159 protein-coding genes, 2 tRNA genes and 4 pseudogenes are annotated in these 172,857 nt (G+C 73.5%); 72 read left to right on the top strand and 93 right to left on the bottom strand.

Going from position 1 to position 172,857, the window contains the following annotated elements; genetic code table 11:
• The 4 genes from B085_RS0113290 to metH all read right to left on the bottom strand — a co-directional run.
• Positions 1-413, bottom strand: a 413-nt coding sequence (locus tag B085_RS0113290; RefSeq protein ID WP_234018560.1) for an ABC transporter substrate-binding protein, incomplete at its 3' end; no start/stop codon positions are given.
• 85 nt (positions 414-498) lie between these two features.
• Positions 499-2,094, bottom strand: coding sequence for an ABC transporter substrate-binding protein (locus tag B085_RS0113285; RefSeq protein WP_018559054.1), 1,596 nt, complete (start codon positions 2,092-2,094; stop codon positions 499-501).
• A gap of 384 nt (positions 2,095-2,478) precedes the next feature.
• The gene (locus B085_RS0113280) at positions 2,479-3,180 is read right to left on the bottom strand and encodes an HAD family hydrolase (protein ID WP_018559053.1); all 702 of its coding nucleotides are present in this window, start codon (positions 3,178-3,180) and stop codon (positions 2,479-2,481) included.
• Positions 3,181-3,298: 118 nt separating this feature from the next.
• On the bottom strand, positions 3,299-6,805 hold the full coding sequence (gene metH, locus B085_RS0113275) for a methionine synthase (protein ID WP_018559052.1): 3,507 nt from the start codon (positions 6,803-6,805) through the stop codon (positions 3,299-3,301).
• A gap of 230 nt (positions 6,806-7,035) precedes the next feature.
• On the opposite strand from metH, the gene B085_RS0113270 reads away from it, so the two are divergent.
• The 4 genes from B085_RS0113270 (at position 7,036) to B085_RS0113255 (ending at position 12,002) form a co-directional block, all read left to right on the top strand.
• Positions 7,036-7,800, top strand: coding sequence for an IclR family transcriptional regulator (locus tag B085_RS0113270; protein WP_018559051.1), 765 nt, complete (start codon positions 7,036-7,038; stop codon positions 7,798-7,800).
• A gap of 234 nt (positions 7,801-8,034) precedes the next feature.
• On the top strand, positions 8,035-8,817 hold the full coding sequence (locus B085_RS0113265; protein WP_018559050.1) for an MIP/aquaporin family protein: 783 nt from the start codon (positions 8,035-8,037) through the stop codon (positions 8,815-8,817).
• Between the two features lie 40 nt (positions 8,818-8,857).
• Complete coding sequence (gene glpK / locus B085_RS0113260) at positions 8,858-10,384, top strand: glycerol kinase GlpK (protein ID WP_018559049.1); 1,527 nt, start codon at positions 8,858-8,860, stop codon at positions 10,382-10,384.
• Positions 10,385-10,391: 7 nt separating this feature from the next.
• Complete coding sequence (locus tag B085_RS0113255) at positions 10,392-12,002, top strand: glycerol-3-phosphate dehydrogenase/oxidase (protein WP_018559048.1); 1,611 nt, start codon at positions 10,392-10,394, stop codon at positions 12,000-12,002.
• Between the two features lie 54 nt (positions 12,003-12,056).
• Here the strand turns inward: B085_RS0113255 and B085_RS0113250 are convergent, their stop codons facing one another.
• Both B085_RS0113250 and B085_RS0113245 read right to left on the bottom strand, forming a co-directional pair.
• On the bottom strand, positions 12,057-12,884 hold the full coding sequence (locus B085_RS0113250) for an isocitrate lyase/PEP mutase family protein (protein ID WP_018559047.1): 828 nt from the start codon (positions 12,882-12,884) through the stop codon (positions 12,057-12,059).
• A complete protein-coding gene (locus B085_RS0113245; RefSeq protein WP_018559046.1) occupies positions 12,881-13,606 on the bottom strand; it encodes an ArsR/SmtB family transcription factor in 726 nt (241 codons plus the stop codon). The genes B085_RS0113250 and B085_RS0113245 overlap by 4 nt, the downstream gene beginning before the upstream one ends.
• Before the next feature lie 134 nt (positions 13,607-13,740).
• On the opposite strand from B085_RS0113245, the gene B085_RS0113240 reads away from it, so the two are divergent.
• The 11 genes from B085_RS0113240 (at position 13,741) to B085_RS0113190 (ending at position 22,616) form a co-directional block, all read left to right on the top strand.
• Entirely contained in the window at positions 13,741-14,127 is a 387-nt protein-coding gene (locus tag B085_RS0113240) for a GntR family transcriptional regulator (protein ID WP_018559045.1), read from the top strand.
• Entirely contained in the window at positions 14,124-15,032 is a 909-nt protein-coding gene (locus B085_RS0113235) for an ABC transporter ATP-binding protein (protein WP_018559044.1), read from the top strand. Before B085_RS0113240 ends, B085_RS0113235 begins: the two co-directional genes overlap by 4 nt.
• Positions 15,029-15,904 (top strand): hypothetical protein, encoded by an 876-nt coding sequence (locus B085_RS0113230; protein WP_018559043.1) that lies wholly within the window; start codon positions 15,029-15,031, stop codon positions 15,902-15,904. Before B085_RS0113235 ends, B085_RS0113230 begins: the two co-directional genes overlap by 4 nt.
• Positions 15,905-15,958: 54 nt before the next feature.
• Positions 15,959-16,726 (top strand): nucleoside phosphorylase, encoded by a 768-nt coding sequence (locus B085_RS0113225; protein ID WP_018559042.1) that lies wholly within the window; start codon positions 15,959-15,961, stop codon positions 16,724-16,726.
• A complete protein-coding gene (locus B085_RS0113220) occupies positions 16,723-18,042 on the top strand; it encodes an amidohydrolase (protein ID WP_018559041.1) in 1,320 nt (439 codons plus the stop codon). The genes B085_RS0113225 and B085_RS0113220 overlap by 4 nt, the downstream gene beginning before the upstream one ends.
• Positions 18,039-18,662: a sulfite oxidase-like oxidoreductase gene (locus B085_RS0113215; protein ID WP_018559040.1), complete on the top strand. Its 624-nt coding sequence runs from the start codon at positions 18,039-18,041 to the stop codon at positions 18,660-18,662. Before B085_RS0113220 ends, B085_RS0113215 begins: the two co-directional genes overlap by 4 nt.
• Complete coding sequence (locus tag B085_RS0113210; protein ID WP_018559039.1) at positions 18,655-19,416, top strand: ferredoxin reductase; 762 nt, start codon at positions 18,655-18,657, stop codon at positions 19,414-19,416. The genes B085_RS0113215 and B085_RS0113210 overlap by 8 nt, the downstream gene beginning before the upstream one ends.
• A gap of 65 nt (positions 19,417-19,481) precedes the next feature.
• Positions 19,482-19,555: transfer RNA gene (locus B085_RS0113205), tRNA-Pro, on the top strand.
• Positions 19,556-19,717: 162 nt separating this feature from the next.
• Positions 19,718-20,389 carry a FadR/GntR family transcriptional regulator gene (locus tag B085_RS0113200; RefSeq protein WP_018559038.1) on the top strand — a complete coding sequence of 224 codons (672 nt, stop codon included), beginning with the start codon at positions 19,718-19,720 and terminating at the stop codon, positions 20,387-20,389.
• 97 nt (positions 20,390-20,486) lie between these two features.
• Positions 20,487-21,527, top strand: a complete 1,041-nt coding sequence (locus B085_RS0113195) for a hypothetical protein (RefSeq protein ID WP_018559037.1) — start codon at positions 20,487-20,489, stop codon at positions 21,525-21,527.
• Between the two features lie 150 nt (positions 21,528-21,677).
• The gene (locus B085_RS0113190) at positions 21,678-22,616 is read left to right on the top strand and encodes a PAC2 family protein (protein WP_018559036.1); all 939 of its coding nucleotides are present in this window, start codon (positions 21,678-21,680) and stop codon (positions 22,614-22,616) included.
• Between the two features lie 99 nt (positions 22,617-22,715).
• Here the strand turns inward: B085_RS0113190 and mshC are convergent, their stop codons facing one another.
• From mshC to B085_RS0113170, 4 genes are all read right to left on the bottom strand, one after another.
• Complete coding sequence (mshC, locus tag B085_RS0113185; protein WP_018559035.1) at positions 22,716-23,945, bottom strand: cysteine--1-D-myo-inosityl 2-amino-2-deoxy-alpha-D-glucopyranoside ligase; 1,230 nt, start codon at positions 23,943-23,945, stop codon at positions 22,716-22,718.
• Positions 23,946-24,014: 69 nt separating this feature from the next.
• Positions 24,015-24,851, bottom strand: coding sequence for an SCO1664 family protein (locus B085_RS0113180; protein ID WP_018559034.1), 837 nt, complete (start codon positions 24,849-24,851; stop codon positions 24,015-24,017).
• The gene (locus tag B085_RS0113175; protein WP_078619872.1) at positions 24,809-25,405 is read right to left on the bottom strand and encodes a DUF3090 domain-containing protein; all 597 of its coding nucleotides are present in this window, start codon (positions 25,403-25,405) and stop codon (positions 24,809-24,811) included. Before B085_RS0113175 ends, B085_RS0113180 begins: the two co-directional genes overlap by 43 nt.
• Positions 25,406-25,463: 58 nt before the next feature.
• Positions 25,464-26,162 carry a histidine phosphatase family protein gene (locus tag B085_RS0113170; RefSeq protein WP_018559032.1) on the bottom strand — a complete coding sequence of 233 codons (699 nt, stop codon included), beginning with the start codon at positions 26,160-26,162 and terminating at the stop codon, positions 25,464-25,466.
• A gap of 64 nt (positions 26,163-26,226) precedes the next feature.
• Here B085_RS0113170 and corA point away from each other — a divergent pair, with 64 nt between their 5' ends.
• A complete protein-coding gene (gene corA / locus B085_RS0113165; protein ID WP_018559031.1) occupies positions 26,227-27,228 on the top strand; it encodes a magnesium/cobalt transporter CorA in 1,002 nt (333 codons plus the stop codon).
• 46 nt (positions 27,229-27,274) lie between these two features.
• Here corA and B085_RS0113160 read toward each other — a convergent pair whose 3' ends face one another.
• The gene (locus B085_RS0113160) at positions 27,275-28,063 is read right to left on the bottom strand and encodes a ferritin-like domain-containing protein (RefSeq protein WP_018559030.1); all 789 of its coding nucleotides are present in this window, start codon (positions 28,061-28,063) and stop codon (positions 27,275-27,277) included.
• Between the two features lie 274 nt (positions 28,064-28,337).
• On the opposite strand from B085_RS0113160, the gene B085_RS0113155 reads away from it, so the two are divergent.
• Positions 28,338-28,943 (top strand): hypothetical protein, encoded by a 606-nt coding sequence (locus B085_RS0113155; RefSeq protein ID WP_018559029.1) that lies wholly within the window; start codon positions 28,338-28,340, stop codon positions 28,941-28,943.
• Between the two features lie 44 nt (positions 28,944-28,987).
• Here the strand turns inward: B085_RS0113155 and B085_RS0113150 are convergent, their stop codons facing one another.
• Entirely contained in the window at positions 28,988-30,040 is a 1,053-nt protein-coding gene (locus B085_RS0113150; protein WP_018559028.1) for an LLM class F420-dependent oxidoreductase, read from the bottom strand.
• 126 nt (positions 30,041-30,166) lie between these two features.
• Between B085_RS0113150 and B085_RS0113145 the strand changes: the two genes are divergently transcribed.
• Positions 30,167-31,147, top strand: a complete 981-nt coding sequence (locus B085_RS0113145; protein WP_026250996.1) for an aldo/keto reductase — start codon at positions 30,167-30,169, stop codon at positions 31,145-31,147.
• A 40-nt stretch (positions 31,148-31,187) separates the two neighbouring features.
• Complete coding sequence (locus B085_RS0113140) at positions 31,188-33,218, top strand: helix-hairpin-helix domain-containing protein (protein ID WP_018559026.1); 2,031 nt, start codon at positions 31,188-31,190, stop codon at positions 33,216-33,218.
• A gap of 60 nt (positions 33,219-33,278) precedes the next feature.
• Here the strand turns inward: B085_RS0113140 and B085_RS0113135 are convergent, their stop codons facing one another.
• Positions 33,279-33,893, bottom strand: a complete 615-nt coding sequence (locus B085_RS0113135; RefSeq protein WP_018559025.1) for a hypothetical protein — start codon at positions 33,891-33,893, stop codon at positions 33,279-33,281.
• A 47-nt stretch (positions 33,894-33,940) separates the two neighbouring features.
• On the opposite strand from B085_RS0113135, the gene B085_RS0113130 reads away from it, so the two are divergent.
• The gene (locus B085_RS0113130; RefSeq protein ID WP_026250995.1) at positions 33,941-34,129 is read left to right on the top strand and encodes a DUF5703 family protein; all 189 of its coding nucleotides are present in this window, start codon (positions 33,941-33,943) and stop codon (positions 34,127-34,129) included.
• Positions 34,130-34,198: 69 nt separating this feature from the next.
• Here B085_RS0113130 and B085_RS51640 read toward each other — a convergent pair whose 3' ends face one another.
• The 3 genes from B085_RS51640 to B085_RS0113115 all read right to left on the bottom strand — a co-directional run bounded on the left by B085_RS51640 (position 34,199) and on the right by B085_RS0113115 (position 36,986).
• Entirely contained in the window at positions 34,199-35,092 is an 894-nt protein-coding gene (locus tag B085_RS51640; protein WP_026250994.1) for a chaplin, read from the bottom strand.
• 190 nt (positions 35,093-35,282) lie between these two features.
• Positions 35,283-35,516 (bottom strand): chaplin, encoded by a 234-nt coding sequence (locus B085_RS0113120; protein WP_018559022.1) that lies wholly within the window; start codon positions 35,514-35,516, stop codon positions 35,283-35,285.
• Positions 35,517-35,657: 141 nt separating this feature from the next.
• Positions 35,658-36,986 (bottom strand): M20/M25/M40 family metallo-hydrolase, encoded by a 1,329-nt coding sequence (locus tag B085_RS0113115; protein ID WP_018559021.1) that lies wholly within the window; start codon positions 36,984-36,986, stop codon positions 35,658-35,660.
• A gap of 173 nt (positions 36,987-37,159) precedes the next feature.
• Between B085_RS0113115 and B085_RS0113110 the strand changes: the two genes are divergently transcribed.
• Positions 37,160-37,247: transfer RNA gene (locus tag B085_RS0113110), tRNA-Leu, on the top strand.
• Positions 37,248-37,356: 109 nt separating this feature from the next.
• Here the strand turns inward: B085_RS0113110 and B085_RS0113105 are convergent.
• Positions 37,357-37,653: an SHOCT domain-containing protein gene (locus B085_RS0113105; RefSeq protein ID WP_026250993.1), complete on the bottom strand. Its 297-nt coding sequence runs from the start codon at positions 37,651-37,653 to the stop codon at positions 37,357-37,359.
• A gap of 235 nt (positions 37,654-37,888) precedes the next feature.
• On the opposite strand from B085_RS0113105, the gene B085_RS0113100 reads away from it, so the two are divergent.
• The gene (locus B085_RS0113100; RefSeq protein WP_018559019.1) at positions 37,889-38,242 is read left to right on the top strand and encodes a hypothetical protein; all 354 of its coding nucleotides are present in this window, start codon (positions 37,889-37,891) and stop codon (positions 38,240-38,242) included.
• 7 nt (positions 38,243-38,249) lie between these two features.
• On the opposite strand, the gene B085_RS0113095 is transcribed toward B085_RS0113100, so the two are convergent.
• Complete coding sequence (locus B085_RS0113095) at positions 38,250-38,675, bottom strand: DUF6325 family protein (protein ID WP_037731620.1); 426 nt, start codon at positions 38,673-38,675, stop codon at positions 38,250-38,252.
• Between the two features lie 145 nt (positions 38,676-38,820).
• A complete protein-coding gene (locus tag B085_RS50695) occupies positions 38,821-39,216 on the bottom strand; it encodes a GAP family protein (RefSeq protein ID WP_018559017.1) in 396 nt (131 codons plus the stop codon).
• On the opposite strand from B085_RS50695, the pseudogene B085_RS42225 reads away from it, so the two are divergent.
• Positions 39,216-39,902, top strand: a pseudogene (locus B085_RS42225) (DUF2252 family protein); the annotation flags it as partial. The gene B085_RS50695 and the pseudogene B085_RS42225 overlap by 1 nt on opposite strands.
• Positions 39,903-39,948: 46 nt before the next feature.
• Here the strand turns inward: B085_RS42225 and B085_RS42220 are convergent.
• Positions 39,949-41,238: a chloride channel protein gene (locus tag B085_RS42220; protein WP_018559015.1), complete on the bottom strand. Its 1,290-nt coding sequence runs from the start codon at positions 41,236-41,238 to the stop codon at positions 39,949-39,951.
• Between the two features lie 229 nt (positions 41,239-41,467).
• Between B085_RS42220 and fahA the strand changes: the two genes are divergently transcribed.
• From fahA to B085_RS0113060, 3 genes are all read left to right on the top strand, one after another.
• A complete protein-coding gene (gene fahA / locus B085_RS0113070; RefSeq protein WP_018559014.1) occupies positions 41,468-42,727 on the top strand; it encodes a fumarylacetoacetase in 1,260 nt (419 codons plus the stop codon).
• Between the two features lie 137 nt (positions 42,728-42,864).
• Positions 42,865-44,283 (top strand): MFS transporter, encoded by a 1,419-nt coding sequence (locus B085_RS0113065; RefSeq protein WP_018559013.1) that lies wholly within the window; start codon positions 42,865-42,867, stop codon positions 44,281-44,283.
• The gene (locus B085_RS0113060; protein WP_018559012.1) at positions 44,273-45,751 is read left to right on the top strand and encodes a pyridoxal phosphate-dependent decarboxylase family protein; all 1,479 of its coding nucleotides are present in this window, start codon (positions 44,273-44,275) and stop codon (positions 45,749-45,751) included. Before B085_RS0113065 ends, B085_RS0113060 begins: the two co-directional genes overlap by 11 nt.
• A 200-nt stretch (positions 45,752-45,951) precedes the next feature.
• Here B085_RS0113060 and B085_RS0113055 read toward each other — a convergent pair whose 3' ends face one another.
• From B085_RS0113055 to B085_RS0113045, 3 genes are all read right to left on the bottom strand, one after another.
• A complete protein-coding gene (locus B085_RS0113055; RefSeq protein ID WP_018559011.1) occupies positions 45,952-46,920 on the bottom strand; it encodes a pirin family protein in 969 nt (322 codons plus the stop codon).
• Between the two features lie 7 nt (positions 46,921-46,927).
• On the bottom strand, positions 46,928-48,685 hold the full coding sequence (locus B085_RS0113050; protein WP_018559010.1) for an acyclic terpene utilization AtuA family protein: 1,758 nt from the start codon (positions 48,683-48,685) through the stop codon (positions 46,928-46,930).
• Positions 48,686-48,746: 61 nt separating this feature from the next.
• Positions 48,747-50,108: an NAD(P)/FAD-dependent oxidoreductase gene (locus tag B085_RS0113045; RefSeq protein WP_018559009.1), complete on the bottom strand. Its 1,362-nt coding sequence runs from the start codon at positions 50,106-50,108 to the stop codon at positions 48,747-48,749.
• A gap of 334 nt (positions 50,109-50,442) precedes the next feature.
• On the opposite strand from B085_RS0113045, the gene B085_RS50690 reads away from it, so the two are divergent.
• Positions 50,443-50,979, top strand: a complete 537-nt coding sequence (locus B085_RS50690; RefSeq protein WP_018559008.1) for an NUDIX hydrolase — start codon at positions 50,443-50,445, stop codon at positions 50,977-50,979.
• Here B085_RS50690 and B085_RS50685 read toward each other — a convergent pair.
• Positions 50,927-51,700, bottom strand: a pseudogene (locus tag B085_RS50685) (DUF817 domain-containing protein); the annotation flags it as partial. The gene B085_RS50690 and the pseudogene B085_RS50685 overlap by 53 nt on opposite strands.
• Positions 51,701-51,757: 57 nt before the next feature.
• Positions 51,758-52,333, bottom strand: coding sequence for a TetR/AcrR family transcriptional regulator (locus B085_RS0113030; RefSeq protein ID WP_018559006.1), 576 nt, complete (start codon positions 52,331-52,333; stop codon positions 51,758-51,760).
• A gap of 112 nt (positions 52,334-52,445) precedes the next feature.
• On the opposite strand from B085_RS0113030, the gene B085_RS0113025 reads away from it, so the two are divergent.
• The 3 genes from B085_RS0113025 to B085_RS0113015 all read left to right on the top strand — a co-directional run bounded on the left by B085_RS0113025 (position 52,446) and on the right by B085_RS0113015 (position 53,710).
• Complete coding sequence (locus B085_RS0113025) at positions 52,446-52,850, top strand: DUF202 domain-containing protein (protein ID WP_018559005.1); 405 nt, start codon at positions 52,446-52,448, stop codon at positions 52,848-52,850.
• Positions 52,850-53,185: a DUF202 domain-containing protein gene (locus B085_RS0113020; RefSeq protein ID WP_026250991.1), complete on the top strand. Its 336-nt coding sequence runs from the start codon at positions 52,850-52,852 to the stop codon at positions 53,183-53,185. The genes B085_RS0113025 and B085_RS0113020 overlap by 1 nt, the downstream gene beginning before the upstream one ends.
• A 66-nt stretch (positions 53,186-53,251) precedes the next feature.
• Positions 53,252-53,710, top strand: a complete 459-nt coding sequence (locus B085_RS0113015; RefSeq protein WP_018559003.1) for a MarR family winged helix-turn-helix transcriptional regulator — start codon at positions 53,252-53,254, stop codon at positions 53,708-53,710.
• Here B085_RS0113015 and B085_RS48130 read toward each other — a convergent pair.
• A complete protein-coding gene (locus B085_RS48130; RefSeq protein ID WP_018559002.1) occupies positions 53,653-54,648 on the bottom strand; it encodes a hypothetical protein in 996 nt (331 codons plus the stop codon). The genes B085_RS0113015 and B085_RS48130 overlap by 58 nt on opposite strands.
• Positions 54,649-54,802: 154 nt before the next feature.
• On the opposite strand from B085_RS48130, the gene B085_RS0113005 reads away from it, so the two are divergent.
• Entirely contained in the window at positions 54,803-55,339 is a 537-nt protein-coding gene (locus B085_RS0113005) for an AAA family ATPase (protein WP_018559001.1), read from the top strand.
• Between the two features lie 43 nt (positions 55,340-55,382).
• Here B085_RS0113005 and B085_RS0113000 read toward each other — a convergent pair whose 3' ends face one another.
• On the bottom strand, positions 55,383-56,090 hold the full coding sequence (locus B085_RS0113000; protein ID WP_018559000.1) for a FadR/GntR family transcriptional regulator: 708 nt from the start codon (positions 56,088-56,090) through the stop codon (positions 55,383-55,385).
• A 190-nt stretch (positions 56,091-56,280) separates the two neighbouring features.
• Here B085_RS0113000 and B085_RS0112995 point away from each other — a divergent pair, with 190 nt between their 5' ends.
• The 3 genes from B085_RS0112995 to B085_RS0112985 all read left to right on the top strand — a co-directional run bounded on the left by B085_RS0112995 (position 56,281) and on the right by B085_RS0112985 (position 59,233).
• Positions 56,281-56,754, top strand: coding sequence for a gluconokinase (locus B085_RS0112995; RefSeq protein WP_037731614.1), 474 nt, complete (start codon positions 56,281-56,283; stop codon positions 56,752-56,754).
• A 79-nt stretch (positions 56,755-56,833) separates the two neighbouring features.
• Entirely contained in the window at positions 56,834-58,237 is a 1,404-nt protein-coding gene (locus tag B085_RS0112990; protein ID WP_018558998.1) for a GntP family permease, read from the top strand.
• Positions 58,238-58,312: 75 nt separating this feature from the next.
• Positions 58,313-59,233: an MBL fold metallo-hydrolase gene (locus B085_RS0112985; protein WP_018558997.1), complete on the top strand. Its 921-nt coding sequence runs from the start codon at positions 58,313-58,315 to the stop codon at positions 59,231-59,233.
• 12 nt (positions 59,234-59,245) lie between these two features.
• On the opposite strand, the gene B085_RS0112980 is transcribed toward B085_RS0112985, so the two are convergent.
• Together B085_RS0112980 and B085_RS42210 are read right to left on the bottom strand one after the other, a co-directional pair.
• Positions 59,246-60,535 carry a glucarate dehydratase family protein gene (locus B085_RS0112980; RefSeq protein WP_018558996.1) on the bottom strand — a complete coding sequence of 430 codons (1,290 nt, stop codon included), beginning with the start codon at positions 60,533-60,535 and terminating at the stop codon, positions 59,246-59,248.
• Positions 60,536-60,615: 80 nt separating this feature from the next.
• Positions 60,616-61,545, bottom strand: a complete 930-nt coding sequence (locus tag B085_RS42210; protein ID WP_018558995.1) for an ADP-ribosylglycohydrolase family protein — start codon at positions 61,543-61,545, stop codon at positions 60,616-60,618.
• 131 nt (positions 61,546-61,676) lie between these two features.
• Here B085_RS42210 and B085_RS0112970 point away from each other — a divergent pair, with 131 nt between their 5' ends.
• Positions 61,677-62,702, top strand: coding sequence for a phosphotransferase family protein (locus B085_RS0112970; protein WP_018558994.1), 1,026 nt, complete (start codon positions 61,677-61,679; stop codon positions 62,700-62,702).
• A gap of 3 nt (positions 62,703-62,705) precedes the next feature.
• The gene (locus B085_RS0112965; RefSeq protein WP_018558993.1) at positions 62,706-63,929 is read left to right on the top strand and encodes an acyl-CoA dehydrogenase family protein; all 1,224 of its coding nucleotides are present in this window, start codon (positions 62,706-62,708) and stop codon (positions 63,927-63,929) included.
• Between the two features lie 496 nt (positions 63,930-64,425).
• Here B085_RS0112965 and B085_RS0112960 read toward each other — a convergent pair whose 3' ends face one another.
• Genes B085_RS0112960 through B085_RS0112945 form a run of 4 tightly spaced genes read right to left on the bottom strand, consistent with a single transcriptional unit; the run spans position 64,426 to position 68,518 of the window.
• A complete protein-coding gene (locus tag B085_RS0112960; protein WP_026250988.1) occupies positions 64,426-65,412 on the bottom strand; it encodes an NADPH:quinone oxidoreductase family protein in 987 nt (328 codons plus the stop codon).
• 21 nt (positions 65,413-65,433) lie between these two features.
• Positions 65,434-66,042 carry a TetR/AcrR family transcriptional regulator gene (locus B085_RS0112955; protein WP_018558991.1) on the bottom strand — a complete coding sequence of 203 codons (609 nt, stop codon included), beginning with the start codon at positions 66,040-66,042 and terminating at the stop codon, positions 65,434-65,436.
• A gap of 56 nt (positions 66,043-66,098) precedes the next feature.
• Positions 66,099-67,754 (bottom strand): AMP-binding protein, encoded by a 1,656-nt coding sequence (locus tag B085_RS0112950; protein ID WP_018558990.1) that lies wholly within the window; start codon positions 67,752-67,754, stop codon positions 66,099-66,101.
• A complete protein-coding gene (locus B085_RS0112945) occupies positions 67,751-68,518 on the bottom strand; it encodes an SDR family oxidoreductase (protein WP_018558989.1) in 768 nt (255 codons plus the stop codon). The genes B085_RS0112950 and B085_RS0112945 overlap by 4 nt, the downstream gene beginning before the upstream one ends.
• A gap of 182 nt (positions 68,519-68,700) precedes the next feature.
• Here B085_RS0112945 and B085_RS0112940 point away from each other — a divergent pair, with 182 nt between their 5' ends.
• On the top strand, positions 68,701-70,005 hold the full coding sequence (locus B085_RS0112940) for a hypothetical protein (protein ID WP_018558988.1): 1,305 nt from the start codon (positions 68,701-68,703) through the stop codon (positions 70,003-70,005).
• Between the two features lie 44 nt (positions 70,006-70,049).
• On the opposite strand, the gene B085_RS0112935 is transcribed toward B085_RS0112940, so the two are convergent.
• A complete protein-coding gene (locus B085_RS0112935; RefSeq protein WP_106434923.1) occupies positions 70,050-72,797 on the bottom strand; it encodes a penicillin acylase family protein in 2,748 nt (915 codons plus the stop codon).
• Positions 72,798-72,985: 188 nt separating this feature from the next.
• Here B085_RS0112935 and B085_RS0112930 point away from each other — a divergent pair, with 188 nt between their 5' ends.
• Positions 72,986-73,585 carry a hypothetical protein gene (locus tag B085_RS0112930; protein WP_018558986.1) on the top strand — a complete coding sequence of 200 codons (600 nt, stop codon included), beginning with the start codon at positions 72,986-72,988 and terminating at the stop codon, positions 73,583-73,585.
• Positions 73,586-73,931: 346 nt separating this feature from the next.
• Positions 73,932-75,377 carry an amidase gene (locus tag B085_RS0112925; RefSeq protein ID WP_018558985.1) on the top strand — a complete coding sequence of 482 codons (1,446 nt, stop codon included), beginning with the start codon at positions 73,932-73,934 and terminating at the stop codon, positions 75,375-75,377.
• Here the strand turns inward: B085_RS0112925 and soxR are convergent.
• Both soxR and B085_RS0112915 read right to left on the bottom strand, forming a co-directional pair.
• Positions 75,310-75,852 carry a redox-sensitive transcriptional activator SoxR gene (soxR, locus tag B085_RS0112920; protein ID WP_018558984.1) on the bottom strand — a complete coding sequence of 181 codons (543 nt, stop codon included), beginning with the start codon at positions 75,850-75,852 and terminating at the stop codon, positions 75,310-75,312. The two genes, B085_RS0112925 and soxR, sit on opposite strands and share 68 nt — an antisense overlap.
• 9 nt (positions 75,853-75,861) lie before the next feature.
• The gene (locus B085_RS0112915; RefSeq protein ID WP_018558983.1) at positions 75,862-77,181 is read right to left on the bottom strand and encodes a glycosyltransferase family 87 protein; all 1,320 of its coding nucleotides are present in this window, start codon (positions 77,179-77,181) and stop codon (positions 75,862-75,864) included.
• A 126-nt stretch (positions 77,182-77,307) separates the two neighbouring features.
• Here B085_RS0112915 and B085_RS0112910 point away from each other — a divergent pair, with 126 nt between their 5' ends.
• Positions 77,308-77,769: a MaoC family dehydratase gene (locus B085_RS0112910; protein ID WP_018558982.1), complete on the top strand. Its 462-nt coding sequence runs from the start codon at positions 77,308-77,310 to the stop codon at positions 77,767-77,769.
• On the opposite strand, the gene B085_RS0112905 is transcribed toward B085_RS0112910, so the two are convergent.
• Complete coding sequence (locus B085_RS0112905) at positions 77,760-78,392, bottom strand: TetR/AcrR family transcriptional regulator (RefSeq protein WP_018558981.1); 633 nt, start codon at positions 78,390-78,392, stop codon at positions 77,760-77,762. The two genes, B085_RS0112910 and B085_RS0112905, sit on opposite strands and share 10 nt — an antisense overlap.
• Before the next feature lie 71 nt (positions 78,393-78,463).
• Positions 78,464-79,615: an acyl-CoA dehydrogenase family protein gene (locus B085_RS0112900; protein ID WP_018558980.1), complete on the bottom strand. Its 1,152-nt coding sequence runs from the start codon at positions 79,613-79,615 to the stop codon at positions 78,464-78,466.
• 68 nt (positions 79,616-79,683) lie between these two features.
• On the opposite strand from B085_RS0112900, the gene B085_RS0112895 reads away from it, so the two are divergent.
• A complete protein-coding gene (locus B085_RS0112895; protein WP_018558979.1) occupies positions 79,684-80,325 on the top strand; it encodes a TetR/AcrR family transcriptional regulator in 642 nt (213 codons plus the stop codon).
• A 446-nt stretch (positions 80,326-80,771) separates the two neighbouring features.
• Here the strand turns inward: B085_RS0112895 and B085_RS50000 are convergent, their stop codons facing one another.
• Complete coding sequence (locus B085_RS50000; protein ID WP_026250987.1) at positions 80,772-81,359, bottom strand: hypothetical protein; 588 nt, start codon at positions 81,357-81,359, stop codon at positions 80,772-80,774.
• A 263-nt stretch (positions 81,360-81,622) separates the two neighbouring features.
• Here B085_RS50000 and B085_RS0112880 point away from each other — a divergent pair, with 263 nt between their 5' ends.
• Positions 81,623-82,075: a hypothetical protein gene (locus B085_RS0112880; protein WP_018558977.1), complete on the top strand. Its 453-nt coding sequence runs from the start codon at positions 81,623-81,625 to the stop codon at positions 82,073-82,075.
• 79 nt (positions 82,076-82,154) lie between these two features.
• Here the strand turns inward: B085_RS0112880 and B085_RS0112875 are convergent, their stop codons facing one another.
• The 4 genes from B085_RS0112875 to B085_RS0112860 form a co-directional block, all read right to left on the bottom strand.
• Positions 82,155-83,237 (bottom strand): zinc-binding dehydrogenase, encoded by a 1,083-nt coding sequence (locus B085_RS0112875; RefSeq protein ID WP_018558976.1) that lies wholly within the window; start codon positions 83,235-83,237, stop codon positions 82,155-82,157.
• A gap of 45 nt (positions 83,238-83,282) precedes the next feature.
• Positions 83,283-84,677 carry an aldehyde dehydrogenase family protein gene (locus B085_RS0112870; protein ID WP_018558975.1) on the bottom strand — a complete coding sequence of 465 codons (1,395 nt, stop codon included), beginning with the start codon at positions 84,675-84,677 and terminating at the stop codon, positions 83,283-83,285.
• Positions 84,678-84,765: 88 nt separating this feature from the next.
• Positions 84,766-87,000: a molybdopterin-dependent oxidoreductase gene (locus B085_RS0112865; RefSeq protein WP_018558974.1), complete on the bottom strand. Its 2,235-nt coding sequence runs from the start codon at positions 86,998-87,000 to the stop codon at positions 84,766-84,768.
• Between the two features lie 94 nt (positions 87,001-87,094).
• The gene (locus tag B085_RS0112860) at positions 87,095-87,760 is read right to left on the bottom strand and encodes a TetR family transcriptional regulator (RefSeq protein WP_018558973.1); all 666 of its coding nucleotides are present in this window, start codon (positions 87,758-87,760) and stop codon (positions 87,095-87,097) included.
• A 96-nt stretch (positions 87,761-87,856) separates the two neighbouring features.
• Between B085_RS0112860 and hmgA the strand changes: the two genes are divergently transcribed.
• The 3 genes from hmgA to B085_RS0112845 are packed head-to-tail and all read left to right on the top strand — an operon-like array spanning position 87,857 to position 91,174.
• Complete coding sequence (hmgA, locus tag B085_RS0112855) at positions 87,857-89,170, top strand: homogentisate 1,2-dioxygenase (protein WP_026250985.1); 1,314 nt, start codon at positions 87,857-87,859, stop codon at positions 89,168-89,170.
• Positions 89,167-89,928, top strand: coding sequence for a GntR family transcriptional regulator (locus B085_RS0112850; RefSeq protein ID WP_018558971.1), 762 nt, complete (start codon positions 89,167-89,169; stop codon positions 89,926-89,928). Before hmgA ends, B085_RS0112850 begins: the two co-directional genes overlap by 4 nt.
• A gap of 13 nt (positions 89,929-89,941) precedes the next feature.
• A complete protein-coding gene (locus B085_RS0112845) occupies positions 89,942-91,174 on the top strand; it encodes a type ISP restriction/modification enzyme (RefSeq protein ID WP_026250984.1) in 1,233 nt (410 codons plus the stop codon).
• 125 nt (positions 91,175-91,299) lie between these two features.
• Here the strand turns inward: B085_RS0112845 and B085_RS0112840 are convergent, their stop codons facing one another.
• The 3 genes and pseudogenes from B085_RS0112840 to B085_RS51880 form a co-directional block, all read right to left on the bottom strand.
• Positions 91,300-91,563, bottom strand: a complete 264-nt coding sequence (locus tag B085_RS0112840; RefSeq protein WP_026250983.1) for a hypothetical protein — start codon at positions 91,561-91,563, stop codon at positions 91,300-91,302.
• Between the two features lie 115 nt (positions 91,564-91,678).
• Positions 91,679-92,116: an anti-sigma factor gene (locus B085_RS0112835; protein ID WP_018558968.1), complete on the bottom strand. Its 438-nt coding sequence runs from the start codon at positions 92,114-92,116 to the stop codon at positions 91,679-91,681.
• 280 nt (positions 92,117-92,396) lie between these two features.
• Positions 92,397-92,492: pseudogene (locus B085_RS51880) on the bottom strand (zf-HC2 domain-containing protein); the annotation flags it as partial.
• A gap of 175 nt (positions 92,493-92,667) precedes the next feature.
• Between B085_RS51880 and B085_RS0112830 the strand changes: the two are divergent.
• From B085_RS0112830 to B085_RS0112815, 4 genes are all read left to right on the top strand, one after another.
• Complete coding sequence (locus B085_RS0112830) at positions 92,668-94,236, top strand: DUF4331 domain-containing protein (RefSeq protein ID WP_018558967.1); 1,569 nt, start codon at positions 92,668-92,670, stop codon at positions 94,234-94,236.
• Between the two features lie 149 nt (positions 94,237-94,385).
• A complete protein-coding gene (locus B085_RS0112825; RefSeq protein ID WP_018558966.1) occupies positions 94,386-95,741 on the top strand; it encodes a tetratricopeptide repeat protein in 1,356 nt (451 codons plus the stop codon).
• On the top strand, positions 95,738-97,351 hold the full coding sequence (locus tag B085_RS0112820) for a hypothetical protein (RefSeq protein ID WP_018558965.1): 1,614 nt from the start codon (positions 95,738-95,740) through the stop codon (positions 97,349-97,351). Before B085_RS0112825 ends, B085_RS0112820 begins: the two co-directional genes overlap by 4 nt.
• An 81-nt stretch (positions 97,352-97,432) precedes the next feature.
• Positions 97,433-99,082: a serine/threonine-protein kinase gene (locus tag B085_RS0112815; RefSeq protein WP_018558964.1), complete on the top strand. Its 1,650-nt coding sequence runs from the start codon at positions 97,433-97,435 to the stop codon at positions 99,080-99,082.
• 94 nt (positions 99,083-99,176) lie between these two features.
• On the opposite strand, the gene B085_RS0112810 is transcribed toward B085_RS0112815, so the two are convergent.
• Positions 99,177-99,968, bottom strand: a complete 792-nt coding sequence (locus B085_RS0112810) for an SGNH/GDSL hydrolase family protein (protein WP_018558963.1) — start codon at positions 99,966-99,968, stop codon at positions 99,177-99,179.
• 359 nt (positions 99,969-100,327) lie between these two features.
• On the opposite strand from B085_RS0112810, the gene B085_RS51635 reads away from it, so the two are divergent.
• The gene (locus B085_RS51635) at positions 100,328-100,834 is read left to right on the top strand and encodes a hypothetical protein (RefSeq protein WP_324603863.1); all 507 of its coding nucleotides are present in this window, start codon (positions 100,328-100,330) and stop codon (positions 100,832-100,834) included.
• A 77-nt stretch (positions 100,835-100,911) separates the two neighbouring features.
• Here the strand turns inward: B085_RS51635 and B085_RS42200 are convergent, their stop codons facing one another.
• A complete protein-coding gene (locus B085_RS42200) occupies positions 100,912-101,586 on the bottom strand; it encodes a hypothetical protein (RefSeq protein ID WP_199789197.1) in 675 nt (224 codons plus the stop codon).
• 140 nt (positions 101,587-101,726) lie between these two features.
• On the opposite strand from B085_RS42200, the gene B085_RS0112795 reads away from it, so the two are divergent.
• Positions 101,727-102,842 carry a DUF5925 domain-containing protein gene (locus B085_RS0112795; RefSeq protein ID WP_018558960.1) on the top strand — a complete coding sequence of 372 codons (1,116 nt, stop codon included), beginning with the start codon at positions 101,727-101,729 and terminating at the stop codon, positions 102,840-102,842.
• The gene (locus B085_RS0112790) at positions 102,842-103,381 is read left to right on the top strand and encodes a TrmH family RNA methyltransferase (RefSeq protein WP_018558959.1); all 540 of its coding nucleotides are present in this window, start codon (positions 102,842-102,844) and stop codon (positions 103,379-103,381) included. The genes B085_RS0112795 and B085_RS0112790 overlap by 1 nt, the downstream gene beginning before the upstream one ends.
• Before the next feature lie 10 nt (positions 103,382-103,391).
• Here B085_RS0112790 and B085_RS0112785 read toward each other — a convergent pair whose 3' ends face one another.
• The 3 genes from B085_RS0112785 to B085_RS0112775 form a co-directional block, all read right to left on the bottom strand.
• Positions 103,392-103,766 (bottom strand): GntR family transcriptional regulator, encoded by a 375-nt coding sequence (locus B085_RS0112785; RefSeq protein WP_018558958.1) that lies wholly within the window; start codon positions 103,764-103,766, stop codon positions 103,392-103,394.
• On the bottom strand, positions 103,763-104,929 hold the full coding sequence (locus B085_RS42195; protein ID WP_018558957.1) for a methyltransferase domain-containing protein: 1,167 nt from the start codon (positions 104,927-104,929) through the stop codon (positions 103,763-103,765). The genes B085_RS0112785 and B085_RS42195 overlap by 4 nt, the downstream gene beginning before the upstream one ends.
• Positions 104,930-104,997: 68 nt before the next feature.
• On the bottom strand, positions 104,998-106,527 hold the full coding sequence (locus B085_RS0112775; protein ID WP_018558956.1) for a carboxyl transferase domain-containing protein: 1,530 nt from the start codon (positions 106,525-106,527) through the stop codon (positions 104,998-105,000).
• A 118-nt stretch (positions 106,528-106,645) separates the two neighbouring features.
• Between B085_RS0112775 and B085_RS0112770 the strand changes: the two genes are divergently transcribed.
• The 3 genes from B085_RS0112770 to B085_RS0112760 are packed head-to-tail and all read left to right on the top strand — an operon-like array spanning position 106,646 to position 108,039.
• The gene (locus tag B085_RS0112770) at positions 106,646-106,960 is read left to right on the top strand and encodes a hypothetical protein (RefSeq protein ID WP_018558955.1); all 315 of its coding nucleotides are present in this window, start codon (positions 106,646-106,648) and stop codon (positions 106,958-106,960) included.
• 54 nt (positions 106,961-107,014) lie between these two features.
• Positions 107,015-107,770, top strand: a complete 756-nt coding sequence (locus tag B085_RS42190; protein WP_078619866.1) for a DUF2637 domain-containing protein — start codon at positions 107,015-107,017, stop codon at positions 107,768-107,770.
• 44 nt (positions 107,771-107,814) lie between these two features.
• Positions 107,815-108,039, top strand: coding sequence for a hypothetical protein (locus tag B085_RS0112760; protein ID WP_018558953.1), 225 nt, complete (start codon positions 107,815-107,817; stop codon positions 108,037-108,039).
• A gap of 9 nt (positions 108,040-108,048) precedes the next feature.
• Here B085_RS0112760 and B085_RS0112755 read toward each other — a convergent pair whose 3' ends face one another.
• The 3 genes from B085_RS0112755 to B085_RS0112745 form a co-directional block, all read right to left on the bottom strand.
• A complete protein-coding gene (locus tag B085_RS0112755; protein ID WP_018558952.1) occupies positions 108,049-108,993 on the bottom strand; it encodes an esterase/lipase family protein in 945 nt (314 codons plus the stop codon).
• A 169-nt stretch (positions 108,994-109,162) separates the two neighbouring features.
• The gene (locus tag B085_RS0112750) at positions 109,163-110,146 is read right to left on the bottom strand and encodes a DNA polymerase Y family protein (protein WP_018558951.1); all 984 of its coding nucleotides are present in this window, start codon (positions 110,144-110,146) and stop codon (positions 109,163-109,165) included.
• Positions 110,143-113,604 carry a DNA polymerase III subunit alpha gene (locus B085_RS0112745; protein WP_018558950.1) on the bottom strand — a complete coding sequence of 1,154 codons (3,462 nt, stop codon included), beginning with the start codon at positions 113,602-113,604 and terminating at the stop codon, positions 110,143-110,145. Before B085_RS0112745 ends, B085_RS0112750 begins: the two co-directional genes overlap by 4 nt.
• 170 nt (positions 113,605-113,774) lie before the next feature.
• Between B085_RS0112745 and B085_RS0112740 the strand changes: the two genes are divergently transcribed.
• Positions 113,775-114,656: a hypothetical protein gene (locus B085_RS0112740; protein WP_018558949.1), complete on the top strand. Its 882-nt coding sequence runs from the start codon at positions 113,775-113,777 to the stop codon at positions 114,654-114,656.
• Here B085_RS0112740 and B085_RS0112735 read toward each other — a convergent pair.
• Positions 114,643-115,860, bottom strand: a complete 1,218-nt coding sequence (locus B085_RS0112735; protein ID WP_234018558.1) for an amidase — start codon at positions 115,858-115,860, stop codon at positions 114,643-114,645. The two genes, B085_RS0112740 and B085_RS0112735, sit on opposite strands and share 14 nt — an antisense overlap.
• 276 nt (positions 115,861-116,136) lie before the next feature.
• Between B085_RS0112735 and B085_RS0112730 the strand changes: the two genes are divergently transcribed.
• Entirely contained in the window at positions 116,137-116,427 is a 291-nt protein-coding gene (locus B085_RS0112730) for a hypothetical protein (RefSeq protein WP_018558947.1), read from the top strand.
• Between the two features lie 82 nt (positions 116,428-116,509).
• Here the strand turns inward: B085_RS0112730 and B085_RS0112725 are convergent, their stop codons facing one another.
• Positions 116,510-117,625 carry a S1 family peptidase gene (locus tag B085_RS0112725; protein ID WP_018558946.1) on the bottom strand — a complete coding sequence of 372 codons (1,116 nt, stop codon included), beginning with the start codon at positions 117,623-117,625 and terminating at the stop codon, positions 116,510-116,512.
• A gap of 149 nt (positions 117,626-117,774) precedes the next feature.
• Between B085_RS0112725 and B085_RS0112720 the strand changes: the two genes are divergently transcribed.
• Positions 117,775-118,617, top strand: a complete 843-nt coding sequence (locus B085_RS0112720; protein ID WP_018558945.1) for a hypothetical protein — start codon at positions 117,775-117,777, stop codon at positions 118,615-118,617.
• On the opposite strand, the gene B085_RS42185 is transcribed toward B085_RS0112720, so the two are convergent.
• Together B085_RS42185 and B085_RS0112710 are read right to left on the bottom strand one after the other, a co-directional pair.
• On the bottom strand, positions 118,610-119,572 hold the full coding sequence (locus tag B085_RS42185) for a slipin family protein (RefSeq protein ID WP_078619864.1): 963 nt from the start codon (positions 119,570-119,572) through the stop codon (positions 118,610-118,612). The genes B085_RS0112720 and B085_RS42185 overlap by 8 nt on opposite strands.
• 100 nt (positions 119,573-119,672) lie before the next feature.
• Complete coding sequence (locus B085_RS0112710) at positions 119,673-120,629, bottom strand: helix-turn-helix transcriptional regulator (RefSeq protein WP_018558943.1); 957 nt, start codon at positions 120,627-120,629, stop codon at positions 119,673-119,675.
• 62 nt (positions 120,630-120,691) lie between these two features.
• Here B085_RS0112710 and B085_RS0112705 point away from each other — a divergent pair, with 62 nt between their 5' ends.
• The gene (locus tag B085_RS0112705; protein WP_018558942.1) at positions 120,692-121,813 is read left to right on the top strand and encodes a winged helix DNA-binding domain-containing protein; all 1,122 of its coding nucleotides are present in this window, start codon (positions 120,692-120,694) and stop codon (positions 121,811-121,813) included.
• Positions 121,814-121,852: 39 nt separating this feature from the next.
• Here B085_RS0112705 and B085_RS50680 read toward each other — a convergent pair.
• The 3 genes and pseudogenes from B085_RS50680 to B085_RS0112690 form a co-directional block, all read right to left on the bottom strand.
• Positions 121,853-122,011: pseudogene (locus tag B085_RS50680) on the bottom strand (trypsin-like serine protease); the annotation flags it as partial.
• Between the two features lie 260 nt (positions 122,012-122,271).
• Positions 122,272-123,333, bottom strand: a complete 1,062-nt coding sequence (locus B085_RS0112695) for a S1 family peptidase (RefSeq protein WP_018558940.1) — start codon at positions 123,331-123,333, stop codon at positions 122,272-122,274.
• A gap of 777 nt (positions 123,334-124,110) precedes the next feature.
• A complete protein-coding gene (locus B085_RS0112690) occupies positions 124,111-125,259 on the bottom strand; it encodes a DUF5685 family protein (protein ID WP_018558939.1) in 1,149 nt (382 codons plus the stop codon).
• Between the two features lie 292 nt (positions 125,260-125,551).
• Between B085_RS0112690 and B085_RS0112685 the strand changes: the two genes are divergently transcribed.
• Positions 125,552-126,001, top strand: coding sequence for a cell division protein SepF (locus tag B085_RS0112685; protein ID WP_018558938.1), 450 nt, complete (start codon positions 125,552-125,554; stop codon positions 125,999-126,001).
• A gap of 42 nt (positions 126,002-126,043) precedes the next feature.
• On the opposite strand, the gene B085_RS0112680 is transcribed toward B085_RS0112685, so the two are convergent.
• Together B085_RS0112680 and B085_RS0112675 are read right to left on the bottom strand one after the other, a co-directional pair.
• Positions 126,044-127,228: an acyl-CoA dehydrogenase family protein gene (locus B085_RS0112680; RefSeq protein WP_018558937.1), complete on the bottom strand. Its 1,185-nt coding sequence runs from the start codon at positions 127,226-127,228 to the stop codon at positions 126,044-126,046.
• Between the two features lie 82 nt (positions 127,229-127,310).
• Positions 127,311-128,939 (bottom strand): MFS transporter, encoded by a 1,629-nt coding sequence (locus B085_RS0112675; RefSeq protein WP_018558936.1) that lies wholly within the window; start codon positions 128,937-128,939, stop codon positions 127,311-127,313.
• A gap of 655 nt (positions 128,940-129,594) precedes the next feature.
• Here B085_RS0112675 and B085_RS0112670 point away from each other — a divergent pair.
• Positions 129,595-130,599, top strand: coding sequence for a phosphatase PAP2 family protein (locus B085_RS0112670; RefSeq protein WP_026250979.1), 1,005 nt, complete (start codon positions 129,595-129,597; stop codon positions 130,597-130,599).
• Between the two features lie 117 nt (positions 130,600-130,716).
• Here B085_RS0112670 and B085_RS0112665 read toward each other — a convergent pair whose 3' ends face one another.
• From B085_RS0112665 to B085_RS0112655, 3 genes are all read right to left on the bottom strand, one after another.
• Positions 130,717-130,932 carry an I78 family peptidase inhibitor gene (locus tag B085_RS0112665; protein ID WP_018558934.1) on the bottom strand — a complete coding sequence of 72 codons (216 nt, stop codon included), beginning with the start codon at positions 130,930-130,932 and terminating at the stop codon, positions 130,717-130,719.
• 218 nt (positions 130,933-131,150) lie between these two features.
• On the bottom strand, positions 131,151-131,540 hold the full coding sequence (locus B085_RS0112660; RefSeq protein ID WP_026250978.1) for a DUF779 domain-containing protein: 390 nt from the start codon (positions 131,538-131,540) through the stop codon (positions 131,151-131,153).
• Positions 131,541-131,544: 4 nt separating this feature from the next.
• Positions 131,545-132,441: a bifunctional DNA primase/polymerase gene (locus tag B085_RS0112655; protein WP_018558932.1), complete on the bottom strand. Its 897-nt coding sequence runs from the start codon at positions 132,439-132,441 to the stop codon at positions 131,545-131,547.
• Positions 132,442-132,737: 296 nt separating this feature from the next.
• On the opposite strand from B085_RS0112655, the gene ctaD reads away from it, so the two are divergent.
• A complete protein-coding gene (gene ctaD, locus B085_RS0112650) occupies positions 132,738-134,453 on the top strand; it encodes a cytochrome c oxidase subunit I (RefSeq protein WP_018558931.1) in 1,716 nt (571 codons plus the stop codon).
• Between the two features lie 64 nt (positions 134,454-134,517).
• Here ctaD and B085_RS0112645 read toward each other — a convergent pair whose 3' ends face one another.
• The 3 genes from B085_RS0112645 to B085_RS0112635 all read right to left on the bottom strand — a co-directional run bounded on the left by B085_RS0112645 (position 134,518) and on the right by B085_RS0112635 (position 137,510).
• The gene (locus B085_RS0112645; protein ID WP_018558930.1) at positions 134,518-135,870 is read right to left on the bottom strand and encodes a glycosyltransferase family 4 protein; all 1,353 of its coding nucleotides are present in this window, start codon (positions 135,868-135,870) and stop codon (positions 134,518-134,520) included.
• A gap of 400 nt (positions 135,871-136,270) precedes the next feature.
• Positions 136,271-136,771 carry a transglycosylase family protein gene (locus B085_RS0112640; RefSeq protein ID WP_018558929.1) on the bottom strand — a complete coding sequence of 167 codons (501 nt, stop codon included), beginning with the start codon at positions 136,769-136,771 and terminating at the stop codon, positions 136,271-136,273.
• Between the two features lie 112 nt (positions 136,772-136,883).
• The gene (locus tag B085_RS0112635) at positions 136,884-137,510 is read right to left on the bottom strand and encodes a transglycosylase family protein (protein WP_018558928.1); all 627 of its coding nucleotides are present in this window, start codon (positions 137,508-137,510) and stop codon (positions 136,884-136,886) included.
• Positions 137,511-138,048: 538 nt separating this feature from the next.
• On the opposite strand from B085_RS0112635, the gene B085_RS0112630 reads away from it, so the two are divergent.
• Both B085_RS0112630 and B085_RS0112625 read left to right on the top strand, forming a co-directional pair.
• Positions 138,049-138,819 carry a hypothetical protein gene (locus B085_RS0112630; RefSeq protein WP_026250977.1) on the top strand — a complete coding sequence of 257 codons (771 nt, stop codon included), beginning with the start codon at positions 138,049-138,051 and terminating at the stop codon, positions 138,817-138,819.
• A 177-nt stretch (positions 138,820-138,996) separates the two neighbouring features.
• Positions 138,997-139,242 carry a hypothetical protein gene (locus B085_RS0112625; protein ID WP_018558926.1) on the top strand — a complete coding sequence of 82 codons (246 nt, stop codon included), beginning with the start codon at positions 138,997-138,999 and terminating at the stop codon, positions 139,240-139,242.
• 155 nt (positions 139,243-139,397) lie between these two features.
• Here the strand turns inward: B085_RS0112625 and der are convergent, their stop codons facing one another.
• The 5 genes from der to aroH form a co-directional block, all read right to left on the bottom strand.
• Positions 139,398-140,855, bottom strand: a complete 1,458-nt coding sequence (gene der, locus B085_RS0112620; protein ID WP_018558925.1) for a ribosome biogenesis GTPase Der — start codon at positions 140,853-140,855, stop codon at positions 139,398-139,400.
• 64 nt (positions 140,856-140,919) lie between these two features.
• Positions 140,920-141,579, bottom strand: a complete 660-nt coding sequence (locus tag B085_RS0112615) for a lysophospholipid acyltransferase family protein (protein WP_026250976.1) — start codon at positions 141,577-141,579, stop codon at positions 140,920-140,922.
• Complete coding sequence (gene cmk / locus B085_RS0112610) at positions 141,576-142,319, bottom strand: (d)CMP kinase (RefSeq protein ID WP_078619862.1); 744 nt, start codon at positions 142,317-142,319, stop codon at positions 141,576-141,578. Before cmk ends, B085_RS0112615 begins: the two co-directional genes overlap by 4 nt.
• A gap of 97 nt (positions 142,320-142,416) precedes the next feature.
• Positions 142,417-143,502, bottom strand: coding sequence for a prephenate dehydrogenase (locus B085_RS0112605; protein WP_018558922.1), 1,086 nt, complete (start codon positions 143,500-143,502; stop codon positions 142,417-142,419).
• The gene (gene aroH, locus B085_RS0112600; RefSeq protein ID WP_018558921.1) at positions 143,499-143,861 is read right to left on the bottom strand and encodes a chorismate mutase; all 363 of its coding nucleotides are present in this window, start codon (positions 143,859-143,861) and stop codon (positions 143,499-143,501) included. Before aroH ends, B085_RS0112605 begins: the two co-directional genes overlap by 4 nt.
• 118 nt (positions 143,862-143,979) lie before the next feature.
• On the opposite strand from aroH, the gene B085_RS0112595 reads away from it, so the two are divergent.
• The 5 genes from B085_RS0112595 (at position 143,980) to B085_RS0112575 (ending at position 146,877) form a co-directional block, all read left to right on the top strand.
• Positions 143,980-144,342, top strand: a complete 363-nt coding sequence (locus B085_RS0112595; protein WP_018558920.1) for a DUF952 domain-containing protein — start codon at positions 143,980-143,982, stop codon at positions 144,340-144,342.
• Between the two features lie 89 nt (positions 144,343-144,431).
• Complete coding sequence (locus tag B085_RS0112590; RefSeq protein WP_018558919.1) at positions 144,432-145,085, top strand: hypothetical protein; 654 nt, start codon at positions 144,432-144,434, stop codon at positions 145,083-145,085.
• Between the two features lie 32 nt (positions 145,086-145,117).
• Entirely contained in the window at positions 145,118-145,708 is a 591-nt protein-coding gene (locus B085_RS0112585) for a DUF6529 family protein (RefSeq protein WP_018558918.1), read from the top strand.
• Positions 145,705-146,148 carry a Rieske (2Fe-2S) protein gene (locus B085_RS0112580; protein WP_106434920.1) on the top strand — a complete coding sequence of 148 codons (444 nt, stop codon included), beginning with the start codon at positions 145,705-145,707 and terminating at the stop codon, positions 146,146-146,148. The genes B085_RS0112585 and B085_RS0112580 overlap by 4 nt, the downstream gene beginning before the upstream one ends.
• A gap of 18 nt (positions 146,149-146,166) precedes the next feature.
• Positions 146,167-146,877, top strand: a complete 711-nt coding sequence (locus B085_RS0112575) for a DNA polymerase beta superfamily protein (protein WP_018558916.1) — start codon at positions 146,167-146,169, stop codon at positions 146,875-146,877.
• On the opposite strand, the gene B085_RS0112570 is transcribed toward B085_RS0112575, so the two are convergent.
• From B085_RS0112570 to B085_RS0112520, 11 genes are all read right to left on the bottom strand, one after another.
• The gene (locus tag B085_RS0112570) at positions 146,836-147,825 is read right to left on the bottom strand and encodes an ADP-ribosylglycohydrolase family protein (RefSeq protein ID WP_018558915.1); all 990 of its coding nucleotides are present in this window, start codon (positions 147,823-147,825) and stop codon (positions 146,836-146,838) included. The genes B085_RS0112575 and B085_RS0112570 overlap by 42 nt on opposite strands.
• Before the next feature lie 38 nt (positions 147,826-147,863).
• Positions 147,864-148,640 carry a DNA polymerase beta superfamily protein gene (locus tag B085_RS0112565; RefSeq protein ID WP_018558914.1) on the bottom strand — a complete coding sequence of 259 codons (777 nt, stop codon included), beginning with the start codon at positions 148,638-148,640 and terminating at the stop codon, positions 147,864-147,866.
• A 147-nt stretch (positions 148,641-148,787) separates the two neighbouring features.
• Positions 148,788-149,867, bottom strand: a complete 1,080-nt coding sequence (locus B085_RS0112560) for a pseudouridine synthase (RefSeq protein WP_018558913.1) — start codon at positions 149,865-149,867, stop codon at positions 148,788-148,790.
• A complete protein-coding gene (gene scpB / locus B085_RS0112555; RefSeq protein WP_018558912.1) occupies positions 149,867-150,556 on the bottom strand; it encodes an SMC-Scp complex subunit ScpB in 690 nt (229 codons plus the stop codon). The genes B085_RS0112560 and scpB overlap by 1 nt, the downstream gene beginning before the upstream one ends.
• A complete protein-coding gene (locus tag B085_RS0112550) occupies positions 150,549-151,709 on the bottom strand; it encodes a segregation and condensation protein A (RefSeq protein WP_018558911.1) in 1,161 nt (386 codons plus the stop codon). The genes scpB and B085_RS0112550 overlap by 8 nt, the downstream gene beginning before the upstream one ends.
• 61 nt (positions 151,710-151,770) lie before the next feature.
• Positions 151,771-152,433, bottom strand: coding sequence for a hypothetical protein (locus B085_RS0112545; RefSeq protein ID WP_078619861.1), 663 nt, complete (start codon positions 152,431-152,433; stop codon positions 151,771-151,773).
• Positions 152,418-153,491 (bottom strand): ParA family protein, encoded by a 1,074-nt coding sequence (locus B085_RS0112540; RefSeq protein WP_018558909.1) that lies wholly within the window; start codon positions 153,489-153,491, stop codon positions 152,418-152,420. The genes B085_RS0112545 and B085_RS0112540 overlap by 16 nt, the downstream gene beginning before the upstream one ends.
• 363 nt (positions 153,492-153,854) lie before the next feature.
• The gene (ald, locus tag B085_RS0112535; protein ID WP_026250972.1) at positions 153,855-154,970 is read right to left on the bottom strand and encodes an alanine dehydrogenase; all 1,116 of its coding nucleotides are present in this window, start codon (positions 154,968-154,970) and stop codon (positions 153,855-153,857) included.
• Positions 154,971-155,220: 250 nt separating this feature from the next.
• Positions 155,221-157,548: a tetratricopeptide repeat protein gene (locus B085_RS42180; protein WP_018558907.1), complete on the bottom strand. Its 2,328-nt coding sequence runs from the start codon at positions 157,546-157,548 to the stop codon at positions 155,221-155,223.
• Between the two features lie 129 nt (positions 157,549-157,677).
• Positions 157,678-158,301: an NUDIX domain-containing protein gene (locus B085_RS0112525; RefSeq protein ID WP_018558906.1), complete on the bottom strand. Its 624-nt coding sequence runs from the start codon at positions 158,299-158,301 to the stop codon at positions 157,678-157,680.
• A gap of 63 nt (positions 158,302-158,364) precedes the next feature.
• Positions 158,365-160,011 (bottom strand): CTP synthase, encoded by a 1,647-nt coding sequence (locus B085_RS0112520; RefSeq protein ID WP_106434926.1) that lies wholly within the window; start codon positions 160,009-160,011, stop codon positions 158,365-158,367.
• A gap of 402 nt (positions 160,012-160,413) precedes the next feature.
• On the opposite strand from B085_RS0112520, the gene B085_RS0112515 reads away from it, so the two are divergent.
• Positions 160,414-162,222, top strand: a complete 1,809-nt coding sequence (locus B085_RS0112515) for a glycoside hydrolase family 15 protein (RefSeq protein ID WP_026250971.1) — start codon at positions 160,414-160,416, stop codon at positions 162,220-162,222.
• 27 nt (positions 162,223-162,249) lie between these two features.
• Here B085_RS0112515 and B085_RS0112510 read toward each other — a convergent pair whose 3' ends face one another.
• The 6 genes from B085_RS0112510 to B085_RS48115 all read right to left on the bottom strand — a co-directional run bounded on the left by B085_RS0112510 (position 162,250) and on the right by B085_RS48115 (position 168,637).
• Positions 162,250-163,386 (bottom strand): glycosyltransferase family 4 protein, encoded by a 1,137-nt coding sequence (locus B085_RS0112510; RefSeq protein ID WP_026250970.1) that lies wholly within the window; start codon positions 163,384-163,386, stop codon positions 162,250-162,252.
• A gap of 362 nt (positions 163,387-163,748) precedes the next feature.
• A complete protein-coding gene (gene recN / locus B085_RS0112505) occupies positions 163,749-165,491 on the bottom strand; it encodes a DNA repair protein RecN (RefSeq protein ID WP_026250969.1) in 1,743 nt (580 codons plus the stop codon).
• Between the two features lie 49 nt (positions 165,492-165,540).
• Positions 165,541-166,479 carry an NAD kinase gene (locus B085_RS0112500; RefSeq protein ID WP_202471091.1) on the bottom strand — a complete coding sequence of 313 codons (939 nt, stop codon included), beginning with the start codon at positions 166,477-166,479 and terminating at the stop codon, positions 165,541-165,543.
• Positions 166,476-167,282 (bottom strand): TlyA family RNA methyltransferase, encoded by an 807-nt coding sequence (locus B085_RS0112495; RefSeq protein ID WP_018558900.1) that lies wholly within the window; start codon positions 167,280-167,282, stop codon positions 166,476-166,478. The genes B085_RS0112500 and B085_RS0112495 overlap by 4 nt, the downstream gene beginning before the upstream one ends.
• A gap of 7 nt (positions 167,283-167,289) precedes the next feature.
• Positions 167,290-167,580: a hypothetical protein gene (locus B085_RS48120; protein ID WP_018558899.1), complete on the bottom strand. Its 291-nt coding sequence runs from the start codon at positions 167,578-167,580 to the stop codon at positions 167,290-167,292.
• Positions 167,573-168,637, bottom strand: coding sequence for a hypothetical protein (locus B085_RS48115; protein WP_018558898.1), 1,065 nt, complete (start codon positions 168,635-168,637; stop codon positions 167,573-167,575). Before B085_RS48115 ends, B085_RS48120 begins: the two co-directional genes overlap by 8 nt.
• A gap of 148 nt (positions 168,638-168,785) precedes the next feature.
• Here B085_RS48115 and B085_RS0112480 point away from each other — a divergent pair, with 148 nt between their 5' ends.
• Positions 168,786-169,133, top strand: coding sequence for a sterol-binding protein (locus tag B085_RS0112480; protein ID WP_018558897.1), 348 nt, complete (start codon positions 168,786-168,788; stop codon positions 169,131-169,133).
• Here B085_RS0112480 and B085_RS0112475 read toward each other — a convergent pair whose 3' ends face one another.
• Positions 169,134-170,165: an HAD-IIA family hydrolase gene (locus tag B085_RS0112475; protein ID WP_018558896.1), complete on the bottom strand. Its 1,032-nt coding sequence runs from the start codon at positions 170,163-170,165 to the stop codon at positions 169,134-169,136.
• A 72-nt stretch (positions 170,166-170,237) separates the two neighbouring features.
• Here B085_RS0112475 and B085_RS0112470 point away from each other — a divergent pair, with 72 nt between their 5' ends.
• Positions 170,238-171,521, top strand: a complete 1,284-nt coding sequence (locus B085_RS0112470; protein ID WP_026250967.1) for a DUF1015 family protein — start codon at positions 170,238-170,240, stop codon at positions 171,519-171,521.
• A gap of 61 nt (positions 171,522-171,582) precedes the next feature.
• Here B085_RS0112470 and B085_RS42165 read toward each other — a convergent pair whose 3' ends face one another.
• Positions 171,583-172,470 carry a tetratricopeptide repeat protein gene (locus B085_RS42165; protein ID WP_078619874.1) on the bottom strand — a complete coding sequence of 296 codons (888 nt, stop codon included), beginning with the start codon at positions 172,468-172,470 and terminating at the stop codon, positions 171,583-171,585.
• Positions 172,471-172,857: the final 387 nt, after the last annotated feature.

Raw genomic sequence — 172,857 nt, 5'->3', positions numbered from 1 at the left:
AGGACCGCCGGACCGTTCTCGTCGTTGATCTTGATGGTGCGCTCGAAGGAGAACTTCACGTCCTCCGAGGTGAGCGCCTCACCGTTGCTGAACTTCAGGCCCCCGCGCAGCGTGCAGTCGAAGGTCTTGCTGGCCTCGTCGGTGAACTTGCAGCTCTCCGCGGCCTCGGGCTCGGGCTTGGTGGCGCCCTTGGGGAAACTGAGCAGCGACTGGAAGACGTTGTTGAACACGATCCAGGAGCCGACATCGTAACCGGCGGCCGGATCGACCGCGGTCACCTTGTCCGTGATGCCCATCGTGACGGACTTCCCGGTGGCCTCGCCGTCCGACCCTCCCGTACCACAGCCGGCGACCACGACTGCCGTCATGGTCGCGGAGAGCGGGAGCGCCAGTCGTTGGACTCGATTCCTCACGAGACTTCCCTCACTGCTTCGCGGTACGGGGCAGGCCCGTGCCGGCCGGACCGCGGGAAATTCCCGGGTCCGGCCGACCGGTGGCTCATCCTGTCACACCGCGACCAATCTCCCAGAACTGGGCGCTGGAAGAGGAGTTGAGGAACCATTCGGCTCCCGTGATGCCTTCGCGGCTGGCGACGAACTGCTTGTCCTGGTACAGCGGGATCATCGGGAGGTCCTGCGCGAGGACTTCCTGCATCTTCGCGAAGTCCTTGTCCGTCTTGCCGCGGTCCGCGGACCGGCGGGTGGCCGGCAGGAGCTGGTTCTTGATGGTCTCGCTCTTGTAGTTGAGGTCGAGGAATCCGTCGTCCGCGAAGAAGGGCGCGATGTAGGTCTCGGCGTCCGGGAAGTCGGGGAGCCAGCTGAGCGAGTAGGCGGCGAACTGCCCGGTGGCGGCACCCTTCAGGAACTTCTTCCAGGTGATCGGCTGGAGGCTCACGTCGAACAGCCCGGTGGACTCGAGCTGCTTCTTCAGGTTCTCGGCCTCCTCCTTGTCCGGCGTGGACGGGTGCTCCGTCGGGTAGGTCCAGGTGAACTTGACCGGGGTGCTGATGCCCGCGGCGGACAGCACCTGGGCGGCCTTGTCGCGGTCGGGCTCGCCGTACGCGTTGAAGTACGAGTTGGTGTGGCCGGTGATGCCGGTCGGGACGGCGCCGAACAGCGGGGTCGCGGTGCGGCCGGTCACGTCGCGCGTGAGGCTGTCGCGGTCGAGGAGGCGGGCGATGGCCTCACGGACGGCCTCGTCCTTCACCGAGGGGTCCTCGACGTTGAAGAACATGTAGCGGGCCGCGAGACCCGGGGTCTCGGTCAGCTTGACGTTCTCGACGGTGTCCTGCGCGATCTCGTTGATCTGGTCCGACTCGAGGGTGCGGTTCACCAGGTCGACGTCACCGGCGGCGAGAGCCTTCATCATCTCGGTGGCCGAGGAGAAGAAGTGGACCTCGACCTTCTCGTTGTTGCGCTTGCCGATCAGGCCCGTGTAGTTCGGGTTCGCGCTGAGGACGGCCTTGCCGTCCTTCCACGAGTCCAGCTTGTACGGGCCGGAGCCCTCCATCTTCAGGCCCTTGAGCGGCTCGGTGGCGCTGTAGACCTCGCTGTCGACGATGGCCGCGGCCGGGGTCGCCAGCTTGTAGGGGAAGGTGGCGTCGGAGGACTTGAGGTGGAAGACGACGGTCTTCGGGTCAGGGGCCTCGACGCTGTCGATGTTCACCAGGAGGCTCGCCGGGCCGATGTCGCTGTTGATCTTCAGCACGCGGTCGACCGAGAACTTGACGTCCTCCGAGGTGAGCGCGTGGCCGTTGGCGAACTTCAGGCCGTCCCGCAGCGTGCAGCGGTACGTCTCCGACTTGGTGTCGGAGAAGGTGCACGACTTGGCGGCGTCGGGCTCGGGGGTGCTGGAGCTGCGGGTGTAACCGAGCAGCATCTGGAAGGTGTTGTTCAGGAAGCTGTACGTGCCGCCGTCGTACGCCGTGGCCGGGTCGAGGGGGGAAGGCTGGTCCGCGGACATCTCGAGGGGGTCCGTGGAGCCGATGACGATCGCGTCACCGCCACCGCCACCACCGGTCGAGTCGCCGCATCCGGCGAGTACGGGCGCGGCGAGGCCCAGCAGCGCCGGCAGCACCAGTAGCTTGCGATTCATCCTCGTTGTTCTCCCTCTTCCGGCCCTTGGCCGTGCAGTGTTGAGCGGGGCGACGATACCCGCAATTGCCGGGCACCGGCATTCCGGCGGACCGCCCCCGAACACGAAGAAGTTGAGCCCACGTCACGGGCGGATAACAGGGCGCGGCGCACCGAAATCCGGACAGCGGAACGAACAGCGCGCGGCTCCTCAATCCGGACACAACCCCACCGACTTCACCGCATTTTGACGGTCCGAAGCACGCTCCGCGCGCGCTGTCGACACCCGCAGATGTGAAAAGTATCACGCTCCGCCGTACCGGCCGGTAAACAATTCGGCGCTCCGAATCGTCACGGAAAATAGCCGGGCAACCGCCCAGAGTTTCCGTTCAATTCACGGCGACGCTCAGTGAACGGTTGTAATCAGAGAGCGCAGAAAGGGTACGTCGACGCGTTCCAGGGAGGTCACCACGGTCCGCCCGGAGGCCGGGGCGATGGCGGCGATGGACGGCACCGCGACGACGTGGCAGCCGGCCGCCTCGGCGGCCGCGACACCGGTGGGGGTGTCCTCGACGACCACGCACCGTGCGGGGTCCGCGCCGAGCCGCGCGGCGGCGAGCAGGTAGGGGTCGGGGTGCGGCTTGGTCCGCTCGATCTCGTCCCCGGCGAGGGAGAAGGCGAAGTGCTGGGAGCCGAGGGAGAGCATGACGGCGTCGATGATACGCCGGTGGGAGGCGGAGACCAGGGCGGCGGGCACGCCGTGGGCGGCCAGGTCGGTGAGCAGGCGCCGGGCGCCCGGCATCAGCGGCACGCCGCGGCCGATGAGCTCGACGAAGCGCAGGTTGATCAGGGTGGACAGCTCGGCGAGCGTGGCGTCCGCCCCGGTGACCGAGATGAGGTGTCCCAGACTGCGGGCCATGGGGCCGCCGACGACGACCTCGCGGTGGGTGTCGTCCAGGACGTGGCCGAGTTCCGCGAAGACCTCGACCTCCGCGTTCCACCAGAAGCCCTCGGTGTCGACCAGCGTGCCGTCCATGTCCAGGAGCACGGCCTGCAGGCCCGCCTCGCGGGCCGGCCGGATCTCGGTGGCGGGAATACCGCTCGTCATGCGCCCCACTCCTCTGCTGCCAGGGGGCACAAAGGCCGGTCGCCTCGCGCCCGGGTGGTGGGGGCGTGCGACCGGCCAGGTGCCGTATCGGACCGTCAAGTGTACGACGTACGTCGGACTACCGCGCGTTGAAGTACTTGGCCTCCGGGTGATGGATGACGATCGCGTCGGTGGACTGCTCCGGATGGAGCTGGAACTCCTCCGAGAGGCGGACCCCGATCCGCTCGGGCTCCAGCAGCTCCGCGATCTTGGCGCGGTCCTCCAGGTCGGGACAGGCGCCGTAGCCGAGCGAGAAGCGAGCGCCCCGGTACTTCAGGGCGAACATGTCCTCCATCGCGCCCGGGTCCTCCCCCGCGAAGCCGAGTTCCGCGCGGACCCGGGCGTGCCAGTACTCGGCCAGGGCCTCGGCGAGCTGGACGGACAGCCCGTGCAGTTCGAGGTAGTCGCGGTAGGCGTCGGCGGCGAAGAGCTCGTTGGCCGCCTCGGAGATCCGGTTGCCGACGGTGACGACCTGCAGGCCGACGACGTCGGTCTCGCCGGACTCCTCGGGCCGGAAGAAGTCGGCCAGGCACAGCCGGCGGCCGCGGCGCTGGCGCGGGAAGGTGAAGCGGGTCCGCTCGGTGCCGTCCTCGTGGAGGATGATCAGGTCGTCGCCCTTGGAGACGCAGGGGAAGTAGCCGTGGACGACGGCCGCCTCGAGCAGCCCCTCGCTCTGCAGCCGGTCCAGCAGCCCGCGCAGCCGCGGGCGGCCCTCGGTCTCCACCAGTTCCTCGTACATGGGGCCGCCGGCCCGGGACTGCTTGAGCCCCCACTGGCCCTTGAACAGGGCGCCCTCGTCCAGCCAGGACGCGTAGTCCTTGAGCGGGATGCCCTTGACGACGCGGGAGCCCCAGAACGGCGGGGCGGGCACCGGGTTGTCGACGGCGACGTCGGAACGGATCTGGCCCCGGTTCTCCTCGGGCTCGGGCACGACGCTCTCACGTGCCGCCACGCGGCGCTGCTTGAGTTCGGGGAGGGTGGCGCCGGGTACCCCGCGCTTGACGGCGATGAGGGCGTCCATCAGGCGCAGTCCCTCGAAGGCGTCGCGGGCGTAGCGGACCTCGCCCGCGTACAGCTCGTGGAGGTCCTGCTCGACGTAGGCCCGGGTGAGCGCCGCGCCGCCGAGGATGACGGGGTAGCGGGCGGCGAGGCCGCGCTGGTTCAGCTCCTCCAGGTTCTCCTTCATGATCACCGTGGACTTGACCAGCAGGCCGGACATGCCGATGACGTCGGCCGAGTGCTCGTCGGCGGCGTCGAGGATCGCCGAGACGGGCTGCTTGATGCCGAGGTTGACGACGTTGTAGCCGTTGTTGGACAGGATGATGTCCACGAGGTTCTTGCCGATGTCGTGGACGTCGCCGCGGACGGTGGCCAGCACGATGGTGCCCTTGCCGGAGGCGTCGGACTTCTCCATGTGCGGTTCGAGGTGGGCGACGGCCGTCTTCATCACCTCGGCCGACTGCAGGACGAACGGCAGCTGCATCTGGCCGGAGCCGAAGAGCTCGCCGACGACCTTCATGCCCTCCAGGAGGGTGTCGTTGACGATCTCGAGGGCGGGCCGCGTCGTCAGGGCCTCGTCGAGGTCCTCCTCCAGGCCGTTCTTCTCGCCGTCGACGATGCGCCGCTGCAGGCGCTCCTCCAGCGGCAGCGCGGCCAGTTCCTCGGCGCGGCTCGCCCGGACGGACTTGGTGTCGACCCCCTCGAAGAGCTCCAGGAAGCGCTGCAGCGGGTCGTAGCCCTCGCGGCGCCGGTCGTGCACCAGGTCCAGGGCGACCTCGCGCTGCTCCTCGGGGATGCGGGCGATCGGCAGGATCTTGGAGGCGTGCACGATCGCCGAGTCAAGGCCGGCCTCGACGCACTCGTGGAGGAAGACCGAGTTCAGCACCATGCGGGCGGCCGGGTTGAGGCCGAAGGAGATGTTGGACAGGCCGAGCGTGGTCTGCACGTCCGGGTGGCGGCGCTTGAGCTCGCGGATCGCCTCGATGGTGGCGATGCCGTCCTTGCGGGACTCCTCCTGCCCGGTGGCGATGGTGAAGGTCAGGCAGTCGACGATGATGTCGCTCTCTGCGATGCCCCAGTTGCCGGTCAGGTCCGCGATGAGCCGCTCGGCCACGGCCACCTTGGCCTGCGGGGTGCGGGCCTGGCCCTCCTCGTCGATGGTGAGGGCGATCAGCGCGGCGCCGTGCTCGGCAGCGAGGCGGGTGGTGCGGGCGAAGCGGGAGTCGGGGCCGTCGCCGTCCTCGTAGTTGACGGAGTTGATCACGGCGCGGCCGCCGAGCTTCTCCAGGCCGGCGCGGAGCACCTCGGGCTCGGTGGAGTCCAGCACGATCGGCAGGGTGGAGGCGGTGGCCAGCCGTCCGGCGATCTCGTTCATGTCGGCGACGCCGTCCCGGCCGACGTAGTCGACGCACAGGTCGAGCAGGTGGGCGCCCTCGCGGATCTGGTCCCGCGCCATCTCCACGCAGTCGTCCCAGCGGCCGTCGAGCATGGCCTCGCGGAACTTCTTGGAGCCGTTGGCGTTGGTCCGCTCGCCGATGGCCAGGTAGGAGGTGTCCTGGCGGAAGGACACGGTCTGGTAGAGCGAGGAGGCGCCCGGCTCGGGGCGCGGCGTCCGGGGGGTGACCTCGTGGCCGCGGACGCGTTCGACGACCTGGCGCAGGTGCTCGGGGGTGGTGCCGCAGCAGCCGCCGACCAGGGAGAGCCCGTACTCGCGGACGAAGGCCTCCTGGGCGTCGGCGAGGCCCTCGGGGCCGAGCGGGAAGTGTGCGCCGTCCTTGCCGAGGATGGGCAGTCCCGCGTTGGGCATGCAGGAGATCCCGACGCGGGCGTGGCGGGCGAGGTAGCGCAGGTGCTCGCTCATCTCGGCGGGGCCGGTGGAGCAGTTCAGGCCGATGGTGTCGATGCCGAGCGGTTCGAGCGCGGTCAGCGCGGCGCCGATCTCGGAGCCCAGCAGCATGGTGCCGGTGGTCTCGACGGCGACCTGGACGAAGAGCGGCAGGTCGAGTCCGGCCTCGGCGAGGGCCTCCTTGGTGCCGAGCACTGCGGCCTTGATCTGCAGCAGGTCCTGGCAGGTCTCGACGAGCAGGGCGTCGGCGCCGCCCGCGACCAGACCGGCGGCGTTCTGCCGGAAGCCCTCCTTCAGGACGGCGTAGTCGACGTGGCCGAGCGTCGGCAGCTTGGTGCCGGGCCCGATGGAGCCGATGACCCAGCGCTGGCGGCCGTCCCGGGCGGTGAACTCGTCGGCGGCCTCGCGGGCGATGCGGGCGCCGGCCTCGGACAGCTCGACGATGCGGTCGGCGATGTCGTACTCGCCGAGGGCGGAGAAGTTCGCGCCGAAGGTGTTGGTCTCCACGCAGTCCACGCCGACGGCGAAGTACTCGCGGTGGACGGAGGCGACGATGTCGGGGCGGGAGACGTTGAGGACCTCGTTGCAGCCCTCGTGTCCCTCGAAGTCGTCAAGGGTGGGATTCTGCGCCTGGAGCATCGTGCCCATCGCCCCGTCGGCGACGACCACCCGGGTCGCCAGGGCCTCTCGCAGTGCTGCGCCTCGGGCACCGCTCGTGGACGGAAGGGACGGCTGGGCCATGGGTGTGCTCCCTGGAGTGCGACGGCTGTCGGCTTGGTGTGCGCCGGTCCTACTGGTACACACCAGGCCAGCGTAGCCAAGACCCCGGATTCCGCCGCAGGGCATTCCGAGGGGCGGACGGCGGTGCGACACTCTTCTCTGGGATGATGACGGTCGGCATCGTCTGCCATCGTTCAGCATTGTCGAATCATGCAAACCGGCGCGTGGTCGTTCTTACGGAGGGGTTGTTCATGCCAGGTCCCATCCAGTCGCTCGCCAGGGCGGCCGCGATCCTGCGCCTGCTGGCCGGCGGAGAGCGCAGGCTCGGCCTGTCGGACGTGGCCTCCTCCCTGGGTCTGGCGAAGGGCACCGCGCACGGCATCCTGCGCACGCTGCAGCAGGAGGGCTTCGTCGAGCAGGACCCGCTCTCCGGCCGCTACCAGCTGGGGGCGGAGCTGCTGCGGCTGGGCAACAGCTACCTGGACGTGCACGAGCTGCGGGCCCGCGCCCTGGTGTGGACCGACGACCTGGCGCGCTCCAGCGGCGAGGCCGTCTACCTGGGCGTGCTGCACCAGCAGGGGGTGCTCATCGTCCACCACGTCTTCCGTCCCGACGACAGCCGGCAGGTGCTGGAGGTCGGGGCGATGCACCCGCTGCACAGCAGCGCGCTCGGCAAGGTGCTGTCGGCCTACGACCCGGTCGCGCACAGCGAGGCGGCCGAGCTGAAGCGGGAGCCGCTGACCGCGCGCACCGTCACCGACGACGCGGCGTTCGAGGGTGTGCTCGATCTCACCCGCGCCCGTGGCTGGAGCGCCGACCTGGAGGAGACCTGGGACGGTGTGGCGTCCATCGCCGCCCCCATCCACGACCGGCACCGCATGACCGTGGGGGCGGTGGCCGTCACCGGCGCGGTCGAACGGGTCTGCGCGGACGGCGAGATCAGGCCCCAACTGGTCGCTGCGGTACGGGACTGCGCCAGGGCGGTCTCCCGCGACCTGGGTGCCGGCCGCTTCTGACGGCCGGCCGGACGCGCCGACTCGGAGACCTTTCCGCAACCTGACGAACCCTTGACGGGTCCGGTCACGCAGGAGAACACTCTCGTTCGACGGTCGACATTGTCGAACACCAGCCGACGGAGTCGGTAAGGTGTACGTAACCGTGGGACCGCCGAGGGCCTGGTGACAGGCCCACGGACTCCGGAACGGGACCGGGGTCCGCCTTCCCCTGGACGAAGGACAAAGGAGTCGCGAGTGTCCAGCGACCACATCTTCATCGGCGAGACCATCGGTACCGCTGTTCTGATCCTCCTCGGCGGCGGCGTCTGCGCGGCTGTCACCCTCAAGAGTTCCAAGGCCCGTAACGCCGGCTGGGTGGCCATCACCTTCGGTTGGGGCTTCGCGGTCCTGGCCGGCGCCTACATCTCGGGTTCCCTCTCCGGCGCCCATCTGAACCCCGCGGTCACGATCGGTCTCGCGATCGACAGCGGCGAGTGGAGCAAGGTCCCGGTCTACCTGGCCGGCCAGATGCTCGGCGCGATGATCGGCGCGACCCTGGTGTGGATCACCTACTACGGCCAGTTCCAGGCCCATCTGACCGACGCCGAGATCACCGGCGGTCCGGGGGCGCAGGCCACCGCGGCGGCCGAGAAGCAGACCACGGGCCCCGGCCCGGTGCTGGGCATATTCTCCACCGGCCCCGAGATCCGCAACGTCGCGCAGAACCTCGCCACGGAGATCATCGGCACCTTCGTCCTGGTGCTCTTCATCCTGACCCTCGGCCTCACCAAGGGCCTCGCGGTCTCCGGTACCGGCACCCTGATGGTCGCACTGGTCGTCGTCGGCATCGGCCTCTCGCTGGGCGGGCCGACCGGATACGCCATCAACCCCGCACGCGACCTCGGTCCGCGCATCGTGCACGCCCTGCTGCCGCTGCCCAACAAGGGCGGCTCCGACTGGCGCTACGCCTGGATACCCGTCGTCGGCCCGATCGTGGGTTCGGCCCTCGCCGCCGGCCTCTACAAGATCGCATTCTGAGAAGCAGCCCCCGACATCCCAAGGACCTGAGGAGCACACCGTGACCGACGCCCACACCACAGGCCCGTTCATCGCGGCCATCGACCAGGGCACCACGTCCTCGCGCTGCATCATCTTCGACAAGGACGGCCGGATCGTTTCCGTCGGCCAGAAGGAGCACGAGCAGATCTTCCCCAAGCCGGGGTGGGTCGAGCACGACGCGGCCGAGATCTGGACCAACGTGCAGGAGGTCGTCGAGGAGGCGGTCAGCAAGGCCGGTATCACCTCCGCCGACGTCAAGGCGATCGGCATCACCAACCAGCGCGAGACCACCGTCCTGTGGGACAAGAACACCGGCGAGCCGGTGCACAACGCCCTGGTCTGGCAGGACACCCGTACGGACGCCCTGTGCAAGGAGCTCGGCCGCAACGTCGGGCAGGACCGCTTCCGCCGCGAGACCGGCCTGCCGCTGGCCTCCTACTTCGCCGGTCCGAAGATCCGCTGGCTGCTCGACAACGTCGAGGGCCTGCGCGAGCGCGCCGAGGCCGGCGAGATCCTCTTCGGCACCATGGACAGCTGGGTGATCTGGAACCTCACCGGCGGTGTCGACGGCGGGCACCACGTCACCGACGTGACCAACGCCTCCCGCACGCTGCTGATGAACCTGCACACCCTCGACTGGGACCAGAAGATCCTGGAGTCGATCGGCGTCCCCGCCGCGGTGCTGCCGGAGATCCGCTCCTCCGCCGAGGTGTACGGCTCCGCCGCCTCCGGAGCCCTGGCCGGCGTGCCGGTGGCCTCCGCGCTCGGCGACCAGCAGGCGGCCCTGTTCGGCCAGACCTGCTTCTCCGAGGGCGAGGCCAAGTCCACCTACGGCACCGGCACCTTCCTGCTGATGAACACCGGCGAGAAGCCGATCAACAGCTACAACGGCCTGATCACCACCGTCGGCTACCGCATCGGCGACCAGAAGCCGGTGTACGCCCTGGAGGGCTCGATCGCGGTCACCGGTTCGCTGGTGCAGTGGATGCGCGACCAGATGGGCCTGATCAAGACCGCGGCCGAGATCGAGACCCTGGCACTGTCGGTCGAGGACAACGGCGGCGCCTACTTCGTGCCGGCCTTCTCCGGTCTGTTCGCCCCGTACTGGCGTTCCGACGCCCGCGGTGTGATGACCGGCCTCACCCGCTACGTCACCAAGGCGCACATCGCCCGCGCGGTGCTGGAGGCGACCGCCTGGCAGACCCGCGAGATCGTCGACGCGATGACCAAGGACTCGGGCGTGGAGCTCACCGCGCTCAAGGTCGACGGCGGCATGACGGCGAACAACCTGCTGATGCAGACCCTCGCCGACTTCCTGGACGCACCCGTCGTGCGCCCGCTGGTCGCCGAGACCACGTGCCTGGGCGCGGCCTACGCCGCCGGCCTGGCCGTCGGCTTCTGGTCCGACACCGACGAACTGCGCGCCAACTGGCGCCGGGCCGCCGAATGGACCCCCCGTATGGACGAGGGCACCCGCGACCGCGAGTACAAGAACTGGCTCAAGGCCGTCGAGCGCACCATGGGCTGGATCGAAGAGGAGAAGTGAACCGATCATGACCACCCTGCAGCGCGTCCCGGCTCTCGGGACGCATCCGACCGCCGGCCGCAACCCGGGCCGCGCCGAGACCCGGGAACTGCTGAGCCGCGCCACCTACGACCTGCTGGTCGTCGGCGGCGGCATCCTGGGCACCTCCGTGGCATGGCACGCCGCGCAGTCGGGGCTGCGGGTCGCGATGGTGGACGCCGGCGACTTCGCCGGCGCCACCAGCTCCGCCTCCTCCAAGCTCGTGCACGGCGGCCTGCGCTACCTGCAGACCGGCGCGGTCAAGCTGGTGGCGGAGAACCACATGGAACGGCGGGTCCTGGCCAGGGACGTGGCTCCGCACCTGGTCAACCCGCTCACCTTCCATCTGCCGGTCTACCGGGGCGGCCCGGTCGGGGCCGCCAAGCTCGGGGCGGGCGTCTTCGCCTACTCGGCGCTGTCCGCCTTCGGCGACGGGGTGGGCCGGGTCATCTCCCCGGCCAGGGCCGCGGCCGCCAACCCCGCCCTGCGCACGGAGAACCTCAAGGCCGTCGCCGTCTACTACGACCACCAGATGAACGACTCGCGGATGGCGGTCATGACGGTGCGCGCCGCCGTCGAGGCGGGTGCCGTCGTCCTCAACCACGCCGAGGTCACCGGTCTTCGCTTCACGCACGGCCGGGTCACCGGCGCCGAACTGAAGGACCGCCTGGACGGCACCGAGTTCGGCGTCGACGCGCGGCTGGTGCTCAACGCGACCGGCCCGTGGGTCGACCACCTGCGGCGGATGGAGGACAAGGGCGCCGCTCCCAGCATCCGGCTGTCCAAGGGCGCCCACATCGTCCTGAAGCGCAAGGCCCCGTGGCGGGCCGCCATGGCGACCCCGATCGACAAGTACCGCATCACCTTCGCCCTGCCCTGGGAGGACCAGCTCCTGCTGGGCACCACCGACGAGGAGTACACCGGCGACCCGGCCGACGTGCGGGCCACCGAGGCCGACATCAGCCAGATCCTGGACGAGGCCGCCCACTCGGTGCGGGACGAGCACCTGTCCCGCGACCTGATCACCTACGCCTTCGCCGGCCTGCGGGTGCTGCCCGGCGGCCCGGGGGGCGTGGAGAAGGCCAGGCGCGAGACGGTCGTGACCGAGGGCAGCGGCGGCATGCTGTCGGTCGCGGGCGGCAAGTGGACCACGTACCGGCACATCGGGCGCACGGTCATGGCCAAGCTCGCCAAGCTGCCCGGCGGCCCGCTGAACGAGGACATGGAGCCGCTGGACCGCCTGCCCCGGCGGGTCCCGCTGCCGGGCGTCGCCAACCCCAACGCGGTCGCCCACCGGCTGCTGGTGGACCGGGAGCCGGGTCAGCGCCTCGACCCGCTCACGGCCCGTCACCTGGCCACCCACTACGGCGCGCTGTCCTTCGACATCGCCCGGCTCGCCAACGAGGACCCCGCGCTCGGCGAGCGGATACACCCGGACGGCCCGGAGATCTGGGCCCAGGTCGTGTACGCCCGCGACCACGAGTGGGCGCAGACGGCGGACGACGTGCTGCGTCGCCGCACCACCCTGACGGTGCGCGGCCTGGACACCGCGGACGTCCGGGAGCGCGTCGAGTCGCTGCTGGCCGGCCGGCGCGACTGACACCCCCCGACCCGTGGGCCCGGGCGCCCCGGGGTGAGCGGAAGACCTCCCCGCTCACCCCGGACGCCCGCGCCGCCGCGTCTCCGGCGGGACGTAGGCGGCCGCCAGGTCCTGGGCGTCGGCGTACGAGGGCAGGCCCACCGGGAGCGGCGCGCCCTCCAGGGCGCGGCCGGCGGTGTCCACGGCGGCGTGGAGCGCGGCGCGGAAGAGCAGTGAGCCGGTGCTGACGCGGCTCACCCCGAGGGCGGCGAGGCGGGAGAGCCCCGGGCCGCCCTGCGGGAGCAGGACGTTGAGCGGGGCACCGAGTCCGTCGGCGAGCGCGGCGATGGGGCCCTCGTGGGCCAGGCCGGGCACGAAGATCCCGTCGGCGCCGGCCGCGAGGTAGGCGGCGGCGCGGCGGCGGGTCTCGTCCCGCGGGTCCTCGGGTGTGCCGAGCCAGTGGGTGTCGGTGCGGGCGTTGACGAAGAGCCCGGGAGCGGTGCGCTTGATCGCCGTGATCAGCTCGCACTGCAGCGCGGGGTCGTTCAGGCCCGCTCCCCCGGGAAGGCCGTCCTCGATGTTGACGCCGGCGACGCCCAGCCGTTCGAGGTCGGCGGCGAGTTCGGCGACGTCCTCGGGCGTGGGGCCGAAGCCGCCCTCGATGTCGACGCTGACCAGCACGGGCAGCCGGACGAGGTCGCGGGCGAGCCACAGGGTCGTCTCCCGGGTGGCGCCGGCCGCGTCCGGCAGGCCCGCGGCGGCGGCCACGCCCAGGCTGGTGGTGCCGATCGCGGGAAAGCCGCGGGCGGCGAGGGCGGCGGCGGAGGCGCGGTCCCAGGCATTGGGCAGGAAGAGCGGGCGGCCGGGCCGGTGGAGGGCGCGGAAGGCCTCGAAGCGGTTCATGCGGCGGGTGCCTCCAAGGCGTCGGGCGCGATGCCCAGATGGGTGTGGAGGGCCGTGCGGCCCCGCGCGGTGAGCCGCAGCGCCCGGCCGCTGCCGATGCGTACGCACCAGCCCGAGGCGAGGGCGTGTCCGCACAGCGCGGCCCCTGCGACGCCCGCGAGGTGCGGGCGGCGCTCCGTCCAGTCCAGGCAGGGCCGGGCGAGCGGACGGCGGCCGGTGCGTGCGGCGGCCAGGTCGACTCCGAGTCCGGTGAACCACCGCACGCCCTCGTCGGTGAGGGCGAAGCCGGTGCTCTGGTCGAGCAGTCCGCGCCGGGTCAGGGCGTCGGTGACGAGGATGCCCAGGCGTCCGGCGAGGTGGTCGTAGCAGGTCCGGGCGCGGGCCATGGCGCTCCGGGCGCCCGCCTGGGCGAGGGTGCGGGGCGCGGTGGCCGGTGGCCCGGCGTGCGCGGCGAGGTCCTCGACGAGTTGCGCGGTACGGGCGTCGGCGAGGCGTACGTAGCGGTGCCGGCCCTGGCGCTCCTCGGCGAGCAGCCCGCCGGTGACGAGCCGCCCGAGGTGCTCGCTGGCGGTCGAGGGCGCCACTCCCGCGTATTGGGCCAGCTCCCCCGCGGTCCAGGCCCGGCCGTCGAGCAGCGCCAGGCACATCACGGCCCGCGTCTCGTCCGCGAGCAGCGCCGCGAGGGCGGCGAGGGCACTTCCGGCGTGGTCGTCTCGCACCATGTCCCCAGGATGCGCCCCGGACGTTTCGGCGCACGCCGAAGTGTCGTGGGTGCCCTCCGCCGTCCGCGGCTTGACAGGACGTCAGCCCAGGCCCCACCCTTTCACCACTTGCTTAGTGAAAGGGTGTTTCGCGCATGGTCGAGTTCCGCATCGACCGCCGCAGCGGGGTCGCCACGTACCTCCAGATCGTCCAGCAGACCAAACAGGCCCTGCGGCTGGGGCTCCTGGAGCCCGGCGACCGGCTGCCGACGGCCCGCGAGGTCGTCGAGGCGACCGCCGTCAACCCCAACACCGTGCTCAAGGCGTACCGCGAGCTGGAGCGCGAGGGCCTGGTGGAGGCGCGCCGCGGCCTGGGCACCTTCGTCCAGAAGTCGCTGGGCGCCGGCCCGGCCGACTCGCCGCTCGCGGGCGAACTGGCCGACTGGATGCGCCGTGCGCGCACCGCGGGCCTCGACCGCGAGGACGCGGCGGCGTTGTTCCAGTCCGTATTGGACCGTGAGTTCTCCGAGGGGGAGAGATGAATCAGGAAGCGGCCGCCGTCGAGGCGGCCGGGCTCGGCATGCGCTACGCGTGGGGCCGGGACCACGTACTGCGCGACTGCACCTTCCGGCTGCCCGCCGGCCGGATCTGCGCGCTCGTCGGCCCCAACGGGGCGGGCAAGTCGACACTGCTCGCGCTCGCCGCCGGGCTGCTGCGCCCCACCGAGGGGGAGCTTCGCGTGTGCGGCACGAGCCCCGGCGCCGCCCGCGCACGGCTCGCCTACGTCGCCCAGGACAAGCCGCTCCATCCGCAGCTCACCGTGGCGGCGACGCTGCGGCTCGGCGCCGAGCTCAACCGCGGCACCTGGGACCGGGAGGCCGCCGAACGCGTCGCGTACGGCAGCGGCCTGACTCCCGGCGCGCGCGTCCGCGCCCTCTCCGGCGGGCAGCGCACCCGCGTGGCGCTCGCCCTGGCGCTGGGCAAGCGGGCCGAAGTACTGCTCCTGGACGAGCCGACGGCCGATCTCGACCCGCTCTCCCGCCATGAGCTGACCGGTGCCCTCATGGCCGCGGCGGCGGAGCACGGCACCACCGTCGTGATCTCCTCGCACGTCGTCGCCGAACTGGACGGCGTCTGCGACCACCTGCTGCTGCTCGGCGAGGGCCGCGTCCGGCTGGCGGGCGACACCGACGACCTGCTCGCCGCACACCGCCTGCTCACCGGCACCGGCGCGGACTTCCGGCCGCACACCGTCGTCGAGGAGCGCCCCAACGGGCGCGGGCGCACCGCGCTGGTCCGCGCCGGCGGAGCGCTGGAGGACGGTGACTGGCTGGTGGAGGAGCCCACCCTGGAGGAACTGGTCCTCGCCCATCTGCGCAACCCCGGGGCGCCCGCCCTGCTCACCGCCGACGCCACGCCCGCACGCCGCCAGGAGATCGCCGTATGACCGCCGTCGCCCCCGCCCCCCGCCCGCCGCTCCTGCGCGGTCTGCCCTGGTCGGTGGTACGGCTGCACCGCACAGCGCTGTGGCTGTGGATCGGGTTCTTGGCGGCCGGGACCGGCTGGCTCCTTCGCGCCCTGTGGCTGACCGCCGGGGACGAACGGTACGACCCCGCCTGCACTCCGCGCTGCATCGACCCGGAACCCTTCGACGCCTACATACCCCTCCAGCTGCAGGGCCGCGTGATGGCGCTCCTTCCCCTCGCGGTCGCGCTGTTCGCCGGTGGGGCCCTCGTCGGCCGGGAACTGGAGCGGGGGACCGCCGCCCTCGCGTGGGTCCAGTCGGTCACCCCCACGCGCTGGCTCGCCGCCAAGCTCGCCGTACCGGCCCTGCTGCTGACCAGCGGCACGACCGGCCTGACGCTGCTCTTCCGGTGGGTGTGGAGCACGGGCCACCCCGAGGACCGCCCCAGCTGGTACGAGAACGACATCTTCCTCTCCACCGGCCCGGCCCTGGTCGCGCACGTGCTGCTCGCCCTGGTGCTGGGCGCCCTGGCCGGGATGCTGAGGCGGCGCACACTCAGCGGACTGGGCCTGGCCTTCTTCGGCACCTCCCTCGTGCTCGTCACGGCGGGGCTCTACCGCTCCGCGCTGTGGCCGCGGGTCAGGACCGGGCTCGCCCACGTCGGTGCCTCGGACTGGTCAATGGACCGAGTGGCCAAGCCCGCGGACGGTGTGGGGTTCGGCGATGCCGAGGTGTTGGTCCACCCCGCCTCGCACTACTGGCCGCTGCAGCTCGTCGAGACCGGCATCGTGCTGGCCCTCGCCGCCCTCGCCTGCTGGGCCGCCTTCGCGCTGCTCCGCCGCCGGACGGCCTGAGCCGGGGCCATAGGGTGATCCGCACAGCATCGTCCCGCCCGGCCCGGAGGCCCGATGACCACGGATCAGCTGCCCATCTCCCGCATCCCGCGACGCGGCCTGCCCGCGCACGCGGTCGTCGTGGGCGATCCGGCGCGCTCGGCGGAGGTCGCCGCCCTGCTCACGGACCCGCGTGAGGTGTCGCACCATCGCGAGTACCGCACCTTCACGGGTACCTGGAAGGGCACTCCTGTCGTGGTGTCCTCGCACGGGGTCGGCGGGCCGGGCGCCATGTGCCTGTTCCAGGAGCTGGCGGAGGCCGGCGTCGGCACGATCCTGCGCCTCGGCACGGCCGGCGCCATCCGCACCGGCATAGGCGACGGCGACCTGGTGATCGCCGAGGCCGCGGTGCGGGACGACGGCGTGACGCAGCAGCTGCTGCCGCCGGAGTACCCGGCGTTCGCCGCGCCGGAGGCGGTGCTGGCGCTGCAGCGGGCGGCGCGGGCGACGGGGGCGCCGCACCACCGGGGCGTGGTGTGGACACGTGCGGCCTTCCAGCCGGGATTCCTGCCGCTGCCCGGCGCGGCGTACGCGGCGGCCGGCATCGCCGCGATCGAGATGGAGCTGTCGGCGCTGCTGGTACTGGCCTCGACGCGCGGACTGGTGGCCGGCGGGGCGCTGGTCGTCGACGGCGCCAACGCCGACGACCTGGTCGACCTGGAGGCCACCGGCGGCTACGACCCGCACCGGGCGGTGGTCGCCGAGGGGGTCGCCCGCGGCAGCCGGGTAACGTTGGACGCCTTGCATCTGCTGGCCACCGAGTACGGAAGCGACGAGAAGTGAGCGCTCAGGACGCCGATCTGCTGGTGCACGGCGGCGATGTGCTGACCGTCGACGCGGCGGGCACCGTCGTCACCGACGGCGCGGTCGCCGTACGGGACGGCGAGATCGTCGCCGTCGGCCCGGCGGAGGAGGTGCGCGCGGCCCACCGCGCCGCCGAGGAGATCGACGCGACGGGGTGCCTGGTGCTCCCTGGGCTGGTCAACACCCACACCCATCTGGCGATGACCCTGCTGCGGGGCTGCGCCGACGACGTCGACCTGCAGGAGTTCCTGGCCCGGGTGATCCCCCGCGAGGCCGAGCTGCTCTCGCCGCGGGCGGTGGCCGCGGGCGTGCGGGTCGCCGTGGCGGAGAGCGTACGGGCCGGCGTCACCACGGGCCTGGACATGTACTGGTTCCACGAGGCCGCCGAGGAGGCCGCGCGGGCGGCGGGCTGGCGGCTGCTGGCCGGACCGACCTTCATGGACGTGCCCGGGCCGCCGGACGGCCGCCCGTACGGCGACCGCATGGCCTGGGCCGCGGCCGACCTGGCCGCGCGCACCGCCCCCGTGCCGGGCACCCGGCCGGTGGTCTTCGCGCACAGCGCCTACACCCTCGGCCCCGAGCAGCTCGTCGCGATCGCCTCGCTCGCCCGCGAGCACGGCGCGCTGCTGCACATCCACGCCGCGGAGAACGCCGCCGAGGTCGCGATGGTGGTCGAGGCGCACGGCAAGCGGCCGGTCGAGCTGCTGGACTCGCTCGGTGTCCTCGGGCCCGACGTGCTGCTGGCGCACGCCGTGGACCTGACCGACGGCGAGATAGCCGCCCTGGCCAGGTCCGGCACGTCCGTCGCGCACTGCCCGGTATCCAACCTGAAGCTGGGCTGCGGCATCGCGCGCGTCCCCGAACTGCTGGCCGCCGGGGTCACCGTCGGCCTCGGCACGGACGGCGTGGTGAGCTCCAACACCCTCGACGTGCTGGGCGCGGTGCGGGCCGCGGCGCTGGTGCACAAGGCAGGCGGCGACCCGACCGCCGTCGGCGCGCAGCAGGCGGTACGGATGGCGACGATCGAGGCCGCCCGCGCGCTGGGCCTCGCCGACCACCTCGGGTCCTTGGAGCCGGGCAAGCGCGCCGACCTGGCCGTCCTCGACCTCGGCGGGCCGCACCTCGCGCCGCGCCACGACCCCTGGTCGATGCTGGCGTACGCGGCCGCGGCCGCGGACGTACGGGACACCGTCGTCGACGGCCGGGTCCTGATGCGCGACCGGGTGCTGCTGACCCTCGACGAACCGGCCGCCCTGCGCGAGCTGGAGGCGCTGGAGCGGGAGCACCCCGCATGACCTCCGCCGTCGAACCCACGCGCGGCTTCACCGGGCGCAGCCGTGCCGCCGGCCGCGATCCGCGGCTGCCTCCCGGCCAGTACGACGCCCGCGACACCTGGCCGGTCCTGTCCGCCGAGGTCACGCCCACGATCGCCACCGGGGACTGGACGTTCCGGGTGGACGGCCTGGTGGACGGCCCGCGCACCTGGGACTGGGACGCGGCGCACGCGCTGCCCGGCTCCGAGTACCGGGGCGACATCCACTGCGTGACCGGCTGGTCCAAGTTCGGCGTGCGCTTCGGCGGGGTGTCGGTCGACGCCTTCCTCGAGGCGGCGCGCCCCTCCCCCGCCGCCACCCATGTCGTCGCCTGGTCCCACACCGGCTACGCCGCCAACCTGCCGCTCGCGGACGTCACCGGCGGCCGCGCCTGGATCGTCTGGGAGTACGACGGCGCGCCGCTCGCCCCCGAGCACGGCGGCCCGGCACGGCTGGTCGTCCCGCACCTGTACTTCTGGAAGAGCACGAAGTGGATCGCGGGGCTGCGCCTGCTCGACCACGACGAGTCCGGCTTCTGGGAGCAGAACGGCTACCACCACCGGGGCAATCCCTGGCAGGAGCAGCGCTACGCCCATGACTGACCTCGTCGCCCCCGCGCCCGCCCCGGCGTTCGTCCCGCCCGCCCGGTTCGCGGTCCCCGGCCGGATCGCCGTGCCCGAGGCCGCGTCGTCGGTCTGGCGACGTGCGGTGATCACTCAGATCCGCCGGGAGACCCCGCGCGCCGCCACCTTCCGGCTCGCGGTGCCCGGCTGGGCGGGCCATCTGCCCGGCCAGTACCTGACGCTGCGCCTCACGGCCCCCGACGGCTACACGGCGCAGCGCAACTACTCGGTCGCCTCCGCCCCCGACGCCTCCGGCCACATCGAGCTGACGCTCGACCACGTGGCCGGCGGCGAGGTCTCCGGGCACCTGCACACCGTGGCCCGGCCGGGTGACGCCGTCGAGGTCCGCGGCCCGCACAGCGGCTTCTTCGCCTGGACCGGGGACCACCCGGCGCTGCTGCTGGGCGCCGGATCGGGTGTCGTCCCGCTGATGTCGATGGTGCGCCACCACCGGCTGCGCGGTCTTGACGTGCCGCTGCGGCTGATCGTCTCGGCCCGCACCCGCGAGGACCTGATCTACGGCGCCGAGTACGGCCCGGAGACGCAGGTGCTGCTCACCCGCGCCGAGGGCCGCCTCACCGCCGCCCACCTGGCCCCGCTGCTGGCCGATCCGCCGCCGGGCGGCTGGGAGGCGTACGTGTGCGGCGGCAACGGTTTCGCCGAGCACGCCTCGCGCCTGCTGGCGGCCGGCGGGCAGCCGCTGGACCGGATCCGGATCGAGCGATTCGGCTGATCAGCGAGGTTCGGGTATTCTCCTCTTTACGTGATCTTCCGGGGCAGCGCTCCGGGAGAGCTCACCGGGACGTGGCGCAGCTTGGTAGCGCACTTGACTGGGGGTCAAGGGGTCGCAGGTTCAAATCCTGTCGTCCCGACGGTGATGTCGCAGGTCACAGGCCGTGTTCGCAGCAGCGGACACGGCCTTCGCGTGCTCGGCGGCCCCTCGGCGGGATCCCTTTCCCGCGGAAGGCCACCGGCCTCGGGTGGTGCGGGCATAATGGCCCGATACATCGGATGTCCGGGGAGGCGAGGGGCTCATGGCGGTCACCGACGAGGCGATCGAGAAGATCAAGGAGATGATCGTCTCCGGCGCGCTGCGCCCCGGCGACCGGCTCCCCAAGGAGAGCGAACTCGCCGCGGATCTCGGGCTGTCGCGCAATTCCCTGCGCGAGGCGGTCCGCGCGCTGTCCCTGATCAGGATCCTGGACGTACGCCAGGGCGACGGCACCTATGTCACCAGCCTGGACCCGCAGTTGCTGCTGGAGGCGCTGAGCTTCGTGGTGGACTTCCACCGCGACGACACCGTCCTGGAGTTCCTCGCGGTGCGCCGCATCCTGGAGCCCGCGGCCACGGCGATGGCGGCCACGCGCATCGCCGATTCCCAGCTGGAGGCCCTGACCGACCAGTTGGAGGCGCTGGGGACGGCGCCGTCGGTCGAGGAACTGGTCGCGTGCGACCTGGAGTTCCACCGGGGCATCGTGCAGGCCTCGGGCAACTCGGTGCTGTGCTCGCTGCTGGACGGGCTGTCCGGGCCGACCACACGGGCCCGGATCTGGCGCGGGCTGACGCAGGAGGACGCGGTCAGCCGCACCCTGCACGAGCACCGGGCCATCCTGGCGGCCCTGCGCGACCGGGACGCGGAGGCCGCGCGGTCCTGGGCGACCGTGCACGTCGCCAGCGTGGAGCAGTGGCTGCGCTCCACGCTCTGAGACCCGGCGGGTCCCCGGCGGATCCCGCCGGCGGGCGAACCGCGCCGTGCCGGGGTGCGTCCGGTCCTTCGTAAGAGTGATCGAGAAGAGGGATCGGATGAATCCACGCTTCAGGCTGCGCTTGCGCCGCCCCTCGGCCCGTACGCTGCGCCGCGGCGCGCTGCTGGTCGTGCTCGCCGTCCTCCTCCCGGTGCTCGCCGCCGGGGTCGCCCTGCGCCTGGAGTACACCGGCGACGCTTCCGGTGCCGGCGGCAACCGCGACCGGAACGCGGTGTGGCTGGGCCACGCCTGGATCGACGGGGAGCGGGACGGGGCCGACCTCGATGCGCTGGCCCGGAAGTTGCGCGGCAGCGGCACCCGGGACCTGTACGTGCACACCGGGCCCCTGGAGTTCGACGGCAGCCTCGACGCAGGGCTGTACCCGGGCGCGCGGGACATGATCGACCGGATGCACACGGTGCTGCCGGGGGTCCGCGTCCAGGCGTGGCTCGGCCAGGTCCTGTCGCACGACGGTTCCGAGGGCCTGCACCTGGACGACCCGGCGGCCCGAGCCCGGATACGGGACAGCGCCGCCCAGGTCCTGGCGGCCGGGTTCGACGGGGTGCACCTGGACCTGGAGCCGATGTACTCCGACGACCGCGGGTTCCTCGCGCTGCTGGACTCGGTGCACCGGCTCACCGCCGCCCGCGGCGTGCCGCTGTCGGTCGCGACCCACCAGATCGACCCGCTCCCCTCCCTGCACTCGGTCAGCGGCCCGCTGTTCAATCACCCCAAGTGGTGGTCCCAGCACTACTTCGGGGAGGTGGCCCGGCGCGTGGACCAGGTCGCGATGATGACCTACGACACCGCCCTGCCGCTGGAGGGCCTGTACGGCGGCTACGTGGCCCAGCAGACCGCGCTCGCCCTGGAGGTGACGCCGCAGGGGACCGACCTGCTCGTCGGCCTGCCCGGGTACCACACGAACAACCTGGGCCGCCATGCCTGGGCCGAGACCGTCACGGCCGCCGTGCGCGGCGCCCGGCTCGGCCTCGCCCGTGAGGCGCCCTCCCGTGAGCGCTTCGGTCTCGCGCTGTACGTCGACTTCGCCGCGACCCCGGCCGACTGGGCCGCGTACCGCTCCGCGTGGAGCGGTGGCTGACCGGACGCGTACCTCCGATGACTCTGGGGATCATCCCCCTACGAAGGCGGCGGCACCTGTCCCGCGAAGCCGTAGGCTGGTGCAGCACGCGAAGGAACGGCAGCCGGCGGGGGTGGCACCATCCCCCTTCCGGCCGGAAGGAGGCGCTGGGTGATCGAGCTCGAGGGGGTTCCCGAGCTGATCGACCCGGTCATGGTGGCCGCGTTCGAGGGCTGGAACGACGCCGGGGACGCCGCCTCCGCCGCGGTCGGGCATCTGGACCGGGAGTTCAAGGGCGAGGTGTTCGCCGCGCTGGACGCCGAGGACTACTACGACTTCCAGGTCAACCGCCCCACGGTGTGGATGGACGGCGGAGCACGGCGGATCACCTGGCCCACCACGCGGCTGTCCGTCATCCGCATCGAGACCCCCAAGCCACGTGACCTCGTCCTCGTACGGGGCATCGAGCCCAGCATGCGCTGGCGCTCTTTCTGCAACGAGATCCTGGGCTTCGCCCATGAGCTCGGCATCGAGATGGTGGTCGTGATGGGCGCCCTCCTGGGCGACACCCCGCACACCCGTCCGGTGCCGGTCACGGCCGTCACCTCCGACCCGGACCTGGCGACCGCGCTCAGCCTGGAGGAGTCCCGCTACGAGGGCCCCACCGGCATCGTCGGCATCCTCCAGGAGGCCTGCACCCACGCCGGCATCCCGGCGGTCAGCCTGTGGGCGGCCGTGCCGCACTACGTGTCGCAGCCGCCGAACCCGAAGGCGACCCTGGCGCTGCTCAACCGTCTGGAGGACCTGCTGGACCTGCGCATCCCGCTCGGCGAGCTGCCGGAGGACGCGCGCGCCTGGCAGGTCGGCGTGGACCAGCTGGCGGCCGAGGACAGCGAGGTCGCCGAGTACGTCCAGACGCTGGAGGAGGCCCGCGACACGGCGGAGCTTCCGGAGGCCTCGGGCGAGGCCATCGCCCGCGAGTTCGAGCGCTATCTGCGGCGCCGCGACCCGCAGGCGGGCGAGTCCGACGCGGGCCCCTACCTGCGGGACATGTCGCAGAAGCCCAAGGACGACCGGGACGAGAAGGAGGACGGCGCCGACGGGGAGTGACCCGCGCGGCGCCGCCCCGGGGAAACCCGGGCAGTCATGGAAGCGGCCCGGCCGCCGCCCCGCACAGGGGGCGGCGGCCGGGCCGTTTCCGCGCGAGTGTCAGAGCGCGACGCCGAGCAGCGCGTCCACGGCGCGGGAGACCAGGCCGGGGGCGCCGGTGTCCGTGCCGCCCTCGGTCTCCTGCCGGGCGGCCCACCGGTCCACGGCGGCAAGCGCGGCGGGGGCGTCCAGGTCGTCGGCGAGCGCCTCGCGGATCTCCTCCACCAGCGCGTCGGCCGGCGGGCCGTCGGGCCGCGAGACGGCGGCGCGCCAGCGGGCCAGGCGCTCCACCGCGTCGGAGAGCACCGCGTCGGTCCACTCCCAGTCCTCGCGGTAGTGGTGGGCGAGCAGGCTGAGCCGTATGGCCGCCGCGTCCACCCCGTCGCGGCGCAGCTGGGAGACGAAGACGAGGTTGCCCTTGGACTTGGACATCTTCTCGCCGTGCAGCGCGACCATGCCGGCGTGCACATAGGCCTTCGCCATGGGGAACTCGCCGGTGAGCACCTGGGCGTGCGAGGCGCCCATCTCGTGGTGCGGGAAGGCGAGGTCGGAGCCGCCGCCCTGCACGTCGAAGCCCATGCCGAGGTGGTCCAGGGCGATGGCGACGCACTCGATGTGCCAGCCGGGGCGGCCCCGGCCCAGGCTTCCGCCGTCCCAGCTGGGCTCCCCCTCGCGGGCGGCGAGCCACAGGATCGGGTCGACGGGGTTCTTCTTGCCCGGGCGGTCCGGGTCGCCGCCCCGCTCGGCCGACAGCGCGCGCATCGCGGCCGCGTCCAGGTGGGACACGCCGCCGAAGTGCGGGTCGGAGCCGACGTGGAAGTAGATGTCGCCGTCCAGTTCGTACGCGGCGCCGGCCTGGCGCAGCCGCTCGACCAGCGGGACGATCCCCGGGATGGCCTCGACCGCGCCGATGTAGTGGGCGGGCGGCAGCATCCGCAGGGCGGTCATGTCCTCGCGGAAGAGGGTCGTCTCGCGCTCGGCGAGGGCCGTCCAGTCCTCGCCGGTCTTGTCGGCGCGCTCCAGCAGCGGGTCGTCGACGTCGGTGACGTTCTGGACGTACTGGACCTGGCGCTTCGTGTCGAGCCACACCCGCTGCACGAGGTCGAACGCGTTGTAGGTGGCCGCGTGACCCATGTGGGTGGCGTCGTAGGGGGTGATCCCGCACACGTAGATGCGGGCGACCGGACCGGGGCTCAGGGTTACCGGGCCACCGGTCGCGGTGTCGTGGAGGCGGAGGTCGCGCCCGGTGCCCGGGAGGGCAGGGACGTCGGAAGCGGGCCAGGCATGCATGTCATGAGATTAACCGCCCGCGTGATCCACAAACGACCGGTGGGCGCTCGCGACGGCGGACCCGGACCCTCAGATGGGGGGCCAGGGGATGGCGGGCCACTCCCCCGAGGGCTCCGGGTGACGTCCGGAGGCGAGCAGCCCGGCGACGCGGTTCCGGAGCGCGTCCAGCTCGGCGGGCGTGATGAGTTCCGCCAGCCGGGCCCCGAGGCCGCCGTCGGCGAGCTCCGCGGAGAGCTTGCCGAGGACCTCGGCGATCTCGTCGGTGAGCGGTTCGCCGGCCCAGCCCCACAGGAGGGTGCGCAGCTTGTTCTCCGTGTTGAAGGTCACGCCGTGGTCGATCGCGTACAGCTGCCCGTCGGCGGCCGGCAGCAGGTGGCCGCCCTTGCGGTCGGCGTTGTTGATCACGGCGTCCAGGACGGCGAGCCGGCGCAGCCGGGCGTCGTCGGCGTGCACCAGCAGCGCGGTGCGGCCCTCGCCGACCTCGGCGAAGCCGACGGCCTTCCAGCCCTCACCGGGTTCCTCCCCCTCGACGAGGGCGAGGAGGCCTTCGCCGCCCTCCTCCGGGGTCTCGATCCACAACTGCACCATGCCCTCGCCGTACGGCCCGTCGCGCAGCACGGTCGGCGGCACCAGGCCCCAGCCGGTGGCCTCGGAGACCAGGTAGGCGGCGACCTCGCGCTGGGCGAGCGTCCCGTCGGGGAAGTCCCACAGCGGCCGCTCACCGGCCACCGGCTTGTACACGCAGTGGGCGCGCGCGCCGTCATGCTCGACCGCGCAGTAGAGGACCGCGTTGGAGGCGTCCCGCAGCCGCCCGCGCACGGTCAGTTCACCGTGCGCGAGCAGCTCGGCGGCTATGTCCCCGTTCAGGCCGTCGCCGACCGCCGGTACCCGTTCTGACGCGGGCATACGTGTCCTTCCGGATCCAGGGGCAGGCTGCACAGCGGGCAGGGCGGGCGGCCGGCCGCGACGACGTCGAGGGCGCGCTTGGCGAAGGAGCGGGCCTGGGCGCCGGTCAGGCGCACCCGCAGCAGCGGGGGCCCGTTCTCGTCGTCCTGCAGGAGCATCTCCTCGGCCGCTTCGAGGTCCTCCTCGTCCTCCGCCTCGATCTCGACCAGCGCCTGGGCCTCCAGGATCATCCGTTCCTCGGCGCCGTCCCAGGCCAGGGCCATGGTGCCGACCCGGAACTCCTCGTCGACGGGGACCTCGAGCGGCTTGTTGTCGAGCAGCTCCGTGGGGGCCACGGCGGGCACGGGGGCGGCGCCGCCCGTGCGGCGCACGACCTCGTCCAGCAGCTCGTCGATGCGCTCGGCAAGTGCCTCGACCTGGGTCTTCTCCAGCGCGACACTGGTCGTCCGGCCGGCGGCGCTCGCCTGCAGGAAGAAGGTGCGTTGGCCCGGTTGGCCCACGGTGCCGGCGACGAAGCGTTCGGGCTTGTCGTAGAGGAACACCTGACGAGGCACGTCCTGCTCCGTTAGTTCGGTGTCTTCGGGGTTCGGTCCACCCTACTGCGGAAGCTGATCACGGTGCGCCCGCACCGCCCCCGACCTCCGCGTCGCCCGGGGCCGCGGTGGGCCGCTCCCTCGGACGCAGGCCTTCCAGGCTGCCGGTGTCGCCGAGCCGGAGCAGGAAGGGCCGCTCAGCGGTGTAGCGGATCGCGGTGACCGAGCAGGGGTCGACGGCGATGCGCTGGAAGAGATCGAGGTGCATGCCGAGGGCGTCGGCGACGATGGACTTGATGATGTCGCCGTGGGAGCAGACCACGTAGAGGGCGTCGGGCCCGTGGCTCTCCTCGATGCGGGCGTTCCACTCGCGCACCGCGTCGACGGCGCGGGCCTGCATGGCGCGCACCGACTCGCCCCCCTCGCCGGGGAAGACGGCGGCCGAGGGGTAGCGCTGGACGACGCCCCACAGCGGCTCGTCGGCCAGCTCGGCGATCTTGCGGCCGCTCCAGTCGCCGTAGGCGCACTCCGAGATCCGCTCCTCGACGTGGAGCGGCACGTCGGGCAGGGCGTCCAGCAGCGGCTGCACGGTCTCCCGGCACCTCTGCAGGGGACTGGTGACGACGGCCGCCGGCGGCAGCCCCGCCAACCGGGCCGCGAGCGCCGCGGCCTGGTCACGTCCGGTCTCGTCGAGGGCGACTCCGGGGAGCCGTCCGGCCAGCACTTTCTCCGCGTTGGCGGTGGACCGGCCGTGCCGGACCAGGATCACGGTGGGCATGACCGCAACCATACGACCACCGGTTGTCCGGTGTGGCGCCGACGTAACGCGGAAGAAGACAGGTGTGATCGTCGACTGCGCCATTTACCGCGACGGGGAGCGCACTGCCGCTCCCGACGACCTCTCCGACGCGCTCGACGCGGCGCGGTCGACGGAGGGGGGTTTCGTGTGGATCGGCCTGTACGAGCCGACGGAGAAGGAGTTCGACCTCGTCAGCCGCGAGTTCGGCCTGCACCCGCTTGCCGTCGAGGACGCGCTCTGCGCCCATCAGCGGCCCAAGCTGGAGGTGTACGAGGGCTCGCTGTTCCTGGTGCTCAAGCCGGTCTCGTACGACGACGAGCACGACAAGGTCACCGCGGGCGAGCTGATGATCTTCGTCGGGGAGGGCTTCGTCGTCACCGTGCGCCACGGCGAGGCCATCGCCCCGGGTGAGATCCGCCACCGCCTGGAGGCGGAGCACGAGGTCCTCAAGCACGGGCCGACCGCGGTGATGTACGCCATCAGCGACACCGTGGTGGACGACTACATGGTGGTCGCGGCCGATCTCCAGGCCGACCTGGAGGACCTGGAGACGGAGGTCTTCGCCCCGGAGGGCCGAAGGTCCGTCGCGCGCCGGGGCGCCGAGAGCACGGCGAGCCGGATCTACGGGTTCAAGCGCCAACTGCTGGAGTTCCGGCGGGCGACCGCGCCGCTGATGCAGCCGATGATCAGGCTGTCGGCGGGCACGGTGCCGCACGTTGCGGCGAGCACACAGCCCTTCTTCCGCGACGTGGCCGACCACCTGACCCGGGCCAACGAGCAGGTGGACAGCCTCGACCGGCTGCTCAGCGATGTGCTGAGCTCCCATCTGACCCAGGTGGGGGTACGGCAGAACGACGACATGCGCAAGATCTCGTCGTGGGCCGCCATGGCGGCGGTGCCCACCATGATCGCGGGCATCTACGGCATGAACTTCCGCTACATGCCAGAACTCCACCAGGTGTGGGGGTATCCCGCGGTCCTGGCGGTCATCGCCGTGTCGGAGATCCTGCTGTACCGGATGTTCAAACGGCACGGCTGGCTCTGAACGCCCGCCCTGCCCCGACGCGGGCGGGCGGGGACGGGGCGGCCGCTCAGACCGCCGGTTCCGCCGCGGGTTCGGGACCACCGAGGGCGTCGCGGCGCTGGGGCATGACGAGACTGACCATCCGCCGCCAGCCGCCCAGGCGTTCGTAAGCGTGGACCCCGTGGATGCCGGCCCGCAGTACCGCGGCCTTCGCCCCGGACCAGCCGAGGATCCGGCCCATGTGGTCCATGACGGCGAGGCTGACGTCGCGGTAGACGCGGATCTCGGCGCGGGCGCACTCGCGCAGGACGCGCTCGATGACGGCCCCGTGCCCGGCCTCGGCGAACCTCAGCAGTTCCTCGTGGCAGTAGGCGAGGTGGTTGTCCTCGTCGGCGGAGATCATGCGGACCGCCCTGCCGATGTCGGCGTGGCCGGCGAAGTGCTTCGTGAGCAGGGCCATCTGCTCGGAGGCGCGCTGTTCGGTGACCCGGCTGTGGGCGAGGTAGGTGACGACGTCCTGCACCGTCAGGGGCTCGTCGCGGCGCAGCTTGTCGTGGGCGAGGCCGATGCCGCCGCGCTCGAGGCGCATGGTGTAGTCGGTGTCCGGGGGGACCGGGACGGGTTCGAGGCCGCGCTTGCGCAACAGGGCGTGGAAGATCCGGCCGTGCTTGTCCTCGTCGGCGCCGTGCCGGGCGATCTTGGGGGCCAGTTCGCTCTGCGACTCGGGGACCAGCGCGGCGATCCTGCCGTTCTCCCAGCCGCCCTGCGACTCACCGCTGGCGGCGATCGAGCAGAACAACCGGAAGGAGTCGTCGTTGTCGAGGATCTCCTGGAACAGACTCCGGGCGGAGAGCATGACCTACCTCCTGCGCGAATCGGGCATACGCAAAAGACGAGTCAAGTCGCCCGCAAAGCATGCGGCAACAGGCCCGGGCGTCAACTCGGCCGAACGGATGAGGGCCGTACGGGAGCGGAGACGTAACCCCTGGGGCTCCCGGGCGTTGAGTTTGGTGACGGCCGTGGCGGGGAAGACCCCCGAGCCCCCACCACGGCCGCGGAAACCGAGGGGCCCCGCCGCCGGCCGAAGTGCCCGTGATTTCATAGCCCCTCGGAGGGGTTACGACCAAGACATGTTCAGCAAGGCGACGCGCAGCCGGACGACGGCACGTCCCGGAGGCCCGGCGGGATCGGACTGGGCCCCTTACCCACGCCTTGACGACGCGGCACGCGCCTACTTCCTCCACGCCGACGTGGCCCTCGAGGCGATCGACGGCGTCCTGGGCCGGCGGCGGGTCCGCGGTTTCACCCTCGAACGCGTCGTCGACCTGACGGAGGCCGGCACCTCGGTGTGGCAGGAGGCCGCGGTCTGCGACGGCCGGCGTCTCGTCCTGTGGCACAGCGAGGAGGTCGCCGACGAGGACGCCCCGGGCGGGCGGGTGGTGGACTCCTCCGTGCAGGTGCTGCCCCTGGAGGCGATCGCCCACGTCGGCATGCGCACCCTGGTGGGCCGCGACGAGCAGGGCCGGCGGATCGACCGCGGGGTGTACGTGGTGCTGGCCACCTCCATGCCGCACGAACTGAGCGCGGTGCGCGGGGACGCCGACGGCACGGTCGCCTCCGCCCGCTTCCGCCCGGAGTCCTTCCGCTTCAGCAAGTCCCTCGACGACGGCGGGGCCGGCCAGATAGCGCGGCTGATCGCCTTCGGGCGGATGATGGGGCGCCTGGTCCCGGGCTGACCCGGGACCGGCGCCGAAGGCCCGCCGCCGCGGCGGCGGTCCGGTCACTGAGCGAGTCCGGCGCGCTCCAGCGCCTCGACGCCCGCGCGCAGCGCGGCGACCCGCTCGTCCAGGGTGAACCCGGCCGGGGCCAGGGTGAGCGTGGTGACACCCGCCGCCGCGTAGGCCTGCATCCGGTCGGCGATCCGCTCCACGGAGCCCAGCAGGGTGGTCGAGTCGATGAGTTCGCGAGGGATCGCGGCGGCGGCGCCGTCCTTGTCGCCGGCCAGGTACTTGTCCTGGATCTCGGCGGCCTCCTTCTCGTACCCCATGCGCTGCGCGAGCCGGTTGTAGAAGTTCTGCTTGCGGCTGCCCATCCCGCCCACGTACAGGGCGGTGTAGGGCCGGAAGAGGTCGGCGAGCGCGTCCACGTCCTCGCCGACGGCCAGCGGCACGGTCGGGCAGACGTCGAATCCGTCCATCGTCCTCCCCGCCTTCTCGCGGCCGGCCCGGATGTGGCGGAGCGCGGTGTCCTCCAGGTGGGCGGCGGAGGGGAAGATCAGCAGCGCGCCGTCGGCGATCTCGCCGGTCTGCTCCAGGTTCTTCGGGCCGATCGCGGCGATGTACAGCGGGATGCGCTCGCGCACCGGGTGCACCGTCAGCTTCAGCGCCTTGCCGGGGCCGCCGGGCAGCGGCAGCGTCCAGTGCTCGCCCTCGTGGCTCAGCCGCTCCCGCGACATCGCCTTGCGGACGATGTCGACGTACTCGCGCGTGCGCGCCAGCGGCTTGTCGAACTTCACGCCGTACCAGCCCTCGGAGACCTGCGGGCCGGAGACACCCAGGCCCAGCCGGAAGCGGCCGCCGGACAGGGAGTCGAGGGTGGCGGCGGTCATCGCCGTCATCGCGGGCGTACGGGCCGGGATCTGGAAGATGGCCGAACCGACGTCGATGCGCTCGGTCTGCGCGGCGACCCAGGACAGCACGGTGGGCGCGTCCGAGCCGTAGGCCTCGGCCGCCCAGCACACGGAGTAGCCGAGGCGGTCGGCCTCCTGCGCCACGGCGAGGTTGTCGGCGTCCATCCCGGCGCCCCAGTAGCCGAGGTTGATCCCGAGCCGCATGGCGATCCCCTTACCGATGAGTAACGTCCTTGTTCCCCGGACCTTATCGCTCCGGGCGCGCGCCGGCGCCTGTCGGGTACGTCACTCCTGCCCAAAGGTCCCGGACGCACAGTAATCTCACCCCTCATGGAGCAAAGGCACCTCGGCCGTACGGGACTGCGCGTGTCCAGGCTCGGGCTCGGCACGCTGACCTGGGGGCGCGACACCGGCGAACTCGACGCCGCCGACCAGCTCAAGGCCTTCTGGGAGGCCGGGGGCACGCTCGTGGACACCGCCGACGTGTACGGGGACGGCGGCGCCGAGTACCTCCTCGGCCGGCTGGTGGAGGACCTGGTGCCGCGCTCGGACCTGGTGATCGCCACCAAGGCCGGCAGCGTCCCCGACCCCTACCGCCGCTTCGACGCCTCGCGCGGCCATCTGCTGACCGCCCTGGACGCCTCCCTGCAGCGGCTCGGCACGGACTACGTCGACCTGTGGCAGGTGCACGCGTACGACACGGCCACCCCGCTGGACGAGACGCTGCAGGCCCTCGACCTCGCCGTGAGCTCCGGCCGGGCCCGCTACGTCGGGGTGTCCAACTTCTGCGGCTGGCAGCTGGCCAAGGCGGCCACCTGGCAGCAGGCCGTGCCGGCGCGCACGCCGCTGGCCAGCACGCAGATGGAGTACTCGCTGCTCCAGCGCGGCATCGAACGCGAGGTGCTGCCCGCCGCGCTGGACCTGGGGGTGGGGCTGCTGCCCTCCTCCCCGCTGGGCCGCGGGGTGCTGACCGGCAAGTACCGGCACGGGACCCCCCAGGACTCCCGCGGCGGCTCCGAGGACATGGCGCCCTTCGTCACCCCCTACCTCGACGAGACGGCCCGCCTCATCGTGGACGCGCTGGCCATAGCGGCCGACGGGCTGGCCGCCAGCCCGCTGCAGGTGGCGCTCGCCTGGGTGCGGGACCGCCCCGGCGTCACCGCGCCGATCGTCGGGGCGCGCAACGCCCGGCAGCTCGCTGCGGCGTTGTCAGTGGAGACCCTTAGTCTTCCGGATGAGATCTGCCAGGCGCTGGACGACGTCTCTGCGCCGGTGCACCGCTATCCGGACCACGACTGGAGCACGCTGTGATCGGGCCCCGACCGTAGTCCGCCGTACAACGGAGGCCACCGTGACCGAGGACCGCGAAGACCGCGACGGCGAGGACCGCGCCGAGCCGGAGGAGACCGCCTCCGAGGAGACCGCGGCTCCCCGGCGGCCCCGGCCGTCGACCGAGGGCGTCGGTTCGCAGCTCCCCGCCGAACTCACGGACCTGGCCGCGGCGGTGCGGGCCATCGAGCGCGGGGAGCGGCCCGCGGCGCCCGCGAGGAGCGGCGGGCCCGCGCGTCCCGCGGTGTCGCGGCCCGCGGCCGCCCCCTCCCCCGCCCCGGCGCCGGCCCCCGTGGCGCGGCCGGCGCTGCCCGCGCAGCTCAGCGGGGACGCCGTGGCTGCCGCGCGGACGGTGCTCGCGGCGGGCGGGGCTCCGGAGAGCCTGGCCGAGGCCGCCGTGACGGCGCTGGGCGAGCGGGCCGGGGAGGCGCTGCGCGAGGATCCGTGGCAGATCCTGGCGCTGGCCGGAATCCGGGTGGACCAGGCCGACGGCTTCGCCAAGACGCTGCTCGGCGGCGAGGGCGGCCCCGGCGACGAGCGGCGTGTGCGCGCGCTGGTCGTCTGGCTGCTGGAGCGGGCGGCCGAGCGGGGCCACACCGCGCTCGAGTGGGGCACGCTCGGCGCGGCGCTCGGGCAGAACGGGGTCGCCGACGCCGAGGAGACCCTGAAGGCCGCCGTCGCGGACGGCCTGGTGCTGGTCTTCCATGTGCCGGACGAGAGCGCCGGCGCCCGTGCGGCGGCCGGCGACGAGGACGATGACGAGGAGGCCCCGGTGCGGCTGCTCCTCGGCCTCGACCGCTACGCGCTGGCCGAGGAGAGCCTCGCGGACGGTCTGAGCAGGCTCGTCAACACCTTCGAGGCGGACGGCTCGCAGGACTGGGAGGGCGCGGCCGGCGCGGCCCCGTCCCCCTCCGCCGCGGCCCTGATCCGCGCGGCCGCAGGGAGCGGGCTGGTCGCCCACACCGGCGCGGAGGCGGCCCGGGAGGAGCCGGCGGCGCTGGTGGCGGCCGCCCGCTCCCTGGGACTGCGGGCCTGGGCCGTGGCGGCCACCGAGGACGGCAGGCGGCGGCTGGCCGGTGCCGTGGACGGGGAGGCGACCGCCACCCTCGCCGGGCTGCTCTCGGGCCACGAGGGCCCGGGGCGGGACGAGGACGGCGCCCTGGCACTGGATCTGCTGGCGGTGCTGGACGCGCCCCAGCTCGACGTGGAGACGGCCGCGACCCTGGTCGAGTCCGTGCCCGACGGGGCGCGCCTGGTGCTCTCCGGCGACCCTGCGGTGCTGTGGTCCCCCGGGCCCGGCCGGGTCTTCGCAGATCTGCTGGCGGCGAAGGTGTGCCCGCAGGTCGCCTCGCGCACGCCCGACCCCGGCCCGGTGGGCGAGCTGGTCTCCGGGATCGGCTTCGGCGAGCTGGCCGAGGTCGACGCCCCCGGGAAGGAGGTCGTGATCGTCCCGGTGCGGGACGCCGGCGAGGCCGTGCACCGTACGGTCCAGCTCGTCGCGGACTCCGTGCCCCGGGTCATCGGTGTGCCCCCGGAGGACACCCAGGTGATCACCCCGGGCCATGGCGGCGCCGCCGGTACCCGGGCGCTCAACGCCGCCCTCAAGGAGCGTCTCAACCCCGGGCCCGGCCGCTTCGGCGGCTTCGACCCGGGTGACCGCATCGTGCATGCCCCGGCCGCCGGGAAGGCCGTGCCGGGCACCGTCGTCTCCGCCGACGCGCAGGGGCTGCGGCTGGACTGCGGGGGCACGCCCGTGGTGGTCGCGCCCGACGCCGTGCCCGCCGAGGTGCGGCACGGCTGGGCCGTCACTGCGCACCAGGCGGCGGGCCGCCGCTGGCCGGCCGCGGTCGTGGTCCTGCCGGGGGACGCCGCCCAGGCCCTGACCCGGGCCTGGGTCTACACCGCGTTCAGCCGCGGGGAGCGCCATCTGTCCGTGGTGCAGGGCGTCGAGCAGGCGCTGCCCCGCGTCGTGGCGGAGGTCCCCGCCCGGGACCGGACCACCCGCCTGCGTGACATCCTGCGCGAGCAGGCGGCCGCAGCCGCGGCCGAGTGATCCACGGCGCGGACGCGGGGCCGCTCCCCCGGCCCGCGGCGAAGCCGCGCCGGCCCCGGATCAGGCCAGGCGGTCCAGCGCGTCCGCGTCGGTCTCTTCGTCGTAGACCGCACTGACGTCGAAGCGGCAGAGCAGATGCCGCGGGTCCGCCTGGTCGAAGGGCGCGGAGAGCCACTCGCCCGGCTCGGCGGGACCCGCCGCGGTGACCCAGAGTGTGGAGTCGCCCTCCTCCAGACCGAACTCCTTGTGGCGCTCGGCGATCTCGTCGGGCTCGTACTCCCCGAAGAGGGCACCGACCGCCGCGCCGACGTCGCCGCCCTCGGCCGCGGCGGAGCCGGAGACCCGTTCCGCCTGGCGGACCAGCCGCTGCGGGTCGGCGACCGTGTAGTCGCGGCGGATCAGGACGCTGATCGCGCCTGGCTCCTCCGGCCCGGAGTACTCGGGGAGGGTGTCCCCGAGCGGCACCTCGAAGGGCGTGACCTCGTCATAGGTGTCGTAGAGCAGCTCGTCGTAGGCCTCGGCAGCCGAGGCGAGAGCTTCGAAGGCCCCGTAGACCGCCGGATCGTCCTCCCCGGTGCGGTTCTCGATGGCGTCCAGGTGGCGGTCCAGCGCGGCTTTCACCGCCTCGACGGCGGCTCGTACCTCGGCAACGGTGGGCTGCGCGGCATCAGACATGCAGAAGACGCTATCCGTACCGAGGTGTTCCCCGCACAATAGATGCGATGCCTGAATACGAATTCAGAGATGTGTACGTGCCTCGGGGGGTCTCCCGCAAGGAGGCCCAGCGCCTGCTGACCGACCACGCCGAGTACGGTCACTGGGAGCTCGACCGGCTCCGCCTCTACCCGGACGGCAGCCGCCGGGTACGGCTGCGCCGACGGATCATCCGGCAGATACGCGCCACCTGGTGACACGCCTTGTACGCGGAACGGGGCCCCGCGAAACGCGGGGCCCCGCTCGAAGGGGTGAGACCGTGACGCTCAGTTCTTGACCGCGCGAGCGCGGCGGAAGAGCACCGCACCGCCCAGCAGGAGACCGGCGCTGGTCAGCAGACCCGTGGCGATGTCGCCGGCACCCGTGCGGGCCAGGGACGGACCGCCGCCGTGGCCCATCGACTGCGGCTGGTTGCCGCCGCCGCCACCGCCGCCACCGCCGCCACCGCCGTGCTCCTTGCCCGGCTTGTGGCGGTTGCCGTGGTGCTCGGGCTTGTGGTGGTGGCCCTTGCCGCCCTTGTGGTGGTAGTAGCCACCGGTATTGGCGCAGGTGTTGCCCACGGCCGGGTTCAGGATCCCGATGGCGTCGATGGTGTTGCCGCAGACGTTGACCGGGATGTTGATCGGCGCCTGGATCACGTTGCCGGACAGCACGCCCGGGGAGCCGACGGCCGCGGCACGCGCCGAGGCGCCGCCACCGCGGTGACCGTAACCGTCGTCGCCGTGGCCCTGGCCGTAGCCCTTGCCGCCGCCGTAGCCCTTGCTGCCGCCCTGGCCGTAGCCCTTGCCGCCGCCGTAGCCACCCTTGCCGCTGTCCTTGTCGCGGTAGCCGCCGCCGGACTTGCCGCCGTAGCCGCCGCTCTCCTTCTTCCCGTAGCCCTTGCCCTGGCCGTAGCCGTGGCCCTTGCCCTGGTCGATGGAGCCGTTGACGCAGGTGTTGCCCGCCGCCGAGTTGAGGAGCCCGACGACGTTGACGGTGTTACCGCAGGCGTTGATCGGAATGTTCACCGGCGCCTGGATGGTGTTGCCGGACAGAACGCCCGGTGAACCGGCGGCGACCCCGGACGCGTGGGAGTCCGCGTAGGCCATGCCGCCGGTGACGGCGAGCACGCCGCCTGTCGCGACTGCCGTGAGCAGCCCCTTTTTCGCGACTTGTCGCATTGAATGTCCCTGCCTCTTGCTTTTTCCGATACGGAAACCGGCGGACTGTCGCCCGCCGGGGGAATGAATGACCCCCCGGGGCCGGATGACCGGTGTCCCACCCCTAGCCGGTGCGGCGGCCCCGGAACGCGAAGACGGCGCATCCGGGGCCGCCGGGATCAGGCCTGCAGCAGTGCGGCCCGCCGCGGCGTCAGTTGTTGAAGCAGGCGTTGCCCAGGGCCGGGTTCAGCAGCCCCACGATGTTGATCGTGTTGCCGCACAGGTTGACCGGGATGTTGACGGGCACCTGGATCACATTGCCGGAGAGGACCCCCGGGGAACCGACAGCGGCGGCCTGAGCGCCGGAGTCGGCGACGGCCACGCCGGCACCCGCAGCCACGAGCCCTCCGGTGACAGCGGCAGCAGCGACGACCTTCTTGATCATTTTTCCTCCTTGTTGGCAAAACGGCCCCAACCTCGGACCGCACACGAACCAACGACCAGGGAGGAGGCGCGCTACTGCCGCCGGGATTCATTCACTCTTTTCGGCTAAGCGGCAAGAAATGTCGATGATGCGAGCGTCGTTTCAGCAGTTCGCGAGAAAACGGTCGAGAACGCGCACGCCGAACTTCAGTCCGTCGACCGGTACGCGCTCGTCCACGCCGTGGAACATCCCCGCGAAATCGAGTTCCGGGGGAAGTTGCAGCGGAGCGAATCCGAAGCAGCGGATCCCCAGGTCGTCGAAGGACTTGGCGTCGGTCCCGCCGGACAGGCAGTACGGCACGGCCCGGGCGATCGGGTCCTCGGCCTTCAGCGCCGCCTGCATGGCCTCGACCAGTGCGCCGTCGAAGCTCGTCTCCAGCGCCTTGTCGGAGTGCACGTCCTCGCGCTTGACCCGGGGGCCGAGGATCCGGTCGATGTCGGCCAGGAACTCCTCCTCGTGCCCGGGCAGGAAGCGCCCGTCGACGTGCGCGGTGGCCTGGCCGGGGATGACGTTCACCTTGTAGCCGGCGCCCAGCATCGTGGGGGCGGCGGTGTTGCGCAGCGTGGCCCCGATGATCTTCGCGATGCCGCCCAGCTTGGCCAGCGTCACCTCCATGTCCTCCGGGTCGAGCTCGGTACCGAGGGCGTCGCCCAGCTCGTCCAGGAAGCCGCGGACGGACTTGGTCACCCGGACCGGGAACTCGTGCCGGCCGAGCCTGCCGACCGCCTCGCAGAGCTCTGTGATGGCGTTGTCGGTGTTGGTCATGGAGCCGTGGCCGGCGGTGCCGTCCACGGTCAGCCGCATCCAGTGCATGCCCTTCTGGGCGGTCTCGATCAGGTAGAGGCGGACGTCCTCGTTGACGGTGAAGGAGAAACCGCCGACCTCGCCGATGGCCTCCGTCACCCCCTCGAAGAGCCCGGGGTGCCGGTCGACCAGATGCCGCGCCCCGTAGACGCCGCCCGCCTCCTCGTCGGCGAGGAAGGCCAGCACGATGTCGCGGGGCGGACGGCGGCCGCTGCGCAGCATGTCGCGCACGACGGCCAGGGTCATGGCGTCCATGTCCTTCATGTCGACCGCGCCGCGCCCCCACACGCACCCGTCGGCGATCTCGCCGGAGAAGGGGTGGTGGGTCCAGTCGTCCGCGTTCGCGGGGACGACGTCGGTGTGGCCGTGGATCAGCAGGGCCGGACGGGAGGGGTCCTCGCCGGCGATGCGCGCGACGGTGGAGGCCCGCCCCTTGTGCGACTCGAAGATCCGCGGCTCCAGGCCGACCTCGGCGAGCTTCTCCGCCACGTACTCGGCGGCGGCCCGCTCACCCGGCCCCGAGTGGTCGCCGTAGTTGCTGGTGTCGATCCGGATGAGGTCCCGGCAGAGGTCGACGACCTCGTCCTCTCCGGTGGTCGTACGGGCGGCCGGGCTCGACTCACTCACGCTGTCTCCTTCGTTCGTCGGTCCCGGCCATCCTCCCCCGCGTGCTCCGCGGCCCGCGAGGGCCCCGGGGCGGCCGTCACGTTTCCGCCTCGGGAAGCGTGTGATCGGGGACCTCCGGATGTTTGCTATTGTTTTCCACGTCGCCGGGCCGAGTGCCGGGCGGCGAACACCTTGTCCGGGTGGCGGAATGGCAGACGCGCTAGCTTGAGGTGCTAGTGCCCTTTATCGGGCGTGGGGGTTCAAGTCCCCCCTCGGACACCATGCAGACGCCTGTGGGCGGCACCGCCGGGAGACCGGCGGTGCCGCCCACAGGCGTCTGTGGCGTCTTCGGGTCCTCCGCCGGGCTTCGGCTTCCGCGGGACCGGGGCCGTCAGGCGCCGAGGATGGCGCGTTTCTGCGTCTGGAACTCCTCCTCGGTGAGGATTCCCTGCTCCTTCAGCTCGCCGAGCTGCTTGAGCTGCTCCAGCTTGCCCGCCATGTCGGCCGTGGGGGCGGGCGGCGGCGCGGCGGCCGGCGGCGGGGCGGGCGCGGGCTCCTGGACCGGGGCCTGTCCGTAGTCCTGCTGGGCCCACCGGCCCTGCTGCCGTCGCGCCACACGCTGTGAGACCGCGGTGGCCGTGCCCGCGACGACGGCCGTGCGTACCGCTCCACGCAGTAGACCGGGCATGATGCCGTCCCCTTCCGGTGGCTCCTGGGCCTCCATTCGACCACCGCGCCGGGCGTGCCGCACGCCGTGCCGGGGCCGGCACATGGCTCCGCCGGACCGGGCATCGGGAGGACCGTCGCGAGCGGGAGGGGGTGACGGGCGATTGCGCCGACTGGTCGCGCCCGGCATGACAGGGCCGGCGCTTCGGGGCAGCGTTGCCTTCGCACCGCTCTCCGCACAGACGAGGACGCTCACCATGGCAGATCTCCGGCGGCACGGCATCCGCGCCGGCGCCCTGTTCCTTCTGCTCGGCGCCGCGGGCTGCTCCGGCCTGACCCCCAAAGCGGTGGGCTCGCTGGTGTACACCACTCCCGACAACAAGGTGGTGCAGCTCGACAGTCCGTCGGTGGACGGCTGCCACCAGCTGCCGCCCACGGGTGCCCGGTCCGTCGCCAACAACACGCTCAGCGACGTGATCCTGCACACCGGCCCCGGGTGCACGAACCTGGAGGGCACGGAGAGCTACTACCTGGCGACGAGGACCAGCAACGCCGGCATCCCCGACGCGGAGCCGTGGATGAGCTTCACCGTCGTCGGCGGCAACGCCTGACCGGAGGTCACCGGGGCCCGGGCTCGCCGGCGTCCAGGGAGGCCAGCACGGCCTGCACGGGGATCCTGCCGCTGGCGACGAGCCTGCCCCCGCCTCGTCGAACCGCGACCGCGAGGGGCGCGGCCCACAGGTTCTCGTAGACCAGGACGGCGGCGGAGCTGCCCGGTTCGAGGACGGCGGCGGCGTCCGCGAGGTCGTCCTCGCCGAGCAGGCCCGAGGAGGCGCCCTGGAACACCTCGAGTTCACCGAGACCCTCGGCGGTGAGGTCGGCGATCTCCAGGCCGGCGACGCTCCCGTCCGCGTCCTTGCGGACGAAGGTGAGGTCGAGGATGCGGATGAGCCCGCGGTCCACCAGGTCGAGCAGGAGGGGGAAGGCCTCACCGGTCATGCGGTTGCCGGGGAACTCGATCACCACGTAGTCGATGGGGCCCATCTCGTCGATCGGGTCGCTCACGGCACCGCTCCCTTCCCCCTGCGCGATCCCCCGTGCCATTGGACCACCGGGACCGGGCCGGCGCACCTCGGCACGGGCCCCGCCCGGGAGCTGACGCGCCGCCAGTCGGCGCGCGCCCTCGGGCTCAGGCGGTGAGCCGGTACAGGCTCTTGGAGACCGGCAGCAGCCCGATGACCAGGCACAGCCCGATGATCGCCTGGTCCTGGTGGCCGTCGAGCCAGGTGCGCAGGGCCAGCAGCCGGACGCGGGCTGAGTGCCGGGCGACGAAGGCGTAGACCTCCGTCGTCAGCAGGCTGGAGCTGGCGATCAGGCAGTAGGCCAGCAGGGCCAGATAGGACTCGAGGTGGGACAGGGCGGCCTCGACGACGGTCGCGGCGCCCGCCACCACCAGGCCCCACGGCTGGAGAAGCACCGCGAGGCCCGCGGACGACCAGGCCGAGACCCGCTCCAGGCGGTTCGCCATGCGGGACGGCCGGTGGGGACGCGCCGCGCGGCGCCTGCGGTGCTCGGCGTAGCCCACCAGCCCTGTTGGTGCCGCTGCGCGACCTGCTCGACGGTGACGCCCGCGCCGCGTTGGAGAAGGAGATCGCCCGGCTCGTCGAACGGTACGGCCACACCCTGCAGCCCGACCGCCGCATCCTGCTGGAGCAGTACCGGCTCGCCGACTGCGCGCGCAAGGTCGTCGGGGTCGGCAGTGTGGGGACCCGCTGCTGGATCCTGCTCCTGCTCGGCAAGGACGACGAGGATCCGCTGTTCCTGCAGGCGAAGAAGGCCGAGGAGTCCGTCCTGGCCCCGTACGCGGGGCCGGGCCCGTACCGTACGCAGGGCGAGCGGGTGGTCGCCGGTCAGCGCCTGATGCAGGCGACCAGCGACATCTTCCTCGGCTGGGAGCGCCTGTACGGGGTGGACGGACGTCGGCGCGACTTCTACATACGGCAGTTGCGCGACTGGAAGGGCATCGTGGTGGCCGAGAACCTGAGCCCCGGCACGATGACCCTCTTCGGTGAGGTGTGCGGCGCCACGCTGGCCAGGGCGCACGCGCGGTCCGGGGACCGGATCGCGATCGCCGCCTATCTGGGCGGTTCGGACGTCTTCGACCGGGCGGTCGCCGGGTTCGCCGAGGCGTACGCGGACCAGAACGAGCGGGACCACCGTGCGCTCGTGGAGGCCGTCCGCGGCGGGCGCCTCCGGGCGGAGAGCGCCTGACGCCCTCCCTGAGACCCATGAGACGCGGTCGCGCCTGCGGCGCCCGTCACGGCCGTGACGACGCGGGACGAGGTGCCCGCCCGGCCGGCGGACGTCCGCCGCCGAGCGGCGGCAGAGGCGGGATGTCCGGGCCCTGCGGCAGCAGTTCGGCCGCCACCATGGCGACGACCACCGCGAGCACCACGACCGGCACCGACTCGATGTTGCCGAGCAGCAGCACCACGAGCACCACACTGCTCACGGGCAGGCGCATCGCGGCGGCGGCGGCCGCCGCCATGCCCGCCGCCATCGCCGGTACGACCCCGAAGCCGGGCAGCGGGGCGGCCAGGAGCCCGGCGGCGCCGCCGAGGAAGAGCGAGGGGAAGATCGGGCCGCCGCGCAGGCCGCCCAGGCACAGCGCATAGCCGGCGCCTTTGCAGAGCAGCACCGCGACCAGGGCCCCGGCGGGCCACAGGTGCGGGTGGGCGGCCATCTGCGCCAGTGCCGTCTGCCCGGAGGAGGCGACCTCCTGCGGGCCGCGGCCGGTTGCCAGCGCGTACACGGCGGCACAGGCTCCGGCGGCGAGCGCGCAGAGCACGGTGTGCGGCAGCGGCCTGCGGGAGACGAACACCGCCGCGGCCTTGCCGCAGGTGACGGTCAGGTGCACGCCCATTCCGACCACGAGGGCCAGCAGGACGCCCCACACCACGTCGCCAGCGTCGAGCGTGGGCGGGCGGGGCAGGCCGATGTCGAGGTGGGACGTCTTCAGTCCCGTCCAGCGGCCGAAGCCGATGAACACGATGTCGCCCACGCCGCTGGCGAGCAGGGCCGGCAGCATCACGGCGAACAGCTGCGGCCCGCCGACACCGGCGACCTCCATGAGGAGCACCGCGGCCACCACGGGGTTGCCGAAGATCGTGGCGATCGCCGCCGCCGAACCGGCCGCGCCCACCAGGGCGTTGCTCTGCGGGGTCGCCGGCGTGCGGACCAGGTCGCGGAAGAGCAGAGCCAGTCCCCCGCCGAAGGCGATGAGCGGGGCTTCGGGGCCGAGTACCGCGCCCAGGGGCAGCGCCGCCAGGGCGGCGATGACCACGCCGGGCAGGGCGGCGGGGGTGAGCCCCACGGTGTGCAGACCGCCCGCCGGGACGTGGCCGCCGCGGCCGGGAAGGCGGGTGACGACCAGGCCCACGATCGCACCGGCGAGGGTGAGCAGCGGCAGCGGCCACCACCACGGAGGCGCCTGCAGGCCGAACTGCCCCGGCAGCACCTGCCACAGCAGCCGCTCCAGTTCGTGCAGCGCGACGAGGAACCAGAAGGCCAGGAAGGACACCGGGATCCCGATCAGCGCGGAGAACACGAGCGACCTGCGGTACGCCGGACGGCGCAGCAGTTCGCGCAGCTCGTCGGCCTCCTGGGGCTGGCTCCCGGGGTGGCTGATCGCCGGCCTCCTCGCTCGCGAATGGGGCGGAACGGGTGATGTCCGGCGAGACTACCGACGCGGGGCCGCACGGCGGCGCAGGCCACGCTGGACGTTAGGGTGAGCCGACCGCGCGAGGAAGCGCGGCCCCGACGTATCTGGAGGTGCCATGGCCGCCCCCACCTGGGTCGCCGTGCCGGACGACTCCCCCTTCGGTGTCCACAATCTGCCGTACGGGGTGTTCACCACCGCGGACCGTCCGCAGGAACGCCGGATCGGCGTCGCCATCGGAGACCACGTGCTCGACGTTGGCGCCGCCGCCCGCTCCGCCGGAGCGGGAACAGCCGGGCCCGAGGCCGGGCTTCTGACGGCGCCGACGCTCAACCCGCTGCTGGCGGCGGGGCGTTCGGCCTGGACCGCGGTGCGGTCGCTGATCACCGCGTGGCTGACCGACGAGGCCCACCGGGCGGCCGTCGAGCCGCACCTGCTGCCGCGCGACTCCGTCACGCTCCGCCTCGCCTTCGACGTCGCCGACTACGTGGACTTCTACGCCTCGGAGCACCACGCCACCAACGTCGGCCGGATCTTCCGCCCGGACGGGGAGCCGCTGCCCCCCAACTGGAAGCACCTGCCCATCGGTTACCACGGCCGCAGCGGCACGGTCGTCGTGTCGGGGACGCCGGTGGTCCGCCCCAACGGGCAGCGCAGGGGCGCCGGCCTGTCCGCCCCGTCCTTCGGGCCGTGCGAACGGCTGGACTTCGAGGCCGAGATCGGCTTCGTCGTCGGCGGTCCGACGGCGCAGGGCGAGCCGGTGCCGCTGGCGGAGGCCGAGGAGCACGTCTTCGGGGTGTGTCTGCTCAACGACTGGTCCGCCCGCGACATCCAGGCCTGGGAGACGGTGCCGCTCGGCCCGTTCCTCGGGAAGTCCTTCGCGACGTCCGTCTCCCCGTGGATCGTGCCCCTCGACGCGCTGTCGGCGGCGCGCGTCGACCCCCCGCCGCACGACGTGGGGATCCTGCCCTACCTGGACGACCGGGGCGCGGGGACGCCGCCGCGCGGGCTCGACATCGCCGTGGAGGTCCGGCTGCGGGGCGAGGTCGTCTCGCGTCCGCCGTTCTCCACCATGTACTGGACGTACGCCCAGATGGTCACCCACATGACCGTGAACGGTGCCTCGTTGCGGGCGGGCGACCTCTTCGGCTCGGGCACCGTCAGCGGCCCTCGGCGCGAGCAGCGGGGCGCGCTGATCGAGCTGACGTGGAACGGCGAGGAGCCGCTCGTACTGGCGGACGGTACGAAGCGGACGTTCCTGGAGGACGGTGACGAGCTCGTCGTCTCGGCGACCGCCCCGGGGCCGGACGGCACCCGCATCGGCTTCGGCGAGGTCGCGGGCCGGGTGGTGGCGGGACCGGAGCTTTTCGTGAACTGACCTGCTCACAGGTCTGTCCGAGTCCCGGGTCGGCGTGATCTCCTACGCCTGACGGCGCGGCGTCCGGCCACGGCGCGCCGCGCCGTCGCGCAGGTACGCACACCCGCCCCGAGACGACCCGGACCCGCAGGGGAGCCATGTCCGAGACGCTGCCCTCCGCACCCGCCGAGGACGCCGGCCGCGCGTCCGCCCCGCCGCTGCCCCGGCAGGTGCGGATCGGCTACGGCCTGGGGTCGCTGGGCACCGGCACCTTCGGCACGGTGCCGGGGCTGATCCTGCTCTACTACCTCACCAATGTGCTGGCCGTCCCGGCGGCCGTGGCGGGCGCCGCCGTCTTCCTCCCCAAGGCGTGGGACGTGCTGATCAACCCCCTGGTGGGCGCGGCGGCCGACCGCAGCCGCCTGCAGGGCGGTTCGCGACGGCCGTTCCTGCTGGCCGGGGCGCTGACGCTGCCGCCGCTGTTCGCGCTGGTCTTCGCGGCACCGCCGCTGCGCGGGGCCGCGGCCGCCGGCTACGTGGCGGTGCTCTTCCTGCTGGCCGCCACCGCCTACGCGGTCTTCCAGGTGCCGTACGTGACGATGCCCGCGGAGATGACGGAGGACCCGGACGAGCGCGCCCGGGTCCTGGGCTGGCGCGTGGGGTTCCTCGGGGTGGCGATCCTGCTGTCGGGGGCGCTGGCACCGGCGGTCGCCCACGAGAACGGCGACACCCCCGCGAGCTACCGGCTGATGGGGGCAGTTGTGGCGGTGCTGCTGCTGGCCGGGATGCTGGGCGCCTGGCGCTTCACCCGGCACGCCCCGTCGGTCGCCCGCAGCGAACCGGAACCCTCGCTGCGGGCGCAGTTGGCGGCTGCCCGCGACAACCGGCCGTTCCTCTTCCTGGTGGGGATGTGGACGCTGCAGGCGCTCGCCGTGGGAATCATGCTGGCCGGGGTGCAGTACTACGCGACGTACACCCTCGGCGCGGCCGGGGCCGTCACCCCGCTGTTCGTCTGCATGATCGGCCCGCTGGTGCTGGTGATGCCGCTGTGGAACCGGCTGGCCAGAGCGCGCGGCGTGAAGTACGCGCAGTGGTGCGCCTCGCTGCTCTTCGTCGTCGCGGCCGCCCTGCTGGCCCTCACCCCGTACGCGGGGCCGGGTCTCGGCTACCCGGCGGTCGCGGCCGTGGGGATCGCCTACGCGGGGCTGCAGTTGCTGCCGCTGACGATGCTCGCCGACACCCTGGCCGCGGACGCGGTCCGCACGGGGCGGCGGCGGGCGGCCACCTTCACGGGGCTGTGGACGGCGGCCGAGACCCTGGCGTTCGCGCTGGGCGCCGGGGCGTTCGCCCTGGTGCTGGCGGTGAGCGGGTTCCGTTCCTCGGACGCCGCGCACCACGCCGACCAGCCGGACTCGGCCCTGACCGGCATCAACGCCGGCATGAGCGTGCTGCCCGCGGTGCTCGCCGCCGCGAGCCTGTGGCTGCTCCACCGCTACCGGGAGGACCCCGCCGGTCCCGTCCCGCAGACCCCCGCCCGTACCGACCCGCCCGAGGACACCGACGACCATGCCCAGTGAGCCCGTTCCCTCTCCCGCCCTCCCGCAGGGCAGCCCCGCCGACGAGGTGCTGGCGCGGCTGGCCGGGCTGCGCGCCCAGGACGCCCCCACCCGCGGCGGCCGCACCTTCGCGTACGTCTACGACTCCGGGCTGTCCGGCGTCGACGAGCTGGCCGCTTCGGCGTACACGGAGTTCGCCACCGTCAACGGGCTGGACATGACGGTCTTCCCCAGCGTCGCGCGGCTGGAGAACGACCTGGTCGCCGCCGCCGTGGCGCTGCTGGGCACCCCCGGCGCCCAGGGCACCTTCACCAGCGGCGGCACCGAGTCGATCCTGCTGGCCGTGAAGACCGCCCGGGACCACGCCCGCGCGGTGCGCGGGGTGACCTCGCCCCAACTGGTCCTGCCCTCCACCGCGCACGCCGCCTTCCACAAGGCCGCCGCCTACCTGGGCCTGGAGACCGTGGTGGTGCCGGTGGACCGGGACACGTTGCGGGCCGACCCGGCCGCGACGGCGGCGGCGATCACCGACCGCACGGCGCTGGTGGTGGCCTCGGCGCCCTCGTACGCCCACGGGGTGGTCGACCCGGTCGCGGAGATCGCCGCCGCGGCGGCCGGCCGCGGTGTGCTGTGCCACGTCGACGCCTGCATCGGCGGCTGGCTCCTGCCCTACCTGCGGCGCGCCGGGCGGCACGTGCCGGACTTCGACCTGTCGGTGCCCGGGGTGACCTCGCTCTCGGTGGACCTGCACAAGTACGGGTACGCGGACAAGGGCGCCTCCGTGCTGCTCTACCGGGATGCCGCGCTCCGCCGCCACCAGTACTTCGCGCACGCGGGCTGGCCGGGCTACCCCGTGGTCAACCCCACGGCGCAGGGCACCAAGTCGGCCGGGCTGCTCGCCCAGGCGTGGGCGGTGCAGCGGCACATCGGCGAGGACGGCTACGGGGCGCTCGCCGAGCGCACCGCCGCGGCCGCCGACCGGCTGCTGCCGGGGCTGCGTGCAGTCGAGGGGGTGCGGGTGCTCGGCGATCCGCAGGCCGGGCTCGTCGCGTTCACCCTGGCCGGCGCCGACGGCGCGCCGGATCTGAGCCTGCTGCTCCACCTCGCCGACGAGATGCGCGAACGCGGCTGGTACCTGCAGCCGCAGCTGTCCTTCGACGGGCTGCCGCCCAACCTGCACCTGACCCTGACCCCCGCGGCGGCCGGGCTGGTCGACGCGCTCCTCACCGACCTGGACGCGGCGCTGAAGGCGGCGCGCGCCCTGGAGCCGGTGGCGGTGGACCCGGCGATCGCGGAGTTCGCGGCCGGGCTCGATCCGGACACCCTGGGGCCGGAGGAGGTGGAGGCGGTGCTGGCCTTCGCCGGTATGGGCGGCGGCACCGCGCTGCCGCGACGGATGGCGCCGGTGCTCGCACTGCTCGACGCGCTGCCCGTCCCGCTCAAGGAGCGGCTGCTCACGGAGTTCGTCGGGGCGGTCTTCCGCGTCTGACGGCGCGCGGCCGGGCCTGCCGGAAGCACCTCGGCGGTGGCCGACCCGGCCACCGCGGAAACCGCCGTTCACGGCGGCGGAGGACGGTGTCCCCGGCCCCGCACCTCGACCGGCGGCCACCCGAGGACGCCACGTGGCGCGCACCGCGCAGCGCGTGGGCGGCGGGCAGGGCCGGGGAACTCCGGCTCGCCGCGCAGCGGTCAGCGTTCGCGGCCGCGCGGCTTCAGGGGGGTCGCGGGCATCTCCGGGGCCAGGAGGCGGTCGCCGTCGTAGCCGTGCACGGTGCCGAAGGCACTTCCGGTGTTCCACTCCTCGCGTGCGCGGGCGATCTCCTCGCCGCTGCGGGCGACGAAGTTCCACCACATGACCAGCTTCTCCCCGAACGGCTCGCCGCCCAGCAGCATCAGGCCCGCGTCGGAGTCCGCGCGCAGCGGCAGCCCGGTCCGTCCGCAGCCCAGGTAGAGCATCGATCCGGCCTCCACGGGCACGCCGTCCACCTCGGCCCGGCCCGACATCGACAGCACCGCGTACTCGAAGTCGCGCTCCAGCGGCAGCGTCACGTCGGTGCCCGCGGCGAGGGCGAGGTCGGCGCCGACGATGGGCGTGTGGACGGTGCCGGGCGAGGCCGCGCCGTCCAGCCCGCCGAGGATCACGGTGGCGGTGAGGCCGCCCCCGCCCCGCAGCACCGGCAGGTCGGCGTGGTGCTCGAAGGCGGGCCCGCCGTGGCGTGCGGCCTCCGGGAGGGCGACCCACAGCTGGGCGCCGTGCAGGAGGCGGGCGTGCTCGCGCGGGGACTCCTCCGAGTGGGCGATGCCCCGGCCCGAGGTCATCAGGCCCAGTTCCCGCGGGCGCACGGTCTGCAGGCTGCCGAGGGTGTCGCGGTGCAGCACCTCGCCCTCGTGCAGCCAGCTGACGGTCTGCAGCCCGATGTGCGGGTGCGGGGGGACCTGCATTCCGGGCTGGTCCGCGATGTCGTCGGGACCGTAGTGGTCGACGAAGCACCAGGCACCGACCATGCGGCGGCCGAGGTTGGGCAGCAGGCGCCGTACGGCGGTGCTCTCGCCGAGCGGCACGAGGCGTCCGGTGAGCAGGTCGTGGACAGGCTTGGCGGACACGTCCTCGCGCCCGCCGCACGTGGCGGGCACGGGATGGACATCGAGGTTGCTCATGGCGCGATCATGCCTCGTGGCGCTGCCCGGGGACGAGCACCGCGGGGATGTCGGTCTCCAGCCCGCGCAGGTACTCGCCGAGCCCCTTGGCCTGCGGGTCGGGGCGGGTGGAGGCGGCGACGCCCTCGCCGAGCAGGCCGTGGACGACGAAGTTGAGGGCCCGCAGGTTGGGCAGCTCGTAGCGGCTGACGGGGAGTTTCGCGGCCTCGGGCAGCAGTGCGCGCAGCCGTTCGACGTCGAGCCAGTCGCGCAGCCAGCCGTAGGCGGCGTCGTCGCGGGCCCACAGGCCCACGTTGGCGTCGCCGCCCTTGTCGCCGGATCGGGCGCCGACGAGCAGGCCCAGGGGGGCGCGCACGGTGGGGCCCTCGACCGGACGGGCGGGCGGGGCCGGGGGCTGCGCGGGGACGCGTACGGACGTGGCGGGCGGGCGCGGCACGGCGACGCGGGTGCCGTCCTGGAGCACGACCTCGGGGTGGACGAGGGCGGCGGGGACGAGGGCCGGCCAGTGCACGCCGTACTCGGTGGGTCTCGGCGAGAAGTGCTCCATGTGCAGCCCGGGGGCGGTGGACAGGCCCGTTCCGACGACGGCGCCGAACAGGGCGCGGCCGACCTTGTCCTTGTCGGTGTCCTTGACGGTGAGGGTGAGCCGGGCTCCGGTGGCGGTGGGCTCGGTGCGCAGGTCGTACGTCCCGAAGCCGGACGGGCCGCCGGTCGCGTCGAGCAGGGACGCCTCGGCGAACCGGGCCTTGGCCTCGATGTCGGGGCCGGTGAGCACGAAGGCGGCCGAATTGCGGTACCCGCCGTGGTGGTTGAGGCACACCTTGAGGGTGTCGGGGGCGGGTTCGCCCCGGGCGCCGCTGACCAGGACGCGGTCGGGGCCCTGCTGTTCCAGGGTCACGGTGTCGAAGCGGGTGACGACGTCGGGGTTGAGGTAGGCGGGGCGGTCTATCTCGTACAGCAGTTGGGCGGTGACGGTGTCGACGGTGACCGCTCCCCCGGTGCCCTCGTGCTTGGTGATGACACTGGAGCCGTCGGCCCGCAGCTCGGCGATGGGGAAGCCGGGGCGCACGGGTCTCTCGATCTCGGTGAAGAAGGAGTAGTTTCCGCCGGTGGCCTGGGCTCCGCACTCGATGATGTGCCCGGCGGTGACGGCGCCGGCGAGCCGGTCCCAGTCGTCGGTGGCCCAGTCGAAGGCCCAGGCGGCGGGGCCGACGACGAGGGAGGCGTCGGTGACGCGGCCGCAGATGACGACGTCGGCCCCGGCGCGCAGGGCCTCGGTGATGCCCCAGGCGCCGAGGTAGGCGTTGGCCGTGAGCGGGCGCACGCCCGCGTCGGCGAGCGGGAGTCCGGTGGCCAGATGGGTGAACGGGTGGCCCTCGCGCTGGAGTTCGGGCAGCCGGTCGAGCAGGTCGTCGCCCTCCAGGTGGGCGACGGACGGGTTCAGCCCCGCCAGGGCGGCCAGTTCGCGGAGTCGGGCGGCCAGCCCGGCGGGGTTGAGCCCGCCCGCGTTGACGACGATCTTGATGCCGCGGTCCAGGCAGGTGCCCAGGACGTCGCCCATCTGGGCGAGGAAGGAGAGGGCGTAGCCGGCCTCGGGGTCGCGCTGCCGGGCCTTCCAGAGCAGCAGCATCGTCAGCTCGGCGAGGTAGTCGCCGGTCAGTACGTCGATCGGGCCGCCCTCGACCATCTCGCGGGCGGCCGAGAGGCGGTCGCCGTAGAAGCCGGAGCAGTTGGCGATGCGCAGGGTCTCACGTCGCTGGGTCATGTCCCTCGCCGTCAGCGGTGTCGGTGTTCAGATGTGGGTGGGGTGGTGCTCGTGTGCGGGCTCAGGCGGCCGTCGCGCGCAGCGACTCGACGTGGCGGCGGATCTCCTCGGGTGTGAGGTAGATGTCGGTGACCTCGAAGTCCTTCAGGGCGGCGGGCCTGCGGGCCTGGAACCCGGTGCGGACGAAGTCGTCCCCGGCGACGGCGTTGAGGAACCAGCCGGCGGCGGCCCGGAAGCGGGCGGGGAAGGTGCGCAGCGCGCCCAGGTGGTAGCCGCGGGCGACGACCTGGGCGGGGAGGCCGCTGAGCGGGATACCGAGGGGCTTGGAGACCGCCTCGACCCCGCCGAGGTCCACCACCAGGCCGAGGTCCCGGTGCCGGTACGGCTGAAGGGGGCGGCCGCGCAGCGCCGCGACGACGTTCTCGGCGACGGCCTTGCCCTGCCGCATGGCGTGCTGGGCGGTGGGCGGGCAGACCGCGCCGCCGCCGACATCGAGGTCGGGGACGGCGGCCGAGTCGCCGAGGGCGAAGACCCCGTCGGCGCCGGGGATGCACATCTCGGGGTCGGTGACGAGCCGGCCCTTGACGGTCTCGGTGCCCAGCGTGGCCACCAGGGGACTGGAGACGACGCCGGCGGTCCAGATGAGCGTGCGACAGGGCAGCTTGCGCCCGTCGGTGAAGGTCACGGTGTCGGGGGTCACCTCGGCGACGGACACACCGAGCGAGACCTCGACGCCGCGCTCGCTGACGATCTGCATCGCCTTCAGGCCGAGCTTCTCGCCGAGTTCGGGCATCAGGCGGGGCGCGATGTCGATCAGGTGCCACTTGATGAGGGCCGGGTCCAGGCGCGGGTAGCGCTTGGCCGCTGCCGTGGTCAGCCGCTGCAGGACGGCGGCCGTCTCGGTGCCGGCGTAGCCGCCGCCGACGACGACGAACTGCAGCCGCGACTCCCGCTCGGCCTGGTCCGTGGTGGCGGACGCCAGGTCCAGCTGGGCGATGACGTGGTCGCGGATGTACGCCGCCTCGGCCAGGGTCTTCATGCCGCGGCCGTACTCGGTGAGGCCGGGGATGTCGAAGGTGCGGGTCACGCTTCCGGGGGCCAGCACCAGGTAGTCGTACTCCCTGACGAGCTCCTCGTCGGTGATCTTCTTGATGACGACGGCCTTGGCGGCCGGGTCGACGCCGATCGCCCGCCCGGGTATGACCTCGCTGCGGTGCACCATGCGGCGCAGGGGGACGGCTACCGCCTGCGGGGTGAGCACACCGGCGGCGACATGCGGGAGCAGGGGCAGGTAGAGCTGGTGGCTCCAGGGCGTGACCAAGGTGATCTCGGCCTCGTCCTGGGTCAGCCGCCGCTCCAGCCGGTGCACGCACTCCATGCCCGCGAAGCCGCCGCCGACGACCAGGATCCTGGGTCGCTTCATCACTCGCCTCCCGTGGGACCGTTCGGGGCCCGATTCCCTACCCGCGGCGTGTGCGGATACGCCTCCGGCCACGCTCGCACACGCCTCGTCGCGGCGCGAACGGAGCGGGGGGCGGCCGCGAGCGGCACGCTACCGGCCCCGGTGTGCGCGGATGAAGGATTCGGCGGGACCGGCCCGGGCGGCCGGGACGGAGGTCAGCCCGCCGGTCGCGCCGGGGCCCGGGGCGTGAGGCGGCAGCGGGCCGGGGAGCTTGGCCGGAACCCGTCACGGGGCCGATCATGGGTCGCTACGGGCACCGCGGCCACCACGGGCCCCGGAACGGACGGGAGGGACCATGGAGGAGGCTCCGCGCTCGGCGGACGAGCTGCTGGACATCGTCGACGAACAGGACCGGGTGGTCGGCCGGACGACGCGCGGCGAGGCCACCGCGCGCGGCCTGCGTCACCGCTGCGTCTTCATCCTCGCCAGGGACGGCGAGGGGCGGGTGTTCGTGCACCGCCGCACCGCGCAGAAGCTGGTCTTCCCCTCCCTCCACGACATGTTCGTGGGCGGTGTGGTGGGCGCGGGCGAGGCGTACGACGACGCGGCGCTGCGCGAGGCGGAGGAGGAGCTGGGGGTCTCGGGTCTGCCGCGTCCGACGGCGCTGTTCAGCTTTCTCTACGAGGGGACGGGGCCGGCGGCGGGTCACACCTGGTGGGCCCGGGTGTACGAGGTGCGCTGCGACCTGCCGGTCGTGCCGCAGGCCGAGGAGGTCGCCTGGCACGACTTCGTGACCGAGGAGGAACTGGAACGCCTCCTGCCGGAGCGGGAATGGGTGCCCGACGGCCTGGAGGCCTGGGAGCGGCTGCGCGACTGGCGACGACGAAGGTGACGCTGATCAGCAGCGCCCAGGCGCCGAACTTGGCGAGGGAGACCGGCACCCAGCCGTGCTCCTGGTCGGGGTAGCGCCAGGCGCCCACGTAGGTGGCGGCGTTCTCCGCGACCCACAGGAAGAAGCCGATGAGGACGAAGGAGAGCGCCAGCGGCATCCGCAGGCGCGCCCCGTCGACCGTGAAGTGCACCCAGGTGCCGGCGGTGGCCCACAGCAGCAGTACGGCCAGCAGCCACCGCGCGTCGGGCAGCCAGTGGTGGGTGAAGAAGTTGAGGTACACCGCCGCGGCCAGGATCGTCATGGCCCGGCGGCGGTAGCCGGTCAGGCCCAGTTCGAACAGCCGCCAGGCGGCGCACACGTAGCTGCCGACGGCGGCGTAGAGGAAGCCCCCGTACAGCGGGACGCCGCCGAACTTGGTGAGCGCGGGCTCGGGATAGCTCCAGGAGCCCAGGTGCACCTTGACGAGTTCGAAGAGCAGCCCGACGGCGTGGCACACCGCGATGACGGCGACGTCGCGGCCGCGTTCCCAGCCGCAGGCCCAGAACAGCGCGCTCAGCGCCACCCCGTAGCAGAGCAGCAGGTCGTAGCGGGCGACGGGCAGCGGGGGCAGCAGCCGCGAGCCGGCCACGCCTGCCATCAGCGCGACCGCGAAGGCGCAGCAGCGCGCCTCCGTCCAGCCGAAGAGCACGAGTCTGCGGATGCCGGTGACGATCGGTCCCATGGGGAGGGGGACACCATCGGACACCGCCCCGGTTCCGGGCGGCGGGGCGCGACGCGATCAGTCCAGGGAGCGCAGGGCGGTGTCGACGGCGTCCTCGACGAAGGCCCTGCCGAGGCGGGCCCGGCCGACGACGCGCAGGCCCTGGACGAAGGTGGTGAGAAAGCGTGCGAGTGCCACCGGCTCCTTGTCGGCGGACAGCTCCCCGCGGGCCCTCGCCTTCTCCAGCGCCGCCGCGAGGGAGGACTCCAGCAGGCGCAGGGTGATCGCGACGCGGTCCACGGTGCCGGGGTCGTCCCCGCGCTCGGTGGCGGCGTTGACCAGCAGGCAGCCCCGCTCCGGGTCCTCCAGGTCCGCCTCGACCATCTGCGTCAGCGCGGCGCGGACGGCGGGCCGGATCTCGTCCGCGTTCTCCAGCAGTTCGACGAGTCCGCCGGCGTACTGGGAGCAGTAGCGCTCCAGGGCGCGGGCGTAGAGCTTGTCCTTGGAGCCGAAGGCCGCGTACAGGCTGCCGCTGCCGATGGAGAGCTCGGTCAGCAGGTCCTGGAGGGACGTCGCCGCGTAGCCGCGGCGCCAGAACAGGTCCATCGCACGGTCGAGGGCCTGGTCGAGGTCGAACTCCCTGGTGCGCGCCATGGCGCGAGCATACCATTTCTGGATCAATTGATACACTATGGGTCCCCTGGACCGCCCCTGGCGGGGCCGCCCACGGCGCGCCCGGCCGGAGGCCGCTCGGTACTGTGGGGCCGTGATCAAGCATGCGCGGGCCGCGGCCGGGGCGGTCGCCCTGTGGTTCGCCCCGGCACAAGTGCGGGCCGAGGGGACGACGCCCGACTACCGCTTCTCGCTCGCCAACGAGCGGACCTTCCTCGCCTGGCTGCGTACCGCGCTCGCGCTGGTCGGCGGCGGCTTCGCGGTCGACCAGTTCCTCCGGGACCTGCGCAGGCCGCTCCGGGTGACGCTCGCGGTGGTGCTGGTGGTCGGCGGAGCGATGTGCGCGGTCCGCGCGGTGAACCACTGGGTGCGGTGCGAACAGGCGATGCGGCGCGGGGACGATCTGCCGGTCTCGCGCTTCCCCGCCGCGCTGGCCGTGCTGGTGGCCCTGGTGGCGGTGGCCCTGCTGCTCGCGGTGACGCTGGGGTGGGCGGGCTGATGACCGCCCCGGGCGGCGACTCCCCCCGGGATCCGGGACTGCAGCCGGAGCGGACCCGGCTGGCCTGGCGGCGCACCACGCTGGCCTTCGCGGTGGCCGCGCTGCTGGCCGGGCGCGAGGCGGTGCTGCACGGGGTGTCGCCGGCCGGGCTGCTGGGGCTGTCGCTCTGCGCGTCGGCCTGGCCGGCGTTCACCGTCGTCACCCAGCGGCGGATCGCCGCCCTCGGCTCGGCACGGCCCTCCGCGATGGCGGGCGGGACGGCGACCGGGGCGGTGCTGTGCGTGCTGGTACTGGCCGTCGCGGGCGTGCTGCTGGTCTTCCTCGGCCCGCACTGAAAACCGACGTTTGAAGACTTCAAGCTAATGATTTACCATCTCAAGCTTTTGCGTACACTCGCAGACATGAGCGCCCCGACCGCCGCGACGACCACGCAGCCCACCAAGATCGAACTGCTGGAGCTGCTCGCCGCCATCGGCACCGCCCAGTGGCAGGACTTCGCCGCCGCCGCGGGCCGGCACGGGCTGACCTCCATGCAGGCCAAGGTGCTCGCCCAGCTGGGCGGCCCGGTGCCGATGCGCGGCCTGGCCGAGCGGCTGGTGTGCGACGCGTCCAACGTCACCGGCATCGTCGACCGGCTCGAGGCGCACGGCTTCGTCCGCCGCGAGGTGAGCGCCGCCGACCGGCGGGTCAAGAACGTCGTGGCCACCGACCTCGGACGCGAGACCATCCGCCGCGTCCGCGACGAGATGCAGGCCACCCACGGGGCGCTGGACACCCTGGACGAGAACGAGCAGGCGGCTCTCTACGCGCTGCTGGAGCGGCTGCGCCCGGTCATGGAGGCCCGCGGCAGGGAGCGCTGACGCGAGCCGGACCGGCCGCGGGAGACCGCACCGGGACGGGAACGGGACGGCGCCAGGCCGCGCAGCGGGGCGATGAGGGCGCGGACCTCGCGGTCCGCGAAACCGGGCTCCCGCGCGATCACCCGCACCAGCTCCGCGCGCACGGACCGGCCGCGCCCCGCCTCGACCAGGGCGAGCGACTCGGCCAGCGCCGCGGGGAGGTCCGGTCCGTGCCAGGGTTCCGCGGCGTACGCGTCGAACCAGCGCGGAGGCGGGAAGGACGGCTGCAGCTTGGCCTGTTCGTCGCCGAAGTACGACCACACCCGCGGATGCAGGGACACCCCGGCGACATGCCCCGACGGCAGGGAACGCGCCCAGCCGCCCGCGGTGTTCTGCTGCCAGCGCCAGGTGTTCGGGCTGGTCCGCCGGCGGTGCGTGACGCCCACGAAGCGCAGCTTGCGGCGGATCGCCGGCCACGGCTCGCGGCTCTCGCGCACCCAGTCGGCGAGTGCGGCGAACAGCGTGTCGTAGGTGCCGCCCTCGGAGACCAGGTCGACCAGCGCCACCGGACGGGTACGGCGGGCCAGGGCGTGCGGCGCGAGTCCGGCCGCGGCGAGGTGCTCGCGCAGCCGGGCCGTGTGGGCGGGCGCCGGGTGCCGGCCCAGGCGCAGCGACAGCGGCAGGCGCAGCGGCGGCCCCTCCCGGGAGGAACCCTCGAAGGCGCCGGTCAGCAGGTCGTACATGCTGTCCAGGGAGCGGCCGACGAAGCACAGGTCGGCGCCGCCCGAGCGGGCGAGCACCTTCCCGGTGCACACGGTCAGTTCGGGCAGGTACCACAGGGTGGGGCGCGCGGCGCCCTCGGTCAGCGCACCCAGCCGGTCCGGCGGCGCCCCTCCTCGGGCACGCGACAGCGACCAGCGGTACGGCTGGGGCGGCGCCGCCGCCGGTGTGGTCGTCATGATCCCCAGTGCAGCATCCCGACTCCGCGCCGGTCACCTGGTTTTCGGTCCGCCGAAACGTTCCGCTTGACGTGTCTCGAACATAGAGTCGCCCTGGGCGCCGCGCGGCGTCCGGCGGGGTGAGGGAGAGGCCACACGCGGTGAGGTGCGAGCGATGTTCCTGATCACCGGGATCCCCGCGTCGGGGAAGTCGACCGTGGCGCAGGCACTGGCCGAGCGGCTGCCCCGCTCGGCGCACGTCCGGGGCGACGCGTTCCGGCGGATGATCGTCGGCGGGCGGGCCGAGGCGCTGCCCGGCGACGGCGCGGGGGAGGTCGCGGCGCTGACGGAGGAGGCGTTGCGGCAACTGCGGCTGCGGCACTCCCTGGCGGCGGCGAGCGCGGACGCGTACGCGGCGTCCGGGTTCACCCCCGTCCTGCAGGACGTCATCCTCGGCGACGAACTGCCCCGCACGATCGCCCTGTTGCGCACCCGGCCGCTGCACGTCGTGGTCCTCGTCCCCTCCCCCGAGGCGATCGCCGCCCGCGAGGCCGGCCGGAAGAAGCGGGCCTACGGCGCGTGGACGCCCGCCGACCTCGACCGCGCCCTGCGGGCGGGCACCCCGCGGATCGGGCTCTGGCTGGACACCTCCCGCCAGACCCCCCAGGAGACCGTGGACGCGATCCTGCGCCACGCAGGACCCACCGGCTGACCCCGAGGCCCCGCCCCCGCCCCCGCCGTACGGCGGGGCGCGGTCAGGGGGCCAGTACGTCGAGTTCGCGCAGCGCGCCGAGGCAGATCTCGCGCATCAGGCGCTCCGCGGACTCCGCGTCGCGGGCGCGGACGGCCTCGGCGACACGGACGTGGAGGGTGACCGCCTCGGGGTCGGGGGCGCTGAACATGACGTGGTGCTCGGTGCGCCCGGTGAGCACCTCCGCGACGACCTCGCCGAGGCGGGCGAACATCTCGTTGCCGGAGGCGGTGAGCATCAGCCGGTGGAAGGCCACATCGTGCACCAGGTACTCGTCGAGGTCCGCGGCCCGGCCGGCGGCCGCCATCTCGGCGGCGAGAACGGTCAGTTCGCGGCACTGCCCCGGGGTCGCGGCCGCCGCCGCGAGACCGGCGGCCACGGGTTCGACGGCGGTCCGGAGCATGGTGAGCGAGCGCAGCTGCCGGGGCCGGTCCGCCCCGGCCAGGCGCCAGCGGATGACGGCCGGGTCGAAGACGTTCCACTCCTCGGTGCGGCGCACCGTGATGCCGACCCGGCGCCGGGACTCGACGAGGTGCATGGCCTCCAGGACCCGTACGGCCTCACGGACGACGGTGCGGGAGACGCCGTACCGCCGCTCCAGCTCGTCGATGCGCAGCACCGTGCCGGGCGGGTGCGCGCCCGAGGCGATGGCGGGGCCGAGTTCCGCCAGGACACGGGCGTGCAGGCCGCCGTGCTCCCCCTGCCGATCCATGGGCCGATCCATGGGCGACAGCCTATGCGGGAATCGCTTCGTATGACGATTTCATTTCGGGGCCTTGAATAAGTAGTACTTATGGCGTTTCCTGGGTCGGTCACGAAGCAGGGCCAGGCACACGCACAAGGAGGTACCCGTGGTGACCGAGGCAGGCCCGGAGGCCCCGCACCACCCCCTGGTGGTGGTGATGGGCGTGTCCGGCTCGGGCAAGTCCACCGTCGGGGGGCTGCTCGCCGAGCGGCTGGACGTCCCCTACGCCGAGGCGGACGACTTCCACCCGCCCGCCAACATCGCCAAGATGTCGGCCGGGCACCCGCTGGACGACGAGGACCGGGCCCCCTGGCTGGACGCCATCGCGGCGTGGATCGTCGAGCGCGGCGACCGCGGCGGAGTGGTCAGCTGCTCGGCGCTGCGGCGCCGCTACCGTGACCGGCTCCGGCGGGACACCCCCGGGCTGTTCTTCGTCCACCTCGACGGGTCCGAGGAGCTGATCGCCTCGCGCCTGGCGGCGCGGATGCAGCACTTCATGCCCGCCGGCCTGCTGCGCTCCCAGTTCGAGGCGCTCGAACCGCTGGAGTCCGACGAGGCCGGTGCCGTGGTCGCGATCGACGGCGGCCCCCACCAGATCACCGAACGCGCTCTGGCGGCGCTCGCTCACTGAGCCCGCCTTCCCCCCCTCCCCTCACGCGCAGTCCCCCCACGCGCAGTCCCCCCACCCCTCCTCCCCCACGGAGTAGAACGTGTCTGCACTCAGCGCCGAGTTGCTGGCCGCGGCCCCCGCGGCGACGGAACCGATCACCAGCGCGGGCGACACCCAGCTGGCCGTCGCCGCCCTCGCCGGCATCGCGGTGATCGTCCTGCTGATCACCCGCTGGAAGATGCACGCCTTCCTCGCCCTCACCATCGGCACCGGAGTCCTCGGTGCCGTCGCGGGCGCGCCCCTCGCCAAGACCATCGCCAGCTTCACCACCGGCCTCGGCACGACCGTCGCGGGTGTGGGCGTCCTCATCGCGCTCGGCGCGATCCTCGGCAAGCTGCTCGCCGACTCCGGCGGCGCCGACCAGATCGTCGACACGGTCCTCGCCAGGACGAGCGAACGGCGGCTGCCGTGGGCGATGGCACTCATCGCCGGCCTGATCGGGCTCCCGCTCTTCTTCGAGGTCGGCATCGTGCTGCTGATCCCGGTCGTGCTGCTGGTGGCCCGGCGCGGCAACCACTCCCTGATCCGGATCGGCGTCCCGGCGCTCGCCGGTCTGTCCGTGATGCACGGCCTGGTGCCGCCGCACCCCGGCCCGCTCGCCGCGATCGACTCCATCCACGCCGACCTCGGCACCACCCTCGCGCTCGGCGTGCTCGTCGCGCTGCCCACCGTCGCGATAGCCGGCCCGCTCTTCGGGCGGTTCGCCGACCGCTGGGTGAAGGTCACCCCGCCCGAGCACCTCACCCCCACCCGGGCGTCCGACGAACTGGAGAGGCGTCCGGGCTTCACCGCCACGGTGGCCACGATGCTGCTGCCGGTGGTGCTGATGCTCGGCAAGGCGCTCGTGGACGTCCTCGTCGACGACCAGGGCAGCCTGGTCTTCCGGATCTTCGACGTCATCGGCTCGCCGCTGATCGCCCTGCTGTCCGCCGTCGTCCTGGGCATGTTCACCCTGGGCAGGGCGGCCGGCTTCACCAAGGAGCGGATCTCCACGACGGTGGAGAAGTCCCTCGGCCCGATCGCCGGCATCCTGCTGATCGTCGGTGCGGGCGGCGGCTTCAAGCAGACCCTCATCGACGCCGGCATCGGCAACATGATCCTCGGCTGGTCGGACGGCTGGAACATCTCGCCGCTGCTCCTGGCCTGGCTGATCGCCGTCCTCATCCGGGTCGCGACCGGCTCCGCCACCGTGGCCACCATCTCCGCCGCGGGCCTGGTCGCACCCCTGGCCGAGGGCATGACCCCCACGCACGCCTCGCTGCTGGTGCTCGCCGTCGGCGCCGGCTCGCTGTTCTTCTCGCACGTCAACGACGCGGGCTTCTGGCTGGTGAAGGAGTACTTCGGGATGAACGTCCCGCAGACCCTGAAGTCCTGGTCCGCCATGGAGACCGTGATCTCCGTGGTCGGGATCGTCTTCGTGCTGCTGCTCTCGCTCGTCTTGTAGGCGACGCCCCCGCTTCGCCGACCGTACGCCCTTCCCTGGTACGTTCCATGCGTCTGACCAGGGAAGGGCGTCAAAATGTCACAGCTGCACACCGAGCACCCGTTCACCGAGGAAGTCGCTCCCGGGGTTCACGCCTACGTCCAGCCGGACGGGGGCTGGTGCCTCAACAACGCGGGCTGGGTGACCGACGGAAGCAGCACGCTGCTGATCGACACCGCCGCCACCGAGCGCCGGGCGCTGATGCTGCGCGAGGCCCTCGTCGCCTCCGGCGCGCCGATGCCCGCACACGTGGTCAACACCCACCACCACGGCGACCACACCTACGGCAACAGCGTCTTCGCGGAAGGGGCCCGGATCGTCGGCCACACCGCGTGCGTCACCGAGCAGGTCGCGGCCGGGCACCAGCTGCACGCGATCTGGCCGGACGTGGAGTACGGCGAGGTGCCGGTGGTCCCGGCGACGGTCACCTACGAGGACCGCCTGACCCTCCACGTCGGCGAGGAGGAGGTGCAGCTCCTGCATCCCGGCGTGGCCCACACCCTCGGCGACACGATCGTCTGGCTCCCGGGGCGCCGGGTCGTCTTCACCGGCGACCTGGTCTTCAACGGGGGCGCGCCGTTCGTCCCCATGGGATCGCTCGAGGGCTCGCTGCGCGCCCTGGAGGTGCTGCGCTCGCTGGACGCCGAGGTCGTCGTGCCGGGTCACGGCGGCATCTGCGACCCCTCGGTGTACGCCACCGTCGAGGGCTACCTGCGCTTCGTGGCCGAGCTGGCGGCCGAGGGCCACAAGGCGGGCCGGACCCCGATGGAGGTGGCGCGGGCGGCCGACCTCGGCGAGTTCGCGACGCTGCGCGAGCCGGAGCGGCTGGTCGCCAATCTGCACCGCGCGTACGCGGAGCTGGACGGCCTGCCCCTCGGCTCGCCGCTGGACCTGCTCCCGGTGATCACCGACATGGCCGTGCTCAACGGCGGCCGGATCCCGGAGTGCCTGGCCTGATCCCCGCCCGGGTCACCAGCGGCGGGTGACCCAGCCGGGCTCGGCCTTGCGCATGGCGGCGGCGTCGTCCCGCTCGTGGAAGGTGCCGTCGTCCTCCAGCCAGCGCCGGTGCAGCACGTCCAGAGCCGCCCGGTCGAGCTCCACCCCGAGGCCCGGGGCGTCGGAGACGTTCAGCCGGCCGCCCCGGAACTCGTGGCGGCGGGTGATGACGTCCTCGGCCTGCCAGGGGTAGTGCGAGTCGCAGGCGTGGTGCAGACCGGGCACCGTGGCGGCTACGTGCGTCATGGCGGCCAGGCTGATGCCCAGGTGGGTGTTGGAGTGCATCGACAGGCCGACCCCGAAGGTGCGGCAGATCGCGGCCAGTTCGCGGGTGTTGCGCAGCCCGCCCCAGTAGTGGTGGTCGGAGAGCACGATCTGGACCGCGTCCTTGGCGAAGGCCTCCGCGATCTCCGGGAAGGTCGTCACGCACATGTTGGTGGCGAGCGGTACGTCCGTGCCGGCGGACACCTCGGCCATCAGGGCGGTGCCCGCGGCGGGGTCCTCCAGGTACTCCAGGACGTCGCCGAGTTCCCGCGCCACGTGCAGCGAGGTCTCCACCGACCAGGCGCCGTTGGGGTCCAGCCGCAGCGGCTGCTCGGGGAAGGCCGCCGCGAGGGCCCGTACGGCGGCGATCTCCTGCTCCGGAGCGAACACCCCGCCCTTCAGCTTGAACGAGGTGAAGCCGTGCTCGCGCACCAGCCTGCGGGCCTGCGCGACCACCCCGGCCGGGTCCAGGGCGTCGCCCCAGCCGTCCTTCTCGCCCTCGCCGCCGGGGTGTTCGGCCCAGCGGTAGAAGAGGTAGGCGCTGTAGTCGACGGTGTCGCGGACCTTCCCGCCGAGCAGGGCGTGCACGGGCAGCCCGAGCGTCTTGCCGAGGGCGTCCAGGCAGGCCACCTCGAAGGCCGAGACCACGGAGAGCAGCAGTTTGTCGGCGGTCTGGACGCCGCGCAGACCGCCGGCGTCCACCGCGTCGGAGGTCTCCTCGGGCACCGCGCAGACCAGCGCCGCGAGGGCCGGCAGGTTGTTGAGGTCGTCGACTCGGCAGCCCTGCAGGGCGTCCGCCAGCGGCCTCGCGAGCTCCAGGTAGCGGGTGTCGCCGTAGGTCTCACCGACGCCGCTCACCCCGCCCGCGGTGGTCACCTCGACGATCAGGCGGGGGGTGTAGGGCTGGTGCACGCCCTGGGTGTTGAGCAGCGGCGGGTCGGAGATGAGAACGGGGGTGAGCCTCACCCCGGTGATCGTCAGATCCCTCTGCTGTGCCACTGCACGCCACCCTTCACGTTCACATATGTGAATACCATGCGTCCACCAGAACGCGACCCTAGGTGGCGTCCGGATGCCCGTCAAGAACGCGCAGGTCGGCGGCGATACGCCGTTTCACCGGACGGCTCCGGTACCCAGTCGGGCAGCGGCTCCAACGCCGCGCGCCAAGCGGGCGGAAGCCCGTCGATCCCGGTGCGGGAGGCGATGACCCCGCCGGCGATGGCACAGGTGGTGTCCATGTCACCGAGTCCGGCGACGGCCTCCCACAGACCGCCCTCCAGGTCGTCCAGGTGCCGCGCGGCGCACCACAGGGCGAAAGGGACGGTGTCCGGCGCGGAGACCCCGTAGCCGGAGCCCAGGACCTCGGCCGCGTGCCGGACGGAGGTGCCCTCGGGGAAGCGGCCCGCGGTGCGCAGCCCGGAGCGCACGTCGCTGCCGGGGAGCCGGTCGGCCACCCGTGTCAGCAGGTCACGCGGGGCCGGACCGCCGCGGCTGCGGGCCGCGAAGGCGGCGGCGAGCGCCACGGCGACCGCCCCGGCCACGGCCTCGGGGTGGTGGTGGGACACGGCGGCCTGCGCGGCGGCGGCCTCGAGGTCGGCGGCGAGCCACGCGCCCAGCGGCGCCACCCGCATCGCGGCGCCGTTGCCGTACGAGCCCTGCCCGCCGAACTGCCCGGCCACGACCTCCGTCCAGCGCTCCCCGTCGCCGATGCGGCGCAGGACGTCGTGCATGGAGGGGCCGTACTTGCGGTAGGGGTCGGCGGCATAGGCCCCGGCGAGGCCGGCGGCGAGGGCGTCCTGCCGGACGGAACCGCCGTTCTCCGCCAGGTGCCCGAAGAGCACCAGCGCCTGGGCGGTGTCGTCGGTCCAGTACCAGGGAACGTCCTCGGGGGTGATCCGGTGCGCGATGGCGCCCTCCCGCTCCTCGCGCGAGGTGAAGAACCACCGGTCGCCGAAGGCGTCACCGTGGGCCAGTCCGTACAGCGAGTCGAGGGCGGCGGGCGGGATCATGGCGTCAGTCTCGCAGCGCCGCGAACGCCGGTCACCTGCTTTTCCGGTGGTGGGCGGGGCGGCGGACTGGACGACATACCGACTGGTCGGCATGATAGCCGGGACAGCTACGGCGGCGGCGAGGAGCAAGGATGAGCGGGACGCAGAACCCACCGGGACTCGACCTGGAGCGGCTGCGGCGGCACCTCGACGCCGAGCGGCCAGGACTGCCGGCGGGCGCGCTTCGGGGTGAGCTCATCGAGGGCGGCCGGTCGAACCTGACCTACGCGGTGACCGACGGCGTCTCCCGCTGGGTCGTCCGGCGCCCCCCGCTCGGCCACGTCCTCGCGACGGCGCACGACATGGCCCGCGAGCACCGCGTCATCAGCGCCCTGCGCGACACCCCCGTCCCCGTCCCCGGGGCCGTGCTGCTCTGCGAGGACCCCGAGGTCATCGGCGCCCCCTTCTACGTCATGGACTTCGTCGAGGGCACGCCCTACCGCACCGAGGGGCAGCTCACGGAGCTCGGTCCGGAGCGCACCCGGGACATCGTGCTGCGGCTGGTGGACACCCTGGTCGCGCTGCACGCCGTGGACCCGCGGGCGGTGGGGCTCGAGGACTTCGGCAGGCCCGAGGGCTTCCTGGAGCGGCAACTGCGCCGCTGGGGCAAGCAGCTCGACGCCTCGCGCAGCCGCGAACTGGCCGGGATCGACGAACTCGCGGCGCTCCTCGGCACGCGCCTGCCCGCCTCGGCGCCCGCGGCGGTCGTGCACGGCGACTACCGGCTCGACAACGTCCTCATCGGCGCCGACGACACCGTCCGGGCCATCCTCGACTGGGAGATGTCCACCCTCGGCGACCCGCTCACCGACCTCGGGCTGCTGCTCATGTACGGCGAGCTGCGCCCCACCCCCGGCACCCCCGTCTCCGTCACCGGGGGCGCGCCCGGCCACCCCTCCCCCGCCGAGCTGATCGAGCGTTACGCGGCGGGCTCCGGCCGCGACGTGTCATCGGTCGCCTGGTACACCGCCTTCGCCTACTTCAAGCTCGCGGTGATCCTCGAGGGCATCCACTACCGCTACACCCTCGGCCAGACCGTCGGCGCCGGCTTCGACCGGATCGGCGCCGTGGTCCCGGCCTTCATCGACAACGGCCTGCGGACGCTTCAGGAAGGCTGAGCCATGGATTTCGCGTACGACGCCAGGACCGAGGAACTGCGCGGGCGGCTGCTCGCGTTCATGGACGAGCACGTGTACCCCGCGGAACCGGTCTTCCAGCGGCAGCGCGAGGCCGCGGAGGGAGAGGCCGTGTGGTCCGCGCCGCCGGTCGTCGAGGAGCTGAAGGCGAAGGCGCGCGAGCGCGGGCTGTGGAACCTCTTCCTCCCCGGTGAGCGTGGCGCCGGGCTGACCAACCTGCAGTACGCGCCGCTGGCCGAGATCACCGGCCGCAGCCCGCACCTCGCCCCGCCGGCCCTCAACTGCGCCGCGCCGGACACCGGGAACATGGAGGTGCTCAGCGAGTTCGGCAGCGAGCGGCAGCGCAAGACCTGGCTGGAGCCGCTGCTCGCGGGCGAGATCCGCTCGGCCTTCGCGATGACCGAACCCGATGTCGCCTCCTCCGACGCGACCAACATCGAGACGCGGATCGAGCGCGCCGGCGACGAGTACGTCGTCAACGGCCGCAAGTGGTACATCTCCGGGGCGATGAACCCGCGGTGCCAGATCTTCATCGTCATGGGCAAGACCGACCCGGCGGCCGAGCGCCACCGCCAGCAGAGCATGCTCCTGGTGCCGCGCGACACCCCCGGCCTCGAAGTGCGCCGCGGCATGCGGGTGTTCGGCTACGACGACGGGGACCACGGCGGCCACGCGGAGGTCGTCTTCCACGACGTGCGGGTCCCCGCGGAGAACCTGGTCGGCGAGGAGGGCGGCGGCTTCGCCATCGCCCAGGCACGCCTGGGGCCGGGCCGCATCCACCACTGCATGCGGCTGATCGGCATGGCCGAGCGGGCGGTGGAGCTGATGTGCCGGCGCGCCACGGGACGGGTCGCCTTCGGCAAGCCGCTGGCGGAGCAGGGTGTCGTCCAGCAGTGGATCGCCGAGGCCCGGGTGGAGATCGAGCAGTTGCGGCTGCTGGTGCTCAAGACCGCCTGGCTGATGGACACCGTGGGCAACCGGGGTGCCCACACGGAGATCCAGGCCATCAAGATCGCGACTCCGGAGAAGGTCGGGCTGATCCTCGACCGCGCCATCCAGTTGCACGGCGCGGGCGGCGTCAGCCAGGACTTCCCGCTGGCGGAGCTGTACGCGGCGGCCCGCACGCTGCGGCTGGCCGACGGCCCCGACGAGGTCCACAAGCGCTCCCTGGCACGGCGCGAGCTGAAGCGGTACGCCCGGGAGGGCTGACCCACGGCCTGCCGCGGCGCCTCCCCGGCCAGGTGCGCGGGGAGGCGCTTCGGCGCGCGCCCGCGGAGGCGGGCGGTGCGGAACCGGTCGGCACGCCCCGGACGGTGTTCCCGTCGCCGGGCCACGGGCCCGGCGACGAGCCGAAGAGCACACGGTGAGCGCGCCGGCGGCCGCGCGGCCCGGCTGCGGCCGGCCGAGGCGGGCGGCGCGCTCAAGCTGTTCGCAGAGAGCGGGTCCCACGCCACCGGCGTCGCGTCCGCCGGGCGGACGCGCGGATCACGGGGGTGGCACACCGATCGCCGACGCCGGACGCGGGCCGGGAGGGGCGGGATCCGCCGAAGGCACCGGGCGGGCCGGGGGCCACCCGGGCGGCGCCCCTTCCACGACCGCTCCGGCGGGCGGGGGCGCCGCCGCGGCCCGCGGCGTCCGGGCGCGCACCCCGTGGGGCCACCGCGGTGCGACGGCCCGCCCTCCACCGCGTGGAGCCCGTAGGCGGTCAGCCGGGCACGACCACCAGGCGGCCGGTCGTCGTGCCGTCGGCGACCCGCTGGACGGCGTCGGCGGCGCCCTCCAGCGGAACGCGCTCACTGACGAGGGGCCTGATCGCGCCCTCCGCGGCGAGGCGGGTGAGCTCGTCGTGGCAGCGGCGCACGGCGGCGGGGTCGTGGGTGTTGTACAGGCCCCAGTGCAGGCCGACGACGGAGTAGTTCTTGACCAGGGCGTGGTTGAGGCCGGGGCTGGGGATCGTGCCGCTGGTGAAGCCGACGACCAGGATGCGGCCCTCGAAGGCTGTGCACTTGGTCGACCGGGTGTAGGCGTCGCCGCCCACCGGGTCGTACACGACGTCGGCGCCGCGTCCGCCGGTGGCCTCCTTGACGACGGCCACGAAGTCCTCGCAGGTCCGGTCGACGACGACGTCGGCGCCGAGCTCCCGCGCCGTCTTCGCCTTGTCGGGCCCGCCGACGACGCCGATCACCGTGGCGCCCGCCGCCTTGCCGAGCTGGACGGCCGCGCTGCCGACACCGCCCGCCGCGGCGTGCACGAGCAGGGTCTCGCCCTCGCTGAGCCCCGCCCGCCGGTGCAGCCCGAACCAGCCGGTCTGGTAGCCGATGTGGAGGGCCGCGGCCTCGGCGTCGTCCAGCGCGGGAGGGGCGGGAAACACGCCCGCGGCGGGGACGACGGCGAGTTCGGCGAAGGCGCCGCCGGGCAGCGCCGCCGGGGTGATGACGCGGTCGCCCGCCGCGTGCCCGGCGACCCCTTCGCCGACCGCGACGACCTCGCCGCAGAACTCGACACCCGGGGTGAACGGCAGGGGCGGCCGCACCTGGTAGTGCCCGCGGCAGAGCAGCGCGTCGGGGAAGTTGACGTTCGCGGCGCGGACCTTCAGGAGCAGTTCGCCGGGGCCCGGCTGCGGGTCGGGGACCTCGTCCATGCGCATCGCCGCGCGCGGCTCCCCGTTCTCGTGCACTCGCCATGCCTTCATGCGGTCTGCTCCCGGTTCGGTTCAGGGCTGCCGCACGGAGTGCAGCAGCATGTCTGCGAAGTCGGCGGCGACCTGGCCGGCGGACAGCGGCCCGTCCTCCCGGTACCAGGTGCCGAGGTGGTGGACGGCGCCGAAGAAGAAGTCGACGACGAGATCCGGCCGGACCTCCTGCCGGAACACGCCCTCGCGCTGCCCCTCCTCGACCAGTGCGCGGAACTTCTCGTGGTAGCGGCGGCGGTCGGCCCGCACCGCCTTCTGCTTCTCCGGGCTGAGCTGGTGCATCGACCGGAAGAAGATCTTGGTGTCGTCGAGGTTGCCGATGCTGGTGACGACGACGTCGGCGGCGGCCTCGACCAGGCGCTCCGCCACCGGCGTCGCCTCCTTGCCGGCGATCGCCTCCAGGCGCTGCATCTGCAGCCGCAGCACGCGCCCGTAGATCTCGTGCAGGAGGTCGTCCTTGCTGCCGAAGTAGTGGTAGAGCGCGCCCTTGGTGACGCCGGCGGCCTCGACGATCTCCTGCACCGACGTCCGGTCGTATCCGCGCTCGGCGAAGAGGCGGGTGGCCTCGGCGAGCAGCCGCTGGGGTACCGCGGCCGCGGTCGCCTTGGGTGGGGTGGTGCTCCGTGCCATGGCCTGCCCTCTCTCCGTACCGGTGCGCCCCGACAGCATACCGACCGGTATGTGACTCAATCCCGCCGTGCGCGCAGCTCCCTGCGGAGGATCTTGCCGGTGGGCGTCTTCGGCAGTTCGGGCAGGATCTCGATCTCGCGCGGGTACTTGTACGCCGCGAGGCGTTCCCTGCAGTGCCCGATCAGCTCGGACGGCTGCGCCGCGGCCCCCGGCCGGAGGCTGACGTAGGCCTTCACCGACTCCCCCCGGTAGGCGTCGGGGACCCCAACCACGGCGGCCTCGAGCACCGCGGGGTGCGTGTACAGGACGTCCTCGACCTCGCGCGGCCACACCTTGAAGCCGGACGCGTTGATCATGTCCTTCTTGCGGTCGACGACGTAGAGCCAGCCCTCCTCGTCCATGAAGCCGATGTCCCCGGTGCGCAGTTCGCCGCCGGGCAGCGCCTCCTCGGTGGCCTCGGGCCGGTTCCAGTAGCCGGGCACCACCATGGGTCCGCGGACGGCGATCTCGCCGTGCTCGCCGAAGGGCACATCGGCGCCCTTGTCGTCCACGATGCGCACCATCGTGCCGGGGCCGGGGACGCCGACCGAGAGCGTCCCGGAGACGGGGTCGACCGGAGCCTCCAGCCCGGCGGGCACGGCGGCGCAGGGCGCGGTGCACTCGGTGAGGCCGTAGCCGTTGCGCAGGTAGTGGCCGAAGCGCTCGCGGAAGGCGGCGACCAGCGCGGGCGGCACGGGCGCGCCGCCGGAGTAGAGCAGACGGAAGGAGGAGAAGTCCTCGGCTGTGGCGTCCGGCCGGGCCATGAGCGCCATGTAGGCGGTCGAGGGGCCGACCATGTACGCCGGGCGGTGCTCGCGTAGGGCGTCGAGGACGACGCCCGGCTCGAAGCGGTACGCGAGCGCGACGGTGGAGCCCGCGACGATGCCGGCGGCCAGCTGGCAGACCATGCCGGTGATGTGGAACAGCGGGGCGAGCGCGAAGAGCGTGGCGCCGTCGGGCAGGACGCTGTGCGCGCGCTGCCGGTCGGCGTTGTAGCTGATGTTGCCGTGGGTGTTCATCGCACCCTTGGGAACGCCGCTGGTGCCCGAGGTGTAGCTGATCAGCGCGATGTCGTCGGCGGTCAGGCCGGGATCGGGCGGCGGCGGGCCGGGGGTGCCCTCCCTGGCGGCGGCCAGCAGGTCGTCCGCGTCCTCGGACGGGGTGCGCCGCCCGGGCAGCACGCGCTCGTCATCCCTGGTCTGCAGGTCGAGTTCACTGGTAGTCAGCGGGATCCGCACCGGCGAGCCGGCCGCGGTGGCGCGGATGTGCGCGTCCCAGGCCCGGTCGGAGCAGACGAGGGCGGTGACCCCGGCGTCCTCCAGCACGTGGGCGAGTTCGCGCTCCTTGTACATGGGGTTGACCGGCACGACCGTGCCGCCGGCCTTCCAGGCGCCGAGCAGCGCGACCGCGAACTGCGGCACGTTCTGCAGGACGATCGCCAGCCGGTCGCCGCGCGCGAAGCCGCGGGCGGCGAGGTACCGGGCGAGCCCGTCGGACATCTCGTCGAGCTCGCGGTAGACCACGCGGCCGTCGAAGTACGCGAGCGCGGTGCGGTCGGGGACCCGGGCGACGACCTCGCGGAACGCGTGCAGGAGCGTGACCGGCGGGTCGGGGAGGGTCTGCAGCTCCTCGTCGAAGTGCCGCAGCCACGGTTCGCTCTCGTACGGGCTCACGCGCCGGACGCCTCCTCCAGCTTCCGCTGCACCCGGTTCATGCCGCCGATCCATCGTTCGGTGTCCCCGGCGCGGGCGGCGTAGTAGGCGCCCGTCCCGGGGTGCGGCAGGATCAGGAAGCGCTCGTCGGCGATGCCCTGGAACACGGCCTCGGCGACGTCCTCCGGCTCGATGGCGTCGGGGGCGAGCACGAGGTCGCCCGCGGGCCCGGCCGCGCGCAGCATGCCGGTGCGCACGCCCTCCGGGCAGACGGCGTGCACGCGCACGCCCCGGTGGCGGTAGGTGACGGCGAGCCACTCGGCGAAGGCCAGGGCGCCGTGCTTGGTGACCGAGTACGGGGCGTCGCCGACCATGGTCAGCAGCCCGGCGGCGGAGACGGTGGCGACGAAGCGGCCCTCGCCGCGCTCCAGCCACTCCGGGAGCAGCGCGCGGGCGGCGCGCACATGCGCCATGACGTTGACGTCCCAGACCCGCTCCCAGACGGCGTCCTCGGCCTCGGCCCCGGCCATGGCGCCGATGCCGGCGTTGGCGCAGAACACGTCGACTCCCCCGCCGAGTGCCGCGCGGGCCGGCTCGACGACCGCCGAGGCGTCGCCCGGGACGCAGATGCCCCCGATCTCGTCGGCGACGGTCTTGGCGGCGCCCTCGTCCAGGTCGTTGACGACGACACGCGCGCCCTGCGCCGCGAATCTCCGGGCCAGCGCCGCCCCGATCCCGCCTCCGGCACCGGTGACGACCACCCGGGCATCGCGCAGCGCTTCCATCGCGTCTCCTTCGGCTCGGAACGGGCTCCCGTCGGCATACTAAGCAGTCGGTCAGGGCTTGGGAAGGGCACGCCGGGGAGGCGGCGGAATTCCCCCCGCGCGGTGTATGGCCGCATGCGCGGCGGATTGGGATGATGCGACGGCATCGGTCCGGGAGAACCAGGGGGACGGTCATGCCGGGGATGAGTGTCGAGCCGTACTGGGAGATCACCTTCGACGCGGACGGCGACCCCGACCTGGCGCAGCGCGACCGGCTCACGGCGGGCGTCGGCGCCAGGGGCGTCACCGACCTGCTGGTCTTCTCCCACGGCTGGAACAGCGACCGCTCCGGCGCGACCGCCCTGTACGACCGTTTCCTCGCCCCCGTCCCCGGACTGCTCGCCGGGCGCGCCCGGCCCGGCACGGTCATGGGCTACGCGGGGGTGCTGTGGCCCTCCATGCGCTTCTCGGACGAGCCCATCCCCGACGTCGGGACGCTGCTGCCCGGCCCGGAGCCGCTGCGGCCCGAGCCGGCGCTCGACGCGGTCACCCGTGACGCGCTCGTGGCGGTCTTCCCCGGGCACGAGGACGACATCCGGCGGATCGCCGGGCTGCTGGAGGAACGCCCTGACGGCGAGGAGCCGTTCGCGGAGTTCGCCGCGCTGGTGCGGCGGCTGACCGGGGTACCGCCGGAGGCCGTGGCCGGGCTGTGCGCGGACGACACCTCGGACTCGGCGCCGGGGGCGGAACCGGCCGTCCTGTGCGGCGACCCCGTGGCCGCCTGCGAGGAGTACGCGGCGGCACTGGAGGGCGGCACAGGGCTGCCGCCGGCGGGCGGCGGCTGGACACGGCTGTGGAACGGCGCCAAGGAGATGCTGCGCCAGGCGACGTACTACGCGATGAAGCGGCGGGCCGGCGCGGTCGGCGAGAGGGGGCTCGGCCCCCTCCTCGGCGGGCTCGCCCGCGCCCACCCCTCGCTCTCCGTCCACCTGGTCGGGCACAGCTTCGGCGGCCGGCTGGTCTCCTACGCGCTGCGCGGACTGCCCGACGGGGTACGTGCCGTGAAGTCGGTGACCCTGCTCCAGGGCGCCTTCTCGCACTACGCGTTCGCGTCCCGGCTGCCCCACGACGGAGGACACGGCGGCGCGTTGGGGAGCGCCCGGCTCAAGGTCGCGGGCCCAGTGGTGTCCTGCTACTCCCGCCACGACACGGCGCTCGGCACGATGTACCCGATCGCCTCCCGGCTGGCGGGCGACGACCGCGGCTTTGGACCGGACCTCGGCGACCGCTGGGGGGCCACCGGCCACGACGGCATCAAGGCGGTCGACGACACGATGGACATGCCGCTGGCCGAGGCGCTGCGCGGGGCGTTCCCCCGGGCCGGGTGCGTGAGCGTGGACGCCTCGGCCGTGGTGGCCCGCGGGGGGCCGCCCTCCGGGGCGCACAGCGACATCTGCCACCCCGAACTGGCGCGGATCGTGTTGCGCGCGGGCCGGCTCCTGACCTGAGGCCGTGGGCCGGTCGCCGGCCCGCGCGGGCCGTGCACGACGGGTCAGCGGTGGGCGGGGAACTCCACGACCTGCTGGTAGGTCGGGCGGTTCTGCCAGCTGATCTTGCCGTGCTTGATGCCGCCGAGGGTGCGGTGGATGACCGTGTCGGCGCACCACTGGTCGCCGGCCGAGCAGTTCTCGTCACCCGGGTACACCTGGGCGGCGGTCCTCGCGGCGGCCTGCTTGAGGGTGCCGGTCAGCACGTCCCGGCAGGCCGCGAGGTCTCCGCCGCCGCAGTAGGTGCGGGCGAGGCCGCCCCGCACGGGTTCGCCGAGCACCGCCCGTATGTCCTTGTCGACATAGGACCACCAGCCGTACTGGAAGGCGCTGCCGGCGTGCGAGCCGGTCGGGCCGTGTGCGGCCGACGGCGCCTCGTCCACCGTGAGGTTGGTGGTCAGCGCCCCGTACAGCTCGCTGCCCAGGCCCGGTTCGAACTGGGCCCTGACCAGCAGCGGCCACCACGCGTCCATGATCCGCACCGCGTCGGCGTCGGCGTAGGTGTGCGAACCCGGCGAGGTCTCCCGGCGCTTGGCACCGGCGGTGACCCAGTCGGAGAGCTTGGTGACGGCCGCGGACACCGCGGGGTCGGAGACCGTACCGCTGCGCAGCACCTTGAGCAGGTCGGGCAGGACGTCCTCGCCGCGCAGGTCGGTCAGCGCCGCGTCGGCCATCGCCCCGGTGAGCTGGGCCCGTGTGACACCGCCCGCCGCGACCAGCTTCTTCACCCGGTCGTCCAGGAGGTTGCCGCGGTGCACCGAGCCGTTGCCGAACCCGGCCGCGTCGTACTCCTTCGCCTGCCGGTTGTTCCAGGACACGTAGTAGTCCTGGCCGACGGACTGCGGGTGCTCCGAGGCGGGCGTGTAGTCGGCGGTGTTGTGGGCGGGGTCGAAGCCGCTCCACTCGTAGGCGGGCTCGGCCCGCACCGGGAAGGTGGGGTCGACGTCGGCGGCACGCACCGGGTTGGCGCCGCTGTTGAAGTAGGCGGCCTCCCGGGAGTCGGCGTAGAACCAGTTGAAGGTGTAGTTGATGTGCTGGACCGCCCGCTGGAACGAGGCCGCGTCGTTGACGGCGGCCGGGTCGTTGAGCATCTGGAAGCCGACGACCGAGTCGGCCTCGTGCATGTAGGAGCTGCGCAGCGCCACGTAGGCGACCTTCTTGCCGCCGACCGTCGCCCGGTGCGTCACCGGGCCGTACTTGGTGCGGTGGATCTGCATCCGGTAGGAGCCGGCGGCGGTGCCGTCCGCGGTGGTGGGCTTCCAGGAGTTGCTGCGCTCCAGCTTCTCCATGGCCGTGCAGGTGCCGCGGTAGAGGTAGTGCACGTCGTCCTGGCACAGCTCCACCGTGTAGGTGTCGGTGATGTCCTGGGCCGAGGTGGTCGCGCTCCACGCGTAGTCCTGGCCGCGGCCCAGCTCCACGTACATGCTCAGGCCGGCGAAGGAGGCGCCGCGGGCACTGATCCCGGGGCCCTGGATCTCCTGGAGCATGAGCAGCTGTGGCGCGAAGTAGCCGGTCTGCGGGCCGAAGACGGCGATCGGGTGGCCGCTCGCGGTGTGCGCGCCGCTCACCAGCAGGGCGTTGGACATGCCCCGGGTGTTCGCGGAGAGCGCGCTCGTGGTGGCGCTCTTCGAGGCCGCGGACGCCTTCGCGGTGCCGGCGCTGCCGGTGCGGTCGTGGACCAGCGGCTCCACCGTCACGCTCCCGGCGTCGGGCAGTGCCAGCCCCCGCGGGTTCTCCGGCCGGACCGCGTAGGGGAAGCTCTCACCGTCGTGGACGGTCAGGACCGCCTCGGGGTCGTCGCGCTCGCGGAAGGACTCCCAGACCCGGGTGCCCTCGGTGACGCCGTACTTCTGCTGGGCGGCCAGCAGGGACAGGGCGTTGGTCACCTCGCCGCCGCCCCCGGTCCCGAACAGCGCGCCGATCACGGACGCCAGGGCGATCAGGTCGGTGGACTTGAACCGCTCGATGGTGCCGGCGTTGGTGATGGCGTCCTTGTGGCCGGTCAGCACGTACTCACCGGGGAAGTAGCGGCCGCTGTCGGAGGCCGCGATGTAGGCGTTGATCCCGTCGACGTAGGCGTTGACGTCGGCCAGCGCCTGCCGGCCGCGCTCCCCGTTCTGCGTGGCGATCCAGTCGATCTGGGCCTGCAGGTCCTCCTCGGTGTACGGCGCGGCGCGCCAGAACTCCTGCTCCAGACCCTGGTTGGCGGGGGCGCCGCCGGCGAACGAGGTCAACTGGCCGCGCCCCACGTGCCGGAACAGATCCATCAGCCACAGCCGATCCTGCGCCGCGGCGTACCCGGCGCCGAACTCCGTCCCGTACCGGGTGGTGCCGGAGATGTGCGGCACGCCGGTCTTCCTGTCCCGGGTGATCGTCACGTCGCTGCGGGGGGAGGTCGTCGAGGCGACCTGTCCGGCCGGGACCCCGAAGGAGGCGTCGTTGAAGAAGTTGTTGATCGTGGCGTCGGTGAGGTTCTGGTACCCGCCGGCCAGGTTCGCGTACGGCCCGAGCTGGTCCTCCGCGTGTTCCGGCTGGGTACCGAAGATCTGGTTCAGCAGGATCTGGGCGAGGGTGGCGTTGCCGTTCTCGCCCGGCGGCAGGATGTCCGAGCACCGTCCCTGGCAGTAGTCGGTGACGGGGGCGGCGTGCGCCGCCATGGGCAGCGGCGCGACGAGGCTCGCCCCCAGCGCGAGGACGGCCGCCGCGGCGGCCGTCCTTATTTTTGTTCTGAACCTGCCAAATCTCGATCGCATGACCACTCCTCCCGAAGCGCGGTGTGACGCAGGTTACTTCGAGATATGACCGCCGAGTAAGGTGAACATGCGTCACGTTTCAGCTACGCCATCCCGGCTGGAACTCGCCGCCCCGGGGATGGATCCGGAACGCCGTCCGTTACGTCCATTCGAGAGCGATGCGACACCGACGACGGAGGTGGCACACCATGGCCGGATTCCGGAGCCTCGCCAGACAGGTGCGCGATCCCCGGCGCTCCCCCACCCAGCGCCGCACCTACCTGCGCAGGTGCCTCGAACGCTTCGCGCCCTACGGGCACCGCGCGACCTGGGACCACCTGTGCACCGGCGCGGGGATCGCGCCCGACGACCGCGAGCCGGACCCGGTCCGGCTCGTCACGGCCCTCGCGGAACTGGAGGAGGCGCGGGCGGTCTGGCTCACCTACGAGCGGGAGTTCGCGGCCCGCCGCAAAGAGGAGAAGTTCTACGGCATCCGGCAGCCCGGCGCCCTCGACGACTGGCACCGGCGCACCTGGGGCGGCAACGGCGTCGCCTGGTGCGAGGACCCCCGCGTCCACCCGGACGACCGGCTGGCGGACGTGCTGCGGCGCCTCATCGCGGCGATCGACGCGGGGCCCGGGGCGGGGTGCCCGGTCTGCGGCGAGGAACGCCTGCGGTGGCGGAACGGGCTCAACCACTACCCCGGGGCGGGGCCCGTGTGCGGGCGGTGCGGGATCGTGGTGCCGGTGCCGGTGCTTTGCGAGTCCGCGTTGGCGGGGGCGCGGGGGGCGCTTGTCCCTTCGGGGTGAGCCCGTGGGGGGCCGCGTGGCGGGTGCGGGTGCGTTGTGGTTGCGGCGCGTTGTTGTGTGCGGGTTGTTTTGCGCCTGTGGCGGACATCCCGAACACGAGCGACCGGCCGCAAGGGGCACCCACCGGGCAGCCCGGCGCAGCCGCCCGCAGGCGCGAACAACCCGCACACGACAACCGGCGGCACCCCGGACCGCGGGCGCAACGTACCCGCACGCCCCACCGGTCGCGACAACCGACCCCGGTCAGACCCACGTACTACCCAGCGGTAATGACACCCCCCTGCCCCCGGTGCGACGATGCACCCCACGCAACGCACACCCTCGCGCGAAGGGGACGGGACCGGCCATGGCGGAGCTGCACGATCTGACGGCGCTGGAGCAGGGGAAGGCGATCAGGGCCGGGGAGGTCTCCCCGACGGAACTCGCCGAGCACTATCTGGACCGCGTCGACCGGCACAACGACACCCTCGGGGCGTTCATCACCGTCACCCCGGAGATCGCCCGCAAGCAGGCCGCCGACGCCGAGTCGGAGGCGCTCGCGGCCCGGCGCGACGACCGCCGGCCGCGCCTGTCGCCGCTGCACGGCGTCCCGGTGCCGGTCAAGGACCTCAACTTCGTCGCCGGCGTGCGCTGCACCCTGGGCTCGCAGGCGTACGCCGACCACGTGCCGGACGTCGACGACCACGTCGCCGCCAAGCTGCGCGCGGCCGGCACGGTGCTGCTGGGCAAGACCAACACCCCGGAGTTCGGGTTGCCCTGCTACACCGAGAACAGGCTGGCCCCGCCGGCCCGCACCCCGTGGGACCTGGAGCGTTCCGCCGGCGGCTCCAGCGGCGGGGCCGCGGCCGCGGTCGCCGGGGGGCTCGCCCCCCTTGCCCAGGGCAGCGACGGCGGCGGCTCGATCCGCATCCCCTCGTCCGTGTGCGGCCTGTTCGGCATCAAGCCCAGCCGGGGAAGGGTCAGCGCGGGCCCGGTTCAGCACGATGTGAGCGGCCTGAGCGGCAGCGGGCCGATCGCCCGTACGGTCGCGGACGCGGCGGCCCTGCTCGACGTCCTGGCGGGCCCGATGCCGGGCGACCCGTACAGCGCGCCCTCGCTGCCGCAGGGCGAGTCCTTCTCCTCGTACGTCGGCCGCGATCCGGGGACACTGCGCGTGGTCGGGCTGCCCCAGCCCCCCGTTCCCGGGGTCGAGCTGCACCCGGACTGCCGTGCCGCGTACGACGGCGCCGCCGGGCTGCTGCGCGGGCTGGGCCACCAGGTGGACGAGATCGAGCTGCCCGTGGACGACGCGATCCTGCACGCCTTCACCCGGGTGTGGGGCGTGATGGCCACCGTCTACCCGGTGGCGCCGGAGCAGGAGGAGCTGCTGATGCCGCTCACCCGGCACCTGCGCGCCGAGGGGAGCAAGGTGAGCGGCCCCGACTTCGCCGCGTCGCTGTACGCGTTCCGGGCACTGGGGCAGCTCATCGCCGACGCCCTGCTCTCCTCGTACGACGTCGTGCTGACGCCGACGCTGGCGCGGCCCCCGGCGTTCGTGGGGAGCGCGGGTCTGCGGAACGACGCGGACCCGGCGGCGGAGTTCGCGGGGCTGGCCGGTTACACGCCGTTCACGCCGATCTTCAACGCCACCGGGCAGCCGGCCGTGAACGTGCCGCTGCACTGGACGGAGGAGGGGCTGCCGATCGGCGTGATGTTCGGCGGCCGCTACGGGGACGAGGCGACCCTCATCTCGCTGTCGGCGCAGCTGGAGGCGGCCCGTCCGTGGGCCGGCCGCAGGCCGGAGATCTGGTAGCGGTTGCGGGGCGCGGCGGCTCCGTGCCGAGCAGCCGCCGCGCGCCGGGCCCCTGGTCGCCGAGCGCGTCGCCGGGGTTGGACAGGGCGCAGCGGTCCAGGGAGAGGCAGCCGCAGCCGATGCAGTCGTCGAGACTGTCCCGCAGCGCGGTGAGCCGGTCGATGCGGGCGTCGAGTTCGGCCCGCCATCCCGCGGAGAGCCGGGACCAGTCGGACCGGTCCGGGGTGCGGCCCTCGGGGAGGCCGTCCAGTGCCTCGCGGATCGCGGCGAGCGGCATGCCGACCCGCTGGGAGGCCCGGATGAAGGCGACACGGCGCAGGGTGTCGCGGGTGTAGCGGCGCTGGTTGCCGGGGGTGCGGCGGCTGCGGATCAGACCCTGCGCCTCGTAGTAGCGCAGTGCCGAGACAGCGGCGCCGCTGCGCCCGCTCAGCTGGCCGACGGTCAGTTCACGGTGCTCGCCGGGGATCCTCGCCACGCCCCGACTCTACTTGCGGCGCGGGACGCTCGTGCGCCACAACCGGACGCAGGAGACGAGCGCCGCGGCGACCAGCAGCGCGTTGCGGACGGCGACGACGGCGGTGCCCTGCCAGGTGGCGGCCATGACGTCCGTGAAGAACAGCGGGTAGTCGACCGTGGTGACGGCGGTGGCGAGCAGCACCAGCGCGGCGACCGGCCGCTGGGTGGTCTGCCGCATGGTCAGGCAGACCGCGCCGAGGCCGATCAGCCACACCAGGTACTGGGGGCTGATCACCCGGCTGGTGACGGTGAACAGGAGCACGGCGGCCAGCGCGGCGTCGTACGGCGTGGCCGGGGTCCAACGGGCCGCCTTCATGCGCCAGATCAGCAGCCACAGCAGGCAGATCCCGGTGAGCAGCAGGGAGGCGGTGGTGATCTCGGAAACGTAGGGGCCGGTGAACTCCAGCGAGCCGTAGTGCGCGACCACCCGCCCCGGCCAGCCGAACATCTCGGCGACGTGCAGGAAGGTGCCGCCGAGGGACTCGATCTCGACGCCGCGGTGGTGCTGCGCGGACAGGAAGCCCAGGGCGCCGCGGAAGGCGGTGCACAGCACCAGCAGCAGCCCGCCCGCGGACAGCGCGAGCGCGGTCCAGGTCTGCCGGGTGGTCCGGCCGCGCGGGGTGCCGAGCACGGTCAGTACGGGCCAGAGCTTGATCAGGGCGGCGATCCCGGCGAGCGCGCCGCCGAGCCGCGGGCGCGCGGGCAGCGCGAGCAGCGCCCCGACGGCGACGACGGTGACCATCAGGTCGTACCGGGCGTAGGGCAGGTGCATCAGCAGCGGCAGGGCGAGCGCCCACAGCCACGCGCCGGCGGTGCTGCGGCCGGGCCGGCCGGTTCCGGCCCTCAGCAGGAGGAGCAGGACGACGGCGTCGGCGGCGAGCGACAGCAGGACGAAGCCCTGGAAGTAGCTGAGCCCGGGCAGCAGCACCGGGGCGAGCATCACCAGCGCGGCGCCGGGCGGGTACTGCCAGGTCACGTCGCCGACGGGGAAGGTGCCGTGCGTGAAGCCCTCGCTCCAGTGGTGGTAGAGGAAGTGCACCTCCCGGGCGATGTCGCCCTGCCCGCTGCGCAGCAGGGCCAGCATGACGACGCGGCTGGCGAGCCAGTAGACGGCGAGCGCGAACCAGGTCTGGGGCCAGGTCGAGGGGCGCAGCAGAGCGGTGCGGGCGGCGGCCGGGGAGGGGGTGCCGCCGCCGTGCCGGACCTCCACCGTGTGCCAGTCGGACGGGCTGGTCTCCGTGGGGGCCTCGGCCACTTCCGTCTCCTCCACCGGCGCGAACAGGGACATACGGAGATGAAAGATAGTCACAAACCGGACGAGCGGCCGTTGATACGCGCCGGGTGCGGGGCGTTGACAGGGGTCCGCCGCGGACACCATGCTGAGCAAGCGCTTGGACAGCACGGGAGGCATGACATGGCACAGCCCAGGATCTTCACCTCGGTCGGCGAGCTGAAGGACGCCATCGGGGAGGACCTCGGCACGACCGGCTGGCTGGAGGTCGACCAGAAGCGGATCGACCTGTTCGCGGACGCCACCGGGGACCACCAGTGGATCCACGTCGATCCGGGGAAGGCTGCCCAGGGCCCCTTCGGCACCACCATCGCGCACGGCTACCTGACGCTGTCGCTGATCCCGTCCTTCACCCCGGAGCTGCTGCGGGTCGAGGGCGTGAAGATGGGCGTCAACTACGGGGTGAACAAGGTCCGTTTCCCCTCCCCCGTGCCCGTCGGCTCCCGCCTGCGGGCCACCGGCCGGATCGCCGAGGTGAGCGAGGTGCCCGGCGGCGCCCAGCTCGTCGTGGCGATCACCGTGGAGCGCGAGGGCGCCGACAAGCCGGTGTGCGTGGCCGAGACGGTCGTCCGCTTCTACCTCTGACGGGGCGCGTACCCGACCATGCGCAGGGCGAGATCGGCGTACAGCGCGCCGATCGCGTCCGGCGTCCGGCGCCCGTCGGGGTTGAACCAGCGGGCCACGTCGATGCAGAGCGACAGCAGCGCGACGGTGGTCCCCGGCACGTCCGGCACGTCGAACTCCCCGGCCCGCACGCCGTCGTGGATCACCGAGCGGACCGCGGCCTCGCTCTCCCGGCGCAGCTCCACCACCTCGGTGTAGTGCTCGGGGCCGAGCGCGCCGAGCTCGTACTGCACCACACGGCCCGTGGTGTGGTGCTCGGCGTGCCAGCGGACGAAGGAGCGCACGGCCGCGGCGAGCCGGTCGGCCGGGCCGCCGTCGCCGTTCGCGGCGTCCTGGAGCAGCCCGAGGGAGAGCCGGTGCCCGACGACGCTGATCTGGTAGAGCAGCTCTTCCTTGGTCTTGTAGTGGATGTACAGAGCCGCGGGGCTCATGCCCGCCCGGCCGGCGATGTCGCGCGTGGTCGTGGCGTGGTAGCCGCGCTCCGCGAACGCCTCGACCGCGGCGATCACCAGCCGCCGGGCGGCATCAGGGGTGATGCCGCTCCACGCCTCGGTCCGCTCCGACTGCTCCGCCTCCACGTCCATGGCGGACACCCTACATGGGCGCTGAGCAAGCGCTTAGATACCGAGCGGTCGGTCGGTGCCGGGCGGCCCCGTCAGAAGGCCGAGACCCCCGTCAGCTCCCGGCCGATCAGCAGCTTCTGGATCTGGCTCGTGCCCTCGTACAGGGTCATCACCCGGGCGTCCCGCAGCAGCTTCCCCACGGGGTACTCGTCGATGTAGCCGTAGCCGCCGAAGACCTGCAGCGCGTTGTTGGCGCAGCGCACCGCCGCCTCGCTGGCGAAGAGCTTCGCCTTGGACGACTCCGCCGCGAAGGGCAGGCCCCGGTCGACGAGGTCGGCGACCCGCCAGGTCAGCAGCCGCGCGGCGTCGACGTCCAGGGCGATGTCCGCGAGCAGCTCCTGCACCAGCTGGTGCGCGGCGATCGGCCTGCCGAACTGCTCGCGCTCCTTGGCGTAGCCCACGGCCGCGTCCAGCGCCGCCTGCGCGATGCCCACGCATCCGGCGGCCACCGACATACGGCCCTTGGCCAGGGCGGACATCGCCACGGAGAAGCCCTTCCCCTCGGGCCCGAGCATCGCCGAGGCCGGCACGCGCACGTCCCCCAGCGCCAGCTCCGCCGTGGCCTGGCCGCGCAGGCCGAGCTTCCCGTGCACCTCGCGCCGGGTCAGGCCGGGGCTGCCGGCGGGCACGAGGAAGGCGCTGACGCCCTTGTGGCCGGGGGTGTCGTTGGTGCGGGCGAAGAGCAGGACGACGTCCGCCCAGGTGCCGTTCGTGATGAACATCTTGGCGCCGTTGATCACATAGTCGCCGCCGTCGCGCCGGGCACGCGTGGTCAGGTTGCCGGCGTCCGAGCCGGTGCCGGGCTCGGTCAGCCCGAAGCAGCCCACCGCCTCGCCGGAGGTCAGCCGGGGCAGCCAGTCGCGCTTCTGCTCCTCCGTGCCCCAGTGGGCGACGGACTTCGCCACGAGCCCGAGCGAGACGGAGACGATCCCGCGCACCGAGGAGTCACCGCGCCCCAGCTCCTCGGTGACCAGGCAGTACGCCAGGTGGTCGCCGCCGGAACCGCCGTACTCCTCGGGAATGGTCAGTCCGAGGAATCCCACGGCGCCCAGCTTCTCGACGATGCCCCGGTCCACGCTCTCCGCCCGGTCCCACGCGGCCGCGTGCGGCGTGATCTCGCGCTCGGTGAACCCGGCGGCGAGCGCGCGGACCGCGGCCTGCTCCTCGGACAGCTCAAGATTCACGGCGCACCTCGGTTCTGCTTTAAATTATCACTGCTAGTTTCCCGTGGGCAGCCTCTACTATGTGCCGCATGGCCCGTCCCCGCAAGCCCCTGCTCAGCCGCGAACGCATCGTCGCCACGGCGCTCGTGCTCGTGGACGCGGAGGGACTGCAGGCCGTCTCCACCCGCCGCCTCGCCGCCGAACTCGGCGTCAGCGGGCCGAGCCTCTACAACCACTTCACGACCAAGGACGACATCCTGGACGCGGTCGCCGACGCCGTCATCAACGAGGTCGACCTGACCGTGTTCGACGACGGCCGCGACTGGCGCGACGCCCTCGTCGCCTGGGCCCGCTCCTACCGTGCCGCTCTCGCGGCCCACCCGCACATCGTCCCGTTCCTCGCCCAGGGCCCCGGGCGCCGTCCGGCAGGCCTGCGCATGGCCGACGCGGTCTTCGGCGGCATGACCGCCGCCGGCTGGCCCCCGGCCCACGCCACCCGCGTCGGCGCGCTCATGCGCTACTTCGTGGCCGGGTCCGCCCTGGGCTCCTTCGCGCGGGGCTTCGTCGACGACCCCTCGGCGTACGACCCGGCGGACTACCCGCACCTCGGCCAGGCCCACCTGCTCGCGGAACGGCAGCAACAGGTGGACGAGGGCGCCTTCGAGACGGGCCTGCGCGCCCTCGTCGACGGGCTCGCCGTGCAGTTCACCGCGCTGGGCACCGGCCGCTGAGGTCCGGAACTCACACTTCACGGCTCACAGTTCACATGCGTGCGCCGGTCACCGCCGTAGCCGTCACCGTCGCGGTCACCGCCGCCCGGGTCCCCGTCGCGGGTCAGGATCCGGCCACCGGAGCCGTCCTGACTCATGTCGTCGGTGTACTGCAGCGTCGCCTACGTCCCGGTGCCATCGGCCGCGAAGAGGCGGCGGGTCAGGATCATGGGAGTTCCCCTCGGGTGATGGGCCTGAGCGGCCCGGGTACGGAGACTCCCTCAAGCAAGCCGCGCGACCCCCTTCGCGTCATGATCCGGCATCCAGCGGCCCGACACGCGCGGGCGGCGGTGGGCGCACCACCGGCGCGACCTCGCCGAGCAGTGCCGTGAGCTCCCGGCGGCCGCTCCGCACGCGAAAGGCCCGGCGCGTCGACATGTCGACGCGCCGGGCCTTTCGCGCGTGGGTCAGCCCGCGGTGGTGGACTCCGCCGGGGCGACGGGAGCGGGAACCGGGGCCGGGGCCTCCGCCGGGGCGACGGGGGCCGGGACGGCGGCCTCGACCGGGGCGGCCGGGGCGGCGGCCTCGACCGGGGCCGCGGGAGCCTGCGCCGGAACCGCGGGAGCCGCGACGGGAGGCGCGGGCGCGACCACGGGAGCCGCCACGGGAGCGGCCACGGGAGCGGCAGGAGTCACAACGGCGGCCGCGGCGGCAGCGGCGGCCTTGGCCTCCTCGACGGCCTTGGCCTCGGCGGCCTCCTCCGCCTCGATCTCCGCGGTGTGCTTGGCCACGAACGCCTCGCCCAGGACCTCGCGGGCCTCCTTGAGGTGGTCGAGCTCCACCTCGCCGTTCTCGGCGACGTGGCCCTCCAGGGCCTCGAACATCTTCTCCACCGGCTCGTGCGAGCCGCCGAGGCGCTGCTCCGCGTAGACCGCGACACCCAGCTTCAGGAAGAGCTCGGCCGTGCGGCGGTTGACGGTGAAGTCGTGGATGGCGTCGCCGCCCGCGTCGAAGCCCTTCTCGATGACTTCGAATGCCTTCTTGATGAGACTCACGCTGTGCTCCCCTGCACGTGCCTGTCGGGCGACCGCCCGACTGCGACCTGTTCTGACCTGAATTGAACTCTTCTGCAACGCAAATGACCGAGCGAGCCGGTCCGCGCCGAACCCTATGGCAGTTTCCCGGCCGATGCGCAGCCGCCCCACCGTCAATCCGTGCCCGGTGGGCGGGGCTTGACGTGGCGGCGGAACCGTTTCACCGGGGCCCGTGCCCTCCTTCACACGTGGTTCCACGCCGCGGAGACCACGTGCGAAGGGGGATGGTGATGGGACGGGTGCGCGAGGGGGCACGGTTGGGGACCTGGGCCGTCGGCGGGGTCATCGGCCCGGCGGTGCTGTACGTGATCGGGGTGTTCGCCTTCGGCGGCGCGGGGTGGATCACCGCCCCCTTCCGCGGCGAGGCGGAAGAGCGCGGGAACACCGTCGGTTCCGGCGTGTTCCGGCAGGCCACGTACGAGGAGTTCTTCGACCTGTGCGAGGCCGTACAGAACGCCGAGGGGACGATCCAGGCGCTCCAGGAGGAGCGCAAGGCCGCTTCGGAGGTTCGCACGACGCAGATCGACCAGTCGATCACCGCGCTGAGGGCCGCGCGGATCGAGTCGGTCAACGCCTACAACGCGAAGGCCGCCCAGGAGCACCGCGCCCCCTTCCGCGACAAGGACCTGCCGTACCGGCTGGATGCCGCGGCCGAGCGCACGACGTGCACCAACTGATCCCCGTCTCCTCCCGGGAAGAGGACAGCACCGCATGAGGAAGTACGCACCTGCGGCGCCGCGCACCGCGACGACCCGCTCAGAAGACGACCAGCGCCCGCCCGCCCCTTCCTTCCTGCATCGCCTCGAACGCCCCGGGGATTCCCTCCAGCCCGATCCGCCCCGTGACCATCGCCGACAGGTCGAGCCGCCCGGCCCGCACGTGCTCCGCCAGCACCGGCAGGTCACGCGCGGGGTCGCTGTTGCCGTACACGCACCCCGACAGCGTCCGGCCGAAGTGGAAGAGCTCCAGCGCCGAGAAGGAGACCAGGTCGCCCTTCCCGCCGATGCCCACCACCGTCGTCCGGCCGCCGCGCCGCGTCGAGGACCACGCGGCGCGGATCGTCTCGGCGCGCCCGACGCACTCGACGGCGACGTCCGCCCCGTGCCCGCCGGTCAGCGCGCGGATGCGCTTCGCGACGTCCTCCCCCGCGAGGAGGAACTCCGTGGCGCCCGCGGCCCGCGCCAGGGCCTCCTTCTCCGGGGAGACGTCGACGGCCAGGACGGCGCCCGCCCCCGCGATGCGGGCGGACTGGAGGACGGCGAGGCCGACGCCCCCGACGCCGAAGACGGCGACGGACTCCCCGGGGCGCACCCCGGCGCTGTGGTGGACCGCCCCGTACCCGGTGAGCACGGCGCACCCCAGGAGCGCGGCCTCGATCAGGGGGACCCCGTCCGGGAGCGGCAGGACGGCGCCCGCCGCGACCACGGTCTCCTCGGCGAACGCGGCCGTGCCGAGACCCGGGTAGAGCTCGGTGCCGCCGCCCGCGAGCCTGGCGTAGGGCACGCCCGCCGCCGCGCCCGCGCCGGCGCACAGCCAGGGCTCGCCGAGCCCGCAGTAGTGGCAGGTGCCGCAGGAGGGTGCCCAGTTGAGGACGACGCGGTCGCCGGGGGCCACGCCCGTGACGCCCTCGCCCACGGACACGACCGTGCCGGCGCCCTCGTGCCCTAGGACGGCGGGTACCGGCTGCCGGAGCGTCCCGTTGGACAGGGACAGGTCGGAGTGGCAGACCCCGGCCGCGGCGAGCCTGACCCGCACCTGGCCCGGCCCGGGTTCGGGCAGGTCGATCTCGGTGAGGGTGAGGGGCGCGTTGACGGCGGGCAGTACGGCGGCGCGGACCACGGTGTTTTCTCCTGCGCTCAGGGCTGTCAGAACCAGCGGAACCGGTCAGAACTGGAGGGACTTGGTCTGGAGGTACTCGGCGAGGCCGTGCGGGCCGAGCTCGCGTCCGACCCCGGACTGCTTGTAGCCGCCGAAGGGCGCCAGCGGGTTGAAGCGGCCGCCGTTGATGTCGACCTGGCCGGTGTCCATGCGGCGGGCGAAGGCGACGGCCGCGGCGTCGTCGCCCGCCCAGACCGCCCCGGCGAGGCCGTAGACGGTGCCGTTGGCGATGCGCAGCGCGTCCTCCTCGTCCTCGTACGCCAGGATCGACAGGACGGGACCGAAGATCTCCTCCTGGGCGATCGTCATCCGCGGGGTGACGTCGGCGAAGACGGTGGGGCTGACCCAGTAGCCGCGCGTCCGCGGCACGTCGGTGCCGCCGGCGACGAGCCGGGCGCCCTCCTCGACGCCCTTGGCGATGTAGCCGCGCACGCGCTCGTGCTGCCTGGCGTTGACGACGGGGCCGATGCGCTCGCCCGGCACGTACTTGGCGGCGGCCGTCACGGCGAGGTCCACGGCCTCCTCGTACACGTCCCGGTGGACGAGCATGCGGGTCCAGGCGCTGCACGTCTGCCCGGTGTTGGACATGACGTTGGCGACACCGACGCCCACGGCCTTGGCGAGGTCCGCGCCGGGGAGGATGACGTTGGCGGACTTGCCGCCGAGTTCCAGGGCGACCCGCTTGACGGCGGCGCCCGCGGTCGCGGCGATCTGCCGGCCGACGGCGGTGGAGCCGGTGAAGGAGACCAGGTCGACGCCCTCGTGGGCGGCGAGTGCCTGCCCGGCGACCGGGCCGAGACCGGTGACGAGGTTGAACACGCCCGCGGGCAGGCCCGCTTCGTGGACGGCCTCGGCGAAGAGCTGGGCGACCAGCGGGGTGTCCTCGGCGGGCTTGAGCACGACCGTGCAGCCGGCGGCCAGCGCGGGGGCGACCTTGGCCACGATCTGGTGCAGCGGGTAGTTCCAGGGGGTGATCGCGCCGACCACGCCGACGGGCTCGTGGAGGACGGTGGAGTTGCCGATCCGCTCCTCGAAGGGGTGGGTGGCGGCGAGTTCGGCGTACGAGCCCGCGACCGCGATCGGGAGCCCCGCGTGGACGGCCCGGCTGAAGGCCAGCGGCGCGCCCAGTTCGGCGGTGACGGTCTCGGCGATCTCCTCGCTGCGGGCCGCGAGGACGTCGCGCAGCGCGGCGATACGGGCGGCCCGCTCCGCGGGCGGGGTGGCCGCCCAGCCGCGGAAGGCCGCGCGGGCGGCGCGGACGGCGGTGTCGACGTCGTCGGCGGTGCCGGCGGGCACGGTGGCGAACACCTGCTCGTCCGCGGGGTTGACGACGTCGATCGTCCCCGTGCCGGCGGCGGGCCGCCAGTCGCCGTCGATGTACATCCCGTCGTGCGGCTTCATCCCTTGTCCTCCCGGGCGGACCTGCCGTGGAACGCCCAAACTAGCGCCGATAGTTTTTCGTTTCCAGAGCGGTACCCCGTGCGGTGGATCACGCCGGGGTGACCTGGACGGGGAATCCGTTCAGGACCGCGGTGCCCGACAGGGGGTCGAGCAGCGTGCCGTCGAGCAACTGGTTGAGATTGGCCCCCGGTTCGCGGGCCGCGACCGTCAGCCGGGTGCCCGCGCGGTCGTGGCCCCAGCCGTGCGGCAGGCTCACCACGCCCGGCCGCACCGCTTCCGTGACCTCGACCGGGGCCTCGATCTCGCCGCCGTCGCCCTTGATCCGCGCGGGGGCCGCGTCGACGAGGCCGAGGCGGGTGGCGTCCTCGGGGTGCACCTGGAGGGTGCAGCGGTTGCTCCCGCCGGTGAGCGCGGGCACGTTGTGCATCCAGCTGTTGTTGGAACGCAGGTGGCGGCGGCCGATGAGGACCAGCCCGGCCCCGGAGGGGGCGGTGACCGCCGCCAGCAGCCGGGGTACGTCGGCGGTGAGCGCCGCGGGGGCCAGCTCGATCGTCCCGGAGGCGGTGCGCAGCACCTCGGGGACGCGCGGGCGCAGCGGGCCGAGGTCGATGCCGTGGGGGCGGTCGAGGAGGCGGCGCAGGGTGAGGCCGCCGGGGTCGGCGCCGAAGCCGTCGCCGTACGGGCCGAGCCGCAGCATCATGTCGAGCCGCCGCTCGTATCCGGTCTCCCCGGTGAGCGCGGCGGCCAGTTCGGCGGGGTCGCGGCCGTGGGCCGCGGAGTGCGGGTCGGCGGTCTCCTTGGCCAGGCGGTGGCTGACGGCCTGCTCGTCGACGAGCGCGGGGTCGGCGTCCGGTCCGAACCCGCCGAGGAGGAGGGCGAGCCGGGCGAGGATCTCCGGTTCGCCGGGGCGGCCGTCCTCCAGGGGGATCGCGGGCGGGCTGTAGCGGGCGTTGTTGCGCACGGAGAAGTTGGCGAACGCGAAGTCGTAGTGCGCGCCGCGGGAGGGCGGGGGCGGCGGCAGGACGACGTCCGCGTGGCGGGTCGTCTCGTTGAGGTAGGGGTCCACGCTGACCATGAAGTCCAGCCCCGCCAGGGCGCGGTCGAGACGGGCTCCGTCGGGGGCGGACAGCACGGGGTTGCCGGCGATGGTGACCAGGGCGCGGATCCGTCCTTCGCCGGGGGTGTCGATCTCCTCCGCGAGGGCGGCGGCGGGCAGTTCGGAGGCGACCTCGGGGTGGCCGGAGACCCGGCTGTGCCAGCGGCCGGTGGTGAAGCCGCGGCCCGGCCCGGCCGGGCGGGGGGCGCGTGCGGTGGCCGGCAGCGGGAACATCGCGCCGCCGGGCCGGTCGAGGTTGCCGGTGAGGATGTTGAGGACGTCGATCAGCCAGCTGGCGAGGGTGCCGAAGCGTACGGCGGTGCTGCCCAGGCGACCGTAGACGGCGGCGCTGGGGGCGGCGGCCAGGTCGCGGGCGAGGGTGCGGATCCGCTCGGCGGGGACGTCGCAGTGGGCGGCGACGGCCTCGGGGGTGAAGTCGCGGGCCAGTGCCCGGACCTCGTCGACGCCGGTGACGTGCCCTTCGAGGTGGCCGAGCCCGGTGAGTCCCTCGTCGAAGAGCACGTGGACGACGGCGAAGAGCAGCGCGGCGTCGGTGCCGGGGCGCGGGGCGATGTGGAGGTCGGCGAGTTCGGCGGTGCGGGTGCGCTTGGGGTCGATGACGGTGAGTCTGCCGCCGCGGCGGCGCAGCGCCTTGAGCCTGCCGGGGAAGTCGGCGGCGGTGGCGAGGCTGCCGTTGGACACCAGGGGGTTGCCGCCGATGACGACCAGGTGGTCGGTGCGGTCCAGGTCGGGAACGGGGACGGCGAGCGCGTCGCCGTAGAGGTGGCCGCACGCCGCCTGCTTGGGCATCTGGTCCAGGGTGCTGGCCGAGAACAGCGCGCGGGTGCCGAGTGCGCGGATGATCACCGGCGGGTAGAGGCCGCCCGCGATGGTGTGCACGTTGGGGTTGCCCAGGTAGACGCCGGTCGCCGCGGCGCCGTGGGCCGCGCGGACGCGGGCCGCGCCGTCGGCGACGGCGGCGTACGCCTCGGCCCAGGTCGCCTCGGCGAGCACGCCGTCGCGACGCACGAGCGGGCGGGTGAGCCGGTCGGGGTCCCCGTCGACCTGGCCGAAGGCGGCGCCCTTGGGGCAGATGAACCCCGCGCTGAAGACGTCGTCGCGGTCGCCGCGGGCGCCGGTGACCCGGTCCGCGTCGATGGTCAGGGTCAGTCCGCACGTGGCCTCGCACAGCGGACAGATACGCAGGGCGGTACGACTGCTGGCCATCGGGCCTCCCGGGGCAGGGCGCTTCCTCGTGTGCGGTCACCATACCGACCGGTATGCATGTCGGGGTAGCACTTGCGGGGACGGGGCCCGCGGCCTATGGCTCCAGAACACCCGCGAGGTAGGCGCGGAGCAGCACCTTCGTCTCGGCGATGAGCGCGGCCTCGCCCTGCGGGTCGGCGCGGAAGGCCATCTTGAGCAGCGCGTCGGCTGCCTCCACGCCCACCACGAAGGCGGTCCGCAGCCGCCGGTCGTCGGTCACGGACACGCCGGCGGAGCCGAGCGGGGCGATGAGCAGGGCGCGCAGCCGGTCGGCGACGATGTGGTTGGCCAGGTCGTTCACCGCCGGGCCGGGGGCGGGGCCGGCGAAGCTGACGAGGGCGAAGCCCGGCACGGTGCGCCGCATGGCGACGTACTGGTCGACGACGACGTCGATCAGCCGGCGCCAGCCGCCGGCGGCGCCCCGGTCCGCGCCGAGGGCGTCGAGGGCGTCGAGGCGGTCCGTGACCGCGGCGAGGTACGTGTCGAGGTTGCGGCGGGCGAGGGCGTCGGCCATGGCGCGCTTGTTGGAGAAGAAGCGGTAGACCGAGCCGATCGGCACGCCCGCGCGGGCGGCCACCTCGCGCGTGGTCAGCTCCTCGTAACCGCCCTCGTCGAGGATCGCCGCGGCCGCGTCGAGGATCCTGGCGAAGCGTTCGGCGCTGCGCTGCTGGACGGGGACGCGCCGGAGACCGTTGCCGCTGCTGTGCACGAGGTCCATCATGCCGGTTTTCCACAGGGACCGGCCGGTCCCTTGCGGGGTTGATTCCTATGGACAACCATAGGAATCGTGACCAGCACAGAGATCACCAGCACAGAGATCACCAGCACCGACATCCCGGACGGCAAGGACCTCGCCTACCTCTCCGGCTTCGGCAACGAGCACACGAGCGAGGCGGTCCCCGGAGCGGTCCCGGCCGGCCGCAACTCACCGCAGCGCGCCCCGCTCGGCCTGTACGCGGAGCAGCTCAGCGGCACCGCCTTCACCGAGCCGCGGCATCACAACCGCCGCTCGTGGCTGTACCGCATCCGCCCCTCGGCGGCCCACCCGCCGTTCCGCCGGATCGCCGGCGGGCGGCTGCGCAGCGCCCCCTTCACGCAGGCCGAGCCCGATCCCAACCGGCTGCGCTGGAGCCCGCTGCCGCTGCCGCAGGAGCCGGCCGACTTCGTGGACGGCCTGGTCACCGTCGGCGGCAACGGTGACGTGCTGCGCCGCGAGGGCATCGGCATCCACTGGTACGCGGCCAACCGCTCCATGGACGACCGGGTGTTCTCCTCCTCCGACGGCGAGCTGCTGATCGTGCCGGAGCGCGGCCGGCTGCTGCTGCGCACCGAGTTCGGCGTCCTGGCCGCCGGGCCGGGCCACGTGGCGCTGGTCCCGCGCGGGGTGCGCTTCCGCGTCGAGCTGCCGGACGGCGAGGCGCGCGGCTACGTCTGCGAGAACTACGGCCAGCCCTTCCGGCTGCCCGACCTCGGCCCGATCGGCGCCAACGGCCTCGCCAACGCGCGGGACTTCATGGCACCGGTGGCGGCGTACGAGGACCGCGAGGAGCCGGTGGAGGTGGTGAACAAGTTCGGCGGCAACCTGTGGGCCGCCGAGTACGGCCACTCCCCCCTGGACGTCGTCGGCTGGCACGGCAACCTGGTGCCGTACGTGTACGACCTGCGGCGCTTCAATGTGCTGGGCAGCGTGAGCTACGACCACCCGGACCCGTCGATCTACACCGTGCTGACCTCGCCCTCCGACACCCCCGGGCTGGCCAACGCCGACTTCGTGGTCTTCGCGCCGCGCTGGCTGGTCGGCGAGGACACCTTCCGCCCTCCGTACTTCCACCGGAACGTGATGAGCGAGTTCATGGGGCTGATCGAGGGCGCGTACGACGCCAAGGCGGAGGGCTTCGTCCCCGGCGGGGCCTCGCTCCACAACATGATGTCGGCGCACGGCCCGGACCGCACGACCTTCGACCGGGCGAGCGCGGCCGAGCTGGTCCCCCAGAAGGTGGACGACGGGCTGGCCTTCATGTTCGAGACGCGCTGGCCGGTGGTGGCGACCCCGGAGGCGCTGGGGGCAGAGCATCTGCAGCGGGACTACGACGGCGTGTGGCGGGGGCTGGAGCGACACTTCAGGCCATGACGACGAGCCCGAGCAGCACCTTCGCCCCCGACTCGCTGGTCCTGAACCGCAAGCTCCCCCTGTGGTACCAGGTCTCGCAGTCCCTGCGCGCCTCGATACTCGGCCGGCGTCCGGACGCTCCGCTGCGACTGCCGACCGAGGACGCGCTGGCGGGGCACTACGGCGTCAGCGTGCTCACGATGCGGCAGGCGCTGAAGGAGCTGGAGGAGGAGGGGCTGATCCGCCGTCACCGGCGGCGGGGCACGTTCATCGAACCCACCGCGCTGCGCGGGGCGCCGGTGCGGCTGCTGGGCTCGGTCGACGCGATCGTCGCCCAGCAGTCCGGGGACCGCACCAGCGTGCTCGGTCACGGCCCGGCGCCCGTGCCGCCGGAGTTCGCCGAGTACTTCCCCGGGCGGGCGGACACCGTCGCCTACCGCCGGCTGCGCTGCGACGAGTCGGGGGAGCCGACCAACTGGGCGGAGAACTTCGTCCTGCCGGAGCTGGCCGCGCGGATCGACCTGGCGGACCTGGCGCGCTGGCCGATGACGAAGGTGCTCCGGGACGCCCTGGGCGTGAGGATCAGCCGCATCACCGACACCGTCGAGGCGCGGCTGGCCGACCCGGACACCGCCCGCCTGCTGCAGGTGCCCCTGCTCAGCCCGATCCTGCACTACACGGGGGTGACCTACGACGACACCGGCCGCACGGTGGACGTCGTGCGCATCCACTACCGGGGCGACCGCTTCTCCTTCACCGTGACCATGGAGGCGCCCTGAGGGCCTCAGTAGCATGCTCACAGTGAGCGATGAAGCGCCGACGCTGGCCGACCTGATGCCGTGGTCCGTCCCGCCCCTGCGCCTGGGGCGGGGCTGGGTGATGGCCCCCGAGGCCTCCACCCTCGCCGCGCGCTGGGACCGGCTGGTGAAAGCCGGGGGCGCCGAGCGCGAGCGGTTGTTCCACCCCACCCGGGCGCGCACCCCGCACACGGCCGTCGCCCAGCTGCCGGGACACCCGGCGCCCACCACCCGGCTGCAGCGGGAGGACGGCCCGGTCGCGGAGCCGGTGCGGGTGCTGCACGGCCCGTACGACGAGCAGTGGCTCATCCCCGACCAGCGGCTGATCGACGCCGCCCGCCCCGAGCTGTGGCGGGTCGCCGACGAGGACCGGCAGATCTACGCGGTGGAACTCGCGCGCCTGCCGCAGGTCCCGGGTCCGCCCCTGGCCTTCTCCGCACTGCTCCCCGACGGCCACTCCCCCGCCGGCCGGCCGGGCCGGATCCGGCCGCTGTTCCGCCGCCCCGGCGGCGCGGACCCCAACCTCGCGCCGGGCCTGCTGGCCCGCCTCGCCGAGCGGCTGGACACCCCGGTCGCCGCGGAGGACGTGCTGGCCTGGATCGCCGCGCTCGCCACCGGCTCGCCCGCCGAGGTCCCGCTCACCGCCGATCCGGAGGTGTGGGCGGAGGGCGTCGCGCTGGGCCGCAGGATGCTGTGGCTGCACACCCGGGGCGCCCGCTTCACCGATCCGGCGCGGGACCGCCCCGCCGGGCACCCCCGGCTGCCGGGCGGGCGGCGCCCCTACGTCCGGGCGGCGTTCCCCGACGTGCCGCGGGAGGCGCCGTCGTACGACCCGGAGGACGAGGCGCTGGTGCTGGGGAGCGGGCGGGTGTCGCCGGTGCCGGAGGCGGTGTGGGAGTTCCACGCCGCGGGGACGCGGGTGCTGGAGACCTGGTTCGAGCGGCGGATCCCCGACGGGGCGGCGGAGGGCCTCGACGCGATCCGGCCCGCCGCCTGGCCCCGGGCGAGGACGACCGAACTGCTGGAGCTGATCAGTGTGCTGGCCCTGCTGGCGGAGCTGCGGCCGTCACGCCGCGCGCTCGCCGCCCGGGTCGCGGCGGGACCGCGCATAGGGGCCGCCGAGCTGCGCGCCGCGCACGTCCTGCCGGTGCCGGGGACGGCGCGCCGTCCGGCCTCCGTGCTGGACCACCACGAGGAGGGGCCGGACGGGCAGTTCGTCCTGCTGTGACCACAAGTCGACATGACAACAGGCCCGGACGCAGTACACCGACGCGCCGCATGTCGCAGCGCGGTGCCGGGACGGTGTACTGCGCCCGAGCCTGTCCGCTGAGGGAACGCCGAGAACGCCTCCGGTCAGCCGCGGCTGCCGAAGAGCGAACGGCGCAGCCGCCGCAGCGGCGCGAACAGCGACACACGCGCCCCGCGGCTGGCGTTCGCGCGCACGTGGTCGCGCGAGGTCAGCTCGCGCATCAACAGCGTGGCCTCCTCCGCCTCCCGCTGCGGCGCGGCGGGCCCGGCCAGCACCGAGAGATGACGGTCGAGACGCGCACTGGACGCGCTGCTCCCGCACGTGACAGCAGGCACTCGCGGCCTGCTCCGCATTGCTATCTGATCCATGACACTCCCCACCCGTTCGAGGGCACCCGGCACCGGGCAGGGTAACCCTATCGTCCTGCGGCGTCACCTATGCATTCGCGTTCCCGGATTCACCTTCCCGTCAAGGGGGTTGACGTCACGAGCCGATCCCCAGTGCGAGCAGGGGAAGTTGGACCACGGCGTCCGAGCTCGGCACGGGGGATCCGCCAGTCGGCTCAACCGTGACGGTGAAGGCGTACGACCACTCGTCCAGCCCGCCGGTCACGACCGGCCCGGACGTGCCGTCCGCCGCCGGATCGGGGCCCAGCACTTTGAGGGAGCGGAAGGACGTCGGGCGCTCGCTCACCAGCCACAACTGGTAGACGTCGCGGCCCTCCAGCGGCGGCAGCCCGTGCACCGTCACCACGGCGCGGCGCATCCGCCGTGACACCACGGCGGTCACCCCCCGCCCGTGGTCGTCGCTGGAGAAGACGGGGCGGGCGTCGGCGGCCGTCAGCACCTCGTTCACCGCGCGCGCGTCCCCGCGTTCCCGGTCCAGTTGCGCGGTGGTCCGCAGCAGCAGGGCACCCGGCACCGCGCCAGGCAGGCAGGGCCGCCCCGGCGCCCGCCGCGGCCAGGCGCGTCGCGGTTGGCCGGCGCCGGGTCCGCCTCCACCACCGGCCCGGGGCCGGATCGTCGGGAGCGTCCTCGCCGGCGGGGACCCCCGGGCCGTCCCGGTCGTCCGGCGCACCGCCCTCCGTCAGCGGCACCAGCGCGGGCGGCGGCATCGGAGGCGGCGCCGGCACGGCTGGAGCCCCGGCACCGAGCCGCACGGTGTCCCCGGCCAGTCGCCGCACCCGGTCCGCGCACGCGTCGCAGCGCATCAGATGCCGTTCGAATCGGCGCAGTTCCCGCGGTGCGAGGGTGTCGAGCACGTACGCCGCGGCCAGTTCGTGCACGGAACCTCTCATGGGTCGCCCCGCTTCCCTCCGCGGTGCGCGCACCGTCCGGCCGGGCCTATATCACGTTACAACCCCGTGACACAAATTCACCCCGGTCCGCCAATCCGCCCTCAGCACGGCCCCGAAGAACCCACGCAGGACCTCTTCCAAGGGGGAGGGGCCAGACTCGCGAAGGACCGACGCGATGACCGCACACAGCAGGAACAGGCTCAGGGCCCGCTTCGGGCGATCGCGCACGATCGCCCTGCTGGCCGTGGGCGCAGTGGCCGCGGGGGGACTCGCCGCCGTGGGCGCCACGGTACTGGAGCCGGGGACGGCACAGGCGTCCAGCCACCGGGAGGCACCGCTGATCTCGGGGCAGCCGCAGTACGACACCACGGACGTCTACGCGTTCGTCAGCCCCGACCGCCCGGACACCACCACCCTGGTGGCGAACTGGATCCCGTTCGAGGACCCGGCCGGCGGCCCGAACTTCTACAAGTTCGCCGACGATGCCCAGTACGACATCCACATCGACAGCGACGGCGACGCGCAGGGCGACTACCTCTACCGGTGGACGTTCCAGGACCACTTCCGCAACAAGAAGACCTTCCTGTACAACACCGGCCCGGTCACCAGCCTCGACGATCCGGACCTGAACTTCCGCCAGACCTACGACATCGATCTGTTCCGGCTGCACGACCAGCAGGTCACCGGCCGCTACAAGGTCGCGAACGACGTACCGGTCGCGCCGTCGAACGTCGGCAAGGCGTCGATGCCCGACTACAACGTGCTGCGCCAGCAGGCCGTCAGGCACGTCGGCCGCGGCACCACGGCCTTCGCCGGCCAGGCCGACGACCCGTTCTTCCTGGACCTGCGGGTCTTCGACCTGCTCTACGGCGGCAACCTCTCCGAGGTCGGCGACGACACGCTCAAGGGCTACAACGTCAACACCATAGCCCTGCAGGTCCCGACGGCCTCGATCCGCCAGTCGGCCAAGCAGCCGGTCGTCGGCATCTGGTCCACCACGCAGCGGCGGACCGCGAACGGCGACTGGGCACAGGTCTCCCGCCTCGGCATGCCGCTGGTGAACGAGGTGGTCAACCCGATCAGGGACAAGGACCGGTTCAACGCGTCCTCGCCCTGGAACGACGGCCAGTTCCTCAAGAACGTGACGCACCCCGAACTGCCGAAACTCATCGAGGACATCTACAAGATCAAGGCCCCGGCCACCCCGCGCAACGACCTCGTCCAGGTCTTCCTGACAGGCGTGCCCAAGCTCAACCAGCCTCCGCGCGTGCGCCCGTCGGAGATGCTGCGACTCAACACGGCCGTGCCGCCGGCCGCCAAGCCCAAGCGGCTCGGCGTCCTGGACGGCGACACCGCGGGCTTCCCCAACGGCCGCAGGCTGGGCGACGACGTCGTCGACATCGCGCTGCAGGTGGTGGAGGGCGAACTGGTCGGGTCGAAGAACGACCTGGGCGACGCCGTCGACGCCAACGACCGGACCTTCGGCGCGAGCTTCCCGTACGTGGCCCTGCCGGCCTCCGGCTCGGACGGCCCGCTGGCCGAGCCGGCCAACGAATCGGCGCAGACCGACGGCGTCACGCAGCTCAACGCGGGCGGCCTGCTCCCGGGCGGCGGTGACGACGACACCGTGCTGATCGCCTCCGCGGCATCCGGCGGCGCGGGCGTGCTGCTGATCGGTGCGGCGCTGCTGTGGTGGCGGACGCGCCGCCGCCCCGCCGGCCGCGGGGCGCACGGCCGGGCCTGAGCCACCGGCCACCGGCCACCGGTCACCGGTCACCAGCCACCGGTCACCGGCCACCGGCACCGCAGGAAGCACACCGCACGGCACCCGGCCGGGGCGCACCGCGAGCGCCCCGGCCGGGCTCCACTCCATCATCCCGAAAGGCAGCAGCCATGGACGTACCGGCCCCGGGCCGACTGCGCGCCGCCGCCCTGTACGCCGCCCTGGTACTGGGCCTCGCGCTGGCGTTCACCGCGGGCGCACTGGTCCTCGGCGGGTCCTCCGCCCCGCGGGACACCGCGCGGGCCGCGGCGCCCGCCGCCGACGCCCCCCTGGACCGCCTCGCCGAGGGCGACCTCGCGGGCGGCATCGCGGCCCTGCAGACGCATCTGCGGGCCCAGCCGAAGGACGCCGCGGGGTGGGCCGCGCTCGGCGCCGCCTACGTCGAGCAGGCCAGGACCAGCGGCGACCCGACCCGCTACCCGCAGGCGCAGGCGGCGTTCAGCCGCTCGCTGCGGATCTCCCCGCGCGGCAACGATGCGGCGCACGCCGGGCGTGCCGCGCTCGCCGCCGCCCGCCACGACTTCCGCACCGCGCTCACCGAGGCGGACCGGGCGCTGAAGGTCAACCCGTACGGAGAGCGCGCCCTCGCCGTCCGGGTCGACGCCCTGGTCGAACTGGGCCGTTACGACGAGGCGCTGCGCGCCGCCGAGCACGCCGACGCGGTGCGCCCGGGCATCCCGGTCTTCACCCGCCTCGCCTACGTCCACGAACTGCGCGGCGACCCGGCCGGCGCCCGCAGCATCCTGACCCGCGCCCTGGACTCCGCCGCGACCCCCGGCGACACCGCCTACGTCGCCACGGCGCTGGGCCAGCTCGCCTGGAGCCAGGGCCGGTACCCGGCCGCGCTGGGGCACTTCGCCACCGCCCTGCGGGCCGACCCCGGCTACCTGCCGGCGGTCGAGGGCCGCGGCCGTACGTACGCGGCGCGCGGCGACCGGGAGAAGGCCCTGCGCGACCTGGGCCGGGTCGTCGACCACTACCCGCTGCCCGCGCAACTCGCCGAACTGGGGGAGCTGTACGAGGCCACGGGGCAGCAGGAGCGGGCGGAGCAGCAGTACGCGGTGGCCGGCACCTGGATCGCCCTCGCCGGAGCGAACGGCGTCGCCACCGACCTGGACGCGGCACTGGTCGCGGCCGACCACGGCGACCCTGCGGAGGCGCTGCGCGCGGCACGGGCCGAATGGTCGCGCCGGCGGACCGTCCACACCGCCGACGCGCTCGCCTGGGCCCTGCACGTCAACGGCCGCGACCGCGAGGCCCTGGCGTACGCCGAGCGCTCCTCGGCCCCGGGCTACCGCAACGCGGCCTTCCTCTACCACCGCGGGGTCATCGAGGCGGCCCTCGGGAAGCGCGAGGCGGCCAGGACGTCGCTGGCCGCGGCGCTCCGCCTCAACCCCGGCTTCTCCCCCACCGCGGCCCCCGCCGCCCGCCGCGCGCTGGCCCGCATCGAAGGAGACCCGTCATGATCCGGCGCAGGACGGCGGCCGCGGCGGCCGCGGCAGCGGCGGGAGCGGCCCTCGCGCTGCTGCCCGCGGGGCAGGCGCAGGCGCATCCGCTGGGCAACTTCACCGTCAACCGCTACGACGGCCTGGTCGCCGCCCCCGGCGTGCTGCGGATCGACCACGTCGAGGACCTCGCCGAGATCCCCGCGGCGCAGGCCCTGCCCGCGATCGACCGGGACGGCGACCGGGCGCCGGACGGCGCCGAGTTGGCGGACTGGGCGAAGGAGCGCTGCGACGCCGCCGCGAAGGGCGCGCGGGCGACCGTCGGCGGGCGACGCGAACCGGTCGCGGTACGCAGGGCCACGGCGGCCGTACGGCCGGGGCAGGCGGGGCTGACGACGCTGCGCGTTGAGTGCCGGATGACGGCGCGGCTGCCGTCCGGGGAGCCGGCGTTCCTGGAGTACCGTCCGGCGGACGTCGCCACCGGGCCGGGCTGGCGGGAGATCACCGCGCGCGCAGACCGCGTGACCCTCCACGGCGCCGATGTGCCGGGGGAGTCGGTGTCGCGGCGGCTCACCGCGTACCCGAAGGACCTGCTGTCCTCCCCCGCCGACGAACGGGCGGCGGGCTTCCGGCTGACCCAGGGCGGCCCCGCGCTGGTGGCGGAGGAGGACTCCCCCGCCACCGCCGGTGTGCTGCCGCGCGGCGCGGACCGCTGGACGCGGGCCCTCACCGACCTGGTGTCGCGGCACGCGCTCACCCCGGGCTTCGCCGCCCTGGCGCTGCTGACGGCGCTGGCGCTGGGCGCGATGCACGCGCTCGCGCCCGGGCACGGCAAGACGCTGATGGCCGCCGCGGCCGCGGCGGGCGGGCGGCGGTCGCGTCGCGACATGGTCGCGCTGGGCGCGTCGGTGACGGTGACCCACACTCTGGGGGTGTTCGCGCTCGGCCTGCTGGTGACGACCGGCTCGGCCGCGGCACCCTCGGTCATCGGCTGGCTGGGCGTCGCGAGCGGCGTGCTGGTCGCCGGGGCCGGAGCGGCGCTGCTCCGCCGCGCGTGGCGGCTCCGGGGCCGAGCACACGGGCACGGCCACGGCCACGGCCACGGCCACGGCCACGGCCACGGCCACGAGGACGATCACCACGGCCACGGCCCTCACCACCACGGACACCCGCACCACCACCCCGCGCCCTCCCCCGGGACGGCGGCACAGGCCGCTCCCGGCGACGTCCTCACCGCCGAACGGCCCGCACCGCGGCCCCGCGTGCACGCCCACACCCACACCCACGAGCCGCGGCCCACCCTGCGGGGCACGATCCTGCTGGGCTTCGCGGGCGGTCTCGTCCCCAGTCCCTCCGCGGTCGTCGTCCTGGTGGGCGCGGCGGCCCTGGGCCAGGCCTGGTTCGGCTTCCTGCTGGTCCTCGCGTACGGCGCGGGTCTGGCGATCACGCTCACGGCCGCCGGTTTCGCCGTCGTCCGACTCGGGCGGCTGGCCGGGAAGGCGTCGGCGCTGCGGGTCCGCGGCGGGCTGTTCACGGCGGCGCGCCGGCTCGCGCCCCTGGCCACGGCGTCCGTGGTGCTGGTGCTGGGCTGCGGCCTGGTGCTCAGGGCGGCGCTGGCGATGGCCGGTTGAGGGAGCTTTCCGTCGAAAGGGTCCGTTCGGGAGGAAGTTCGGTCATGCTGGGCTGCGGGCGGCACGAAGGGGGACACGCCGATGACACGGCTCGTGGCGGGACGCTACCGGCTGATCAGCGAGCTGGGCCGGGGCGGCATGGGTGTGGTGTGGCTGGCCCGGGACGAACTGCTGGGCCGCGAGGTGGCCGTCAAGGAGGTCAAGGCCCCGCCGGGGCTGGAGGACCGGGAGGTCGAGCGCCTGTACGCCCGGCTGCAGCAGGAGGGCATCGCGGCCGCCCGGGTCGAGCACCCCAACGTCATCAAGGTGTACGACGTGGCCATGGCCGAGGGCAGCCCGTGGATCGTCATGGAGCTCGTCCGGGGCGTGACGCTCGACGACGTCCTCGACGCGGAGGGCCCGATGGAACCGCGCCGCGCCGCGGGGATCGGCGGCAGGGTGCTGGAGGCGCTGCGCGCCGGCCATGCCGCGGGGGTGCTGCACCGCGACGTGAAGCCGGGCAACGTGCTGATCGGCAACGACGGCCGGGTCGTGCTCACCGACTTCGGCATCGCCGTGATCGAGGGCTCCTCGGCGATCACCCGCACCGGCGAACTGGTCGGCTCGCCCGAGTACCTGGCCCCCGAGCGGGCCCTCGGCCGCCGCCCCGGACCGGAGTCGGACCTGTGGTCGCTGGGGGTGCTGCTCTACGTGGCGGTGGAGGGCGGTTCGCCCTTCCGCCGCGAGACGGCGTTGAGCACGATGCGCGCGGTGGTGGACGAGGAACTGCCCGCGCCGCGCCGGGCGGGAGCCCTTGCCCCGGTGATCACGGGTCTGCTGCAGAAGGACCCGGCGGCCCGGCCCCCGGGCGAGGAGGTGCAGCGACGGCTGGACGCCCTCGCCGCCGGGCGCACCCCGCCCGGGGCCGGAACGGCGTACGCCGCCACCCAGGCCGCCGTGCCGCTGCCGCCGGGTCCGGACGGCACACCGTTCCGGTCCGCTCCGGTGTCCTCGACCCCCGTCTCCTCGACACCGCTCGGGCCGACGGCCCCCGTGGGCACCGGCTACGGCGCCGCGTCCACGGACGGTTCCGGGGCGCGGCCGCGGCGCGCGGCGGTGGCGATGGCGGCGGGAGTGCTCGCCCTCGCCCTGGGCATCGGGGGCGTGGCGTACGCCCTCCTCGACGACGACCCGGCCGGCGGTTCCGGCCGCGGCACCACCGCCGGGAACACCCAGGGCGGCGGCCGTACCCCGTCCGCCACCGCCTCGCAGGACGACGACGGCGACGCGGACGCCAGCGGTTACGAGGCGACGGCCGGGGGCGGTTCGGGGTCTCCGCACAGCTCCGCGCCGCCCAGCACTGCGGCGCGGGTGAACGTCCACGTCACGGTGTCGGCCGTGCGCGACACCTACACCGGGAGCTGTCCGCCGCCCGCCGAGCAGGCGCCGTCCTTCTCGGCGGTCGTCACGGTCGACCGCGCCCCGGTGACGGTCTCCTACCGCTGGACGTCGAGCGCGGGCGGTTCCGACCACGTCTGGCAGACCCTCGACTTCCCCGCGGGGGGCCCGAAGAGCCGCACGGTCCCGTACACGGAGCCGTCCTACGAACCGGACGGCACGATCGAGGGCTGGGTCGCGCTGGAGGTGCGCAGCCCGGTGCGGACGGAGTCCGGGCACGTCCCGTTCACGGTCACCTGCCGGGCGCCTAGCCCGTCGCCGAGCCTCTCCGACGAGACGGCTCCGACGCCCTGAGGCCGCGTCGGCACGGGCGAGGGGTGCCGGGCGGTGGCCCGGCACCCCTCGTCTCACGTCGTGCGGGTGCTCCGTACCGTCGTCGTGCCGCGGGTCACGCGGCGGAGGTGAACACCGGCAGGTAGCCGCCGGACTGGCCGGAGGCGGTGGGGTGGTACGACTCGTAGATGGGGAGGGTGAGGCTGTGCAGCCACGCCGAGCCCGAGCAGAGCTCGTGCCCGGTGAAGGTGCCCCGGACGTCGGCGAAGGCGAAGCCGTGGTCGGCGGCGCGCTTGGCGGTGACGGTGTCGAGGAGGTCGGCCGCGTCGTTGATGGCCCTGCGCTTGGTCTCGCTGAGGCCGATGCAGGTGGTGCCCAGCTTGTAGAAGCGCGGGTAGCCGAGGACGACGACACGGGCCGAGGGGGACCGGGTGCTGATGGCGTTGTAGACGGAGTCGAGCCGCGCGGGCAGCTGGTTGTTGGCGAAGTCCCTGGCCTGGTTGATACGGCTGAGACAGGTGCTGTCGGAGTTGAGGACGCAGGTGGTCATCACGTCGGCGAAGCCGGCGTCGTTGCCGCCGATGCTGATACTGACCAGGGTCGTCGAGGAGTTGAGCGGACCGAGCTGGTTGTTGAGCACGTCGGCCGTGGTCGCTCCGGAACACGCGGTGAAAGAGAACCCGGACGGGCTATGCGCGTTCGCCCACAGCCGGGGGAACGCCCTGCTGCTGCGGTAGCAGCTGCCGCTCGAGCTGTCGTAGCTGCCGGCCCCGACTCCGGCGGAGTACGAGTCGCCGAGGGCCGCGTAGACAGGGCCGGCGGCGTGGGCGGAACCGGAACCGAGCAGGGCGAGTGCGGCGGTAAGGAGAAGTGCGGATGCGGCTGACACGAAACGGGACAGTCTCATGGAACCTCCCTTAGCAGGATCTCTGCCGCATCTTTCGTACCGCGCAGTAACACGTTCGGGAAGTGTCCATGCCAAGATTTCTTGACATGGACATTCCTGTCAGTTGAACGATCGGCGGCGTCTGAGCCGAATGTGACGCCACCTCAGCCCGAGAGCAGCTCCCACAGTCGGGACAACTCTCCGGACGCCGACGGCAACTCCGGCCGCATGCACCACCGTTCGGACACCACGCGCACCATGAGGGCCTGTCACCCCATCGTGGACGGCGGCTGCTTCTGTTCGCCCCTTCCTTGACGCCCGCGCCCGAATTGAGCGACATTGAACTTCTGCATCCGGCGTTTTGGGGGGCAAAGTCGCCAATGCAACCAACGCGTAGGGACGGCGCATCCGGTCACCCGATCGGCAACGAATCACTTCCCCTGCTGGCGGGCGCCGCCGTGGGAGTCGGCGGGGTCGGCGCGGTGCTCGCGCTGGTGGACATCACCTCGCCCGTCAGGGCACCTTTCACCTTCTTCTTCCTGCTGGCCGCCCCGGCGGCAGCGCTCGCCGGGGCTCTTCGCTCCCTCGACCCGCTGAGCCGGGTCGTGGTGGCGGCCGGTGAAGCGGCGGGGGGCACGCAGGGGGAACACCTGTCCGGGCTTCCGCGTTGTCGTGGCGGGAGTGAAGGAGGTGGCCCGATGACCGATGACCAGCAGCCCGGCGAGGCCGCGCAGGACGAGGCCGCGCAGTCCCGCCGTGCCCGGTTCGGGAAGCTCCCGGACCGGATACGCCCGGAGGACACCTTCGTGGAGACCCCGGCCACGGCCCCCGTCCCCGCGAGGGACACCTTCAACCCGGACGAGTGGCTGATCCGCAACGTGGGCTGACCGCGAGGTTCCCGGGCGTCCCGGGCCGGACCGCCTCCGGTGCCGAACGGCCACCGCCCCCGCACCCGCCCGCCCGGCTAAGCGCGGCGCCGGGTGTAGCCCTCGTAGTCCCAGCGCTGCCGTCCGTCGTTCCAGAAGCCCTTGAACTCGTTGCAGACGATGAAGTGCCGTACGTCCGGGTAGCGGCGGGCCACGGTGGCCGCGAGCGCGGCGAAGTCGTCGAGGTGCGCGCGGTCGGGGGCCACCTCGAGCCGTGACCAGTCCGTCGTCCCGGCCTTGCCGCCCTTCATCCAGTCCGGGGCGCAGCACAGGGTGATGACGGGCGTGCCGCCGCTGGCGCGGATCAGGTCGACGCGGTCGTCGAGCTCCCCGAAGTCGTACGTCCCGGGCGAGGGTTCGGGGTTGTCGGCGCCCCAGCCCATGATCGCCTGATTCTGCGGCAGCGGGCGCATCGACAGCAGGCGTTCCGCGGACCGCTTGGCGGTGCCGCCGCCGTGGTCCGCGCTGTACTCGGTGTGGGTCAGCCCGAAACCCAGCGCGGTCGTGGGCCTGCCGGTGGGCGCGGCCGAGGGAGCGTGCACCGCGCCGCCCGCGCCGTTGCCGCCGCGCGCGGTACTGCCCGCGCCGCCCCCGGGACCGCACATCGCCAGCAGGAGGACCAGGGCGGCCACACCGATGCCCAGGAGCACGGTGACCCCTCGCCGCCCCGCCCCCGGCAACAACCCCATACGCAGGTTCGCATGACGTCCCATCACCCGTCACGGTAACCGCCGTGATGCCCGGATCGGGCAGGTTTCACCGGCCGTTCAGGGATTCCGAGGGGTTCCGAGGGATTCCGCCACTCCGCAAAAACCCGGTGCGAATGCGGACCTTGTGCCGGATCATGAGCGGCATGCCCGACGCAACGCCCCCGCATCGCGCCCTGTCCATCCGTCTCGGCATGAACGACGACGACTCGCCGTCGGACGCCGTCGACGCCCTGTTCCTCAGCCGCTTCGTCACCGGCGAGCAGCCCTACTCGTGCGGTGCCTCCCTCGACCGGGTCAAGTCGGGGCTGACGCTCGTCCCGGGCGGCGGGTCGGTGCTGCGCTCCGCGCGGGACAAGGACCGCGGCGCGACCCTCGCCGAGGGCGAGGGCTGGACGATCCTCGTCTCGCGCTGGCACCGCCGGGCCGACGTGACGGTGACGGCGGTCAGCGAGGAACTGGCGCAGCGCGTCCTGGCCGAGGCCGTCGAGGACGCCGAGGACCAGCCGGAAGCGCAGCCCGACGACGTGACCATGGGTTTCTGGTACGTCGCCCCGCGCCGCGGGCCGCACCGCATCACGCGGCAGATCAGCGCCGCCCCCTGGGACGACGTGCGGGGCAACTACACGGCGCCGGTCGCCGACGCCATGGACGGGCTGATGAAGCTCACCGCCGACGACGTCAGCGGCCGGCTGCTGCTCCTGCACGGGCCGCCGGGCACCGGCAAGACCTCCGCGCTGCGCACGCTGGCCCGTGCCTGGCGCGACTGGTGCCAGGTGGACTGCGTCCTCGACCCCGAGGTGCTCTTCAACGACGTCGGCTACCTGATGGAGATCGCCATCGGCGAGGACGACGCCGAAGGACCGGGCCGCTGGCGGCTGCTGCTTCTGGAGGACTGCGACGAGCTCATCCGCGGCCAGGCCAAGCACCAGACCGGCCAGGCGCTGTCGCGGCTGCTCAACCTCACCGACGGTCTGCTCGGCCAGGGCCGCAACGTCCTGGTCGGTATCACCACCAACGAGGACCTGGAGCGGCTGCACCCGGCGGTGGTCCGCCCCGGCCGCTGCCTGGCCCGGATCGAAGTGGGTCCGCTGACCCGCGCCGAGGCGACCGGCTGGCTCGGCACGTCCGAGGGCATCGGCAGGGACGGCGCCACGCTCGCCGAGCTGTACGCGCTGCGCCGCGCCGCCTCCTCCTCCGGCGGCACCGCGCTCCCCCACCAGACGACCCCGGCCTCCGCCTCCGGAGGCCTCTACCTCTGATGGCCGGGGGTCCCCCCGCCGCGAAGGGGAGGATACGCACCCGCACCCCGGCCGAGCTGCGCCGCAACCGCCGCCCGCGGTCGCACGGCTGCTGGGACCACCTGTACGCGGCGCCGCTGTGGCCGCTGCACGGCGCCAACCTGGGGACGCTGCTGCGTACCTGCGACGCGGTCGGCGCGTGCCTGGTCGTCCCCCGCTTCCCCTGGGTGCCGGAGGCGCTCGCCCGCGGCAACACCCTGCGGCGGCCGGCCTGCGTCCACTGGACCGGTGACCCACTGGGCTGGCTGCAGCGGCAGCGCGACCGCGGGGCGCACGTCGTCGGCGTCGAACTGGCCGACGAGGCCGTACGGCTGGCGGACCTGCCGGCCGCGCGGCGCACCACCGTCGTCGTGCTGGGGCACGAGCAGCAGGGGATCCCGCCGGAGGCACTCGACCTGCTCGACCTCGCCGTCGAGATCCCCATGGTGGGCACGGGCGCCAGCCTCAACGTCGCGGTCGCCGGCTCGCTGGCGCTCTACAAGCTGGCCGGACTGCTGTGAGCGGGACGGGCTACGCCTCGTACGCGGCGCGCAGCGCCTCCCCTACGGCGGCCTCGGCGGCGGCCCGGTCGAGACCGAGGCGCCGCACCCGCTGGGCGTAGGCGGACGCGGCGGCGGCCGCCTCCCGGGCGGCCGCGTCGCCCGCGGCCGCGACGAAGGTGCCGTTGCGGCCGCGGGTCTCGATCACACCGTCCGTCTCCAGGGCGCGGTAGGCCTTGGCCACGGTGTTCGCCGCCAGCCCGAGGTCGTCGGCGAGGCCGCGGACGGTCGGCAGCCGGTAGCCGACCGGGAGGGCGCCTGAACGGGCCTGGTCCGCGATCTGCTCGCGCAGTTGCTCGTAGGGCGCGGTGGCCGCGTCGGGCCTTACGGTGATCTTGAGGCTCACGGTGTGTCGTCCTCCCGGCGGGACGGATCGGCGCTGTTTGTCGCGGCCATTGTGCTGCACGCGCCGTCCGCGAGGGCGACGGCGCGGCCGGGCCCCGCCGGGTCGTGGGCGATCGTGTCGCCCGGCTCGTGCAGGTGCAGCATGAAGCGCTCGCCCGCGCGGTACGCCTCCAGGCCGGCCCTGCAGTACGCCACCATGTCGTCCGGCAGCGCGTCCAGGGGGAACCAGCCGAGCTCCGAGCACTTCTCCGGCTCGCGGTTGACCGGTTCGTGGACCCCGCCGTCCGCCTCGAAGAACCAGCCGGTGCGCTCGCCCCCGCCGGGCGCGCGGTGCTGCATGACGAGCGCGACGGAGACGTCCTCGGGCCGCAACGCGACACCCACCTCCTCGTGGGCCTCGCGGATCATGGCGGTCAGGACGTCCTCGCCGTCCTCGACGTGACCGGAGGGGGCGTGCAGCAGGCCGTCGGCGTAACCGGTGTCGACCCGGCGGCCGAGCAGGACCTCGTCGCCGCGGCGCAGGATGAGGTGCACGTCGACGATCTCCGTGTGCCTGCGGGGCTGCTTGATCCGCACGACCGCGGCATAGCGCTCGTCGTGGACCGGGCGGCCCCACAGCGCGGTGTCCCGGGCGAGCTGCTCGACCTGGGTGTGCTCGGCGAATGGCCGTACCATCGCGGCCAGTTCGGCGGCGCCGATGCCCACGGGCTCCGCCTCCCCCCAGCGGCCCTCGACCAGCACCAGGCGTCCGCCGCGGCGCAGCAGCCGGGCCCAGCGGCGCAGCACCGCCACCGGGTCGGGGAGCGCCCACAGCAGGTGCCGGACGAGCACCACGTCGAACCGGCCCTCCACGACGGGCGGTTCGGCCGCGTCCCCGAGCAGGACGCGGGCCCCGGTACCGGCCAGCTTCGCCCGGGCCAGCGCGGCCATCCGCGGCGAACGGTCGACGGCCGTCACCCGGTGCCCCTGTTCGGCGGCGAGCCGCGCGAGGCTGCCCGTACCGCAGCCGAGGTCGAGCACGTCCGCCGGGGCGCCCGGCAGCCACTCCCGTAGCCGCGCCCCCCACGCCTCCCGCACGGCGGGCTCCCGCAAGCCGTGGTCCGGCTCCTCGTCGAAGCGGTCGGCCACGGTGTCCCAGTACGCGTCACTGCTGAGTTCGCCCACCCCGTGATCCTTCCACCCCCCACTGACAACGCCCCGTGCGGCGTGGAGCGCGGCTCGCGCGGGGGCCGTCAGCTCAGGCCCAGGTTCCGGTAGCGGGTGCGGCGGGCCGCGAGGCGGACGGCACGGGGCCGGGTGCGCAGGGCCGCGAGCTCCGCGCCCAGGACGGCGCCGAGGCGGCCGAGGAACGCCTCGGGCTCGTCCGCCGCGTCCGGCGCCTCCTCCACCACGCGGTCGACGATCCCGTGCGCGGCCAGGTCCGCCGAACGCACCCCCTGGCGCCCGGCCACCTCGTACGCCCGCTCCGTCGTCCGGTACAGGATCGCGGAGGCCCCTTCGGGCGGCAGCGGGGAGAGCCACGCGTGCCGCGCCGCGACCACCCGGTCCGCGGGCAGCAGCGCGAGCGCGCCCCCGCCGGCGCCCTGCCCGAGCAGCAGGCAGAGCGTGGGCGCGGGCACGGTCATCAGGTCGGCGAGGGAGCGGGCGATCTCGCCCGCCAGGCCGCCCTCCTCGGCCTCCCGGGACAGCGCGGCGCCCGCCGTGTCGACGACGGACAGCAGGGGAAGGTCAAGTTCCGCTGCGATGCCCATGCCGCGCCGGGCGACCCGCAGGCCGGCCGGGCCGAGCGCGGGCGGCCGCCCGTCGCCGGTCTCCCGCCGGTCGTGGCCGAGGACGACGCAGGGCGTGCCGCCGATCCGGGCGAGCGCGAGCAGGAGTCCGGGGTCCCGCTCCCCCGCGCCGGTCCCGCTGAGCGGGGTCACGTCGCGGGCGGCCACGGCAAGCAGGGCGCGCAGCCCGGGCCGTCCGGGCCGCCGTGAGCGCCGGATGGACTCCTCGGCCGTGGGGGCGGGGACGGCCGGGGCGCGCACGGGCCCGGCCCCTGCGGGGTCCGGAGCGCCCGCCGTGTCGCCGCACAGCACCCCGAGGGCGCGCGCCGCGGCGTCCGCGAGCTCCCCGGAGGGCAGGACCGCGTCGACGATGCCGTTGGCCAGCAGGTTCTCCGCGACCTGGACACCGGGCGGGAACTCCTCGCCGTACAGGGCCTCGTGGACCCGGGGGCCGAGGAAGCCGATGAGCGCGCCGGGTTCGGCGGCGGTGACGTGCCCGAGGGAGCCCCACGAGGCGAAGACCCCGCCCGTGGTCGGGTGCCGCAGATGGACGAGGTACGGCAGGCCCGCGGCCTTGTGGTCGGTGATGGCCGCCGCGACCTTGACCATCTGCAGGAAGGCGATGGTGCCCTCCTGCATCCGCGTCCCGCCCGAGGCGGGCGAGGCCAGCAGCGGCAGCCGCTCGCGGGTGGCCCGTTCGACGGCCCGTACGAGGCGTTCGCCCGCGGCGACGCCGATCGAGCCGCCCAGGAAGCGGAACTCGCCCGCGACGACGGCGACCCGGCGGCCGCGGATCCGGCCCTCGCCGGTGACGACCGACTCGTCGAGCCCGGTGCGCTCACGTGCCCGGTCGAGGTCGGCGCGGTACCCGGGGTCGTCGAGATACCCGGGCAGGGCGGTCACGGGCTCGTCCCAGCCGCGCCAGGTGCCGGGGTCGACGACGGCGTCGATGAGCTCGAGGGCGGCCGCGCGGCGGCGCGTCGGTTCGGTCATGGCGTCACCCTAGGCTGCCCGCCGGCGCCTGTGGCCAGGGCCAACACCTCACGGAACACGGGGCGGAGGTCACTCGAACGGCGCAACTCCATCGCGGTCCGGAGGTCGTTGTGGGGATGTGGTCACAGTCGATCCCCAGAACGCGCCGAGTGCGCCGTCCGGGAGTGAGGTCCCCCGGACGGTCCCGGCGCCCATCCGCCGCAGCCGTCCGTACCGCCCGACGGAGGGCGTCCCCCTCGGGGAGTGGGTCCTCGTCCCGGGAACGGCGGGATTCTTCGGCCGGAGTTCGGACGCCTACATCGAGCGCGGCGAGGAGCACATTCAACTCGTGTACTGCTCTTCGGAACTGGAACGGTTCGCCGACGAAATGCTCGGGATCGAGGGGGATTTCATTCGCCGCTGCTCCGGCATCGATCTGGATGCGAGGTATTAGGGCGTGCATTCCCCGTATCCCCCGCCCACGCCCGGCCCCGACAGGAATTCCTTCATGCCGCCTTTGCAGGACCGTTTCCGCTTCGAGAACGACGTGCCGTACGAGGACCACCTCAACGGGCACACCATTTACAGTCCCCGCCAGGCCCCGGACGACACCTCGGGGAACGGCGTCTTCTCCGCTCCGGACTACGAAGTCCTGAACGGCGTGTGGACGTCCGAGGAGGAATTGGCCCAGCTCCTCGAACCCCCCTTGCTGGACGACGTGGACGAGGACGAGGAGGACGACGTCTTCGCCGCGCCCTCACCGGAGGCCGCGACCCACGAACTGCCGCTCACCCGGCACCGGCACCGCAGGATCCGGCGGGCGGCGCTGCGGCAGAAGATCACCCGGACCCAGACCCTCAGCTTCGTCGTCGCGGCGGTCGCCGCCACCATCGTGGCGATGGTGAGCGTGCTCGGCGGGATGGTCGCCCACGACCCGCTGCGCCACATCGCCGCCACCGACGGGGCGTCGGGGCTGGCGGACTGGTGGCCGCTGCTGGTGTACGGCCCCTGGATGGTGGCCTCGCTGTCGATCCTGCGGGCCGCGCTGCACCAGCGCCGCGCCCCGCACTCCTGGGCGGTCGTGCTGCTCTTCTCCGTCTTCGCGATCCTGTTCTGCGTCGCCTCCGCCCCCCGGACGATCACCGACTGGACCGTGGCCAGCCTCCCCGCCATCGCGGCACTGTCCTGCTTCCACCAGCTCGTGCGGCAGATCACCCTCACCCACCCGCCGCGCCGCACCTCCCGCAGCCGGCACTCCTCCTGACACGGCGCCCCCTCCCCGGCCCGTCGGCCGGGGAGGGGAGGGCGGTGGCGGCCCGGCCGCGGCGCCGGGCCGGCGAGGCCCGCGCTCCGGGCGCCGCGGAGCCGTCCGCGAGGGCGGTGGCGTCCCCGTCCGGCGCGGACCTCGCGCGAACCGGGAGCAGCAGCACCGGCACGGCCTCGCTGATGGCGGCGGGGGCCGCCGCCGTCTCGCTCGGTGCGTCGGTGCTGCTGCTCGTCGCCCGCAGGCGCCGGGCGGGGAACGCCGGCTGAGGCGGACCGTCAGCTGAAGACGTCCCCGCAGTCGGTCGCCCTGGCGTGCGCCGGGTCGAGGGCGTTGGCCGTCTCGTGGAACACGATGCGGTCGGTCAGCCCGGCGAGGACGTGCTCGGACAGGTCGAGCGGGCACAGGTCCTGCAGCACCACGTTGCGGACGTCGGGGCCGGACAGGAACTGCGAGGTGTACGGCGTCACGACCTCGTCGTACTTGGTCGCGATCACCGTGTAGCGGACGCCGGGCAGGGTGTCTGCGCCGGCGTTCAGCTTGGTGAGGAAGGCCGATCCGGCCATCTGGTCGGTCAGTCCCTGCGGGCTGAGGTGCTCGATGGCCTCGGCCGCCCCGGGGAAGTACGGCAGCAGCTTGAGCAGCCCGCCCAGGTCGGTCCCGTGATTGCTGGGCGCGATGCCGACGAGCGCGTTCACCTTGGGGGCGCCGCCGAGGAACCTCATGTAGTAGCGCGGCATCATGCCGCCCTGGGAGTGCCCGACGATGTCCACCTTGCCCGCGCCGGTGGACGCGAGGACCCGGTCGACGTAGTCGGCGAGCTGCTGGGAGGACGCGGTGACGGGGCCGAGCCCGTGGAAGAGGGGAACACCGGGCAGTTGGCCGTAGTCGAGGGAGTAGACGCAGTAGCCCCGCTTGACCAGGTAGGGCGCGAGGCCGAGCCAGTTGTCGATGGAGTTGCCGAGGGTGCCGTGGACGAGGACGACGGGCCGCGGGTGGGCGGCGGACGGCTTGCAGGACCAGTTGTTCCAGCCGCTGCTCGCGGTGGCGCCGGCGGCGGTGGCCGCGGCGTTGACGGTCGCGGCGGCCTTGGCGCCGGGCGTGGGGGCCTTCGCCAGTGCGGCGGTGGTGGTGTCCGCCAGGACGGGGGTGGCGAAGAGGGCGGCGGTGAGAGTCAGCGCGGAGAGGAGCCGGAGCGCTGATCGCGGTCTGATGGGCAGCATCGAGCGATCTCCTCGCAGGTGGGGGAAGGACTGGCTCCCGTGCAACCTGTGATCCGGATCACCAGAGTGCTGAGTTTCCGTCAATTTACGGAGGAGTAACAAACACCGCCAGCTACCGGTGGGTAAAGAATTCATCACGTCGGCTTCACGCCGATGTGGTAATGGGGCGTCAGGCCGCACCCGACAGCGCCGCGGGCATCAGGGCCCGCGGGCCGAAACGGGCCCGCGCCCGGTCCGCGACCGCCTCGATCCGGCGCGCCTTCTCGTCCCCCGGGTCCAGGCTGAGCTGCAGCGTCGCGAGACCGGCGTCCGTCAGCCCCTCCGCGCGCAGCGCGAGGCCGCGCACCCGGGCACGCTGCAGCCCCAGCCCCTCGTAGAGCCGGTACGCGGCCTCGGCGAGGGCGGTGCCGTGGCCGGTCGGCTCGGGCAGTCCGCGGGTGCGGGTGGTCGTGGAGCGGTCTGCGTAGCGGACGGTGAGGGTCAGTGAGCGTGCGACCCGGCCCGACGCGCGCAGCGCGGAGCCCAGTTCCTCGGTGAGCGACAGCAGGGCGCGGCGGTGCCGTACGGGGTCCAGTTCGTCGTGGCCGAAGCGGCGTTCGGCGCCGGCGGAGCGGGCGGGGGCGTTCGGTACGACCGGGGCCGGGTCGATGCCGCGGGCCCGCTCGTGCGTCCTGCGGCCCGCCGCGGCGCCCAGGATCCGCTGCAGGGTGCTCAGGGGCGCGGCCGCCACCCGTCCCACGGTGTCCAGGCCGTACGTGCCCAACTGCCGTGCCGTCGCCGGGCCGACGCCGTGCAGCGCCGCCACCGGGCGCTCGGCGAGGAAGGCCGCCACGGCCGCGGGGTCGGTGGGTGCCGCGCGCACCGCGCCCTCCGGTCCGCCCTGTGCGGCCATCCGGGCGAGCAGCGGGTTCGGTCCCACGCCGATCGTGCAGTCCACGCCGTGGAGCGCGAGCAGCCGCACCCGCAGCAGCGTGGCCAGTTCCGCGGCGTCGCGCCCGAAGTAGCGCAGCGCCCCGCGGACGTCGGCGAGCGCGGCGTCGGGCGGCAGCGCCTGGACGACGGGGGTGAAGCCGCCGAGCAGCGCGAGGAGTCGCTCGTACAGCGCCTCTGCGGCGTGGAAGTGCACGTACAGCACGTGCAGGTCGTCCGTCATCGTCCCGCGCTCCCCGGGCTGGAGTGCCACAGCTTGCGGCCGGTCAAAGCGCCCTCGCCCGCGGGCCGCAGATCGGCCCAGGGGTGCATCTCGTAACCGGTGGACATCCGGACCCGGCGGCCCTCGGGCGGGGGCGCGGGCAGGCCGGCGGGCTCGCCCGGGGCCTCGGCCAGGCGTGCCGCGACCGCCTCCAGGCCACCCTCCTTGCGCAGTTCGACCAGCTCGGCCAGGTTCCACGCGGCGGCGCCGACCACGGACAGGCTCTGCGGTCCGCGGCGCTGGACCACCCCGCGGACCAGCAGCAGCCAGGAGTGGAAGACGGTGTGGGCGCAGGCCTCGTGGCTGTCGTCGAAGAAGGCGAGGTCGACCAGGCCGGTGCCGTCGTCGAGGGTGGTGAAGACGACCCGGCGCCCGGAGCGGACGGGCGGCGTCTGGGTGGCCGCCTTGGCCCCGGCGACCAGCACGGTCTGGCCGTGCCGCACCTCGCGCAGCCGGTTCGCCGGGATCGCGCCCAGCTCCTCCAGGAAGGCCAGGTGGTCGTCCATCAGGTGGCGGGAGGCGTCCATGCCGAGGACGCCGAGTTCGGCGCCGAGCCGTTCGCCGTCGTCCATGTCGGGCAGGCCGATCGGCGCGAACGCCGGCTCGCCCTCCCCTCCGGTCAGGGTGAGCTGGCCGTCGTACGCGGAGGCCCGGCCCTGCCGGTGCACTTCGGCGACCTGGAGCAGCATGTCGCGGCGGTTGCCCCCGAAGGGGTCCAGCGCGCCGACCTGGACGAGGCGTTCGGCGGCGGCGCGGCCCGGGCGGGCGCGTTCCCACAGGTCCTGGAGGGAGGAGTAGGGCTGTCCGGCGGTGATCCGGGCGACCTCGGCCTCGCTGATGCCGTGCACCTCGGAGAGCGCGAGCCGCAGCCCCCACACCTCCTCCTCGCCCCCCTCGCCGGGCACCGGTTCGATCCGGTAGGTCGCGCCGGACCGGTTGACGTCCAGCGGCAGCACCGGCACCCCGCGCCGCCGGGCGTCCGCGAGGAGCAGCCGCTTGGGGTACATCCCGGGGTCGTGGGTGAGCACCCCGGCGTAGAAGGCCGCCGGGTGGTGCGCCTTGAGCCAGGCGGACTGGTAGGTCGGCACGGCGAAGGCGACGGCGTGCGCCTTGCAGAAGCCGTACGCGCCGAAGGCCGAGACGATCTCCCAGGTGTGCCGGATGACCTCGCGGGAGTAGCCGCGCTCCCGGGCCGCGTCCGCGAACCAGGCCCGCAGCCGCCCCTGCCGGGTCTCGTCCGACAGCGCCCGCCGGGCCTCGTCGGCGAAGCCCCGGTCGCAGCCGGTCATGACGCACATGATGCCGATGAGCTGTTCGTGGAAGACGACGACCCCGTGGGTCTCGCGCAGCACGGGCTCAAGGTCGGGGTGCGGGTAGTGGACGGGCGTGCGGCCGTGCCGGGCCTCGATGAAGGGCCGCACCATGTCGGCGGCGACCGGCCCGGGGCGGAAGAGGGAGATGTCCACGACCAGGTCGTGGAAGGTGGCCGGCTGCAGCCGTCCCACCAGGTCGCGCTGGCCCGGGGACTCGATCTGGAAGCAGCCCAGCGTCTCGGCGGAGCGGACCAGTTCGTACGTCGCGGGGTCGCCCTGCGGGATGCGGTCCAGGTCGATCCGGCCGCCGCCGGTCCGTTCCACCTCGTCCAGGGTGTGCGCCATCGCGGACTGCATGCGCACCCCGAGCACGTCGAGCTTGAGCAGCCCGAGGTCCTCGACGTCGTCCTTGTCGAACTGCGACATCGGGAAGCCCTCGCCGCTGGTCGGCACAACCGGTGTGCGGTCCAGCAGCCCGGCGTCCGACAGCAGCACCCCGCAGGGGTGCATGGCGACCCCGCGTGGCAGCGCGTCCAGCGCCTCCACCAGCTCCCACAGCCGGCCGTGGTCCTCCCCCGCCACCTGCCGCAGCTCGGGCAGTTCGGCGAGCGCGGCCCGCGCGTCGCGGGCCCGGATGTGCGGGAAGGCCTTGGCCAGCCGGTCGGTCTGCTCCGGGTCCATCCCGAGGGCGGCGCCCACGTCGCGCACCGCGTGGCGGACGCGGTAGGTCTCGGGCATGGCGACGGTGGCGACCCGCTCACCGCCGAAGCGGTCCAGGATGCGCCGGTAGACCTCCAGCCGGCGGGCGGACTCCACGTCGATGTCGATGTCGGGCAGGGAGACGCGCCTGCCGGACAGGAAGCGTTCCATGAGCAGGTCGTGCTCGACGGGGTCCGCGGCGGCGATGCCCAGCAGGTGGTTGACGAGCGAGCCGGCGCCCGAGCCGCGGGCGGCCACCCTGATGCCCATCTCCCGCACGTCGGCGACCACCTGGCCGACGGTGAGGAAGTACGAGGCGAAGCCGAGCCCCTCGATGATCCGCAGTTCGTGGTCGAGCCGCGCCCAGTACTCCGGGTCCCGGTCGTGGCCCTCCCGGACCATCCCGGCGGCGCAGTGGGAACGCAGCACGCGGTCAGCTGTGCGGGCGCCGGCGCCGACGAGCTCCGGCTCGGGGAAGTGCACCTGCCCGAGCCCCAGGTCCTCCTCCGGGTCGACGGCGCAGCCCGCGGCGGTCTCCTCGGTGGCCCGCAGCAGCCGGCGGGCGTCGCCGCGGGTGAAACCGGCCGCCTCCACGACCCGCTCGGCGGTGCGCGCCATGTCACCGGAGTCCTTCAGCCAGCGCTCGCCGCTGTCCAGGCCCCCCGCGTCGCGCACGTCGACGGGCACCAGGCGGCGCGCCGAGTCCAGGACGTCGGCCACCTCCCCCTGGCCGGGGTCGGCGTAGCGGACGGCGTTGGTCAGCACCGGGACGACGCCCTGCTCGACGGCGAAACCGACGGTGCGGGAGGCGAGCCGCAGCGAGCCGTACCCGGTGCCGGTGCGGCCGTGGTGCACGGCCTCCAGGCGCAGCGCGTCCCCGTACACCTCGCGCCAGGGGCGCAGCAGCCTGGCGGCCCGGTCGGGACGTCCGGCCGCCAGCGCGCGGCCGACCTCGGAGTCCGCGCCGAGCAGCACGTACAGCCCCTCCCGTCCCAGGTCCTCCCAGGCGATGCCGCCGTCGGTGTGGGCGGCGCTGACCAGCCGGCACAGCGCGCCCCAGCCCCGGCCGTCCCGGGCGAGGAACACCGCCCGGTCGGTCGCCTCCGGCACGAAGGCCCCGCCGCGCACCGGGGTACGCCGGCGGGCGGGCGGCGGTCCGGCCTGAGGTACGGCGCCCTCCCCCGCGTACGCCGCCGGCACCGCCAGGGAGGCCCCGAACAGCGGCCGCACCCCGGCCCGCGCGCACGCCTTGGCGAAGCGCACCACCCCGGCGACCGTGTCCCGGTCGGTCAGCGCCAGCGCGTCCATCCCCCGTTCGGCGGCGCGCTCGGCGAGCCGCTCGGGGTGCGAGGCCCCGTACCTCAGCGAGAAGCCGGAGACGGTGTGCAGGTGCGTGAATCCCGCCATACGCACCTCCGACCGCTCATGCCTCCCCCGTTCCGAACCCTCTGCCATCCACCATAGACCACTTGTCGAACATGTGTACGAAGACGCGCCGGATCCCTGTCCTCCGCCACCCTCCGCGTGGTTTCCTGCACACGACGTCACCGACGCTCGCACCCCCGACGGGAGTCGCCATGCCGATGCTGCTGGTCAAGGGCTCTTTCCAGATAAAGAACACCGAGCCGGACGGGGACACCGTGGGCTTCGTCCCCTCCCGCCACTCCGACTGGAACCGGGTCAGGGGCGGTCTCGGGCTCGACCTCACCGACTCCTGCCGGGGCAAGCTGCGGCTGGACGCCGTCGACGCGCTGGAGACCCACTACGGGCCCACCTCCGCCCCGGCCCACCAGCCCCTGCCCTTCGCCCACGCGGCCCGGGACGAACTGCTGCGCCGTCTCGGCTTCACCGCCGTGGAACGCGGGCCCGGCGGCGAGAGGGTCGTCGCCGCCAGTCCCGAGAGCGTTCCCGGCTGGATCCTCACCGGCGGGGTGGACGTGCACGGCCGCTGCGTCGCCCTGGCCGGCCGGGGCGCGCTGCCGGAGGGCACGAAGAGCGGCCAGGAGGTCACGGTCGGCGTGCCGCTGCTGCGCGCCACCGTCAACCACCACCTGGTCGCCGAGGGCCTGGCCTACCCGACCTTCTACAGCAACCTCTACGAGGACCTGCGCCGGGAGCTGACCGACGTCGCCCGGCAGGCCCGGGAGGCGGGCAGGGGGCTGTGGCCGGACGACGTGAGCACCACCGGCGCGAAGGTCACCGGACTCTCCTCGCTCACCGACGACGCGGTGATCGTCCCCAAGCTCTTCCGGCGGCTCTTCGACTACCTCGCGCTCGGCGAGCCCTCCCTCGGCGCCTTCCGCGCCTTCCTGGCCGGGGCGGCCGACACCTACCGGATCCTGTCCTCGGACACCCCCCGCGCGCAGGTGCGGGGACTGCACCACGTCGTCGAGGTGACCGGCGACCACACCGTGCGGATGACCGTCCCGATCGAGGACCTGGTCTTCACCGAGGCCTGACGACCGGGGCGAACGCCGCCGCCCACCGCAGCAGTTCCTCGTCCTCGCCGGGGCGCCCGACGGCCTGCAGGCCCAGCGGCAGGCCGTTGGCGGCGAACCCGGCGGGCAGGCTCACCGAGGGGAAGCCCGCGTTGCTCCACGGCAGGCACATCACCGAGTCGCCGGTGCTGCCCAGCCCGAACGGCGCGGGCCCGGTGGCGGACGGTGCCAGCCAGACGTCGACCTCCTCCATGGCCGTCAGCAGCCGCTCGCGGAGGATCCGGCGCTCGCCCACGGCCCGTTCGTAGTCGTCGCGGCCGACGGCGTGGCCCTCGCGGATGGCGGCGACCGTCTGCTCGCGGTACAGGTGGCCGTGCCGGGGGAACCAGTCGGCGTGCGTACGGGCCACCTCGTAGCGGTTCATGACGTACAACTGCCGTACCACCGCGTCGAACTCACCCGGGCCCGCCATCATCGGCACCTCGCGCACCGTCCAGCCCGCCGACTCCAGCCGCCCGGCCTGCGCCGCGAAGGCCTCCCGGGCCTCCGCCCCGGCCCGCTCCAGGTAGGGCCCCGCGGGTATGCCGAGCACCGGTCCGCGCTCGCCGGCCGGCGGCTCCCGCCAGTCGTCGCACAGGGCGGACGCGCCGCGCGCCGCCATCGCGACGTCCGCGGCGAGCACCCCGACCGTGTCGAAGCTCGGGGCGTTGGCGATCACCCCGTCCACCGGGACGCGCCCGAAGGTCGGCTTGAAGCCCACCACCCCGCAGTAGGCCGCGGGCCGGACCACCGAGCCGACGGTCTGCGTCCCGACCGCCAGCGGCACCATGCCCGCCGCCACCGCGGCCGCCGAGCCGCTGCTCGAACCACCCGGCGTGTGGGCGGTATTGTGCGGATTGCGGGTCGGCCCCGGCGCGGTCACCGCGAACTCGGCCGTCACCGTCTTCCCCGCCACCAGCGCCCCGGCCGCCCGCAGCCGGTCCACCAGCGATGCCTGCGGCCCGGCCAGCGCCTCCGGCGGCACCGCGGACCCGGCCCTGGTCTCCATCCCGTCGATCCGGACGATGTCCTTGACGCCCACCATCACCCCGGACAGCACGCCCGGCGGCGCCTCGGCCGCCTCCGCCGCCAGCCGGCCCCGCCGGTCCGGCTCCCGCACGAACGCCTTGATCCGGGCGTCCAGCCGGTCGATACGGTCACAAGTCCGTGCCACCAGATCCGTCACGGCGGCCACGCTACGCCGAAAAACCCCGGCCTTCCCCGGGCACGGCGTCATCGCCCCGCCCGCCGGGCCCCGCGGGCGGGACCGGGGCTCGGGAGGGGTGCGAGGGTACGCGCCCTCCCGGAGGGTCCAAACACCGCATCGGTGCGAGATTCGTCACGTCCCGATGTCACGCGGGTGCTCCCGCGTCCCATGCGTCAACCCGCGTCACGCATACGTCACCCCGGTGGCTACTCAGGGGTTGCGAAGGCAAGGGGACGGCACGATTTACTGACCGCCATGACGGCGACCGACACCATCTCCAGACCCATGGCGCACCCCGGCCGGCTGCGCATGGTGAGCCACCTGCGCCGCCTCGCGGCCGCCGGTCTGGTGGAGCCGCCGTGCGGCGCACGGACCCCGCAGTACCCGGAGGACGAGGACGCCGAGGTCTGGGACGACTTCCGGCACCGGCTGGCGGCCCTGCTGGTCGGCCTGCACGAGGAGGCCAAGGCGCCGCGCCCGGCCCACCGGGCCGTGCACGTCGGCGCGACGGTCATGGCCTTCCCCCTGCACCGCCGGTTCCGCTGATCCGCTGATCCGCTGATCCCGGCCGCACACGCCCGGGCCCCGGACGCCGCCGCGGCCCGGAGCCCCCTGAACCACGTGGACGTCAGCCGAGTTGCGCCCCGACCGCGGCCAGCGCCGTGGTCACCGGCTGGAAGAAGGTCTCCCCACCGACCTGGCAGTCCCCACTGCCGCCGGAGGTGAGGCCGATCGCGCTGCCGTCACGGGTGAACAGCGCGCCACCGCTGTCGCCCGGTTCGGCGCAGACGTCGGTCTGGATCAGCCCGGTGACGGTGCCCTCCGGGTAGTTGACCGTCGCGTCGAGTCCGAGGACCGTGCCCCCGTTCAGCCCCGTGGTGCTGCCCATCCGGAACACCTCCTGGCCCACCGCGGCCTCCGCGGCCCCGCCCACGGCCAGGGCCCGGCCGTTGCCGAGGTTCACCTGGCTGGGCGCCTGGGTGTTCGGGTCGTCGTACGTCACGAGCGCGAAGTCGCCGTCACCCGGGAAGGTCGCCTGCCGCACGGTCGCGACGGGTGCCCCGCCCTGGCTGTCCGACCAGTTCGCGAAGGCGACCCCGCAGTGGCCCGCGGTGAGGAAGGCCGGGGCGCCGTCCTTGACGACGTTGAACCCCAGCGAACAGCGTGCCCCGTCGGCGAAGATGGCGTCACCGCCGGCCACGAGGGGCTTGAACTCGCCCGCTGACTTCTGGATCCGGGCCATGCCGCCGCCCAGGGACCGCACGGTGGACTCCAGGGTGTCCCACCTGCCACCGGTGACGGTGCTGTCCGCGGTGACCAGGATCCGGTTCGTCCGGGGGTCGACGGCCCAGGCGGTGCCGGGGATCGTGGCGCGCTGCCTCAAGGTCTGTGCGGCGGAGCTCAGTTCGGCGGCGCTGTTCTCGACCGTCCGGGTCGCGGCGCCGGCCTTCGCTGCCCGCTCGGCCACGTCGCCGCCGTCCCCGGCGACCACGTTCACCACGAGCCGCCGGCTCCTCGCGTCGTAGTACGCCCCCGCGACGGACGGGCCGAACTCCGCGCCGAGCCGTGAGGCGAGTTCCGCGGCGGCCGCGGCGGTGAGCCGCTTCGGCGCGGGGACTTCGGGGCCCTGCTCGGCGGGCTGCGAGGCATTGGCGTTGGGCAGCAGTACGGCCGCTGCCGCGATGGCGGCGGCACCGGCCGTGACGAACACGATCTTCCGCTTGGCTATCTGTTTGTGCTTCAACTCGTGACCTCCTGTGGGGGGATACAGGCCGGATCGTCGGGCGCAAGGGGGAAGCGTCGTTCCGTCTGACATACGCGGCCCCACCCCGTTGCGTTCACCGCGGCAGATCGGCTCGCGCCCCGGGTCACGGTTGTGGTGGAATCCGCCTGATGAGCACTTTCGACCCCTCCCCCGTGGCGCTGGACTACCGCGCCGCCTACGACCGGCAGTTGCGCGCCCGTGTCCCCGCCGACCTCTCGCGGTACGAGTCGGTGGAACGCGACGGCCCGCTGCTGCGCAAGACCTACCGGCACGGGGAGGCGGGGTTCCTCGACTACCGCGACCTCGGCGGGCTGGACGGGCCCGGGCTGGACGCCTTGATCACGAGGCAGCGGGACCACTTCGCCGCGCTGGGCATGCCGGTGGAGTGGAAGTACCACACCCACGACCTGCCCGCGGGGCTGCCGGACCGGCTGGTCGCGGCCGGCTTCGTGCCGGAGGAGCCGGAGACGGTGCTGGTCGGCGAGGCGGCGGCGCTGACGGCCGCCCCGGTGCTGCCGGAGGGTCTGACGCTGCGGGAGGTCACGTCACGGGCGGACTTCGAGCGCGTCCGGCGGATGGAGGAGACGGTCTGGGGCGTGCCCCACGACTGGCTGCCGGGGATGCTGGAGAGCGAGGTGTCGGGGTCCGGCGACCCTTGCGTGGTGGTCGTCGCCGAGACCGCCGACGGCACGGTGGTCTGCGCCGGCTGGGCCCGCTTCCACGAGGGCACCGACTTCGTGTCGCTGTGGGGCGGCTCCACCTTGCCTGAGTGGCGGGGCCGCGGCGCCTACCGGGCGACGGTGGCGCACCGGGCCCGGCTGGCGGTCGCGGCGGGTCACCGCTTCGTGCAGGTCGACGCGTCCCCGGACAGCGCCCCGATCCTGGCCCGGCTGGGGCTGCTGCCGGTGGCGGTGACCGTGCCGTACTTGTGGCGGCCGGACGTGCCGCGGGCGGAGGGCGGGCTCAGCTGACGTCCGGGGGCCGCTGCGGCCGGACGGCCTCCAGCAGCGGGTCCGCCGCGAGGGTCTCGCGCAGGTCGGCGGGGAGCTCCTCGGCGGGCTCCGCCAACGGAACGCCGGACTCGGGCAGGTCGGCGGCGGCCCTCGGCGCGGGCCCCCGGGGAGACGCCGCCGCCGCGCGGGGTGCGGGCTGCTGTTCGACCGCCGGGTACGGGCCCTGCTGTGCGCGCTCGAGGAAGCGCAGCAGCTCCACCGGGAAGGGCAGCACGAGCGTGGAGTTCTTCTCCGCGGCGACGGCGACGACCGTCTGCAGCAGGCGGAGCTGGAGCGCGGCGGGAGTGTCGCTCATGACCGCCGCGGCGTCGGCGAGCTTCTTGGAGGCCTGGAACTCGGCGTCCGCGTTGATGATCCGCGCCCGGCGCTCCCGCTCGGACTCGGCCTGGCGGGCCATCGAGCGCTTCATCGTCTCCGGCAGCGAGACGTCCTTGATCTCCACGCGGTCGATCTGCACGCCCCACCCGATGGCCGGGCTGTCGATCATCAGCTCCAGCCCCTGGTTGAGCTTCTCACGGTTGGAGAGCAGGTCGTCCAGGTCGCTCTTGCCGATGATCGACCGCAGCGAGGTCTGCGCCATCTGCGAGACGGCGAACCGGTAGTCCTCGACGTTGATGATCGCGTCGGTGGCGTTGACGACCTTGAAGTACACCACCGCGTCCACCTTGACCGTGACGTTGTCGCGGGTGATGCCCTCCTGGGCGGGCACCGGCATCGTCACGATCTGCAGGTTCACCTTCCGCATCCGGTCGACGACCGGCACGATCATGGTGAATCCGGGGGTCCGCACCCCGTCCCTGACCTTGCCGAGCCGGAACACCACGCCCCGCTCGAACTGCTGCACCACACGGGCCCCGGCCACGAAGTACAACGCTCCTGCCGAGAGCACGGCGGCTATCAACTCGACGACCATCACGGCCCCCTGGGGTCCGGAATCGCAGTACTTCCACGGTACCTCGCGGGTAACCCGCCGGATACGGGCCGGGATGCCCCGTTACGGTCCGGGCGGCGGCCTACCGCGGCGCGCCCGCCGCCCGGGCGAGCCGGTCCGCGACGACACGCAGCCGTTCGGCCAGCTCAGGGGGCTCCCGCACCTCGAAGTCGACGCCGAGCATGCCGATGTAGACGGCGAGCGCGTCGAGGGACTCGGAACCGGTGCGCAGCACGCAACTGTCCGGCCCGGTGGACTCCACGGTCGCGTACCCCGCGTACTCGGCCACGGCCTCGGCGGGGGCGTGCACGACGACGACGGCCTGGTGGCGGTAGGCCCGCGAGGTGACCCCCCGCGCGACGTACGACGCGGCGTCCGACGGGGGCCGCCGGGGCGCGAAGCGGGGGCCGGTGGGCGTTCTGGGGTCCATCCGGTCGACACGGAAGGTGCGCCAGTCCTGCCGGTCGGTGTCCCAGGCCAGCAGGTACCAGCGTCGGCCGTGGTGGACCAGGCTGTGCGGCTCCACCGTGCGGCGGCTCGCGGTGCCGCCGTGCGCCCGGTAGTCGAAGCGCAGCCGTTCGTGGTCGCGGCAGGCGGCGCCGATCGCGGTCAGCACGTCCTGGGCGACGGCGCCCGGCAGGGACGCGGGGCGGGCGACCGCAACGGCCTCCATGGCCTGCGCCCGGCGGCGCAGCCGGGAGGGCAGCACCTGCTCCAGCTTGGCCAGTGCGCGCAGCGAGGTCTCCTCGATGCCCTCGACGCTGCCGCCGGCGCCGGTGCGCAGACACAGCGCGACCGCGATCGCCTCGTCGTCGTCGAGCAGCAGCGGGGGCAGCGCGGCGCCCGCGCCCAGCCGGTAGCCGCCGGCGGTGCCGGGGGTGGCGTGCACGGGGTAGCCGAGGGCGCGCAGGCGCTCCACGTCGCGGCGCACCGTCCGGGCGGTGACGTCGAGGCGCTCGGCGAGCTCGGGCCCCGTCCAGTCGCGCCGGGACTGGAGCAGGGACAGCAGGCGCAGCAGTCGGGCGGAGGTTTCCAGCACGGCAGCAGTCTGGCAGGCATCGCGGACGGTTCCTGACCGCGTTCAGGCCTACCGTGACGCCCATGGAGACGATCCCCGAAGGCGCCGTCCTGGACCGCCGGACGCTCAACCGCTCCCTCCTGGCCCGGCAGTCGCTGCTGGGCCGGGAGCCCACCGGCGCCGCGGAGATGGTCGAGCGACTGGTGGGACTGCAGGCGCAGGAGCCCCAGGACCCGTACGTGGCGCTGTGGTCCCGGATCGAGGACTTCGCGCCGCAGGAGCTGTCCGGGATGCTCGCGGACCGGCGGGCGGTGCGGATGTCGCTGCTGCGGTGGACGGTTCACCTGGTGACGGCACGGGACTGCATGGCGCTGCGCCCGGTGGTGCAGGACGTGCTCGAACGGCGCCTGCTCGGGCAGTTCCGGCGGCAGTTGGCGGGGCTGGACCTGGCGGAGGTGGCCGGAGCGGGCCGGGCGCTCCTCGAGGACGGCCCGCTGTCCCCGAGCCGGCTCGGGGACGCCCTGCGGGAGCGCTGGCCGGAGCGCGAGCGGCTGCCCCTCGCGCTGGCCGTCACGGCACGGGTGCCGACCGTGCAGCCGCCGCCCCGCGGCCTGTGGCGCACCTCCGGCGCGGCCCTGCAGACCCCGGCCGACCGGTGGCTCGGCCGGGACTTCGACCTGGGGGACGGCTCCGCGCCGGACGCGGCGGTCCTGCGCTACCTCGCGGCCTTCGGCCCCGCGTCGGCCGGGGACGTCGCCGTCTGGTCGGGGCTGACCGGGCTCCGCGCGGTCATGGACCGGCTCCGCCCGGGGCTGCGGGTCTACCGCGACGAGAAGGGCACCGCCCTGTACGACGTCCCCGGCGCGCCCTTCCCCGGCCCCGGGACGACGGCGCCGCCGCGGTTCCTGCCGCAGTACGACAACATCGCCCTCTCGCACGCCGACCGGGCGCGGATCGTGCCGCGCGACCTCCGGGCCGGGCAGCCGCTGCCCGGCAGCGGCAGCAACCGCGGCTTCTTCCTCCACGACGGCTTCGTCCACGGGCTGTGGCGGATCCGGTCCGCCCGCGACGCGGCCGTGCTCCACGTCCAGCCGCACGCGCCGCTGGACGCCGGGGCGCGCACGGCGCTCGCGGCGGAGGGCGAGCGGCTGCTGGGGTTCGCCGCGCCGGAGGCCGCCGCCCGGGAGGTGCGCTTCACGGAGTGACCGGGGCGCACGTCCCGCGGGCGGTGGCCGGGGCCGGGCTCAGTACACGGCGACCCCGTACGCCTTGAGGACCGCGGGCAGCGGCTGGAAGAAGGTGGTGCCTCCCTCGGCGCAGTCGCCGCTGCCGCCGGACAGCAGCCCCAGGGCCTTGGTCCCGTCGTACAACGGGCCCCCGGAGTCGCCGGGTTCCGCGCACAAGTCGGCCGGCACGGCGACCGCGGTCGCGGCCAGCAGGCCGAGGAGCGCCGCTCCGCGCAGCGCGGCCCCTTCGGCGAGGCCGCTGCGCGGAGTGGTGCGCTTGTTCCTCATATGTCCCCCCCCACGAGGTCATGCGGTGCCTCGCGGAGTATTGCGACGATCAGCCCGGCGGACACGAGGGCCATACGGGACGTGCCCGGCGGCCGTGGGGCCGCCGGGCACGTCCGTGACGGAAGGGAGGGCGTGGACCTCCCGGAAGGTCAGAAGACGCTGACGCCGTAGACGCTGAGCGCCTCCGTCACCGGCTGGAAGAAGGTCGTCCCGCCGCTGCTGCAGTTGCCGCTGCCGCCGGAGGTCAGACCCAGCGCGATGCCCCCGGAGGTGTACAGCGCGCCACCGGAGTCGCCGCCCTCGGCGCACACGTTGGTGCGGATCATCTGGTAGACCACGTCGCCGCCGCCGTAGTTGACGGTGGCGTTGAGGCCGGTGACCGAACCGCTGTGGATGCCGGTGGTGGAGCCGTCGCGCAGGACGGCCTGGCCCACGAAGGCGTTGCCGGCGCTGGTGATGTCGGTGTTGCCGGCCGTGCCGCTCTTGGTCACGGAGGTGTTGCTGTACCGGACCAGCGCGTAGTCGTTGGTCGGGAAGCTGTAGCCGGCGTTCGAGCCCAGCACGGTGGACTGGCTGGAGTTGGAGTACCAGGTCGAGGCGACCTCGGCGCAGTGCCCGGCGGTCAGGAAGTAGTTGGTGCTGCCGCTGCGCACGTTGAAGCCGAGCGAGCAGCGGTAGCCGCCGCCGTAGATGGCGTCGCCGCCGGCGATCAGCCGCTTGAAGGTGCCGGCCGTGCGCCGGAAGGTGACCGCGTCGCCGTAGGAGGCGGTAGCCTCCTGCAGCTTGGTGAGTTCGGCGCCGGTGACGGTACTGTCGGCGGTGATCTCCAGCCGGTTGGACTTCGGGTCGACGACCCACGACGTGCCCGCGATGTCCGCGGCGAGGGTGGCCTTCCCGGCCTTCTCCAGCTGGGCGGTGCTGTGCGCCACGAACTTCGGGACCGCGCCGGCCGCGCTGACGGCCTGGGCCGCCTTGTCGTTCGTGACGTTGACGACCATGGCCTTGGCCTTGGCGTCGTAGTACGAACCGGCGGTGGAGGCGGTGCCGAGGGACGTGGTGAGCGCGGCAGCGGCCTCCGGGGAGGCCTTGGGCGCGGGGGCGGCCTGGGCGGCGGGCAGGGTGAGCGCGGTAACCGCCAGCAGACCGGACGCCACGGCGATCAGCCGTGCACGTCTCGGGACGGGGGTGTGGGTGGTGCGCTTGATCCTCACGCGTTTTCCTCCTGTGGGGGAACGGAAGGTGACCCGCGTAGCGCGGGCCGGTGAGGCGCAGCGAGAGCTCCGCCGTACTGTGGGGGTGGCGTGCTCCTGACAAATGCTGCGCACACGGGAGTATTCAGAGCCGCGCACAAGCGCACAAGGGCGGGTTTCGGCCTCGTGACGCCACTGAAACACCCCGACACCGCCTCCGCACGCACCGCTGTGACGGTGTATCGGCTGGTGAGCCCGCCGCCCCCGCCACCCGTCGGCCGCCCCCGCGTCCCACCCCCGGTTTGGCGCGAACGGACGGCCCGCGCGGAGCCGTACGGCCGCGCGCCACCGCGACGCGCGGCCGCGCGACCCGTGTCCGGGGGCGACATCCCGACCGCCCGGAGCGGCGTCGAACGGCCTCACCGCACCCGCGCACCCGACCTCGCACATGACCAGGCGCCGCGCCGCCACACCGACCCAGTGCACAGGGGCCTTCCCCGACCCCAGCCGCACCGAGCACGCACCGTCGGCTGCGCCGGACGACGCCGCCGTCCCTTCACGCCGCCTCAGCCCGCCTCCGGCTCATGGTCACGCGCGCGCCCGCGCGGCCCGCGCCCCGAGCGCCGGGGCCGCGCGATCCCCGGCCGCGCAGGGCCCGTTGAACGGCCCCACCGGGCACAACCGCCCGAGGACCACCGCGCGCACCCACGAGGGCCGGGCCGCGGGACATCGCGCCCGCGCCCCGGCGTCGCCGTCGCCCTCGCCCTCGCCCTCGCGGCGAACGGGCCGCACGGCCCCTCAGCAGTCGCAGCCGCAGCAGTCGCAGTCGCAGCAGCAGCCGTCACCGCAGCCGCAGTCGCAGTCGCACCCGGAGCAGTCGCAGCTGGAGCACCAGCCCTCACGCCGCTTGCCGCTCCAGGGGTCGTCGTAGTGGTCCCGGCAGCAGATCTGGCAGGTGCAGCAGAGTCCCGCGAACACCGCGCACCCGGCGAGCAGGCCGCGGCGGGGACCCTGCTGGTGCGGGGGGCCGGGGGTCAGCCAGGGCGACTGCACCGGCCCACCGGGGCCGCCCGGGCCCGGGTGATGGGCGCACGAGGCGCCGAACGCGCGGTCCACGGACCGCCGCAGCTCGTGGGCGAGCAGGACATGGGCGAGCGCGCCGTCGGTGAACTCGACGTCCCGTAGCGCCAGCCTGACCCCGTGCACGGCGTCGTCGCACAGCCGCCGCGCCTCGGCCAGGCTCGTCCCGGTGGCGGTCAGCGGGTTCCACGCGCCGGCCGCGGCGTCGGCGTCCAGGTCCTCCACGGCGTCCAGCAGGTGGGCGAGGCGGCCGAAGAGCCGGCCCGCCTCCTCCAGTGGGGCGCGGTTGCCCGGCCGCCCGGCCAGCACCGCCGTGTGGCCGAACGCGGCGGCGGTGGCGGTCTCGGTGGGCTCGGTGACGGCCAGCAGGGACGTGCCGGGCCCGGCGGCCGCCTCGACCGCGGTCTGCCGGCCGACGGCGTCCACCAGCACCGCGGTGTCGAAGCCGAGGACCGAACCCGTCACGGCGCCCGCGCGGTCCCAGCGGCGGGCCACCGTGCGCGCCGCCGCGGCGACCGGACGGCGCGCCAGCAACCCGTCGCCGTCCGCCATGTGGTCGCGCACCTTCGCGGAGGCCAGCACCAGCGAGACCGCCGCGGCCAGCCGCGCGCCCTCCCCCTGCGCCACCGGCGCGGTCCGCATCGCCCGCAGCGGGCACGGCCCGGCGGTGCGGCGTCCGTCCCGCGTCCGCCCGGCCTGGCCCTCGACCAGCACCGAGACGATGAGTCCGTCGTAATTCGTGGCGACCCTGGCCAGTTGCCCGTGGTCATCCCTCAGGGCGAGGCAGAGACCGCACAGATGGGCCGTCCACGATATGGCCAGCTTCTCCGGCAGGCGGTGCCTGCACGGTCTGACGATTCCGAACATCGCAATCCCCCGTACGTCATTCGCAGCAATGGAGCACGTCATCGGCTGGTCGTTCTGTACGCCGCCCGTTCGGCTGTCCGGCGGTTCGGCATCACTCTACCGAGCGGGACCCTTTCCGATGATCCGTCAGGAGCCGTATTCCATGGGGTGACTGGGGGCCACTAGTGCGATTTATGCACCAGGTCTGTCACGAATCCACCCCACGGTGGGTATCCGCTTGGCGCATCATCCGCATCATGGACGACCATAGGGGTGCGGACGGCAAACTGACCGCGTGCGAGAGGAGGCGTCCATGGGATCGGTACGACGGGCGAGCGCCTGGCTGGGACTCGTCGACGACAACAGCGCCGAGGAGTACTACGACGAGGACTACGCCGATTACGGCGACGGCGCCGAGACGTCCTCCCCCGACTCCTGGGTCACGGACCCCCGCGTGCGCGTGGCCTCCGATTCGGCGGAGGAGCAGGGCCGCCGGATCGCCACGGTCACCCCGGACGGCTTCCGGGACGCCCGCGGCATCGGCGAGCTGTTCCGGGACGGCGTCCCGGTCATCGTCAACCTGACGGCCATGGAGTCCTCCGACGCCAAGCGCGTCGTCGACTTCGCGGCCGGCCTCACCTTCGGCCTGCGCGGCTCCATCGACCGTGTGGCGAACCGCGTCTTCCTGCTGACCCCGCCCGACTACCTGGTCGTCAACGCGGACAGCAGGCGCGGCGGCGACGGCTTCTTCAACCAGAACTGACCGCGGCATCGGCGCCGGGTTCCGGCGCCGATGCCGTGGCGGCTACCGGAAGGCGTCGAGCCCGGTGAGCGCCTTGCCGAGCACGAGCTGGTGCATCTCGACGGTGCCCTCGTAGGTGAGCACGGACTCCAGGTTGGTCGCGTGCCGCATCACGGGGTACTCCAGGGAGATGCCGTTCGCGCCCAGCACGGTCCGGGCCGTTCGGCAGATCTCGATCGCCTCGCGCACGTTGTTGAGCTTGCCGAAGCTGACCTGTTCCGGACGGAGCGTGCCCGCGTCCATGCGCCGCCCGAGGTGGTGGGCGAGGAGGATTCCCTTGTGCAGTTCGAGCGCCATGTCGGCGAGTTTGGCCTGGGTCAGCTGGAAACCGCCGATGGGCCGGCCGAACTGCTCGCGGGTACGGGAGTACTCCAGGGCGGCCTCGAAACTGCTGCGCGCGGCGCCCATGGCCCCCCAGACGATCCCGTAGCGGGCGTGGTTCAGGCAGCTGAGCGGGCCGCGCAGACCGGTGGCCTCGGGGAGGACGGCGTCGGCGGGCAGGCGCACGTCGTCCATCACCAGTTCGCTGGTGACGGAGGCGCGCAGCGACCACTTGTGCTTGATCTCCGGGGCGGAGAACCCCGGGGTGCCCGCGGGCACGGCGAAGCCGCGGATGCCCTCGTCGGTGCGGGCCCACACCACGGCGACTCCGGCCACGGAGCCGTTGGTGATCCACATCTTGCGGCCGTTCAGGATCCAGTCGGATCCGTCCCGTTTGGCGTGGGTGCGCATGCCCGCCGGGTCGGAGCCGTGGTCGGGCTCGGTGAGACCGAAGCAGCCGATCACCTCGCCGGCGGCCATCCGCGGCAGCCAGCGCCGCTTCTGCTCCTCGGAGCCGAACCGGTGGATGGCGTACATCGCCAGCGAGCCCTGGACGGAGACGAGCGAGCGGATGCCGGAGTCGGCGGCCTCCAGCTCCAGGCAGGCCAGGCCGTACTGGACGGCGGAGGCGCCGGCGCAGCCGTAGCCGGTCAGCGACATGCCCAGCGCGCCGATCGAGCCGAGTTCCCTGGCCAGCTCGCGGATCCCGGGCAGCTCGCCGCGCTCGTACCACTCCGCCACGTGCGGCAGCACGCGGTCGGCGGCCCAGCCGCGGACGGTGTCCCGCACCGCGCGGTCCTCGTCGTCCAGCAGGTCGTCGATGCCGAGCGGGTCGTACGGGTCGAACTGCGGCTTTCCAGCGGACATCGTCGTCCTCTCCGGTGATCACTGCGTCTCGCCGACGAAGCTACTTCCGTGGCGGGGGCGGGTAAAGCCCCCGACGGTGTGCTCAGCGCGACACGTCGGCCCCGGCCAGGGCGTGCTCGCGTGGGGACGGGATGCCGGGGGCGGCGGGCCGCTGGGCCGCCGTGCCGCACTCCATGCGGCGGGGCAGCCGCAGCGCGGCGACCGCGCCGAGCAGCAGCAGGCCCGCGCTGACCACCAGGGTGATGTGCATTCCGTGGACGAAGGCGTGCCGTGCGGCGTGCCGCAGCGAGGCCCCTGCGGAACCGCCGAGGTGGTCGGAGACCTCGTACGCCTCGCCGAGCGACTTGCCCGCCGATGCGCCGGCGTCGGCCGGCACCCCGGGGACCCGGGCGACGCCGGGGGCGTAGGCGGCGTTCATGACGCTGCCCAGCAGCGCGATGCCGAGGCCGGCGCCCAGCTGGTAGGAGGTCTCGCCGATCGCGGCGGCGCCGCCCGCCTGTTCGGCGGGGGCGTCGCTCAGCATGGACTCGTACGCCCCGAAGAGCGTGGTCTCCAGCCCGAAGCCCAGCAGGACGAAGCCCGCGGTCAGCACGCCCGGGCGGTCGTGCTGGCCCATGAGGGTCAGCACGAGCACCGCGCACGCGGTGAGGACGAAACCGGAGCTCACCATGGCCCGCGGTCCGAAGCTGCCGAGCATCCGGGAGCCCAGCAGGCCGGCACCCATGGCGGCGAGGGTGAGCGGCAGCAGCCGCAGCCCCGTCTGCAGGGGGCTCAGTCCGAGGACCAGCTGCAGGTACTGGACGGCGATCAGTTCGAGGCCGACGAGGGCGAGCAGAGCCAGCACGATGCAGCCCACGGAGGTGCCGAAGGCGGGCCTGACGAACATGCCTATGTCGATGAGCGGGTGCTCGCGCCTGCGCTGCCGCCGCACGAACAGCACCAGCAGGACCAGGCCCACGAGCAGCGGGACCAGCGCGGAGGGCTCGTACGGGGCCGCGCCGCCGCCGATCCGCTTGACGCCGAGGATGGCGCCGAGGATGCCCAGCGCGGCCATCACCGCGCCGAGCACGTCCCAGGGGCCGTCCAGCTCACCACGGGACTCCGGCAGCAGCCAGCGGGCCACCGGAAGGATGACGGCCATCAGCGGGATGTTGATCAGGAAGACCGAGCCCCACCAGAAGTGCTCCACGAGGAAGCCGCCGAGGACCGGCCCGACGGCGGCGCCGACGGCCGCGACGGCGCTCCACACGCCGATGGCGACGGCCCGCTCCCGGCGGTCGGGGAAGACCTGCCGGAGGATCGACAGCGTGGCCGGCATGATCATCGCGCCGCCGACGCCGAGCAGGGCCCGGGCCGCGATGAGGACACGTGGGTCGGGCGCGAAGGCGGCCACCGCCGAGGCGCCGGCGAAGATCGCGTAGCCGAGCAGCAGGATCCGGCGTCTTCCGACGCGGTCGCCGAGGGTGCCGAAGAGGATGAGCAAAGACGCGGCGACGAGCGGATAGGCGTCGACGATCCACAGCAGCGCGATCGCGCCGGGGCGCAGGTCCTCGCTCACCGCGGGAACGGCGACGTGCAGCACGGTCGCGTCGAGTGCGACGAGCAGCAGGCTGACGCAGAGGACGATCAGCACGGTCCAGCGGTTGACCGGCCGGGTGTGCCGCGGGACGGCGGCCGACCCGGAAATGCCGGCCGAGGACGTCCCTGTCATGTACGTACCTCCCAGCGGTGCGCTCGCGGTGTCCCTGGGCAGGACGAGGGGACGGTCCCGGGGGAACCCAGTGAGACGGGGCGAGTGAAGTCGTCAGACTACGCGAGTCCGCGCCGATGGTGGGTGGCGCAGGTCACGTTCCCACGTGGCCGTGGTCACGTGAAGGCCATGCACCGGAGATGTGCCGGACATTTCCGGTACCCGTGGGGCGGTCGTCGGGGCGTCCACGCCGTGACGTGTACCCGTCCGTTCCGGTCGTACGCACGGCGAACGCGGCGCGCGGTTCAACACGTACGCCCGCCGGGCGCGTTCACGCGCCCGGCGATCGGGGATCCGCCCAGGTCACCGGTGTGCGTCGGACCCGCGACAGGCAGGCCGCACGGAACCGGTGCGGGCCGGCCCAAGACCGGGCGAACTCCAGGAGAAGTGACGGCTAATCAACGATAAACGGGGTACAAGGAAATCGAACATGCGATTTTCCAAGATCCTCCGGAAGCACTTCGAAACATAAAATCGAGGAGTTCCCGCATTCGGCTCAATGCGAACGCCGGCACTACCTCCAATGGGTGGAGTGAGACGCAGTCCACATCACATCGTCATTACGAACCCGTCCTTCCGGCCGAACTCCGCCATCACACGCTGTAACGTCGATTGAGTGCGTACCGATGACAAGCTTCGCCTCATGGAGGAGCCCGCGACAGCCCAGGCTCCCCCGGGCATGAGCCGGACACGCGTGCTGCTGTTCGGCTCGACGCTCGTGGCCTATGTGGCCATCGTCGTAGCCGTCCTGACCACGTCCAAGCTCGTGACCCTGGACTGGCAGGTCATGATGTGGCGGCCGTACAAGCAGTGGCCACAGATCCACGCGTTCCTGGACTACTTCGTGGTCCTGGGCCAACGCGGCCCGACGGCCGTGATCGTGGCCTCCTGGCTGGGCTGGCGCGCCTGGCGCCAGCGCACCCTGCACCCGCTGCTGGTGCTGGGCACGTCGCTGCTGCTGCTGAACGTCACCGTGGGTTCGGTGAAGTACGGCCTGGGCAGACTCGGCCCGCACTACGCGACCAGCGCCGGATCGGCCGAACTCTTCGCCGGCGGCGATATATTTCCCTCCGGTCACACCGCGAACGCCGTGGTGACCTGGGGGGTACTGGCCTATCTGGCCACCACCCCGTGGGTCCGCCGGGTCACCTCCGTGATCGCGGCGCTGCTGGCGCTGGGCGTCGGCATGACCACCATCTACCTCGGCACCCACTGGGTCAGCGACGTCCTGCTCGGCTGGGCGGCCGGCCTGCTGATCCTGCTGGCACTGCCCTGGTTCGAGCCCCTGATGGCCTCCGCGGAGCAGCGGATCACGGCCTCCTGGGCCCGCCGCCGCGGCACCGGCCGGGTTCCGGCCACGGCCCCCGCCGCGAACACGGCGATGGCCTCCGCACAGCTCTCCGACAACCCGGACGGCCTACTCGAGCCCGTCGTTCTCAGCGGCCGTGCGACGACGCCCGCGTCGGGGATACCGCACCACCCGGCGCGCCCCCATACCGCCCGCCACGAGCGCACCCCGGTGACCCCGGCCGGCAGCCGCCGCCCGCCCGCCGACCGGCCGGGCCGCCCGGCGGCCGTCGGCCAGGCCGGCGTCACTCGCGGCCGCGGCACCACCGGCTGACCGCCCGCGGGGCAGGTACGCACACCTCCCGCCCCGTCCGCAGGCCTACGAAGGCCCCGGCCGCACCCCCGAGGTGCGGGCCGGGGCCTTCGTCGTGCGGGGCCGTACGGAGGGGCCTCAGCCGCTCCAGCAGCGGGTCACCCGGCCGCCCTCCACGGTGAAGTTGAGCCGGCCCACCCGGTACTCCATGGTGATGACAGCGCCCGGCGGCAGGGCGCGCACCGTGCTCCAGCCGTGCTCGGTGGCCCGGCGTTCGGCCTCGTCGGCGGAGAGCCCGACGTAGCTGTCCGGTTCGTCCTGCGGTTGCCGTGCGGCGGTCGGATCGGTTGCCATGTGAGCAACGGTAGGCGCACACGAGCCGTGACGGAAGGCGCGGCCGACTTGATCGTCACACTTCTGTCACAGAATCCCGGACAGGGTTTGGCGTGCACCGTTCACTCTTTGGGGGCGACTTTTTCAAACGCCCGCCGAATTCACGGCCACGACCGGCGAAAACCAGCCGGGCCGGTCGCGCCGGAATTCCGGGAAACGGTCCACACACATCCCTCACATCACGTCCCCAGTGTCGACAGCTCTTCGTCCGTCAGCAGCCGGGACCGAATCAGAAACCGGTTGCCCGTCGGCGCTTCCAGCGAGAAGCCGCTGCCGCGCCCCGGCACCACGTCTATCGTCAGATGTGTGTGGCTCCAGTAGGCGAACTGGTCCCGCGACATCCACACCGGCACCGGGTCGACGCCCACGACGTCGAGGTCGCCGAGGTGCACGTCGGAGTCCCCGGTGAGGAACTCGCCCAGCGGATAGCACATGGGCGAGCTGCCGTCGCAGCAGCCGCCGGACTGGTGGAACATCAACGGGCCGTGCTGGTCGGCGAGACGCCGCAGCAGGCCCGCGGCCTCCTCGGTGACGGCGACCCGGCCGGCCCTCGGTGCGGTTGAGGTCATGGGGTCAGAGTGCCCCCGCCGAGCGCCGCCCGCCAGACCCCCCGAGGACATGTCGGCGGGCGGATCCCACCGTCGACTCCGCCTCGCGTTCCGACAGTCCCGTGCTGACGGCGGCTCCGACCATCTCCTCGGCCACCCGGTCCCCGTGCCCGTTCTCGAACGCGCGACAGGCGGCCCAGAAGAGCCGCTCGTTGCGCTCCCCCACGGACGAGCCGAGCACGAAGCGGATCAGCGGCCCGGCCGTGTTCCCGCCCACCGCCGGGCCCGCCGCGGCGCGCACGGCCCGGCGCTGCGGGGTCGTCAGGAGCAGCCGCAGCAGCCGCTTGGGCACGGCGGCCGGCGGCATCGAGGCCGTCGGCGGGTCCCAGCGGTAGAGGCCGGCCGTGGTGACCGAACCCGGTCCCACGAGATAGCCGCCGCTGCCGCGCACGTCGATCCCGTTGCCGAGCCGGCGCACGGAGTTGGGCACGACCGCCTCCGCCGGGCCGCGCAGCCACAGGTGCCGGCCGCCGCTCGGAGTGATCACCGTGCGCGTCCACGGCACGGCGAAGCCCCACCGGGCGGCCAGGTCCACCAGGTCGGTCACGCCGTCGACGCCGTCCTTGCGGTCCAGGTCGAGGCCGATCAGATAGTGCGGCGAGCGCCCGCACGCGATCCCGTACCCGGCGGCCCAGGGGGCCGCCGCGAACAGCTCGGCTATCCGGGCGGGCTCGGTGGCGGCGTCGTGCACACCGTGGCCGAGCCGTCCGCACTGGCCGCGGCACATCCCGCGTCCGGTCTCCCCCCGGTGCGGTGAACGGACCGCCGGGAGCTTGGTCCGCGACAGGGGGATGACGGGGAAGCCGCGCCGCGCGGCGGCGAGCGCGCACTCCAGCGCGCGGTCGTGGTCCGGATGCGTCACGGGGTGCCCCCTCGATGCGCTACGGCATGGCCCCTTTATCGTACTTTCGTTCGACCGTCTGCTCAATGCCGCACCGCGCAGCCCGGACGGGCTCCCGGCCCGCCCGGCACCCAGCGCCTGACGCACCCTCACGCAGGTCTTCCCGCAGGGCCGGCCACCCCCATGGTGACGGCTCCGGCCCCGCCCGTCGACGACGCGTCACGGCCGTTCCGTCCCGGTCCGTCACATGATGGGCCGTCTGCCCGAGACTGTACGGAGGACCGACGGTCGGCAGGATCTACCGAGGGAGCGCGCGGATGGTGACGGACGCGGCGCGGGCCACGGCCGGGCGGACGGCGGCACCCCGGCGGCCTGGGCGGCCTGGGCGGCTGATGGTGGACTGGCTGACCACCACCGACCACAAGAAGATCGGCCACCTCTACCTGATCACGTCCTTCGGCTTCTTCCTCGCCGCCGGGTTCATGGCGCTGCTGATGCGCGCCGAGCTCGCCCGCCCCGGTCTGCAGCTGATGACGAACGACCAGTTCAACCAGTTGTTCACGATGCACGGCACGATCATGCTGCTGCTCTTCGCCACCCCGACCTTCGCCGGGTTCGCGAACGAGATCATGCCGCTGCAGATCGGCTCGCCCGACGTCGCCTTCCCGCGGCTGAACATGCTGTCGTACTGGCTGTTCCTCTTCGGCGGGCTCATCGTGCTGGGCAGCTTCCTGACGCCGACCGGCGGCGCCTCCTTCGGCTGGTTCGCCTACGCACCGCTGAACAGCCTGACCCGTTCCCCCGGGATCGGCGCCGACATGTGGGTCATGGGGCTGGCGCTGGCGGGCTTCGGCACCATCCTGGGAGCGGTCAACTTCGTCACCACCATCGTGGGGATGCGGGCGCCGGGCATGACCATGTTCCGGATGCCGATCTTCACCTGGAACGTGCTCTTCACCTCGGTCCTGGTGCTGATGGCCTTCCCGGTGCTGGCGGCGACGCTGCTGGTGCTGGAGGCGGACCGGCGCTTCGGCTCGGTGGTCTTCGAGCCGGAAGCCGGCGGGGCGCTGCTGTGGCAGCACCTGTTCTGGTTCTTCGGCCACCCCGAGGTGTACATCATCGCGCTGCCGTTCTTCGGCATCATCACCGAGATCATCCCGGTGTTCTCGCGCAAGCCGGTCTTCGGCTACACGACGCTGGTCGGCGCGACGATGGCCATCACCGGGCTGTCGATGGTGGTGTGGGCGCACCACATGTTCGTCACCGGTGCCGTGCTGCTGCCGTTCTTCTCGCTGCTGTCGTTCCTGATCGCGGTGCCGACCGGGGTGAAGTTCTTCAACTGGATCGGCACGATGCTGCACGGCTCGCTGTCCTTCGAGACACCGATGCTGTGGGCCGTCGGCTTCCTGGTGAGCTTCCTGTTCGGCGGCCTCACCGGGGTGATCCTCGCCTCGCCCCCGCTCGACTTCCAGGTCAGCGACTCGTACTTCGTGGTGGCCCACTTCCACTACGTGGTCTTCGGGACGGTGGTCTTCGCGATGTTCGCCGGCTTCCACTTCTGGTGGCCGAAGTTCACCGGGAAGATGCTCGACGAGCGGCTCGGGAGGATCCACTTCTGGACGCTCTTCATCGGTTTCCACACCACCTTCCTCGTCCAGCACTGGCTGGGCGTGGAGGGCATGCCCCGGCGGTACGCGGACTACCTGGCGGCGGACGGCTTCACCGTGCTCAACACGGTCTCGACGATCGGGGCGTTCCTGCTGGGCCTGTCCACCCTGCCGTTCCTCTGCAACGTGTGGCGCACCGCCCGGCACGGCGGGCGGGTGGAGGCCGACGACCCCTGGGGCTACGGCCGTTCCCTCGAATGGGCGACCTCCTGCCCGCCGCCGCGGCACAACTTCACGGCACTGCCGCGGATCCGCTCCGAGTCCCCCGCCTTCGACCTGCACCACCCGGAGGTCGCCGCCCTCGACCAGGGCCGGTCCACGGGGCGCCGTGATGTCGTCGAGCCCGGTGCCGGCGGCCACGACTGACCGCGACAGAACAGGGGCGGCACGACGTCGTACCGCCCCCGCGGCTTCCTGCCCTAGGCCAGGCCTAGCCCGCCTTCTGCCCGCGCGCCGGGGATCCGGCCTTGCCACCGCCTCCGCGAAGCCTCGCCCGCACCTTGTTCCGCAGCCTCTTGCGCAGCCTGCGGGCCCGACGCTTGGCCGCCCGGGCGATGTCCTTGCCCGAGTACGCGGCGCCCACGCCCAGGCCGCCGACGTGGCGTCCGGCCGCGCGCAGCCGGCCCGCGGCGCCCGCGCGGCGGGCGATGAGCTCCTCCAGCAGGGCCTCGCAGGCGTCGGCGATCTTCGCGGGGTCGTACTGGGCGCCCTTCTCCAGGGCCGCCTTGCCCATCCGGTGGCGCAGTTCGTCGTCGTTGATCAGCCGGAGCATCGCCGCGGCCAGCGCGTCCACGTCCCGCGGGGGCACCAGCAGGCCGTCCACCCCGTCGCTGATGATCTCGCCGGGACCGAGCGGGCAGTCGGTACTGACCACCGGCAGGCCCACCCGCATCGCCTCGACGATGGTCATGCCGAAGGACTCCATGCTCGACGAGACCGCGAGCATCGACCCCTTGGCCATCTCCGGCTCGATCGGCGAGGCGGTGCCCATCATGGTCACCCGGTCGCCGATGTCCAGGCGCGCGATGAGCCGCTCCAGCTTCTCCTGCTGGGCACCCGAGCCGTACAGCCGCAGGCCCCAGTCCGGCCGCTCCGCCGCGACCTTGACGAAGGCCTTGATGAGGTCTCCGTAACGTTTCACCGGGGCCAGCCGGCCGGCCGCGACGACGTACTTGGCGTCCAGGGTGCTGGGGGCGACGCCCGGGTCGGGCACGCTGTTCGGCAGGGTGACCACCCGCACCCCGGGCAGCCGCAGCCTGCGCCGGTAGGCGGCGGCGTCGGCCTCGGTGGTCGTGGTGACCGCGTCCAGCCGGGGGTACAGGCGGCGCAGCGTGAGGAGAAGCTGTACGGAGTGGGTCTCCAGCGTCAGATGCTCCTGCGCGATCCGGACCATGTGGCGCGGGGCCTGCAGGGCGATGTGGACGTTCAGCCCGGGACGCGTGCCGATGACGACGTCGGCGTCGAGCGACGTCAGATGGGCCTCGATCCTCCGGTCGCTGAGCACGCTGTACTGCTCGTAGCGGTTCTCGCCCTTGGGGAAGACCGAGGAGGGCGTCCTGTACAGCGGGTCCTTCAGATCGCAGGTGTCGCTGTCCGGGCGCAGGTCCACCAGGTGGCGCAGGCCGACTCGCGGGTCGAGGGTGAAGGTGGGTTCCTCACGGTGGCGGAAAACGGAGACGATCTCGACGTCGTGCCGCTCGGCCAGGGCTCCCGCCAGGTTGAAAGTCGTGCGGATGGTGCCACCGACTCCGTACGCGTTCTGGATCAGTATGGAAATGCGCATGCGTCCCTGCGTTCTCCTGCTTCCCACGGACCGGTGTCCGTCCTGGTGCTGGCAAGACCGCCCTCGAGGCCCACAGGTTGCCCCCGTTCACCTTCCTGTTTCCTCGTTGTATCCCCGCCGTGATGTCCATGTGAGGTCCCGGGGCATCATCCCCGGATCCCGTGCCATCAGGGACGGAGCCCCGTCGCGGCGCGGAGCGGCGATCGCGGCCCCCACTGCATTCCCCGGACGGCCCGGCCGCCCGGGCCCCCGTTCAGGGTGTCACCCCACCGGACTACGCATAGAGGGCCCACCGGGTGACGGAGGGAAGTGGACGCGGGCGCCGGGCGGCGGGCGGCGGGCAGACCGGCGGCCGGGGAGCGGTCCGGGGAGGGGCGCGCTCACGGCGTGCCCGGCGGGCTCACTTCGGCAGGCGCAGCAATGTCCCGGGGGTGAGCTGCCGGGACGGGTCGGAGCCGATGACGTCCTGGTTGAGCCGGTACAGCTCGGCCGCACCGCCGCTGACGTTGAAGCGCCGGGCCATGGTCTCCAGGGTCTCGCCGGGCCGCACGGCGTGCGCCCGGCCGGACAGCCGCAGGCGCTGCGCACAGGTGGGCCAGGCCTCCCAGCCCTGGTCGCGGAGGATCTCCTCGGCGACGGTCATCTGCTGGTCGGGGGTGGCGCGGTCGGGCCTGGAGGCCATGTCGAGGCCGCCGTGCTCGACCCAGGTGGGCTGGAAGATCTGCAGCCCACCGTAGAAACCGTTGCCGGTGTTGGTCTTCCAGCGGTTGCTGCTCTCGCAGGTCGCCAGCTCCAGCCAGACGGGTGCGTGCCCGTCGGCCTGCGCGACCCCCGGAGCGAGGGCCGCCCACGTGGCGAGCACAGCGAGCGCGGTCACCGCGAGACGGCGGGGACGGAACATGCGGGCCAGGTTAGGCGCGGCGCGGCGGGCGTCGCCGCCCGCCGCGCCGCGCGCGTCTCCGGGCCCACCCGGTCGGAGCACGGCCGCCGGGTGGGCCGGGACGCGCAGTGGGTCAGACCGTCAGCCGCTGCCCCGGAAGGATCAGGTTGGGGTCGGCGCCGATCACGGACCGGTTGACGGCGTACAGCTTCTTCCAGGTCGTCCCGTGGGCGGCCGCGATGCCGCTCAGGGTGTCGCCGCCGCGCACGCTGTAGTTGCCGTGCCCCTCCGGCCGGCTCTCGCCGCGGTCGGCGTGGCCGCCGGTGCCGCGCGACTGCTTCGCCGGCGCCGGGGCGGTGTGCCGCTTCGCCTTGGGCGCGGCCGGGGCGGTGCCGCGGCCGGGCGCGCTCCCGTAGGCGCCGGCGCGGGCGGAGCAGGTGGGCCAGGCGCCCCAGCCCTGCGCCCGCTGCACCTTGGTGGCGACGGCGATCTGCTGCTCACGGCTCGCCCGGTCGGCGGTCGCCGCGTAGGCGGTGCCGCCGTAGGCGCGCCAGGTCCCGGCCGAGAACTGGAGTCCTCCGTAGTACCCGTTGCCGGTGTTGATGTGCCAGTTCCCGCCGCTCTCGCAGCCGGCGATGCGGTCCCAGACCCCGTTGTCGGCGGCCTTCGCGGGCCCCGCGACGGCCATGAGTGCCAGCGGGGTCAGAACGGTGACGCCGGCTACGACTGCGGACCGACGGTACTTGGCTGATACGGCCATGGAATCCCTCTCCACGGACCCGGGGTTCCCCCATGGCGCCGTACCCCTGGTACGGCACCCGACGGACGGGGTCCCCGCGCATCCGGCGCGGTCCCCGCCCCCTTCGCTCGCCGGCCGATGGCGTTCCGATCCCCGGCCGTCCTCCGTGCGAGCCCTCCCGGGCGGTGCTCTCTGCACACGGCGGGCAAATCTAGGCAGGGTCGCGCCCTGTCACCAAGCAAATCCTTTACGCTGCAGGCCAGTTGCAGGTTACCGGGAGTAAAGACCTATTTAGGACACCGGATTGATGGTGTTTTTTGCGGCATGTCCATACAGCGCATATGCGCCATGTGACCCGTCTCATAGGCGCGGAGCCTTCCGGGGGTGAAAGGTAGGACGAGGAGTGACCGGCTCCGCACGTCCGATCACGCTCCGCACGCGGACTCACGAGCACGCGCCAAGAAGGCCGTGACTCCCGCCACAGATCGGCCGTTGTCACTATGTGCCGGGCGAGGCCCGGCAAAGGAGCCCGTAGCCGTACATTTCCAAGGAGGCTTCAGTGCCGCCCATGCTCGACGTCAGCGACGAGGTACGAGCCGAGATCGGCGATGAGGAGGCGGCACGCCTGCTGGCCGGCGACAGCGCGCCCGGCACGTACGACTGCACCTCCTGTCGCACGCCCGGGGACACCTCCACGGAGCGCACCAGCACGGTGCTCTTCGTCGGCGAGGAGACCGCCGTGCTCGCCTTCGCCCATGCGACGTGCATCCCCTCCCAGGTCGTGCCGGTCTCGGAGGAGCAACTGCAGGGCGCCGTGCAGAGCATCGCCGGCGAGGAGACGGCCGGTGCCACGGCGGCGGCCGCGCCGCGGCAGGCGGTGCTCGGCATCACCTGCGGCCTCGTCCTGGTCAAGGACGAGGTGTGCCCGGCCCTGGTCATCGAACCCACCGGGCCCATCGCCCGCCCCGGGGACAACGGTCCGGACGACGACTTCCTGCCGATCCTCATCGAGCAGGGCTTCCTCCCCGTGAACGACCTCTCCACCCCGCCGTCCCCGCTGCCCGGCTGGTCCGTGCTGCTGGCCATGGGCCAGCTGCACGCCATCCTCCAGCCCGGCTCCGCCGGCGCGTGGTGGCAGGCGCACCAGCCGCTCGCGGTGAGCGAGGGCTGGCGCCAGGCCGTCCACAAGTCCAACGAGGTGTACGTGTACGCCGCCCCGCACGGCACCATCGGCCAGCAGCCGCGCGAGGACCTGCTGCGCGACGCCCTCGAGCGCGCCTGCGGACACGGACTCCTCGTCGCGGCGACGATGCCCCTCTCCGGCACCTGATCCACCGGCTCCGGCCAAAGGCGCGTACGGCCCGCCGTACGCGCCTTTGGCCTATGGCAGTGCATATGCGTGATTCATCCGTACGACCCGCATCCCCGCAGTTGAGCCGCTCGTTGCCACGACGTGCACACCTTTGACGCTTCCTCACGAGCCCAGTACCGAAGCCCCATTCCCCCCATGCGCACCGCGCAGGAGGCGTCCGTGAGTGAGGGCACGCCGATCTACGACGCGCTCTACTCCGAGTACCGCAGGCTCTTCCGCACGCTTCCCGGCGACCGTACCGGCGAGGAGGACCTGCAGTTCAACGGTTTCGCGGACCGCGGCGGCGCCAACTCCCCCTACCGCGTCGCGGGCCGCCATCGCGGCGACCTCCCCGCGCTCCCGCCGGGCCTCGCCGAGAACCGCATGCACGGCGGTCTCTGACCCGCACCGCACGCCCGCACGAAGAACCGCCCGCCCGATCGCCCCGCGGAGGCGACCCGGCGGGCGGCGCCGTGTGCGGCCCCACGAGGAACCGCCCGCCCGGGCAGCCCCCGCAGGAACGACCGGACGGGCGGCTGCACGCCTGCCCTCGCGGGCTACTTCTTGCGTCCGCGCTTCTCGCGGACCCGCACCGACACCTGGATCGGCGTCCCCTCGAACCCGAACTCCTCACGCAGCCGCCGCTCGATGAAGCGGCGGTAGCCGGCCTCCAGGAAGCCGGAGGCGAAGAGCACGAAGCGCGGGGGCTTGGTGCCGGCCTGGGTCCCGAAGAGGATGCGGGGCTGCTTGCCGCCGCGGATCGGGTGGGGGTGGGCGGCGACGAGCTCGCCCAGGAAGGCGTTGAGGCGGCCGGTGGGCACCCGGGTCTCCCAGCCCGCCAGCGCGGTCTCGATGGCCGGGACGAGCTTCTCCATATGGCGGCCGGTACGGGCGGAGACGTTCACCCGGGGCGCCCACTGGACCTGCACGAGGTCCTTCTCGATCTCGCGCTCGAGGTAGTAGCGCCGCTCCTCGTCCAGCACGTCCCACTTGTTGTAGGCGATGACCAGGGCGCGGCCCGCCTCCACGGCCAGCGAGATGATGCGGGTGTCCTGCTCGGCGAGGGACTCGCCGGCGTCGATCAGCACGACGGCGACCTCCGCCTTCTCCAGGGCGGCCGCGGTGCGCAGCGAGGCGTAGTAGTCCGCGCCCTCCTGGAGGTGGACGCGGCGGCGGATGCCCGCGGTGTCCACGAACTTCCAGGTCTTGCCGCCGAGCTCGATGAGCTCGTCGACGGGGTCGCGGGTCGTGCCGGCCATCTCGTTGACGACCACGCGCTCCTCGCCGGCCACCTTGTTCAGCAGCGAGGACTTGCCGACGTTCGGGCGGCCGATGAGCGCCACCCGGCGGGGGCCGCCGACGGCGTTGCCGAAGGACTGCATCGGCGCCTCGGGGAGCGCCTCCAGCACCGCGTCCAGCAGGTCGCCCGTACCGCGGCCGTGCAGCGACGAGACCGGGTAGGGCTCGCCGAGGCCGAGGTTCCACAGCATGGCGGCGTCCGCCTCGCCCGAGGGGCCGTCGACCTTGTTGGCGCACAGCACGACCGGCTTGCCGGCCCTGCGGAGCAGCTTGACCACGGCCTCGTCGGTGTCCGTGGAGCCGACCTTGGCGTCGACGACGAAGACCACGGCGTCGGCGGCCTCGATCGCGAACTCGGCCTGCGCGGCCACGGACGCGTCGATGCCGAGCACGTCCTGCTCCCAGCCGCCGGTGTCGACGACCTTGAAGCGGCGGCCGTTCCAGTCGGCCTCGTACGTGACGCGGTCACGGGTGACGCCGGGGCGGTCCTCGACGACCGCCTCACGGCGGCCGATGATCCGGTTCACCAGTGTCGACTTGCCGACGTTCGGGCGCCCGACGACCGCGAGGACCGGCAGCGGGCCGTGGCCCGCCGCCGCGAGGTCGCCCGCGACCTCGTCGAGGTCGAATCCCTCCTCGGCGGCGAGCTCCATGAACTCGGCGTAATCGGCGTCGCCGAGCGCGCCGACTTCGCCGTACTCGTTCTCGATGTCCATGAAAGCTTCTCCGTCGATCGTCAGGTGCGGGGGCTTGCACGCCCCAGTGTGGGTCAGGCCGGCGCTAGGAGGCGCGGCCCGTGGTACGCCGGGCGTACTCGAGGTGGCCGGTCAGGTGCTTCTGGATGCGCACGGTGGCGGCGTCCAGTGCCGTACGGGTACGGCGCCCGGACCCGTCGCCGGCGTCGAAGGGGTCGCCGAAGACGACGTCGACCCGGCCGCGCACCGGCGGCAGGCCGCGGATCAGCCGCCCCGGCCGGGACGTGCCGAGAACCGCGACCGGCACTATGGGCGCGCCGGAACGCACCGCGAAGTACGCCAGGCCCGCCCGCAGGTCGGCGAAGTCGCCCTCGCCCCGGGTGCCCTCGGGGAAGATCCCGAGGACCCCTCCCCGCTCCAGCACGCCGAGCGCGCTGGTCACCGCGGTGCGGTCGGTGCTGTGGCGGTCCACCGGGAGCTGGCCGATCCCTCGCAGGAACGGGTCCAGCGGCCCGATGAAGGCCTCCTTCTTGATCAGGAAGTGCACCGGGCGCGGGCAGGTGCCCATGAGCACCGGCCCGTCCACGTAGTGCGAGTGGTTCACGGCCAGGATCACCGGCCCCGCGGCGGGCAGGCGCCAGCCGCCGAGCACCCGGGGGCGCCAGAGGCTGTTGATGATCCCGATGCCGAGGCGGCGGCCGACCGCCACCCCCCTCGGGCCCGGAACCGCGGATGCGTCCCTCACGAAGCGGCCCGCTTCTCCTCGATCAGGGTGACGACGCACTCGATGACCTGGTCGAGGGTGAGCTCGCTGGTGTCGACCTCTATGGCGTCGTCCGCCTTCGCCAGCGGGGAGGTCTTGCGGCCGGAGTCGGCCGCGTCACGCCGCACCAGGGCCTCGCGGGTCGCCGCGAGGTCGACCTGGGCACTGCCGGCGGCCTTCAGCTCGCCGCCGCGGCGGGCGGCGCGGGCCTCCGCGGAGGCGGTGAGGAAGATCTTGACGGTGGCGTCGGGCAGCACGGTGGTGCCGATGTCCCGGCCTTCGACGACGATGCCGCCCGGCGCGCCGGCGGCCGCGTCGCGCTGCAGCCCGACCAGACGGGTGCGCACCTCCGGCACCGCGCTGACGGCGCTGACGGCCGCGGTGACCTCCTGCGTGCGGATCGGGCCGGAGGCGTCCACGCCGTCCACCGTGATCGTGGGCGCCGCCGGGTCGGCCCCGGAGACGATCACCGGCTTCTCGGCGGCGGTCGCCACGGCGGCCGAGTCGTTCACGTCGACGCCGTTGCTCAGCATCCACCAGGTCATCGCCCGGTACTGCGCTCCGGTGTCCAGGTAGCTCAGGCCGAGCTTGGCCGCGACCGCCTTCGAAGTGCTGGACTTGCCAGTGCCCGAGGGGCCGTCGATCGCGACGATCACCGGATTCGACACAGTCGGGGGACCTTCCTTGTGCGTGGAGCAGGTACACGGCTGGCGCAATGCCATCCCCACAAGGTTACCGGCCCACCCATTCGGCTCCGTACCGCAGATTCCCCGGCCCCCGCCGCACCCACCGCGCCGTGGACTCCGCCCGCCGGCCCGCTCAGGCGCGCAGCGACCAGCCGCGCTCCCGCAGCGCCGCCGACAACCGCGCCGCCGCGGCCGGCTCCACCATCAACTGGACCAGGCCCGCCTGCTGCCCCGTCGAATGCTCGATCCGCACGTCCTCGATGTTGACCCCTGCCATACCCGCCTCCGCGAACAGCCTCGCGAGCTCCCCGGGCTGGTCGCCGATGAGGACGGCGACGACGTCGTACGCCTTGGGGGCGGAGCCGTGCTTGCCGGGGACCTTGGCCCGGCCGGCGTTGCCCCGGCGCAGCAGGTCCTCGATGCCGGCGGCGCCGTCCCGGCGCTTGGCGTCGTCCGCGGACTGCAGGGCCCGCAGGGACTCGACGGTCTCCGTCAGGTCGGCGGCGAGGTCGGCCAGGACGTCGGCGACCGGACCGGGGTTGGCGGAGAGGATGTCGATCCACATGCCGGGCTGGGAGCCGGCGACCCGGGTGACGTCGCGGATGCCCTGGCCGCACAGACGCACCGCGCTGTCCTCGGCGTGCTGCAGGCGCGCCGCGACCATGCTGGAGACGAGCTGCGGGGTGTGCGAGACGAGGGCGACGGCGCGGTCGTGCGCCTCTGCGTCCATGACGACCGGGACGGCGCGGCAGAGCGCGACCAGTTCCAGGGCGAGGTTGAGCACCTCGGTCTCGGTGACCGGGGTCGGGGTGAGCACCCAGGGGCGGCCCTCGAAGAGGTCGGCGGTCGCGGCCAGCGGGCCCGAGCGCTCGCGGCCGGACATGGGGTGGGTGCCGATGTACGAGGTCAGGTCGCAGCCGAGCGCCTCCAGGTCGCGGCGCGGCCCGGACTTCACACTGGCGACGTCCAGATAGCCGCGGGCGAGCCCGCGCCGCTGGGCGTCGGCGACGGTGGCGGCGACGTGGGCCGGCGGAACGGCGACGATCGCGAGGTCGACCGTGCCGGACGGGGGCTCGTCGGTGCCCGCGCCCAGCGCGGCGGCCGTGCGCACCATGGAGGGGTCGTGGTCCTCCAGATGGACCTCGACGCCGCGCGAGGCGAGCGCGAGGGCGGCGGAGGTGCCGATCAGGCCGGTGCCGATGACCAGGGCGGTCCTCACTGGGCGATGTCCTTGCGGAGGGCGGCCGCTGCGCCGAGGTAGACGTGGGAGATCTCGCCCTTGGACAGGTCCGACTCCACGTGGGCGAGGATCCGTACGACCCGGGGCATGGCGCCGGCGATGTCGAGTTCCTGCGCGCAGATCAGCGGCACGTCGGTGATGCCGAGCTTGCGCGCGGCGACCGCCGGGAAGTCGCTGTGGAGGTCCGGGGTGGCGGTGAACCAGACGCTGATCAGGTCGTCCACCGCGATGCCGTTGCGTTCCAGGATGGCGGTGAGCAGCTCGGCGACCTGCCCGTGCATGTGCTCCGCCTCGTCCCGCTCCAGCTGGACGGCTCCGCGGACCGCTCGTACCGCCACGTCATCGCTCCCTGTGTTGCTGCGCGCACGTACCTGGTCAGCGTAGTCGCGGTGGACGGGGAGCGGCGGACACGCCCGCCCTGCGAGACGCGGGAGGTGCTGCGGTACACCATGAAGCATGATCTTCCACCTGGTTCCGCTGGACGACTGGCTGCGCGACCCGGATCGTCCGTACGCGCCCTCGTCGCTCGCCGAGGACGGGTTCGTGCACTGCGCGCCCGACGAGGCGGTGGCACTCGCCGTCGCCGACGCCTTCTACCGGAGCACCCCGGGCCCGCTGATGGTGCTGCTGATCGACGAGGAGGCCCTGGAGGCCCGTGTGCTGTGGGAGGACGCCGACCCGGTGCCGCCGCCGGGGGTACCGCAGGAGACGCGCTTCCCGCACGTCTACGGGCGCGTCAACCGCAGCGCGGTGGTCGGGATGCTGGAGGTGCAGCGGGACGCGGAGGGTCGCGCGGTGGCGCTGGCGGTGTGGTCGTAAGCGCCGCTTTGTCCCGACACGCCCCTGGACGCCGGGGCGGCCGTCCGGTTCGATGGTGACCCGACCGTGCGGCCACGGGGGAGAGGGACATGCAGCGTTCCGGACCGCTCCACACGCTCCTCGCGGGGCTGGCACTCGCCCTGATCATGCTCTCGCTCAACGCGACGACGGAACCGCCGGCGGCGGACGCGAAGGGGGGCGCCCCGCCGTCCCCGGCGGCCCCCACCTCGGCTCCCCCGGCGCCCGCCCCCTCCCGCACGGCCGCGACCACCGCGCCTCGCCCCGACGCGGACTACGCGGGCCGCACGGGCGACGGCGCGGCCGGCGTCGCGATCGCGCTGCGCGAGGACGGCAAGGCCGTCGCGTACGTCTGCGACGGGCGCGCCAAGGAGGCCTGGCTGCGCGGCGACGTCGGGGCCGACGGCGGCATGCGCCTGACCGGCGACCGCGGCGCCCTGCTGGAGGGCACCCTGGGGGGCGGGCGCGTCACCGGCGAGGTGCGGCTGACGGGGCTGGAGCAGCCCTTCACGGCGCGGCGCGCGGTCAAGCCGTCGGGTCTGTACCGGGCGGCCGCCTCGGTACGCGGCGCGCGGGTCGTCGGCGGCTGGATCGTGCTGCCGAACGGCAAGCAGGTGGGGATCGTCTCGCGCGACGGCGAACCGTCGGCCGCCCCCGCCATCGACCCCGCCACCGGTGCCGTGACCGTCGACGGCGCGCAGCTCACCGCACGGCCGATCCCCTGACCGTCCGCCGCAGGCAGGAGCAGGAGCGCCCCATGAACGTGGACCCGAACGCCGCCACCACCTCCTTCCCCGCACCGCCGCCCCGCCCCGGGCCGCGGGCGGCCGTGTTCCTCGTCCCCGCACTGGCCGCCGCGGCGGTCGCCGTCGCCCTCGGCGCGTACGGCAGGGTGCACGACCCGGCCGGCACCGCCTTCAACCTCGCCGGCTTCTCCAGCACCGGCGCGGTCAAGTCCTGGCTCGCCACGGCCGCCTTCGCCTTCGCCCTGGTGCAGATCGCCTCGGCGCTGGTGATGTACGGCACGGTGCCGGGCGTCCGCGCCCCCTCCTGGACCGGCGGGCTGCACCGCTGGTCCGGCCGCCTCGCCTTCCTGCTGAGCGTGCCGGTCGCCGTGCACTGCCTGTACGCGTTGGGCTATCAGACGTACAGCAGCCGCGTCTTGTGGCACTCGCTGCTCGGGTGCTTCTTTTTCGGGACATTCACGGCAAAGATGCTGCTGCTGCGGGCCGAGCGACTGCCGGACCGGCTGCTGCCGCTCGTCGGCGGGCTGGTCTTCACGGCGTTGACGGTGCTGTGGCTCACGTCAGCGTTGTGGTTCTTCCGAACGGTCGGGGTGACGACATGAAGCGACGCATGGTGCTGCTGTCCACGGCGGCGCTCGCGGGAGCGGGATGCAGCAAGTACGGCGACGAGGGCGCGCCGCAGGCAGCGGCGACCTCGGCGCCACCGGCCTCGGAGCCCGCCTCCGCGCCGGCTACGACGTCGCCGCCCTCGCAGGGCGAGGTGCTGGTGAAGGCCGCCGACGTGCCGGTGGGCGGCGGCACGGTGATCACGGACAAGAAGGTCGTGGTGACCCAGCCCAAGGCGGGCGAGTTCAAGGCCTTCTCCGCCGTCTGCACCCACGAGGGCTGCCTCGTGAACACCGTCTCCGACGGCACCATCAACTGCCCCTGCCACGGCAGCAAGTACCGCATCACCGACGCCTCGGTGGTCGCCGGACCGGCCCCGAGGCCGCTCCCCGCCGAGGCGATCACCGAAAAAGACGGCGAGATCCTCCTCACCTAGCCCGTACGATCCCGGTCCATGCGCGACCACGACCTCGTACGCCGTCACACCGTCTACGCCTGTGTGATGGGCTCGCGCGCCTTCGGGCTGGCCACGGACGGCAGCGACACCGACCGCCGCGGGGTGTACGTCGCGCCCACCCCGCTCTTCTGGCGCTTCGACAAGCCGCCCCGGCACGTGGACGGCCCGGGGCACGAGCAGTTCTCCTGGGAACTGGAGCGGTTCTGCGAGCTCGCCCTGCGCGCCAACCCCAACATCCTGGAGTGCCTCCACTCCCCGCTCGTCGAGCACGTGGACGACACCGGGAAGGAACTCCTCGCCCTGCGCGGCGCCTTCCTGTCCCGGCACGTCCACGAGAGCTTCGCGCGCTACGCCACCGGCCAGCTGCGGAAGCTGGAGGCCGACGTCCGCACGCACGGCGCGCCCCGCTGGAAGCACGCCATGCACCTGCTGCGCCTGCTGATCAGCTCCCGCGACCTGCTCCGCACCGGCGAACTGCGCATCGAGGTCGGCGACCACCGCGAGCGGCTGCTGGCGGTGAAGCGGGGCGAGGCCGGCTGGGCGGAGACGGAGTCCTGGATGAACCGGCTGCGTGAGGAGGCCGACGCCGCCGCCTCGCGCAGCCCCCTCCCGGACGAGCCGGACCGGGCCCGCGTCGAGGACTTCCTGTTCCGGGTCCGGCGGGCGTCAGCCGCCGTCCCCGTCCCAGAGGGCACCGAGGGCGAGTAGTTCGTCGCGGTGTTCGAGCCGCTCCACCCAGGCGTCCGGCCAGGCGGCCAGGCCGTGGTGCGCGCCGGCGAAGGCACCCGCGAGGCAGGCGATCGAGTCGGAGTCCCCGGAGGAGCACGCCGCCCGGCGGACCGCGGTGGCGGGCTCGTCCGGGAAGAGCAGGAAGCACAGCAGGCCGGTCGCGAGCGCCTCCTCGGCGATCCATCCGGCTCCGGTGGCCAGGCACGGGTCGGCGTCCCGGTCGGGGGCCGCGAGCGCCGCGTCGAGGCGGTCGAGCACCCCGAGGCACTCGTCCCAGCCTCGGCGGACGAAGGACACCGGGCCGTGGTCGTGGGCACGCAGCCACAGGTCCCCCAGCCACCACTCGTGGTACGTGTCGCGCTGCTCCGCCGCGTAGCCGCGCAGCAGGCCGGTCAGTTCCCCCGGGGCCGCGCCCTGGGCGAGCAGGTGGACGGCGTGCGCGGTGAGGTCGGAGGCCGCGAGCGCCGTGGGGTGGCCGTGGGTGAGCGCCGACTGCAGCTGCGCCGCCCCCGCCCGCTCGTCGGGGCGCAGCCCGGGGACGAGGCCGACCGGGGCGACCCGCATGTTCGCGCCGCAGCCCTTGGAGCCGGTCTGGCTGGCCTCCTGCCAGGGCCGGTCCGGGTGGTCCAGCTTCTCGCAGGCGACCAGGCAGGTGCGGCCGGGGGCGCGGTTGTTGTCGGGCGAGTGGTACCAGGCGACGTACTCATCGCGTACCGGGCGGGCGAGCCGGGACGGCGTGAGGGCGCCGCGCTCCATCGCCGTGCGCAGCCCGCGCGCGAGGGCGAGGGTCATCTGCGTGTCGTCGGTGACGAAGGCCGGGCGGGGCAGTTCCATCTCCGGCCACGGGCCGCACTTGGCGAGGATCGACGGGATGTCGTTGAACTCCGTGGGGAAACCGAGCGCGTCACCGATCGCCAGGCCCGCCATCGCCCCCGAGGCCGCGCGGCGCCCAGTCACGGCGGGGCTCACGCGGCGGCCACCCGGGTACGGACGACCAGGTCGTGGAGGGCGTCGTAGGCCGTCGGCTCGCCGGGCAGCCGGGTGTCCCGCTGCGCGTCGTCCAGGACCTCGTGGAGGGCGTCGACGTCGGCGCGGACGCGGCGCGGGTCGAGGTCCATGGCGAGGCCGTGCTCGGCGACCGCCTTCTCGTGGATGAGTTCGCGGACGTATCCCGGGGCGGTGACGTGCTCCAGCAGAGTCGGCAGGTGCGCCTCGACGGTGCCGGTGCGCATCAGGTGGATGCCGGTCAGCAGCACCCTGAAGGTGTAGAGCAGCGGCTTGAGTTCGCCGGTCTTCTCGTACAGCTCCCACTGCGTCCGGGCGAAGCCCCGGTAGTGGTGGGCGTGGTGGCCGGTGATGACGCCGGGCGCCAGGTCGACGAGTTGGGCGTGGACGCCGCTGGTGTGCACCACGAGCGGGGACAGCAGCTGCTCCAGGACGTAGCCGTTGCGCCGCAGCATGAGCCGGGCGAACTTCAGCAGGTCGTGGGTGACCAGGTCGAGCTCGAGGCCGTCCTGCTCCCACATGCGGGTCTGGGTCTCCTCGCCCTCCCGCAGCCCGATCAGGTCGGCCAGCGGGAGGAGGTGGACGCCGCGCAGGTCCACGTCCGAGTCACGGGACGGGAAGCCGTACAGGTGCGCACCGGAGACGGTGGCGAACAGCAACGGCTGTCCCTGCTGGGCGAGGGCCGGGGTGAGTTCGGGCAGCCCGGCCCCGCGCAGATGTTCGGCGTGGATGGTCATTGCGCCATCCTTCCCGGAACGGCGCCCTCCGGGAAAGTCCTTATCCGTCGGCAGGCCGCGCGGCACACCCTTCGCGGAGCCGGCCGGGAAGCCGGTCCGGTACGCGCGACGCGTACCGGACCGTACCGGCGGGGACCCCCGGACGGCTCAGAGGTCGACCTCGCGCATGAGCATGCCCACCTCGGTGTTGGTGAGCCGCCGCAGCCAGCCCGACTTCTGGTCGCCGAGCGCGATCGGGCCGAAGCTGGTGCGGACCAGCTTGTCGACCGGGAAGCCCGCCTCGGCCAGCATGCGCCGCACGATGTGCTTGCGGCCCTCGTGCAGGGTGACCTCGACCAGGTAGTTCTTGCCCGTCTGCTGCACGACGCGGAAGCTGTCGGCGCGGGCGTAGCCGTCCTCGAGCTGGATGCCGTTCTTCAGCTGCTTGCCGATGTCGCGCGGCAGCACACCGTTGATCGCGGCGAGGTAGGTCTTCTGCACGCCGTAGCGGGGGTGCGTGAGACGGTGGGCCAGCTCGCCGTGGTTGGTGAGCAGGATGATGCCCTCGGTCTCGGTGTCCAGCCGCCCCACGTGGAAGAGCCGGGTCTCGCGGTTGGTGACGTAGTCGCCGAGGCACTGGCGGCCCTCGGGGTCCTCCATCGTGGAGACGACGCCGGCGGGCTTGTTCAGGGCGAAGAACAGGTACGACTGCGTGGCGACGGTCAGGCCGTCGACGCGCACCTCGTCCTTGTCGGGGTCCACACGCAGGCCCTGCTCGGTGACGATCTTGCCGTTCACCTCGACACGGCGCTGCTCGATCAGCTCCTCGCAGGCGCGGCGCGAGCCCATGCCCGCCCGGGCCAGTACCTTCTGCAGGCGCTCGCCCTCCTGCTCGGCCCCGGGGAAGGTCTTGGGCAGGTTCAGCTTGGGCTTGCTGTGCCGCTCCCGGTTGCGCTCCTCGATCTGGGCGTCCAGCTCGCGGGGGCGCGCGGGGGCGGACTTGCGGGGCTTGCCGGACGCGCCGCCCGGCTTGCCGCCGGTGCCGCGCCTGGCGCCTCCGCCCGCTCCGCCCGCTCCGCCGGAGCCGCCGCCGACGTCGTAGCGGCGCTCCTCCGGACGGGGCCGGCCCGCGCGCTTCTGCTGGTCGTCGCGCTGTCCCCCGGTCCTCGACCGGGAGCCGCCCCCATCGGCACCCCGGGAATTCCGGTTGCCGCCACTGTTCCTGCCGCTGCCGCTACTGCTTCGCATCAACTATCCGTCGTCGAGTCCGGGTCGAATGAGGGGACGCCCTCCAGGGAGTCCGCCTCGACGGCGTCCGCCTCCGGGAGGAACGGGGCGAGCTCGGGCAGCTCGTCCAGGCCGCGCAGGCCCATCCGCTCCAGGAAGTAGTTCGTCGTCCTGTACAGGATCGCACCTGTCTCGGCTTCCGTCCCACACTCTTCCACCAGACCCCGCTGGAGAAGGGTGCGCATCACGCCGTCGCAGTTGACTCCGCGGACCGCGGAGACCCGGGACCGGCTGACCGGCTGCCGGTACGCGACGACCGCCAGGGTCTCCAGTGCGGCCTGCGTGAGCCGGGCCTGCTGGCCGTCCAGGACGAACTTCTCGACGGCCGCGGCGTAGGCGGGCCGGGTGTAGAAACGCCAGCCGCCCGCGATCAGGCGCAGGTCGAAGCCGCGGCCCTGGGCGGCGTACTCCTGCGCCAGGTCGTGGAGGGCGGTGGCGATCTCCCGGCGCGGGCGCTCCAGCACCTTCGACAGGGTCTCCTCGGTGACGGGCTCGTCCACGACCATCAGGACGGCCTCCAGGGCGGGGCGCAGCTCCAGCTCCGCCACGGAGAGCAGCCCCGCGGGCGCGCCCTCCGCCGCCGGCGCGGTCCCCCCGACCGCCTCGGATGCCACCTCGGTCACTCCGGTCACCTCCGTCACGTCAGCCATCCTTCCTGCCCTTCCCGTCCTTCCCGGCGGCGGGCACCTGGTCGAATTCGTCGGTGACCAGCGGCTGCTCCGGCGCCTCGTCGCCGCCCGTCCACCGGACCTGGAGCGTACCGAGGGCCTCCTCCTGGTCGAGCGCGACCGCCTTCTCCCGGTACAGCTCCAGCAGGGCCAGGAAGCGTGCCACGACCGTCAGGGTGTCGGGGGCGTCGAAGGTGAGCTCCAGGAAGCTCGCCTCGCCGCGTTCGCGCAGCATCGCGACGACGTGCTCGGCCTGCTCGCGGACGCTCACCAGCGGCGCGTGGATGTGGTCCACGTACACCTGGGGCTTGGGCTTCGGCTGCATCGCCTTGACGGCGAGCTGCGCGAAGCGCTCCGGCCCGATGCTCAGCACCACCTCGGGCAGCAGTTCCGCGTGCTGCGGCTCCAGCCCCACGGTGCGGGGGTGGTGCAGCGCCTCGGCCTCCAGGCGCTCGGCGAAGATCGCGGCGATCTGCTTGTAGGCGCGGTACTGGAGCAGGCGGGCGAAGAGCAGGTCCCGGGCCTCCAGCAGGGCGAGGTCCTCCTCGTCCTCCACCTCTGCGGCGGGCAGCAGGCGCGCGGCCTTCAGGTCCAGCAGCGTGGCCGCGACGACCAGGAACTCCGTGGTCTGGTCCAGGTCCCAGTCCGGTCCCATGGCGCGGATGTGGGCCATGAACTCGTCCGTCACCTTGGACAGCGCGACCTCGGTGACGTCCAGCTTGTGCTTGGAGATCAGCTGCAGCAGCAGGTCGAAGGGGCCTTCGAAGTTCGCCAGCCGGACGGTGAACCGGCCGTCGTTCGCGGCGGCGGCGTCCTCGCCGCCCGGCTCACCGGCGGGCTCCGTCTCGGGCACGGGAGCGGGCCCTTCGTCCACCGCCTGCGGTGCGGGCGGCGGGTCCGCGACGAGCGGATGCCCCTCGGGCTCCGGGGCGGCCTCCGCCCCGGCTTCGCCGGCGGCGGGTGGCGGCGGCACCGCGGGCGGCGCGGTGTGGCCGAACTCACCGGCCGCGTCGCTCGCACCCGGCCCGTCCGCGCCCTCCTCGGCCGCGGCCGGGGGCGGCGCGGGGTTCGCGCCGGGGCCGCGGCCGAGGAGGCGGCGGGAGCGCTGCGGGCTTGCGGTGTCGTCGGGGGGCATGGGGGTCCAGATGGTGCTGACGGGGCCGTACGGAGGACGGCACCGTATCGCGCGGAGCGCGTCAGCGGCCGCGCAGGCGGCGTACGAGGATGCTCGCGTCGCCGCGCGACTCGAGGTCGGCCAGGACCACCGCGACCGCCTCGCGGACGATCCGCCCGCGGTCCACGGCGAGCCCGTGCTCCCCGCGCAGGACGAGGCGGGCGTGCTCGAGGTCCATGAGCTCCTCGGCGGAGACGTAGACGGTGATCTTCTCGTCGTGGCGCTCGCGCCCGCTGGGCCGCCTGGGGGCCCGTCCGGACTTGCGCCGGGGCTGCGTGGGCTGCGGCGGCTGCGGGGCCGCCTGGGGGCCCGCGGAGCCCGTTGCGGGGGCCTGCAGGCCGCGCCGCACGGGCGGACCCGCCTGTTCGGGGACGGAGCGGGCCGCGGGGGACGGCGAGGCGCCGGGGTCGGCGCCGGTGTCCCGTCCGCCGTGCTCGGCCGCCTCCGAGGGCGCCGCGGAATCGCGGACGGGCGCCTCCTCCGGCGCCGGCTCCTCGGCGGGGGCCGGCACCGGCCGCAGCGGGCGTTCGCCGGGGGCGCCGGGGTCGGTGCCCGGGCCGCCGCCCGGACCCGCGCCGGGAGTCTCGCCGTTGGCGTGCTGCCGCGGCGTCGAGGGCTGAAGCCCCCGCCCCCCTGTCGTACGGAACAGTTCGTCGGCCCCCGGGAGACTCACTCGGCGTGACACCGGGCGAGCACCTCCCTGGCGAGCTGGCGATAGGCGGCGGCACCCACCGAGTTGGAGGCGTAGGTGGTGATCGGCTCACCGGCGACCGTGGTCTCCGGGAAGCGGACGGTCCGTCCGATGACGGTGTGGAAGACGTGGTCGTCGAAGGCCTCGACGACACGCGCCAGCACCTCGCGGCTGTGCACGGTGCGCGAGTCGTACATCGTGGCGAGGATGCCGTCCAGCTCCAGCTCGGGGTTGAGCCGTTCCCTGACCTTCTCGATGGTCTCGGTCAGCAGGGCGACCCCGCGCAGCGCGAAGAACTCGCACTCCAGCGGCACTATCACCTGGTGCGCGGCCGTCAGGGCGTTGACGGTCAGCAGGCCGAGCGACGGCTGGCAGTCGATGATGACGTAGTCGTAGTCGGGCAGCAGCGGCTTCAACGCCCGCTGCAGCGAGGACTCGCGGGCCACCTCGCTGACCAACTGGACTTCCGCGGCCGACAGGTCGATGTTGCTGGGAAGCAGGTCCATGCCGGGCACCGCGGTCTTCAGCAGCACCTCGTCGGCCGAGAGCCCGCGCTCCATCAGCAAGTTGTAGACCGTGACGTCCAGTTCCATCGGGTTGACGCCGAGGCCGACCGAGAGGGCGCCCTGCGGGTCGAAGTCGACCAGGAGGACGCGGCGGCCGTACTCGGCGAGCGCGGCACCCAGGTTGATGGTGGACGTCGTCTTGCCGACGCCGCCCTTCTGGTTGCACATCGCGATGATCTTCGCCGGGCCGTGGTCCGTCAGCGGGCCGGGGATGGGGAAGTACGGCAACGGGCGGCCGGTGGGACCGACGCGCTCGCGGCGCTGGCGCGCCGCGTCGGGCGCGAGGGTGGCCGCGTACTCGGGGTCGGGTTCGTACTCCGCGTCGGGGTCGTAGAACTGACCGTCCTGCAGCTCTTCTTCGTATTGCGCCATGGGGTTCGCGTAACGCGTCTCGTTGTCTGTGCCGGCCCTGCGTGCCTCGAAGGTCCGGACGGCCACGGAGGCCACCGGTCCGAGTCGTGCGGAACCGTCCGTCTGCACGGTCATTCCTGGCTGACCACCCCCGGGAGCAAATGTCGACTCATTCACAAGTCGTCTTACCTCCTTGGTGACCAGGAAACTTCTCAATAGGTCAGCGTTGCAGCATGCCGACGGTTGGCGACTCTATGGCGTGTCGGTGGTTCACAGCAACACAATCCACCGGACACGGCACGATGTGTCGGCAACCGAACGTCTCACTGTCAAGGGTGTAACGACGACGCCGGGGATGTTTCACGGGGGGACGAATCGGCAAAACAGTATGGTTCCACGCGAACGGCCGGGTCTTGGGACTCAAGACCCGGCCGTGCGTACCGGATTGGCGACAAGTTGACGCCGACGCGGAAAATCGATCAATCGATGAGGCGGCCGTCAGCCGAGAACGGTGGCGAGGTCCACCGCGTCCAGGCCGTGCGCCTCGGCGACCGGGCCGTAGACGACCTGGCCCTCATGGGTGTTGAGACCCTTGGCGAGCGCGGCGTCACGGCGCAGCGCCTCGCGCCAGCCGCGGTTGGCCAGTTCGACGATGTAGGGCAGCGTCGCGTTGGTCAGCGCGTAGGTGGAGGTGTTCGGCACCGCGCCCGGCATGTTGGCGACGCAGTAGAAGACCGAGTCGTGCACCGCGAAGGTCGGGTCGGCGTGCGTGGTGGGACGGGAGTCCTCGAAGCAGCCGCCCTGGTCGATGGCGATGTCGACGAGCACCGAGCCCGGCTTCATCCGCGAGACCAGCTCGTTGGTGACGAGCTTGGGGGCCTTGGCACCCGGAATCAGGACCGCGCCGATGACGAGGTCGGCGTCGAGGACCGCCTTCTCCAGCTCGAAGGCGTTGGAGACGATGGTCTGCACCCGGGTGCCGAAGATCTTGTCGGCCTCGCGCAGCTTGTTGATGTCCCGGTCGAGCAGCGTGACGTGGAAGCCCATGCCGACGGCGATCTGCGCGGCGTTCCAGCCTGAGACACCGCCGCCGATGACGACGGCCTTGGCCGGGGCCACGCCCGGCACGCCGCCGGGGAGCACGCCGCGACCGCCGGCCGAGCGCATCAGGTGGTACGCGCCGACCTGCGGGGCGAGCCGGCCTGCCACCTCGGACATCGGGGCGAGCAGCGGCAGCTGGCGGTTGGCGAGCTCGACGGTCTCGTACGCGATCGCGGTGGTGCCAGACTCCAGCAGCGCGCCGGTGCACTCACGGGACGCGGCCAGGTGCAGGTAGGTGAAGAGGGTCTGGCCCTTGCGGAGCCGGTGGTACTCCTCCGCGATCGGTTCCTTGACCTTCAGCACCAGGTCGGCGACGCCCCACACCTCGTCGGCGGTGGGGAGGATGGTCGCACCGGCGGAGACGTACTCCTCGTTCGGGATGGACGACCCGAGGCCGGCGTCCTGCTCGACGAACACCTCGTGGCCGCCTCGGACGAGCTCGTGCACGCCGGCGGGGGTGATGGCCACGCGGAACTCGTTGTTCTTGACCTCGCGGGGGATGCCGACCTTCACGTCGATCACGGTCCTGTTCACGGGAGTGGAGGGTTTTGGCAGGTCTCCGGACATGTCACCCGATCACGGGGTATGTCGGACCTGACCGCGATGCTCTGCGGTGTGACCAAGTGTAGTGAAGGAAGAGTCACTGTCCAGCCTTACAAAGTGACTACTTTCAGCGAAGGTATTGGCAGTTTCGTAGGTACAGCCCGCTTACGGCGCGATCTGAGGGTCCCCGGTGGGCCCTCGGCCCCGGAAACAGGGGCCCTCAGCCCTCCTCGGGCTGCGGAATCTCGTCGGCCGGCAGCAGCCGGCGTGCCGCGGCCCGCTGCAACCGGGCTCCCGCCGGGTCCCCCAGTCGGTCCAGGGTGTCGGCCATGCGCAGCAGCACCGCGCCCTCCAGGCGCCGCTCCTTCGCCTGCCGGGCCCAGTACAGGGCGTCGCGGCAGGTCCGCAGGGCGTCCTCCGGATGCCCCGCGTACTCCTGGACCCTCGCGACCTCGCTGAGCGCGCGGGCCTGCGCGGGGAGGTCCTTCAGCCGGCGGTGTGCGGCCGCCGCGGCACGCCACTCGCGCAGCGCGGGGCCGTAGCGTCCGGTATAGGTGAACAGGGCGCCGAGCCGGGAGTGCAGCCGCGCCTGGTGGACCAGTTCGCCACGGGCCTGCCGCAGGGCCAGCGCCCTGCCGTACCAGTCGGAGGCCCGCTGCGGGTCGTCCAGCTCCAGGTACGTCCCGGCGATGGCCTCCAGCGCGCGGCCCTCGGCGTCCCCGTCATAGGCCTCCCGGGAGGCGACCAGCGCGGCCCGGTAGCGGTCGAGTGCGTCCAGCGGCCGGGCCGCCTCGACGTCCAGGTCGCCGATGTTCAGCAGCGCCGCCGCCTTCTCACGGTGCAGTCCGCGCCGTTCGGCGACGTCCAGCACCAGGTGGTGGAGCCGGTAGCGCTCGGGCGCCGTCGCACCGCCGTCCGGATCCGCGGCCAGGGCCCGTACGAGCGCGGCCATCAGGCGGCGGGCCAGGGTGTCCAGTTCGCCGTCCGCGACCGCCAGCCGCGCGGCGGCCAGCAGGACCGGCAGTCGCACCCGCAGCCACCCGGCCGCGACCGGACGGCTGGGGAAGCGCAGCGACTTGGGCAGCCCGTCGGGTTCCGTCTCGCCCTCCAGGCACATCCGGCACGCGTGCAGCAGCCGTACCGTGCGCTCCAGCATCCGGGCGCGGGCGAGCTGCGTCTCGGACGGCTTCTCCGTGCTCTCCAGCAGCGCCCGCAGCGGCGGGGTCAGCCAGCCCGGCACACGGTACTGGGCCGGCAGGTCGCGGGCCGCCGGCTCGGGGTGCAGCAGCCCGCAGGCGGCCAGGTCCGCGAGCGTCGCCTGCGCGGCCTCGACCGAGCAGCCGCCCAGCGCGGAGGCGGTCTGCGCGTCGGTCAGACCGGAGGGGGCGAGCGCGAGCAGCCGCAGCATGCGGGCCACGGCGGGCGAGAGCGCCCCGTACACGAAGCGGAAGGCGCGCAGCAGCTCCGGGGCGGGCGTGGCGCGCGGGGTCGGCGGTGGGGTGCCGCTCCCCTTCTCCTTCGCCTCCCCGGAGGCGTCCGGGCCGCCGGCCGCCTTCGCGGCCGGGTCGGCGACGGCGCCCGCCCGGCGCAGCACCCGTGCCTGCCCGTCGCCGGCGGCCAGACCGCGCAGCGCCTCCGGCAGCGGGCCGCTGCCCGTGCGGTGCCCGACGTCGGCGCGCAGCATGCCGTTGCCCCGGGTGGCCGCGCCGCCGCCGGAGACCGCGGCCGCGGCCCGTCCCGGCGCGGGCTCGGCGGCCTCGGCGTGCAGCCGCCGCGTGGCCTCGGCGACAGAGGTACGGGGCTGGGCGGCGAGCCACGCGGCGACGAGCCGCAGCGCCGCGGGGTGGCCCCCGCACTCCTGCGCCAGGCCCTCCGCGGCCCGGGGGTCGTTGGTGATCCGCACCCGCCCCACGGCCTCGGCCAGCAGGTCGACGCACGCCGCCGGGTCGAGCCCGCCCAGGGTGCACGGGCGCACGTCGTGGACACCGGGCAGCGGCCCCTCGGCCGTGGCGACCAGCAGGTTCCCCGAGCCCTTGGGCATCAGGTCCAGCAGCTGCCGGGAGTCGACGACGTCGTCCAGGACGACGACGGCCTTGCGTCCGTTCAGCGCGGTGCGCAGCGCGGCGAGCAGTTCCTCGGCCTCCGCGGCCGGCTCGGCCTCGACGTCCATCGCGCGCAGCAGGGCGCGGGCGGAGTGCTCGGGCGGCACGGGACGGCCGTCGTTCTCGCTGAGCCGTACGTAGAACTGACCGCCGGGGTAGCGGTCGGCCACCTCGTGGGCGAGCCGTACGGCCAGCGCCGTGCGTCCCGAGCCGGGCCGGCCGGCCACGAGGAGCACCCGGCTCCCGTCGGGCGTCTGGCCGCGCAGGGCCGCCAGGCCCGGCCGGTCGATGTCGGCGCGCAGTTCCTCGAGCTCTCGGCGGCGGCCGAAGAATCCCGGCAGGCCGGGGGGCAACGTGCCGTGTGCCGCGGTCCGCGACGCCGGCTCCCACGGGCCGTCGTCAGAGGCCGCCGCCGATGCGTCGGCGTCCAGCACGTGATCCGCCACGGGCCCACTCCCGTTCTCCTACGAACGGCATGAGCCTAGTTCACGGCGGGGGTCCAACCCCCGTACGCGACGCGGCGGATCCAGCCAATGATCACCCTCTCGGACGATCGGATGGTCAGACCGAACGGGTCACGCGGAGAACGGGCGCGCGGGCCACTCGGCCTCGGCCGGGCGCAGCGCCTCCAGGCCGTCACCGGCCCGGGCGGCCTGCAGCGAGAGCACACCGACCACGAGGCAGTTGTTGTGCAGCTCCCCGGCGAGGACGCCGCGGACCAGCTCGTCCACCGGGACCCGGGCGAACTCCATGTCGGCCTCTTCCTCCGACACCTCGAAGCGGTCGCCCTCCACCTCGGACAGGCCCCGGGCCAGGAAGATCCGCACGGCCTCGTCGCAGCCGCCCGGCGTGGTGTACACGTCGGTGAGCACCCGCCAGTCCTCCGCCTTGACGTGCGCCTCCTCGTACAGCTCGCGCTGTGCGGCGTGCAGCGGGTTCTCGCCGGGGACGTCGAGCAGCCCCGCGGGGATCTCCCAGAGCTTCATCCGCACGGGGTGGCGGTACTGCTTGAGGACCAGGACCCGGTCCCGGTCGTCGAGGGCGAGCACGGCCACCGAGCCGGGGTGGACCTGGTAGTCGCGCCGGGCCACGCTGCCGTCGGGCATGACGACGTCATCGGTGCGGACGCTGGTCTTCTTCCCGGTGAAGGGGGTGGCGGTGGCGGTGACCCGCCACTCCTCGGGAGTGTCCTTCAGCATGGTGCCCTCCGTACGCGGTGCCGGGGCGGGCCGTACGCCGGCCCGCCCCCGCAACCGTATCGATCAACCCTTGAGGCGCTCGACCGCGGCCGCGACCAGACCCGCGAACAGGGGGTGCGGGCGGGTCGGGCGCGACTTGAGCTCGGGGTGCGCCTGGGTGGCAACCAGGTAGGGGTGCACGTCGCGGGGGTACTCGACGTACTCGACCAGGGTGTTGTCCGGGGAGGTGCCGGAGAACTGCAGACCGGCCTTCTTCTCCAGCTCGCCGCGGTAGGCGTTGTTCACCTCGTAGCGGTGCCGGTGCCGCTCCTCGACGTAGGGCTCGCCGCCGTAGACCTCGCGGACGATGGAGCCCTCGGCGAGCTTCGCCGGGTACAGGCCCAGCCGCATGGTGCCGCCGAGGTCGCCCTGGCCGGCGACGATGTCGAGCTGCTCGGCCATGGTGGAGATCACCGGGTGCGAGGTCGCCGGGTCGAACTCGGTGGAGTTGGCGTCCGGGATGCCGGCCAGGCTGCGGGCCGCCTCGATGACCACGCACTGCAGGCCGAGGCACAGGCCCAGCAGCGGGATGCGGTTCTCCCGGGCGTAGGTGATCGCCGAGACCTTGCCCTCCACGCCGCGGTCGCCGAAGCCGCCGGGCACGCAGACCGCGTCGACGTCCCCGAGCTGACGGGCCGCGCCGGCCGGGGTCTTGCAGTCGTCCGAGGTCACCCACTTGATGTTGACCTTGGCGTTGTTGGCGAAGCCGCCGGCGCGCAGCGCCTCGGTCACCGACAGGTAGGCGTCGGGCAGGTCGATGTACTTGCCGACGAGGGCGACCTTCACCTCGTGCTCGGGCTGGTGGACCCGGCCCAGCAGGTCGTCCCACTGCGTCCAGTCGACGTCCCTGAAGGGCAGGTTCAGCTTCCGGACGACGTACGCGTCCAGGCCCTCGGTGTGCAGCACCTTGGGGATGTCGTAGATCGACGGGGCGTCGATCGCGGCGACCACGGCCTCCTCGTCGACGTCGCACATCAGCGAGATCTTGCGCTTGATGGACGTCGGCACGTCGCGGTCGGCGCGCAGCACGATCGCGTCGGGCTGGATGCCGATGCTGCGCAGCGCCGCCACGGAGTGCTGGGTCGGCTTCGTCTTCAGCTCGCCGGACGGGCCGATGTAGGGGAGCAGTGAGATGTGCATCACAAAGACGTTGTCCCGGCCGACCTCGTGCCGGACCTGCCGCACGGACTCCAGGAAGGGCAGCGACTCGATGTCGCCGACGGTGCCGCCGACCTCCGTGATCACCACGTCCACGTCCTCGGTCGCCATGCGCCGGATGCGGGACTTGATCTCGTTGGTGATGTGCGGGATGACCTGCACGGTGTCGCCGAGGTACTCGCCCCGCCGCTCCTTGGCGATCACCGAGGAGTAGACCTGGCCGGTCGTGACGTTGGCCGAGCCGGCGAGGTTCACGTCCAGGAAGCGCTCGTAGTGGCCGATGTCCAGGTCGGTCTCGGCGCCGTCGTCCGTGACGAACACCTCACCGTGCTGGAAGGGGTTCATCGTGCCCGGGTCCACGTTGAGGTACGGGTCGAGCTTCTGCATGGTGACGCGCAGACCCCGGGCCTTGAGCAGTGCGCCGAGGCTCGAGGCGGTCAGGCCCTTGCCGAGCGAGGAGGCGACACCCCCCGTGACGAAGAGGTGCTTGGTCGTCGTGGATTTGGGCGGCAGTGCCAACAGGGGGCTCCCGTGGTCGCGAGGTGGTGGTCGGGACGGCACCATGGTGGTGAAGAGGGGTGTCGTCGCGGCGGTTCAGTGGTTCAGGCCACCGGCCCACGGGCTACCAGGGTATCAGTGACGCGCACCAGACGGCGCGGACGGCTCTCTGCCGAAAATACGGTCACCGGGAGTTTGGTACGACAAAATGCACCCGACCGGCGCAGCGGGGCGGTCAGGTCTTCCGCACAGCCCGCGTTGACGTCGTATCCTGCTCGGACACATCGATTCGATGCGAGTGAACCGGCACGGCACTACCCCGCCCGCTCCCGGAAAAGAGCTCGTCGACAGATCCACAGACCGCAATCACCGCCCCAGTCCCAAGGGGCGCCGCCGTCGTTCGACTGGGAGACCTACGTGGCCGGGCGTATCGAGGATTACGCACTCATCGGCGATATGCAGACCGCCGCCCTGGTGTGCCGGGACGGCACGGTCGACTGGCTGTGCCTGCCCCGCTTCGACTCCCCCGCGATCTTCGCGGGCCTGCTCGGCACGGAGGAGCACGGCTACTGGCGGCTCGGCCCCGCCCACGCGAACGGCACCCCTTCCCCGGCCGCCACCCGGCGCCGCTACCGGGGCGACTCCCTGGTGCTGGAGTCCGAGTGGGACACCCCCCGCGGCACGGTCCGCGTGATCGACTTCATGCCGCCGCGTGACGGCGCCCCCCAGCTGATCCGGATCGTCGAGGGCGTCAGCGGACGGGTCCCGATGCGGTCCGCGCTGCGCATGCGCTTCAGTTACGGCTGGGTCGTGCCCTGGGTGCACAAGGTGGGCGAGCGCACCGTCGCCGTCGCCGGCCCCGACTCCGTCTGGCACGACACCGATGTCGAGACGTACGGCAAGGACCTCACCACGTACGCCGACTTCACGGTGTCGCCCGGCGACCGCGTCGCCTTCACCATCAGCTGGCAGCCCTCGCACAAGGAGCCGCCCCCGCTCGCCGAGCCCGAGGCGTCGCTGGAGGCCACCGAGGACTTCTGGCGCGAGTGGGTCGCCCAGTGCACCTACCACGGCCCCTACCGGGACGCCGTGGTCCGCTCCCTGATCACGCTCAAGGCCCTGACGTACGGGCCGACCGGCGGCATCGTCGCCGCCCCCACCACCTCGCTGCCCGAGGACATCGGCGGCGTCCGCAACTGGGACTACCGCTTCACCTGGCTGCGCGACGCGGCGATCACCCTGTCCTCCCTGCTGCGCACCGGCTACCGCGACGAGGCCCGCGCCTGGCGCGAGTGGCTGCTGCGCGCGGTCGCGGGCGACCCGGAGAACCTGCAGATCATGTACGGCATCGCCGGTGAGCGCGAGCTCGGCGAGACCGAGCTGGACTGGCTGCCCGGCTACGAGGGCTCGATCCCGGTGCGGGTCGGCAACGGCGCGGCCCACCAACTGCAGCTCGACGTCTACGGCGAGGTCACCGAGGCCCTGCATCTGGCGCACATGACCGGTCTGGCCCGCAACGACTACGCCTCGCTGCTGCAGATCCGGCTCATCCAGTACCTGGAGGACCACTGGGACGAGCCGGACGAGGGCATCTGGGAGGTCCGCGGCCCGCGCCGGCACTTCGTCCACTCCAAGGTCATGGCCTGGGTCGCCGTCGACCGCACCGTCAAGCTCATCGAGTCCGGCGAGGTCGACGGCCCGCTGGAGCGCTGGCGCGAGCTGCGCGACGAGATCCACCGCGACGTGTGCGACAAGGGCTACGACAAGGAACGCAACACCTTCACGCAGTCCTACGGCTCGCGCGAGCTGGACGCCTCGCTGCTGCTCATCCCGCAGGTGGGCTTCCTGCCGCCGGACGACAAGCGCGTGATCGGCACCATCGAGGCGATCCAGCGGGAGCTGTCCACCGAGGACGGCTTCGTGCTGCGCTACCCGACCGACGCCCCGCCCGGCGGCGAGAACCTGGACGGCCTGCCCGGTGACGAGGGCGCCTTCCTCGCCTGCTCGTTCTGGCTCGCCGACGACCTCGCCATGATCGGCCGGGTCGACGAGGCCCGCAGGCTCTTCGAGAAGCTGCTGGCGCTCCGCAACGACCTCGGCCTGCTGGCCGAGGAGTGGGACCCGCGGCTGCAGCGGCAGGTCGGCAACTTCCCGCAGGCCTTCAGCCACGTGCCGCTGATCGACACGGCGCTGCGGCTGACCGCGAGCGGCGCGTACGGCGGCTGATCACCGGGCCGTCGTCCGCGGCGGCCTTCAGCAGGACGTCAACTCGTCGTAGATGCTGAGCACTTGGGCGACCGTGTCATCCTCGGTCGGCCAAGTGGCGGCCTGCGAGGGGCCGGCCGCGGCCAGCCCCGCACGCCGTGCCGGGTCCCCCAGCAGACGCGTGACGGTGTCGGCGAGCGTCTTCGGATTCCCGTACGGCACCAGCACCGCCGCCTCGCCGACGAGTTCGGGCGTGCCACCGACGGAGGTCGCCACCAGCGGTGCCCCCGCGTGCAGCGCCTCCTGCGCGATCAGCGAGCGCCCCTCCCAGCGCGACGGCAGCACCACCACGTCGGCGGCGGCCAGGAGTTCAGGCACGTCGTCGCGGCGGCCGAGCAGCCGCACCGGCAGCTCCTCGGCGTCGATCCGCTCCTGGAGCTCCTCACGCAGCGAGCCCTCGCCCGCGACGACCAGCAGCGGCGCCGGGGCCGCCCCCGCCCAGCCGTGGGCCGCGTCCAGCAGCAGGTGGTACCCCTTGCGCGGCTCCAGACGGCCCACGGCGAGCAGCAACGGCCGCTCGCCCACGGCGAACTCGTCCCGGGTCTTCTGCCGGCGCCGCTCCGCCTCCGCCACCGCCTCCACGGACGGCGCGACCCGCGGCGGCGCCGGCACCCCGATCGGCCCGAGCCGGGCGTCCCGGGCCCCGGCCGAACGGGCCCGGTCCACCAGGTCCGACGACGCGCCCAGCACGACCGCCGCCGCCCGCGCCACCCGGCGCTCCAGCAGTCTCAGCACCCGGCCCCGCGCCCCCTCGGCCAGCACCGCGCCGTGCCAGGTCACCACGAGCGGCGTACGGCGCCCGCTGAGCGCCATCGTGGCGAGCAGTCCGGCCCGCAGCCCGTGCGCGTGCACCACGTCCGCGCCGGCGCACGCCGCCCGCAGCGCCGTGACCACGGCCGCGTCGGCCCTCGGCTGCGAGCGCCGTGTGATCCCGACGGGTGCGAACCGCGCCCCCGCGGCCCCGAATCCGTACCGCTCCTCCGCCTCGCCCGGCCCGCAGACCGTCACCTGCACGCCGCGTGCCACCAACCCACCCGCCACGGAGGCGACATGGGCCCGCGCCGTCTCGCCCAGCACGTGGACGGCGTGCAGCTGCCCGTGCAAGGGGCTCGGTGAACTGCTCACGCGGGGTAGGGCTCCTGACTCGGCATCGTGCGGAGGGCGGCGGGTCTGCTCCCCCAAGGATGCCAGGCCGATAGGCCATCCAGGGAGCGATGCCCCACCCCCACCCGGCCACACGTACGCGGGACCACCCTTACGAGTGCCCCCCACTCCCCCATCACGCCGACCGCGCACCCGTAAGCCGGGGTACCCGCCGTCGGGCGTGGCACGCGCGCGTCCCGGACGGCGGTGCCTGCGGCGCCCGGCGGAAACCTCCTCCCGGGGGCGAACCGCACCAGCGCGTCACCCGGCCCACGACCGCGGTCGGCGGGCCGCCGGGCGCAGCGGGCGGGGCCGCGCGCCCCGTACCGCGGCGACGGCGCGCGTCAGCGTGCTTCGCGGGCGGCGGCCAGCAGTTCCTCGGCGTGGGCGCGGCCGAGTTCCGAGTCCTCCAGGCCGGCGAGCATCCGGGAGAGCTCCCGCACGCGCTCCTCGCCCTCCAGGACGCGCACCCCGCTGCGCGTGACGGACCCGTCGTTGGTCTTCTCGACCAGCAGTTGCCGGTCCGCGAACGCGGCCACCTGCGGCAGGTGCGTGACGACCACGACCTGCGCGGTCCGCGCCAGGCGCGCCAGGCGCCGGCCGACCTCGACGGCCGCCTTGCCGCCGACGCCCGCGTCGACCTCGTCGAACAGATACGTCGGCACCGGGTCCGACCCGGCGAAGACGACCTCGACGGCGAGCATCACACGGGACAGCTCACCTCCGGACGCGCCCTTGGCGATGGGCCGGGGCGGGGCGCCGGGGTGGGGTGCGAGCTGCAGCTCGACCTCGTCCGCGCCGGTCGCGCCGAAGGCGACCCGGCGGCCGCCGACCTCGATGCCCTCCGCGTCCTCCGTCTGCCGGAGGGCGACACCGACGCGGGCGTGCGGCATCGCAAGCTGCGCGAGTTCCGCCGTGACGGCCGCGGCGAAGCGTTCCGCCGCCTCCGCGCGCGCGTCGGTGAGTGCCTGGCCGAGGTCGCCGAGCTCCGCGCGCAGCGCGTCGCGCTCCGCCGTCAGCTCCGCGATCCGCTCGTCGTCGCCGTCCAGCTCGCCCAGCCGGGCCGCGCCCTGCTCGGCCCACGCCAGGACGGCGTCGATCGTGTCCCCGTACTTGCGGGTGAGGTGGGCGAGGACGGCCCGCCGCTCCTCCACGGCCGCCAGCCGCCGCGGATCGGCGTCCAGGTCGTCGGCGTACCCGGCGAGCTCACCGGCGACGTCGCCGAGGAGGATGCCGATCTCGCCGATCCGGTCCGAGAGCGCGGCCAGCGCCGGGTCGTGGGAGCGGACGGCCTCCAGGGCGCGCTGGGCGCCCGCGACCAGCATCCCGGCGTCCACACCCTCCGGGTCCTCGGGATTCCCCGCGAGCGCGGCGTGCGCCAGGGCCGCGGCCGACGCGAGCGCCTCGGCGTGGCCGAGACGTTCCGCCTCGGCGGCAAGGTCGGCGTCCTCGCCGGGCAGCGGCTCGGCGGCAGCGACCTCCTCCAGGCCGAAGCGCAGCAGGTCCGCCTCCTGGGCCCGCTCGCGGGCCCGCGTGGTCAGCTCGTCCAGCTCGCCCGCGACCTCGCGCACACGCCGGTAGGCGGCCGCGTACTTGGCCAGCGGCACGGCGACGGCGTCGCCCGCGTACCGGTCCAGTGCCTCCCGCTGGCGGGCCGGCCGCAGCAGGCCCTGCTGGTCGGTCTGGCCGTGGACGGCCACCAGTTCGTCCGCCAGCTCGCCCAGCAGCCCCACGGGGACCGTGCGCCCGCCCACGAAGGCCCTGGAACGGCCCTCCGCGGAGACGGTACGGCTGATCAGCAGCGCACCGTCGTCCAGCTCGGCGCCCGCCTCCTCGGCCCGCACGGCGGCGCGCGCGCCCGCACCCAGCGTGATCCGTCCCTCGACGGACGCCGATTTCGTCCCGATCCGGACCAGACCGGGATCGGCACGGCCGCCCAGCAGCAGCCCGAGGCTCGTGACGACCATGGTCTTGCCCGCGCCGGTCTCACCGGTCACCGCCGTGAAGCCGGGCGACAGCTCCACCACGGCGTCCTCGATGACTCCCAGCGACCGGATCCGCATTTCCTCCAACACGGATACGACCATACGAGGTTTGCGGGCCGCCGCGCGACGGGCCTCACCCCTGAGGGGAAACTCAGTGCGGCGCGCCCCGCCAGCCCGCCACCGGCAGCGCGAACTTCGCGACCAGCCGATCGGTGAAGGAGGCGTGGTGGAGCCGCGCCAGCCGGACCGGCACCGCCCCCCGCCGGACCTCCACACGGGCCCCGGCCGGCAGGTCCACCGACCGCCGCCCGTCGCACCACAGCACGCCGTGCGGGGTCTTCGGCTGCACCTCCACCGCCAGCACCGACCTCGGCGAGGTCACCAGCGGCTTCGCGAAGAGGGCGTGCGCGCTGATCGGCACCATCAGCAGCGCCTCGACCTCGGGCCAGACCACCGGCCCGCCGGCCGAGAAGGCGTACGCGGTCGAGCCGGTCGGGGTCGCCATCACCACCCCGTCGCCGCCGAAGCGGGAGACCGGACGGCCGTCGACCTCGGTGACGACCTCCAGCAGCCGCTCGCGCGCCTGCTTCTCCACCGACGCCTCGTTCAGCGCCCAGTCGGTGTGGACGACCCGGCCGTCGTTGCGCACCAGGACGTCGATCGTCATGCGCTCCTCGACCTCGTAGTCGCGGGTGACCACGCGATCGACGACCTTGTCCAGGTCGTCGCGCTCGGCCTCAGCCAGGAAGCCGACCCGGCCCAGGTTGACCCCCAGCATCGGCACCCCGGAGGCCCGCGCGAACTCCGCGCCCCGCAGCAGCGTGCCGTCACCGCCCAGGACGATGATCAGCTCGCAGTCCGCGACGGTCTCCGGGCCGATCTCCTGCACCCGCTGCACCGCGCCGTTGCCCGGCAGCGTCAGGTCCTCGGCCTCCTCGGCCAGCACCCGGACCCCGATGCCGCAGCGCCGCAGTCCCTGGACCACCCGCTCGGCGCTGCGGATGGCCGCCGGCCGCCCGGTGTGCGCGAGCAGGAAGACGGTGCGGCCGGACGTCCCGGGCACCTCGTGTGTCTCGTGCGTCTCACTCAACGGGGCCCCTCCGCCACAGCGCGGTCGACATCCGCCGGGTCGAGCTCGGGCGCCCCGGCGCGCAGCCACAGAAAGTACTCCACATTCCCCGACGGTCCCGGCAACGGGCTCGCGGTCACGCCCAGCACCCCCAGTCCCAGTGCGGCCGCCTGCCCGGCGACCTGTCGTACGGCCTCGGCGCGCAGCTGAGGGCTGCGGACGACACCGCCGCTGCCCAGTCGCTCCTTGCCCACCTCGAACTGCGGCTTGACCATCAGGACCAGGTCCGCGTCAGGCGCGGCGCAGCGTACGAGCGCGGGCAGGACGAGCCCGAGCGGGATGAAGGACAGGTCGCCGACGACAAGGTCCACCGGCTGGTCGTCGATCTGCCCGAGCGTCAACTCGCGGACGTTGGTTCGGTCCTTCACGGTGACGCGTTCATCGCTCTGCAGCGACCACGCGAGCTGCCCGTAGCCGACGTCGACGGCGACGACGCGCGCCGCGCCGTTGCGGAGCAGGACGTCGGTGAAGCCGCCCGTGGACGCCCCGGCGTCCAGCGCACGGCGCCCCTCCACCCGCAGACCCAGCGGCACGAACGCCGCCAGCGCCCCCGCCAGCTTGTGCCCGCCGCGGGACACGTAGTCCGGGTCCGAGGCGTCCTCTGCCACGACGACCGCGGCGCTGGTCTCCACCTGCGTCGCGGACTTCGTCGCGGTCGTCCCGCCCACGGTCACCCGGCCGTCGGCGATCAGCTGCCCGGCGTGCTCCCGCGAGCGGGCGAGGTTCCGGCGCACCAGCTCGGCGTCGAGTCGGCGTCGTGCCACGTGAGGTTCAGCTCCTGTTGTCGTCGTCGAGTCTCGTGAGCGTGTCGCGCAGCCCACGGTGTACATCCTCGTACACCTCGACGTGGTCCTCGGTGGGAAGCAGGTCGGCATCCTGCAGGCGGACAAGGACGGCGTCCACCTCGGTATTCCCCGTAGCGTCCAGGACGACGCCCAGCGGGCGCGGCCCGGCGTCGCCGACCGCCTCCGCCGGGGCCGGCGCCCCGGCGGCCGTCCCGGCCCCTGCCGCGGCTTCCGGTCCGGGCGCGGGGACCACGCCCTCGAGCCCGGTCTCAGTCACGTCCCTTCGCCTCCTGCGAGCGCGCCGCCGTCTTCTTCGCGGGCGCGGCCTTCCTGGCCGGGGCGGCCTTCTTGGCCGTGGACTTCGTGGCGGCCGTCTTCTTCGCGGGCGCGGAGGTGCGGGACGCCGCCGCGGTCTTCTTGGCGGGGGTGGTGGCCGGGGTGGCCTGCTTCGCCGCGGGTGCCGTCTTCTTCGCCGGCGTGGCCGCGGCGGTCTTCCTGGCCGCGGGCGTGGTCTTCTTGGCCGCGAGCGCGGCCTTCTTCGCCGCGGGCGCGGCCTTCTTCACCGTGGAGCCGGTGCCGGTTCCGGAGGCCGCCGCCTTCTTCGCCGGGGCCGCGGTCCTCGCCGGGGCCGCCTTCTTGGCGGGGGCGGTCTTCCTCGCGGCAGGCGCCGCCTTCTTCGGCGCGGGTGCCTTGGCCGGGGCCGCGTTCTTGCGCGCGACCGGTACGGCACCCGCACCCGCGGTCCCGACCGGCTCCTGAGCCGCGGGCGCCTCGGACGCCTCGGACGCCGTCGGAGGGTGCGCCGGCGCGGCGTTCTTGCGCGCCACCGGGGTGACCCCCGCGGCGCCCGTCGGTTCGGGCTTCCTCCCGGGCGCGGGCGCGGACGCCGGCGCCTGCCCGTCGACCGGTACGTGCTCCACCGGCGGCTGCGGCGGCACGTACATGCCCGGGTCCGGCTCGTCGTCCGTCACGCCGGCCCAGGCCGGCTCACGGTCGTCGTCCTCCAGGTTGCGGATGCGGCGTTCCAGGGCCTCCAGGACGACACCGACCTTGGTCACCTCGTCCGCGAGCCGCCCGACCCGGCTCATCGCCTTGTCGATCTCCTCCCGGATGAGCCCCACGAGCAGGTCGCGGTTGGCCCGTCCGGATGCCATCAGCTCGTCCGCGAGCGTCTGCACCTCGGGCGGGATCCGCTCGCCGATGCTCCGCTGGACCGCGTCGACGTCTATCCCGGTCTGGTCGAGCAGTTCCTTCGCCGCACCGACCGCTCGTCGCCGGGTGGCCTCGGTCAGGCCGCCCGCGATCTGCAGACAGGTCCGCAACGCGTCCCGCATACGCCCTCACTCCTCGCCTTCGCCAGTTCACCAGACTTCGTTGCTCACGACGCTACCGCCTATGGCGCCGCATCTCCCCGACGGTCCACTGCGGTACGGTCGATCAGCACCAGCACGAGACGACGTCCGAACGGGAGACGCACAGCCCATGGCGACCATCGAGGAGTGCCGCAGCGCGCTCGAGCGGCTGTCCGAGAACCTCGCCGGGGCCGAGGGCGACCTGCACAGCGCGGCCGCGCTCGACCGCTCGCTCAGCTGCCGCATCACCGATCTCGACGTCACCTTCGTGGGACGTCTCGTGGACGGCCGCATCCAGGACGTCGTCACCGTGCAGGGCCTGCCGGACGAACGCGCCGAGATAAGGCTCACCATGGCCGGAGACGACCTCGTCGCGCTCGTCGACGGCAGGCTGCACTTCGCGAAGGCCTGGGGCGGCGGCAGGGTCAAGCTGGAGGCGGGCTTCCGCGACCTGCTGCGGCTGCGCAAGCTCCTGTAGCTAGAGCCCCAGCCGGTCCAGCGCCTTCCCCGCGTCCAGGTCGCAGGAGCCGCCCCCGGCCCGGGTCCAGGCCGCCGCGCACAGCGCCCGCAGCCCGTCCACGGGTTCGCCTTCGTCGTCGTCACGGTGCAGCACCAGCGCCCCGTCGCCCACCGAGGCGGTCCAGCCCCCGCAGCGGTAGGCGCCCTCACCGGCGTCCTCGACCTCGGGCTGCGAGGTGAGCAGGCCGCGCAGGTCCGCGTCCACATAGGTGGGCCGGTGCTCGGGCGGGGCGGCGAGCAGCAGCGCCGCGGTGGTGACCCCGGTGAGCACCAGCAGCGAGTCGACGCCGCCCGCGTGGGCGCCCTCGATGTCCGTGTCGAGCCGGTCGCCCACCACCAGCGGCCGCCGCGCGCCGGTCCTGATCACCGTCTCGCGGTGCATGGGCGGCAGCGGCTTGCCCGCGATCTGCGGGTCGCCGCCCGTCGCGATGCGGACGACCTCGACGAGCGCGCCGTTCCCCGGTGCCGTACCGCGCGCGGTCGGGATGGTCAGGTCGGTGTTGGACGCGAACCACGGCACACCGCGGTTGACCGCGTACGCGGCCTCGGCGAGCTGCCCCCAGCCCACCTCCGGCGAGTATCCCTGCACCACCGCTGCGGGGTCGTCGTCGGCCGAGTCGACCGGCTGGAGCCCGCGTTCGCGCAAGGCCTCCAGAAGTCCCTCGCCGCCGATCGCGAGCACCCGCGCACCCGCCGGGACCTGATCCGCGATCAGCCGGGCCACCGCCTGGGCGGAGGTGATGACCTCGCCGGCCTCGGCCGGCACGCCGAGCCGCGTCAGGTGCTCCGCGACGGTCCGCGGGGTACGGGCGGCGTTGTTGGTCACGTAGGCCAGGCGCATGCCGTGCTCCCGCGCCACGCCGAGCGATTCGACGGCGTGCGCGATCGCGTCACCACCCGCATAGACCACTCCGTCGAGGTCGAGCAGAGCCGTGTCGTACGCCTGGTCAAGAGGACTTTCACTGCCGGCCGGGCCGGTCCGGGGGTTCATCGGGCGGTCGCTCCTCGTATGTCGTCGATCACTCGGCGCACTTCGCGGACATGACCCGCGTAGCATGCCCGGATGAACAATTCCGGACCCGCTGTGCGGGGCTTGCGGCTGGCGCCGTTCCGCGCGCTCCGCTACGTCCCAGAGCGGGTCGGCAGCCTGGCCGCGGTCACCTCGCCACCGTACGACGTCGTCGTCCGGCCCGAGGGGCAGCGGCACCTGGAGACAGCCGACCCGCACAACGTCGTGCGGCTCATCCTGCCCACCGCCGAGCCCCCGGACGGCCGGCACCGCAAGGCCGCCTGGGCGCTGTTCCAATGGCAGGAGGAGGGCGTCCTGGCCCTCGACCCCAAGCCCGCCCTGTACGTGTACGAGCAGCGCGAGGGCGATCACGTGCAGCGCGGCCTCATCGGCGCACTGCGGCTGACCCCGCCCGAGGAGCGGATCGTGCTGCCGCACGAGGACGTGATGCCCGGCCCGGTCGCCGACCGCGCGGCTCTCATGCGCGCCACGGCCGCCAACCTCGAACCGCTGCTGCTGGCGTACCAGGGCGACGACGGGGAAGCGGCCGAGGTCGTCGAACGCACCGTCGCGGACCCGCCCTTGCTGGCCACGACGACCGAGGACGGCATCCACCACCGGCTGTGGGCGATCACCGATCCTCAGGCGATCGCGGCGGTCGACGCCGATCTGTCCCGGCACCAGGCCGTCATCGCCGACGGCCACCACCGCTGGGCCACGTACCTGCTGCTGCAGGCCGAGCACGAGGCCCCGAGCCCGTGGGACTACGGCCTGGTGCTGCTGGTCGACACCACCCGCTACCCGCTGCGGGTCCGCGCCATCCACCGCGTGCTGCCGCAACTGCCCGTCGCGCGGGCCGTCGAGGCGGTCCGCGACGCCTTCCGCGTACAGGAGTTGCCGGGACCCCTGCCGGAGGCCCTTGCCGCTCTGGAGGCCGCGGCCGCCGAGGGGAACGCGTTCCTGCTCACCGGCGACGGCCGCTTCCACCTCCTGGACCGGCCGGAACCCGAGGCCCTCGCCCGGGCCGTCCCGGCGGACCGCCCCGCCGAGTGGCGGCAACTGGACGCCACCGTGCTGCACAGCCTGCTCCTCGACCGGATCTGGGAAGTGCCCGACGCCCCTGAGCACATCCACTACATCCACGACACGGAGGCCGCGGTCGAGCACGCCGAGCAGTTCGGCGGCACCGCCGTGCTCATCCACCCCGTGCGCGAGAGCGTCGTGCACGACCTCGCCAAGCAGGGCGTGACGATGCCGCGCAAGTCGACGTCGTTCGGCCCGAAACCGGCGACGGGCCTGGTGCTGCGCAGCCTGGAGTTCGACGGCACCTCCGCCTGACCCCGCACAACACGAAGGGCGGCATCCGCGTCATGCGGATGCCGCCCTTCGTCACCGGCTATCAGCCCTCGGTGTTCTTGGAGGGCTCCTTGAACGGGTCGTCGAGGAACGCCGTCGGGTCGGCCTCGTCGGTCAGGTCGACGTCCGGCTCCCCGGCGTCACCGGCCTCGCGGTCCTTGCGGCCCTCGTCGTCGCCGGCCCCGGTGACCTCGTCATCCGCGGCGTTCCCGCCGTCCACGCCGTCCGCGACGTCCACGCCGCCGTCGCGATCCTCCGCGGCGGCCTCATCCGCCGCCGGCTGCTCGTCGTCGGCGTCGTCCAGCGCGTCCACGAAGGCCACACCGTCCAGTTGCGCCAGCCGGTCGGACGCGTCCGTGCTGCCGCTCTGGTCGGCCTCCAGCGACTTGGCGAACCACTCGCGCGCCTCCTCCTCACGACCCGCCGCGAGCAGGGCGTCGGCGTACGCGTAGCGCAGCCGTGCCGTCCACGGGTGCACGGCGTTGGACGCCAGCTCGGGGCTCTGCAGGGTGACGACGGCGGCGTCGTTCTGGCCCATGTCACGCCGGGCACCGGCGGCCACCAGGCGCATCTCCACCTGACCCGCGCGGTCCAGCTTGTGCACCTCGGAAGCACCCGCCATCTCCAGCGCGCGCTCCGGACGCCCCATGCCGCGCTCGCAGTCCGCCATGACCGGCCACAGGTCGACCGTGCCCGTCATCCGGCGGCAGGCGCGGAACTCGGCCAGCGCCTCGGCATACCGCTCCGTGGCGTACGAGGCGAACCCGGCCGCCTCACGCACGGCGGCGACCCGGGACGCGAGTCGCAGCGCGACCCTGGAGTAGCCGTACGCCAGGTCGGCGTCCTCGTCCAGCAGCCGCGCCACCATGACGAGGTTCCGCGCGACGTCCTCGGCGAGCGTCTTCGGCAGGCTCATCAGCTCCTGACGCACGCTGGGGTCGATCTCCTGGCCCGTGACGTCGTCCGGGATCGGCAGCCGCTTGACGGGCTCCCGCTCCTCACGGCGCTCGTCGCGGCCCCGGGTGTCCTCGAACCGCCCACGCCCCTGCACGTACGGCCGGCGGCCGCCCTGGCCCCGATCGTCCTCACGACGCGGGCCGCGGGGACGCTCGTCCCGGCGGTAGCCGCCACGGTCGTCGTCCCGCCGCGGCCCACGGGGCGGGCCGTCACGGCGGTCGTCACGCGGACGATCGTCACGACGGAATCCACCACGGTCGTCACGGCGGTCATCGCGCGGACGGTCCTCACGGGGGCGGTCGTAGCGCGGACGGTCGTCACGACGGAACCCACCGCGGTCGTCACGACGGTCGTCGCGCGG

Origin of the sequence: Streptomyces sp. BoleA5, from assembly GCF_000373665.1 — a bacterium.
GTDB lineage: Bacteria > Actinomycetota > Actinomycetes > Streptomycetales > Streptomycetaceae > Actinacidiphila.
The sequence above is the reverse complement of the archived record's forward strand: the minus strand, read 5'-3'. Positions and strand labels throughout refer to the sequence as shown.

Bases quoted from the DNA above. Each gene is read 5' to 3' on its own strand.
- B085_RS0113285 (WP_018559054.1), bottom strand. From the start codon at position 2,094: ATGAATCGCAAGCTACTGGTGCTGCCGGCGCTGCTGGGCCTCGCCGCG.
- B085_RS0113280 (WP_018559053.1), bottom strand. From the start codon at position 3,180: ATGACGAGCGGTATTCCCGCCACCGAGATCCGGCCGGCCCGCGAGGCG.
- metH (WP_018559052.1), bottom strand. From the start codon at position 6,805: ATGGCCCAGCCGTCCCTTCCGTCCACGAGCGGTGCCCGAGGCGCAGCA.
- B085_RS0113270 (WP_018559051.1), top strand. From the start codon at position 7,036: ATGCCAGGTCCCATCCAGTCGCTCGCCAGGGCGGCCGCGATCCTGCGC.
- B085_RS0113255 (WP_018559048.1), top strand. From the start codon at position 10,392: ATGACCACCCTGCAGCGCGTCCCGGCTCTCGGGACGCATCCGACCGCC.
- B085_RS0113250 (WP_018559047.1), bottom strand. From the start codon at position 12,884: ATGAACCGCTTCGAGGCCTTCCGCGCCCTCCACCGGCCCGGCCGCCCG.
- B085_RS0113245 (WP_018559046.1), bottom strand. From the start codon at position 13,606: ATGGTGCGAGACGACCACGCCGGAAGTGCCCTCGCCGCCCTCGCGGCG.
- B085_RS0113240 (WP_018559045.1), top strand. From the start codon at position 13,741: ATGGTCGAGTTCCGCATCGACCGCCGCAGCGGGGTCGCCACGTACCTC.
- B085_RS0113235 (WP_018559044.1), top strand. From the start codon at position 14,124: ATGAATCAGGAAGCGGCCGCCGTCGAGGCGGCCGGGCTCGGCATGCGC.
- B085_RS0113230 (WP_018559043.1), top strand. From the start codon at position 15,029: ATGACCGCCGTCGCCCCCGCCCCCCGCCCGCCGCTCCTGCGCGGTCTG.
- B085_RS0113225 (WP_018559042.1), top strand. From the start codon at position 15,959: ATGACCACGGATCAGCTGCCCATCTCCCGCATCCCGCGACGCGGCCTG.
- B085_RS0113215 (WP_018559040.1), top strand. From the start codon at position 18,039: ATGACCTCCGCCGTCGAACCCACGCGCGGCTTCACCGGGCGCAGCCGT.
- B085_RS0113210 (WP_018559039.1), top strand. From the start codon at position 18,655: ATGACTGACCTCGTCGCCCCCGCGCCCGCCCCGGCGTTCGTCCCGCCC.
- B085_RS0113200 (WP_018559038.1), top strand. From the start codon at position 19,718: ATGGCGGTCACCGACGAGGCGATCGAGAAGATCAAGGAGATGATCGTC.
- B085_RS0113195 (WP_018559037.1), top strand. From the start codon at position 20,487: ATGAATCCACGCTTCAGGCTGCGCTTGCGCCGCCCCTCGGCCCGTACG.
- mshC (WP_018559035.1), bottom strand. From the start codon at position 23,945: ATGCATGCCTGGCCCGCTTCCGACGTCCCTGCCCTCCCGGGCACCGGG.
- B085_RS0113180 (WP_018559034.1), bottom strand. From the start codon at position 24,851: ATGCCCGCGTCAGAACGGGTACCGGCGGTCGGCGACGGCCTGAACGGG.
- B085_RS0113170 (WP_018559032.1), bottom strand. From the start codon at position 26,162: ATGCCCACCGTGATCCTGGTCCGGCACGGCCGGTCCACCGCCAACGCG.
- B085_RS0113160 (WP_018559030.1), bottom strand. From the start codon at position 28,063: ATGCTCTCCGCCCGGAGTCTGTTCCAGGAGATCCTCGACAACGACGAC.
- B085_RS0113155 (WP_018559029.1), top strand. From the start codon at position 28,338: ATGTTCAGCAAGGCGACGCGCAGCCGGACGACGGCACGTCCCGGAGGC.
- B085_RS0113150 (WP_018559028.1), bottom strand. From the start codon at position 30,040: ATGCGGCTCGGGATCAACCTCGGCTACTGGGGCGCCGGGATGGACGCC.
- B085_RS0113145 (WP_026250996.1), top strand. From the start codon at position 30,167: ATGGAGCAAAGGCACCTCGGCCGTACGGGACTGCGCGTGTCCAGGCTC.
- B085_RS0113135 (WP_018559025.1), bottom strand. From the start codon at position 33,893: ATGTCTGATGCCGCGCAGCCCACCGTTGCCGAGGTACGAGCCGCCGTC.
- B085_RS0113130 (WP_026250995.1), top strand. From the start codon at position 33,941: ATGCCTGAATACGAATTCAGAGATGTGTACGTGCCTCGGGGGGTCTCC.
- B085_RS51640 (WP_026250994.1), bottom strand. From the start codon at position 35,092: ATGCGACAAGTCGCGAAAAAGGGGCTGCTCACGGCAGTCGCGACAGGC.
- B085_RS0113120 (WP_018559022.1), bottom strand. From the start codon at position 35,516: ATGATCAAGAAGGTCGTCGCTGCTGCCGCTGTCACCGGAGGGCTCGTG.
- B085_RS0113105 (WP_026250993.1), bottom strand. From the start codon at position 37,653: ATGCCCGGTCTACTGCGTGGAGCGGTACGCACGGCCGTCGTCGCGGGC.
- B085_RS0113100 (WP_018559019.1), top strand. From the start codon at position 37,889: ATGGCAGATCTCCGGCGGCACGGCATCCGCGCCGGCGCCCTGTTCCTT.
- B085_RS0113095 (WP_037731620.1), bottom strand. From the start codon at position 38,675: ATGGGCCCCATCGACTACGTGGTGATCGAGTTCCCCGGCAACCGCATG.
- fahA (WP_018559014.1), top strand. From the start codon at position 41,468: ATGGCCGCCCCCACCTGGGTCGCCGTGCCGGACGACTCCCCCTTCGGT.
- B085_RS0113065 (WP_018559013.1), top strand. From the start codon at position 42,865: ATGTCCGAGACGCTGCCCTCCGCACCCGCCGAGGACGCCGGCCGCGCG.
- B085_RS0113060 (WP_018559012.1), top strand. From the start codon at position 44,273: ATGCCCAGTGAGCCCGTTCCCTCTCCCGCCCTCCCGCAGGGCAGCCCC.
- B085_RS0113055 (WP_018559011.1), bottom strand. From the start codon at position 46,920: ATGAGCAACCTCGATGTCCATCCCGTGCCCGCCACGTGCGGCGGGCGC.
- B085_RS0113050 (WP_018559010.1), bottom strand. From the start codon at position 48,685: ATGACCCAGCGACGTGAGACCCTGCGCATCGCCAACTGCTCCGGCTTC.
- B085_RS0113045 (WP_018559009.1), bottom strand. From the start codon at position 50,108: ATGAAGCGACCCAGGATCCTGGTCGTCGGCGGCGGCTTCGCGGGCATG.
- B085_RS50690 (WP_018559008.1), top strand. From the start codon at position 50,443: ATGGAGGAGGCTCCGCGCTCGGCGGACGAGCTGCTGGACATCGTCGAC.
- B085_RS0113030 (WP_018559006.1), bottom strand. From the start codon at position 52,333: ATGGCGCGCACCAGGGAGTTCGACCTCGACCAGGCCCTCGACCGTGCG.
- B085_RS0113020 (WP_026250991.1), top strand. From the start codon at position 52,850: ATGACCGCCCCGGGCGGCGACTCCCCCCGGGATCCGGGACTGCAGCCG.
- B085_RS0113015 (WP_018559003.1), top strand. From the start codon at position 53,252: ATGAGCGCCCCGACCGCCGCGACGACCACGCAGCCCACCAAGATCGAA.
- B085_RS48130 (WP_018559002.1), bottom strand. From the start codon at position 54,648: ATGACGACCACACCGGCGGCGGCGCCGCCCCAGCCGTACCGCTGGTCG.
- B085_RS0113005 (WP_018559001.1), top strand. From the start codon at position 54,803: ATGTTCCTGATCACCGGGATCCCCGCGTCGGGGAAGTCGACCGTGGCG.
- B085_RS0113000 (WP_018559000.1), bottom strand. From the start codon at position 56,090: ATGGATCGGCAGGGGGAGCACGGCGGCCTGCACGCCCGTGTCCTGGCG.
- B085_RS0112995 (WP_037731614.1), top strand. From the start codon at position 56,281: ATGGGCGTGTCCGGCTCGGGCAAGTCCACCGTCGGGGGGCTGCTCGCC.
- B085_RS0112985 (WP_018558997.1), top strand. From the start codon at position 58,313: ATGTCACAGCTGCACACCGAGCACCCGTTCACCGAGGAAGTCGCTCCC.
- B085_RS42210 (WP_018558995.1), bottom strand. From the start codon at position 61,545: ATGATCCCGCCCGCCGCCCTCGACTCGCTGTACGGACTGGCCCACGGT.
- B085_RS0112970 (WP_018558994.1), top strand. From the start codon at position 61,677: ATGAGCGGGACGCAGAACCCACCGGGACTCGACCTGGAGCGGCTGCGG.
- B085_RS0112965 (WP_018558993.1), top strand. From the start codon at position 62,706: ATGGATTTCGCGTACGACGCCAGGACCGAGGAACTGCGCGGGCGGCTG.
- B085_RS0112960 (WP_026250988.1), bottom strand. From the start codon at position 65,412: ATGAAGGCATGGCGAGTGCACGAGAACGGGGAGCCGCGCGCGGCGATG.
- B085_RS0112955 (WP_018558991.1), bottom strand. From the start codon at position 66,042: ATGGCACGGAGCACCACCCCACCCAAGGCGACCGCGGCCGCGGTACCC.
- B085_RS0112945 (WP_018558989.1), bottom strand. From the start codon at position 68,518: ATGGAAGCGCTGCGCGATGCCCGGGTGGTCGTCACCGGTGCCGGAGGC.
- B085_RS0112940 (WP_018558988.1), top strand. From the start codon at position 68,701: ATGAGTGTCGAGCCGTACTGGGAGATCACCTTCGACGCGGACGGCGAC.
- B085_RS0112935 (WP_106434923.1), bottom strand. From the start codon at position 72,797: ATGCGATCGAGATTTGGCAGGTTCAGAACAAAAATAAGGACGGCCGCC.
- B085_RS0112930 (WP_018558986.1), top strand. From the start codon at position 72,986: ATGGCCGGATTCCGGAGCCTCGCCAGACAGGTGCGCGATCCCCGGCGC.
- B085_RS0112925 (WP_018558985.1), top strand. From the start codon at position 73,932: ATGGCGGAGCTGCACGATCTGACGGCGCTGGAGCAGGGGAAGGCGATC.
- B085_RS0112915 (WP_018558983.1), bottom strand. From the start codon at position 77,181: ATGTCCCTGTTCGCGCCGGTGGAGGAGACGGAAGTGGCCGAGGCCCCC.
- B085_RS0112910 (WP_018558982.1), top strand. From the start codon at position 77,308: ATGGCACAGCCCAGGATCTTCACCTCGGTCGGCGAGCTGAAGGACGCC.
- B085_RS0112905 (WP_018558981.1), bottom strand. From the start codon at position 78,392: ATGGACGTGGAGGCGGAGCAGTCGGAGCGGACCGAGGCGTGGAGCGGC.
- B085_RS0112895 (WP_018558979.1), top strand. From the start codon at position 79,684: ATGGCCCGTCCCCGCAAGCCCCTGCTCAGCCGCGAACGCATCGTCGCC.
- B085_RS0112880 (WP_018558977.1), top strand. From the start codon at position 81,623: ATGGTGATGGGACGGGTGCGCGAGGGGGCACGGTTGGGGACCTGGGCC.
- B085_RS0112870 (WP_018558975.1), bottom strand. From the start codon at position 84,677: ATGAAGCCGCACGACGGGATGTACATCGACGGCGACTGGCGGCCCGCC.
- B085_RS0112865 (WP_018558974.1), bottom strand. From the start codon at position 87,000: ATGGCCAGCAGTCGTACCGCCCTGCGTATCTGTCCGCTGTGCGAGGCC.
- B085_RS0112860 (WP_018558973.1), bottom strand. From the start codon at position 87,760: ATGATGGACCTCGTGCACAGCAGCGGCAACGGTCTCCGGCGCGTCCCC.
- B085_RS0112850 (WP_018558971.1), top strand. From the start codon at position 89,167: ATGACGACGAGCCCGAGCAGCACCTTCGCCCCCGACTCGCTGGTCCTG.
- B085_RS0112845 (WP_026250984.1), top strand. From the start codon at position 89,942: ATGCTCACAGTGAGCGATGAAGCGCCGACGCTGGCCGACCTGATGCCG.
- B085_RS0112840 (WP_026250983.1), bottom strand. From the start codon at position 91,563: ATGGATCAGATAGCAATGCGGAGCAGGCCGCGAGTGCCTGCTGTCACG.
- B085_RS0112830 (WP_018558967.1), top strand. From the start codon at position 92,668: ATGACCGCACACAGCAGGAACAGGCTCAGGGCCCGCTTCGGGCGATCG.
- B085_RS0112825 (WP_018558966.1), top strand. From the start codon at position 94,386: ATGGACGTACCGGCCCCGGGCCGACTGCGCGCCGCCGCCCTGTACGCC.
- B085_RS0112820 (WP_018558965.1), top strand. From the start codon at position 95,738: ATGATCCGGCGCAGGACGGCGGCCGCGGCGGCCGCGGCAGCGGCGGGA.
- B085_RS0112815 (WP_018558964.1), top strand. From the start codon at position 97,433: ATGACACGGCTCGTGGCGGGACGCTACCGGCTGATCAGCGAGCTGGGC.
- B085_RS0112810 (WP_018558963.1), bottom strand. From the start codon at position 99,968: ATGAGACTGTCCCGTTTCGTGTCAGCCGCATCCGCACTTCTCCTTACC.
- B085_RS51635 (WP_324603863.1), top strand. From the start codon at position 100,328: ATGCAACCAACGCGTAGGGACGGCGCATCCGGTCACCCGATCGGCAAC.
- B085_RS42200 (WP_199789197.1), bottom strand. From the start codon at position 101,586: ATGGGACGTCATGCGAACCTGCGTATGGGGTTGTTGCCGGGGGCGGGG.
- B085_RS0112795 (WP_018558960.1), top strand. From the start codon at position 101,727: ATGCCCGACGCAACGCCCCCGCATCGCGCCCTGTCCATCCGTCTCGGC.
- B085_RS0112790 (WP_018558959.1), top strand. From the start codon at position 102,842: ATGGCCGGGGGTCCCCCCGCCGCGAAGGGGAGGATACGCACCCGCACC.
- B085_RS0112775 (WP_018558956.1), bottom strand. From the start codon at position 106,527: ATGACCGAACCGACGCGCCGCCGCGCGGCCGCCCTCGAGCTCATCGAC.
- B085_RS42190 (WP_078619866.1), top strand. From the start codon at position 107,015: ATGCCGCCTTTGCAGGACCGTTTCCGCTTCGAGAACGACGTGCCGTAC.
- B085_RS0112755 (WP_018558952.1), bottom strand. From the start codon at position 108,993: ATGCTGCCCATCAGACCGCGATCAGCGCTCCGGCTCCTCTCCGCGCTG.
- B085_RS0112750 (WP_018558951.1), bottom strand. From the start codon at position 110,146: ATGACGGACGACCTGCACGTGCTGTACGTGCACTTCCACGCCGCAGAG.
- B085_RS0112745 (WP_018558950.1), bottom strand. From the start codon at position 113,604: ATGGCGGGATTCACGCACCTGCACACCGTCTCCGGCTTCTCGCTGAGG.
- B085_RS0112740 (WP_018558949.1), top strand. From the start codon at position 113,775: ATGCCGATGCTGCTGGTCAAGGGCTCTTTCCAGATAAAGAACACCGAG.
- B085_RS0112730 (WP_018558947.1), top strand. From the start codon at position 116,137: ATGACGGCGACCGACACCATCTCCAGACCCATGGCGCACCCCGGCCGG.
- B085_RS0112720 (WP_018558945.1), top strand. From the start codon at position 117,775: ATGAGCACTTTCGACCCCTCCCCCGTGGCGCTGGACTACCGCGCCGCC.
- B085_RS42185 (WP_078619864.1), bottom strand. From the start codon at position 119,572: ATGGTCGTCGAGTTGATAGCCGCCGTGCTCTCGGCAGGAGCGTTGTAC.
- B085_RS0112705 (WP_018558942.1), top strand. From the start codon at position 120,692: ATGGAGACGATCCCCGAAGGCGCCGTCCTGGACCGCCGGACGCTCAAC.
- B085_RS0112690 (WP_018558939.1), bottom strand. From the start codon at position 125,259: ATGTTCGGAATCGTCAGACCGTGCAGGCACCGCCTGCCGGAGAAGCTG.
- B085_RS0112685 (WP_018558938.1), top strand. From the start codon at position 125,552: ATGGGATCGGTACGACGGGCGAGCGCCTGGCTGGGACTCGTCGACGAC.
- B085_RS0112680 (WP_018558937.1), bottom strand. From the start codon at position 127,228: ATGTCCGCTGGAAAGCCGCAGTTCGACCCGTACGACCCGCTCGGCATC.
- B085_RS0112675 (WP_018558936.1), bottom strand. From the start codon at position 128,939: ATGACAGGGACGTCCTCGGCCGGCATTTCCGGGTCGGCCGCCGTCCCG.
- B085_RS0112665 (WP_018558934.1), bottom strand. From the start codon at position 130,932: ATGGCAACCGATCCGACCGCCGCACGGCAACCGCAGGACGAACCGGAC.
- B085_RS0112660 (WP_026250978.1), bottom strand. From the start codon at position 131,540: ATGACCTCAACCGCACCGAGGGCCGGCCGGGTCGCCGTCACCGAGGAG.
- ctaD (WP_018558931.1), top strand. From the start codon at position 132,738: ATGGTGACGGACGCGGCGCGGGCCACGGCCGGGCGGACGGCGGCACCC.
- B085_RS0112645 (WP_018558930.1), bottom strand. From the start codon at position 135,870: ATGCGCATTTCCATACTGATCCAGAACGCGTACGGAGTCGGTGGCACC.
- B085_RS0112640 (WP_018558929.1), bottom strand. From the start codon at position 136,771: ATGTTCCGTCCCCGCCGTCTCGCGGTGACCGCGCTCGCTGTGCTCGCC.
- B085_RS0112635 (WP_018558928.1), bottom strand. From the start codon at position 137,510: ATGGCCGTATCAGCCAAGTACCGTCGGTCCGCAGTCGTAGCCGGCGTC.
- B085_RS0112625 (WP_018558926.1), top strand. From the start codon at position 138,997: ATGCGCACCGCGCAGGAGGCGTCCGTGAGTGAGGGCACGCCGATCTAC.
- der (WP_018558925.1), bottom strand. From the start codon at position 140,855: ATGGACATCGAGAACGAGTACGGCGAAGTCGGCGCGCTCGGCGACGCC.
- cmk (WP_078619862.1), bottom strand. From the start codon at position 142,319: ATGGCATTGCGCCAGCCGTGTACCTGCTCCACGCACAAGGAAGGTCCC.
- B085_RS0112595 (WP_018558920.1), top strand. From the start codon at position 143,980: ATGATCTTCCACCTGGTTCCGCTGGACGACTGGCTGCGCGACCCGGAT.
- B085_RS0112590 (WP_018558919.1), top strand. From the start codon at position 144,432: ATGCAGCGTTCCGGACCGCTCCACACGCTCCTCGCGGGGCTGGCACTC.
- B085_RS0112585 (WP_018558918.1), top strand. From the start codon at position 145,118: ATGAACGTGGACCCGAACGCCGCCACCACCTCCTTCCCCGCACCGCCG.
- B085_RS0112580 (WP_106434920.1), top strand. From the start codon at position 145,705: ATGAAGCGACGCATGGTGCTGCTGTCCACGGCGGCGCTCGCGGGAGCG.
- B085_RS0112575 (WP_018558916.1), top strand. From the start codon at position 146,167: ATGCGCGACCACGACCTCGTACGCCGTCACACCGTCTACGCCTGTGTG.
- B085_RS0112570 (WP_018558915.1), bottom strand. From the start codon at position 147,825: ATGGCGGGCCTGGCGATCGGTGACGCGCTCGGTTTCCCCACGGAGTTC.
- B085_RS0112565 (WP_018558914.1), bottom strand. From the start codon at position 148,640: ATGACCATCCACGCCGAACATCTGCGCGGGGCCGGGCTGCCCGAACTC.
- B085_RS0112560 (WP_018558913.1), bottom strand. From the start codon at position 149,867: ATGCGAAGCAGTAGCGGCAGCGGCAGGAACAGTGGCGGCAACCGGAAT.
- scpB (WP_018558912.1), bottom strand. From the start codon at position 150,556: ATGGCTGACGTGACGGAGGTGACCGGAGTGACCGAGGTGGCATCCGAG.
- B085_RS0112550 (WP_018558911.1), bottom strand. From the start codon at position 151,709: ATGCCCCCCGACGACACCGCAAGCCCGCAGCGCTCCCGCCGCCTCCTC.
- B085_RS0112540 (WP_018558909.1), bottom strand. From the start codon at position 153,491: ATGACCGTGCAGACGGACGGTTCCGCACGACTCGGACCGGTGGCCTCC.
- B085_RS0112525 (WP_018558906.1), bottom strand. From the start codon at position 158,301: ATGCTGAAGGACACTCCCGAGGAGTGGCGGGTCACCGCCACCGCCACC.
- recN (WP_026250969.1), bottom strand. From the start codon at position 165,491: ATGGTCGTATCCGTGTTGGAGGAAATGCGGATCCGGTCGCTGGGAGTC.
- B085_RS48115 (WP_018558898.1), bottom strand. From the start codon at position 168,637: ATGCGGGACGCGTTGCGGACCTGTCTGCAGATCGCGGGCGGCCTGACC.
- B085_RS0112480 (WP_018558897.1), top strand. From the start codon at position 168,786: ATGGCGACCATCGAGGAGTGCCGCAGCGCGCTCGAGCGGCTGTCCGAG.
- B085_RS0112475 (WP_018558896.1), bottom strand. From the start codon at position 170,165: ATGAACCCCCGGACCGGCCCGGCCGGCAGTGAAAGTCCTCTTGACCAG.
- B085_RS0112470 (WP_026250967.1), top strand. From the start codon at position 170,238: ATGAACAATTCCGGACCCGCTGTGCGGGGCTTGCGGCTGGCGCCGTTC.